Genomic DNA, 225369 nt, shown 5'->3' with positions numbered 1-225369 from the left:
GCACCTCGGCGGCGCCGCGACGGACGGCATCCCCGGGCGCGTTCACGGGGCGAGTCTAAACGGAACGACCCTGCCGGCTGCGGTACGTGAGCAGGCCCTCGACGCCGCGCAGGAAGGTCTCGCCGATCGGCCGGGGATCGCTCAGGCAGCCGGCCGCCATGGCGCCGTCGCGGAGCATGACGAAATGCCGGGCGGCGGGCTCGGGGTCGATCTTCCCGATCCCGGAGAAGAGTTCGATCATCGTGGTCAGGAACCACTCGCGGTGCCGCAGCACGGCCCGATGGACCGGATGATCCGGCTCGGGATACTCGGCGGCGGCGTTGAGGAACGCGCAGCCGCGGAACCCGGGCCGCCGCAGATCGTCGGCGATCGACCGGGCGACGGTCCGGATCAGGTCGGCGGGCTTGGCCTGATCGGCTCGGGCCGCCTCCAAGCGGGCGCGGATCGCCTCGTCGGCACCGTTGAGATAGGCGACGAGGAGGTCGTCCTTGCTGCGGAAATGCCGGTAGAGCGTGGCTCGGGTGACCTGCGCCTCGGCGATGACCCGGTCGACCCCGACGGCGTGCAGCCCTTCGGCGTAGAAGAGTTCGGTCGCCGTGTTCAGCAGCCGAGTCCGTGCCTCCGACATCCGGTCGCCCCTCTCGGTCGCGGTCGGTCCGAGGCTAGCAGAAAGAACGATCGGTCTTGACAGAGTCGTCGGGTCAAGACAAGCTCGGGTGTACCGATCGTTCTGTCTCTCTCAAAGGAATCTCGATGTCCAGCTCACCCGAAACCGTCGCCGGTCGGGACTCCGACACCGTCGCCGGATCCGCCCGGCCGCTGCGCAACCTGTACTACCTCCGCTTCGGCTTCGCCGTCGTCTGGGCGCTCCTCGTGCTGGCGTTCGCCCGGACGATCAACCCGGCCGTGGTCGTCCTGCTGGTGAGCTATCCGCTGTTCGACGTCGTCGCGGCCATGATCGACTTCCGTTCCTCGGGCGCGGTGCGGCCCAGGGTCCCGCTCTACCTGAACATGGCGCTGAGCCTGCTCACCGCCGCCGGCCTGGCGGTCGCCGTCACCGCCGGAATTCCTGCCGTGCTTCGGATCTGGGGCATCTGGGCGATCACCGCCGGCATCGTCCAGGTGATCGTCGCGATCCGTCGCTACCGGCTCGGCGGGCAGTGGGCGATGATCCTCAGCGGCTCGATCTCCGTACTGGCCGGCACCAGCTTCCTCCTGATGGCCGGCGGACCGAACGCGTCGCTCACGACCGTGGCAGGCTACGCGACCCTCGGCGGGGTCTTCTTCCTGATTTCCGCGATCCGGCTGCATCGGGTGGCGGCCCGCGGTCGGTGAGAAGCCGATACGACCGTGGTCTTGGATTGCGCGGCGGCCGTCCGGCCCCGGTCTGCGGGTCGGCGATCCCGGTTCCCTGGGCCGGGACGCCCGCAGAGACTGAGGCCGTGGACCTTCAACCGATTCATGACGGCGGCGCCGGGCTGACCAAACGCGTCGGTGACCGGGAACGCTCCGATGTCTGCGATGAACTCGCCGCGCATTTCGCCGCGGGCCGGCTGACCGGCGAGGAACTGGACGATCGGCTGGCCCGTGCGATGCGGGCGCAGACCGTCGTCGATCTGATCGAGCTGGTCTCCGATCTGCCGCGTCGGGTCCCGACGACGCCGGCACCGGCTCCGGGCCCGCAGCCCGGCCCCATTCCGGTCGACCGGACCCTGGCCTGGAACGGCTTCGACATCATCTGCCTGCTGCTGCTCATCGGCGGGCTGATGGTGTCGGGACTGCTGCTCCTGGTGGCCGGGGCCTGGGAGCCGGCCGCCTTCGTGGCGGCGCTGGTCGGGGGCACCGCGGCGGCGGTCGGCGGGGCCGCCGCGATGCACCTCGGCCACCGGGCGATGGCCCGGCACGACCACCGGGTCGCGTCTCGGCGCTGACCCTTCCGGCCCGGCGGGCCGGCGAACGGGGGAGGCCGATTCGCGGACTGTCGGTCCGACTTGTCACGATGTCCGCGTGAACAACGAGGCGGGTCTGCCGCAGACGCGGGGACGAGGCAGACTGGCGGCCTTGATCATCAGCCAGGTGCTGGCCGGCGTCGGCGTCGCCAGCGGCATCGCGGTCGGCGGGCTGCTGGCCGAGCGATTGTCCGGAACGGTCGCCCTGGCGGGCTTCGCGCAGACCTCGTCGGTGCTCGGCGCCGGCCTGTGGGCGATCCCACTGGCTCGGCTGGCCGGCCGCCGCGGCCGCCGCTGGGGCCTGGCCGCCGGCTATCTGCTGGCGCTGGTCGGGACCGGGCTGGTCTTCCTCGCCGCGGCCGTCCAATTCGTACCCCTGCTCTTCGTCGGTACGGCAGCGTTCGGCGCCGCCACCGCCGCCGGGCTGCAGGCGCGATTCGCCGCCGCGGAGGTGGTCGGCGTCCGCTACCGGGCCCGCGCGCTCTCGGTCGTGATGTGGGCGACCACGCTCGGCTCGGTGGCCGGGCCCAATCTGTCCGAGGTCGGCAGCCGGCTCGGCCGGTCCCTCGGGATCGAGCCGCTGACGGGACCGTACCTCTTCTCCTTGATCGCGTTCGCCGGCGCCGCGATGGTGCTCTCGGTCGGCCTGGCCGGCCGCGGCACCACCGAAGTCGATCATGATCCGAGCCGTCTGGTGCAGCGGCCGACCGGTCTGGTCCGGGCCATCCGGACCGGCTTGCAGGATCCGCGGACCAGGCTGGCGATCATCGCCGTGATCTGTTCCCACACGATCATGGTCGGCGTGATGGTGATGACGCCGCTGCACATGACCCATCACGGGATGACCCTCGACCTGGTCGGCCTGGTGCTCAGCATCCACATCTTCGGCATGTACGGGGCGAGCCCGATCATGGGCTGGCTGACCGATCGGCTCGGCGGTGCCGCTGTGATCGGGATCGGGGTGATCATCTTCGCCGGGGCGCTGGTGCTCGGCGGGTTCGCCGACACGACGACCGGGCCGGTCATTTCGCTGGCGCTCGGCCTGCTCGGGCTCGGCTGGTCGGCCGGCATGATCGGCGGCTCCTCGCTGCTCGCGGAGTCCGTGTCGGATCAGAACCGGGTCTCCCTGCAGGGCGGTACGGACGCGCTGATGAACCTGGCGGCGGCCGGCTCGTCTGCGCTGTCCGGGCTGGTGATGGGCCTGGCCGGCTTCCCGGCCCTCAATCTGATCGCCGCCGTGGTGGCGGTACCGATGGCGGTGCTGGCACTGCGCGGGATGCTCGCCCGCCGGGCGGCGACGGGCGCCTGACACCTCGGTCCATGATCGCGTTGCCTCAGGCCATGGCCCGCCGGAGGCCGTACCTCCTAGCGTTGATCATGAATTGATCACGAGCCCAGGGGAGGGTTCATGTCGTACGCCAGCACGGTCCCGATCGACGGCGAGACGCCGGCGCCGTATCCGGAGGATCTGTATCGGTTCGATCAGCCGGGCCGGATCGCAGAGAGTGTTGATCAACTGTCCGACGCCGACTTCGCCCAGTTCGAGGAACTCGGCTATCTGGCGGTACGGCAGCTGCTGACGCCCGACGAGGTGGCCGGCGTGCTCGACGCGATGGCCGCGGTCCTGGTCCGGCCGGGCGAGGCGATGATCCAGTACGAGGCCTGGGCCGCCGACCGGGTCGAGGCCGCGTCGGGCGACGAGCGGATGGATCTGGTCCGGAAGTTCATGTGGTTCGTCCAGGAGGACGAGCGGCTGACCGCACTGGCGAGGAACGAACGGATCCTGTCCGTCGTCCGGCGGCTCTGCGGCACCGAGGACATCACGATGATGCAGGACATGGCGCTGCTCAAGCCGCCCGGCGGCGGCCGGGAGAAGCCGTGGCACCAGGACAACGCGTTCTTCGCCCTCGAGCCCGGCACCCCGATCGTCGGCGTCTGGCTGGCCCTGGACCCGGCGACGCCCGAGAACGGCTGCATGCACGTCATGCCCGGCACTCATCGCGAGGGCCCGGTGGTCCACTTCCGCCGCCGCGACTGGCAACTCTGCGACGACGACGTCGACCGCGGCCGCGACACCATGATCCCGCTCCCACCCGGCGGCGCCCTGTTCTTCCATGGCCTGCTGCAGCACGGAACCCCGGCCAACCGGACCGACCAGCGCCGCCGAGCCGTCCAGCTGCACTACATCCCCGCCGGCACCCCCCAGATCCCCGACCAGCGCCGCCTGGACATCTTCGGCAGCGAAGGCAAGAACGTCACCTGCTAACCCCTTCTGCCGACCAGTCACCAAAGCGGCCGTTTTGACGGCGTGTCGCTGCGGAAGTGACTTGTCGGCGCGGAGTTGGGAACTGGACTCCCGCCCGTACGTCGTCGCCGCTCGCCCGCGGATCGGTCACGCCGCCGAACCCTCACCGAGCTCGCGTGCGCCCCGAACTGGCGCTCTCCGCCGCAGCTGTCACCCGCAGTTGCGGCGTGGGTCGACCAGGTCGGTCGGGTGGTCGGTTGACGAGCGGCGTGGGAATGCCTCGGGGCGGCGGTCGCGAGGTGTGGGCTTCGCGGGATGGCGACGGACGGGAAGAGCGGCGGGTGACCGCGGGCCGGGGCTCGGGATTGCTGGCGCGGTGTTGGGTCGTCCGGTCGACGGCGACTCCTGACTCCGTGGCCCCCGCGTCCTTGCCGCTGCCCATCGCCGCCCTCGGGAGGATCCCACACCCCACATCCGTCTCACCGGACCGCGCCCCGCCCGGGTCGGAACCGGTCGGGTTGTCGACAACCGACACAGCCGGCCGCGGGCAACGATCGGGGGGCTCTCCCGCCCGAGCCGCCATCGAGGGCGCCTCCTGCGTCGAGTGGGAGGTTCCGGACCTTCGAAATCGATTTCAGGTGGTCGTAACGTCACACTCGATGAGTCGGATTGCGCCGGGTCGGCGGGGGCTTCGGTCCGGGTTCTCGTCGCGGGTCGGTTGGTGGTCGGGTTGCGCTTGGGTAGGTCGGCAGTCGACGCTCCCCTGCCAAGTCAGCCGACCTCAAGCGTGCCGCCCCGGTTGTCGACGCGCGACTCCTGCAGCGACGTGCCGCCCGGTTGTCGACGTGACGTGCCGCCCCTTCGGCATGTCCCGCCGGGCGCCAGCTGCTTGGTGCAAAGGCCGGTTGTCAGGGTTATCCTGACATGATGACGGTGCGGCGGCGAGGGCGGGTTGAAGCGCAGGTGGAGCGGCGGTGCTCGTTCTGCGGGAAGAGCGACGCGGAGGTGGATCGGCTGGTGGCGGGGCCGGGGGCTTACATCTGCAATGACTGTGTCGGGCTCGCGGAACAGTTGCTGGCGAAGGAGGGAGTGGCATCGTTCATCTCGGTGGACGAGTCGTCCGACGAGGAGTTGTTGGTACGGATGGCGCGGCTCGACGCGTCGCGGGAGCAGGTCGAGCGGGCGGTTCGTGATCATGTCCGGGCCTTGCGGAAACGGAAGATCAGCTGGGAGCGGATCGGGCGGGCGCTCGGGGTGAGCCGGCAGACCGCTTGGGAACGGTTCGCGGACGAGCGCTGATCGTGCGTGATCTTGGAACGTCCGCCTGGCGGGAGCCGGCGTTCCGCAGGTTCTGGGTGGGGCAGTCGCTGTCGTACGTCGGTGATCAGGTCTCGGCGGTCGCGCTTCCGCTGGTCGCCGTGGTCGTGCTTGAGGCGACCGCCACCCAGCTGGGAGTTCTGACCGGGCTGGCGAAGCTGCCGGTCGTCGTGTTCGGCCTGCTGATCGGCGTCTGGGTCGACCGGGTCCGACGGCGGCGGCTGATGATCATGGCCGATCTGGCCCGGGCCGCGTTGCTGTTGACGATCCCGCTGGCGGTCGCGGCCGGCGTGGCGAGCATGCCGCTGCTCATCGTGGTCGCCGTGCTGGTCGCGTCGTTCGCGGTGATCGGCCAGGTCGCCGGGTCGGCGTTCCTGCGCAGTGTGCTGCCGTCCGGACGGTTGGTCGATGGCAACGCGCGGCTGACTCAGTCCGCTGCGCTGGCCAGGATCTGCGGGCCCGGGCTGGCCGGGGTGCTGGTGCAGGCGGTCACGGCGCCGGTGGCGATCTTGGTTGACGTGATCAGTTACCTGGCGTCGGCGACGGCGCTCGCGACGGCTCGGGTCGAGGAGTCATCGATCCCGCCGCCGGTCGGTCGTCACCTCGGCCGTGAGCTCCGAGAGGGAATCGCGGTGATCCTGCGCGACCCGCTGCTGCGGGCCAGTGCCGCCGCGGGGGCGACGTACAACGGCTGCCTCAGCGCGATCCTCGCGGTGGAGGTGCTCTACCTGTCCCGGGATCTCGGGCTGCCGCCGGTGGCGATCGGGTTGGTGCTGGCCGCGATCGGGCCGGGTGCACTGCTCGGTTCGGCGCTGGCGGCCCGGATCGCCCGCCGGTACGGGATCGGGCCGACCATGATCATCGGTTTCGCGGTCGCCGGCGCGGCCAATCTGGTGCTGCCGCTGGCCTTCGGGCCGCAGCCGGTCATGATCGGGATGATCATGGTCGCGTCATTCGGCAGTGGCCTCGGACAGCCGCTCTACAACGTCAATCAGTCCGCCCTGCGTCAGGCGATCGTCCGCCCCGAACTCCAGGGCCGGGCGACCGCGACGCTGTCGGTTCTGGTCGGCTGTGCGGCTCCGCTCGGCGCGCTGCTCGGCGGGCTGATCGCCACCGCGACCGGTACCAGGACGTTGTTGATCATGGCCGCCTTGGGCACCGTGCTGGCCGGTCTGTGGCTGGTCTGCTCGCCGGTCCGACGGCTGATCGACCTCCCGGCCCTTCGACAGGCTCAGGGCTCGTAGTGGGTGGGCTCAGGGCTCGTGTGGGTGGGCTCGGGGCTCGTCGTCAGCGGCCGCGCATCGCCTGACGGACGCCGCGGACCTGACGCGGGTTCGTCGGCATCGGGCCCTTCGGCACCGCGATCTTCGGCCGCACCGCGTCCAGTGCGCGGAGGCGCTGCTTGATGTCGGTGATCTGGTGCGGCTGCAGCGTCTTGGGGAGCTTGCGGATGTGGTCGGTCAGCTTGTCCAGCGGGACCTGACCGTCCTTGTCGCCCATCTGGATGGTGATCACCTCGACGCCGTACGCGACTCGCTCGTGCTTCTTCACCTCGCTGGCCAGCAGCGCCTTCAGCCGGCCCGGCTCGCCCTCGCCGATCAGCACCAGGCCGCCCGGGCCGAGGGTGCGGTGTACGACGTCGAGCTGCTTGTTGGCGGCGACGGCCGGCTCGGAGACCCACTTCTTCGGCAGCATCTGCAGGGCCACCTCGGCCGATCCGGCCTGGCCGGCGTACCGCTTGTAGGTGGCGCGCTTGGCCCGCTGGACCAGGACGATCATGGCCGCCAGCAGGCCGACCATCAGCCCGAGGATGCCCAGATAGATCGGCTGCCCGATCAGGAAGCCGATCACCAGGCAGACGACGATGCCGCCGACGAACGCGCCGCCGAGCAGGAAGGGCAGCGGCTTGTCGTACTCGTGCGTGAGCTGGTACGCGCGGCGGATCTGCCGGATCCGGCCCATGTCGGCCGGGTCGGTGCTGTTCTTGCGGCGTTCCTTCTCGGCCCGCTCGGCGGCCTTCGCCTTCTCCTTGGCCTCCTTGGCCGCGGCCCGCGCGCTCTTCGCGTCAGCCATCACCCTTCACCCACATTCTTTCCATGATCATCTTCGCCGCGCTCAATGCGCCGCTCGGCGGTCCATCGCCTGACGGTACAGCCTTCCGGCCCGGTACGACGAACGGACCAACGGCCCGCTCATCACGCCGGCATAGCCGAGCTGCTCGGCCTCGGCCTGCAACTCGATGAACTCCTCCGGCTTCACCCAGCGCTCGACCGGATGATGCCGCGGGCTCGGCCGCAGGTACTGCGTGATCGTGATGATCTCCGCGCCGGCGTCGTGCAGGTCGCGCAGCGCCTCCGACACCTCGGCCCGGGTCTCGCCCATCCCCAGGATCAGGTTCGACTTGGTGACCAGCCCCGCCTCGCGGGACCAGCGCAGCACGTCCAGCGACCTCTCGTACCGGAAACCGGGCCGGATCCGCTTGAAGATCCGCGGCACCGTCTCGACGTTGTGCGCGAACACCTCCGGCCGGGTGGCGAAGAGCTGCCCCAGGTAGTCCCGGTTGCCGGAGAAGTCGGGCGCCAGCATCTCCACCCCGACGCCGGGGTTGAGCTCGTGGATCTTGCGGATCGTCTCGGCGTAGAGCCAGGCGCCTTCGTCCGGCAGGTCGTCCCGGCAGACGCCGGTCACGGTGGCGTAGCGCAGGCCCATCTTCTGCACCGACTCGGCCACCCGCAGCGGCTCGGCGGCGTCGAAGTCGGCCGGCTTGCCGGTGTCGATCTGGCAGAAGTCGCAGCGCCGGGTGCACTGGTCGCCGCCGATCAGGAACGTCGCCTCGCGGTCCTCCCAGCACTCGAAGATGTTGGGGCAGCCGGCCTCCTGGCAGACCGTGTGCAGGTCCTCCCGCTTGACCAGCTGGCGCAGCTCGGAATACTCCGGGCCCATCCTCGCGGTGGTCTTGATCCACGGCGGTTTGCGTTCGATCGGCACCGCCGCGTTGCGAACCTCGAGCCGCAGCATCTTCCGTCCCTCGGGTGCGATCGTCACCCTGACGATCCTACTCGGCGAGTTGTTGGACACCGCGGGCGAGGCTGATCGCCCAGGCCGCGGCGCCGAGCAGGATCCACAGTCCCCAGGCCGGTCCGCCGGTGTTCGCCTCGGTCAGGATGAACCGGTCGGATCGGGGATGTTCGACGCCCAGCCAGTCGCCGGCCAGCAGCAGCCCGAGCGCACCGAGGATCAGAATGCCGGCGAGTACGTACTGCAGCAGCGGGAGCCGGCCCGGATGCCACTGACCGCCGAGCAGCAGTAGCGCCACCACTCCCGTGCCGAGCAGCGCCAGCACGACCACCGCCGCCACGACCAGGAAGAAGCCGCGCTCCGCACCCAGGTTCTCGGGATCGCTCACCCGGGCCATCGCGTTGAAGAGGCCGGGCGCCGTCAGCGGCTCCGGTTCGTCGTCGACGGTCCGAGTCACCGGCACCAGCAGGCCCGTGATCACCAGGCCGAGCTGGACCAGGACCAGGCTGCGCAACACGATCCGGGTGAGCTCGAAGCGGCGCTCGTCCAGCGCCAGGTGATCGCCCATCGGTGGGTCAGCCGTTGCCGACCGCGAGCCCGTACTGGACCTTCGAGCCGGACGGCAGATCCGGCGCCATGGTGTACGGCTCGAACGCGAGCAACTCCTGCAGCTGGGTGACCGCCACCGCGGCGACCTCGACCAGGCTCGGCGGGTACGGCAGCTCGGCGGCCATCGAGGTGACGCCGGCGTCGGCGATGCCGCACGGAATGATCTTGTCGTATGCGCTCAGGTCGGGGCTCACGTTCAGCGCGAAGCCGTGCATCGTGACGCCGCCGGCGACCCGGACCCCGATCGCGCCGAGCTTGCGTTCCGGCCGGCCGTCGCCAGCAGCGAGCCAGGCCCCGGACCGGCCGGGCACCCGGCCCGCGGTCAGCCCGAACTCGGCGACCGTACGGATCAGCGCCTCCTCGAGCCGGCGAACGTAGTCGACCACCTTGATCGCCTCGGGCAGCTTGACGATCGGATAGCCGACCAGCTGACCCGGCCCGTGCCAGGTGATCTTGCCGCCGCGGTCGACGTCGATCACCGGCGTGCCGTCGGTCGGCCGCTCGATCGGCTCGGTGCGCTTGCCGGCCGTGTAGACCGACGCGTGCTCCAGCAGCAGCAACGTGTCCGGGAGTCCCCCGTTCTCGACCTGCTGGCGGACCTCCTGTTGGGCCAACCACGCCTCGGAGTAGTCGATCAGCGTCGAACCGAGCCCCAGCAGGCGTACGTCGAGCGTCATGCGAACCACCCTACGCCGAGCGCCGGACCAGCACGACGGCGGCGGCGAACACCCAGAGCAGTGTCGCGGCACCGGTCACGACCGCGGCGACGCGCCAGGCCTCCGGGTCGTCGCGGGGAAGTTCGGGCGGCCCGACGAAGTAGTTCCCGCCGCCGACGGGCTGGGCGTCGAACGTGCAGCTGGTGAAGATCTCCTGACCTCCGCCCGGGCCGGGGACCGTCGTCCGCCAGAGCGGCCGCCAGCGCGAGCCGAGGTGGTCCTGGCTGGGCGCCGAGGCGGGCACCCGCTCGAGCGGGACGTCGTAGACCCACCGCATCCGGCAGGAGGTCGGAACCGGGCCTACCTCGGCGCCGTAGATGATCAACTCGGTGCCGTCGGACTCGGCCACCGTGACCCGCAGTTCGCCGTGCTCGACGTCGGGGTGGTCGACGATGTGCAGGAAGTTCAGCGGCGGGACCCGGTCGGCTCTGACCAGCATCAGCAAGGTCGCGGCGCAGCCGACCAGGGCGACGGCCACGGCGATCGCGGTGGCGCGCCGGGGCAGGGTGGCCATCGTTCAGCGGGCGAGCGCGAGGCGCAGGGTCGTCTCGATGTCCGGGCCGGCGAAGGTGAACCCTTCGGCGAGCAGCCGGGCCGGGACGACGTTCATGTCGCCGAGCAGTTGTTCGGCCAGCTCGCCCATGCCGCGGCGGAGCAGTGGCGCCGGGACCGCGAGCACCCGGGGCCGGTTGAGCAGCCGGGCCAGCGCGTCGGTGAACTCGGCGCTGGTGGTGGGTTCCGGGATGGTGAGGTTGTACGGGCCGCGCGCGCTCGGTGTGGCGACCGCCCACTCGACCGCGCGCAGGTAGTCGGTCAGGCTGATCATCGGGGTCCGCTGCCGACCGTCGCCGAGCCGGGCGCCCAGTCCGAACGACCAGGGGATCCGGGCCAGGCCGAGCAGTCCGCCGGACCGGTCCAGGACCGGGCTGGTCCGCAGGATCACGGTCCGGATGCCCGCGTCCGCCGCCGGTTTCGCGGCCTCCTCCCAGGCCTGGATCAGCCGGGACAGGAAGTCGGTGCCGGGCGGGCTGTCCTCGGTCGCCGCCGGGTCGCCGATGTCGGTCCCGTACCCGGAAATCCCGCTGGCCTGCAGGTAGACCGCCGGCTTCCGGTCCAGCCGGGCCAGCGCCTGGCTGAGGGTACGACCGGGATCGACCCGCGACGACTGGAGCAGCCGGCGCCGACCGGCGGTCCAGGGCCGGTCGGCGATCCCGACGCCGCACAGGTTGATCACGACGTCGACGCCGACGAACGCGCGTTCGTCGATCGTGCCGGCCGCCGGGTGCCAGCGGAACTCGGTGCCGGCGATCGGGTCGGTCCGGACCAGCCGGACCACCTCGTGCCCCTGCTCGGCCAGCCGGACCCGCAGCGCGGTGCCGAGGAATCCGGAGGCCCCGGCGAGCAGGTATTTCATCGCCTGGGTCAGAGCCCGAACTCCGAGCCGAAGTCGCCCTCTTCCAGCCGCTCCTTGAGGGTGACCAGGAACCGGGCCGCGTCGGCGCCGTCGACGATCCGATGGTCGTACGACAGCGAGAGGTACATCATGTCGCGGACCGCGATCGTCTCGCCGAGCACCTTGTCGGTCAGCACCACCGGCCGCTTCACCAGCGCGCCGGTGCCGAGGATGGCGACCTGCGGCTGGTTCACGATCGGGGTGTCGATCAGGGCGCCGCGGCTGCCGGTGTTGGTTACGGTGAACGTACCGCCGGCGATGTCGTCCGGGCTCAGCTTGTTGCTGCGGGTCCGGTCGGCCAGGTCGGCGATCTTCTTGGCCAGCCCGGTGATGCTGAGGTCGCCGGCGCTCTTGATCACCGGGACCACCAGGCCCTTGTCGGTGTCGACCGCGATCGACACGTTCTCCGTCGCCGGGTAGGTGACCGTCTCGGCCTCGGTGTCGAGCGTCGCGTTGAGCTTCGGGTGGATCTTCAGCGCGTCGACGGTGGCCTTGATCAGGAACGGCAGGTACGACAGCTTGACGCCCTCGCGAGCCAGGAAGTCGTTCTTCACCTTGGCCCGGAGTCGCGAGATGACCGTCAGGTCCACCTCGACGACCGTGGTCAGCTGGGCCGACGTCTGCAGCGACTCGACCATCCGCTTGGCGATGATCTTGCGCAGCCGGCTCATCTTCTCGGTGGTGCCGCGGAGCGAGCTCGGCTGGACCGGAGCGGCAGCCGGAGCCTGGGCCGCCGGAGCGGCTGCTGCCGGAGCCTCGGCGGCGGGCTGGGCGGCGGCGGACTTCGCGGCTTCGGCGGCGGCGAGGACGTCCTGCTTGCGGATCCGGCCGCCGACACCGGTGCCGGTGATCGAGCCGAGGTCGACCTGGTGTTCCGCGGCCAGCTTGCGGACCAGCGGGGTCACGTAGCCGGGGCCGTCGCCGGTGGTTTCGCTCGTCGGAGCCGGGGCGGCCGGCGGCGAGGCGACCGGAGCCTGGGCGGCGGGAGCCTGGGCTGCTGGCGCGGGGGCCGAGGCGACGGCCGGCTCGGGCTGCGGCGCGGGGGCCGGGGCTTCGGCGGCGGGCTCGGGCGCGGCGGCCGGTTCCGGCTTGGGCTCCGGCTTCGGTTCGGACTTGGGCTCGGCTGCCGGAGCGGCCGGAGCGGATTCGGCTGCCGGGGCTGCGTCGGCGGAGCCGATCACGCCGAGCACGGCGCCGACCTCGACGGTCTCGTCCTCCTTGACCCGGATCTCGAGCAGCGTGCCCGCGGTCGGGGACGGAATCTCGGTGTCGACCTTGTCGGTGGAGACCTCGAGCAGGGCCTCGTCGGCCGCGACGGAGTCGCCGACCTGCTTCAGCCAGCGGCTGACCGTACCCTCCGTGACGCTCTCGCCGAGCGCCGGCAGCGTCACCTCGGTGCCCTCACCAGCCGGGGCCGGCTGGGCGCCGCCCGTCGGCTGCTCCGGTTGATCATCCTCGGCCTGCGGCTGCTGCGCCTGCTCGGCCTGCGGCTGCTGGGCGGAGGTATCGGTCTGCTCGGCCTGCGGCTGGCTCGGCTGCTCCGCCTGCGGCTGCGCGGGCTGCTGCTGTGCGGGCTGCTGCTGTGCGGGCTGCTCGGCGGGCTGCTCAGCCGGGGCTTCGGCGGCGGGCGACTGCTGGTCGCCGCCGGAATCGCCACCGGGCTGCTCGCCGGCTTCACCGATCACCGCGAGTACGGCACCGACCTCGACGGTCTCGTCCTCGGCGGCCTTGATCTCCAGCAGCACACCGGCCGCCGGTGAGGGGATCTCGGTGTCGACCTTGTCGGTGGAGACCTCGAGCAACGGTTCGTCCGCCGCGACGGTGTCACCGACCTGCTTCAGCCAACGGGTGACCGTCCCCTCGGTGACGCTCTCGCCCAACGCCGGGAGGGTTACAGAAGTCGACATGATGGATTGAGACTCCTTCAGTACGGTGCTCGGTTCGGGGATCAGCCTAACGCCAGGCGACGCGGGCCGTGCCGTCGGCCGGAACCGGCGCTCATCCGGCCGTTCCGACGCCGACCTCTCGGGTCAGCCGTGGACGTGCAGCGGCTTGCCGGCCAGGGCGAGATGGGCCTCGCCGAGGGCCTCGGACTGGGTCGGGTGGGCATGGATGGCGCCGGCGACGTCCTCCGGGTACGCCTCCCAGGTGGTGATCAACTGCGCCTCGCCGATCAGCTCGCCGACCCGCGAGCCGAGCAGGTGCACACCGACGATCGGCCCGTCCGGCGCGCGGACCAGCTTGACCAGGCCGGCGGTCCGCAGGATCTGGGAGCGGCCGTTACCGGCCAGGTCGTAGCTGATCGTGACCGCGTCGCCGTACTCGGCCCGGGCGGCCTCCTCGCCGAGCCCGACCGAGGCCACCTCCGGGTCGCAGTACGTGATCCGCGGGATGTCCCGGTCCCGGACCGGCACCGGCGCACGATCCAGCTTGCCCTCGGCGACGGCGATCTCCTCGGCGACGAAGATGCCGTGCGCGAAACCGCGGTGAGCCAGCTGCAGGCCGGCCACCAGGTCGCCGACCGCGTACGTCCTCGGCGTGCTGGCCGCCAGCCGCTCCGAGGTGACGACGAATCCGCGCTCCAGCTCGACGCCGGCCTCCTCGTAGCCGAGCCCGGCGGACCGGGGCCCGCGGCCGACGGCGACCAGCAACAGTTCCGCCTCGACGGCCCGGCCGGTGCTCAGGGTGACCCGCACCCCGTGCTCGCCGGCGTCGACGTCGGCGACCGGCGCACCGGTCAAGGCGGTGATCTTGCGGCGCCGGAACGCGCGCTCCAGACCGGCCGACAACTCCGGCTCCTCGTTCGGCAGCAGCCGTGGCAGGGCCTCGACCACGGTGACCTCGGTGCCGAACGAGCGCCAGGCGGACGCGTACTCGACGCCGATCACGCCGCCGCCGAGCACGATCGCGGACTCCGGCAGCTGCTCCAGTCGCAGCGCGTGATCACTGGTGATCACCCGGCGGCCGTCGATCTCGAGGCCGGGCAGGCTGCGCGCCTCCGAGCCGGACGCGAGCACCAGATGCGTCCCGGTGATCACCTGGTCGCCGACCTGGACCCGCGGCGGTGCGTCCGGCCCGTCGGCGGGCAGCAGAGTCCCGGTGCCGGAGATCACGGTGATGTCGCGGGATCTGATCAAGCCGGCCAGCCCCTTGTAGAGGCGAGCCACGGTGGCGTCGGCGTAGGACCGGACGCCGGCGAGGTCGACGCGTTCGAGGATCGTGTGCACCCCGAACTCGGCGCCGTGCCGGGCGGCCTCGGCGATCTCGGCCGCGTGCAGGATCGCCTTGGTCGGAATGCAGCCGCGGTGCAGACAGGTGCCGCCGACCTGGTCCTTTTCGATCATGGCCACCGACAGGCCCAGCTGCGCGGCCCGCAGTGCGGTGGCGTACCCGCCGCTGCCGGCACCCAACACCACGACGTCATAGTTCGCCATGGGGATCATCCTGACATCCGTCAGAACAGGTTGGAGACCTGGCCGATCGGGCTGTCGCTGAGCGAGGTGGACCAGATGTCCGGCTCGCCGTCCGGGTCCTGTCGGACCAGTACGGTCGCGACGCCGATCAAGATCAACAACAGCAGGCCGGCCAGCCAGATCAACGGCACCCGGCCGCCCTTGGTCTTGGTCACGGTGCGTTGCTTCGGGATCGGCCGCTCCGCGTCGAAGGTGGTCCGTCCGGACCAGGACGTACCGTCCCAGTAACGGAGGCGTCGCGGTGTGCCGCTCGGGTCGGGATACCAGCCGGGATCTGCCATGGCCCGGCCAACGCTATCGGTCGTCGGGCGCAACCCGCCGCCGTGTCGGACCCGCGTCGGTCCCGTGCCTGATCAGCCGCGTTCGATCAGCCGGGACAAGACGATGATCGACTCGGTCCGCTCCACCGTGTCGTCCTCGCGGATCCGTTCCAGCGCCCGCTCCAGATGCTGTACGTCACGGGCCCGTACCCGCAGGATCGCGTCGGCCCCGCCGGTGATCGTGCTCGCGCTGACGATCTCCGGGATCGGCTCCCAGATCCGCAGCAGGTTCTCCGGCGAGATGGTGCCCTTGCAGTAGACCTGGACGTACGCCTCCGTACCCCAGCCCAGCGCCGCCGGGTCGATCATCGCGGTGAACCCGGCGATGGTGCCGTCGGCGACCAGCCGGTCCACCCGCCGCTTCACCGCCGGCGCCGAGAGGCCGACCTCGGCACCGATCTCGGCGAACGTCGCCCGGGCATTGCCGGCCAGCCGGTGAATGATCTGCTCGTCCAGTCCGTCCATGGCCCTACCGTACGGCAGTCGCGCAACGGATTGTCATTTCCAGTGATTTCGCGCAATGAACTGGTGATCATCGGGCAACAGATGTGGATTGCTTGCAGGTGCTGCCGAATCTAGCTTTGGCTCATGACCGACCTGACCCTGGCGCCGCGCCAGGCGCCGGAGCGCCGGGCCCGGCTCCGGCGCTACCTGATGACGCCGCCGGAGCACTTCGCGGTGAGCTACGCCATCAACCCGTGGATGGATCCCGCGGTGCCGGTGGACGTCGGGCGCGCCCTGGCCGAATGGCGCATCCTGCGGGACACGTACCGCCGGCTCGGGCACCGGGTGGACGAGCTGCCGGCGCCGGCCGGGCTGCCCGACGCCGTCTACGCGGCGAACGGGGCCCTGGTCACGCCGCGGGTCACGGTCGGCGCCCGGTTCGCCTACCCGCAGCGAGCCGCCGAGGCCGAGGTCTACGCCGACTGGCTGGACCGGGCCGGGCTCGGACCGGTCGCACGGCCGACCGAGATCAACGAGGGCGAGGGTGATCTGCTGCTGGCCGGCTCGGTGATCTTGGCCGGCACCGGCTTCCGGACCACCCGGGCCGCGCACGCGGAGGTCGCCCGGCTGACCGGGCTCGAGGTGATCACCCTGGAACTGGTCGACCCGCGCTTCTACCACCTCGACACCGCGCTCGCCGTGCTGGACGACGACGCGATCGCCTATCTGCCGTCGGCGTTCAGCCCGGCCAGCCGGGCCGAGCTGGAGCGTCGCTATCCGGACGCCGTGATCGCCGCCGAGGCCGACGCCGCCGTGCTCGGCCTCAATCTGGTGTCCGACGGCCGGAACGTGATCATGGCCGCGGCGGCCGTCGGCCTCGCCCGTGATCTTGAACTGCGCGGCTACGTCCCGGTTCCGGTCGCGATGCCCGAACTACTCAAGGGTGGCGGCGGGATCAAGTGCTGCACGCTCGAAATCCGCCGCGACACCGACCCTGAAGGAATGGTTCCATGATCACTGTGACCGACGGAGCAGGCCTGATTGAGCAGGAGCAGCGCCACCTCGCGCACAACTACCATCCGCTGCCGGTGGTGATCAGCTCCGCCGACGGTGCCTGGGTCACCGACGTGGACGGGCGGCGCTACCTGGACTGCCTGGCCGCCTACTCGGCCGTCAATTTCGGCCACCGGCATCCGGTGATCATCGACGCCGCGGTACGCCAGCTCGGCCGGGTCACCTTGACCTCGCGGGCGTTCCACACCGACCAGCTCGGCCCGTTCGCCGACCGGCTGGCTGCCCTGTGCCGCAAGGAGATGGTGCTGCCGATGAACACCGGCGCCGAGGCGGTGGAGTCCGGGATCAAGGTGGCCCGCAAGTGGGGTCACGACGTCCGCGGCATCGCCGAACCGGAGATCATCGTCGCCGGCGGCAACTTCCACGGCCGGACGATCACGGTGATCAGCTTCTCCGACGATCCGGAGGCCCGGACCGGCTTCGGTCCGTACACGCCGGGCTTCACGGTCGTCCCGTACGGCGACGCGGACGCGGTCGCCGCCGCGATCACCGAACGCACCGTGGCGATCTTGGTCGAGCCGATCCAGGGCGAGGCGGGCGTGATCATTCCGCCGGCCGACTATCTGCCCCGGCTGCGCGAGCTGTGCGACCGGAACCGGATGCTGTTGATCTGCGACGAGATCCAGTCCGGGCTGGGCCGGACCGGTGCGACGTTCGCCAGTGATCATGTCGGCGTGGTGCCCGATCTCTACCTGCTCGGCAAGGCGCTCGGCGGCGGGGTGGTCCCGGTGTCGGCCGTGGTCGGCGACGCCGAGGTGCTCGGCGTGCTGCAGCCCGGCCAGCACGGCTCGACGTTCGGCGGCAACCCGCTGGCCGCGGCCGTCGGCTCGGCCGTGGTCGGGCTGCTGGAGACCGGCGAGTTCCAGCAGCGGGCCGCCGAGCTCGGCGTACGGCTTCATGATCGACTGCGTGCGCTGATCGGCTCCGGGGTGACCGCGGTCCGGTGCGCCGGACTCTGGGCCGGGATCGACATCGACCCCGCGATCGGGACCGGGCGGCAGCTCGGCGAACGGCTGCTGGCCCGCGGGGTGCTGGTCAAGGACACCCACGGCTCGACGATCCGGATCGCGCCGCCGCTGGTGATCACCGAGGCCGAGCTCGACTTCGCGGTTGATCAATTGGCCGGTGCCCTCGCGGAGTAGCCGGTCACGAGTGTCGCGCGTCCCTAGTTCCTTAACAGTTGGCGACGCCCAGGCACGCACCTCGCGGCGTTCTCCTCAGTCGATATATGACCCGATATGTCTTCCTCGTCGGCCTGGCGATGCACGCACCTGGACGCCGCCACCTGTCAAGGAACTAGGGACGCACGACACTAGGCTGGCCGTCGTGAGTACGCCAGCGATGATCATGCAAGCCCTGCTCCGGTCCGACGGTGCCCGGCCGCGGGTCACCTACTACGACGAGACGCTGGGCGAGCGGATCGAGTTGTCCGCGATCGCGCTGGACAACTGGGTCGCCAAGGCCGCGAACCTGCTGACCGAGGAGTACGACGCCGGACCGGGCACCGTGCTCACGCTGCGGCTGCCGGACCGACACTGGCGCACGCTCTACTGGGCGCTGGCGATCTGGTCGGTCGGCGCCACAGTGGACCTGACCGGAGCCGGCGAGGCCGAGGCCGTGATCAGCACCGACCCGGAGGACCTCGCCGACGGCGGCGTCCTGGTCAGCCTGCCGGTGCTGGCCCGCCGTCACCCGGGTCCGGTCCCGGCCGGAGCGTTCGACGAGGCGGCCGAGATCGCCGGCTATCCCGACCTGTTCCTGGCCCCCGCGGCCGCGGCCCCGGATGCCCCGGCGCTGATCAGCGGCGACCAGACGGTCCCGGTCTCCGAGCTGATACCGGCCGCCGAGCCGGGCCGGGTCCTGATCAACGAGTCCGGCGCGGCGTTCCTGCGCCGCAGCCTGGCGGTGCTGGCCGGCGACGGCTCGATCGTGCTGATCAACGGAGCCGATCCGGAGACCCTGGCCCGTCGACTCGCCGAGGAGCGCGTCGACGGAACTTAGGAGGGTGCTTCTCGCCCGGCGCTGGGTCACGCGTTCATAATGGGGCGCATGGGTTGGCTCAGACGTGGCGCCGAACGGTTGCGGCGCGGTGCCCGTTCGGCACGCGACAACCGTGCCGTCGACGACGCGGTCACCCGGCACCTGACCGAGTTCGCCCGGACCCGGCGCGGCGTCGAAGCCTTCGTCGAACCGCAGACCTCCGTCACCCAGACCTCACTCCTGCTGGTCGCGTACGACGGCGAATGGACCCGCCGCACGATCCCGTCGCCGCAATGGGGCCACGCGTTCGCCGAGCACCTCGAGATTCCGGGCTATGACGCGGCCGTCGTCGGCTACCCGCAGCGGATGCGGGACTACAACAGCCGGATGAAGAAGCGCCCGCCCAGCTGACCGCCCGGCCGGTCGGGTCAGGGCCGGCCGACGTACTCCGTGACGTCGGTATAGACGCCGACGATCGACTTCAGGTACGGGTCCGAGGTGACCGTGAAGTACCGGTCCGGGGTGAAGGCGACGCTGGACGGGTTGGCCTGGTCGAAGGTGGGCGCGCCGTGGATCGCGGCGTCGTAGATCAGGATCTCCTTCTCGTCGCCGATCCCGCGCTCGGGGTGGCGCAGGATCCGGCCCAGGGTCGGCCGGCCGGTGTTGATCTTGCGGGACGGATCGCCGTAGGTGAACAGGATGGAGCCGCCCGGCAGGCTCAGCTGGTGGTGCGACGACGCCGGGAATCCGCTGTCGACGGGCGTGCTCCAGCTGCGGCCGCCGTCGTCGGACCAGGACAGGTAGGCGATGTTCCGCGAGGTGCGCAGGATCGACAGCAGCGTGCCGTCGCGCAGGATCGACAGGTTGGGTTCCTGGTAGTCCAGGCCGGCGGTCTGCCCGATGAACGCTTCCCCCTCCTTCGGCCAGGTCAGGCCGCCGTCGGTGGACCGGACGACGGTCGCGGGTCCGCTGCCGCCCTCGGGCAGCCTGCCGTACAGGGGCACCAGCAGGTCGCCGTCCGGCAGTTCGAGGATGGGCCCGTGGGTCGCTGCGTGGCCGGCGTAGTAGGCGCCGACGATCACCTTCGACGGTCCGGACATCGCGGTGCCGACCTGGACCGGTTCGCTCCAGGTGGCGCCGCCGTCGGTGGACCGGACGACGAACGTCCCGACCAGGGTGGCCGGGTTGCGGGGATAGCCGGTCCAGTCGGTCCGGAAGAAGTTCATCAGGATCGTGCCGTCGCGCAGCTGCACCAGCTTCGGGTCGCGGTCGTCGATCGCGGTGTCGACGGCGACCCTTGGCGTGGACCAGGTGCGGCCGTCGTCCGAACTCTCCACCACCAGGATCCGGCCGTCCTGGGCGATGTGGCTGACCGAGTCCCGATAGCCGACCAACAGCCGGCCGTCGGCGAGTTTGATCATGTCGGGGAAGAACGCCATCCGGCCGGACGGCGCGGACGCGACGATGACCGGGTCGGTCCGGGTCCCGGTCCCCGAGGCGGTGCTCGGCTGGGCCTGGGCGGCGCGGGTGCCGAGGGCCACGGTGGTGGCGCCGACGGCGATGGAGGTCAGCAGGGTACGGCGGGGCAACGGCATCTCTGGCTCCCTCGAGGCTGGCCGGATCCGCGGAAACACGGCCGGCGTGCGATGCCACCATGACACCTGGCACGCCGTTCCATGTCAACGAACTGGCGCGGACCGGCTCAACCTGCGGCCGGCCGTACGGTCAGTCCTGCATCGCCTCCGCCAGCGCGATCAAGGTCCGGACCGCCACGCCGGTGCCGCCGGCCGGCGTGTAACCGTACGGCTCGCCGCTGTTGAACGACGGGCCGGCGATGTCCAGGTGGGCCCAGCTGACTCCCTCGGCGACGAACTCGCGGAGGAACGCGGCGGCGGTCAGCGCGCCGCCGGCCCGGTCGGTGGCGGTCGAGCGCAGGTCGGCCACCTTCGAGTCGAGCTTGGCCCGGAACTCGGCCGGGATCGGCAACTGCCAGAAGGATTCGCCGGCCGCCTCGGCGGCATCCAGCACCCGGTCCGCGGTCTCGTCGTCGGTGGCCATCAGGCCGCTGGTCCGGTTGCCCAGCGCGACGACGCAGGCGCCGGTCAGGGTGGCCACGTCGACGATCAGGTCCGGCTTGTCCTCGCCGGCCCGGACCAGCGCATCGGCCATCACGAGGCGGCCCTCGGCGTCGGTGTTGCCGTTCTCGACCGTCTTGCCGCCGTACATCGTGAGCACGTCGGACGGCCGGTACGACGTGTCCGAGGGCAGGTTCTCGGCCAGCGCGGCGTACGCGGTGACGGTGACGCGCAGGCCGAGCCGCGCGATCGCGGAGACGGCGGCGAGCACGGCGGCGGCGCCGGCCATGTCCGACTTCATCGTGTACATGCTGTCGCCCGGCTTCAGGTTCAGACCGCCGGAGTCGAACGTGATGCCCTTGCCGACCAGGGCCAGGTGGGCCTTGGCGCCGCGCGGCGTGTAGCCGTACCGGACCAGCCGGGGCGGCCGGGACGACCCGCCGCCGACGGCCATGATCCCGCCGTAGCCGCCCTTCTGCAGCGCCTTGTCGTCGAGCACCTCGACGGTCACCCGGGCATCCCGGACCAGGGCCCGGGCGTCCTCGGCCAGGCTGTCCGGATAGAGCAGGTTGGGCGGCAGGTTGACCCACTCCCGGGCCTGCGCAACGGCCGCGGCGATCGTCCGGGCCCGGTCCAGCAGCGGCCCGGTGCCGGTGAGCTTGGCGTCGTTGATCACCGTCAGTTGATCGATCTGGGCCGTCGCGACCTTGCTCGAGATCGGCTGGTAGCGGTAGCTGCCGAGCAGTGCGCCCTCGGCGATCGCCTGCAACGTCTCGGGATCCTCGGCCGGCAGCGCCAGCGCGATTGACAGCGACGCCTCCTCGGCCAGCCCACCCGCCTGCCGGACCGCGGCGCCGGCGAGCTTGCGCAACCCCTCGGGCGTCGGGTCGCTGTCGCCGAGACCGATGATCAGCAACCGCGGGCCGTCACCGGCGGCGGGCAGGATCGCGGTCTTGCCCTCGTCCGACTTGGCGCCGACGGAGCGGGCGAGATCGGTCACCGAGACGCCGTACCGCTTCGTCTGGGCCCGCTCGATCGCTTCCGGTACGGCGATCGCGCCCGCTCCGCCCAGCCCGACGATCAGCACGTCGCAGCTTCGGGGCAGGGTCTTGGCCAGGTCGATCGACGGCAGGGTGGGGGCGGGCAAGGTGAATCCTTTCGTCGGCAGGAGAACTGCTCGCCTCAGGTTACCGTCGGGGCCGGATCCGCTGGGCCGGTGCGGTAGGTTCGCGACGTGACCAGGGGTGAACTCGATCCGACCCGATCGCCGTTGCACGACCGGCATGTCGTGCTGGGCGCCAAGTTCGCGGAGTTCGGCGGCTGGACGATGCCGATCGAGTACGCGGGCGCGGGAGTGCTCGCCGAGCACGCCGCGGTGCGGGACGCGGTCGGCATCTTCGACGTCAGCCACCTGGGCAAGGCCACGGTGTCCGGCCCCGGCGCGGCCGAGTTCCTGAACCGCTGCCTGACCGCCGACCTGGCCAAGATCACGCCGGGCAAGGCGCAGTACACCTTGCTCTGCAACGAATCCGGCGGTGTGGTCGACGACCTCATCGCCTACCTGCGGTCGCCGGACGAGGTCTTCCTGATCCCCAACGCGGCCAACTGTGCCGAGGTGGTACGGATCCTCGCCGAGGCCGCTCCGGAAGGGATCATGGTCACCGGCCGGCACCAGGACTACATCGTGGTCGCCGTGCAGGGGCCGCACTCGGACGAGGTGCTGCGCAACGCCGGGTTCGAGGCCGGGCATCCGTACATGTCCTTCGTGGTCGCCGATCATGACGGCGCCGAGGTCACCGTGTGCCGGACCGGCTACACCGGCGAGCGCGGCTACGAGCTGGTCGCTCCGTCGGCGGTGGCGCTCTCGCTGTGGGACCGGGTGATCACCGCCGGCGAACCGTACGGGCTGCAGCCGGCCGGCCTGGGGGCCCGGGACACGCTGCGGACCGAGATGGGTTATCCGCTGCACGGCCAGGACATCTCGCCGGTGATCACGCCGGTGCACGCGCGGCTCGGCTGGGCGGTCGGCTGGAAGAAGGAGACGTTCTTCGGCGCGGAAGCCCTGCGCTCGTTGAAGGAGCAGGGTCCGGACCGGCTGCTGCGCGGGCTGAAGGCGACCGGTCGGCGGCCGGCCCGGCCGGGCATGGACGTGGTGAAGGACGATGCGGTGATCGGTACGGTCACGTCGGCCACGTTCTCGCCCACGTTGAAGACCCCGGTCGGGCTGGCCTTGATCGACACCGAGTACGCCGACGGTGACGTGGTCGGGGTCGACGTCCGTGGCCGTACCGAAGAATTCGTGATCACCAAGCCGCCCTTCGTCACCCCCGGGGTCCGCGAGCCGTGAGAAAGCGGATCGTTCAGGTGGCGGTGATCATCGTCGGCTTGTTGATCATGGCCTACCCGTTCACCCTCGGGGCGAGCGAGACGCTGACCTGTCGCGGCGAGCCGATGGCGCCCGGCAGCGTCTGTCTCAAGGCTGATGGCAGCGAGGCGGAGAGCTATGCCGACCGGATCTCCAAGGCCGCCGTGGCCCGCCCGATCGTGATCGGCGCCGGCGCCCTGCTCGCCGCCTTCGGCACCTACCTGTTGATCAGCGACCTCCGCCGCAAGCGCGCCGACGCCTGAGCCTGTCCCCGCGGTCATTCAGGTGGAGGCGTCGGCACCGAGATCCGGCGGGATCGGACGCGATTTCAGCACTGTCGCGACCCGGCTGGTCGAATCGATCCGCTGCCGGAGGATGGGTGAGATCCTCCCGGCCGTATCCCGGATCAACGCATAGTCGTCGACGAGACTGCGTGTGTGGATCGGCTCGTGGTGCGCGATGCGGTTGCGCAGGAGCCGAAAGATATCCAGCGCAGAGTGCAGAGCCTGCCGGCGGACCTTTCCTTCGAAGGCATGTCGCAGGCAGCTGGGCCAGAGGGAGCGGTTGTACTGGGCGGAGAGAAGAGTCCACCAGAACCCGAGCGGAAGTTCGGCGATCAACCTTTCCGTGGGTCTCCGGCAGTCCGGCTCGTGTGGCGTTCCTTCGCGCCTCGGCAACCCGGTCACGCGTCGGGCGGGTCAGGGGGACGACGGGATCGATGTACCAGGCGGATTTGGCGCCGCGCGCTCTGGCCCAGACCGTCAGGTGAGAGTCCAGGACGTTTCGGAGGCCGACCTCCACGTACTGCAGAGACTCGTGGAAGGCCGAACTGACCTGGACATTCCAGTCATAGAGCCGTAGCGCGTCCATCAGATCACCGCCGCAGGCCGTCAGGTAGGGAGTCAGCCTCGGCGCGGAGATCAGGTCGCGGATCGTCCAACGAACCGACTGGTCCGCGCTCACGGCCAGCGAGGCCGGATCGTTCGCCGAACCTTTGTCGGACTGGTAGTCTTGCGGTTACTGAGAGCCCCGGGAATCACGGCGTACCGGCTACTGCCAGGGAAACCCCCCGGGGCCTTTGCCATTCTCGGCTCCGCATCATTGTCAATGGTCATGCGCACACTGTGCACCGAGCCACTGACAACGCGTCTGATCGCTCAGAGGTCGAAGGCGGTTGGGGCTTCCTTGGGCAGGGCCAGCTGGATCCGGCGACGTTCATGATCAGTGATGTCGGGCAGGTCGGTGATCGGGAACCAGGCGACGTCGGTGGACTCCTCGTCGCCGACAGCGGGTTCGCCGGAGACCGGGCTGCAGCGGAAGACCGTGGTAACGAACTGGCATTGATCACCGTTCGGGTACGTGATCGGCGGATGTGTGGTGATCAACACCACCCGATCGATCCGGGCCTTGATCGAGATCTCCTCAGTGATCTCGCGCAGGATGCAGGTCGCCGGATGTTCTTCCGGTTCGACGATCCCGCCGACAGAGGCCCACCGCCCGGTGTCGGCGCGGCGGCCGAGCAGGACCCGTTCGGCACCGGGTTCGCCGTCGATGATCACCCCCGAGACTCCGGGCAGCAGCAACAGTTCGTTGCCGATCTTGGTGCGCAGGCGGGCGATGTATTCGGGCGTCGGCACCGGATCAGTCTAGGCTGCGCCCTCACCCACGATGCCGGGTCGGTCCGTAGGAACGACCGGAGTGAATTTCGGCCGGTCAGTCGCGGCGGAAAGTCACCCAAGGCCTCCGAGGAGGGCCGTGCGGATGGCGTAGGCTAGGGCGAACGTCGGGTCGGCCAGAGCGTCCGTGTGCCGCAATCGGTCGTAGTCGGCGACGGCGCGTCGAAGCTGCCGGAGCAGTTCGTCGGTCGTGACGGCCCGAGGCACGAGCGCCGCGACCTCCTCGGGTCCGAGGAGGGTGGCCAGACGCGTGTCCAGCAGGGCGGTGAACTGGACGTACGCGTCCCAGGTACGGCCCTGCCGGAGCTGGTTGTGGATGCCGAGGAGCCAGATCCAGGTCTCGGCATCGAGCGCCTTGGCCTGGCCACGGGGATCGGGTGGGTCCGGTGTGGGAATGATCACGTCGCCGGCCAGAGCTTTGGGTTGGCCGGTCGCGAACACGTCGTGCTGCTCGACCCGTCCCTCGTCGAACGTCAGGTCAACTCCGAGCAGGTCTGACCGCCAGGCCTGGAAGCGATGCTGGCCCTGCCATGGCAGTTCGTGCGACCAGGCGACGGGCTCGGCGAGCAGACGTGCCGCGATCTCGAGTCGGCGGTCCCAGAGCCGCTCCCTGCTGCCGGCTGCCGTGACCACGACAAGATCAACATCGGACAGCTCATGGGTCCGACCCTGCGCGACCGATCCGTAGACGACGAGCCCCAGCAACTCCGGATCCTCGGCCGCCCAGGCCCGGGCCCGTTCGATCACGCCGTCCGTTCGCTCGGTCACGGCGCCGAACCTACGCGATGGCACGGCGTGCGTTCCAGGAGTCAGGGAGTGGGTAGGGCCGGGCTATTCGGCGAGCGGCCCGAGGTAGCCGTGCTTGGTCCCGGCGAGTTCGCTCGCGTTGAGGAGCCCGACCAGCATCTTCTCCTCGTAGCGGAAGTGAGTCTCCATGACGGCTTCGATCCCGTCGAGATGGCGGAGTTGCTCGGCCGCAGGCGCCCCGGTTTCGATGGCGGCGGCAAGTCCGTTCAGCAGGTATTCGATCATGGAATGGTCCGTGCTCAGCTGGGTGATCACGGGAGCCAGCGCGGGGTGGTCGGCGAGCAGCTCGGGAAACAGGACCGCGTCCTCGCCGCGATGGTGACCGGAGAGTGCCTGGCAGAACCCGCGGCAGTAGAGCAGCAGATCGCGGGCGGCGTCGGCGTTCGGGTCCGCAGTGGTCCCGGCACCGGTCTCGGCATCGTCGATCGCGTTCCTGGTCAGGGCCAGGGCGTCCCGAAGGCGGCGGTGGATCCGCTGCAGCTCCTCGCCCCAGGCGACGGCTCGATCGTGCTCGGACATCGTGGCTCTCTTTTGACCTCTCCTCAGCGGCCGGACGCGAAGACCGACCTGATGACCCTACGAGGGCCCCGGACCTCGGCCTGGGCGAGGGCCTGGCTGACGGTGAGCTCACCGGCGGCGAGGGCGACGATGACGTCCGGCTCCGCGACGAGCCAGGTCTCGGGCTCGGCCTCGGGGCGGACGAACGCACGTGGACCGTCCTGGTCCACGCGCAGCACCATGCGGAAGCCGTCGGTCTCGATGCCGAGTTCGACGGGTGGGTCCGCGGTCGCTCCGCGAAGGAGGGCGGGCAGGGCGAGGGTCAGCCAACGCGGCTGGAACGCGTCGTCGCCACGGCCCGTCGCCAGCAGCGGTGCGCCCCAGCGGCCGAGCGCCTCCATCGGTTCCCGCAGTTCGGCGCCCCAGGGCGTCAGTCCGTAGGCGACACCCGATTCCTCCAGTCGGCGCGCGACGATCCCATGCTCCTCCAGGGTGCGGAGCCGCGCGGCCAGCAGGTTCGTCGCGATGCCGTCGAGCGACGTTTTCAGTTCGGTATAGCGGAGCGGTCCGGGGAGCAGTTCCCGCACGATCAGCAGCGTCCAGCGATCACCGACGACGTCCAGCGAGCGAGCCAGTGCGCAGAACTGCCCGTAGCTGCGCGGTGCCCTCGTCTGGTTGACTGTTTCCATCACGGTTGATTCTATCAAGTTGATCGGGAGTGTCGAGTGAGGAGCCCGTTGTGGAGTTGAGTGTCAGTTGGCCGGCCGTCGTCGCCGCGATCGTGGTCGGGATGGTGATCGCCTGGGTCTGGTACAGCGATTGGGGACTCATCGGTGCCACCTGGCGGAAGCTCACCGGCGTGACCAAGGAAGACTCGGCGCGAGCCGGCCGACGGCCGTTCGTCGTGCTGATCGCCTCGATCATCGTGACGGCCCTAGCCCTCGCGCTCGCCTGCGCCGTCGCGTCCGGCTACTTCGGCGGCGGCTCGCCATGGCTCGAACTCGCCGTCGGGTCCGTGGCCTGGCTCGGCTTCTCGGCGTCCACCCTGGCGCAGCACAACGGTTTCGAGCAGAAACCGGCCCGGCTCACCGTGATCAACTGCGGGTACCAGCTCGTGTTGTTCCTGGGCATGGCCCTCGTCATCGGGCTGCTCCCGTAGCAACGCGGTGGCCCGATCGACGACGCCGGTGATCGGCTCCGTCAGCCCGTGCATGCTTGGGTGACTTAACCTGTGGGTTAAGCTGTTCGCGTGTGGTCAGTGATCCTCGCCGACGAAGTCAGCGAGTGGCTGCTCAAGCTCGCCGACCAGGACCCCGACCTCGCCGACCGAGTCGAAGCCGCGATCGACACGCTCGCGCAGGACGGGCCGACGCTCGGTCGCCCTCTGGCTGACCGGAGACGTGGTACCGAGAGAACATCCCGGTCGCCGAGCAGCGGTACGCCGCATGGCTCGCGGGCAGCTACGACGATGAGGAGAAGAGATGGCTGAGAAGAAGCGGGCCCGCCGCTGGGAAGACGTGCGGTCGGAGAAGCATGCCCTCGGCACGACTGACGAGGTCCGGGTCACCCGCTACAGGCGGGAGATGCGGCAGGCTCAGCGGGCGTACAAGCTCGCCGAGATCCGCAAGGCGCATGTGCCGCGTCAGGCCGACGTCGCTGCGGCGATGGGCGTCTCGGCCGCCGCCGTGTCGAAGCTGGAGAACGGTGACTTGTCCCGAACTCAGGTCGGCACCCTCGAGTCCTACGTTGCCGCTCTCGGCGGACGGCTGCGGGTCGTCGCCGAGTTTCCCGACGAGACGATCACGATCGAAGACTGACGCCTAGCAGCGGTTCGGTCCACCGGGTCGACGCCGGATCGGCTCGCAGGGTTGGGTCGAACTGCCAGTGGTGGCTCGTCCCGTCGAGTACGACCTCGACGCCGCCGTCGAGCAGCCGCAGGCCGGTGATGCCGGACGGGCCGAGCGACAGGGCCGAGGCGAAGAGGGCGCGGTCGCCGACCACCCGTTCGACGGTGCTGGCGCAGGTCTGATGCGGCGGGTTGTCCGGGGTGACGGCGGTCAGCAGTTCGTCGGCCCCGGCGTGCCAGCGGGTGAGCGGCCGGCCGTCGTCGGTGATCACGTAGTCGGTCCGGCCGGTCGGGTCGGCCACGCGGCATACCCGGCTGAAGTGCGGCAGCAGCATCCGGTCGGTGGCCGGGCGGCCCGGGTCGTCGGTGATCAGGGTGCCGCGGACGTGGGTGATCAGGTCGATGCTGTGCCGGTGGTCGGCATCGACCAGCACCAGGTCGAGCAGGTAGTCGCCCAGCGCCGGCGGAGTCATGATCAACAACCGCCGCAGCGTGACGCCGGCGTAGGCGGCGACCGGCGCCGGGTCGTCCTGGTGCCAGAGCACCTGGACCCCCTCCGGGTCGGGCTTCTCGCCGAACGCGACCTGGGCGTCGATCATGCCGAACGAGTCCGGCGTGACCGGGCGGTGGCCGAGCAGGGTGCCCTTGATCGGCGGCTGACTGATCCGGTCGATCAAGATCGTCGAGTGCGACCAGGTCTGGACGTACCAGGGCCGGTGCAGCGGATGGGTGTACGCGACGCAGCCCGGATCGGCGATCACCCGGGCGCCGTTGATCATGAGGTCGATCTCGAGCTTGTCCGGCTGGCCGTGGCCGCCGCCGTGCGGACCGTACTTGAGGAACACGCAGGTGTCGGGTTCGCCGCCGTCCGCTGCGGTGGGCCGGCGCAGGATCGCGTAGCCGCTGTCGGGGAGCACGTCGCGCCGGCCGACCGGCCAGCCGGCGACCGGTCCGGGCGACGGCGCACCACCGCGGCCGAAGATCAGGTACGTGCTGCTGGTCCGGTCGAATCCCTGACTGAGCGGCGATTCCAGGAACCGGTCCAGTCGCGTGGACCGGCAGACGCGGGCACCGCGGACGTAGAGATCACTGCGCGCCGCGAGCCCCGGCGCAACGGTGAGTGCGGGGTTGCCGTCGTTGAACGCCGGCACGGTCAGGTCGTTGCGGGCCGTCTCGATCGGCGTCAGCAGCATCCGCTCCAGGGTGTCCGCCGCGTCGGTCTCGATGCCCAGCGCCCGGTAGCTCTCCACGGCCGCGAGTACCGCGGTCAGCATGTAGAAGTGGTAGCCCGGCGCGCCCTCGTACCACCAGCCGTCCGGCAGCACGCCGTCGGCGAGCTGGTCCCGGATCCCGTGCCGCCGGTTCAGGGTCGCGTACGCCAGCGGGCGATCATCGAGGACGACGGCGAGCGAGGCCAGGCCGGCCAGGTGCCACACCTCGATGTTGTGGGTGCGGTTCATCAACTGGTCCGCGATCACGTCGGCCATCGGCCGGAAGAGCTGCTCCATGATCAACTGTTGTTGATCACGCGTCAGTCGGTCGGCGATCAGCGCGAAGCTGCGGGCCAGACCGGTCGCCGCGACGGCCTCCTCGAGGCTCTGCGCGAGCAGCCGGCCCTGGCCGACCTTGGTGCCGTGCCGGGGCAGCTCGGCATAGACCTCGGCCAGCCCGGTCAGGATCTCCACCGCACGCTCGGCGTCCGGGTCCGCGCCGGTCACGGCCGTGGCCAGCGACGACGCCGCGAGATGATCAAGGAGCCGGTTGTTGCGTACGTACGCCCAGCCGGTGTCGAACTGCTCGCCGGTCACCTCATGATCGAATTCCGCGCATCGGTGCCGATCCGGCTGCGTCTCGTCGAACTCCAGTGCGCCGCCGTGCTCGGGGCAGTAGTAGTTGTGGCCCCAGCCGGACAGTCGGTCGGTGATGCCTCGGGCAGTCAGCGTGGACGTCAGGGAGGCGTCGGCCGCGGCCCGGACCGTCCGCCAGGCGGCGGCGTAGGCCGGATCGGTGTCGCGGCCGTCGAGCGAGAGGCCGAGGGCGCGCAGGAAGAGGGACATGGCGGGAGACTCCAGTCGGGGATGGGTTCAACGGTCGGCGGAAAGCGATCCGGGATCGTCCCGGACGAGGCGGGCCACCCCGATCCGGGAGTCGGCCATGCCGTAGAAGACGTACGGCGCGCCGTCGATCTCCTCGATCGCGGTGGGGAAGACGACGTTGGGTACGGTGCCCGTCCGCTCCTCGTCGGTCTCGGCGATGAGCAGCGGCTCGGCGGTCCGGCGCAGCACCCACCACGGCTCGTCGGCCTCCAAGATCATCGCGCCGGCGGCGTAGTTGACTCGTTGCTGCGGCTCGAAGGCGTTGCCGAGCTCGCCGGTGACGCCGTGGTGCAGGATCAGCCAGCCCTCCGGCACCCGGCAGGGCGGCGGCCCGCCGCCGATCTTGAGTTCCTCGAACGCGTACTCGGGGCCGGCGACATACCGGTGCCCGCGCCAGCGGGTCAGCGCACCAAGATCATGAAGCGCCTCGGCCAGCGACACGAAGGAGATCCAGATCGCCTGCCGGGGATCGGCCAGCCAGGCCGGCGGCCGGCTGCCTTGCCCGGGCCGGAGATCCTCCAGGTCCCACATCGGACGGTGCAGCACGGCCAGGCTCTCGGTGCCGTCCGGTGCGATGATCGGCTGCGGGAAGAAGACGGTGTCCTTGTTCGGAAAGAGATTCAGATCGAGATCGAGGGCATCGTCGTAGGCATAGTGAACCGGCCCGTGCCGGGTCCAGATGCGAAGATCAACAGAGGTGGCGACGGCGGTTCGCGGCCCCAGCGGCCCGTACGCGACATAGGTCATCACGTGCCGGCCGAGCTGCTCGATCCAGGTGATCCGCGGGTCCTCCGTTCCGGCGTTGCCGGCCCCGCGCTCCCATGATCGGTCCGGCGCCAGCACCACGCCCTGCCGTTCGACGCCGGTCGGTACGCCGTCGGTGATGATCATCCGGGCCAGCCCGACCCGGGACACGTTGCCCGCGGCGACCAGCCGGGGCAGCAGATAGAGCTCGCCGTCGGGGCCGCGACCGCTGCCGGGGTTGAGCACCCCCTCGACCTCGTTCGGCTCGCCGGGCTGCGGGCTCATGATCACGCCGACCCGTTCCAGACGGTAGGGAAAGGTCACGCTGAATCTCCTGTGTGGTCGGGTGGCGCCGTCGAGTCCCGTACCAGCAACTCGGCGGGCGGCAGATCGGACTGCTGCGGGGCCGGCTCGCCGGCCAGCCGCGCGCAGAGCAGCTTGGCCGCCTCGACGCCCCAGCGGACCGGATCGGTGCGGACGGTGGTCAGCGGGGGATTGAGGTACTCGCCGAGCTCGATGCCCTCGAAGCCGACGATCGACACGTCCGCCGGCACCCGGATCCCGGCAGACTGCAGCACCTTGAGCCCGGCCACCGCCATCGAGTCCGAGCCGTAGACGATGGCGGTCGGCCGGTGCGGCGCGGCCAGAAGGGCGGTCGTGGCCGCGGCGCCCGACGCGGCCGAGAAGTCTCCCGGCCGGACCAGGTCCGCCGCCAGGCCGGCCCGCTCCATCGCCCGCCGGAAGGCGTCCAGACGGCCGGCGCCGTGCACCATCCGGACGTCCCCGGTCACGTGGGCGATCCGCCGATGACCCAAGCGCAGCAGGTGTTCGACGGACGCGGTGACCCCTTGACGATCATCGAGATTGACCGACGGCAGGTCTGTTCCGGGCTGCGGCGGACCGACCAGGACGGCCTCGGCGCCGAGTTCGGCGAGCAAGCCCGGCCGCGGGTCCTCGATCCGCAGATCGGTCAGGAAGAAGCCGTCGGCCCGGTTGCCGGCCAGGTTGCGGTAGGCGTCCCGTTCCGCTTCCTCGTCGGGCACGACGCTGAGCAGTAGGGACCAGCCGCGGGTGCTCAGCACCGACTCGACGCCGGTGATGAACGACGCGAAGAACGGATTCGCCATCAGCACCGACGGGTCCCGCCGGACCACCAGACCGAGCGTGAAGGTGGTCCGCAGCGACAGCCCGCGGGCGTACGAATTCGGGATCCAGCCCAAGTCGGCCGCGGCGTCCAGGACCCGCTGCCGAGTGGCCACGGCGACCCCCGGACGATTGTTGAGCGCCAGCGAGACCAGGCCCTTCGACACCCCGGCCCGGCGCGCCACGTCCATGATCGTCACGCTCGGCAGGCGTCCGGATTCAGCCACCGTTGCGTACGTCCAGCGCCTGTTGCAGCTCGTCCCGGATGGTGTCGCCGCCGTTCTTCTTCCAGGTGGCGACGGCGCCGGCCCATTCCGACACCGGCTTGCGGCCCTGCAGGATGTCGGACTCGAGATCCTCCAGCACGCCGCCGAGCTGGGCGCCCTTGCGGCTCTGGGTCTGGCTGAACAGGCCGTGGGCCGGGTTGCGCAGGCCGTCCGGCACCATCGACTTCATGACGTCGTACTCCAGCTGCACCGCCTCGGCCTTGCCCGGCGCGTACAGCGGCCACGGGCCCTCGGCGAGATAGCCGAGGCTGAGCGGCGTCTCGATCTTGCCCCGCTCGGTCAGCACCGGGTCGGTGCCCTTGAGTTCATGGTGCACGCCCGGCTCGCCGAACGACTTGTAGAGGTGCTCGGCGGTGCCGAACGGTGCAGCGAGATGATTCAGCACAGCGAGCAGGGCCTCGGCCCGGGCCTCGGACTTGATGCTGATCGCGGTGATGTTGTGGCTCGGTGAACCCAGCCAGATCTTGGCGGCCCCGCCGCCCTCGGCCAGCGGCGGTGGGTACGCGGTGACCTCGATCCGGTTCGGCTCGGCCAGCTGGGCGAACCCGTGCCAGGCGCTGAACGTGTCCTCGACGAACGTCGTGGTCCCGTTCGCGATCCAGGTCTTGCGCTGGTTCTGGTCGACGGCGAAGGCGTCCAGGTGGACCAGCTTCTCGGCGACCAGCTTCCGGCCCGCCTGCAGCGCCTCCTGCTGCCGTTCGGCCTCGTACGCGCTGGTCAGCCGGCCGCCGTCCTCGGCCCAGGTGTTGGGGATGCCGAACATCTGCCGGATGGCCGCCAGCGGGACCGCGGCGAGGGCCCAGGTGTTGACCTTGCCGCCGGTGGCCTCCCGGAGGAGGGCGTGGAAGGACTCCCAGGAGTCGGGGGCCGCATCGAGCCCGCGCGCGGCCAGGAGATCCTTTCGGCCGTACAGGATGCTGCTGAGGGCGGCGCCGCGTGGGATCGGGACGCCGAAGATCTTGCCGCCGTAGACGGTCTGCCGCCAGCTGTCGGTCGGGACGTTGGCCAGGAACGGGTACTTCGCGACCGCGTCGCCGGACAGCAGCGGGGTCAGGTCGACCGCCATCTTGGCCAGCATCGCCGGCAGCGACGGCAGGTCCATCGTGAAGCTGAACAGGTCGGGAAGTTGATCACCGGCCACTGCGGTCTGGAACCGGTCGGTGAAGTCGGCGCGCGGGACCAGCTGGACCGACAGCGGCAGGCCGAGCCGCTCATTCAATCCCTGCCAGAACGCGTTCCGGCCCACGGCCGGTGGCGGCGGCGAGCCGGACATGGTGAGCGCGGCGACCGGCTTCCCGTCTCCGGGCGGGCCGTCGGTGGCCTGCACGGGGTCCGCCGGGTAGGCCAGGAAGGCGTCGCTGACACCGTTCGCCCCGACCAGATCGGGCTTGACTCCCGCGTACGGAAGGTAGGCCGGCAGCCTGACGGCGTCGTTCTCGGCCTGTGAACCCTCGGCACTGCCGCGGCCCTCGTTGCTACAGCCGGCCAGGGCGGGCAGCCCGACCGTGGTGGCGGCTCCCGCCGCGATACCGGTCCGCAACAGTTGACGGCGGCTGATGTACGACGACTTCGTCATGATCGGGCTCCCTCGCGCCTGCGTCTAAACCGGTTTAGACGGCACGGTAGGCGGGCCGCAGCGGCCTTGTCAACGGGTGCGTTCACGCCGTGAGCCGGCCGCCGAGCGAACCGACCGGTAGGCCTCGTTGATCTTGGTCAGAAAGGTCGCCGGTTCGAAGATCATCCGTTCCGAGCGGGCGGCCCGGCAGGCGGCGGCCACCCGGTCCGGGTTCTCGGCGAGCTCGACCAGCCGCGCGGTCAGTGCGGCCTCGTCCGGACCGTCGGTCAGGATGCCCGCACCGCCGTCGGTTCCCTCGGTCAGCCGGGGGTCGCAGTGCAGCACACCCCGGCCCGCCAGAACGGCCTCGGCGATCGACATCGGCTGGTTGTCGAAGCCGTACGAGGTCAGGGCCAGCAGGTGATGATCATGGAGCAGGCCGGCCATCTCGTGGTGCGGCCGGGCGCCGAGGAAGGTGATCTCCGGTGTCCCGGCGGCGATCCGGCGGGCCGCGGCGAGTTGCTGGCCGGCGCCGGCCACCGTGACGTGGAGCCGGCCGGGTCCGGCCCGCCCGATCGCGGCCACGGCGGCCCGGACGAACGGCAGGATCCGCTTCTCCGGGGTGCACCGACCGAGCCAGATGATCTTGACCGGACGGTACGGCAGCGGCGGCTCGGCCGGTTCCGGCGCCGTGGCGAGCGTGTTCGGGACCACCGCGACCCGGTCGATCCCGGCCTCGCGCAGCCGGTCGGCCTGGTGCGCCGAAGGAGAGATCACCACCGTGGCCCGGCGCGCGATCCGCCAGGTCATCGCCCGGAGCGCCGACTCGCCGGCACGGTCCGCGAGACGCGGTGCCGAGTCGGCCGGCGAGCCGGTGAGCCGCCGGTGGAAGGCCGTCACGGCCGCCGCGAGGGCGCGCTGGGCGGGGAAGCGGGTCTGCCAGAAGAAGGTGTGCACGGTGTGCACCACCGGCACGCCGAGCTCTCCGGCGACGTCGATCGCGGCGGCCGCCAGCCCGAACTCCGAGTGCAGATGGACCACGCCGATCCGGTGATCATGAAGCCACTCGCGCAGCCGAGCCCGTACCTCCGGAGTGTTCATGATCAACGGCAGACGCAGACCGGGCAGCGTGCCGCGGCTCGGAATGCGCAGAACCGGGACGTCGGGCAGCGTCGGTGCGGTCGGTTCGTCGGGGGCGATGATGATCACCGGGTGGCCGGCGCCGGCCAGCACCCGGGCCTGCTCCAGCATCGCCGTCTGCGCGCCGCCGAGGTAGCCGAGCTGGTAGTCGCAGACGAGCGCGACCCGGGCCGGTGCGGTCACCGGAGTCCGGCCGGATCGCTGCTGAACAAGTAGTTCCGGCCCTGGGTGGTCACCTCGGTCACCGGCGTCCAGCGGCGGTCGCGCCAGGCCAGCATCGGGTAGCCGAGCCGGCGCAGGGAGTCGGCGACCTCGGCCGCACTGTGGCCGTACTTGTCCAGATGCCGGTCCTCGATCTCCAGCAGCAGCGTCGGCCGGTCCCGGGTCAGCACCTCCTTGGCGCCGGCGAGAACGGCCGGCTCGAAGCCCTCGACGTCGATCTTGAGAAAGGTGACCCGCTCGACCTCCTGCTCGCGGCAGACATCGTCGATCGTGATCACCGGCGTCGGCAGGATCCGCGTTGTGGAGAAGGAGATCCGGCGGCCCGACCGGACCTGGCCCGAGTTGAGGTGGGCCCAGCCGTGGATCGGCAGCCCGAACCGGTACGGCAACACGAGTTCTTGATCACCGGCGACCGGACCCACCGCCGCGCGCCGGATGATCACCTGGTCCAGCCGGGTCCGCCGGTGCAGGGTGCTGAGGATCCGGTGCGGCACCGGCAGCGGTTCGAACGCGTACACCCGGCCGGCCGGACCGACCAGGTCGGCCAGCGGAAACGTGTACATGCCGTACCCTGCGCCGATGTCGAAGCAGACGTCGCCCGGCCGGACGAGTTGATCAAGACCGAGGATCTCCGGCTCGGCGACCCCGATCGTGGCACTGAGGCGGAGCGCCGCCGCCGGTCGGTTGGGGTGGCGAGTGGGCAGCAGCTGGTCGGTGGACATGTCCTCCGAAGCTAGAGCCGGCGGATCGTGGGCCCTATCCCTCTGTGGAGCGCATTCGCCTGCGTCGGACTCACCCCCTGGAGCCGTTCGCCGGACTTCGAGGAGTGTCAGTGGTCGCGGTTAGCGTTTCTCTGGGAGGTAAGGGGAGCGAGGAGATGACGATGGAGTCGATGTCACGGGAGGCGGCTGAGGAGCTGACCGAGCGGATCTGTGCCCAGGCGGCGAGGCAGGCCCGGGACAGTTGTGAGTTGTTGATCTTGATCGGTGAGTTCGACGCCGGGAACGGGTGGGCCTGGTGCAACGGGTTCCGGTCGGTCGCGCACTGGCTGGCCTGGACCTGCTCGATGACTCAGGGGACCGCCCGCGAGCATGTGCGGGTCGCCCGGGCGCTGCGGCGGATGCCGGCCGTGACGGCGGCGTTCGGTGCGGGTGAGTTGTCCTATGCGAAGGTACGAGAGGTCACCCGGATCGTGGATCTGGTCGACGAGGCCCAGTTGTGCACGATGGCGCGTCACGCCACCGCGTCGCAGTTGGCGCGGATGATCTCCAGTTTCCGCGCCGCTGCCGGGACCAGGATCAAGACCGAGGCCCGCCGGCAGTTCCGGCTGATCACCCGCGACGACGACACCATGACCGGGGTGACCGGCCGGCTGCCCGCCGAAGAGGCAGCGATCGTCACCGCGGCGCTGCACGGGCCCGCGAGCTCAACAGCACCCCTCCCAGCACGAAGATCAACCGCGACGACCCGGACGCCCATGACGCGACGCCGCCCTATACCGACGCCGACGCCTTGCTGGATGTGTTTCGGCATTATCTGGCGACCGCGGTCACCGAGGACGAGTCGGGTGAGGACCGCGGCCTGGTCATCATCGAGATCGCCGCCGCCCAACTCGGCACAGCGCGCACTGAGCTTGACGAGGTGCCAAGCCAGACCGGGCCTGGCCCTTCGCCGGGTTCAGGGCACGTCAGCGGCTCCGGTCTGCCGATCGTCGACGTTCCCGCGGGAACGCCCACGGCACCGCGCACTGAGCTTGGCGAAGTGCCGAACCACACCCGGCCTGGCCCTTCGCCAGGCTCGGGGCACGTCAGCGGCTCCGGTCTGCCGATCGTCGACGTTCCCGCGGGAACGCCCACGGCACCGCGCACCGGGCTTGTCGAAGTGCCGAACCAGATCGGGCCTGGCCCTTCGCCAGGCTCGGGGCACGTCAGCGGCTCCGGTCTGCCGATCGTCGACGTTCCCGCGGGAACGCCCGCGGCACCGCGCACCGGGCTTGGCGAAGTGCCGAACCAGATCGGGCCTGGCCTTTCGCCGGGCTCTGGGCACGGCAGCGATGCCGGTCAGGCGCCGGGCCTGCGGTCCCAGGTGTGCACGGTCCGCGGAGTCGGGCCGGTGGAACCGCAGACCGCGGAGCGGCTGATCTGCACCGGTTCGGTTCTCGGCGCGGTGATCGATCAGCACGGTGATGTCTTGGCGTTGGGCCGGACCAAACGTTTGGTGTCGAAACGGCAACGCCGGGCGCTGCAACTCCGCGATCAGCTCTGTCAGTATCCGGGCTGCTGGCGGGACCGGCAGCTCCAGGCCCACCACCGGATTCCGTGGTCCCAGGGCGGCGCCACGGACCTGCACAATTTGATCTTGCTCTGCCGGTTCCACCACGTCGCCGTCCACGAGGGCGGCATGAGGATCGTCCGCCGCGACGGCGCCGACTTCGCCGGTGCCCGGACCGGGGACCAGGGCTGGCAGTTCCTGCTCCCCGACGGGCAACCCGTCGCCGCATCAGGCTGGCGCGTGATGACCGCCGAACATCTCTGTCGTGAACTCTCCGGTCATGATCTTCCCGACGGCACCAGCATCGGCACCGTCGGCGGCGGCGCCGGCTTCATCCTGGCCAACTGCGTCGAAGCCATCTTCGGCATGATCAGAAACCAAGATCACGCCGCCGCCTGACCTAGGTCCGGTCCCCATCAGTTACCGGCGCTAAGTGGCACGACTCGGTGCGGAGGAGAGAGTCTTGCCTCAACGCGGAAGCCGCCATCATCGGTCGGGCCGGTGGTCAGGGTGCCGCCTGTTGCGGTGACCCGCTCGCGCATGCCGGTGAGCCCGTGACCCGGCGCTGTCGGCCGGACCGGCTGCGGCGGCCGCCGGTTGCGCACGTCGATCAGCAACAGGTCCGGCTCGGTCGCGATCCTGACGAGCGTCTCCGCTCCGGGCGCGTGCCGGATGACGTTGCTCAGCGCTTCCTGGACGATCCGGTACGCCGCAGTGCCGGCGTCGGCTCCCGGATCGGCCCGGCCGTCCATGATCAACTGCACCGGGACGCCGGCCACCCGGGCGGATTCGACGAGCTTCGGCACGTCGGCCAGACCGGGCGTCGGGGGTGGCGCGGCGCCGCGGAGGACGTCGAGCAGCTGGCGCAGCTCCTGCAGCGAGGCTCGGGCCGAGGCGCCGATGCTTCGGAACTCGTCCACGACGTCCGGTCGGCCGGGATCGAGGCGGTACGGCGCGGTGGAGGCCTGGACGGCGACGACCGACATATGGTGCGCCACCACATCGTGCAGTTCGCGGGCGATCCGGGCCCGCTCCTCCAGAACGCGGCGCAGCCCTTCCTCCTCGGCGATCCGGGCCGCGGCGTCGCGGCGGTGCAGCCAGAACCTCGCCAGCACGAAGGTCAGGATCAGGGCCAGGGTCCACACCGCCGCGCCGAGTTCGACGTCGGGGAAGCTGAAGCCGGAGTCGTACGGCCCGGCCAGCCCAGCCAGGAGCATGATCGCCACCGCTGGCTGGTGGATCGATCGGCGGGTCGTGACGGTGACCGCGTAGACACCGGCAGCTGGGCCGCCAGCAGGCCGGCGTACCAGAACATCGGTTCCAGCGAATCGCCGAAGATCAACCGATCGGCCGGTAGCAGCAACGGCAGTGTCACCAGGGCCAGAATCCAGCCGATCATGGGGCGGAGCCAGGCGATCGCCGGCGGCGCGGCCAGCAGCGCGCTGATCGGGATCGCCGCCGGGCCGTACCCGAAACCGAGTGCGAGGAACCCCAGGCTGACCAGGAACCAGGTGACCGCGATGATCAGGAACGGGAAGTACGGCAGCGGCGGGCGTCCTCCGGATTCCATGATCATCGGGCGCCGGGCGTCACCAGCCCGCTCTCGTACGCGAAGACGACGGCCTGGGCCCGGTCGCGCAGACCGAGCTTGCCGAACAGGCGGCCGACGTGGGACTTCACCGTCTCCTCCGCGATGCTCAGTTCCGTGGCGATCTCGGCGTTGGAGCGGGCCCGCGCGATCAAGGTCAGCACCTCGAGCTCGCGGTTGGTCAGGCTCCGCAGCCGAGCGGTCAGGGTCCGATCGGCGGGGCGACGCGAGGTCATGTCCTCGATCAGCCGCCGGGTCACGGACGGCGCGAGCAGGGCGTCGCCGGCGGCCACCACCCGGATCGCGGCGACCAGATCCTCCGGCGGAGAATCCTTGAGCAGGAAGCCGCTGGCGCCGTACCGCAGCGCTGCGTAGACATAGTCGTCGACGTCGAACGTGGTCAGCACGACGATCTTCGGCCGGTGTGTCGCCTCGGGCGCGAGCAGTTGCCGGGTCGCCTCGATCCCGTCCAACTCCGGCATCCGAACGTCCATGATCACGACATCCGGCCTGAGCTCCCGGACGGCCCGTACCGCGGCCGCGCCGTCGGAGGCCTCGCCGATCACGGTCAGGTCCGGCTGGGTCCGGAGCAACGAGACGAAGCCGGCCCGCACCATCGCTTGATCATCGGCGACCAGGACGGTGATCATGAACGGCCTTTCGGGATCGGTACGGTCAGCGGCAGTTCGGCCAGGACCCGGAACCCGCCGTCGTCGGTGGGCCCGGCCTGCACCGTACCCCCGATCGAGATGGCGCGTTCCCGCATCCCGGTCAGACCGTGCCCGCCCGGATGGGGTTCGGCAGGGGTCGCGGGTGGATCATTGATCACCTCGACCGTCAGCGTCGTCGAATGATCATCGGCGACCCGGATCGTCGCGGCCGCTCCGGGTGCGTGCCGCACCACGTTGCTCAGCGCCTCCTGGACGATCCGGTACGCGGCGTACTGCAGGTCGGGTCCGGCAGCCGGCGACGGCTCCAAGATCAGCCGCACCGGCACCCCGGCGGCCCGGGTCGACTCGACGAGCTTCGGGAGGTCGGCCAGCGTGGGCTTCGGCGGCGTGGCGCCGCGCAGCACCTCGAGCACCTGGCGCAGCTCCTGCAGGGACTCGCGGGCCGCCGCCCCGATGGACCGGAACTCCTGATCGACCTCGGCGGGCCGCTCCGCGGTGATCCGGTACGGAGCCGTCGAGGCCTGGACGGCGATCAACGACATGTGGTGCGCCACCACGTCGTGCAGGTCGCGGGCGATCCGGGTCCGCTCCTCCAGCACCCGGAGTTGGCTCTGCTCCTCGGCGATCCGGATCGTCGCGTCGCGGCGTTGCAGCCGGGTCCGGCCGAGGACGACGGCCAGGACGGTCGCCAGGGTCCAGATCACGCCGCCCTGGATCACCACGCCGGCGCTGTAGCCGAAGCCCTGCGGGATCGCGGAGAGGCCGGCGACCATGGTGATCAGCACGGCCGGATAGCAGATCGCCCGGGGCGCCGACAGCGCGACCAGGTAGATCACCGGCAGGTGGGCGGCCAGCTGGTTGGCCAGCCAGGGGAACGGCGTCAGGCTCTCCGGGAACAGCAGCCGGTGCACCGGCAGGAAGACGATCAACGGGATCAGGCCCAGCGCCCAGCCGAGCATCGGGCGATAACGCGCCACGGCCACCGGGGCGGCGAGCATCACCGACGCCGGGACGGCCGCGAGACCGTAACCGAGGCTGAACCCGTACACGGGAAGGTTGAGCAGGACCAGGACCGCGGCGAAGACGGGAAACGGCCAGCGCGGCACGATCGGCCGTGCGTCCGGGGTCAGGGTGGCGAGTGGGACCCGGACGGCGGTGACCCGGTGCAGGTACCGGCCGACGGCGCCGCGCAGCTTGTCCACCACGCCGTTTAGCTTAGGGTCGCTCCACGTGAGGTTCTTCTTCGATGCCCGCTACATCCGGACCGACTTCCATGACGGGATCAGCCGGTACAGCACCGAGCTCGGCCGCGCCGTGGCCGCGCAGGCGCCGGTGACCTTCCTGGTCAGCGATCCGGGGCAGCGCGCGTTGCTGCCGGACGGCGCCGAGACGATCATGCTGCACGGACCGACGTCGGTGCTGGAGCCGTTCACCGCGCTGCGACTGAACCGGTACCGGCCGGACGTCGTGTTCACGCCGCTGCAGACGATGGGGTCGCTGGGCCGCCGGTTCCGGTTGATCTTGACCCTGCAGGACATCATCTACTACCGCGACCCGACCCCGCCGACGAACCTGCCGCCGCACATCCGGCTCGGCTGGTGGCTCTATCACCAGGCCTACTGGCCGCAGCGGCTGGTGCTCGATCGGGCCGACGCCGTGGTCACGGTCAGCGAGACCTCCCGCTCCTACATCGAGAAGTATCGGCTCACCCGGCGTCCGATCACCGTGGTGAGCAACGCTCCGTCGCCGCTGCTCAGTGTCCCCGAGTCGGGCACGGTCGGTCGTGATCTTGTCTACGTCGGGTCCTTCATGCCGTACAAGAACACCGACGTGTTGATCAAGGCGCTGGCGTACCTGCCGGCCGACTTCACGCTGCACCTGGTCAGCCCGATCAACGCGGACCGGGAGGCCGAGCTGGCCGCGCTGATTCCGGACGGCCGGACGGTGATCTTCCACCGCGGGGTGACCGAGGCTCAGTATCTGGAGTTGCTCGGCCGGGCCTATGCGCTGCTCACCGCCTCGAAGGTGGAGGGTTTCGGCCTGCCGATCGTGGAGGCGCAGCGGGCCGGCGTGCCGGTGATCTGCAGCGAGACCGACATCTTCACCGAGGTCGCCGGGCCGGACGCCCTGTTCTTCCCGCCGGACGACCCGGTCGCGCTGGCGAAGCAGCTCGAGACCCTCGACGATCCTTCGGTACGGCAGCGGATCGTCGACGCCGGACGAGCGAACGCCGCGCGCTTCTCCTGGGACCGCAGCGCGTCCGTCCTGCTCGACCTGGCCCGATCTCTCCTCAGCCGGTAATCGGCTGGTCCAGGGCCTTGCCTGGAGCGGGGTCGGGATGGGAAGTTTTCTACATCGAAGTTGCGGGTTGGGTAACTGCCTGGCATGGCCCTACGTCGAGGAGTGCATCATGGCGCAGACATCCCATCGTTTCGCACGAGCCGGACTCGCACTGGCCGGCGTCGTCGCCGTGATCAGTGCCCTCGGCACAACAGCGGGAGCCGAGCCGGCCGCCGCCAGCCGGGTCGTCTCGTACCACGGCTACCAGGTTTCGGTCCCGGCGGCGTGGCCCGTCGTTGACCTGGCCACCGAGAAGGCCTGCGTACGGTTCGACCGCCCGGTCGTCTACCTCGGTACGCCGCGCCACCAGGAGACCTGCCCGGCGGACCTCACCGGCCGCGACGCCGGCCTGCTGATCGAGCCACTGAACGGCCAGGCCGCAACGCGTCCCGGGGTTGTACCCGCCGAGGCCGGCACGGCTGTCGCGCCGGCAGCGCCGTCGGCGAGTGGCACCCTGCAGATCGCGGTCGAGAGCGCCGGGGTCCTGGTCACCGCGGCGCACGGACCGGGCAACGAGGAGGCCGTTCGCGGGATCCTCGGCACCGGGAAGGTCGTCGCCGGCGGCCGGGCGACCACGCTCGATGCCGAATCGAAGGCGTCCCGCGTCGTCCAGCCGACCGCGGCGGTGGTCGCGCCCGGAACGTACAACGGCAAGGGTTTCGACCAGTGCGCGGCGCCGTCCCAGAGCGCGATGGACACCTGGTGGAACGCCTCGCCCTACAAGGCGGTCGGCATCTACATCTCCGGGATCCAACGCGCGTGCGCCCAGCCGAACCTGACCGCAACCTGGATCGCCAACCAACACAACCGCGGCTGGAAGTTCCTTCCGCTGCACGTCGGTCTGCAGGCACCCTGCCGCGGCACCGGGCACATGATGTCGTCCAACCCGGCGACCGCGCGGGCCCAGGGCCACGAGGCGGCCGTCGAGTCGGTGGCTGCCGCGCAGGCGCTGGGGCTCGTCGCCGGCAGTGTGCTCTACAACGACATGGAGGCCTATCCGCGCGGCGGCGCGTGCACGACCGCGGTGATGTCCTTCCTGGCCGGCTGGACCGACGAGCTGCACGCGCGCGGCTACCTGTCCGGCGTCTATTCCAGCGCCGCCTCGGGCATCGCCGATCTCGTCGCGAACTACAACAGCACGACCTACCAGCGGCCGGACCACGTCTTCTTCGCCTGGTGGAACAACGTCGCGAACACCGACGGCGGGCAGTACATCCCGGCGAGCTACTGGGCCGACCACCAGCGGATCAAGCAGTACGCGGGCGACGTCCGCGAGACCTGGGGCGGCGTGACGATCGCGATCGACCGTGACTTCTTCGACACCGCGAACGGCGGCCCGCCGCCTCCGTGCGCCGCGGTCTCGTTGGACGCCTCGGCGTACCCGGATCTGCGGGCGGGCTCGACCGGCAATCTGGTCAAGGCCGCGCAATGCTTGCTGCAGACGGCCGGGTCGATGCCGGCGGGCGAGCCGTCCGGCACGTTCGACGCGGCAACCGAGGCGGCGGTCGAGTCGTTCCAGACGTCGGTCTCGCTGCCGGCCACGGGTGGGGTCGACTCCCGTACCTGGACCGCACTGCTGTCGTACGGCTCCACTCCGACACTGCGCAGCGGCGCCTCCGGCCCGGATGTCTCGCGCCTGCAGCGCGCGTTGACGGCGGCGCTCGGGCGTACGGTCGGCATCGACGGGTCGTTCGGCCCGATCACCGAGCAGGCCGTCGAGGACTACCAGACCGCGCGGAAGCTCGGCGTGGACGGGATCGTCGGTGCGGAGACCTGGAAGGCACTCCAATCCGGCGCCTGAGCCCCAACGCTCCCTGAGCAAGGCGGAAGGGCAGGTCACATCTGGCTTGGCCCTTCGACAGGCTCAGGGCACGGTGGTGCGGGCGGCTGGATCAGTTGATCAAGACCTGCCGGAGTTCAGGGAGCTCGGCCAGCTGACGGTCGATGATCAGGCGCGCCTGCCGTACGGAAGCGACGAGCGGGTGCAGCGCCAGCGCCCGAACGGCGAGCGACCGGGAGCCAGTCCGAGCGGCTTCGATCACAGTCCGTTCGACGTCCTTCATGGTGATCACCACCCCCTGCTGGTACGGCTCCAGCGGCTCGGCCGGCAGCGGGCGGGGCCCGGCCGCTCCGACCTCGCAGGGCACCTCCACCACGGCGTCGTCGTCCAGCCCGGCCAGCGTGCCGCCGTTTCGGACGTTGAGCACCAGCCGGGCCGACCGGTCCCGGGCGATGGCGCGGATCAGGTCCAGCGCGACACCCTCGTAACCGCCGCCGGCAAGATCATCGTCATCCCGGTCCCCGGCTCCGGTGGCTGAGCGCTCCTCGGCCAGATAGGTCTCCTCGCGGGCCCGCCGGGTCTCCTCCCAGCGGCCCAGCGGATCATGATCATCGCCGGTGAAGTAATGATCTTGCTGCCGGGCGAGGTATTCGCCGCGGGTCTCGGTGGCGCCGTTGATCGCGGCAATCGCGTCCGCGGTGGAGTACCAGTACCAGAGATACTCGTTCGGGATCGCGCCGAGCGTGCGCAGCCAGTCACCGCCGAACAGCCGGCCCTCCTCGACCCGGTCCAGCAGCGGGTCGGCGGCGAGCAGCTCCGGAAGTCGATCAACGCCGTCGACGGTGAGCCGGCGCAGCCAGCCGAGGTGGTTCAGCCCGGCATAGGAGAACTCGGCGTCCTCGGGCCGGACCCCGAGGGCCCGGGCCGCCCGGCGGAACAACCCGACGGGGGAGTCGCAGATCCCGATCACCCGCATCCCCAGCACCGAGCGGGCCGCCTCGGTGACCAGTCCGGCCGGATTGGTGAAGTTGATCACCCACGCGTCCGGGGCGACCCGCCGGATCGTGTCGGCGATCCGCAGCACCACCGGCACCGTACGCAGGCCGTAGCAGACACCCCCGGCCCCGGTCGTCTCCTGACCCAGCAGGCCGACGTCGAGGGCCGCGCGCTCGTCGCAGACCCGGCCGGCCACCCCGCCGACCCGGATCGCCTGGAACACGAAGTCGGTCCCGGTGACCGCCGTGGCCAAGTCGGTCTCCAGCCGCACCGAGGGCCCGATCCGGTCCGCGGTCATCGCCTCGATCACGGCGCCGATCCGTCGCAGCCGGGCCGGGTCGGTGTCGTACAGGACGAGTTCGTCGATCACCGGCTCCGGGTCGTCGGCGAGGGCCCGGAAGATCAGCGGCACCCGGAATCCGCCGCCCCCGATGATCGTCAGCCGCATCCGTGTCCTCCGTCGCCCAGTCCGCCGTCGTCGAGCCCCATGCCCGGAACGGTAGCGTGGGCGAACTGATGCCCTTCGACGGGTTCAGGGCGCTTCGCGGTTCGTGGAAAGGAGTCCTGATGGACGAACCGGAGTTCGACGTGTTCGTCACCGGGACCGTGTTCCTGGACCTGATCTTCACCGGGCTGAGCCGGCCGCCGGCCGGCGGTCATGAGGTGTGGACCGACGGCATGGGTTCCAGCCCCGGCGGCGTGGCGAACCTCGCCGTCGCCGCGTCCCGGCTCGGCCTGCGGACGTCGCTGGCGACCGCGTTCGGCGACGACATCTACGGCGAGTACTGCTGGCATGTGCTGTCCGAGCTCGAGGACGTCGACCTCAGCCTGGCCCGGCAGTTCCGCAACTGGCATTCGCCGGTCACCGTCTCGATGGCGTACGACGACGACCGGGCCATGGTCACCCACGCGCACCCGCCGCCCTCCGGGCCGACCGACCTGATCATCGACCCGCCGCCGACCCGGCTCGCCTATGCCGACATGGCCGCCGAGCGCGCCACCTGGCTGGACCGGGCGCTGGACCGCGGCGTCAAGGTGTTCGCCGACGTCGGCTGGGACGAGACCGAGGTCTGGGACACCGACTTGTTGATCACCCGGCTGGCGGGCTGCCACGCGTTCGTACCGAACGCCGGCGAGGCGATGGCGTTCACCCGGACCGGCTCGCCCGGCGCGGCCCTGGAGGTGCTCCGGGACTGGGTGCCGCTGGCGGTGGTGACCGCGGGCACCGGGGGAGCGTTCGCGGCGGACGCCGAGACCGGCGAGACCGCCTGGGTGCCGTCGCTGTCCGTGGCGGCCCTGGACCCGACCGGCGCCGGCGACGTGTTCCTGGCCGGCCTGATGTTCGGCACCCTGCGCAACTTGTCGCTGACCCACCGGCTCCGGTTCGCCGGACTCTGCGCCGCCCTGTCGGTCCGGCAGTTCGGCGGCGCCCTCGCCGCCCCCGGCTGGGCCGACCTGGCCGCCTGGTGGTCGGAGGCCAAGGAGTCCGCCCGCTACGCCCGCGACTACGCCTTCCTGCCCGCGCTGATCCCGGCCGGCGAGGGCCGCGAGGTGCGGCGGGCCATGGCCACCATCGGTCTCGGCGAGCTGCTCGGCGACGACGATGATCATGATCACGGCACGGTGCCGTCCTGATGATCATCGACGATCCCGCGGAGCGGCGGGCGGCTGCGGTCGAGGAGTTCGGCGTGGTCCTCGGCCGACCACTCGACGGCGGCTACCGATCCTCGGTGTTCGAGGCCAGGACCGCCGGCGGTGAGCCGGTGGTCTTGAAGATTCCGGCCACCAGGGCGGAGGCGGACGCGGAGATCGCCGCGCTGGCCCGCTGGCGCGACTCGGGTGCCGCGGTACGGGTGCTCGCGGCCGACGAACGTCACGGTGCGCTGTTGCTGGAACGGCTGCGGCCCGGCACGGCGCTGCCGCCGCTGGACGCCGACGCGATACTGCCGATCGGTCAGTTGCTGGCCCGGCTGCACGCCTGCGGCCCCGGTGACCGTCTGTTCGACCGGCTGGAGGACGGCTATGCCGCGGCCGAGGAACAGGCTCGGCGCGACCTCGCGTACGAGCGACGGCAGCGGAACGAGTCGTCGCGCGGCGAGGCGGGACTGGCGTTGCTCGGTGCCGCGGCCGCGACCGTCGAGGATCTGGCCCGGTCGACCCGTCGCCCGGTGCTGCTGCACGGCGACTTCACCAACAAGAATCTCCTTGCCTCCGGCCAGACCTTCGTCGCGATCGACCCGATCCCGCGGATCGGTGATCCGTGCGCCGACGCCGGGCATCTCGCCGCGGCGCAGCCGGCCGACCGGATCCTGGACGTTGCGGCGGCTCTGGCGACGGCCGCCGACCTTGATCAGGAACGGGTGCTGCGCTGGACCGCCGTCCTCCTCGTGATCCAGGACTGTCAGGCGTGGCGGGACGACCAGGACGGGCTGGACCGGCTGCTGGCGCGGCAGGGCCTCCGCTCCCTGCTCCGGCCGCGCCCGAAGACCACGACAGCGAGGCAAGTCAGTCCATGATCATCGAGGATCCGGTCGAGGCCGAATTGCATCGCCTGTACGGTCCGGGCGCCCGTCGCGAACCCGCCGACGCCGCGGCGCTGATGGCGGGCTACCCGGGGCGCTGGTGGGTCGCCGGCGGCTGGGCGATCGAGGCGCAGGGAGGCGCGCCACGGGCCCACGGTGATCTTGATCTGAGTGTGCCCCGATCGGACCTGGCGCTGCTGCGGCGGCACCTGGCCGGCCGGCTGGACGTCTGGATCGCCGACCGTGGATCGCTGACGCCGCTGCCGCCGGACCAGGACCCGGACGCCCCGGCGACCGACGTGCTGCCGGACGAGTGCGAGAACCTCTGGACCCGGCACAGCGGCGCCGATCCGTGGGAATACGACGTGATCTTGATGGACGGCGACGAGGACGGCTGGATCTTCAAGCGGGACAGCGAGATCCGGCTGCCCTGGCCGGAGATCGTCCGGACCGTGGACGGCATCGACTACCTCCGGGTGGAGCTGCAGTTGCTGCACAAGGCGGCCCGCCGCCGGCCCAAGGACCAGTACGACTTCGAGGCCGTCCTGCCGCACCTCGACCCCGCCGCCAGCGGCTGGCTCCGCGACGCCCTGACCCGCGTCCACCCCGATCATCCCTGGCTCGCCGCCCTGCGCAGCTGACTCCGCTGCTGAGCTATCTTGCCCGACATGAGTTGGGACATCTTGATCATGGATCTGCCGCGCGACGCTCGTTCGGTGGCGGACGTCCCGCACGACTTCAAGCCCTTGCCGCTCGGGCCGAGATCGGAGCTGATCAGGAAGATTCGGTCGGTGGTCCCCGCGGCCGACTTCACCGATGCTTCGTGGGGTCAGATCGAGACTCCGGACTTCTCGGTCGAGGTCAACATCGGTGATGCGGACGTCGTCGAGTACCCGGCCGCATTCCACCATGGCATCACGACCGGACGGCGGCGGCCATCCGGGCGGCCACCTCGGCGACGGCGGCGCGGAGTTCGGGGCCGCCCTCGACCCGGAACGGGAACGGCAGCGCGGACAGCCACTCGCCGGCATACATGGCCGGGTTGCTGGTGCTCCCGGTCAGCAGGCACCGGGCTCCGTCGTCCAGCGGCTCCAGCCGGCCCATCGGCCCGGTGATCCACGGCGCGACGCTCGCGTACGGAGCCTCGAAGACGACCCGGGTCGGATAATCCCAGCTGCTGCCGAGATGCTGCTCCAGCAGCGCCACCGGATCCAGCTCCGGCGGCGGCTGGCAGCGATCGGCCAGGGTCTCGAAGCCGGTCACCCGGTCGATCCGGAACGTCCGGACCTCGTCGGCATAGTGCGCCCGGCAGAGCAGATACCAGCGCCCGTTGCGGACCACCACCGCCCACGGGTCGACCTCGGTGTCCAGCGGCGTCCCCGAAGCCGTCCGGTACGAGAGCCGGGCCCGCCGCCCGGCCGCGACGGCGTCGACGACCGTGGTGACGATCTCCGGGTCCGGCCGAGCCGCGTCCCGGTCCGGCGCGGCGAGCGCGTTCTCCCGGAGCATCGCGGCCTGCCGGGCGACCCGTTCCGGCAGCGCCCGGAGCAGCTTGCCCAGCGCGGCGCCGACCGGATCGGCCGGGTCGGCGGCCGCGTGCTGCCCGTCCAGCACGGCCATCACGAGGCCGAGCGCCTCCGACGAGGAGAAGACCAGCGGCGGCAGCCGTACGCCGCGGCCAACCCGATAGCCCCCGTACGGCCCACGAACCGACTCGATCGGCACGCCCGCCTCGCGCAGGATCGCGACATAGCGCCGGGCGGCCCGGTCGGTCACCGCCAGCCGTTCGGCCAGGTCGGCGGCCGAGATTCCCGGCCTGGCCTGCAGCAGTTCCAGCGCCAACAAGGCCCGCGCCGTCGGGCTGTCCTCGCGCGTCTTCACGGCACCAACCTAAACAGGAAGCCGAGCGTCCGGAACCGCTTCTAGGGTCACGCCATGGACATCATCCTCATTCCCGGCATGTGGCTGACCGGCGCGGTCTGGGACGAGACCGCAGAGGAACTCCGGCGGCTCGGCCACCGCCCGACCGCGCTGACCCTGCCCGGCCTCGCCGACGGCCGGACCGCCACGACACTCGACGACCAGGTGGCCGCCGCCCTCGAGGCGATCGACGCCGCCGACCGGCCCCTCGTCGTCGGGCACTCGGCCGCGAGCACGCTGGCCTGGCTGGTCGCGGACCGGCGGCCGGACGCGGTGGCCCGGGTCGCCCTGGTCGGCGGCTTCCCCGCGGCCGACGGCGAGACCTACTTCGACGTGTTCCCGGTGCAGGACGGCGTGGTGCCGTTCCCCGGCTGGGAACCGTTCGAAGGCCCCGACACCGCCGACCTGGACGCGGCCGCCCGGGACCGCCTGGCCGCCGGCGCGGTGCCGGTGCCCGGCGGCGTCGCCACCGGCATCGTCCGGCTCACCGACGAGCGACGGTACGACATTCCGGTCACACTGATCTGCCCCGAATTCAGCCCGGACGACGTGAAGGGCTGGATCGCGGACGGCGACCTGCCCGAGTTGGACCGGGCCCGCGACGTGACCTACGCCGACCTCGACTCGGGCCACTGGCCGATGACCAGCTGCCCGAAGGAGTTGGCCAGGGTGCTGGACGGTCTGACCCGATGACGTACGCGATCACGACGTTGGACGCCTCGACCTGGGAGCCGTTCGCCGACCTGGTCGAACGCAACAACGGGATCTTCGGCGGCTGCTGGTGCATCGGGTTCCACACCGACCGCGGCGATCCGGACCTCGACAACCGCACCGCGAAGGAACAGCTTGTCCGGACCGGCCGGGCGCACGCCGCCCTGGTGCTGGACGAGGACGGCATCGCCCGCGGCTGGGCGCAGTTCGGCCCGAAGGTCGACCTCAAGATCAAACACCGGATCGAGTACGAGAAGCAGCCGCCGCCGACTCCGGGCTGGCGGATCACCTGCATCTTCACCGACAAGACGCATCGCCGCCAGGGCGTGGCCCGGGCGGCGCTGGAGGGCGCCTTGGACCAGATCGCGGCCCGCGGCGGCGGCTTGGTCGAGGCGATCTCCGAGGTCACCGACGGCCGGGTCGCGCAGGGCCGGTTCCTGTTCAGTGGCACCGTCGAGCTGTTCGAGCAGTACGACTTCGCCCGCCTCCGCCAGGTCGGCAAGCACGCCTGGATCGTGCACCGGGACCTGCCGCCCGCCTGACCGGGCCCGGCTGCCACGATGGGTCCCTTGTGACGAACGGAGGCCCCAGATGAGTCGTGGCACAGTGTTGATCACCGGAGTGGGCCGGCGCCGCTCCATCGGGGCCGGGCTCGCGCTCGGCCTGGCCGAGGACGGCTGGGACCTGGCGCTGAGCTACTGGCGGCCGTACGACGACCGGCTCGGCATGGAGGCGGGCCCGGACGACCCGGCGGCGATCGCCGAGGACTGCCGGGCGCTCGGCCGGCGGGTGGACCTGATCGCCGGTGATCTTGCCGATCCTGCCGTACCGGCGGAGTTGATCAAGGCCGCGTCAGCGCACGATGATCTTGCCGGCCTGGTGCTGTCGCACTGCGAGTCCGTCGACAGCTCGATCCTCACCACGTCCCTGGACAGCTGGGACCGCCACTTCGACGTCAACGCCCGGGCCAGCTGGTTGTTGATCAAGGAGTACGCCGAGCGGCTGCCGGTCGTCGATCATGGCGGCGAGGCCAGGGCCCGGATCGTCGCGCTGACCAGTGATCACGTCGTGCACAACCTGCCGTACGGGTGCAGCAAGGGAGCCCTGGACCGGCTGGTGATCGCCGCCGCGCACGAGCTGGCCGATCGCGGCGTTCGCGCCAACGTGATCAATCCCGGCCCGGTCGACACCGGCTGGATGACCGACGAGATCCGCGCCGCCGGCATCGCGCAGACGCCCGCCGGTCGGCTGGGCACGCCGCACGACACCGCCAACCTGGTCCGGTTCCTCTTCTCGGACCAGGGTTCCTGGATCAACGGCCAGCTGCTGTCGAGCAACGGCGGCTTCGGCAGCTGACCACAGGGCACGAACCGGGTCAGGCGTCGTCCGGCTCCAGGCTCATCGGCCCGTAGACCTTCCGCTCGTCCTCATAAAGCGTGACCGAGCGGACGCCGTCGGAGTACAGGTCCGGATAGGTCTCGCCGAGCCACGACTCCGCGTCGCCCTGCCGCGGGAAGTTCTTGCTCCGGCCCTGGGTGCCGGCCGGGACCGGCTGGTAGGTCCAGTGCCACGACATCAGGTGAGCCGCTTCGTCGGCGCCGACCGGGCGGTGAGGCCCGGGTCCGTCACGACGGCATCGCCGAGCGCCTCGTCGATGCCGCGAAGGGTCTCCTCGGACAGCTTCTTGCCGGCCGCCTCGGCGTTCGCGGTGACCTGCTCGGGCCGGGAGCCGCCGGTGATCGCGGTCGCCACGTTCTCGTTGTTGAGCACCCAGGCGATCGCCAGCTGGGCCATGGTCAGGCCCTCCGCCTCGGCCAACGGGGCCAGCTTCTGCACCCGCGCCAACAGCTCGTCGTTGTCGACCAGCCGCTTGATGAAGCCGGCGCCGCTGGCCTGGTCGGTGGCCCGGGAGCCCTCCGGCGGCGGCTGTCCCGGCAGGTACTTGCCGGTCAGCACGCCCTGCGCGATCGGCGAATAGACCACCTGGCTGATCCCGAGCTCGTACGACGTCGGCACCACCTCGGCCTCGATGACCCGGTGCAGCGCGTTGTACTGCGGCTGGTTCGAGACGAACGGGAAGCGCAGTTCCCGGGCCAGCGCATGCCCGGCGCGGAGCTGCTCCGCGGTCCACTCGCTGACCCCGATGTAGAGCGCCTTGCCCTGCCGGACCACGTCGGCGAACGACTCCATGGTCTCCTCGAGCGGCGTGAAGTGATCGAACCGGTGCGCCTGATAGAGGTCGACGTAGTCGGTCTTCAGCCGCTTCAGCGAGCCGTTGATCGACTCGTGGATGTGCTTGCGGGACAGCCCGGTGTCGTTCGGGCCGCCGGGACCGGTGGGGAAGTAGACCTTGGTGAAGATCTCCAGGCTCTCCCGCCGCTCACCGGCCAGCGCCTCGCCGAGGATCGATTCGGCCTTCGTGTTCGCGTACGTGTCCGCGGTGTCGAACGTGGTGATGCCCGCGTCCAGCGCCGCCCGGACGCACCGTTGGGCCTGCTCGGCCTCGACCTGCGACCCGTGGGTCACCCAGTTGCCGTAACTGACCGCCGACACCTTGAGGCCGCTGCGGCCGAGAAATCGAAACTCCATGGCGTCAGCGTTTCACAGGTGCCGGCGGTCGGTGGACCGGCCCGCCCTCCTAGCGCAGCGGGGCGATCTGGGCCTCGGTCGCGCTCTGCTGGGTCGCCGCCGAGATGTAGCGGATCGGCCCGGCCCAGTGCAGGCCGTACTGGTCGAACCGGTTCCGGTCCTTGGCGTAGGAGGTCTTCGCCTGCTTCACCAGGTAGGACTGGTACGGCCGGTTCGGCAGGGCCGCGTTGAGCTCGCCGAGATTCCGGACATAGACGCCCTTGAAGGTCGGGCCGTCGCCGCCGCAGTCCCCCGACTCACACGGCTCGCGGAGCACCCCCTTCGGGTTGATCCCGGAGTCCTGGGTGGAGGCCGTCGCCAGCTTCTTCGCGGTGCGCAGGTAGCCCCGGTCGCCGGTCGCCGCGTGCAGCTCGGTCAGTGCGCCGAGCACGATGCCCTGGTTGTACGTCCAGGTCGGCTGACCGTTGTTCTCGCAGGCGTCGTTCAGGCCGTCGTTGATCATGTTCCGGGAGTTGATCATGCCGCTGTCGCGGAACCACTCCCAGTTCTGCACCGCCCGGTCGAGGAAGCTGGAGTCGCCCTCGACCCGGTTGGCCAGGCTGGCCAGCACCTTGATCATCAGCTCGTTGGTGACGGCGTTCTTGTACTTCACGTTGATGTTCCAGATCACGCCGCCGCCGCAGACGTCGCTCCAGGTGTCCCACATGTACTCGGCGTCGAAGATCGCCGTGTCCAGGTAGCGCTGATCACCGGTGAGGTCGTACGCCCGGATCCAGGCCAGTGCCCACCAGCCGGTGTCGTCGATGTACTCGTTGGTGAAGTTGCCGCCCTGGGCGTCCTTGTTCTTGTCGTACGTGTTCGCGATCACCCACTCGTAGCGGTCGTCGCCGGTGGCCAGCTGGTAGTCCAGCACCGCGGTCAGCGCGTTCGCCGAGTTCCACCAGCCGGTGGTCTTCCAGAGCCCGGTGTCCTTGTTGTACAAGCGCATCAGGGCGTCCACGGCCCGCTGGGCCGGGGTGCCCTCGGTCTGCGGTTTCTCGACACCGAACCAGCTGGTGCAGACGATGTCATCGCGGTTGCCGGCCTTGCCGCAGGCCCGCAGCACGCCCTCCTTGCCGTCAACGTTCAGGGCGAACTCGGGCGAGGTGACCGACCGGGAACCGGCCGGGATGGTCGAGTAGCCGAGCCGTTCGTCGGCGACGGTCGCGCCGCCGTCGAAGGAGCGGTCCAGCCACACCTCGTCGGTCGGATCGCCGCTGGAGATCCGGGCCCAGCCGAGGGCGTCGGCGTCGGAGAGGTGCAGTTCGATCTGGCGGCCGAAGATCGTGGCCCCGTCGGCCAGTCGATCCTCGGTCGCGGCGAGTGGGACGGCCGCCGGCTCGGCCTTGGCCGGGCGTCTGGTCGTGGCATCCCCCTCGGAGGCGGCCGCCGGTGCGGCGGCGAAGGTGATCATTCCAAGCGTGGCGAGGGCCGCGATCGCGGCGCCAATGGCGCGTCGGGTCATGCCCCGACGGTAGGTCGCCGGCGGAGGGTACGTCAAGGATTCATCCCAATTAATATATTCATATTGTCGAGATGGAGATTAATGGTGTAGTAATAGCCGCACCCACCACACCACCACCATCTCGGCGAGGGGGCTCGATGGCGTCGATCACCGACGATCCGGTGCGGCTCAGTCCCGCGACTCCGGTTCCGCGCAAGCGGCGCGGCATGACCACCGGCCGGCAGCAGACGATCAACGGCTGGGCGTTCCTGGCGTTGCCGATCGTGCTGTTCGTCGTGTTCCTGCTGGTGCCGATGGTCGTCGCGGCCGTGCTCAGCTTCTCCGACTACTCGATCGTCGACGAGCTCTCCTGGGTCGGGGTGGCGAACTACGTCAAGGTCTTCGGCGACCCGTTCTTCTGGGTCGCGCTCCGCAACACCGCCTACTACACGGTGATGTACGTGCCGCTCGGCATCATCGTCGCGCTGGCCACGGCGCTGCTGCTGAACCGGAGCAGCCGGGCCACCAAGGTGATGCGGACCCTGTTCTACATCCCGGTCGTGTCCTCCTCGGTGGCCACCGCCTCGATCTGGTTCTGGCTGCTCAACCCGCAGTACGGCGTCTTCAACGTCGTGCTCGGCTGGTTCGGCATCGACGGACCCGCCTGGCTGTACGAGTCGCAGTGGGCGATGCCGTCGATCGTCGCGATGAGCGTCTGGGCCGGCTTCGGCGGCAACATGATCATCTTCCTGGGCGGGCTGCAGGGCGTGCCCCGTGATCTCTACGAGGCCGCCCAGCTGGACGGTGCCGGCGCCTGGCGGAGCTTCTGGCACGTCACCCTGCCCGGCATCTCGAAGACCATGTTCCTGGTCTCGACGCTGTTGATCATCGGGTCGTTCCAGGTGTTCGACCAGGCCTTCATCCTGACCAAGGGCGGCCCGGGCAACGCGACGGTGACGATCGTCTACTACATCTACGACAAGGGATTCGGGGCCCTGGAGATGGGCTACGCCTCGGCGCTGTCGTTCATCCTGTTCGCGATCATCCTGGTCTTCACCGTGATCAACGTACGGATCAACCGGATGGGAGGTCAGGCGTGAGCACCAAACCGATGAAGCTGGGCAAGATCATCAAGCCCTCCAAGATCATCAAACACAGCTTGTGGTGGATCGGCGCCTCGGCAATAGCGTTCAGCACGGTGATGCCACTGGTCTGGACGCTCGCGACGTCGTTCAAGCCGGCCAGCGAGGCGCTCAGCAACTACCTGTCGCTGCTGCCGAAGGTGCCGACGCTGGAGAACTACCAGCGGGTCTTCGCCGAGACCCCGTTCGCCCAGTACCTGCTCAACTCCCTGTTCCTGGCCCTGGCCGGTTGCGTGACCAACCTCTTCTTCGGCGGGTTGGGCGGCTATGCGCTGGCCAAGCTGAGATTCCGCGGCCGCAAGATCGTCTTCGGAGCGTTCCTCGCCTCGATGATGGTGCCGGGGATCGTCACCATGGTGCCCGCCTTCCTGGTGCTGCGGTACTGGCCGCTGGCCGGCGGCAACGACCTGCTCGGGCAGGGCGGGTTCGGGTTGATCAACACGTACTGGGCGGTCATCCTGCCCGGCGCCGCGGGTCCGTTCGCGGTGTTCTTCATGAAGCAGTTCTTCGAGAGCCTGCCGGACGAACTGGGCGAGGCGGCCCGGATCGACGGCGCCAGCGAGTTCCGGATCTTCGTCCAGGTCTACCTGCCGCTGGCGGCGGCCGGGCTCGCCGTGCTCGGCGTACTCACCTTCCAGGCGGGCTGGAACGCGTTCCTCTGGCCGTTGATCGTGCTCAACGACCCGTCCATGCTCACCGTCCAGGTTGCCCTGTCCACGTTCGTCAACGACAAGGTGACCGACTTCGGGCCGCTGATGGCCGGCACCGTCATGTCCAGCGTCCCGGTCTTGATCATCTTCGTCCTGGCCCAGCGTCACATCATCGAGGGCGTCGCCCATCTGGGCGCCAGCAAATAGGAGTTCAACGATGCGCACCATCCGATCCATCGCGGCGGCGGTCGTCGCCGGCCTGCTCGCCCTGGTCCTGGCGGCCTGTGGCGGCCCGAGCGGCGGCACCACCGGAGGCACCGGGGCCGGCGGGCCCAAGATCAAGGAGGTCACCTTCTGGGGTGGCTGGTCCGGTGATCAAGCCAAGCAGCTGAAGGCGCAGGCCGACGCGTTCAACGCGGCCCAGACCGACTACAAGGTCACCTTCGTAGCGCAGGAGGAGGTCGAGCAGAAGCTGCTCACCGGCATGGCCAGCGGCCGGGTCCCCGACATCGTGCTCTGGGACCGCTTCAACACGTCGGTCTACGCCGGCAAGAACGCGTTCACCGCGCTGGACGACCGGATCGCCGCGGACAAGATCGATCTTGGTCGGTTCTACGGGCCGGCGGTCGAGGAGATGGTCGTCGACGGCAAGCACTATGGGCTGCCGCTGCTGGTGGACAACCGCTCCCTGTTCTACAACACGGAACTCTTTGCCGAGGCGGGCCTCGAGCCGCCGACGAACTGGGACGAGCTGAGGCAGGCCGCGACCACGCTGACCAAGCGGGACGGCAACAAGCTGACCCGGGCCGGCTTCTCGCTGGACGATCCCGGCCTCTTCAACATGTGGATCCGCCAGGCCGGCGGCAGCATGCTCACCGAGGACCAGACCGCGGTCGCGTTCAACAGCCCCGAGGGCGTCGAGGTGCTCAACTTCTGGAAGCAGCTGCTGGACGCCAAGGTCTACCAGCTCGGCTTCGGCGCCGGTGGCAACGCGTTCGCCGAGGGCAAGGCCGCGATGAAGTACGACGGCCCGTGGGCCTTGTCCGACCTGGACAAGGTGAAGACGCTGAAGTACGGCATCGCCGAACCGCCGGCCGGACCGCGCGGCGACAAGGCCGCCAACATGGGCGGCTTCGGCTTGATCATTCCGCGCGGCGCCAAGAACGCCGACGGTGCCTGGGCGTTCCTCAAGTGGTGGGCGACCGAGAAGGAGAATGCGATCTCGTTCGGCAAGCTGTCCGGCTGGATCCCCGCGCTGATCGAGGCCGCCGAGGACCCGTACTTCACCGACAACGAGAAGTACGCCGGCTTCGTCGCCACCATGAAGTACGCCCAGACCCGGCCGACCCTGAAGGGCTACGCCGACATGGAGGGCAAGGCCCTGATCCCGCAACTGCAGCGGTTCATGTCCGGTGAGATCAGCGCCGAGGAGGCGCTCGCCGAGGCCGAGAAGCGGGGCAATCAGATCCTGGCGGAGCAGCGCAAGTGACCGACTCCACCATGATCACGCCGATCGGCGAACTGGCCGACTACGCCCAGGACACCCTCGACCGCAGCTTCGGCGCACCCTGGCCGCAGCTGTTGCACAACAGCCATCCGGCCGGTGACGACGCCACCTTCAACTACTGGTGGTTGGCGCATGTGATCGACGTCCGGCTGGACGCCTATCTCCGGTCCGGTGATCAAGGTCGGCTGGCGGCGGCGACGGACACGTACCGCAATATCCTGGAGCGCAATGCCGGCTCGCTGTTCAACGACTACTTCGACGACATGCTCTGGTACGCCCTCGCCGTCCTGAGGCTGCACCGGGCGACCGGCGAGGAGTCGTACCTGGCCGACGCCAGGGCGATCTGGGCGCACGTGGTCGAGCATGGCTGGAATGATCAGCTCGGGCCGAGCCTGGCCTGGCGCAAGCCCCAGCTGGACTACAAGAACACCCCGGCCAACGGGCCGTTGGTGATCTTGTCCTGCCGGCTGGCCGCACTCGCCGACGATCAGCCGTACCTCGACTACGCCCGGCGCGCCTTCGCCTGGCTGACCGAGACCCTGGTCGACCCGGACAGTGGTTTCGTCGAGGACGGGATCAACCGGCAGCAGGACGGCAAGATCGACACCCAGTGGCGGTTCACCTACAACCAGGGCCTCTACCTGGGGGCAGCCGTCGAGCTGTCCAGGACCGCCGACGACCCGGGCGCCATGATCAACACCGCGATCCGGACCGCCGTCACCGCCGTCGACGAACTCACCGACGGCGGGGTGTTCACCGACGAGGGCGACGGCGACTGCGGCCTGTTCAAGGGCGTCTACTACCGCTACCTCGGGGTTCTGCTGGACGCCGTCGGTGATACGGAGTCGGCCGAGCTGACGAAGCTGAAGGAGTTCGTGATCACCAGCACGGACGCCCTGATCGACTCCACCGACGGCTGCACCCGCCTCGCCGCCAACGACTGGCGCAAGCCCCTGGCCGGCCCGATCGACTACTCGACGCAGCTGAGCGCGATCATGGCCCTGGAGCTCCGCGCCAAGCTCTGAAGGGGTTGTCGGTCGCAGCGGGATGACCGGAATCGAGCGCGCTCGCCCCGAAACGGGGCCGGATCCGGCTCATCGGGCCAGGGCGCGCTGGATTCCGGTCATCGCCACAACACCAATCCGCCCGAAAACCCCGCGGACGACGACGCCAGCCACAGCCGTCCCGGACGGAGCTGGCTCATCGAGTGTGAGGAGAACGACGCACGAAATCGATCTCGTGGACGTAACGTCACACTCGACGGGCCTGACGGTGTTCGCGGTCCAGTTCGTGACCGGGTACTCGGTGCCGATCTCTGCCGTGATCAGCAGGACGGTCGGAGAGCTTGCGGCGCTACCGCCGGGGGTGCAGGTGACCGGGGTGACGCAGATCCTGATCACCGAGCCGACGATCGCGCAGACCGCGTTGTGGCTGACCGAGAGGTTCGTTCCAGTCGGAATCGCGGCCGGGGTCGCCGTCGTGATCAACCGGATCGTCGGGTCCGCCATGGCCGGGGATCCCTTCTCCGGCACGAATCTGCGCCGGATCAGGACGGTCGGTCTGCTGCTCCTGTTCGGCGGCGTGGTCGCGGCGGCCGTGTCAGTGGCGGCGCAGTGGCTGATCGCGTGGATCTCGCTGGGCGATGGTGCCGGGACTCCGGTGCTCATGGAGCCTCCGATGATCACGCTGGCCGGCGTCGTCGTACTCGCGATCTCGGAGGTGATGCCCAAGGGCGCGGCCCTGCGCGCCGAACTGGACGAGGTCGTCTGATGGTGCGTGCCGGCTCAGCCCAGGCGATCGGTGTCCATCTCGACCGGCTGCTGAGCGAGCGCGACCTGACGCTCACCGAGCTTGCCGAACGGGTGGGCCTGTCCCCGGTGAACCTGTCCATCCTCAAGAACGGCCGGGCCAAGGCGGTCCGGTTCTCCACCCTGGCCGCACTCTGCGAGGTTCTGGAGTGCCAGCCCGGCGACCTGCTCAGCTACGGCGACGGGCCTGAGTCCGACTGACGGGCCCTCAGCCCTTCCGGGTCCGCAGCTTGCGGGTGGAATCGCCGGGGACCAGGGTGGTCGGCAGGGTGTGCTTGCCGATCGCGCCGGGGTCGTCGATCTGGGCCAGCGCCTGCTCGACGGAGCGGCGGCCGAGGGCGTCCTGATCCTGCCGGATGTGGGTGAACCGGAAGGCGGCCCGGTCGAAGAACAGGTCCGGGTGGTCGAAGCAGACCACGGAGCGGTGCCGCGGGATCTCCAGGTCGAGCCGGCGGCAGGCCTCGCGGAGCAACAGCGCGATGTTGAACTCGGAGACGACGAAGCCGGTCAGGTCGCGCCGCGCGGCGACGAACTCGGTCAGCGCCTCGATGTCGTCCTCGATCGGGGTGTCGGAGAACGGCCGGGTCGACTCCACCCCGCGGAACTCGTTGCGCTCGTCGTGATCGACGCTCGCGGTCGCGTTCGCCAGCAGGAAGCCGCGCCGGCGCTCGTCCAGGGTGGACACCGGGCCGGCGCTGGTGATCAAGCCGATCCGGCGGTGACCCAGGTCGATCAGATGCTCGGTCGCCTCCCGTGCCCCGGCAACGTTGTCCGAGGCGATGGTGGAGACCGGGACCCCGTCCAGCAGCCGGTCGATGATCACCAGCGGGAACGAACGGGTGATCAACTCCAGCACCACCGGCGGTACGAACTCGGACGAGCTCGGCTCCAGGATGATCGCCTTCGCGCCGGAGTCGACCAGGGCCCGGATCAGCCGGTCCTCGGCACTCTGGTCGCCCAGGCTGCGGTTGATCACCAGCGTCGCCCGGTCCTGCGCCTCGTCGATGGCACCACCGATGATCTTGGTCCCGAACGTGTCGTCGAAGTTCGTGATCACGCAGCCGATCAGCGGCCGGGCACCGCCGCCGGCGTGCTCGGCCAGGCCGGCGGTCTGGACGTCGCTGATCACGAACGTGCCGAGCCGCGGCCGGCGGACGATGAAACCGTCCGCCCGGAGCAGATCGAGGGCGCGCTTGATCGTGATCGAGCTGACCTGGTGCGTCTCGACCAACTCGGCCTCGGGCGGCAGCCGGTCGCCGACCGCGATCCGGTGCTGCTCGATGTCGGCCCGCAGCTTCTCGTACAGCTGCCGGTAGAGCGCGCTCACGCTGGCGGCACCGGCGTCAGTATCCTTCGCCGCGCTTGACCCGGGGCGGCGGGATCCGGAAGCGACGGATCTGGATGCAGCGGTTCATGCCGTACATCAGCAGGCCCCGGGTGGACGCCCGCGGCAGCCGGTCGGCCAGCACCTTCTTGAAGCCGCGCCACATCAGAAACACGTCGATCACGGCGACCAGCAGGAAGACGTACATCAACACCGTGGTGATGTAGGTGACGAACGGGAACACCGTGTTCAGGAAGGTCAGCGCCAAGATCACGACCAGGGCCGGCAGGACGAACTCGCCGATGTTGAACCGGGAGTCGACGTAGTCGCGGAGCAGCACCTTCTCCGGTGTCGCCTCGCGCTCGTTCATCAACCGGAGCCGTTCCTCGCGGGACCGGCGGGTGGCCTCCCGCTTGGCCTCCTTGGAGTTCAGGTTGCGGCCGACGCGTTGCCGGCGGAGCGCCTCGGCCTCCTTGCGCGTCGGCGTCGGCCGGTCCTTCTTGGCCGGCCCGCCGGCCGGCGACGGGGTCGGTTCCGGCTGCTCCGGCTCCGGAGCGGCTTCGGTACGGCGGCGGAACAGTGCCACGGGTCCCTCTCGGCTTCTCGATCTCTCTGCGGTACGCGGCTCGTCGGGTCGGCTGCGTACTTCGGCGTAGGGCGCATGCCCTGCCGGAGCTCCGATTCTCTCAGGGATGCAACCCAAATGCCCAAACTCTTCGGCCCGGCACCGTGGGCTCGTTACCATGGCGGGCATAGGGTTGACCTCAGTTCAGTCGACCCTCAGCCAAGCCGGGGACCGCACATCCGCCATCGGAAGGACCAGCTCTCGTCATGAGTGGCATCTTTCAGCGCATCTCGCTGATCTTTCGCGCCAAGACCGACAAGGCCTTGGACAAGTTGGAAGATCCGCGTCAGACCCTTGACTACTCTTACCAGCGCCAGCTGGAGCTGCTGCAGAAGGTGCGCCGCGGGGTGGCCGATGTCGCGACCAGCCGAAAGCGGGTCGAGCTGCAGGCCAACGGCCTCAGCACTCAGGCCGACAAGCTGACCCAGCAGGCGCAGAAGGCGTTGCAGATCGGCCGCGAGGACCTGGCCCGCGAGGCGCTGACCCGCCGGTCCGGGATCCAGCAGCAGATGGCGGACCTGCAGACCCAACACGCGCAGCTGCAGGGCGAGGAGGAGAAGCTGACCCGCGCCAGCCAGCGGCTGCAGGCGAAGGTCGACTCCTTCCGGACCCGCAAGGAGACCATCAAGGCGACCTACTCGGCCGCCGAGGCGCAGACCCGGATCAACGAGGCCTTCTCCGGCATCAGCGAGGAGATGGGCGACGTCGGCATGGCGATCCAGCGGGCCGAGGACAAGACCGCTGAGATGCAGGCCCGGGCCGGCGCGATCGACGAACTGCTGGCCTCCGGTGCGCTGGAAGACCCGACCGGCACCGCCAAGGACGACATCACGCTCGAGCTGGAGCAGCTCGCCTCGACCTCCGACGTGGAGAACGAGCTGGCCCAGATGAAGGCATCACTCGGCGCCGGCAGCTCGGCGCCGCAGGCGATCGAGGGCCAACCGGCCGCCGCCCCGCAGCAGCAGGCGACTCCGCAGCAGCAGGCCGCGCCGCAGCAGCCCGCGGCCTCGGATCCGACGCTGGGCCAGCCGGCGCAGCAGCAGCCGAACCAGGGCGACCTGCGATGATCGTCCGGATTCTCGGCGAGGGCCAGTGGCGCCTCGCCGAAGACGCCTTCGCCGAACTGAACGCCCTGGACGATGCCGTCGAGCAGGCGGTGACGGCGAACGACGCCGACCGGCTCGCCACGGCCCTGCACGAACTGCTGGAGAAGGTCCGCTCCGGCTCCGAGCTGCCGGCCGACGAACTGCACGACTCCGACCTCATCCTGCCGTCGTCGGATGCGACCCTCGACGAGGTACGGCAGCTGCTGGACGACTCCGAAGAGGGCCTGATCCCCGGCTGAGCAGGCCTCTTCACCACCTTTACTGGCGCTTTACCAGGGAAGTTTCTCTGGTAGAGCGCCAGTTTTTCACGTTACGTGAAAAACCGACCGACTAGGATTATGCAAGAAGAACGTTTCCTAATTCGGAGGTACGGTGCGGACGGTGCGGGTGGCGGTCGTGGGTGCGGGGCCGGCCGGGATCTATGCGGCGGCCGGGCTGGTGGCGGCGGGTCCGGGGCACGGTGTGCGGGTGCTGGTCGACGTGTTCGACCGGCTGCCGACTCCGTACGGGCTGGTCCGGTACGGCACCGCGCCCGATCACCAGCGGATCAAGGAGGTCGTGGTCGCGTTGCGGGCGGCGCTGGCGGCGCCGGAGATCCGGTTCTTCGGCAACGTCGAGTACGGCGGCGACCTGAAGCTGGCGGAGCTGCGGCAGTGCTACCACGCGGTCGTCGTCGCGACCGGGGCCGCGACGGACCGGCCGCTGACCATTCCCGGGGCCGACTTGCCCGGAAGCCACGGCGGCGCCGACTTCGTGGCCTGGTACAACGGCCATCCGGACGTGCCGCGGGACTGGCCGCTGACCGCGCGGTCGGTCGCGGTGCTCGGCGCCGGCAACGTCGCGCTGGACATCGCCCGGATGCTGGCCAAGCCGGCCGCCGAACAGCTGGCCACCGAGATTCCCGACAACGTGGCCCGCGGCCTGGCCGGCAACGCCGCCCGGGACATCCATCTGTTCGCCCGCCGCGGCCCGGCGGACGCGAAGTTCACCCCGCTGGAGCTGCGCGAGCTGGCCGAATCGCCGAGCGTCGACGTGAGCGTCGACCCGGTCGGCGCCGAGGTCTCGGCGGCGGAGGAGGCGGCGATCGGGCGGAGCGGGCAGCGCCGGACCGTGCTGCGTACGCTGCTCGACTGGGTCGGCCGGGAGCCGACCGGGGCGGCTCGGCGGATCCACCTGCACTTCCGGGCGGCACCGGTCTCGCTGCTCGGGGACGAGCGGGTCGAGACGCTCCGGACCGAGCGCACCGAAACCGGGCCCGACGGCACGATCACGTTCACCGGTGAACACCGGGATTGGCCTGTCCAGGCGGTGTATCGGGCGATCGGGTACCGGTCGACTCCGTTGCCGGACGTACCGTTCGACGACGCCGAGGCCGTCGTCCCCGGCACGGCCGGCCGGGTCGTCGATCTTGATCACCAGGTGGTGCCGGGGCTCTATGCGACCGGCTGGATCCGGCGCGGACCGGTCGGGCTGATCGGCCACACGAAGTCGGACGCCGCGGAGACCGTCGGCTCGCTGCTGGCTGATCTTGCGGCGCTGCCGGATCCGGACTCACCGGGCCCGGAAGCGATCGTGGAACTGCTGCGAGCGAAGAAGATCGACTTCACGACATTGGCCGAGTGGGACCGATTGGACGCCTACGAGATCTCCCTCGGGGAGGCCTCCGGCCGTCGGCGTACCAAGGTCGTATCCCGAATCGCCATGATCAACGGCGGCCGCGACACTTGACAGAATTTCCCGAACGCGGCAATGTCGGGAAACGAATCTGATCACAGTTCCAATATCGATTATTGTCGGCCGACTCGGGGATGGTTCATTCGCGAGTGTGGCACGCCAACCTTCCGACGAACCATCGCCGGTCGCAGGTGAAGGGAGAAAATCGATGCTCGACGCGCTCACCCGTGCCCTAGGGGACGGACTATCAGCTGTGGTCACATTCGTGCCACGGTTGCTCGGCTTCTTGATCATTCTGCTGATCGGATGGCTCATTGCGAAGGGGCTGTCCAAGTTGGTCAGCCTCCTGCTGTCCAAGATCGGCTTCGGGAATCTGTTGGAGAAGGCCGGACTCAAGCAGTTCGTCGCGCGGGCCAATATCGACATCGGCGGATTGATCGTCAAGATCGTCTACTACTTCGTGTTGTTGATCGCGTTGCAGTTCGCGTTCAGTGCATTCGGGCCGAACCCGGTCGAACAACTGCTCACGACGATCATCACGTTCCTGCCGAGGGTGATCGTCGCGATCATCCTGGTCGTCATCGCGGCCGCTGTCGCCAAGGTCCTCAAGGATCTCGTGCTTTCTGTACTCGCCGGCCGGTCGTTCGCCAATCTGCTGGCCAATCTCGTGTACGGCCTCGTCGTCGCCCTCGGTGCGATCGCGGCGGTGAACCAACTCGGCGTAGCGACCACGGTGACCACCCCGGTGTTGATCACGGTGCTCGGCACCATCGGCGGCGTGATCATCGTCGGCGTCGGCGGTGGCCTGATCCGTCCGATGCAGCAGCGTTGGGAGGGCTGGCTGCAGAACCTCTCCGAGCAGCTGGCGGCTCCGCCGCAGAACACGCCGGAGCAGCCGGCGCGCGCCGCCGAGCCGGCGGACCAGACCGGCTACGTCGGCGATCCGGGCCAGACCGGGTATGCGGGTGATCCCGGTCAGGGCGGCTACGGAGGCGACCCGGGCCAGGCGGGGTACCCCGGCGACCCGGGACAGCCGCCGCGGCAGTAACCAGGCGCGAGCGAGCACTCAGCGTCGCGGCCCGCCGCCGGACCCACCGAGGTCCGGCGGCGGGTCTTCTCGCGTCCGCAGGAGGCGGGATTCGGCGGGCCTGATCTTTGGGCTACGCACGACACTAGGTCCGAACGTCCCGAGTCGGCGGGCCCAACGGCAGTGGCGGCCGGATCCCGGGCCGGTCGACAGTGGTCCCTGGAGCCGGGCCGGCGCCAACGGGGCCGGGCGAACGAGCGGCGCACTGTCGAATCGTCGGAGGGGGTTCCGGCGACAACGGGGAGTGACAGGTTTGACCCCGGGCGTCGGGTGTCAGGGAGCGCCGCGGCCCGCCGCTGGTGGGGGTATCCGCCGGCCCGGCTCCCTGGTTCCGCCCGGCTCGGTGAACGTCGGGTCGGTCGCCGCCTGGTGGGGGTCTTTCGGCCCTGGGGCGTGGTACGGCACCGGTTCATGATCAGGGACATGGTCGAAGGGGGACGCGTGGACAGTCTGTCCGAGGCGCAATGCCGCCGGCTGCTCGCCTCGACCCCGGTCGGCCGGGTCGTCTACACCGACCAGGCGCTGCCGGCGATCGCCGTGGTGAACCACCGGGTCCGCGGCGACGACATCGTCTTCCGGGCCGACGACGGCGGCCGGCTCGCCGCGGCCGTACACCACAGTGTGGTGGCCTTCGAGGCCGATGCCGTCGACCCCGAGACCGCCGAGGGCTGGACGGTCGTCGCGGTCGGTGAAGCCCTGCGGGTGGAGAGCACGGCCGAGCTGGAGTCGCTCGCCGACCTGGGGCTGCGGACCTGGTTCGGCTCGGCCGCCGGCAGTGAACTCGTCCGGATCCGGATCCAGCTGCTCACCGGCCGCGCCACCGGCGGCCACACCGGGCCGGCCGCCGGCCACCGGGCCGCCGTCCCGCTCGTCTCCGGCTGATCCCCTGGCCAAGCCGCCGTTTCCCGGAACTCCGCGGGCCCGCCGAACGTGACAGTGACTACAGGGTGAGGGGGTTGACACGATGGTGCACGACTGGGATCCGGACGAGTTGTACGACGAGCGGCGACCGCCGAACGACGACCCGCTCGAGCTGGACGGCGATCTCGAGCCGGACGACCGAGCCGTCGAGGGCCTGATGTTCGGGGAGCCGCAGGACGAGGTCGAGGACTGGCTGAACGATCCCGAGCCCGACGAGGCGAAGCCCGCTCCGGCTGCCCGCGGGAGTGAGGCCGTCACCGACGACTGGACGCCGCTGCGGCGGGCCGTCGTGCTTGGAGGCACGGCCGCGCTGGGCGCGGTCGCGATCCTGGTCGCCGTGCTCCGGCGTCGCGGCTGACCACCGACGCTCCCACCGAGCCCCATCGAGCGGGCGCCGGTCTCGGGCGACAGCGTCGTACGCCCGGCGGCTGGTGCCCGCTCGATGTCAGCCCGGGTAGCGACCCTGGTCAGCGGTCAGTCCCGGGCAGAATCGCCCGGCAGGTCCAGCATCCGCTGCAGTGCCTGCTTCGCGGACCGCTCGGTGTCCGGGTCCACCTCGATCTGGTTCACCACGCGGCCCTCGACCAGGTTCTCCAGCGACTGCACCAGGTGCGGCAGGTCGATCCGGTTCATCGTCGCGCAGTAGCAGACGATGCGCTCGAGGAAGGAGATCTCCAGCTCCGGGTGATTCTTGGCCAGCCGCTGGACCAGGTTGAGTTCGGTGCCGATCACCCACTTGGTGCCCGGTTCGGCCGCCTCGATCGTCTGGATGATGAACTCCGTCGACCCGATCAGGTCGGCCTTGAGCACCACCTCGTGCTGGCACTCCGGGTGCACCAGCACCTGGACGCCCGGGATCCGGGCCCGCGCCTCGTCGACCGCCTCCGGGGTGAACCGGCCGTGCACCGAGCAGTGGCCGCGCCACAGGATGACTTTCGCGTCGCGGAGCTGCTGCCGGGTGAGCCCGCCGTTCGGCTGCCGCGGGTCGTAGACGACGCAGTCGTCGAGTTCGTACCCGAGCTGCAGGACGGCCGTGTTGCGGCCCAGGTGCTGATCGGGCAGGAAGAACACCTTCTCGCCCTGCTGGTACGCCCACTCGAGCACCCGCTTGGCGTTGGACGAGGTGCAGACCACGCCGCCGTTGCGGCCGCAGAAGGCCTTGATGTCGGCCGAGGAGTTCATGTACGTGACCGGGACGGTCTTCTCCGCGACGCCGGCGTCGGCGAGCACGTCCCAGGCGTCCTCGACCTGGGCCAACCGGGCCATGTCCGCCATCGAGCAGCCCGCCGCCAGGTCCGGCAGGATCACCCGCTGGTCCGGGCCGGTCAGGATGTCGGCCGACTCGGCCATGAAGTGCACGCCGCAGAACACGATGTATTCCGCCCCGGGCCGGGCCGCGGCGTCGCGGGCCAGCTTGAACGAATCGCCCGTGACGTCGGCGAACTGGATCACCTCGTCCCGCTGATAGTGGTGGCCGAGGATGAACACCCGGTCGCCCAGCTTCTCCTTGGCCCGGCGGGCCCGTTCGACCAGCCCCGGGTCGGACGCGGGCGGCAGTTCGCCGGGGCACTCGACGCCGCGTTCGGTGTCAGGATCGGTGCCGCTGCCCAGCACAAAAAGGGGGAGCGGGCTGGTGATCGCCATCCGCACACCCTAACTCCGCCGTCGCCGCCGGCCCGCGCCCTGAACGATCGGCGAGATGAAGATCACCCGCCCGCCGGACTCAGGGCGAAATCCGACCGAGGTCGAGCCCTCGAGTTGGACCGATCGCTCCCAGGAGGAGCGTCGCCGATCGGACGCGTTGACCGGCAGATCGGGCCGAAATCGAGGTCAAGTGGTCTGTGAGGATCGTCAAGTGCCGTTCGCGGCGGTGGGTCTGACTCGCAAATCGTCTGGGCTTGGTGCCTTTGAGCGGATCTGTCGGCCTGTCGCTGCGAGCGGTGCTTGCTGCCACCGGGCGGCTGGGGGCGTGTCCCGATAGGGGCCTTGCCGTCACAAGAGCGCCATCACAGTCCTGACCGCTCCCTTGTGCCACCCGGTGACGGCCAATCCGTTCCCAAGCACAGGAGGAGATCGACCTTGTCCAGCATGCCGCAATCGCCAGTTCATTCCCAGCCCGGTCCCGACCCCGCCGGGGAGGTGGTGCTGGGGGTCGACACCCACAAGGATTTCCACGTCGCGGTTGTGCTGTCCCTGCTCGGCCAGGTGCTGGGCACACGATCCTTCCGGACCACGGCGGCGGGCTATCGGGCCCTGCTGGCCTGGGCGCAGAGTTTGGGGGTGGTGCGCCGGGCCGGGGTCGAGGGCACCGGCAGTTACGGCAAGGCGTTGACCCGTCAGCTGCTCGCCGCCGGGGTGGCGGTGGTTGAGGTGAATCAGCCCGACCGGGCCGAGCGGCGCCGGCGCGGCAAGACCGACGCCATCGATGCCGAAGCCGCGGCCCGGGCCGTCTTGTCGGGCCGGGCCACCGCGACCGCGAAGACCGGTAACGGGCAGGTCGAGATGCTGCGGATGTTCAAGCTGGCCAGGGAATCCGCGGTCAAAGCGCGCACCCAGACGCTCAACCAGCTCAAGACCATGATCATCACCGCCGATCCCGAACTCCGCGACCAGCTGACCGGCCTGACCACCCCGAAACTCGTCCGGCACTGCGCCGGCCTGCCCGACCAGCCCGTCACCGACATCACCGCCGCGGCCCGCTACACGCTGCGCCTGCTGGCCCGGCGCGTGCAGCAACTCACCGCCGAGATCACCGACCTCGCCCGCCAACTCAAAGCCACCGTCACCGCCCTGGCCCCCGCGTTGCTGCAACAGCAAGGGATCGGGCCCGACCACGCCGCGCAACTCCTGATCACCGCCGGCGACAACCCCGACCGGCTCCGCTCCGAAGCAGCGTTCGCCGCGCTCTGCGGCGTCAGCCCGATCCAGGCCTCCTCCGGCAACACGACCCGGCACCGGCTCAACCGCGGCGGTGACCGCCACGCCAACTCCGCGCTCTACCTGATCGTGGTCTGCCGGCTACGCCACTGCCCAGCCACCCGCGCCTACACCGCCCGCCGCACCGCCGACGGAAAGTCCAAACGCGACATCATCCGCTGCCTGAAACGCTACATCGCCCGCGACATCCACAAGATCATCACCGGAGCCCTCCGACCCGCAGAACCCGCACCCGCGACCCCTTGACAAACATAGGGGCATCCGCTCGGCGGGTTGGGGAAGGGTGCGCGGTGCGGTTCGGGCGTGCGGGCAGGCGGGCTCGGGCGGTGCACGGGCCGGGCCGGGATCGAGGGAGCCGTGCGGATTCGACTTTGCTGGGAACGCCACCAGGTCCGGGCTCCCCGCGGCTCGGCTCCCGCCCCGGCGTGACAGCATCGGCGCATGCAGGTGTTGGTGATCACGGACGGGATCGGGGCGCTGACCTCGGCGCAGGCCGGGCGGGTGCTGGCCGAGGGGTGGCCGGGCTCCACCGTGGTCCCGGCGGGCGGCGCCGGGGCGGGGTTCGGGCGCGCCTATGCGGACCTGATCGGGGCGGAGTTGATCACCGGGATGGCCGGGGCGACGCCCGCCTGGTGGGCGGCCCGGGACGGCGTGGTGGCGGCCGGGCTGGAGGTCGCGCGGCCCGCTGATGATCAAGGAATTCCGTACCAGGGAAGCACTCTGGCGCTCGGCGAGGTGACCGCGACCGCCCTGCGCGCGCAGCCACGGCCGCGGCGACTGGTGATCGACTGCGCCGCCGGGGCGCTCGCCCATGACGGCGGGGCCGGTCTGTTGGCGGGGCTCGGGGCGACGGCCGACGTGCCACTGGACGGCGGCGTGGCCGGCCTGGACGGGATCGGCAGCGTCGCTCTCGCTCCGGTACGGGAGCTGGTCGGCGACGCGGAGGTGATCGGCGTGATCCCGGCCGACCAGGCCGGCCAGCAGCTGCTCGGGCTGCGCGGGATCACCTCGGTCCGGCGGGGCAGCGCGGTCGACCCGGAGCGGTTGCTGCGCACCGACGCGACGCTGGAGCGCTGGGCCGGGCTGCTCGGCGTCGCGGACCGGGCCGGTGCCGGGGCCTGCGGCGGCGCCGCGCTCGCCGTGCTGGCGCTCGGCGGACGCCTGGTCGCGGGGCCCGAACTCGCCCTCGAATCCGTACCCGAACGAAGGCTCGACCTGGTCGTCACCGGCTGCGGCGTGTTCGACTTCGCCGAACGCGGCGGTGAGGTGGTCGCGGCCGCCGCCCGGGTGGCCGAACGGTCGCTCTGCCCGGCCGTGGTGATCGCCGGCGAGGTGCTGATCGGCGGGCGGGAGATGCGGACGCTCGGCATCGAATCCGCCTATCCGGTACGGGCCTCGGCGGCCGACGCCCCGGTCACGGACGGGATCGAGCCGGACGAGTTGTCCGCGGTGGTTCGCCGAGTCGCCCGGTCCTGGCGCTGGTGACTACACTGAAACGGCCGGGGAATACAACAGCCCTGCAGGGGGTTGGCCCGGTTGTAGGTGTAATTCGTCCAGGATTTGGAGACAGAGATGGCGGCGACCGACCAGCTGACCGAGGCCCCGACCACCGACGGCGTGGTGTTGACCCAAGAGGCCGCGAGCAAGGTGAAGGCGTTGCTGGAGGGCGAAGGCCGCGACGACCTCGCGCTGCGGATCGCGGTTCAGCCGGGCGGCTGCTCGGGACTGCGGTACCAGTTGTTCTTCGACGAGCGGCAGCTGGACGGCGACGTCGTGAAGTCGTACCAGGGCGTCAGCGTGGTGACCGACCGAATGAGCGCCCCGTACCTGATGGGCGCCACGATCGACTTCGTCGACACCATCGAGAAGCAGGGCTTCACCATCGACAACCCGAACGCCACCGGCTCCTGCGCCTGTGGCGACAGCTTCCACTGATCTGACATCATCTGCATCGCCGTCCGGATATCCGGGCGGCGATGTTGCATCTGCGGACGGGATTCGATGACGCCGTACCAACTCCTCGAGCGGGCCGTGCGCCGGACGGCGGAGGCGGTCCGTGGCCGGACGCCGACCGGGCGGACCCACGACGACGCCGATGACGTGGTCGGCACGCTGGCCACCGACGGTGCGCTGGACTACGACCCGCGGCCGCTGCTGGCCTCGCTGCACCGGGCGGGTGCGCCGGTCGTGATCATCGGCCAGGTGGCCGGGATCCTGCACGGATCGGCCGAGTTGACCGGTGATCTTGACCTGCTCTGGGACGGCGATCCGCGACACGCGCCGGCCCTCGCGGCCGGGTTCGCGACGGCCGACGCCGAGTTGGCCGACGACGACGGCCGTCAGGTGCCCTGCGGACCCGAGTCGTTCCTGCTGCCGAAGGTGACCTTCGAAGCTCCGGGCGCGACCGGCGACGCCTGCACACCGGCGCTGCCCTGGGGCTCGCTGCGGGTGGCGGACTACCTCGGCCGCGCCCTGCGGCTGGAGAGCCCGGACGGCTGGTCCGTCGGCTATCTCCGCGCCGACGACCTGATCGCGATGCGCCGGGCCGTCGGCAGGCCGAAGGACCTCCGCCGCGCCGCCGAACTCGAGGCCCTGCTGGCCGAGGCCCGCTGACCCGCCGCCCTGCGGCCCGCCAGGGAAAGGTTCACAGGGTTGCAGCGGTGAGGACCGCGGTGGCGAGGAGCAGGTCATAGACGGCGCACAGCTCGGCATACCAGCGCCAGACGACGGCGTTCCGGCGGTGGTGCACGGCGTCCCAGCCGGCGTGCGCGATCAGGCCTGCGGCCACGACGTAGGCGGTGAACGGGCCGGCCGCGTAGCCGAGCAGGGTGACGCCGGCGAAGACGAGGAGCCCGAGGGACTGGACCAGCACGGTGCGACCGTCTCGGAGGACGCGCCGACCCAGGCCGACGACCGGGTAGACGAGCCCGGCGGCCAGGACCACCCACGGCTGGACGATCGAGTCGGTCTGGCCCGTTCCGCGCTGCGTCGCGTCGAGCAGTGCCAGCGTGACGAGCAGCAGGACGACGGCGGCCGCGGTCGGCCAGCGGGCTCTGAGCCACCCGATGTCGTCGTTCGTGATCATGGAATCCGCCTCTTCGTCCGTCGATCGGTCAGTCGCGCTGACCTGTGGCGGCCATCGACTCGCGTTCGTAAGCCAGGAGTGCGGCGACGACCACGCCCCGTTCGTGCGAGGTCAGGGGTTGCAGGACCCTGCGCCATGACTCGGCGCCGGCGGCGAGCCAGCCCTCGACCGCAGATCTGTGCGCGTCGGCGATCCTGACGATCGTCCGTCGCCGGTCCTGCTCGTCCTCGCGGCGCTCCAGGATGCCCTTCCGGCTCAGGTCGCCGACCACAAGGCTCACCGTGGTGGACGCGACCTGGAGCCCGGCCGCGAGTTCCTTGACGGTGGCCTCGTCGTCGAACAGCAGCAGCGCGAGCAGGGACAGGTGACGGGGGGTCAGGGCGAAATCCCGGAGCTGTTCCGGGATCGGCATCCGCTTCGCCCGGGCCATCAGGCGAGGCATCACCAAGATCAGGTCCCGCACGCTCCGGTCGACGGTCAACGGCTCGACCGATGCCGGATCGATCGGCGGTGGGGTTGAAACGGCACACCTCCTGATTTAGATTTGAAAACAAATCAGAGTTGTTGTCAACTCAATCCTAATCGATCGGAGCACGCATGACGTTCTATGAACTGGACCACGTGACGCTCGGTGTTTCCCACCTGTACGACGGGGCCGAGCGGCTGCGCCGGGCCACGGGACTACGCAGCGCGGAAGGAGGATGGCTGACCGGGATGCCGACGGCGCACCGGGTGGTACCGCTGCCCGGCGGTGCGTACATCAACATCGAGTCCGTCATCGCGCGGCCCGCCGATCCGGATCCTGGCGTCAGGATGTTCGCGGGCTGGTTCGAAGACGTCACCGCTGCCGGCGACCACTGGATGACCTGGAATCTGCGGGTCCGCAGCCGGGCCGAGCTGCAAGCCGTGGCAGACCGGTTGGGCGGCGAGGTGGTCACCGCTCCTGGTGCCACCCGGCCCGACGGTACGACGACGACAACCGTCATGGCGCCGGGCAACGCTGCCACGACGTGGGCACGCGGCCTGCCCAACTTCTACCTCCGCGACGACCAGGTCGGCCCACTGGTCGCTGCCCAGGTGGAGCACGAACGGCGGCTCACCAAGATCGCCTGGCTCGAGATCGGGGCTGACCGGGCCGAGGTCGTCGAGCACATCGGCGCCGAGACGCTCGAACTCCTGCCGCTCCGGCTGGTCGACGGCCCGGTCGGCCTTCGCGCCATCGGCCTGACGGCCGCCGACGGTGATGAGATCGTCATCCGAGCCGACTCGGCTGCCCCCACCCTGGCGGAGCTCGCCAGTCGGATCGCCTGACGGGCGCTACCGAACCGTGTTCATGATCATGAACGCTTCATGATCACGAAGCGGGGTGGGTCGCTGCTGACCAACTCGTGGCCGCGCATCCGGCACCAGGCGACCAGGTCGGGGCCGGCGGCCGGGTCGTCGGCCATGATCAGGATCTGGTCGCCGTCGGCCAGGGTGTCGATCCGGCGGGCCAGTTCGATGATCGGCCGCGGGCACTTCAGGCCGAGGCAGTCGAGTTCCTCCATGATCATGGTCTCCTGTCGATCATGGTGCGCCCAACCGGGCCCGGACCTGGTCCACGATCGGCGGCAGGGCGTCGAGCAGCCGGTCGACATCGGCCTCGGTGCTGGACCGGGTCAGCCCGATCCGTACGTTGCCGTGGGTGAGCGCGCCCATCGCGGCGAGCACGTGCGACGGCGTCTCGGCGGACGCGCTGCAGGCCGAGCCGCTGGCGACGGCGATCCCGGCCCGGTCCAGTTCCAGGGTGAGCGTCTCGCCGTCGACGTACAGGACCGAGAAGGTGAGCAGGTGCGGCACCCGCCGGATCGGATCGCCGACCACCTCGACGTCGCTGATCCGTGCTGCCACCTCGGCGCGGAGCCGGTCGATCAGGGCATGCTGCCGGACGCCCGGCTCTGGTTGGTCGAGCCAGGTCTGCAGCGCGGTGACGGCGGCGACGATCGCCGGCACGTCCGGCGGGCCGGGCCAGCGACCGTCCTGGTAGTCGTCCACCGGATAGGGCGCCCGCCAGCGGACGCCGCGCCGGATGATCATGAACCCGACCGACGCCGGGCCGCCGAACGCGGCCGCCGAGCCGATCATGATCGACCAGGGTCCGGCCCGGGTCAGGTCGATCCGGCCCAGGGCTGCGGTTGCATCCACGATCAGCGGCACCTCGGCGGCGCGGCAGGCCGCGGCCGCCTCCGCATAGGGCTGCAGGGTCCCGACCTCGTGATTGGCCACCTGGAGCACCGCCGCGGCGACTCCGGGACGAGAGACCGCGGCCGCCCAGGCGTCCAGGTCGATCCGGCCGGCGTGGTCCACTCCGACCCGTACCGCCTCGCCGGCAGTCTCGGTCGCGGCGAGCACGGCCGAGTGCTCGATCGCCGACGTGATCATGGTCCGGCCGATCCGGCGCCGGCCCAGGGCCAGCCCGTCGATCGCCGCCGCGGCGGTCTGCGGACCCGGGCCGGTGAAGACGACCTCGTCGGGCCGGGCTCCGACCGCCTCGGCGACCAGCTCGCGGGCCCGGTCCAGGGCCTGCGCGGCGAGCCGTCCGGCACGGTGCAACCGCAGCGGATCGCCCCAGCCGGAGTCCTGCGCGGCGAGCCAGGCCTGCCTGGCCTCCGGCAGCAGCGGTTCGGCCGTCGAGGCGTCCAGAAAGACCGTCGGAATCGGTCCGGTCACGGGCGTAAACCTACCCCCGGAAAGCGTGGCGCAGCGCACCCGCGCCCCGCCGCTTCGGGCCGGAGGATCTGCGTTAGGGTGAGGTCCGACTGGTGGCGTCACCAGCGCGCCGTCGGGTTCTGCCCGACCGGTGAGGATCGGCAAGTAGAACACGGAGTTGTCGAAGTGAAAGGGCGCGATGTGCGTGGCACTGGCAACAGGCCTGCCCCAGTAGGACGTCACGTTGGACGCCCGGGGACGGCCGCGCGGCGTGCGTTGCTCGCGCTCTCCGCCCTCGGCCTGGTGGCGCTGACCGGCTGTGAGAGCGTCGAGGACCTGGCCCGGCTGGGTTACCCGGTGATGGCGAGCGACCGCGCTCCGGTGATGCACGACCTGTGGATCGGCACCTGGATCGCCGCGGGCGTGGTGGGTGTCGGCGTCTGGGGCTTGATCATCTACGCCGCCGTCCGGTATCGCCGGCGCAGCGCGGAGGCGCCCAAGCAGAAGCGCTACAACCTGCCGATGGAGATCTTCTACTCGATCGCCCCGTTCGTGGTGATCGGCGTGCTCTTCTACTACACGGTGCTCGCCCAGGACCAGGTGCTGGCGCCGGTGCAGAAGCCGGACCACGTGATCAAGGTCGTCGGCCAGAAGTGGTCCTGGACCTTCAACTACAACGAGGCCGACAACCCGGCGGTCGGGGAGAACGTGTGGGAGGCCGGGACGGTCAACCAGTCGCCGGACCTCTACCTCCCGGTCGGCCAGTCGGTCCGGTTCGAGCTCAGCTCGCCGGACGTCATCCACTCGTTCTGGATCCCGTCCTTCGCGTTCAAGCGCGACGTGATCCCGGGCCGGACGAGCAGTTTCGACGTGACGCCGACCCGCGAAGGGGTCTACGCCGGCAAGTGCGCCGAGCTCTGCGGTACGTACCACTCGGCGATGATCTTCAACGTGCACGTGGTCAGTGAGGCCGAGTACAACGCGTACCTGAAGGGGCTGGCCGAGCGCGGCAACATCGGCGAGGCCCTGGGCAACGAGTCGGCCAACAAGAACGGCCCGGCCATTCCGGAAGCAGGAGGCGCGCGATGACGACGGCGGAACGGACCGTCGACGCCGAGATCTCGCCGGCACGACGCCGGCTCGGCACGATCTCGTGGTCCTGGCTGACCACGACCGACCACAAGGTGATCGGCAACCTGTACTTCATCACCTCGATGGCGTTCTTCGGCTTCGCCGGCCTGCTGGCGCTGGCGATCCGGGCCGAGCTCGCGTTCCCCGGCCTGCAGTACGTCTCGCACGAGACGTTCAACCAGTTCTTCACGATGCACGGCACGATCATGCTGCTGCTGTTCGCGACGCCGCTGTTCGCCGGCTTCGCGAACGCGATCATGCCGCTGCAGATCGGGTCTCCGGACGTCGCGTTCCCGCGGCTGAACATGCTGTCGTACTGGCTGTATCTGTTCGGCGGCCTGATCACGGTGTCCGGCTTCCTCACCCCGGGCGGCGCGGCGAGCTTCGGCTGGTTCGCGTACGCACCGCTGAGTGACGCGATCAACTCCCCGGGCGTCGGCGGCGACCTGTGGATCATGGGCCTCTACCTGGCCGGCCTCGGCACCATCCTCGGCGCGGTGAACTTCATCACGACGATCCTGTGCATGCGGGCCCCGGGCATGACCATGTTCCGGCTGCCGATCTTCTGCTGGAACATCCTGGTCACCTCGATCCTGGTGCTGATCGCGTTCCCGATCCTGGCCGCGGCACTACTGCTGCTGGAGTCGGACCGCACGCTCGGCTCGCTGGTCTTCGACCCGGCCACCGGCGGCCCGATGCTGTGGCAGCACCTGTTCTGGTTCTTCGGGCACCCCGAGGTCTACATCATCGCGCTGCCGTTCTTCGGCATCATCACCGAGATCCTGCCGGTGTTCAGCCGCAAGCCCGTCTTCGGCTACGTCGGCCTGGTGATCGCGACCCTGTCGATCGCCGCGCTGTCGATCGCGGTGTGGGCCCACCACATGTTCGTGACCGGAGCGGTGAACCTACCGTTCTTCTCGTTCATGACGTTCCTGATCGCGGTGCCGACCGGGATGAAGTTCTTCAACTGGATCGGCACGATGTGGGGCGGCAGTGTCAGTTTCGACACCCCCATGCTGTGGGCGATCGGCTTCCTGACCACGTTCCTGTTCGGCGGCCTGACCGGCATCATCCTGGCCAGCCCGCCGCTGAACTTCCAGCTGTCCGACTCCTACTTCGTGGTGGCGCACTTCCACTACGTGGTGTTCGGCACGGTCGTGTTCGCGATGTTCGCCGGCTTCTATTTCTGGTGGCCGAAGTTCACCGGGCGGATGCTCGACGAGACGCTGGGCAAGATCCACTTCTGGCTGCTGTTCATCGGCTTCCACACGACGTTCCTGGTGCAGCACTGGCTGGGCGCCGAGGGCATGCCGCGGCGCTACGCCGACTACCTGCCGACCGAGGGCTTCACGATCCTGAACCAGGTCTCGTCGGCCGGCGCCTTCCTGCTCGGCGCGTCGATCCTGCCGTTCCTCTACAACGTCTGGAAGTCGCGCCGGGCGCCGCTGGTCGGCGTGGACGACCCGTGGGGCTGGGGCCGGTCGCTCGAATGGGCGACGTCCTCCCCGCCGCCGCGGCACAACTTCGTCTCGCTGCCGCGGATCCGGTCCGAGTCGCCCGCCTTCGACCTGCACCATCCGGAGCTGGCGCTGGAGGAGTACGAGGAGAACGCGAGCGACGACGGCCGGCTGCTCAAGGCCGGAACCGATGCCGGTGAGGACGAGGGCCGGGTCGAGGTCCTGGAGCAGCGGGCCGATCAGGATGGGAAGGAAGACCGATGAAGACCGAGGCGTGGATCTTCGGGATCCTGGCGATCTTCCTCCTGATCGTCACCCCGATCTACTACCTGATGAGCCGCGACCCGACCGGCACCGCCGCGCTGACCCTGTGCTTCTTCCTGGCGCTGATGATCACCGGCTATCTCGGCCTGATCGCGCGCCGGATGGACCAGCGGCCGGAGGACAAGAAGGACGGCGAGATCGCCGAGGGCGCGGGGGAGCTGGGCTTCTTCCCGCCGTCGAGCATCTGGCCGCTGTACGTGGCGCTGACCCTGGTGCTGATCGTGCTCGGCCCGGTGTTCGGCTGGTGGCTGATGCTGCTGGGCTTCGGCGTCGGGATCGTCACCTGCACCGGCTTGGTGTACGAGTTCTACCGCGGCGATCACGCCCACTGATCGACACCCACTGATCGATCAGCGCACATCCGGGGTGAGCGCGGAGATGTCGGCGAGGTCGCGCGGGCGACCCGCGGCACGCTTCATGCTGATCAGGTGATGTCGTTCGAGCGTGGCGAAGATGCGTTCGGGATCCAGCGCTGGTGGGACCTCGGTCACGCCGGCGCTTTCCGCGCGGATCCGGCGAGCTCGGTGATGAACGTCGCCAGGGCGATGCCGTCGGCGAGCCGGTCGGCCGGACCGCGCCGCCGGTCCGCGGCCAGATCCTCCTCGTCGGCCCAGGGATCGATGGCCGTGGAGCCGAGATCCAGGTGCTCACCCATGGCGCGGAGCAGGTCGGCCAACCGGTCCACCGTCGGCGACTCGACGCCGCGTTCGATGCGGCTGATGGCTGACTGCGTCGTGCCGGCCCGCCGGGCCAGCTGGCTCTGGGTCAGTCCCTTGCGCCGGCGTACCGCCTGGATCAGTTCAGCCGAACTCATGACCAGATTATAGCGGATACGCACTATCCGATGGTCGGCCTCGCAGGTGGAGGGTGTGCGCGTGATGCGTTCGGGCGACGACGAAGCCGGCACGCAGGTAGAGATCCTGGGCACCGGTCGGGCTGGCGCCGTCGACGGTGAGCGTGATCGGGGCGAGTGAGCGCTCGCGGCAGCGGGACAGCGCCAGGGCCAGCAGGGCGCCGGAGACGCCGCGGCGGCGCCACTGTGGAACGGTGCCGATCGGTCCGAGATCGGCGTTGCCGCCGAGGCCGAAGGCGAGCGCGAAGCCGACGACCTGGCCGTCCGGGGCCAGCGCGATGGCCGTGACGTCGCGGTACAGGGTGTCGTGCGCCAGGATGCCGACCCAGGTCTCGGCGCTGTGTGGCTCGACCACGCGCTGGTCGGCGTAGGCCAAATCGTATGCGGCCTGGAAGGCGCCGGGCGGCAGGTCGTCCCAGGCCGCGAGCCGCAGCGGTGCGGGCAGCGTCGCGCTCGGCCAGGTGCTGCCGTCGTGGGTCATGGACCAGAGCGGGAACGCGGCGGTGAAGCCGTGAGCCGCACAGCGCTCCCGAGCCTCCGGGCGGTCATCGTCGAGTGTCGCCTGCAGCACCGACGCCCCTTCGGAACGCCGCGCCACCTCGACCAACCGGGTCAGCGGCCAGGATCCGGTGCACCTCGGCAAGATCATCGACCGCCGCGCGGCGCTACTTCATGCGGCTCAGCCTAAGGAGAGGGCGACGCCTTGCCTACTTCCCGGCCAGTCCGGTGACGACCGGGGCGAGGGTTTCGGCGAAGTCGGCGCCGAAGACGAAGTAGGAGAAGCCGATCTCCTCGCGGCGTCGCTGGATCTCCTCGGCCGCGGCCGCCGGGTCACTCGGCAGGATGACCAGCGAGTCCGCGGCGCGGAGTGCTGCCGTGTCGAGATCCGGCGGCGCCATGAACGGGGCGACCCGGTCGCCGATGGCCGCGACGTGCTGGGCGAGCTCGAGGTCCCGGTGGGCGCCGAACTCCCGGACCCGGCGGGTGGTCTCGACCCGATCGTCGTCCACGGGAAGGACGAAGGTGACCGCGTCGGCGACCTCGAGCGCCAGCGCCTGCGACTTCGGTCCGCTGACCGCCATGACGACCGGCGTGTGCAGCTCCGGGCCGTCGAAGGTCCGCAGGGAGGCCACGGTCTCGCGCATCCGGGCGCGCCGTTCCGCCGCCGAGACGGCCGGGCGACCGAGCTCGACCTCGATTCCGGGCCGGCCGGCGCCGAGTCCCATCTCGAACCGGCCCTCGGTGAGCACGGAGAGCGAGTGGGCCTCCCACGCCATCTCGTCCGGCCGATGCAGCGCGGCCGCGTACACCCAGGAGCCGATCCGCAGGTCGGCGAGCGCAGCCGCGGTGGCCAGGGTCGGGCCGAGCGACGGCTGCCAGGTGGGTACGTCGGGCATCAGCAACGTCGAGTAGCCGCTGTCGGCGATCCGGCGCACCCGGTCGCGCCAGGTCGCCAGGTCGGACGTGATCGGGGCGACGACGCCGAATCGGAAGGGGCGGGCAGCTGGCTTGGCCTGATCGTTCATCGTGGTTCTCCTCGGGTCGGGGACCGTTCTCGGTCCTGCTACCCCCACTACGAACCGCCGACCCGCAATCGGACGACCGATATTTGTTGGACATTCCGCCCCGCGCGTTGAGCCTGTTGCGGATTCGGCACCGTCGGCGCCCGCACCCGGATGGCGCCGACCTGGGCCCTCAATGCGAGCGGCTTCCGACCCGTGCGTCCTGTCCGGTTCGCACCCGTCCAGGCGGGAGGCGGTGTCACAAATCTGCAACGCAACCACTGCTCGAAGGCCGGCGGATTCAAGCTGCTTTCGCAACAGTGATTAGTTGAGCAAGCTTCTCAGCGGGGGTCTGGTAGTTCAAGATCTTGCGGGGGCGGGTGTTGAGGAGGTGTTCGGCTTCGGCGACTTGCTCGTCGGTGATCTTGGTGAAGTCGGTGCCTTTGGGGAAGAACTCTCGGAGCAGGCCGTTGCCGTTCTCGTTGGTCGGGCGTTGCCAGGGCGAGTGGGGATCGCAGAAGAACACGGGGCAACCGGTCGCGATGGTGAACCGGGCGTGGTCGGCCATCTCCACGCCTTGGTCCCAGGTCAGGGACCGCCACAACGCTGCCGGGAGCCGGGCGGCCATCTCGGTGAGCCGGTCGGTCACGGTCGCGGCGTCATGGACGGTGATCCGGCTGATCAGGCAGAACCGGGTGGTGCGTTCGAACAGGGTGATCAGCGCCGAGCGTTGGTTACCGCCGCCGATGATCAGGTCGCCTTCCCAGTGACCGGGCACGGCCCGATCCTCGGCCTCGGCCGGGCGGGCGGTGATGGTGGCGGTGCCGATCCAGGACCGGTTCGACCGTGGTCCGAGTTTGGACCGTGGCCGGCGGGTGGTCCGGCCCGACCGCAGCGCTTTCTCCACGGCCAGTTCGTGGCGTAGCGCCCCGGCGCCCTGCACGTAGAGGGCCTGGTAGATCGTTTCGTGGCTCACCTGCATAGCGTCACGCCCGGCGAAGTCCAGGGCCAGCCTGCCGGCGATCTGCTCGGGTGACTGCTTGGCATTCAGCCGGGCGATCAACTCGTCCCACAACTCGGTCCCGGGCCTGAGCTTGACCCGGTCCGACTTCGGCCGCCGCCGCCGCTCGTCGGCCCGCCGCTGGGCGATCTTGGGCCGGTAACGACCGTCCACGCTGCCGGCCTCGATCTCACGCTTCACCGTGGACCGGTGCACCCCCAACGCCCGGGCGATCGCGGCAGGCCGCCACTGGTCCCGGAGCCGGACCGCGATCACCACCCGCCCGGCCAGCGTCAACCGGCCGTTCTCAGCCAGATAGTCCCCCTCCGGCAGCACCCGCGGAGGCCGCGCCCGCGGTGACCGCCGAAACGCACTGACCCCAGCGATCCCGCCGATCCGGCCCGGCTGCAACTCCATACCGGCCAGATTGGCCCACCGCACCACGCTCCGATAGGAAATCCCGACCCGGCGCGCCGCACCACGACACGACTCACCCGCCGCCACCAACGCCAACACCCGCGCCCGCACTCCAGCATCGACCGCCACAACAACCTCCCAAGACCGTTGTTGCGACGACCGTCTGAGCCCGCCGCCTGAAATCGATTGCGTTACCTGTTCCGTTGCAGATTTGTGTCACCTGGGCCAGGACGCGGGCAGACCTTCCGCGCTCGACGGTGGGCCGCCCGGCAGTTGGCCCTGATCCGACCCTGCAACGCGCTTGCGCACCATTCCGCAACGGGCTCATACCCGGCCGGGATCTCTCCGTCGACTGCGGTCAGGGACGCAGGTCGATCACCGCGCTGCCGGTGGCCAGGTCGACCGGGACGGAGACGTGCTCGTGGGTGATCAGCCAGCCGGCGGAACCGCGGCGCAGGCTGTCGCTGACCCGGACGAAGTAGTCGACCTCTCGGCCGTTCAGCAACGTCCCGCTGGCCCGGACCAGCATGTGGGCGGCGGCCACCTCGCGCGTCGCCAGGATCTCCAACTCCTGCACCTGTTGCCCGATCGGACTCTGCCAGCGGCCGAACCAGTCCGCGAAGCGATCGCGCAGTGCGGCGGCGCCGGTGTAGCGCAGCGGCGGCACGATGTCGAAGTAGACGACCTCGGGCGCGAAGACGGCCATCAGCCGGTCCAGATCCTTGTCCCACGCCGCTCGGCCCCGCTCCTCGAGCAGCGCCTCGATCTCCGCGTTCACGGCCTCCATGGTCCTCTCCGTTCCTCCGGCTCTCCCCAGTCCTGACGAAGCGTCGGCCCCCGGTGTGACAAGGGGCTGCCGGGTTTGATCCGCCGGCCGCGGGCGCATATATTCCACTTGGAATAATTGATCTGGAGTAACCGAAGGTGAGTGGGTCGTGGCGAGACAGCTGACGCCGCTGGCGGTGATGCTGCTGGCGCTGCTGGCGGAGCGCGAGATGCACCCGTACGAGATGTTCCAGACGCTGGTCGAGCGCGGCGAGGACCGGCTGGTCAAGGTCCGCCCCGGCTCGCTGTATCACACGGTCGAGCGACTGGCCGAGGCCGAGTTGATCCGGGCCACCGGCATCGATCGAGCCGGCAACCGGCCGGAACGGACCCGCTACGCGCTGACCGAGGCGGGGCTGCGACGGCTGCAGGCGCGGGTGACGGAGATGCTGCGGACACCGGTGAACGAGTATCCCCAGTTCCTGATCGCCCTGGACGAGGCGCACAACCTGCCTCGCGAGCAGGTGATCGATCTCCTCAGTGAGTACGCCGCGGCGCTCGCCGCCGAGCTGGCCGAGGTCACCGAGTCACTCGACCGCGCCGGGGTCGATGCCGTGCCGGAGGTGTACTGGCTCTCCTGGAAATACCTGCTGCACACCAAACAGGCCGAGTTGGACTGGGTCGGCAGCCTGATCGAACGCATCAAGAGCAAGGACGTGGAATGGCCGAACTATCCGATCCACGATCTGCGCCGGCAGTGAATCCCGGCGACCCGGAGGCGAAGCCGTGGCGGGCGCTCTGGGCCCTGGTGCTCGGCTTCTTCATGATCTTGGTCGACTCCACGATCGTCTCGGTGGCGACGCCGGTGATCATGAGACACTTCGACGCCGACGTGAACCTGGTGGTCTGGGTGACCAGCGCCTACCTGCTCGCGTACGCCGTGCCGTTGTTGATCACCGGGCGGCTGGGTGATCGGTTCGGGCCGAAGAATCTTTACCAGGCCGGCCTGGTCGTCTTCACGCTCGCCTCGCTGTGGTGCGGCCTGACCGGGACGATCGAGCAGTTGATCATCGCCCGGGTGCTGCAGGGCCTCGGCGCCTCGATGATGACGCCGCAGACGATGGCGGTGATCACCAGGATCTTCCCGGCCGACCAGCGCGGCCGCGCGATGAGCCTGTGGGGTGCGGTGGCCGGGATCGCCACCTTGGTAGGGCCGATCGCGGGTGGTCTGCTGATCGACGGGCCCGGCTGGCAGTGGATCTTCTTCGTCAACGTCCCGGTCGGGGTGGTCGGCTTCGTGCTGGCCGGGCGGCTGGTGCCGCGGCTGGAGACCCACCGGCACCGGTTCGACCTGGTCGGCGTCGTGCTCAGTGCGGTCGGCATGTTCTGCCTGGTGTTCGGGATCCAGGAAGGGCAGACGTACCACTGGGGAATGATCATCGGGCCGATCTCGGTCTGGTTGTTGATCATCGTCGGCATCGTGGTGCTGGCCGTCTTCGTGGTCTGGCAGGCGAAGCAGGCCGGTGAGCCGCTGGTCCCGCTCGGGCTGTTCGGTGACCGCAACTTCTCGCTGGCCAACGTCGGCATCGGTGCGGTCGGCTTCGCCGTCACGGCGATGGGCTTCCCGTTGATGCTCTACACCCAGTCGGTGCTCGGCTTCACGCCGACCCAGAGCGCGCTGCTGATGGTGCCGATGGCGGTGATGTCGATCGTGCTGGCCCGGTTCGTCGGCCGGCTGACCGACCGGATGCATCCGCGCTACCTGGCCGGATTCGGTACGTTCACCGTCGCGGTGTCGCTGGTCTGGCTGAGCCGGGTGATGGTCCCGGGCGCCCCGCTCTGGCAGTTGCTGCTGCCGATCACGCTGCTCGGCCTGGGCAGTTCGTTCATGTGGTCGCCGCTCGGCACCTCGGCGACCCGGAACCTGCCGCCGCAGCGGGCCGGTGCGGGCGCGGGTGTCTACAACACGACCCGGCAGGTCGGCTCGGTGCTCGGCTCGGCGGGCATAGCCGCGCTGATGCAGAGCGGGCTCGCGACGCACCTGCCGCAGGTGTCCGGTGGCCACGGCGGTCTGGCGGAGACGGCGACGCAGCTGCCCGAGCCGCTCCGGGCCGGCTTCGCCGCCGCGATGGCCGACGCCCTGCTGCTGCCGGCCGGGGTGATCCTGATCGCCTCGGTGGCCGCGATCTTCTTTGCCACGCCGCGCCATCTGGTCCGCGAGAATTCCTGAAACCTTGGTGCAACCGTCGTTGCCGTACCGGCGTAGTGAGGGCACGGGAGGAATCCAACGAAGGAGGAACGATGCGGGTTTCAGGGGTGATCCGGCGCGTTGCGGCCCTCGCACTGGCGAGTGGTGTCGCCGTGGCGACGATGGCGATGACGGCCGGCACGGCGAACGCGGCGACCACGTACAAGGGGAAGGTCACCGCCAACGGGGGACTGACGATCAGGTCGGCACCGTCGACGCACACCAGCAACAACGGCAATGTCGCCAAGGGGACGACGATCACGATCGCCTGCAAGGTGCCCGGCACGAGGGTCGACGGCAACGGGCTCTGGTACAAGCTGAGCAACGGCAAGGGCTGGGTCACGGCGCGCTACGTGACGAACATCGGCTCGGCGCCGAAGTACTGCCCGTCCGCTGACACCGAGTACGGGGACGGCCGCACCACCGCGGCGGTCAACATGCGCCGGGGTCCGCACTTCAACGACGTCAAGACGGGTGTGGTCTACGAGGGCACGCGCGTCGCCGTCGTCTGCTACGTGAAGTCGACCGCAGGCGTCAACGGCAACTACCTGTGGTACCAGCTGACCAACAAGAGCTGGGTGACCGCCGCGTTCGTGAAGCGGCTGAACACCCCGGCCAGCAACTGGGTGCCCTGCGCCTGATCAAGGGCCCGTCGGGATGACGGGCTCCCGGAAAGAACCTGGGCCGTCGCGCACTTCGGGGCGCGGCGGCCCAATTCCGTCTCCGCCCGGACGCGGGCCGGGCGTCACCAGGAGGCGTGCAGCGGGCGGCCTTCCTCGTAGCCGGAGCTGGACTGCACGCCGACCGTGGCCAGCCGGTGGAACTCCTCCAGGTTCGAGGCGCCGGCGTACGTGCACGAGCTGCGGACGCCGGCGACGATCGAGTCGATCAGGTCCTCCACGCTGGGCCGCTCCGGGTCGAGATACATCCGGGAGGAGGAGATGCCCTCCTCGAACAGGCCGGCCCGGGCCCGCTCGAAGCCGCTCTGGGTACGGGTGCGCAGCTTCACCGCGCGGGCGCTGGCCATGCCGTACGACTCCTTGTACATCCGGCCCTCGGCGTCGGCGAGCAGGTTGCCGGTGCTCTCGTACGTCCCCGCGAACCAGGACCCGATCATGACGCTGCCGGCGCCGGCGGCCAGGGCCAGCGCGACGTCGCGCGGGTAGCGGACGCCGCCGTCGGCCCAGATCGCCCGGCCGGCGCCGCGGGCTGCCTCGGCGCACTCCAGCACCGCACTGAACTGCGGCCGGCCGACCCCGGTCATCATCCGGGTCGTGCACATGGCGCCCGGCCCGACGCCGACCTTGATCACATCGGCACCGCCGTCGATCAGGTCCGCCACGCCTTCGGCGGACACCACATTGCCTGCCACCAAGGGAATCCGGCGGCCGCCGGACTCGGCCAGCCGGTCCCGGACCTCGCGGACCGCCTTCAGCGAGGTGATCATCTTCTCCTGGTGGCCGTGCGCGGTGTCGATCACCAGCACGTCGACCCCGGAGGAGAGCAGCGACTCGGCCCGGCCGGCGACGTCACCGTTGATGCCGACCGCGGCACCGATGATCAACTTCCCGTCCGGGTCCAGCGCCGGCCGGTAGAGCGTCGACCGGATCGCGTGCCGACGCGTCATCACGCCGAGCAGCCGGTCCTGGTCGACGATCAGGGCGACGTGCAGGTGCCGCGCGGTGAGCGCGTCGAAGATCGCCTCCGGCGAGGTGTCCGGCGACACGATCGCCAGGTCGTCCGACATCACCTCGTGCACCTGCGCGAACCGGTCCACGCCGGTCGCGTCGGCCTCGCTCACCGTACCCAGCGGGCGGCCGTCCTCGACCACCACGACGACACCGTGCGCCCGCTTGCCGAGCAGCGACATCGCCTCGCCGACCGTGGTGTGCGGCGTCACCGAGATGGGAGTGTCGAAGACCGGATGGGCGCCCTTGACCTTGTCGACGGTCTCGCCGACGACGTCGGGCGGGATGTCCTGCGGGATGATCGCGACCCCGCCGCGCCGGGCGACCGTCTCGGCCATCCGGCGGCCCGAGATCGCGGTCATGTTGGCCACCACGATCGGCAGTGTGGTGCCGACGCCGTCGGTGCTGGCCAGGTCGACGTCGAGCCGGGACGTGATCGAGGACCGGTTCGGCACCATGAACACGTCGCTGTACGTCAGGTCGTGGGCAGGGGGAGTCTTCAGGAAGCGCACGAGTCTCATTGTCCCCCGGATCAGGCGTCCGGGGCGAACGGCCGCCAGCCGGCGCCGAGGTACCAGTGGCCGCCGCCGTCGATGTGGTCGATCACCGCGCGTTGCAGTGAGCTGTGCCGCGGCAGGGTGGCCCGGCCGGCGACGTCCCGGGTGCCGAACACGAACAGGAACGGCCCCTCGTCGTCCTGGCGGTTCCGGCGCTGGGTGATCGTGAACCGGCGCTGGAACGCGGCGATGTTGGAGTCCGGTAGCAGCTCGGCGAACCGCGGATCGAGCAGCCAGGAGTGGCAGGTGAAGAACCGGGCCGGATGGTCCGGGAAGTGCCGCGGGAAGAAGTCCAGCGCGGCCCGGAACGACTCGGTGCAGGCGGGTTCGTCGATCGGCCCGCAGTAGTCCGGCAGATGTACGGCGATGACGGGCTCACCCGGTTCGGCGGCGACCCCGGCGGACCGGATCTCGGCGCTGGTGGTCCGGCCGAGCGGCGCGAGCTCGAACTGCAACCGGCCCAGCTGGTAGAGCCGGCCCTGGAAGTGGTCGGCCAGCCAGCCAAGGTTGTCGGTCAGGCCGCCCCGGCCGAGCCGGCGCCGGTGGTGGGTCAGCTGCCGGCCCAGATCGGCCAGGGTGTGCCGGGTGGTCGCCTCGTCGATGCCGCGGCCGGCGTGCCAGCGTCGGGTCTCGGCCGCCATCGCCGCGAACGCGTAGACCGGCCAGTAGGCGAGCAGTTCGTCGCCCGGATCGCCCAGGTCCGGTTCCCGGCCGAGCCGGGATCGGGAGCCGAGTCCGGCCAGCAGGGCGCTGAGCAGTCGGTCCACCAGCTCCCGTACCTGATCATGGTCGTCGAGCGCCGGGCGGAGCCGGAGCAGCCGATCCAGGTCGACGTGCGGCACGCCGAGGTCGGCCAGGGTGTGCAGCAGGTCGGCACCCGCCGGCACCCGGGGCTTGTCCTCGACGAGGGCGATCGCGGCCAGCCAGTCGCGTTCCGCGGCGGGCAGGCGGTCCAGGGCGTCGGGCATCGTCGTTCCTTTCGGGGGCGGTGCGAGAAGCCTAAGTCGCCGTCCAGTAGGTGAAAAGAATTTGCATTGGTGGTCGTCGAGGTGGAGCTTTGGGCTAATCTCTTGCAAACGTACGGTGATCATCGCCAGACCCAAGGGGCCCGCCATGAACCCACCACTGTCCGTGTCCGGCATCTATCCCTCCCTCGCCCAGGTCGGCGACTTCGGGCCGCCGCGCAGCGAGCTCGGCATCGGCGCGCTGATGCCGTGGAACGGCAAGCTCTACGTACAGAACTACAACTCCCACAAGGCCGGCAGCGGGGCCGGGGTCAGCCTGCGCCGGATCTCGGCCGACCTGTCGATGGAGGTGGTGCCCGAGACGCTCGGCGTCGACGGCACCTACACCAACCGGTTCGTGCACTTCCCGACCTCGACCTTGATCATCGGGCCGCACCTGATCGATCCCGAGCACAAGATCACGACGATCGAGGAGCTGCGGCCGCACCGGCTCTGCGGCACGTCGCGGCACCTGACCGACCCCGACCGCAAGGTGTACGTGCTCGCGATGGAGGGTGAGGTCTTCGAGCTCGATCTCCTTGATCGGAAGGCGGTCCAGGTCTGGGACCTGAACGACGAACTGGGCACCGAGGGCGAGTTCAAGGTGCACTACAAGGACTGCTACACGAGCTTCGGCCGGCTGGTGGTCTGCTCCAACGAGTACGCGGAGGAGGAGTGGCGCGGCGAGCGCTCCCGGGGCCGGCTGGCCGAGTACGACGGCACCGCGTGGAAGATCATCGAGGAGAAGCCGTTCACCGGGATCGGTGGCCGGCACGAGTTCGGCGGCACGATCTTCGCCACCGGCTGGGACGCCGCGTCGGCGATCTTGGAGGTCTACACCGAGGCCGACGATCGCTGGACCCGCTACCGGTTGCCGAAGGCATCGCACTGCTTCGATCACAAGTGGCAGACCGAGTGGCCGCGGATCCGCGAGGTGGAGCACGAACGGCTGCTGATGGATCACCACGGGATGTACTACGAGCTGTCGCCGTGGGCGTACGGCGGCCGGGTCTGGGGCGTCCGGCCGATCTCCACCCACCTTGCCGTGCTCGGCGATTTCTGTTCCTGGCAAGGGATGCTGGTCACCGGGACGGACAGTGCGTCGCCCAGTCACGGGCTCAGCCCGACCACCGCCGAGCCGCAGTCCAACCTCTGGTTCGGCAAGATCGACGATCTCTGGTCGTACGGCAAGCCGGCCGGCTGGGGCGGGCCGTGGTGGAGCGAGTCGGTGATCGGCGGGGTGCCGTCCGATCCGTACCTGATGACCGGGTTCGACGGGAAGTGCCTGCACCTGGAGAACCACGGCAGGCTCGCGATCACCGTGACCATCGAGATCGACTTCCACGGGCACGGCCGGTTCGGTGCCTACGCCTCGGTCGAGGTGGACCCGGGCCGGGTCGTCACCCACGTGTTCCCGCAGGGCTTCTCGGCCCACTGGGTCCGGCTGGTCAGCGACCTGGACGCGACGGTCAGCGGACAGTTCTTCTACAGCTGATCATGGACGCACCGCTGAAGTCGATCAAGGACCTGCTGCCGGAGCTGGCCGGGGCGTCCCGCCGGGTGGCGGAGTTGATCTTGGAGCAACCGGACCTGGCCGGGCGGAGTTCGATCACCAGTCTGGCGGCGGCCGCGGAGACCTCGCCGGCCACGTTGACCCGGCTGGCGGCGGCGCTCGGCTACGAAGGCTTCCCGGCGTTGCGGGCCGCGATCGCGACCGACCACGGCCGGGACCTGCAGGCCGGCTGGGAGGCCGACATCGGCACCACGATCACCCCGACCGACGCGCCGGGCCGGGTGCTCGACGTGCTCGCCGGCACGCATGCGCAGGCGCTCCGGGCGGCCGTCGCCGCGATCGATCTCGACGTGGCCGGCCGGCTCGCCGACCTGATCGTCGACGCCGGCCGGATCGCGATCTTCGGCGAGTGGGGCGATGCGATCCCGGCCGAGGAGCTGCAGATCCGGCTGCTCCGGATCGGCCGGCCGGCCTGGTTCCACCGGGGCTACCAGGAGGCGATGGTCGCCGCCCGGCTGCTCGGCCCGGGCGACGTCGCGCTGGCGATCTCCCGGTCCGGGGAGCACCGGGACGGGGTCCGTTTCCTCGGCCGGGCCGCCGAGGCGGGAGCCGCCGCGGCCGTGATCACCGGCTCGACCTCCTCGACGATGGCGCGGCAGGCCGAGTTGGTGATCGACACCGGGATCCGGGACGGGCCCGACTGGACCGGCTATTTCGCCGGTCGCGCCACCGACACGCTCGCCGCCGGGCTGATCTTCGTCCTGGTGGCCCAACGGACCCCGGACTCGCTGGGAATGCCGATCAACACCATCGATCAGGAGTGATCATGCGAAGGGAATGGCCATGAGGGCCGAACAGCTGGCGTACGACCTCGTCGTGGTCGGGGGTGGACTGGCCGGAGTCTGCGCCGCGATCGCCGCGGCCCGGGCCGGGAAGCGGGTGGCGCTGATCCAGAACCGGCCGGTGCTCGGCGGCAACTCCTCCAGCGAGGTGCGGGTCTGGGTCTGTGGTGCCACCGCGCACGGCTCGCAGCACTTCGCCCGGGAGACCGGGATCATGGGCGAGTTGTTCGTGGAGAACCAGTTCCGCAATCCCGACGGGAATCCGTACTACTGGGATCTGACGATCCTGGAGGCGGTCCGGGCCGAGGACAAGATCGACTTGTTCCTCAACACCGACGTCCGCACGGTCGCGGCGTCCGGGCCGGAGGAGGACCGGGTGATCAACTCGGTGACCGGCTGGCAGATGGGTTCGGAGCGGGAGATCACGTTCACGGCCGACGTGTTCCTGGACTGTTCCGGTGACGGGCTGGTCGGGTTCCTGGCCGGCGCCCGCTACCGTACCGGGCGGGAGCCGCGGTCGGAGTTCGGTGAGTCGTGGGCGCCGGAGGTGCCGGACAGCAACACGCTGGGCAGCACGATCCTCTTCTACACCAAGGATGTCGGCCATCCGGTGAAGTACGTGCCGCCGCCGTTCGCGCTGGACATCACGGCCACGTCGATCCCGGAGCGGCGGGTGATCAAGACCGAGCTGAACGGCTGTGCGTACTGGTGGATCGAGTGGGGCGGCGAGCTGGACGTCGTCGACGACAACGAGCGGATCCGCGACGAGCTGCAGGCTGCGGTGTACGGGATCTGGGACTCCATCAAGAACTCCGGCAGGTTCGACGCCGACAACCTCACCCTGGAATGGATCGGCTCGGTGCCGGGCAAGCGGGAGTACCGGCGTTTCGTCGGTGATCATGTGCTGACCCAGCACGACGTGCTCGAGCAGACGTTCTTCGAGGACCGGGTCGCGTTCGGCGGCTGGTCGATCGACCTGCACCCGCCCGGCGGCATGTATGCCACCGAGGCCGGGTCGCGGCACTGGTTCTCCGACGGCAACTACCACATTCCCTTGCGCAGCTTCTATTCCGCGAACGTGCGCAACCTGTGGATGGCCGGCCGCAACATCAGCGCCAGCCACGTCGCGTTCGGGACCACCCGGGTGATGGCGACCTGTGCCGTGGGCGGCGAGGCGGCCGGCACCGCGGCGGCGCTGGCCCATGAGCTCGGCGTGACGCCGCGGGAGCTGGTCGCGCGGCACCTGCCCGAGGTGCACCGGGCCCTGGTCCGCAGCGACGCCTCGACCCTCGGCGTGATCAACGACGACCCGGCCGATCTCGCCCTCGGCGCCGCCGTGACCGCGTCGTCGACACTGCGCCGGGTCGCCGTCGAGGTGTCGTCCGGGACGCACCCGCTGGCCGACCCGATCGCCATGATCGTTCCGGTCTGGCCGCGGCTCGGCGAGGTCGAGCTGCTCGTCGACGCGGTACGGGACACGAAACTCGTGGCGGAACTGCACCGGACCGGCCTGCCGCAGAACTACGTACCGTCCGAACTGGTGCAGCGGGTCGAGATCGACGTCCCGGCCGGCGAGAAGCAGTGGGTGACGCTGCCGCTCGGCTGGCAGCCGGACCAGCCGCAGAACGGGTTCCTGGTGATCACCGACAACCCGGACCTGGCGCTGCACCGCAGTGATCAGGTGGAACCGGGGATGATCTTCTTCCGGCACCGCGAACCCGGACCGGAGGAGCTGTACACCGAACAGTGGCGGGCCTGGAAGCACCTCTGGCACCGGTCCGGGATCTGCCTGCGGCTGGCCGAGCCGACCACGGCCTACGCGCCGGAACGCGTGATCGGCGAGTACGCGCGGCCGTACGGCGGCCCGCGGCTGTGGGTCTCCGAGCCGCTCGACCATGATCAAGAACCCTGGCTGGAACTGTCCTGGCCGGAGCCGCAGCCGGTCGGCGAGGTCGTGATCATCTTCGACGACGAGGTGGAGGAGGACCTGATCAACCTGCACCATCACCGGACCCCGTTCGACGTGCTGCCCGGCCTGGTCCGCGACTACCGCCTCGAGGGGCTCGTCGGCGGTGCCTGGACGACGCTGGCCGAGGTCACCGAGAACCGGCGCCGCCGCCGCAGCCATCCGCTGCCGGCGTGCACCGAGCCGGCCGGACTGCGGCTCGTGATCACCGCGACCAATGGAGCTCCGCGCGCCCACGTGATCGCGGTCCGCGCCTACCGGGCATAGTGAGATCATGATCAGTCATCGACTGCTGCTCCTGCGGCACGCGACGACCGAGGACTTCCGGCCCGGGTTCGCCGACCGGGACCGCCGGTTGACCGAGCAGGGCGTTCGGGAGGCGGCCGAGGTGGGCGCGTGGTTGCGCGAGCAGGGTGTGACGGTCGACCGGGTGCTCTGCTCGTCCGCCGTACGGACCCGGCAGACGCTGGACGGTCTGGGCCTGACCGCGCCGGCCGAGTTCGCCGACTCGCTCTACTCCGGCGGCAGCGAAACGATCCTGGAGTCGGTCCGCGTGCTCGACGAGGACGTCCGGACCGCGCTGGTGATCGGCCACTCCCCGGCCGTCCCCGGCGCCGTCCGTGATCTTGCCGACCCGGAGACCTCGGATCCGGATTCCTTGATCACCCTCGACCGCCGCTACCCACCGGCCACCCTGTCCGTCCTCGAGTTCAGCGATCCCTGGTCCAACCTCATCACGGCCCGCCTAGCTCTGCTTCGCCTGCCCTGAAGGACTGGGGAGCCCGGTGCCGCGACTACGCGGCGCGGGATTCCCCAGTCCGGGGAACAGCGGGGCGCCCGAAATGGGTCGGAGACGTCACAGTCAGCGATCCGGACGGACCGTTCTGGTCGCCCTGACGGATTCCGCGTCCGCTCGGTGCGGGCCCGCGTGGCGCGGCCATCGAGATCGCGATGCCGGCCAGTGCGCCGGCGAGGACGTACCCAACCAGGGGTAGTCCCGGTCTTGGCTCGTCGGATGGCGGCGGGAGGGGCGGGAAGGCGCCGGCGACCGCCTTCGCCAGCCCCGAGTCGATCAGCGTGGCGCGGAGCAGGTCCGGGTCGGCGGGCCGGTGCCAGACGGCGTCGCTGGGCTCGCTGATCCAGGACCGGCCGGTGGCGATCCAGAGCCCGTCGCTCGGCGTCACGAAGATCAGGTCGATCCGCCAGATCTCGGTGTCGTCCCGCAGCCAGGTCAGGCGCACGTCGGCCCGGAACACGGCACCGACCGCGGGCGGGGACGCGCCGTTGCGCGGCAGGTCGGTCCCGGCGAGACCGACGGCGGCCGCGAGCCGCTGGTAGCGCGCGTCGCCGTGGTGCGCGGAGCCGGCGAGCCGACGGGCCGGGTCGGCGATCAGAACGCTGCTCGGCTCGCCCGCGTACGCCACGGACGGCGTCAGCGCGATCATGATCACCAGGGCGGCGAGCAGGCGGCGCATCGGTCAGCCCTTGAGGACGATCCGCTCCGGATTCGGGCGGCGGGCCTGGCGGAACAACAGAGTCCCGCCGACGCCGATCGCGAGGCCGAGCACGCCGAACAGAGCGCCGGTGAGCGGGGTCGGCGGCCCGCTCGCGGTTGCCGCCGCGGCGTCCGTGGGTGGAGCCGGCGTGGCCTCGGGCTCGGTATCCGCCGGCACTGGCGAGGCCGGCCGCAGCACCCCGGTCTCGGCCAGAGCGGCGTGCAGCTTGTTCGGCTCGGCGGCCCGGTGCCAGACCCCGGCGTTCGGGGTGTCGTCCCAGGTCTGAGTGGTGTGGATCCAGACTTCCTCCTTGCCCAGATGGATCCGGTCGACCCGCCAGACGGACATGTCGTGGATCAGCCAGGTCAGCCGGATCTCGCTGCCGAAACCGTTGTCGATCCCGCCGGGCGGCGACTCACCACCGGTCGGCTGCTCGACGCCGGCTCCGGTGTGGATGCCGACGTAGCGGGCCAACCGCTCATAACGGGCGTCGCCCGTGTACGCCGAACTGGTCCGCTCGTTCGCCGGATTGACGATCAGCAAGCTCGTCGGTCCGCCGGCCACGGCCGGGCTCGCGGCCAGCCAGCCGGCCGCCACCACTCCCACCAGGATCGCTCCGATCCGCATCAAGGCACCCATGCCCCGGATACACCGCCGGTCGCGGAACGGTTCCGATCAGACGACCCGGCTGGGCAGCCCGCGCCGGGCGAGGACGTCCTCGAGCGCGAAGATCGCCATGCCCGCGGTCACCGGATTGCGGCCGATCTCGAGCGGCTGCAGGCTCACCACATCCAGTGACGCCTCCAGGGCCTGCGCGGCGACGAGGTCGGTGAGGCGCGGCATGATCCAGGTCCGCAGGGCGCCGAACATCCAGCCGCACAGCATGATCCGGTCCGGGTTGAGCAGGTTGACCACGTCGCCGAGCCCGTACGCCAGCGAAGCGCAGGTGCGGTCGAGCAGCTCGGCCATGATCGGGTCAGCGGCGTCGAGCCCGCCCGCGACGGCCGCGATGAACTCGTCCTGGTGCAGCGCGACGGCGGAGTGATCAGGAGCGAGCTCGGCGAGTGTCAGCTGCATCCCGGGTACGCCGACGTACGCCTCCACACAGCCGCGGCGGCCGCACCGGCACGGCCGGCCGTCCTGGACCAGGGTGGTGTGGCCCCATTCTCCCGCGTTGTTGCAGGTGCCGCGGACCAGGCGGCCGGCGATGGCGATGCCCACGCCGACCCCGGTACCGAGGTTGACCACGACCATCGTGTCGGTGGCCGGCCCGTTGCCGAGCCACAGCGCCGCGACCGTCACGGCCTTGAGCGGGTTGTCCAGGTGCACGCCGACGTCCAGGTCGAGTTTCGCCTCCAGCTGGTCGCGCAGGTTCACCTGGTGCCAGTCCCAGTTGGGGGCGAAGACCGAGACTCCGGTGCCCGGCATGACCTGGCCGGGCACCGAGATGCCGATGCCGCCGACCCGGTCCGGGCTGATCTCGGCGGCGGCGAGCACTCCGCGCACCGCGGCGGCCACGCCGGCGACCACCGTGGCCGGCTGATTGTCGGTGTCGTCGAGCGGTTCGGTGTGCTCGTGCAGGTGCTCCAGGGACAGCGAGTACAGCGCCGCGGTGGCGTACGTCTCCGCGACGTCGACCCCGATCAGGCGCAGCGGCTCGTTGTTGATCGCCAGCTTCGAGGACGGCCGGCCGACCGAGGCGCCCTTGCCGACGACGTGCACCAGCCCCGCGTCCTGCAACTCCGCGACGACGTTGGCCACGGTGGCCGTGCTGAGCGTGGTGGCCACCGCAAGCTGCTGCCGGGTCGCCATGCCGGAGGTCAGCAGCTGACGCAGCACCGCGAACCGGCTCTCGTTGCGGATGTCGCTCGCTGAACGCGTACTCACATCGTCAGCTTTCCAGGTCGTCCGGCGTCCGGAGTACGAGGTCGGACAGCCCGCCCGCTCGCAGCGTCACGGTGGCACCGCCGCCGCGTACGTACGCGATGAGCAGGCCGGCCGACGTCGACCGGTGAGCGGCACGGTACGGCGTGGTGTCGGACAGGTCGCCGTTGTCCAGGCCGAGCAGCTCGCCGCCGTCGACCTCCGCGGTGACCACGACCTCGCCCCGCGCGATCCGGCCGTCCCGATCGACGACCCGGCATTCGAGCTGGTGCACCTTCCCGCCGCCGGCGATGCGGTCGAGCCCGGCCCGCCACACCGTGGGAACGGTCCAGACCGCCGCCGTCAGCGCGACCGGGTCCGACCCGAGAGCGAGCTCGTCGCGCACCGTCGTGTCGCCGACGCGCGCCTCGGCGGCGAGCGGGAGGCTTCCCGGCGTGACGGTCCCTCGCCAGTAGCCGAGCTCGGCGTCGAAGACCAGCTCGACCGGTTCCGTCCCGCAGCTGACGCTCGCCTTGTCGGCGTTGGTGAAGCACGCCACCTCGATCTCGCCGTCGCTGGCCGCCCAGGTACGGGACAGGCGCCGGTCGTCGCCCGACCCGACCGGGCGGACCGCGAGCCGGACCATCGGCTCCTCGGACCACCAGCTGCGCCGCAGGTGCCAGCGCTCCTTCGGGAAACCGGCCGTCGTCAGCAGGCCGGCGGCCGAGCCATGGCTGGGCCAGCCGGGGGTCTCGCCGAGGTAGTCGATCCCGGTCCAGAGGAACTGGCCGGCGACGAACTCGTGGTCGGCGACGTGCCGCCACGCAGCGTACGTGTGCGACGTCTCGCTGCCGACGAACGGCTGTTCGGGGAACCGGCGATGATCATCGGCGTAAAGGTGTTCCTTGTAGTTGTAGCCGATCAGGTCGAGCCGCTCGAACAGCCCGGTCGTGCTGGACAGCTCCGGGAACGCCGCCGCGAACGTGACCGGCCGGCTGTCGTCGCGCGCCTTGACGATCGTGATCAACTCGTTCGCGATGGTGGTCAGGCGCCGGATGTCGGGCCGGTTCGGGTCGTAGGCCCGTTCGGCGGCCGGCTTGTTGGCGTCGTTGTTGCCGGTCATCTCGAGGAACTTCGGGCTGGCGTACGGGTCGTTGGGGTAGTCGATCTCGTTGCCGATGCTCCAGGCGATCACCGACGGATGGTGCCGGTGCGCGTCGACCATCGCCTCAAGATCACGGACGTGCCACTCGGGGAAGTCGTGGGCGTAGCCCTCGTGCTTCGGCGGGTAGACGTTGTGGCCCTGCCACCACTTGTTCTTCGGGTTCTCCCACTCGTCGAAGGCCTCGTCGATCACGTAGAGACCGACCAGGTCGCACAACTCGTACAGCTCCGGGGCATGCGGGTTGTGCGCCATCCGGACGGCGTTGCAGCCGCCCTCCTTGAGCAGCAGCAGGCGCCGCAGCCACACCTCGGCCGGCACCGCGACGCCCAACGGGCCGGCGTCCTCGTGCAGGCACACGCCGCGCAGCACACGGCGCTCGCCGTTGATCTTGAACCCGGTATCGGGGTCGAAGGCGATGGTCCGCAGCCCGGTCACCAGCTCGTGCCGGCTCTCGTTGTCGATCATGGTGACCAGCCGGTACAGATTCGGATGATCATCGGACCAGAGCAGCGGGTCGGGCACTCGTAGCAGTGTGGACAACTCGACGGTTCCGTGCGCAGGAACAGTGACCTCGTGCCCTGAGCCTGTCGAAGCGTCGTCCTGAGCCTGTCGAAGGGGGCTGGGCCCGATCTGGCTTGGCACTTCGACAAGCTCAGTGCGCTTTTCGCCGAGCGGCTCGAGACGGTGACCCACGACGACCCGCCGCGGGACGTCGCTGTGGTTCTGCAGTCGCTGGACCACCTCGACCTCGGCCAGGCCGGAGGTCGCTGAACGGGTGGTGATCATGGTGCCGTGGTGGGCCAGCGACACCGCGTCATGGGCCTCGATCTCGACCCTGCGGGTCAGCCCGGATCCGTTGTACCACCGGGAATCCGCCAGGTCGCGATGATCGACCCGGACGCTGATCACCAGGTCGTCGTCGGGTGCGTAGCCGATCAGCTCGGTCAGGTCGAACGAGAACTCCGACCACCCGGACGGCCGGCCGCCCAGGTGGTAGCCGTTCACCCACACCTGCGCGTTCTTGTAGACGCCGTGGAAGACCAGGCGCACGGCCGGGGCCTCCTTCAGACCCAGTGCATCGATCGAGCAGCGGGTCCGATACCACCCGACCCCGCCCGGCAGATAGCCGGTGCCGCTCGAGCACGCTTCGTCGAACGGCTGCTCGACCGCCCAGTCGTGCGGTACCCGGACGGGCCGGAAGCCGGTCTCGTCGGCGTTCCGCTTCCAGGCGCCCGGGTCGTCGGCGGGCAGGAAGGACCAGGCCTCGATGACGGTGCTGCGCATGCGATCCCTTTCCTCGTACGGATCCAGGCCGAGGTCAGGCCTCGAGGCCGTACTTCTTGAAGACGTTGACGAGCACGATGGCGTTGACGAACGCGATCCCCGAGAACCCGAAGGCCAACCAGACGATGCCCCAGACGAAGACCTGCGGGTAGTAGACGCCGACGACGATCGGGAGCACCGTCACCACCAGGACGGTGAACGCTGCCACCGGATGCCGGGCCGACATCCGCCGGGCGTTGTTGATCACCCGGCCGAACGAGTCGGAGAACGTGGCCTGGTACGGGAACAGGAAGATCAGCGTCCCGATCACCCGGTAGGCCAGCAGCAGCACGGCGGCGAACAGCAGCAGCCGGAGCAGCGCGTCGACGTCGGCCCGGTCGATCACCACATACCAGGCCGCCACGACCGCGATCAGCCCCAGCGCCACCAGGCCGAGCAGCGTACCCCGGCGGAAGTTGCTCCGGAACGCGCCGAGGTACGTCCTCGGGATCGAGTCGTAGCGGCCGGTGACCAGGCTGATCGCCGTCGCGTTGAGGGCGGTGAGGGAGGCGCCCAGGGTGATCAGCGGGAGCGAGGTCGCCACGAACAGCAGGTTCAGCACCATCAGGTCGGCCAGCTTCGACAGGAACCTCATGGCCGGCGAGTTCTCGCTGAAGATCGTGATCACTGTGCTGCTCCCGCTGTTCGTCGTGCGACCGTCCGGCTACTTCAGGCCCTTCTCACTGGCCCACTTGTCCATGTCCTGCTGGATCGACTGCTTGACGTCCTCGTAGCCGGCGGTGGCCAGCTCCTTGCGCATCTCGTCGATCATGGCCGCGGGGTCCTTGGCCTTGCCGTACTGCAGCTGCGGGATGAAGCGCGACAGCACCGAGCCCATCGCCGCGAGACCCGGGTCGATCATGTCCTTGTTGATCAACAGCGTCGAATACGGGTAGTCCGTCGACATCCCCTCGAGCTGGCCGAAGATCGCTTCCTTCTCCGGATGGTCGGCCAGCCGTGGCGGCTCGAACTCGTCCATCCGGCCGCCCCAGAAGTTGGCGCCGAGGCCGTCCGTGGACGGGTCGTACCCATCCGGGTAGGCGAGTTTCCCGTCCTTCATGACGTAGTCGGAACCCTCGATGCCGAAGTTCAGCAGCCGGTAGCACTCCTCGTCGTTACGGATGAGTTCGTAGACCTGCAGCGCCTTCTCCGGGTTCTTGGAATTGGCGCTCACCGCCATCGCGCCGTGGGTCTTGAGATCACGGAAGATGTTCTTGTTCTCCTGGCCGAACCAGTACATCTTGGGATCGGAGCCCTTCTGCCGGGTGGACAGGTTGTACCAGATCCCGCCGACATAGGTCTGCGTGTGGTGCTGGTCGGCTCCGGACAGGCCGGCATAGAGCGCCTCCCGGGTGTCGCCGTCATAATTGAGCGCATCCTCGCGCCAGACGCCGATCTCGTTCCACTGCTTCGCCAGATTGGCGGCCTCGATCAACTGCGGCGAATCCATGAACCATGAGCCGACCGTGAACGGGGCGGCCTTGGTGGTCTGGAACGGGTAGTAGTTTCCGGCGCTGATCTGTTGGAGCGTCTGGCCGTCGGTCTTGCTCTGCAGATAGCCGGTCAACGCCGTGGTGTTGGACCCGGCCACGTCCCACGGGTAGGCCTTCTTCTTGTTCTGTTTCACCCAGCTGAAGTACTGGGTGAATTGTTCGAACTGGGTGATCGTGCCGTCCGGGACACCGGCCGACTTCGCCCAGTCACCGCGGTAGAAGTAGCCGTGGTTCGTCCACTGGGTGAAGTTGTCCTCGGGGATGAAGTAGATCTGCCCGTCGGCGCCCTTGCAGACCTCCCAGTTGCCGCGGGATCCGACGCCCTCCCAGGTCTTCGGGGCGTTGGACGTGAGCAGTTCCTCGTCGAGGGCGAGGAAGGCGCCCTTCTGCGCGTTCTCGTACGCGAACAGCCAGTCCGTGGCCGTGGTGATCAAGTCGATCTTGGAGTCACCGGACAGCAGCTGGACGTTGTACTGGGTCTGCCAGTCGGCCCATTCGACGTAGAAGAGTTCCAGGGTCGCGTTGGCCTTCTCGGTGAGCAGCCCGTTGAGCTTGGCGAGCATCTTCTCGAGCCGGCCGTTGGTCGGCTTGTCGCCGAGGACGAGCATGGTGATCTTGGTCGGTGCGCCGTCGGAGTTGCCGTCCGACGGCGAGGTGCAGGCGGCCAGGCCGGTGGCGCCGGCCGCCAGGGCCAGGCCCATCACGGTACGACGGGAGAGGGAGGAGCCGGTCATCGTATTCCTTTCGATCAACAAGGGGGGCGACAGCCTCAGCCCTTGACAGCACCCACGGTGATGCCGCTGACGAAGTACTTCTGGACGAACGGATAGACCAGGATGATCGGGCCGGTGGCCACGACGGCGCTGGCCATCTTCAGGGTGTTGCTGGGCAGATCGGTGATCGTCACATTGGAGCCGGCCACCGAATTGCGCAGCGCATTGGCGGTGTTGATGATGTTGTAGAGGTGGTACTGCAGCGGCGGGAACTCGACCGTGCTGCCGAGATACAGCGACGACAGATACCACTCGTTCCAGTAGGCGAGTGCGGTGAAGAGCCCGATGGTGGCCAACGCCGGCTTGAGCATCGGCAGCACCAGTTGGGCGAAGATCCTGAAGTCGCCGGCGCCGTCGATCTTGCCGGACTCGATCACCTCGTACGGCACGGAGCGGGCGAAGTTCTTCATCAGGATGATCAGCCACGGCGACAGCAGCAGCTGCAGGAACACCGCGAGATAGTTGCCCCGCAGGCCGAGCGTCCGGGCGATCCAGAGATAGGTCGGAGCCAGGCCGGCGGAGAACAGGGTGGTGAAGTAGATGAAGAAGGCGGTGTAGTTGCGCAGCGGGAAGTCCTTGCGCTGCAGGGCATAGCCGGTCATCGAGGTGATCGCCAGCCCGATCGCCACGCCGGACACCGTCATGACGATCGTCACCACATAGGAGCCGATGATCTGCCGCGGCGAGCTGAAGATCAACTCGTACGCGGCGGTCGAGAACCCCTGCGGCAGCAGGCTGAAGCCGTGCTCGACGATCTTGGACTCCTCCGAGAAGGAGGCGGAGACGATCAGGATGAACGGCAGCACGCACATCAGGGCGAACAGCGAGACCACGAGGTAGGAGATCGCGCGGAGCACCGCTTCGCTGCTGTCGAGCTTGACCTTCCGCGGCTTCGCCGGGCGGTCCGTGCGGGCCGACTGCAACGGTTTCGTCGAGGTTTGAACGGTCATCATCGCCCCTCAGAAGAGTGCGTAGTCGGGATTGATCCGGCGCATGATCCCGTTGACGACCAGGATCAGGACGAATCCGAACAGGGACTGGTAGAGGCCGACTGCCGTGGACGAGGTGAAGTTGTTCTGCGACAGCAGCATCCGGTAGACGGCGGTCTCGATGATGTCGGTCGACGCGTAGAGCTGGGCGTTGTTGCCGACCAGGTTCCAGAACAGGCCGAAGTTGCCGTGCATGATCCCGCCCAGCGAGAACAGCAGCAGTATGAAGAACGTCGGCTTGAGGCTGGGCAGGATGATGTGGACGATTCGCTGCCAGGCCGACGCGCCGTCGATCGCGGCCGCCTCGAACATCGACTGGTCCAGGCCCATGATCGCCGCGAAATAGACGATCGAGCCGTAGCCGGTGCTCTGCCAGACGTGCGCCATGATGATGATGAACGGCCAGACCCCGGCCATGCTGTAGAGCTTGAGCGGGTCGCCGCCGGCCTGGACGATCAAGGTGTTGACCGTCCCGGTTTCGTAGTTCAGCAGGTTGAACGCGATCACGCCGATCAACACCACGGACACGAAGTACGGCAGGAACATCATCGCCTGGCTGACCTTCTTGAAATACCGCGAGCGGATCTCATTGAGCATGATCGCGAGCGTGATCTGCAGGATGTTGCCGATGATGATGAACGCCAGGTTGTACAAGATCGTGTTCTTGGTCAGCAGCCAGAGCTGGCCGGACTTGATCAAGAACTCGAAGTTGCGCAGGCCCACGAACGGGCTGCCGAAGATGCCGTCGCGGTAGTTGAAGTTGGTGAACGCGATCCAGGCCCCGGGCATCGGTGCGTAGGCGAACACCGTGAAGAACGCGATCGCCGGCAGGCACATCAGCAGCAGCATCCTGCTGTGCCGCATGCCGCGCCGGAAGGATGCCTTGCTCTGTTTGCCGCCCGGTCGGGCTGGCAGGTCCAGCCCTGGCTGGGATGGCAGCACTGCCATACGCAATCACCTCACTGTGTCTGCGGTATCGACGTCGCGGCCCCCTGCCGGGGTCGCGGCTGGGGTTGATTCAATGCCCTTTTACTAAGGGTTGTCAATAGTCTGATCGAAACCGTGACTCGCCCTTGATCACCGGGTGCAGCCAGGAGGTCGACGGCTTCTGGAGTCGCCGATCAGGAGCGCAGCGCGTCCAGGTCCGCCTTGGTCAGAACCGAACGGATCGCCACACCGTCGGCGGCCAGGGCAGCGCCGCCGGAGCCGGTCCGGTCGATCGCGCAGATCACGGTGTCGACGGTCGCGCCGAGGCCGCGCAGTCCGGCCGCCCCGTCGCGGACCGCGCCGCCGGTGGTGATCACGTCCTCGATCAGGGTGACCCGCCGTCCGGCCACGTCGGCTCCTTCGATCAGCTGCCGAGTCCCGTACGTCTTCGGCGCCTTGCGGACGAACACGGCCGGCAGCCCGGTCAGCGAGCTCACCATCGTGGCGATCGGCACGCCGCCGAGCTCGAGCCCGCCGAGCAATTCGGTCTCCCGCGGCAGCAACGGCACCATCGCCTCGGCGACCCGGCGCAGCAGGTCGGGCCGGGACTCGAACCGGTACTTGTCGAAGTATTCCGAGACGATCTGTCCCGACCGCACCGTGAAGGTGCCCTGCAGGCGGCAGACGGCGTCGATCTCCTTGGCCAAAGCGTCGCGATCCATGCCGCAACCCTCTCGCATGCCGGTGATCAGTGGGGGAAGACGGGCGCGAGGTCGAAGGCGGCGAAGACCGTCGGATCCTGGAACACGACGTTGCGCGCGACGGCGCCGTCGATGACGCTCAGCACCTGCAGGGTGTGCAGCCGGAACACGCCGTCCTCGCCGGCCCGGTAGGCGACCAGGGCCGGCTGCCCGTTCGCGGTGTCGAGCCGGGTCCGCCAGTCCGTGCCACGGGTGCGGAAAACCCGCGTCATGAACGCCCCGTACGCGGCCGCGCCGGCATACCAGAGCGGGACCGGCGGCATCTCCAGCACGACATCCGCGGTGAGCAGGCCGACCAGGGCGGTCACGTCGGCCGCCTCGAAGGCCCGCACGTAGCGGTCGACCGTGCGGCGTACCGCGGGATCGTCCGGCTCCGCCAGGTCCGGACCCGGCTCGGCCGAGGCCAGGGCGACCCGAGCCCGCTGCAGGGCGCTGTTCACCGCGGCGGTCGTACTGTCGAGCTGGTCGGCGACCTCCGCGGCACTGAACTCCAGCACCTCCCGCAAGATCAACACCGCCCGCTGCCGGGCCGACAATCGTTGCAGGGCCGCGACGAAGGCGAGCCGGATCCCGGCCCGCTCGGCGGCGTGCTCGGCCGGGTCCGCACTCCGCGCGCGGTCGGGCAGCGGCTGCAGCCACGGCACCTCGAAGTCGGGCACCAGCGGATGGTCGGGGTCGCCGGCGGCCGGGCCGAGGCCGGACGGCAACGGCCGGCGGGCACGCCCGGACAGCGCCGTGAGGCAGACGTTGGTCGCGATCCGGTAGAGCCAGGTGCGCCAGGAGGCCCGCTGTTCGTCGTAGCGATCGCGGGCGCGCCAGGCCCGTAGCAGCGTCTCCTGGACCAGGTCCTCCGCGTCGCTGAAGGAGCCGAGCATCCGGTAGCAGTACACGATCAGCTCGCGCCGGTACGGCTCGACGCTCGCCTCGAACTCCGTACGCAGCAGGGATCCGGTCACTCCCGGCAGATTAGTCGCGCCGCCGCGATGAGTCCCGGGTGATCGGCGAGTACGTACCGGTGACTTCATCGACCGACCGAGGAGAAGATCATCATGAACCGCGTCATCGTCATCAAGTTCAGCACCGTGGACGGCGTCGTCGAGGATCCGGACGGATCGGACGGCACCCCCTTCGGCGGCTGGGCGCTCCGGACCGGCCGGGCAGCCGTCGCCGACGACAAGTTCCGGCTGGGCGACAAACTGGAGACCGGTGCCCTGCTGTTCGGCCGGGCCACCTGGCAGCTGTTCAGCCGTCGTTGGCCGAGCCGGACGGATCCGTACGCCGTGCGGATGAACCGGGCCCGGAAGTACGTCGCGTCGCGCACCCTGACCGACGTCACTGCCTGGGCCAACTCCGAGTTGATCAAGGACGACCTGATCGGGTCGGTCCGGGCGCTGCGGGAGCGTCACGACGTGATCGTGATCGGCAGCATTGGCCTTGCGGCGGCGCTGGCGGACCATGATCTCGTCGACGAGTACCGGGTGTTGATCTTCCCGGCCGCCGCCGGCGCCGGACGGCGGCTGTTCGGTCCGAACGTTCCCCGGCGTGAGCTGCGGCTGGTATCGGCCGAGGCGCTGGGTGTCGTGGCCCTGCTGCGGTACGAGGTCGCGGATCAGGGGAACGTGAGCGATTCGGCGAGCTCGACGGCACGCTCCTGATCAAGGTCACCTTCGATTCGGGCCGTGATCGTCCGGCCGGTGCCGTCGGGGATGGTCTCGAAGGCGAGCGACGGACCGGACCGGCGGGCCGCGTCGGTGTGCTCGACCCCGGCGGGATCCACGTACGAGATCGTGTGCGACTCTGGCAGCCAGACGGCGAGCTCGCCGTGCACCTGCACCTTGGTGAGCCGCTCCCAGTTCCGTTTCACGAAGACGATCATGCTGCCGTCGAACTCGGACAGCAGGACCTGGCCCTGCTCGGTCTCGAACTCCAGTTCGACCACCCGGCGGTCCTGCGAGACTGCGACCCGGGTCGGCGGGCCGAGCCCGGCCGGCAGCCCGATCGGGAAGTCGATCATGGTCCTGGCCGCCTCGACGTCCGCGACCTCGATCATGATCGGCCCGCCCGGACGGGCCGGCGTCCCGGCGGAGCTGGGGGAGGGGGCCGGCGCGGACCGGAAGGCGATGCCGCCGACCCGCAGCCATTCGATCACTGCCGCGCGGACCGGGCTGGCCAGCAGCAGTCCGGCGATCAGGGCGGCGATGATCACCGCGATCAGCCGACGCCGGGCCCGGACGTCGATCACCAGTCGGCGCAGGAACCGCCGGACCGGATGCTGCTTCCGGTCCGGGATCCGGGCCAGCACCCGCTCGGCGAGATCCTCGGGGACCGGCTCGACCCGTACCCGACCGCCGAGGTCACGCAGCGCGGTCTCGAGTTGTTGATCATTCATCGACGCTCACCTCCGTCCGCAGCCGGGCCAGCGCGCGAGACAGCCGCGACTTCACCGTCCCGCGGGGCACCCGCAGACTGGCCGCCGTCTCCGCCTCGGACAGCTCGAGCAGATAGCGGCAGATCACGACCGCCCGCAGCGGCTCGGGCAGCCGGTCCACCGCGCCGGCCAGTGTCCCGGCCGAGACCGCGGTGAGCACCACCGCCTCGGTATCCGGGTGGGTGACCGTCCGGTCGTCCCACCAGCGCTGCTCCCGCTGCTCCCGCCGGGTCCGCCCGCGATGCAGGTTCCGCGTCTCGTTGATCACGATCCGCAGCAGCCAGGGCCGGAACTCCTGCCCGGCCCGGAACCGCGGCATCGCCCGGAACGCCTTCACGAACGCCTCCTGCACCACGTCGTCCGCCTCCGCCCCGGCCCCCCACAGCACCGCCGCCCGCTTCGCGACGGGCGCATGGAGCCGCACCAGGTCGGCGAACGCCACGCGCTCACCACCCGGACCGCCGTTCCCGACCCCGTCGCCGATCCCGCCTCCTTCCCGTACCCCCACTACACCGCCGACCCCACCCAGGTTCCACCCCACCCCACCCTCCGCCGACCGGTCACAAAAGCAGGCGTTCTGACGGCGTGTCGCTGCACTTGTGACCGGTCGGCAGGGAGCGCAGGGTGGCGGTTCGGCTCGCGATCTCCTGATCGTGTCGCGAGATCACTGCTGGTGGAGCGCCGGAGAGGCGGCCCGCTCCGTGATCAGGTGCTGGAGGGAGCAGCGGTCTTTCTGCCCTGCATCATCGCGACGTTGGCCCGGTGCCACCCGTCCAGCGATCCGCAGTCGAAGTAGTGGCCACGAGCGACCGATACGCCGACCGGGCCCGCGCTCAGGAGTCGGAGCATGGCGTCGGTGATCATCGCCTCGCCGGTGCCTGGATTCACCGGCTGCTCGCTGACCACCCGAAAGGCGGCCGGGGTCAGGTAGTAGCGGCTGATGTTGGCGAAACTCCCGCGGGACGTGCTCGACTTCTCGATCAGGGAGACCAACCGCCGGCTCTGTCCATGATCACGGAGCTCGACGATGCCGTATCGGTGCGCGAGTTCCGCCGGCACCGTCGTCACCTGCATCGAGGCCAGGCAGTCGGTCGCGGCGGCCCGGAGGTCGGCAAGATCAGCAGCGTTCCCGCGGCCGTCCGTTGTGGTCAGCAGGTCGTCACCGGAGAGGTAGAAGCAGGACCGCTCGCCGACGAACTCGGCCGCCAACCGTGCTGGTACCGCGGTGCCGTAGTCGCCGGCCGTGAGGTCCTGCTCGATGATCGTGAACCGGGCCGCCGCAAGTTCCTCGTACGCACGCGCGATCGGTTCGAACTTGTGCCCCCAACCCCGGCGCTCCAGGGTTGCCGCCACCTCGGGCAGTCCGTCGACGTAGTGCCGGATCGCCTGGTCGGAGCGATCGGCGACGATGCCGATGTCGTCGACGCCGGCCGCGACGAGGTCGGCCAGCAGGTAGTGCAGTACCGGCCGGTCGAGCACCGGCATCAGGCTCTTCGGTACGACCGCGGTCACCGGGAAGAGGCGGCTTCCGTAGCCGGCCGTCAGCACGACCGCGCATTCGCTGCTGGACATGCCCATGACCTTTTCACGATTCGCGGCCGCCGCGCCGAGGTGCGCCTTCGAGCTCGGCCACGGTCCCGCTCTGCGGTCGCCGGTCCACCTGACGTCTTCGGCTTGCCGCACGTGACCCCAGCTCACCCCCTCGCCGACTGGTCACAAGTGCAGCGACACGCCGCCAAAACCGCTGCTTTGGTGACTGGTCGGCGGGGTTTCTAGGGAGGGGGTCTGGTGCTGTCGCGTTCGGTGAGGGTGGGGACGGAGTCTAGGTAGGCGCCGGTGGCGGTGCCTTCCAGGACCTCGAACATGCGACGGGCGGCGTGCGCGCCGTACGCCATCACGTCGTGGCTCATCGCGGACAGGGAGGGGTGGGTGATCTGACAGAGGGAGGAGTCGTCCCAGGCGAGCAGGGAGACCTGGTCCGGCACGGTGACGCCGAGCTCGAGGCAGGTGGAGAGGCCGGCGACGGCCATGATGTCGTTGTCGTACAGGACCGCGGTCGGCGGGTCGTCGGCGGTGATCAACTCGCGGGTCGCGGTCCGGCCGGCCTCGGCGGAGAAGTCGGAGTCGGCGATCATGGGCTCGACCCCGGCCCGTTCGCAGGCACCCCGGAACGCCTCGCCGCGGATGCCGACCTGTCCGTGATCGGCGGTGCCGGAGACCCGGCCGATCTTGCGGTGGCCCAGCCCGACCAGGTAGTCGACGGCGTTGATCATGGCGGTCGCGTCGTCGGTCCAGACGGCGGGGAAGCCGGCGGCCAGGCCGGGGTCGCCGATGCAGAGGACGGGCAGGTCGAGCTTGTGCAGCAAGGGAATCCGCGGATCGTCGACCCGCAGGTCGACCAAGATCACGCCGTCCACCCGGCGCTCGGAGTTCCACTTCCGGTACGTGTCGAGCTCGGCGTCCAGGTCGGCGGTCACCTGCAGCAGCAGCGCGTACGACCGCTCGGAGAGCACGCTCTCGATGCCGGAGATCAACTCCATGAAGAACGGCTCGCTGCCGAGCACCCGCGGATTCCTGGTCAGCACCAGGCCGAACGCCTCGGTCCGCGACCCGGACAGCATCCGGGCAGTCCAGTTCGGGGCCCAGCCGAGTTCCCGGGCTACCTTGAGGATGCGTTCCCGGGTCTCGTCCGAGACGCCGGGCCTGCCGTTGAGCGCGTACGACACCGCGCCCTTGGACACCCCGCAGCGGCGGGCGATCTCGTTGATCGTGATGCGAGCCACCACCACACCTCCTTGTGTTCGCGCAGGCTCGTGTCCGTGAAGGGAGACGCTACTGCATGAACTGAACCGGTTCGGTAGAGTCGGGACACATGATGGGATGCAACGGCGCCATCCACCCATGGGCGCCACCCGGCGGCGGCGGATCGACCGCCCCCTGCAGCGGGGTCAATCACCATCCCGTCTGACCCACCGCAATCAAGGACGAGGGAGCCTCCATGTCACATCCGACTGGCCTGTCGGTGCAGCTGTATACGGTGCGCAACGCGCTGGCCGAGGACTTCGACGGCACGCTGGCGAAGATCGCCGGCTTCGGCTACACCCAGGTCGAACCGTTCGGACTGACCGACTACGCCGACGCACTGCGGACCGGCCTGAGCCAGCACAACCTGACCGCACCGTCGACCCACGTCGGGCTGCTCAAGGGTGATCAGGAGGAGATCTTCGGCGTCGCCAAGGAGCTGGGCGTCTCCCTGGTCATCGACCCGCACGTCGACCCGGCCCGCTGGGAGTCGGCCGAGGACGTGAAGCAGATCGCCGCCGACCTGAATTCCGCCGCCGAGAAGGCGGCCGCGCACGGGCTGACCGTCGGCTACCACAACCACTGGTTCGAGCTGGAGTCGATCATCGACGGCAAGCACGCGCTCGAGGTGCTGGCCGACAACCTGGCCGACGGCGTCGTGCTGGAGGTGGACACCTACTGGGCGAAGGTCGGCGGCGCGGACGTGCCGGCGCTGCTGCAGCGGCTCGGCGAGAAGGTCGTCGCGCTGCACATCAAGGACGGCGACGGGACCCGGGACAACAAGAAGCAGGTCCCGCTGGGCACCGGGTCGATCCCGATCTGGGAGTACGTCGACGCCGCCCCGAACGCGCTCCGGGTGGTGGAGCTGGACGACAGCGAGCAGGACCTGATCGAGGCGGTCGGCACCAGCTTCGCGTACCTGAGCGCCGGCAAGGGGGCTTGATCATCATGGGAGAGCAGCGCACCGGACCGGTCGGCGTCGGCATCATCGGCACCGGCGTCATCAGCAACACCTACCTGGACAACCTGAAGAGCTTCCCCGACGTCGAGGTGCTGGCCGTCGGCGATCTCTATCCGGAGGTCGCCAAGGCCAAGGCGGAGGAGAAGGGCATCGCCGTCGCCGGCGACCCGTCTGCTGTCCTGAACCATCCCGACGTCGAGATCGTGGTCAACCTGACCATCCCCGCGGCCCATGCCGAGGTGGCGCTGGCATCGGTGGCGGCCGGCAAGCACGTCTGGAACGAGAAGCCGCTGACCCTGGACCGGGCCAGCGGGCAGCAGCTGCTGCAGGCGGCAGAGGAGAAGGGGGTACGGGTCGGCTGCGCGCCGGACACGTTCCTCGGCTCCGGGCTGCAGGCCACGTTCAAGGCGCTGCAGGACGGCGTGATCGGCGAACCGCTGACCGCGTTGATCTTGTTCCAGAGCCCCGGCCCGGAGTCCTGGCACCCGAACCCGGCGTTCCTGTTCCAGGACGGGGCGGGACCGCTGTTCGACATCGGCCCGTACTACCTGACCGCGCTGGTGCAGGCGTTCGGCCCGGCCGAGTCGGTCGCCGCGATCGGCTCCAAGGCGAAGGCCAAGCGCGTGATCGGGTCCGGCCCGAAGGCGGGCCAGGAGTTCGACGTCACGGTGCCGAGCCAGACCGCCGGCCTGGTCCGGTTCACCAGCGGCCAGTCGCTGACCTCGATCTTCAGCTTCGACTCGCCGCAGCCGCGCACGCTGCTGGAGATCACCGGCACCGAGGCCACGCTGCTGGTCCCGGACCCGAACACGTTCCAGGGCGAGATCAAGATCAGGAAGACCGGTTCCGACGACTGGGAGGTCATCGGCACCACGACCGAGAAGTCCAGCCGCGGCACCGGCGCCCTGGACCTGGCCCGGGCGATCCGGGAGGACCGGCCGCACCGGGCGCAGGGCGCGCTGGCATACCACGTCCTCGACATCATGACGTCGATGGCCGAGTCCGGCGAGCAGGGTCAGTTCGTCACGGTCGAGAGCACGGTCGCGCCGGCCGAACTGCTGCCGGAGGACTGGGACCCGAAGGCGAAGACGCTCTGATCAACCCCTGCTGATCACGACGTGCGCCGAGCCTGTCGGAGGACTCCTCCGACAGGCTCGGTTGCGTTCCGGCCCGGCTAGTTGATCACACCGATGGTGATCAACACCGCGGGCAGCACCAGCGGCGAGATCGCCAGCAGCAGGGCGAGGATGCCGCGTTTGCGGCCCTTGCCGGTGCCGATCGCCTGGATCGACAAGGTGATCGCGGCACCGATCAGCACAACCGCCACGGCGAACGCGACGAGCATGATCACGGCGATGATCCCGGCCACCGCGACGGCCTGGCCGGCCTCGGTGGTGCCGTTCTGGATCAGCTGGGTGACCGCGTTCACCAGGACGCCGAGATTGGCGATCAGGAGCGCGATCGAGACCACGAACAACACGACCTCGATGATCGCGACGGTCAGTGCCGCCTTGCCGAAGCCCGTCGCCCGTTTCTCCTCGGGCGTCTCGGCCGCTGCCTCCATGTCCTGTACGTCACTCATCTAGACCTCCAGGTCGGGCGTCGTGGACCTCCGAGGGCGACCCGTAGCCCCGGCGGCCCGCGACTGCGTGTTGCGGAGCCCCGTGTTCCTGAGACTGGCACGGGTCACTCCGCGAGCGCAACCTCCCGCTCCGGTGATCTGATGATCGCCGACGGTCCGATCAGCCGGTGATCAGGTCGTTCACCGAGCGCAGCACCGGCCGGGTGGTCAGCGCCGCCTCGTCCAGCGGCGCCGGAGCCGTGATGACGAACGTGTGCGACTGGCCGGCGGTGAGCGTGATCAGACCGCTGTCCACCCGGGCTGCCGGATCCAGCCGGTCCGGGAAGATCGCCAGGTCCTTGATCAGCGCCTCCGCCCGTACCGTGACCCGCTGGACGCCGCCGTCACCGACCACCGTCACGGTCGCCGCGTCGTCCTGCGGGTGGACCCGCAGGCTGGTGTCCTCGACGAAGTACCAGTAGGCGTCCGCGGCTCCCTCCGCCACCAGGGCGAGGAACTCGGCTGTCGGGTCCTCCGGCGTGATCAACTCCGGCGCCGGTTCGATCGTGACCGCCGATCGCGGTGCCGCCTCGAACGTGACCTCCTGCTCGGCCAGGGTCTCGCTGCCGAGGCCGGTGCTCCGGCGGGTGATCGACAACGTGCCGGACCACGGCTCGTCGCTGTCGTTGTGGATGATCACGGCCGGCGCCTGACCCTCGATGGGCTGCAGATCGAACGGCCCGTTGCTGGCTGGCCGCGGCTGGACGGTGATCAGCCGGTCCGCGTAGACCGCCTTGAGCGCGTACCAGAGCGGCTTGCGGATGCCGGTCGAGTCGACCGCGGCCCAGGAGATCACCGGCCACTGGTCGTTGAGTTGCCAGACCACGGTGCCGCTGTTCAGCGGGTGCAGGCTGCGGAAGTGGGCGATGCCGTACCCGACGGCGCGGGCCTGATTGAGCTGGGTGGTCCAGTGCCAGTCGTCGGCGTGGAACGGCTCGGTGCTCCACATCGGAAGATGATCACCGAGCCCGAGCTGCAGCTTGAGGTTGCCGTCGCCGGCCTTCTGGTGCACCAGCATCTGCGGCCCGAACGGGTCCAGCGGTTGATCATGGACCACCGAGGTCAGCGTGGACCAGGCCGGCGGGCCCTGGAACCCGAACTCCGCAACGAATCTGGCGGGATAGTCGCGGTAGTGCGCGTAGTCGACCCGGTTCCAGACGTCCCAGATGTGCATGGTGCCGTGCCGGTAGTCGTTGGGGTAGTGGTACTTCGGCGGGGAGGACGGGCTGCCCGCCGTGTACGGCGTGCGCGGATCCAGCTCCGCGACCAGCGCGGGCAGCAGGTCGGAGTAGTAGCCGTCGCCCCAGGTCAGGTCGCCCAGCTTGGCCTTCCAGCCCCAGTCGACGTAGCCCCAGAGGTTCTCGTTGTTGCCGTTCCAGACGGCCAGGCTGGCGTGCCGGCTGAGCCGGGTGATCGCCTGCCGCGCCTCGGCCTCGACCTCGCTCGCCAGCGGCTCCTCCTCGGCGTACGCGGCGCAGGCGAACAGGAAGTCCTGCCAGACCAGGATCCCGAGCTCGTCGCAGAGGTCGTAGAAGTCCTCGCTCTCGTAGAACCCGCCGCCCCAGACCCGGAGCAGGTTCATCCCGGAGTCACGCGCGTCCATAATCGAATTCAGGTACGTCTCCCGGCTGGTCCGGGTGATCAACGCGTCGTCGGGGATCCAGTTGGCGCCCTTGACGAACATCCGGCGGCCGTTCACCAAGATCACGAACTCGCTGCCGGCCCGGTCCGGTGCCGTGCTGATCTCGACGGTACGGAAGCCGACCCGGCCCCGCCAGGTGTCGATCCCTGAGCCCGTCGAAGGGGCCGACCCGAGCGTGACGGTGACCGGATAGAGCGGCTGCTCGCCGTACCCGACCGGCCACCACAGCTCGGCGTCCGGAACCTCGACCATGATCACCGCCGAAGCGGTGCCGGGTGCGACGTCCTGCTCGGCCCGGTGACCGCCGATCTCGACGCTGATCTTGGTCGGCTCGGTCGCCCCGGCCGCCCACTCGAGGTCGACGTGCGCGGTGAGGACACCGCCGCCGTCCGGGCTGGGTGCGGCCAGCGGACGAACCGCGGCGATCCGGGCGGTGCTCCAGGACTCGATCCCGATCGGGCGCCAGATGCCGGCGCCGGCGAGATCGGGCCCCCAGTCCCAGCCGTACGTGCTGGCGGCCTTGCGGATCGCGTTGTAGGGATGGGCGTACGAGGCCGGCCGAGGATCGCCGAGCTCGGCCTCCAGCCGCCTCGCCGCCGTCGCCGGACCCTCGAAGTCGATCACCAACTCGTTGTCGCCGTCGACCAGCAGCGACGTCACGTCGAACCGGTAGCCGCGGTGCTGGTTGGCCGTCCGGCCGACCTCGGTGCCGTTCAGCGTGATCGTCGCCACCGTGTCCAGCCCGTCGGTGACCAGGTCGTGCCGGTCGCCCTTCGACGAGCTCAGGGTGCGCTGAAACGAGAACGTGGCCCGGTAGCTCCAGTCGGTGCGACCGATCCAGGCCAGCTTCGCCTCGTTGTCGCCGTCGAACGGGTCGGGGATCAGCCCGGCGGTCAGCAGGTCGGCGTACACCTCACCGGGCACGGTCGCCGGCGTCGTGGCGCCGGCCAGGCCGGACCAGGGCGCGGGCAGCTCCGCGGCAGGCGTGCTGAGCGTCCAGGCGATCCCGGCGGCGCTGCCGAGGTCGGTGCGGGTGAGTGATTCGGCGTTCATTCCACCGACGGTACGTGAGCGCCGCCGGCCCGGAAAACGGTACCCCCGGGACAACGACCCGATGCTAGATTGGGGCGGTCCGGCGTCGACGAGCGTGACGAACTCCGAGCCGGGCCCGTCTGGTCAGCGGCGGCTGTGATGTTCGCAGAGAGTTGACCGATCCGAGGCCGGCCGCTCTGGCCGGCGAAGGTGTGGTGGCACCGCGAGCTCCCGATCGCCCACACCTCCCGGGGCAACAGCTACCAGGAGGTGAACACAGATGACCACATCCACATCCTTGCGACGAACCTTGGCTGGTGATCTTCGGCCGGCCGAGACGGTCATGATCGAGGGCTTCGTGCACCGGCGGCGCCGGCTCGCCTCGGTGCTCTTCCTGATCATCCGGGACCGGTCCGGGCTGGCCCAGGTGGTGATCACCGAGGACCGCGAGCGCGCCGAGCAACTCGGCGAGGAGACCGTGATCAGGGCCACCGGCCGGGCCGTCGCGAACCCGCAGGCACCGGGCGGCGTCGAGCTGGTCGACCCGGAGCTGGAGGTGCTCGGCGAGCCGGACGGCCCGCCGCCGCTCGAGCTGTGGCGACCCGGGCTGAAGGCCTCGCTGCCGACGCTGCTCGACCATGCCGCGCTGGCCTGGCGGCACCCGGCCCGGCAACGGGTCTGGCGGCTGGCCGCGGCGGCCCTGCAGGCCTTCCGTGGCGCGCTGGAGGCGCAGGACTTCACCGAGATCGCCACCCCGAAGCTGGTCGGCGGCGCGACCGAGTCGGGCGCGAACGTGTTCCGGCTCGACTACTTCGGCCGGCCCGGCTACCTGGCCCAGTCGCCGCAGTTCTACAAGCAGATCATGGTCGGCGTGTTCGAGCGGGTCTTCGAGGTCGGGCCGGTGTTCCGGGCCGAACCGCACGACACGGTCCGGCACCTGGCGCAGTACACCTCGCTGGACGCCGAGTTCGGCTTCATCCATGATCACCGGGACGTGATCACCATGCTCCGGTCGGTGATCGCGGCCATGATCGAAGCGGTGGCGGCCGTTCCCGGAGCGGACCTCGACCTGCCGGCGGTGCCGGCCGAGTTCCCGGTGATCCATTTCGCCGAGGCGCTCGCGCTGGTCGGCGCCGATCCCGGCGAGCCGGACCTGGCGCCGGAGCACGAGCGCCGGCTGGGCGAGTGGGCGCGGACCGAGCACGGCTCGGATTTCCTTGCCGTGGAAGGCTATCCGGCGGTCAAGCGGCCGTTCTACACGCACCCGCAGCCGGATGATCACCGGTGGACGAACTCGTTCGACCTGATCTTCCGGGGCACCGAACTGGTCACCGGCGGCCAGCGGCTGCACCGGCTGGCCGACTACCGGGCGGCCCTCGCCGCGCGCGGTGAGGACCCGGAGCCGTACGCCGACTACCTGGCCACCTTCGGCTACGGGATGCCGCCGCACGGCGGTTTCGCGATCGGGCTGGAACGGTTCGTGGCGCAGCTGACCGGCGCCGCCAACGTCCGCGAGGTCACCCTGTTCCCGCGGGACCTGCACCGCATCGCGCCCTAACCACAACGTTCCCTGAGCTTGTCGAAGGGCTGGGCCCGATGTGCCTTGGCCCTTCGACAGGCTCAGGGCGCGGTGTTCCTCTGCGGCTACAGGGTTCCGTTCCGGTTCAGCGCGTCCACGCCCTTCTCGCCGTACACGTCCCGGACCCGCTGCCGCAGCAGCTGTTCCGAGAGCCCGGCGGCGAGCAGGTCGGCGCCCGCGTCGCTGGCGTTGATCTTGGTCGGGGCCTCGGCCGGGACCCACGGCGAGGTCACGGTGCCGCCGACGTGCTTGGCCTTCTTATTGAGTTTCGCCCAGGACTGGTACGTCTTCGCGTCCCGGACCAGCGGCAGCGCCTGCGTGACCGCGATGTTCTTCGGCTGCTTCCCGGTCAGGAAGTAGTTGATGATCGGCCGGTCGACCTGCTCGGTGCCGTACGGGAAGTGGCCGTGCGAGCCCTCGTTGTCGATCGTGATCAAGCTCGTGTTCGGCAGCTTGACGCCGGCCCGGTAGCCGCCCTCCCAACCGGTCTGCGAATCGAGCTCACCCTGCAGCACCACCGTGGCCGGGAACGTCTTCGCGTCCGCGACCGGCATCAGGGTGTTGGTCCGCCAGAACGCGCAGAGCGGCGGAGCGTCGAGGATGCCCCACTGCGCCGACAGCGGTGCCTTCTTCGCCTGCTTGGCGTTGTGGGCGTCCCAGTACGCGGAGCCCTGCGTCCACTGGCCGTCGTTGCACCTGATCATGTCGAACGGGTCCTCGAACACGCCGGTCTCGAGGGTTTCGGCGGACCGCGCCGACCGCTGCCGGTCCTGCTCCGCGGTGGCGATCTTGGTCAGCGGCGCGATCTGCTCCCGGGCGTTCTTGATCTTGGCCTGCCGCTGGCCGGCGGCCGACTTCTCGATCTTGGCCAGCAGGGTGTCGGCGGTCACCGCCGGGTTGCTCGCATCCGCCTTCCTCAGCGCCGCGTCACCGCTCTCGCCGAGTTCGATCAAGATCTGCACCACGTCGCCGGCCAGCGGGTAGTCGGCGTTGTAGCCGAACGCCCCGGCGCCGCCGAACAGCACCCAGACCAGCACCACGGTGAACGGGTCCAGCTTCGCCGTCGCCGCGAAGTAGCGCTCCCTGATCCGATACGGATCCTCGCCGAGACCGTACGTCTCGTGGTGCCGGGCGATCCAGTTGATCATGTGCATGGTGAACTGCCGGTCCCGGGCGATCGGCTGCAGGTCCCAGGTCGACTGCAGCGTCGGCTGGGTGGTGTCGATCGAGGAGTCCAGCAGGAACCGGCCGCCGTACTTGGCGCCGAACACGTTCTCGTACCAGGTACCGAGCCAGGTCCCGTAGGAGTAGCCGACATAGCTGAGCTTCGGCGCCTTCAGCAGATGCCGGATGAAGTCCATGTCGTAGACGGTCTGCTCGGTGCTGATCGTCCGTACGTCCTCGTTGGCCGAGCAGGCCTTGCCGGCCGCCTTCAGTTCGGCGTACGGATCGGTGGAGGCGGAGTCCCACTCGTACGAACACGAGGCGTGGCTGCTCTGCCCGACGCCGCGCGGGTCGAAGCCGACGTAGTTGTAGTAGGGGTTCAGGTCCGGCGTGCGCTCCTGCATGACCGGGCCCCAGATCAGGCCCTCACCGCCCGGGCCGCCCGGGTTGACGAACATCGTGCCCTGGTAGCGCGCGTTGTCCGGCTCGATGTTCTTCGCCTGCGAGATCCGGATGTTCCAGGTCTTGCCGTTGCCCGGATCGTGCCAGTCCCGCGGCACGACGACCGTCGCGCAGGAGACGTTCGGCACGTTGAAGCGATCGTTCAGCGCCGGGTCGCCGAAGTCGCACTGCTCCCAGGTCAGTTTCTGCTGGGCCAGGTCGCCGGCCAGCTTGGCGACGTCGGGTACCTTGCTCGCCGCGGCGGCCGGGGTCGACGTTGCGTAGACCGCCGACGACACCGCCAACGCGGGTGCCAGGAGCAGGCCGACCCACCGGCGCCACGATGATCGTGGACGTGAGGCTCGGCCCGCAGCTGAGGATGATCTTGACTGATTCATGCGCCCTCCCGAGAATTCAACGCCCTGATCCGGGCGGATTCGTGTGGGGTCAATGAACCAAAGGAGACCGAGCCGCCGACAGTCTCAGCGCTGGCGCGATCCGGCAATGTCCGGTTTCGGACAGTTCAGATCCAGCCCCGCTTGGCCGCCTGGACGCCGAGCAGGAACCGGGGGCTGGCGCCGAGCAGCTGGTGCAGCCGGTTGATCCGCCGCTGCACCGTGCGCTCGCTGACGCCGAGTTCACGGGCGATCGAGGCATCGGTCAGCCCGGTCGCCAGCAGTTGCAGCAGCTGCCGGTGCTCGTCGGCCCAGGAGGAGTCGTCCAGCGACGAGATCGGGACGGCGAGCGACCAGATCGAGTCGAACAGCCGGACCAGGGCCTCCAGCAGGGTCGACGGGTGGACCAGCACGGCGTCCGCGTCCACCGGGTCGTCGGTCCGCGCGCCGTCGGTGCCGGGCGTGCTGCCGTACGGGAGCAGCAGCAGGGCTCGTTCCTCGTCGGCGATGATCATCCGCACCGGAACGTCCGGATAGGTACGGGCCTCCTCGAGCCCGTTCGAGTTCCGTACCGCGGCCATGATCAACGGGTCCTCGAGGACGGCCTGCTGGTAGACCACCCGGTACTTCACGCCGCGGTGGGTCGCCGCCTCCTGGACCGGCGAGATGGTGCCCTTGCGCTGGCTGAAGTACGGCGCTCGGTCGAAGCAGAGCACCTCCCGCTCGGCGCCCGTCTCCACCTGGTGCATCGCCTCGCGGGCCTGGTCGATGCCCCGGATCACCTCGAGGAATCCGCCCGAGGTGGTGCCCTGGATCGACGCGTAGTGACTGGCCGCGAGCCGGGCCCGGCGGATCCGTGCCTCCTGCTCGATCACCCACCGCTCGACCGCCAGCCGGACCGGCACCGCGACCACGCCACCGTCCTCCGCCCGGACCAGGCCGACCCGGGTCAGCTCCGCCACCGCGTCATGATCGATCCGGTCGCCGCCGCCGGGCGTTCGCAGCAGCTCCCCGTACAACTCCTCGGCCGCCCGCGACACCTCGAACGGGGCCAGATATTCGGACTGACTCCCCGCAACGCCATCCATGCCGTCAAGTCTCCCTCAGCCCGGGGCACCCGATCGCGGTCAAGCCGACCGGTCCCATTCAGTCACTGGTAACCGGGCGTTGTCGCGGGCGCACCAGCATGACGCGCGTCGATCCGCCCGGTCCGTCTCGGAGGTAGTCATGCCCAGCCCTGCCCGTACCCTCGTACCGCTGCTCGCCAGCCTCGCCGCCGCCCTGATCGTGCCCGTCGCGGCCCCGAGCGCCGCCGCCGCCGACCGGAACCGCGACCCCGAGGTGATCGCGCACCGCGGCTCCTCCGGCGTCGCTCCGGAGAACACCCTCGCTGCCGTACGGCAGGCGCTGCGGCACCGGTCCGACACCGTCGAGAACGACGTCCAGCGCACCAAGGACGGCGAGTTGGTGATCATGCACGACACGACGCTGGCCCGGACCACCGACGTCGAGCAGGTGTTCCCGGATCGCGCGCCGTGGAAGGTCGGCGACTTCACGCTGGCCGAGATCAAGAAGCTGGACGCCGGCTCCTGGTTCGGCCCCGAGTTCGCCGGTGAGCGGGTGCCGACGCTGGCGGAATGGGGTGCGGCCGTCGGCAACGCGCGGATGCTTCTCGAGCCGAAGGCGCCGGAGCTCTATCCCGGGATCGAGAAGGACCTGGACCGGGAACTGAACTCGGTGCCGGCCCTCCGGAAGGCGCTGAAGGCCGGCCGGATCGTCGTCCAGTCCTTCAACCACGCCTGGCTGCGCGACTACAAGGAGATCGCGCCGGAGGTCCCGGTCGGCCTGCTCTACGGGTCCAAGCCGACCGCTGCCGACATCGAGGCGGCCGCGACCTGGGCCGAGCAGGTGAACCCCGCCCTCGGCGTGATCGACCAGGCGACCGTCGACCTGGTTCATGATCAGGATCTGGAGATCCACGTCTGGACGGTGAACGACGGCCAGGGCATGCGCCGGGCCCGGGACTGGGGCGTCGACGGCATCATCACGAACTACCCCCAGGTGCTCCGCGACCTCCTTCACAGGTCCTGACCTGCCGAGAGCGAGTTCGGCAGTGAATTTCCGCCGCGACTGACCGGCGGAAATTCACTCTGCATCGCCGTGGGTCAGAGGCGGAGCAGGGTGATGGCGTAGGCGACGATCCAGGCGGCCCAGCCGAGCCAGCCGATCAGGCCGATGACGGCGACGCGGTTGGTGCCGTCGGCGTTGTACGGGGCGACGGTGGCGGAGGCGAAGAGCAGGGCGGCGCTGATCCAGCCGAGCCAGGCGTGCCAGGCCGGGATGAGCCCGAGGGTCGCTCCGGCGGCGGTGAAGCCGAGCACGGCGACGGCCAGGAAGACCTGGTTGAAGCCGAACAGCACGTTGCCGAACACCCACAGCCCGGCCACCGACGCACGCCCCTGCCGGGCGGCCTCGGCCATCCCGAAGCGGAGGGCTTCGACCACCATGAACGCGGCGTTCTGCATCAGCACGCCGGCGAACCCGACCAGGGCCCAGCTGTTGCTCGCGAGTTGATCATGACGCCAGAGCGCGCCGAGCAGCCCGGCAGCGAACAGCGTGGTGCACAGCCAGCCGGCCGGGGCGAACACCGAGGGCGCCTTGATCCGCTGCCCGGCGCCGGCCAGCGCCTCGGTGGCGGCCAGGGACAGCCGGGCGCCAGGCATCGGCAGCCCGACCCGGAGATAGACGACGTTGATGACGACGGCGAGCAGGACGAAGCCGAGGCCGGCCAGACCCGCCAGACTGGTGATGCTCACCGGGACCACAAATTCAGATTACAGTGCATATATCGAATGTAAGCTACGGAAAGTCAGACCGCAATCATGGAGAACGAGACCGGTCGGCGCCGGTACACCTCGCTGCGCCGCGTGTCGCAGGCCCAGCAGACCCGCGCGGAGATCGCGGAGGCGGCGCGGCGGCTGTTCGTCTCCCAGGGCTGGGCGGCGACCACGGTGCGCGACGTCGCACGGGAGGCGGGCGTGGCGGTGCCGACCGTGTATGCCGCGTACCAGAACAAGGCCGGTCTGGTCTGGGCTCTGGCCGACGCGGCGGACCTGGCCGCCGGCCTGCCGCAGCAACTCGACGAGCTGGAGGCCACCGACGACCCGCGGCGGCAGTTGGCGGCGATGGCGGCCTACGACCGGCGGCTGTTCGAGCGGGCCGGCGACCTCATCGCGCTGATCCGGGACGCCGGTCGCACCGAGCCCGACTTCGCCGACTTCTATCTGAAGGGCCGCCGGCAGGTCGGCGAGCTGCGTACCGAGGTGTTCGCGTCCTGGCCCGACGGCACGCTCCGCCCGGGCCTGGACGTCCCGACCGCCGTCGACATCTATGCGGCGCTGTGCAACCTCGACGTCTTCGCCACCCTGCGCGTCGAACGCTCCTGGTCGCCCGACCGGATCGAGCAGTGGTGGGGCGAGGCGCTGGCCCGCGAACTCCTCGCCCCGGCCGGCTGACCGGTCAGCCCGCGAGGACCTCGCGGAGCTTGGCCGCGAACGCGTCCGGCTCGCCGGGCGGCATGCCGTATTCGCCGCCCATGAACGCGCCGTGGTCGCCGGGGAAGATCACCGGCCGCTGCCCGATCCGCTCGGCCACGATCTCTCCGGTACGGCGCGGGAGAGCTGCGCCGGTCTTCTCGCCGACGGCGACGACGATCCGGGCCGGAGCGGCGCGCAGGGCGTCGAAATCGTGCTCGTAATAGTTGCAGTCGATCATGTTCTGGCCGAGCAGCGCGTCGTCGCGGGTGCCGTCGTCCTCGGTCGGCAGGCCGAACTGCGTCGGGTCGACCGGCCACTGCGGGAAGTCGGCGGGGATCTCGCCCTGGTGGCTGACCAGCATGATGAACTTCGCCATCGCGGGGCCCATCCCGCTCTTCAGGTACGTCTCGTTGATGTCGGTCACCGCAGCCAGCGCGGCGGCCCGGTCCGGCAGCACCTGGGTCGCCGGCGGCTCGTGGGCGACCAGCGTGCGGACCTGTTCGGGATGCCGTGCGGCCAGGACCAGTCCGTTCACGGCACCGCCGCTGCTCGCGAAGATGTCCACCGGCCCGCCGCCGACGGCGTCGATCAGCCGGTGCAGGTCGTCGGCGTGCTCGTCCGGCGTGGTCCGAGCGGCGCCGTCGGTGCGCCGGCTGCGGCCGGCCGCGCGCGGGTCGTAGGTGACCACGGTGCGGTCGGCGAAATGGCCGGCGAGGGTGGTGAACCCGACGGCGTCCATCGGCGAGCCGATCAGCAGCAGCGGCGGCTCGGTGCTGTCGCTCTCCCGGACGTCGTAGTGCAGCACGGCACCGGGTACGTCCAGCGTGAAGGACTTCGGTTCGGACATCTGGCTTCCTTCCTTAGCGGTTGTCGTTACCGACTCGGCCCGTGCCGGAAACTCATCGCCCCGGTTTAGTGTGTCCAGCGTGACCGACTTCAGTGAGATCTACACCCCGACGGAGGAGCACGAGGCGTTCCGGGCGGCGGTCCGCGAGGTGTGCGACGCCAAGGTCGCGCCGAATGCGGCCGAGGTGGACGAGACGGCGACGTTCCCGCAGGCCGCGTACGACGCGCTGCGGGCCTCCGACTTCCACGCCCCGCACGTGCCGGAGTCGTACGGCGGGGTCGGCGCGGACGCGCTGGCGACGGCGATCGTGATCGAGGAGGTGGCCCGGGCCTGCGCCTCGTCGTCGCTGATCCCGGCGGTCAACAAGCTGGGCACGATGCCGATCCTGCTCTCCGGCAGCGACGAGCTGAAGCAGGCCTACCTGCCGCCGGTGGCGTCCGGGGCGGCGATGTTCTCGTACTGTCTCTCCGAGCCGGAGGCCGGTTCGGACGCGGCGTCGATGAAGACCCGGGCGGTCGCCGACGGTGATCATTACGTGCTGAACGGGGTGAAGCGATGGATCACCAACGCCGGCGTCTCGGAGTTCTACACGGTGTTCGCGGTCACCGCTCCCGACGCCCGCAGCCGTGGCATCAGTGCGTTCGTGATCGAGAAGAATGATCATGGAGTGTCCTTCGGCGCGCCGGAGAAGAAGCTCGGGATCAAGGGCTCACCGACCTGCGAGGTCTACCTTGATCAGGTACGGGTGCCGGCCAGCCGCCTGATCGGCGAGCCCGGCACCGGCTTCGCCACCGCGATGCGCACGCTTGATCACACCCGGGTCACCATCGCCGCGCAGGCGATCGGGATCGCCCAGGGCGCGCTCGACTTCGCCGCGGGCTATGTCAAGGAGCGATCCCAGTTCGGCAAGGCGATCGCGGACTTCCAGGGCATCCAGTTCATGATCGCCGACATGGGGATGAAGCTGGAGGCGGCCCGGCAGTTGACCTACGCGGCGGCGGCCAAGTCGCAGCGCGAGGACGCCGACCTGACCTACTTCGGTGCGGCCGCCAAGTGCTTCGCCTCCGACGTCGCGATGGAGATCACCACCGACGCGGTGCAGTTGCTCGGCGGGTACGGCTACACGAAGGACTATCCGGTCGAGCGGATGATGCGGGACGCCAAGATCACCCAGATCTACGAGGGCACCAACCAGGTACAGCGGATCGTGATGGCGCGCCAATTGCTCAAGTCGTGAATTTGATCACCGCGGCCCCGGCGTTGCCCGTCGCCGGTGGTGCGCGATGGTCGATAGTGTCGGCGACGACTCCGACACGAAAGCAGGGATATGCCTCGCTGGAAGACCGGTGTGACTGCGGGCCTGGCCACGATCGCGACTCTATCCATGATCGCCGCCACGGCACTGCCGGCCACGGCCAAGACCGCCTCTTCTCCTTACACGGAACAGAAACTCGACTGGGGTGCGTGCGGCTTCGAGGCCGCCGTCCCGGTCGAGTGCGCCCTGATGACTGTGCCGCGCGACTGGGCGGAACCGGCCGCCGGGGACGACCTGACGGTGCAGGTCAGCCGGGTCGTCGCGACCGGCGCGGACGGCCGCCGCGGCATCGTGGTGACCAACCCGGGCGGGCCGGGCGGCCAGGGGACCGACCTGCCGGCGGCACTGGCCGAACTGCAGCCCGACCTCAACGTCGGCTACGACCTGGTCGGGATGGACCCGCGCGGCACCGGCCGGCTCGGCTCGTACGAGGAACTGCCGAAGGACATGCTGACCTGCGAGGTACCGGTCGGCCGGCTGCCGGACGGGCCGCTGGATGCCCGGGATCGTTCGCCCGAGTCGATCGCGGAGAACCAGAAGGCCGCCCGGGCCGTCGCCGAGGCCTGCCAGAGCCAGGCCGTCACGCCCTACATCACGACCTGGCAGACCGCTCACGATCTTGATCTGCTGCGGACCCTGTTCGGCGTCGACAAGATCAACTACATCGGCTATTCGTACGGCAGCTGGCTCGGTGCGAAGTACGCCTCGATGTTCCCCGAGCACGCCGGCCGGATGGTGCTGGACTCCAATGTCGACTGGCAGGGCCGGCTGATGGCTGACTTCGAGGACTTCCCGCGGATGGGGCAGCGGCAGATCGACGACGTCTTCCTGCCCTGGGCGAACCGGATCGCGCCGGAGGTCTTCGGCGACACGGTCGAGGAGGCGCAGGAGGCGGTCGAGCGCGGCCGCGAGGTCGCCGCCGAGTACGGCATCGACGGCAACAGCTACGACGCGATGTTCATCGGGAACGGCAGCCAGATCGGCTGGATCCTCACCCTGCTGGTCGTCGCGTCGATGGCCGCCGACGAGGAGGCGCTGGACGGCATCGCGGTGTCGGAGGCCGACCGGGCCGTGCTCGACCGGGTGTCGCAGGACCGGTTCGGCGTCCCGGCGGCGAAACTGACCCGGGCGTTGGTGATCAAGAACAACCTCGGGCAGGACGACTACCTGCCGGCCCCGCTGACCCGGTTCGCGGTCGCCTGCGGCGATCAGCCGACCGAGACGACCGAGTGGTACAAGCGGCTCAGTGATCGCCAGGGCCCGAGGTATCCCTACGGTGGTTGGCAATACGGGCTGAGCGAGGTGTGCGGCCCGTGGACCGATGAGCCGCTGCAGGAGCTGCCGGAACTGCCGCGCGAGGTGCGCGACGACATTCTGGTCGTGCAGGGCGAGTTCGATCCGCAGACCTCCTACGAGCAGGCGATGAAGGCGGTCCGCAAGGCGCCGGGCGTCAACGTGGTCCGGGTGGACGACAGCCCGTTCCACGGTCAGTACGCGCTCCAGGGCAACTACTGCGTCGACGGGGTGGTGAACAACTTCCTGATCCACGGCTCGGCGACCGACGAGGCGATCTGCTCCTCGGTGCCGTTGCCGCTGGAGGAGAAGCTCCACCCGGTCGAGGGTCCGGTGGACGACTACCTCGATGATCATCGAGACGGCGGCGGTTCGCTGGTCCGGGTCGTCGACAGCGTGCTCGCCCTGCTGCTCGGGGAGCGGATCTCGCGGCTGAACCAGTAGCCGGGTGAACACCCGGGCCGGTAGGGTTCGGCATCGTCCTCGGATGACAGGAGTGTGATCGTGTTCGATGCGCCGATTATCCAGATCGCCGTAGCCGGCCTGGCGTTGCTGGGCGTGCTGGCGACCCTGGCGGCCTATCTGCTGCCGGGGGTGAGAGTGCTGCGGTCGATCGCCGGGGTGATCTGCATCATCGGCGCCGGCGTGATCATCTTCTTCGTGTTCGACTCCGACGAGGACGACGCGCGGGGTTACCTGGCCATGGTCGTGCTGCTCTCCGCGCTGGTCATCGCGGTCCGGCCGGAGAGCCGGCCGAAGCAGCCTCCCGCCGCACCGGCGCCGCCTCGTCCGGCCGCGAGCCCGTACCCGCCGCAGGGATCCCAGCAGGGGCCCGGGCAGCAGGGGCCGGGGCAGCAGGGATACGGGCAGCGGGGGTACGACCAGCAGCAGGGGTACGGACAGCAGCATGGGTCCGAGCAGCAACAGGCGTACGAACAGCAAGGGCCCGGACCGTCGCCCGCCCAGCCCCAGCCCCAGCGCGCGCTGCCGCCCGAGCCGCCGCAGCAACCCCAGCAGACCCAGCAGCCGCAACAGCGGCAGCCGCCGCAGGCCCCGCCGTCGCAGGGCTACCCGCCGTCCGGAGGCTGATCCTCAGACGTCCCGGGTGCGGTACCCGTGCAACCCGGCGACGGCGAAGATGATCAGCCATGCCGTGAGCGCGGGAATCGCGGCCGGCAGCGGCAGGTAGCCGGGCGAGCCCGGGACGGCCAGTCCGGCCAGGCTCTCGATCAGTGCGCCGGGCATCCAGCGCGGCACGGTCTCGCCCCAGGTGGCGGGCAGGAACTGGGCGGTGAGCACGGGCAGCGCGGAGCCCAGGAGCAGGATCAACACGGTCGGCGTGGTCGTCCGCAGTGCCCCGCCGAGGAACACGGCGAGGACGCCCCAGACCACCAGCTGGCCCGGGATGTACACCAGCAGGACCCGGAGCAGCGCGGGATCGCCGATCCACAGCGCGGGATGCCCGGTCGCGGCCAGCATTCCCTGGGTCAGCGCAAAGTTGATCAACGACGTGACGTTGCCGATGATCAGTCCGCCGGCGGCGACCAGGATCGCTTTGGCCAGCAGCACCCGGTTCCGGTTCGCGGTGGCGGCGAAGGTGTAGTTGATCATGCCGTTGCGGAACTCGGCGGCGGCGAAACCGGCCGCGAAGAAGGCATAGGCCCAGACGCCGAAGGTGCTGCCGAAGAACAGGATCTCGTACTTCCCGCCGCCGTCGACGGCCTGGTGCTCGGCCAGCACGGCGGCGCCGCCGAACGCGGTGACCAGGGCGGTGATGCCGAGGGACAGCCCGATCGTGATCGCCAGCACGGCGCGCAGGGTCCGCGAGTGGCGGACCTTGATCAGCTCGGCGTGCAACGTGGTGATCATCGGCCGGCCTCCGTCAGGGTGTGTTCGTGGGTGAGGGCGAGGAAGGCTTCCTCGAGGCCGCCGATCCGGGACAGCTCGCTCAACGGAATCCCTACGGTGAGAGCGATCCGGCCGATCTCGGCCGGCTCAAGCCCGGTCACCGTGAAGGTTCCCGGCCGATCGGGCTCGATCGTCGCGTGCGGCCGCAGGGCCTCGGTGAGCCGGTCGTTGTCGGCCGATCCGACCCGCACTGTGGAGGAGGCGCCGACCAGGTCCGCCAACGGCTGATCGGCCAGCAACCGGCCCTGTCCGATCACGACCACCCGGTCGGCGAGCAGCTGTACCTCGGACAGCAGGTGGCTGGAGACGATCACGGTACGGCCCTCGTCGGCGAGCCCGGCGAGCAGCTCGCGCAGCCAGCGCACTCCGGCCGGGTCGAGCCCGTTCACCGGCTCGTCGAGGACCAGGTTGGCCGGGTCGCCGAGCAGTGCGCAGGCCAGCCCGAGTCGCTGCCGCATGCCCAGTGAGTAGGCGCCGATCTTCCGCCGGCCGTGATCGGCGAGACCGACCAGGTCCAGCACGACCGGGATCCGGTCCGGGTCGAGCGAGGCGGCCGCGGCGAACCAGCGCAACTGCTGTTCGCCGGTCAGGTGGTCGGGCAACGTGGTCGCGTCGAGCAGGGCCCCGACCGTCCGGGCCGGTGTCGGCAGGTCGGCGAACCGGGCGCCGTCGATGGTGGCCTGGCCGGTGGTCGGCCGGGTCAGGCCGAGCACCATCCGCAGGGTGGTCGACTTGCCGGCTCCGTTCGGGCCGAGGAAGCCGGTCACCTGGCCGCACGGCGCGGTGAAGCCGAGGTCGCGCACCGCCCAGCGCTCCCCGTACCGCTTGCCGAGTTCGGTGACCTTGATCATGATCAACAGCGTGCCGGTCCGCACCGGCCTTGCCACAGCGGCGGACGGACCGGTCCGGGTTCCGTTCGTCGGTGCGGCGCGGCGACTTTCGTACCCCTACGGTGGGGTGATGGACCTGCAGCTCGCGCATCGCCAATCCGGCCAGCGGATCCGGTTCGACTGGGGCCCGTCCGGTGCGGAGGCGATCGTCGACGGCGCCGACTATGCCGTGGTCGTCGACGTCTTGTCCTTCACGACCACGCTGTCCGTCGCCGTCGAGCGCGGGATCGCCGTGTATCCGTACCGCTGGCAGGACGAGCGCGCCACCGGCTATGCCGCCGAGCGGGCCGCCGTGCTCGCCGTGGGCCGGTTCGAGCAAGATCAACTTCCCGTCCCGGTGAGCCCGTCCCCGGCGGCGATGGCGGCGGTCGACGGCGTCGAACGGATCGTGCTGCCATCGCCGAACGGATCGGCGATCTCCTTCCGGCTCCGGGATTCGGGTGCGACGGTGATCGGTGCCTGCCTGCGCAACGCGGCCGCGGTCGGGCGGTGGCTGGCGCCGCGCCTGGCAGGCGGAGCGACCTTGGCGGTCGTCGCGGCGGGGGAGCGCTGGCCGGACGGCACCCTGCGGCCGGCGGTCGAGGACCTGTGGGGCGCCGGTGCCGTGCTGGACGGCTGCCGTGACTTCGGGCTCGGAGCCGAGGCCGCGATGGCGGCGGAGGCCTATCTGGCGGTCCGGGACCGGCTGCCGGCAGCGCTCGCCGACTGCGCGAGCGGGCGGGAGCTCGCGGCGGCCGGCTTCGCCGCCGACGTCGCACTGGCGGCCGAGACCGGCGCGAGCGACGTGGTGCCGGTGCTGGACGGCGAGGCGTACGTTCCGGCGAGCTGAACCCTACTTTCGTACGGTTGTCCGGCCCGGCGCCGTTCCCTAGTGTGAACGAGTGATCAAGCGGGTCTACTCCATCGGCCTCGCCGTGCTGACCGTGCTCTCCTCGGTCACGGCGATGTTGATCTTCCCGCAGCTCGACCCGCTGACCGGCGTGGTCGGGCTCCTGGTGCAGCTCGCCGGGGTCGTGGTCGTCGGTTACCTGCGCCCGCCCTTCGCCGGGCTGGCCCTGCTGCTGGTGACGGTGGCGGCGTCCTGGCTGCCGACCGGCTGGCAGGTGGCGTACGACCACCAGTTGATCGTCTGGATCCCGTTCGCCGCGGCGATCGCGAGCAACCGGGTGATCAGTGAGTCGCGGAGCCGGCCGGAGTTGATCTTGGGGCTGGCGCCGCTGCCGCTGTGGTGCCTGGTCACGATCGGTAACGCCGATCCGTCGCCGACCACGGTGCTGGCCGGAATCGCCCCGGTGCTCGGCGGCCTCTGCTTCGCGCTGCTGTCCCGGCTCGGGGACGCCCGCAGAGACCGGCTCGCCGCACTCGAACAGGAACGCCGCACGGCCGAGCGGGAACGGCTGCTGGCCGACTTGCACGACGTGATCACGCACCGGATCACCCGGGTGGTGCTGCGCTCCCGGCAGCTGGCCGCCGTCACGGAGCCGCCGGTCCGGGACGGCCTGTCCGAGATCGAGCGTACGGCGACGGAGACCCTGACCGCGCTGCGGGACTACCTCACCGCCGCCCGGCCCGGGGAGCCGACCACCACCGACCACGGCGCCGGCACCGTGGCGGACCTGCGCACGGAACTGGCCGGAATCGTCGCCGAGGAACAAGGACTCGGGCGCCCCGTCGCCCTGGCCGACCACGACGGTGACGACCGCACCATGATCAGTTCCGCGGTCCGGAGCTGCCTGCTCCGGGCGGCCCGCGAGGCCCTGACCAACGCGGCCAAGCACGCGGCCGAGAGCCCGGTCATGATCGAACTCGTCGCCGGCCGGGGCCGGGTCCGGCTCGCGGTGATCAACGAAGCGCCGACCGAGGGGCCGGACGTCGCGCTGCGCGGCTCCGGGTCCGGTACCGGCCTGCGCGGTCTGGCCAGCCGTTGTCAGCTGCTCGGCGGCGCGTTGACCACCGGCCCGGAGCCGTCCGGCGGCTTCGCGGTCCGGGTGGACCTGCCCGCGGCCGAGCTTGCGGCGGTGTCCGGATGACCCGCCTCACGGTGATCATCGTCGACGACGACCCGTACGTCCGCGACTATCTGAGCGACGCCCTCGGCCGGGTGGACGGGATCGACGTCGTCGGCGTCGCGGCGGACGGTGCCGAGGCGGTCGACCTGGCGATCAGGACCGGACCCGACGTCGTGTTGATGGACATCCGGATGCCCGGGGTCGACGGCATCGCCGCCACCCGGGAACTCGGCGCGCTGGACCCACCGCCCGCGGTGATCTTGATGACCGCGCTCGACACCGACGAGGCGCTGCTCGGCGGGCTCGCCGCCGGCGCCCGCGGTTACACGATCAAGACCGCCCCGGTGGCCGCGATCAGCGAGGCGTTGCGCGCGGCCGCGGCCGGCACCGATGTGCTCTCGCCGGAGGCGACCCGACGACTGGTCGCGCTGGCCGACGGCCCGAAGCCGGCCGCATCGCCGGCGCTCGGTGATCTTGGTGACCGGGAACGTGAGGTGCTCCGGCTGATCGGCGAAGGCGCCTCCAACGCCGCGATCGCCCGTACGCTCTATCTGGCCGAGAGCACCGTCAAGGGTCACGTGTCCCGGCTGATGACCAAGCTGGACTGCCAGAACCGGACCCAGCTGGCCGTACTCGCCCAGCAGTTGGACTGACTCAGGACAGGATGAGCCAGCCGAACTGGATCCGCCAGTGACCGCCGTCGGCGAGGTGATCGAGGACGGCGTGCTCCAGCCGGGTCGTCGGCCGGAGTGCCTGCAGGTCGTCGGGATCCGGGGTCTCGAAGACCCACCGTACGGTCTCCCGGTCGCCCGGCTCCGCGTCGTCGGTAGTCATGAACCGGCGACCGAACCGGACGATGTTGGAGTCCGCGGGCAGCCGGTCCGCGAGCTGCGGGTCGAGCAGCCAGGACCGGCAGTGGCCGATGATCGGCCGGTTCGCCGGGTACTCGTCGGAGAAGTGCCGGCGGAAGAACGCGGCCGTCCGGGCCAGTGATGCGTCGCACTCGGCCGGATCGAGCGGACCGCCGATGGGAATGTGGACGCTGAGCCCGGGCTCGTCGGCCGGTCTTCCGGTGGCCGCGCCGGCCACCGCACCGACCGGCTCCCGGCGGTAGTCGAGCCGGCCGAGCCGGAAGATCAGGCCGCGCCAGACGTCGATCACCCAGGCCGGGCCGTCCAGTCCGCCGGTGCCGAAGATCCGGCGGTGCCGCTCCAGGTTCAGGCTGAGCGCGTTCAGGGTGTGGGCCGAGATCGGGTCCGGCACACCATGATCACGGTGGTCACGGACGACGTCCTCGATCACCGAGAGGCAGGCGTAGGCGACGAAGTAGCGGCCCGCGGCACCCCAGTCTTCCGGGACCTCGGGCAGCACCGGACGGTGATCATGATCACCGATCGAGGCGGCGATCGCCTCGCCCGCCCGTACGATCTCGCGACGGATCCCCGGATCGGACGGGAAGGACGCGACCAGTTCGGCGGCCTCGGCGGCCGGCACGCCGAGCCAGTCCAGCCGTGCCGTCACCCAGTCGGGCGTCACCCGGCCAGCCCTGCCCGGGAACGGCGTTCGGCGGACAGCAGGACCACGGTGATCGGCGCCATGGGTAGGAGCGTGCCCGCCGGCCCGGAACTGCGCAAGGACAGCACTCCGACCGTCCATCGACCGGTCACTTCCGCAGCGACACGCCGTCAAACGCCTGCTCTTGTGACCGGTCAGCGATCTTTCGGGTCGGGTTCAGTTGGGATCGGCGTACTTCTCGAGGTTGCTGGTGTCGCCCTTGGCGAGGTCCTCGAACAGGGCCTTGGACTTGTCCTTGTCCCAGATCATGGCCGAGCCGGCGGAGGTGGAGGCGTTGGCGTCGGAGACCGGGACGGTGAGCGTGATGCCGCCGCCGTTGCCGGTCAGGGAGCGCATGGCCATCGCGGCGCCGAAGAGTTCACCGAAGGTGGTGTCCTGGCCGAGCGTCACGGCGTCGGAGCTGGCGGTGAGCAGGGACCAGTAGCGGACCGGATTGATCACGGTCGCGGGCGAGGCCGCCTTCTCGGCGACGGCGCTGATCATCTCGCGCTGCCGCTCCATCCGGCCCAGATCACCGCGCGGATCCTTGTACCGCATCCGGACGTACGCGAGCGCGGTGGCACCGTCGAACGGCTGGCAGCCCTTCTTCACGTTCAGCTTGCTCTTCTTGTCCTTGATGTCCTTGGGGACGCACATCTCGATGCCGCCGACGGAGTCGATCACGTTGACGAAGCCGCCGAAGCCGACCTCGAGATACCCGTCGATCCGCAGGCCGGTGTTCAGCTCCACCGTCTCCTCGAGCAGTTTCGGGCCGCCCCAGGCGTAGGCGGAGTTGATCTTGTGCTTCTGGCTCCGGCCGGGCACCTTGACGAACGAGTCGCGCGGCACCGAGATCAGCGCGGACCGGCCGACCGGGGGCATGTACAAGATCATGATCGTGTCGGTCCGCTTCCCGGCGGTGTCGCCGGTGCCGAGGCGCTTCTGCTCCTCCGGCGTCAATCCTTCCCGCGAGTCGGAGCCGACCAGCAGCAGGGCGGTGCCGGGCTGCTCCGGCGGCCGCTCGCCGCCGGGCTCGTTGTCCACCCGGTTGATCCGGTTCCAGGCATAGACCGGGCCGGCGACCAGGCCGCCGATCAGCAGAACGACGACCGCGATGATCACCAGGGCCACGATCCGGCCGGTCCGCCGCTTCTTGGGCCGCGCCCCCGGACCGCCGGGACGACCCGGGCCGCCGGGACGACCGGGGCCACCCGGGCCGCCACCGGGCGGCGGTGCCGGCTGGACCGGCTGGGCCGGCTGCCCCGGATAGGGCTGCGCCGGGGCCTGGTAGGGCTGCCCCGGGTGCGGTTGCGCGGGGTGCCTTCCGGGGTCGGTCTGCTGGTCGGCCGGCGACAGGGCACGCGTCTGTTCCGGCTCGGATTCAGACTTGCGGTCGCGGCCGTACAGCCAGTCGAAGTCGTCTTGGCTAGGCGGCATAACAGATGAGCGTACCCGCCGATTTCAGGGTATGGATCGGCGCGCCTGCGTGCGTTCACCGCGACATGAACGAATACTGAACGGCGATCTGCCAATGCGGGCTGACCAGGCAGAAAGGAAGACAGGTGTCGGATACTTCCCCGTTCAGACGCCAGGAATCCGGCCCCTCGCCGGATGCGGTGGAACGCGCGGGCGACCGGATCAAACTGCGCCGCGGACTGACCTACCTCGGGATGACCCTCGTCCTGCCCGGCTCGGCGCAGCTCGCCGCCGGCAACAAGCGGGTCGGCCGGTTCGCCCTCCGGGCCTGGGCCGTGCTGTGGGCCCTGATCGCGATCGCGGTGCTGCTGGCCGTCTTCGCCCGCGGCCTCGCGATCACGCTCTTCACCGCCGACCCGGTGCTTCGGGTGGTGCAGGTGCTGCTGATCGCCGTCGGCATCGCCTGGGCGCTGCTGCTGCTGGACGCCTGGCGGCTGTCCCGGCCGCCGGAGCTGGCCCGGCGGCACCGGCTCGGGTTCGCGATCGCGCACCTGGTGCTGGTGGTGCTGATCTGCGGCGCGCTGTTCGCGACCGCCGGGATCGTGTCGTCGCAGCGGACGCTGATCGCGGGCGTCTTCGCCGGCGGCGGCCGGACCGAGACACAGGCCGGCCGGATCAACGTCCTGCTGCTCGGCGGCGACGCCGGCAAGAACCGGGTCGGGCTCCGGCCGGACAGCCTGACCGTGGCCAGCATCGACGCCGAGACCGGGCGGACCGTCCTGTTCAGCCTGCCGCGCAACCTCGAGGACGTACCGTTCCCGGAGGGTTCGCCGCTGCGGGAGAAGTTCCCGAACGGATTCGGCTGCCCGGACCACTCCTGCATGCTGAACGCCGTCTACACGTACGCGAGCGACCACAAGGAGCTCTATCCCGGGGTCAAGGACCCGGGCGTCCAGGCCACCAAGGAGGCGGTCGAGGGCGCCACCGGGCTCAAGATCAACTACTACGCGATGGTCGACCTGAAGGGCTTCGAGGCGCTGATCGACGCGGTCGGCGGGATTACCCTCGACGTCCACAAACGGGTGCCGATCGGCGGCGGCTCGTCGCGGATCTTCGGCTGGATCGAGCCCGGCGACGACGTGAAGATGGACGGCTATCACGCGCTCTGGTTCGCCCGGTCCCGGGAGGGGTCGTCCGACTACGAGCGGATGGCCCGGCAGAAGTGCGTGATGAACGCGATGCTGAACCAGCTGGAGCCGGTCACCGTGCTGACGAAGTTCAACGAGATCGCCAAGGCGGGCGAGGAGATCGTCGAGTCCGACGTGCCCGCGTCCGAGATCGACAAGCTGCTCGGCCTGGCGCTGAAGGCGAAGGAGCAGAAGATCGCCAGCGTCGCTTTCGTACCGCCGCTGATCCATTCCGGCAATCCCGACTTCGGCGTGATCCGGGGCACGGTCGCGAACAGGATCGCCGTCGCCGAGAACGCCGATCTGCCCAAGGACCAGCGGACCCCGCCGCCGCCCGTCGTCCCGGACCGGCCGAAGCCGCCCGTGACGAAGAAGGCCGAGCCGAAGTCCGACGCGGCCAAGAAGCCGAAGCCGGACACCGATGATCTTGGCGAGATCTGCTCGACCAACTGATCGACTCGCCCAACCCCGGCTCGGTGGGCAGAATAGGCGGGTGACTTCAGCCATGCCGTCCCCGGAAACCGTGGACCAAGATCATCCCGGGGTCAGCGTCGTGATGCCCGTGCTGAACGAGGAGCGCTACCTGGCGACCTCGGTCGGACGGGTGCTGCAGCAGGACTATCCGGGCGAGCTCGAGGTGATCCTGTCCGTCGCGCCGAGCCAGGACCGGACCGCCGAGATCGCCGCCGAACTGGCCGCCGCCGACGCTCGGGTACGGGTCGTCGACAACCCGGCCGGCAAGACGCCCGCCGCGCTCAACGTCGGCATCGCCGCCGCGACGTACGACGTCGTGGTCCGGGTCGACGGCCACGGCGAACTGACCGACCACTACATCGCCCGCGCGGTCGAGGTGCTCCGCCGGACCGGCGCGGCCAACGTCGGCGGCGTGATGGACGCGGTCGGCGAGACGCCGTTCGAGCGGGCGGTCGCGTACGGCTACAACAGCCCGCTCGGGCTCGGCGGCTCGACGTTCCATCTGGAGAACTCGCCGGAGGGCCCGGCCGACACCGTCTATCTGGGCGTGTTCCGCAAGGCCGACCTGCTGGCCGTCGGCGGGTTCGACGAGTCGATGCACCGGGCTCAGGACTGGGAGCTGAACTACCGGCTGCGCAAGAGCGGCCGTTCCATCTGGTTCTCGCCCGACCTCAGGGTCACCTACCGGCCGCGGTCCAGCCTGGCCGCGCTGGCGAAGCAGTTCTACGAGACCGGGAAGTGGCGCCGCGAGGTGTGCCGGCGCTATCCGGAGACGGCCTCCCGCCGCTATCTCGCGCCGCCAACCGCGGTGGCCGGGATCGCCGGCGGCAGCCTGCTCGGGCTGCTCGGCCTGGCCACGCCGGCCGGCTGGCTGAAGCTGGGCTTCCTGGCCCCGCTCGGCTATCTGCTGCTGGTGCTCGGCGGCGCGCTGACCGCTCCGAAGTCGCTCGATCCGGCCGCCCGGGCCCGGCTGCCGCTGGTGCTCGCGGTGATGCATCTCTGCTGGGGTGCCGGGTTCATCGTCGGCCTGCGGACGCCGCCGTCCGAAATGTCAGGACAAAAGCGTTGACACGCTGATCGGCGCTGCATAGCGTCGGAGCGCGCGCCGCCCGTCACGCCGTGAGGAGAGATCAGTTGGAGCGATCGGTGGACGAGGTGCTCACCTTCGGCCGGAGCGGCGTCGACATCTATCCGCAGCAGATCGGGGTTGGGCTGGAGGACGTCCGGACCTTCGGCAAGTTTCTCGGCGGGACCACGGCCAACGTCGCGGTGGCCGCGGCCCGGCTGGGTCGCGAGGCGGCGATCATCACCGGGGTCGGGGACGACCCGTTCGGCCGCTATGTCCGGCAGGAGTTGCGCCGGCTCGGCGTGGACGACCGGCACGTGGTGACGAACACCGAGTACCCGACGCCGGTGACGTTCTGCGAGATCTTCCCGCCGGACGACTTCCCGCTCTGGTTCTACCGGCGGCCGACGGCGCCCGATCTTCAGGTACGGCCGGACGACCTCGACCTCGACGCGGTACGGGCCGCGGGGGTCATGTGGCTGTCGGTGACCGGGCTCAGCGAGCAGCCGAGCCGGGACGCGCATTTCACCGTGCTGGAGGCGCGCGAGCGGAAGCCGATCACGGTGCTCGACCTGGACTACCGGCCGATGTTCTGGGAGTCGCCGGAGGCCGCCCGGGAGCAGATCGCCAAGGCGCTGCCGTCGCTGACCGTCGCGGTCGGCAATGCGGAGGAGTGTGAGGTCGCGGTCGGTGAGTCCGACCCGGACAGGGCGGCCGATGCGCTGCTGGACGCCGGCGTGGAGTTGGCGATCGTCAAGCAGGGTCCGCGCGGGGTACTGGCCAAGACCCGGACCGAACGGGTCGTCTCGCCGCCGATCATGATCACGCCGCTGAACGGCCTCGGGGCCGGCGACGGCTTCGGCGGCTCGCTGGCGCACGGGCTGCTGGCCGGCTGGCCGCTGGAACGGGTGCTGCAGCGGGCCAACGCCGCCGGGGCGATCGTCGCCTCCCGACTGGAGTGTTCGACCGCGATGCCCACCGCGGCCGAGATCGACACGCTGCTCGCCGGCGGCGATCCCAACGCGGACAGGAATCTCGAGAGTCTCGGGAGGGAATGATCATGGGAACCACTCGGTTGACGGTGGCCCAGGCGCTGGTCCGGTTTCTGGCCGCCCAGTATCTGGAGGATGACGGCGTCGAGGAACGCTTGATCGCCGGCTGCTTCGGCATCTTCGGCCACGGCAACGTCGCCGGGCTCGGCCAGGCGCTGCTGGAGTCGGAACTGACCGACCCGTCCCTGCTGCCGTACGTGCTCGGCCGGAACGAGCAGGCCATGGTGCACAGCGCCGTGGCGTACGCGCGGATGAAGAACCGCCGGCAGGCCTGGGCGGTCACCACCAGCATCGGGCCGGGCGCCACGAACATGATCACCGGCGCGGCGCTGGCCACGATCAACCGGCTGCCGGTGCTGCTGCTGCCGGCCGACTCCTTCGCCACCAGGGCCGCCTCGCCCTTGCTGCAGGAACTGGAACTGCCCGGGTCGGGCGACGTCAGCGTCAACGACGCGTTCCGCCCGGTGTCGAAGTACTTCGACCGGATCTGGCGCCCCGAGCAGCTGCCCTCGGCCTTGCTGAACGCGATGCGGGTGCTGACCGACCCGGTCGAGACCGGCGCCGTCACGCTGTGCCTGCCGCAGGACGTGCAGGCCGAGGCGCACGACTGGCCGGACGAACTGTTCGAGCGGCGGGTCTGGCACCTGCGCCGGCCGGCTCCGGAGCCGGCCAGGATCGAGGCCGCGGCCAAGATCATCGCGGCGGCGGAGCGGCCGGTGATCGTCGCGGGCGGCGGCGTGATCTATTCCGGGGCCACCGAGGCTCTCGCCGAGTTCTGCGCGGCGACCGGCATCCCGGCCGGTCAGACCCAAGCCGGCAAGGGCAGTCTGGTCTACGACCATCCGCAGAGCCTGGGCGCGATCGGCGCCACCGGAACCACGGCGGCCAACGCGATCGCCCGGGACGCGGACGTCGTGATCGGCATCGGCACCCGCTACTCCGACTTCACCACGGCCAGCCGGACCGCGTTCGCCAACCCGGATGTGAAGTTCGTCAATCTGAACGTGGCGCCGCTGGACGCGATCAAGCACGCCGGCCTGGACGTGATCGGCGACGCCCGGGAATCCCTGCTGGCGTTGACTTCTCGGCTGTCCGGCTACCGCGTCGCCGGGGAGTACCAGAGCTTGATCACCAGGCTGGCGGCCGAGTGGGAGGCGACCGTCGCCGCGGCCTACCAGGCCGAACCGGGGGAGGGCGGCCGGTTCAGCCAGAGTGCCGTGATCGGCGTGGTCAACGAACTCTCCGCGCCCCGCGACGTGCTGGTCTGCGCGGCCGGCTCGATGCCCGGCGAGTTGCACAAGCTGTGGCGGACCCGGGACCCGAAGGGCTACCACGTCGAGTACGGCTACTCCTGCATGGGCTACGAGATCCCGGGCGGCATCGGCGTCCGGATGGCCTGCCCGGACCGGGACGTGTTCGTCATGATCGGCGACGGGTCGTACCTGATGATGCCGGGTGAGCTGGTCACCGCGGTCCAGGAGAACCTCAAGCTGATCGTGATCTTGGTGCAGAACCACGGCTTCGCCTCGATCGGCGCCCTATCGGAGTCGGTCGGCTCGCAACGGTTCGGCACCCGCTACCGGCAGCGCACCGAGTCCGGCCGGCTGGACGGGGATCTGCTCGGCGTCGATCTTGCTGCTAACGCCGAGAGCCTCGGCGTGGCCGTGATCAGGGCGACGAACCGGGACGAGTTGATCACCGCGATCCGCACCGCGCAACGATCGACGTCCAGCACCGTGATCCACGTCGAGACCGACCCGCTGCTCGGCGCGCCGGACTCGGACTCCTGGTGGGACGTGCCGGTCAGTGAGGTGTCCGAGTTGGACAGCACCGCGGCCGCGTACGAGGTGTACCAGAAGGACAAGGGGAACCAGCGTCCGTACCTACGGCCGACTCAGGAAACGTCAGGAGGGTAGTGTGTCGTCGAAGATCATCATCGGCTCGGCGCCGGATTCGTGGGGCGTCTGGTTCGCCGATGACCCGGAGCAGACGCCGGCGGACCGGTTCTTCACCGAGGTCGCGGCCGCCGGCTACGAGTGGATCGAGCTCGGCCCGTACGGCTATCTGCCGAACGATCCCGCTCAGCTCCAAGATCAACTCGACCGGCACGGGCTGAAGGTCTCGGCCGGCACGGTGTTCGAGCACCTGCACCGACCGGACAGCTGGGACGACGTGTGGAAGCAGGTCTCCGACGTCGCGTCCCTGACCCAGGCGGTCGGCGGTGAGCACCTGGTGGTGATCCCCGACCCGTGGCGTGATCACAAGACCGGCAAGCCGCTGGAGAACCGTGAGCTGACCGCGGACCAGTGGCAGGCGCTGACCGCGCAACTGGACGAGCTGGGCCGCCGGATCGACGACGAGTACGGGCTGCGGCTGCAGTTCCATCCGCACGCCGACAGCCACGTCGGCTATCAGCCGGACATCGAACGGCTGCTCGAGTCGACCGATCCGCGCTGGGTCAACCTCTGCCTGGACACCGGGCACGTCTCCTACTACGGCGGCGACAACCTGGAGTTGATCAAGAAGTTCCCGGACCGGATCGGCTATCTGCACCTGAAACAGGTCGATCCCGACGTGGTCGCCGTGGTCGAGGCGGAGGACCTGTCCTTCCCGGAGGCGGTCAAGCGCGGCGTCATGATCGAACCGCCGCACGGCCTGCCCGCGATGGGCCCGATCCTGGACGCGGTCGCCGAACTGGGCCGGGACGTGTACGCGATCGTCGAGCAGGACCTCTATCCGTGCGATCCCGATGTGCCGCTGCCGATCGCGCGGCGCACGCACACCTATCTGCGTGGCTGCAGCGGGGCCCCGGTCGAGATCGGCGTGCAGCAGGATGCCTGACCAGCAAGGGGATCTCAGGCTCGCCGTGCTCGGCGTCGGCATGATGGGCGCCTTCCACGCCGACCGGCTGAGCCGGGTCGTCCGTGGTGCCCGGGTGACGGTGATCAACGACGCCCGGGCCGAGCAGGCCGAGAAGATCGCCGGGCAGATTCCCGGGGCCCGGGTCGAGCCCGACCCGCTGGCCGCGATCGCGGCCGAGGACGTGGACGCGGTGGTGATCGCCAGCCCGGGCCGGTTCCATGCCGAGCAGGTCGCGGCCTGCCTCGACCGCGGGATCCCGGTGCTCGCCGAGAAGCCCCTGACCACCGACGCCGAGTCCGCGTACCGGATCGTGCAGCAGGAGGCGGCGCTGCCGTCGCCGCTGATCCAGGTCGGCTTCATGCGCCGGTTCGACACCGAGTACGTCCAGCTGCGCGAGTTGATCATGTCCGGCGACATCGGCGAACCGCTGCTGCTGCACTGCGTCCACCGCAATCCGGCGGCCCGGCCCGAGTTCGACTCCTCGATGATGATCACCGACTCGGTGGTGCACGAGGTCGACGTGGTTCGGTTCCTGCTCGGCGAGGAGATCACCGCCGTCCAGGTGATCAAGCCGGCCCCGACGCCCGGCACCCCGGACGGCCAGTCGGACCCGATGCTGGTCCTGCTGACCACCGAGGGCGGCCGGGTCGCGACGGTGGAGATCTTCGCCCGGTCCGGTGCCGGCTACCAGGTCCGGACCGAGCTGGTCGGTTCCGCCGGCAGCGCGCTGATCGGCCTGGACCGGGGCATGATCACCACCGGGCCGGGCACCGCGGGCGTGCAGCGGTCGGAGGCGATCGCACCGACGTTCATCGAGCGGTTCGCCACCGCGTACACCACGGAACTGCAGCGGTTCGTCGACGCCGCGCGGGCCGGCAGGATCGACGGACCGGGCACCTGGGACGGGTATGCGGCCGCGGCCGTGTGCGAGGCCGGCGTCGCTGCCGTACGGACCGGAGAGCGGGTCCAGGTCTCGCTGCAGGCCCGCCCGTGACCACGGTCGCCGCTCGCGTGGTGCCGTTTCGGTCCGGAAGCCGTACGGTTCAGAGATGAGGTTTCATCTGTACGAGCGGACCAGCGACGACACCGACACGCCCTCCGGCACCGACCTGGGCAGCTACGCCAGCCTCGACGAGGCCAAGGAGACGACCCCGCCGCGCCGGTGGGTCGCGCGGCGCGGCGCCAACGGGCGGCGGGTCTGGCTCGGTCTTCCGACCGCTGGTGCGCAGTGGTACGACCAGGTCCGGGAGCGTCCGGACGCGCGCTGAGCCCGTCCATGATCATCCGGCCGGGACGAACTTCACGGTGTTGGTGCGCAGGTAGCTCCGGCCGGCCGCGTTGGCGACGCTGACGAACCCGTCCGAGCCGGCCGCGAAGTCGAACCGACCGAGGCGCTCCCAGCCGCCGCTGCCGGCCGTCTGGTCGAACTCCAGCGCGGTCGTGCCGTCGGCGTGCGTGACGGTGAACCGGGCGGCCGTCGTGCTGTTGCCGGCGACCCGCGGCACCCAGGCGTACACCTCGTAGGTGCCGGCCGCCAGCGTCGGCCGCCACTCCGCGGTGGCGGTCGCGACGTTCGAGGTCCGGGTCTTCGAGCGGAGCCAGCCGGCGATGCTGGACGCCGTCCAGGTGCCCTGCTCGGTGTAGCCCTCGTCGGTCACGCCGATGATCGTCATCGGCAGCGGCCGCACGCTGATCGTGGCCGCGGCCGACTCATGGCCGGAGAGGTCGACGGCGCGGACCTCCAGCAGATGATCGACATCGTTGGCGAGCTTGTCGATCTTGAAGCCGAGCCGGGTGAAGTCGGGATCGGCCGGATGGCCGACCGGCTTGTCGGTGACCCGCCGGCCGTCGGCGTAGATGTGGTAGCCGAGCAGGTCCACCTCCGTGTTCTGCGTCCAGTAGAGGACGGCCGCCTCGTTCGCGGCCTCACCGGTCAGCCCGATCGGTGCCGCCGGTGCGGTCGTGTCGGCGGGTGTCCGGACCATCGCCGCCGTCGCGGGGGCCGACTCACGGCCGGCGGCGTCGACCGCGGTCACGGTCAGCCGGTGCCGCTGGCCGGGCCGGAACCCGTCCATCCGGAACTCCTCCCGCCGGACCGGCTGCCAGGTGACGCGCTGCCCGTCCAGGTAGACGTGATAGCCGGCCGGCTTCGGCCCGGCGCTCTCCCGCCAGGTCCAGGTCACCGCCGCGTCGCCGGTCGCCGGCGTGCTCGCGACCGTTCCACGGACCCGGGTCGGCGGGCGGACGGTGCCGTCCGGGACCGGGACGAACTTCACCGCGTCGGCGCGGAGCAGGCCGGTGACCCCGGTGTCCTTGCCGAGCTCGACCCAGCCGGCGGTGCCGGCCGCGAACGCGTACGTGCCGAGGCTGGTCCAGCGGTCGGCGACGCCGTCGGACGCCACCACCGCGCGGCCGCCGGCATGGTTGACGGTGAACCGGGCGCCGGTCGCGTTCTCGGCGTGGCGGGGCGTCCAGGCGTAGACGGCGTACCGGCCGGCCGCGGGCAGTTCCGGGGTCCACCGGGCCGTCGAGCTGGAGGCGCTGGCGTACCGGGTGCCGGTGCCGTGCCACCCCTTCAGCGTCGCCGAGCCGGCCCAGCTGCCAGTCTCGGTGTAGCCGGGCCCGCCGTCGTCGACGACCACGGTCGGGGTGAACCGGACCGCGTCGGCCCGGAGCGTGCCCTGGCCGGCCGGGTCACCGGCGACCGTGACGCCGTGCCCGGCGCCCGGCGTGAACGTGTAGGCGCCGAGACTGACCCAGCGCTGACCCGCCGTGACCTGGTTCAGCACGACCTCGGTCCGGCCGCCGGCGTGCTCGATCGTGTAGCGCGCCGCGGTGTGGCCGGTCTTGAGGAAGCTCGGATTCCACACCGACACCTCGTAGGAACCGGCCGCGCGCAGCTTCGGCGTCCAGGCCGCGGTCGCGCCCGGAGCGGTGGCCCGCCGGGTCTCCCGGTCCTGGAAGCCGAACGCCTCGCCGGTGCCCGTCCAACCACCGGTTTCGGCGTAGCCGGGCCCGCCGTTGTCGACGATCACGCTGTCCGGGGTCGAGCGGTCGCCGTCGTCGGTCGGGGCGAAGTAGCGGAAATAGTCCCAGCTGGTGACGCCCGGCAGGTCGGACTCGTCCACCGGAGCGGTGTAGCCGAGCGTGGTCAGCCAGATGCTCTGCAGCCCGTGCGGCCCGGCGTAGGCCTGGGACCGGGCCAGCACGCCGTCGACGTAGAAGCGGATCTCGTGCGGCAGCCACTCGAAGCCGTACGTGTGATAGCCGTCGGAGCTGTCCGGGCCCTCGTAGATGCCGCCCTGGTTGCCGACATGGGCGGGCGTGAACCAGTGCGAGTGGTGCTGGATCCGGGTCGGCGCGTGCGAGTCGATCTCGAACCCGTCGATCTCGTTCACCCGGTTGTTCGGGCCCTTGTAGTCGGGGGTGTCCGGCATCGCGTCGGACAGGCCGGTGGTCCAGAGCGCGGAGTGGAAGCCCTGCTCACCCCACAGCTCGGCCCGGGTCTCGTAGTAGCCGTACCCGAACCAGCGCTTGCTGATCACGCCGCCACAGGTGTACGGCATCCCGTTGCGGTCCTCCCGCTTCAACGCGATCTTGAGCGAGCCGCCGGACACCGAGACGTTGTCGGGCGAGTTGGAGCAGATCGCCTTCTCGCTCTCCCGGTAGTACCAGTCGTCGGTCTTCAGGGCGGTGCCGTCGAACTCGTCGGCCCAGGCGAGCGTGTAGCCCGGCAGCGGCGCCGGCACTGACCCTGGTTCGGCCTTCGCCGAGGTCGCGGGTACGGCGAGCAGGGTGGTGACCATGATCATCGCGGTGATGATCAAGGTGGGGATGATCATGGTCCGATGGGCGCTGTTGATCATGCGGAAGCCTTCCAGGGAGTACGCGGAGCGGAGATGATCACTGGCGGACAAGCTTGATCACACCGACGCGATCGGGCCGGAGCCGGTCCGGTCGATGCCGATCGTGTAGGGCTGGCCGCCGTCGACGTGCCAGCCCGCCGACGTGTCGAAGCCGAGGTCATCCCGGAAACCGCTGCTGAGCCGGACGCCCTGATCCCAGCCGATGATGTTGTGCGAGATCCCCGGCACGTGCGAGTCGATCTCGAACCCGTCGATCTCGGTCCGGGGGCCGGTGCCGCCTGCCTGCGCGGCCCAGAACGCGGAATGCCAGCCGCTGCCGACCGCGGCGTTCTCGGCCCGCTGCTCGCTCCAGGCCTGCCACGGGGCGTCGGTCCGGTAGCTCCACTTCGCGGTGTCCACCGCGGTTCCGTCGAACTCCTCCGACTTCCTCGTCACCCTTCAAGAAATCGGCCCTGCGCCCCGATATGTGAATAGCAGTCCCATAATGTGGTTCTGCAATTTTGTCATGAGGCTGCCTCGGAGGGGGATGGTTAGGCTGTCCCGATGCGTTACGCGGTGATCATGGCCGGCGGGTCCGGGACGCGGTTGTGGCCGCTGTCGCGCAAGGGGATGCCGAAACAGTTGCTGCCCCTGGTGGACGGCAAGAGCACGCTGCGGCTGGCGTACGAGCGGCTCGCCGGGGTGGTGCCGGACGAACGGATCCTCGTCTGCACCGGCGCTGCGCACCTGGATCTGGTCGCCGCCGACGTGCCCGAACTGGACCCGGCCAACCTGCTCGGCGAGCCGGAGGGGCGGGACTCGCTGAACGCGATCGCCTGGCCGGCCGCGCTGCTGGCCGAACGGGACCCGGACGCGGTGATGACCGTGCTCAGTTCCGATCACCTGATCTCGCCCGTCGCCCGCTTCGCGGACGCGCTGCAGGACGGATTCGCGGCGGCCGAGAGCGACCCGGGTGCCCTGGTCACGTTCGGCGTGGTGCCGACCTCGCCGCACACCGGGCTCGGCTATCTGGAGCGTGGTGCCGAGGTCGCCGGGCGGTCCGGGGTCTGCCGGGTGGAGGCCTTCGTGGAGAAGCCGGACCGGGAGACGGCGGAGGGCTATCTCGCGTCCGGCCGCTACTGGTGGAACTCGGGCATGTTCGCCTGGCGGGCCGAGACGTTCCTTGATCAACTTCGGCAGCTGCTGCCGGACACCCATGCGCAGGTACGCGAGCTGGCCGCGCACCCGGACCGGTTGGCCGGCATCTATCCACGGCTGACCAAGATCAGTGTCGACTACGCGATCATGGAACCGGTGTCGCAGGGCCGGGCCACCGGCCACGTGCTCGCGGTCGGGCTGCCGATCGACTGGCAGGACATCGGTGGCTTCGCGGCTCTGGCCGACCTGCTGCCGCGCGACGAGAGCGGCAACGCCACCGAGGGTCCCAGCGTCCTGCACCTGTCCAAGGACAACCTGGTGATCAACAAGTCCGGTGACGGCCGCCTGGTCGCGATGGTCGGCATCTCCGGCACGGTCGTCGTCCAGACCCCGGAGATCACCCTGGTCTGCCCGCTCGCCGAGGCCGGCCGGGTCAAGGAACTCGTCGCCGAGGTCGCAGCGCGGCTCGGCCCTGACTACGCCTGACCCCCGGAGTCGACGCCGGTCACTCGTCCCGTGTCGTCTGTCCGGTAGCGGCCCTTGCTCAGGTCGACCAAGATCAACTCGTTGCCGAACGGGTCCGCGACCACCGCCACCCGGCCGACCGGGATGTCCGCCGGCTCGCTGATCATCCGGCCGCCGGCGGCGATGATCATCTCGGCCGCGGCGTCGGCGGAATCGACCAGCCAGTTGGGCGCGTAGGGCAGGCGGGTGGTCAGCACGAGCTCCGTCTCCGAGCCCGGGCAGCGCAACCCCGCCTGGCCGAGCTCGTCGTTGCGCCAGAGCAGTTCGTGGCCCAACCGGTCGACATAACAGGCCAGGCCGGCATCGAGATCCGGCACCGGCACCGTGACCGCGTCCACCAGCCGCAGCAGTGGCTGACCCATCCGGTCAGGCTAACCCTGCCGGTGACCAGGCGGCGTCCGGCGACCGGGCCGCTCGGCACGGTGACTTCCAGCGGACGCTATGACCCCGCTTCGGGCGTTCTTCGCCGGTCAAGGAGTCCGCTCGGCGACGGGTATCGCCGAGGCCGGTGGCTGGGCGGAGGCCGGAGGTTGCCGCTGACACCAACCGCGGCCGTGTGTCCCGCGGTGAGAGGTCCGATGGTGTTGGTGGCGGCGGGCGAGTCCAGCACGAAGCGGCGCGCGGGTAAGGGGATGCTGACCGGCGACGCGCGGTTCGTGGGCCAGAAGGGGCGCCGAGAGTCGCGGTGTGGACTCAGCCTCGGCCGCTGCCGGACGGCCCGTGCGGGAACCGACCTCGCTGAGCGGCGCAAGGGCAGCTTCCGGTCAAGAATCGCGCCCCCAGAGTCCACTCGGCTGAACTCGGCCCAGACCGTCGGGACGTTCCCGCGGGAACGCCTCCGGCACCCGGCCTGCTCCGTTACCCGGCCCGAGCCAGCACTCGGTGATGACGGAGCGCCAGGGTTCCCGCAGGAACGCACCGGACTAAGCGCGGCCCGGGTTCGACTGGCCGATCGGGCCGGTCGGCCCACCGGGCGTTCCCGCGGGAACGTCTCCGGCACCCGGGTCGGCCCCGTTACCGGGCCCGGGCCGGCACTCGGTGACGAGGGAGCGCCAGGGTTCCCGCGGGAACGCACCGGACTAAGCGCGGCCCGGGTTCGACTGGCCGATCGGGCCGGTCGGCCCACCGGGCGTTCCCGCGGGAACGTCTCCGGCACCCGGGTCGGCCCCGTTACCGGGCCCGGGCCGGCACTCGGTGATGACGGAGCGCCAGGGTTTCCGCGGGAACGCACCCGACGAGGGCGCGGCCCGGGTTCGGCTGGCCGATCGGGCCGGTCAGTCCACCGGGCGTTCCCGCGGGAACGCCTCCGGCACCCCGGCCAGCCCGCCGTTACCCGGCCCGGGCCGGCACTCGGTGACGACGGAGCGTCAGGGTTTCCGCGGGAACGTCTCCGGCACCCGGCCGGCCCCCGCTACCCGGCCCGGGCCAGCGCTCGGTGACGACGGAGCGCCAGGGTTTCCGCGGGAACGCACCCGACCAAGGCGCGCCCCGGGTTCGGCTGGCCGATCGGCCCGGTCAGTCCACCGGGCGTTCCCGCGGGAACGTCTCCGGCACCCCGGCCAGCCCTGCTACCGGGCCCGGGTCGGCACTCGGTGACGAGGGAGCGCCAGGGTTTCCGCGGGAACGCACCCCGACGAGGGCGCGCCCCGGGTTCGGCTGGCCGATTGGCCCGGTCAGTCCACCGGGCGTTCCCGCGGGAACGTCTCCGGCACCCCGGCCAGCCCTGCTACCGGGCCCGGGTCGGCACTCGGTGACGAGGGAGCGCCAGGGTTTCCGCGGGAACGCACCCCGACGAGGGCGCGGCCCGGGTTCGGCTGGCCGATCGGGCCGGTCGGCCTACCGGGCGTTCCCGCGGGAACGCCTCCGGCACCCGGGTCGGCCCCGTTACCCGGCCAGCCCCGCTACCCGGCCCGAGCCAGCACTCGGTGATGACGGAGCGCCGAGGTTCCCGCGGGAAGGCACTCGACCAGGGCGCGGCCCGGGTTCGACTGGCCGATCGGCCCGGTCAGCCCATCCGACGGTGCCGCAGGACCGCTTCCCTGACCCCGACCGGGCTACCGTGCGGGTGCCTCGAAGATCGCGCCGTCCGGCACCGCGTAGGCCGCGGCCCCGATCGAGGCGGCGTCGCTGGGTTCGCTGGGCCGGGCGATCGCGCCGCTCCTTCCCGCCGCCGGCGTCAGGCGGCGGACGGGTTCCGCAGGACATCGCGAACCTCGCCGGCGACCGCCGTCACGGAGACCGGGGCCGAGGTGTCCACCCGGATCAGCGGGCCCAGGCCCAGCGGCTCCATCTGGTCGGCCAGCTCCCACCAGCCGGCCTCGGACGCCGGGCCCTGCGGGTGTACCGGGTGCCGGGCGCGGGTCAGATAGCGTTCCCAGGCGAGTTCGGCGGGCACGTCGCACCAGACCTCGACGAGCTGGCCGACGCCGGCGATCTTCAGGCCGCGCTCGAAGTGCCCGCGGTCCCGAGTCGGGTTGGCGACGGTCTCGACCAGCACCAGATCCTCGACCTCCGCCGCGAGCAGCCAGATGGTCTCACCGGTCACCGCCCCGAGCCGCCGGGTGGGCAGGGTGTCGACGCCCACGGCGTCCGCGAGCGCCTCCTTGATCAGGTCCTTGCTCAGCCAGGTGGCCCCGAGTTCCGGCGCGAGTTCCCGGGCCAGCGTGCTCTTCCCGGCACCGGGATACCCGTTGATCAACACCAGCTGCGTCGCCATGGCGGACAAAGGTATCCAGAGCCCCCGTCGATGGTGAGCGGCCGCACAGGTCGAGAAGGAGTGTGGTTGTCGACATTCCGACGTCGAATCCGACGAAGTGCGTGCGGTTGTCGACAAACCCGCGGGTTTGGGGCGAGCGGGCGGGTCCTGGGGCAAGCGGGGCGGGTCTTGGGACGGGCGGGGCGGGTCAGGGGGTGGGGGTGGGGACGAGCTGGTCGAGCTTCGGGACCACGGCGCCGAGGTCGGCGTGCACGGCGAGGATGCGGCGGACCAGTTCCGCCTGGTCGCCGGTCAGGCCGGCGCCGGAGATCACGTCGATGATCATGGACTCCGGGTCGTGGTGCTCCAACACGGCCTCGTACCGGTCGGCCTGGCCGACGGCGGTGAGGACGGCCAGGATGGTCGCTTCGCGGGCGCCGAGGCGGAAGAAGTCCTCGCCCTGGGGTCGGGCCAGGTCCCGGGCGACCGGGACGTCCGGGCCGGGCTCGACGACGTGTCGGCCGAGGCCGCGGACGACGGCGACGGGGCGGCCGGTGAGCTTCTCCTTGGCCAGGTCGGCCGCGGCGGCGAGTTCGTCGGCGATCGCGGCCGCGCTGACCTTGAGATCGTTCCCGTACGGATCCGTACGCCCGGCGTAGGAGTCGATCACCCGGACCCCGGCGGCACCGATGGCCAGGTCGGTCTGGCCGATCCGCCAGGCCCGGCCCGAGGTGTCGGAGATGATCACGCCGAGCCGGAGGCCGGTCCGGCCGGCCAGGTCGGCGCGCAGCCGGGCGGCGCTGGCGTCGGGATCGACCGGCAGCAGCAGGACCGTGCCCGGGTCGACGTTGGAGTTGTCGACCCCGGCGGCGGCCATGGTCAGCCCGCCGCGGGTGTGCACGATCCGCGACTCGCCGCGCCGGGCCACGGTGCCGAGCGACTCCGCGGTGATCGCGGCCTGCCGGTCGTCGGCCCGGACGGTACGGCCCTCGGCCTTGCTGATGATCTTGGACGTGACGACGACGACATCACCGTCGGCCAGCGGCCCGGCGTCGTCCGCCGCGACCGCAGCCAAGATCAACTCGGTCAGGTCGGCGCCCGCGGACACCTCGCCGATCCCGGCCGGCGCGAAGATCGTGATCATGCGACACCGACCTCGGCTGCGGCCTTCCGGACGAACCGGGCGGTCGCCTCCGGGGTCGCCATGATCAGATCCGCGCTGATCGCCGGCAGCCCGCCGGACCGGACCCGGTCCACCGCGGCGGCGTCGGCGTCGTCCATCACCCACAGATCGAGTACGCCCTCGCCCGACCGCGGCCCGTAGTGCAGGCCGACCGCCGGCGCGCTCACCTCGACCCCGATCATCGGCAGCAGCCGGTGCGCCATGCCGAGCACCGGGGCGCCGTCGAGGATCCCGGAGAAGCCGATCACCGGCGCGGTCGCGCTGCGTACGGCCGCCGCGAGGCCCGGCACGGCCAGGATCGGGCCGATCGAGACCACCGGGTTGCTCGGCGCGATCAAGATCACGTCCGCCGACTCCAGCGCGGTCAGCACGCCGGCGGCGGGCGCGGCCTCGTTCATCCCGACCCGCACCATGTCGAGGGCTTCGGGTTCGGCGTGCTGGCGTACCCAGTATTCCTGGAAGTGCACCGCCCGCCGCCCGGACGGCGACTCCGGGTCGGGAATCACGATGTGGGTCTCGACCCGGTCGTCGGTCATCGGCAGCAGCCGCAGCTTCGGGTCGTCGGCCAGCCAGCGGCTGCACAGGGCCGCGGTGACCTCGGACAGCGGATAGCCGGCGTCGAGCAGCTGGGTCCGGACCAGGTGGGTGGCCAGGTCGAGATCGCCGAGGCCGAACCAGGACGGCTCGACGCCGTAGTGGGCCAGTTCCTCCTTGACCCGCCAACTCTCGTCCATCCGGCCCCAACCGCGTTGCGCGTCGTTGCCGCCGCCGAGGGTGTACATCATCGTGTCCAGGTCCGGACACACCCGCAGCCCGTGCAGGGTGATGTCGTCGGCGGTGTTCACGATCACGGAGAGTTCGGCGTCGGGATAGGCGTGGCGGACGCCGGCGGTGAACCTCGATCCACCGACCCCGCCGGCCAGGACTGCGATCTGCACGGCTTCAGTCTGTAACACCGGGCAACAGCGGGCCAGTCGAGGGGGTGGTGTCGAACGGTGACCGTAGCGAGCTGGGTGCCGCGCAGTAGGTCACCGTTCGACACCACCCCCTCGGGTCCCCCGGCGTGTGTGCAGCCGGTACGCGGAGCGGGCGCCGGCAAACGGCTAAGGTGACCTGAGCAAGGCTCGGGGCCACAGGTTCGCCGACCCGCGATTCGGCGGTCCGGTATGAGGTAGGGAGACCATGCTCGAGGAGCTGAAGAAGTACCGAGAACTCGTCGTCCTCATTTTGCTCGCGGCAGCGGGGCTACGCCTGCTCGCCCAGCTGATCGGGGCGTTCCTGTACGAGGGCGTGGACGGACCGGACTTCCTCTGGGGTGCCGCGATCGTCGGGACCGGCACCCTGGACACCCTGCTGGCGGTCGTGCTGGTGGCGATGGTCGCCTGGTGTGCCAAGGACAAGACGCAGAACGCTCGGCTGCTCGCCCTGATCGCCCTCGTGGTGGTCGGCGTGGCGACCCTGTTCGGCTTCATCTACAGCGTCCTCGGACTGGCCGCGCCGGCCAACAACCGGGTCTTCGGCTTCCTGGTCGACCTGACCACGCTGGTGATCCCGGTCCTGCTCGTCATCGCGCTGTGGCGGATCTTCCAGTCGTTGCCCGCACCGCAGCCGGCGCCGCGTCCGCAGCCGGCCGCGCTGCCGCCCGGCTATCCGCAGGGTTACCAGCAAGGGCCCGGCATGCAGGCCGGACCGGGCATGCCGCCCGGGCCGGGAGCACACGGTGGACCCGGCCCGCAGCAGGGACCCGGTCCGCAACAGGGACCAGGGCCTCAGCAGGGACCAGGGCCGCAGCAGGGCCCGGGGGAGCCGGGCTGGAGCGGCGCCTGGCAGGGCCAGCAGCCCGCCTCGCAGCAGTCGGCCCCGCCGGCCGGACCCGGCACCTGGCAACCGCAGCACTCGCCGAACCAGCCGTATTCGCCGACCCAGCCGGCCCATCCCGGTCAGCATGATCAACACGGTGCCCCGAGCGGCTGGACGGCGCAGGCCGAGGTGCCGACGGCAGGCTCCGCGGCCAGCGGGTACGAGTCCACCGGCCCGATCGGCCAGCCGCCCGGGCCCGGCCAGCCCCAGCCGCAACAGCACCAGCAACCGAACCAGCAGCCGAACCAGCAGCCCAACCCGCAGGCCCAACCGAGCCCGCAGTATCAGGGACCGCAGTACCAGGGTCCCCAGGGCCAGGGTCCCCAGGGACAGCAGGGCCAGGCACAGCAGGGCCAGAGTCAGCCGGAGCAGCCGTCGCCGGTCGCCGGCCCCGATCCGGGCCAGCCCGGTTCCGCTCCGAGCGCGTACGAACCCACGGGCCCGATCGGCCAGCCTCCGGCGTCGGCCGGCTCCGCCGCGAACGCGGGCCCGGGCTACCCGCCGGCCCAGCAGCCGGGCCAGCCCCAGCAGCCCGGCGACCAGCCGAGCGGATCCGACTCCCGGCAGGCCCAGCCGAACTGGTGGGATCGGCCGAACTGACGCCTGATCAGGGGGAGTGCGCCCGGGTTGGCGAGTCGACCCGGCGCCCGCTACGCTCGCCCGGCGCACCCTGCGGAGGCGTCTGCCCACGGTGCCGGACGAGTGCGCATTATCAGGTCTGCACTTGACTTCTCGGTATTGACAGGCATGTAATTTCACATATGTTGTTCGGCGATGGGATCACGTTCCCCAAGCCCATCACCAAGCAACACCTGATCGCCTCCAACGGCCACCGCGAGCCGGAGGGATGCGGGCATCGGGCGACAACAGGTATCGGGTCGAGGAGGTGCAGCTAGATGCACGAGGAGCCGGAGTTCGACGACGACGAGTTCGGTGCCCTGAGCTGGCAGGAACGGGCGCTCTGTGCACAGACCGATCCGGAGGCGTTCTTCCCGGAGAAGGGTGGTTCGACCCGGGAGGCGAAGAAGGTCTGTCTGTCCTGCGAGGTGCGGACGGAATGTCTGGAATACGCGCTGTCCAACGATGAGCGGTTCGGCATCTGGGGCGGCCTCAGTGAGCGAGAGCGGCGCAAGCTCAAGAAGCGCGCCGTCTGAGCCCTTCGATGGGCTCCCGGGCGATGACGCCGGGCTGCGGCACGGCGTCATCGGGGCTCGGGAGATCGCTCGGATGGAGAGTCGGGGGAAGACGGCATAGAGTATGGGGCGCCCAACCAGGGCGCCCTTGGTGTTTGTTCGGGCGACGTCGGCCGGGGGCCGGCCCAGCGCCCGAACCGCACCGAGGAACCGGCTCAGCCGGTTGCTCGTTGGACCTGCTGGTCCGCGGGAGTTCCACGACTTGCAAAGGTTCCAACAATCCACATGGCCAGAGATATCGTTCCCGACGATGCTCTCGAGCCTCGACGCAGTCTCGGCCACGCGCCGGCGTCGTACGAACTCGACCTCGATCCGATGATCGACACCGCCCAGCTGTCCGCGATCACCGTCGGCGACGGTGGCGAGGTGGACCCCTGGGCCTGGGCCCGCGAGGAGGACGACTACAGCCGGCCGGTCGACGTGTCGCGCTGCGAGGTCACCGCGGTGCTGGTCGCCTTCGACGCCGAGCGCTGGCTCTCCGCCACCCTGACCGGGCTGTCCCACCTGACCGTCCGGCCGACCCGGCTGATCGCGATCGACAACGGCTCGACCGACGGAACCCTGGACCTGCTGCACGACGCGATGACCCGCGGCATCCTCGACGCCGTCTACCAGGGCAAGCGCGGCACCGGCTTCGGCGAAGCGGTCAGCCGGGCGCTGGCCGCCGACGCCGCCGCGATCAACGAGGCCGCCGACACCCGGCTCTTCTTCACCCGCGAGGAGGATCAGAAGGAGCCCTGGTACTGGCTGCTGCACGACGACGCCGTCCCGGCGCCGGACGCGCTGTACCAACTGCTGGCCCACGTGGTCACCGATCCCGACATCGACATCACCGGGCCGAAGCTGCTGCTGCCGAAGCGCCGCCAGGCCACCCGCCGGCTCAGCGAGGTCGGCGTCTCGATCTCCGGTACGGGTCGTCGCGAACTGAGCCTCGACCCCGGCGAGATCGACCAGGGCCAGCACGACGAGCCGCGGCCCAAGCTCGGCGTCTCCAGCTGCGGCATGCTGGTCCGGGCCAGCGCCTGGTCCGAACTGGGCGGGCTCGACCCGGCCGTGCCGGTGTTCCGGGACGGCGTCGAGTTCGGCTGGCGGGCCAACCTGCAGGGCTACCGCGTCGTCACCTCACCGGCCGCCGAGATGGTGCACCGCCAGGTCGGCCGGGCCGGCCTGCGCCGGCGCGGCATCGGCGGTCGCCGGCCGGGCAAGACCGACCGGCTGCTCGGCATGCTCGTCGTGGTCGGCCACGCACCGGGCGCCCAGGTCATCTGGACCTGGCTCCGGTTGGTCTGGAGCTGCATCCTGCGCTCCATCGGCTACCTGGTCGGCAAGGCTCCCGGGCGCTCCCTGGACGAGTTGCTCGCCCTCGGTGCGTTCGTCGCGAACCCGAGCCGGATCGGCCGGATGCGGCGCCGGCTGGCCGCGATCGATCCCGTCTCCGGTGCCGGCGACCGGGTCCGCGAACTGCGGCCGCCCTGGTGGAGCGGCTTCCGGTTGGCCGGCGAGGCGCTGACCGGTGCCGTCGCCGACCGCTACCAGTCGGTCGCCGGAGCCAGTGAGGTTGCCCTGCTGGACGACCTCACCGCCGACGACTTCCTGACCGTCGGCCGGGAGGAGAAGTCGCGCAGCCCGTGGCTGGCCCCGATCGTGATCGCCCTGGTGGTTGCGATCGGCGGCAGCGTGCTCGCCGCCCGGGACCTGCTCCGGCTCGGCTCGCTCTCCGGTCCGGCCCTGCTGCCGGCGCAGGAGTCCCTGGCCGCGGCCTGGAACGCGGCCCTGGCCCCGATCATCGGAGCCGCCAGCCAGTCCAGCCCGCCGTGGCTGGTCTTGGTCGCGCTCGGTTCGACGATCACCTTCGGTCAGCCGGAGTGGTTCGTCACGCTGCTGCTCTGCGGGGTCGTGCCGCTGTCGCTGCTGACCGGCTTCCTCGCGGTACGGCATCTGATCGGTGACCGCCGGCTCCGGATCTGGGTCGCGGGTACGTACGCGCTGCTGCCGGTGCTGCTCGGCACCACCAACCAGGGCCGGCTCGGCCTGGCCGTGATCGCGGTCGCGCTGCCGTTCCTGCTCCTCGCGGTGCGGGCCCTGGTGCTGCGCCGGCCGCGCAACCCGGAGGCTTGGCGCGGCGGCTGGGGCGCCGGGCTGGTCCTGGTCGTGCTGATCGCCTTCGAGCCGTCGCTGCTGCTGTTCGCGATCGTGCTCGGCATCGCCGGTGCGATCGTGCTCCGCCGGGTGCCGCGCAAGGCCGGCCGGATCCTGATCGCGCTCGGCGTACCGCTGGTCGTGCTGGCGCCGTGGTGGCCGAGCCTGATCACCAGCTGGGGCCGGGTCCTGGTCGGGCCCGACGCGGCCCTGACCGGTGTCGGTGACGCCGCCCGGGTCTGGGAGCTGATGCTCGGCCGGCCCGGTGGCGACGGACTGCCGCCGATCTGGATCAGCGCGATCGTGTTCGGGCTGATCTGGCTGCTCGCCGCCGTCGGCATCGCCCGGCGGCCGAAGTCGTCCACGGTGGTCTCGGCGTGGGTCGCCGGCGGGCTCGCCCTCGCCATGGCGATCCTGGTGTCCCGGCTCGTGGTGAACCTGCCGCCGATCGGCGACCAGGCCCGACCGTGGGCGGGCACGTACCTGCTGATCGCGTTCGCGGCGCTGCTGGTCGCCGCCGGCACCGGCCTGGACGGCTGGGCCGCCGAACTCGGCGACCGCAGCTTCTCCTGGATCCAGCCCGCCTCGGTGCTGGCCGGCGTGCTGGTCGGCGCGATCACCCTCGGCGCGGCCGTCTGGTGGGCGATCGCGGGTGCCGCCGGCCCGATCAAGCGACAACCACTCGACGCCCTGCCGCCGTACGTCGTCAACGCGATGGCCTCCGACGGCAAGGTACGGGTGCTGGCGATCGACGCGAGCGGCGACGGCCTGCGCTACTCGGTGGTCGACGAGACCCTGGCCCGGCTCGGCGACGCCGACCGCGGCTACGCCTTCGGCGGCTCGATGGGCGCCCGCAGCCAGTCCACCGACCTGGTGATGCGGCTGGTCGCCGGCACCGGTGACTCCGACATCGCGCCGCAGCTGGGCCGGCTCGGCGTCGGCTACGTCTGGGTGACCGGCGCCGACGAGGCCGAGCAGGCCCTGATCGGCAACACGCCCGGCCTCGGCACGGCCAGCGGTAACTTCCGCGGCATGGTCTGGCAGGTGCAGCCGCCGCCCAGCCGCGCCGTGCTGGTCGACGGGAAGAAGCAGACCCCGATCCCGGTCGGCGGTACGACGATCGAACCGGGCGGCGAGAACCGGCGGCTGGAGATCGGCGAACCGGCCGACTGGCGCTGGCAGGCGACGCTGGACGGCATTCCGCTGGCCGCGGTCGACGAAGGCTGGCAGCAGGCGTTCCTGCTGCCGCCGCAGGGCGGCCGGCTGGAGTACCGGCTGCCGACCGCGAACTGGCTGCTCGGGTTGCAGGGGCTGGCTCTCGGCGTGGCCGCGATCCTGGCCGCTCCGGCGATCCGCCGGCCCGAGGTCCGGGACCCGGCGAAGTCTGCCCGGCGGGCCGCGGCTGGCGGGGCAGGGGAGGTCTGATGTCGGATTACCAGTACCCGGCGCAGCAGGGTCCGGGCCGCGCCTACCAGGACGACGATCCCGAGGTCGTCGAGTGGCAGCCGGTGTCCGAGCCGGGTGCGCAGCAGCGCGGCGCCGGCCTGCTCGCGGTCGTCGCCGGTATCGCGATCCTGCTCGGCGGCGGCACACTGCTGCAGCCGGCGGTCGCCGATCCGCCGCCGGCCCCGGACCCGGTGATCGGCCGGACCCATGTGGTCTGCCCGGCCCCGCCCACCGGCAGTGACGTACGGTCGGTCGTCCAGGCGGTCGCCAACAAGCAGGAGAACGAACAGCCCGGCACGCTCTCCGGTACCGCGGTCGGGACGGACAAGCCGGCATTCCAGGTGACTGACCCCGGCAAGGGCGTCACCAAGTCGGCGCCGAAGAACACCTTGATCGTCACCGGCGAGAAGGGCCTGGCCACGTCGAGCAGCGCCGGCACCCTGACCAACGGCAGCGCCGGGGTGAACTCCGGGCTGCTCGGCGCTTCCTGCAGCAAGCCCTCGACCAGCCACTTCTTCGCCGGGATCGGCGCCGAGAAGGACTTCCGGACGGAGTTGGTGATCACCAACCCGGACGAGACGCCGGCCCAGGTGGACGTCACGTTCCTCGGCGCCAAGGGCTCCGTTCCGGTGCCCGGCGGTCCCGGGATCGAGATCCCCGGCCTGCAGTCCCGGGTGATCGCGCTGGACGCCATGGTCACCGTGAAGGGCGCGCTGTCGGCCCAGCTGGTCGCCTCCCGCGGCCGGGTCGCGGTGATGGCCCGGGACTACCGGGCCAAGGGAGATTCCCCGCGCGGCGCCGACTGGCACGCCTCCTCGGCGGCGCCGGCCAACCAGGTGATCATTCCGGGCGTCCCGGACGGCGCCGGCGGCCGCAAGCTCGCCGTCGCCAACCCCGGCAGCGCTCCGGCTCACGTCGAGATCACCGGTCTCGGCCTGCAGGGCGAGTTCGTGCCCGCGGGCGGCGACCAGGTCGACGTGCCGCCGCAGAGCACGGTGCTGGTCGAGCTCGGCCCGGGCCTGGTCCAGCAGGCGGGCGCGGTCAAGCTGACCAGCGACCAGCCGGTCACCGGGGCGATCAGGTCGGACGCGCCGAGCGAGGACGAGACCGGCGACAAGGTGGTGCCCGACTTCGCGGTGCAGACCGCGGCCCTGCCGCTGCGCCAGGTCGGCGTGCTGCCGTTCGTCGGTGAGTCCGGCATCGAGAGCCAACTGGTGCTCAGCCACCTCGGCGAGGGCCCGGTGGATGTGATCATCGAGGTGGTCAGCATGGCCGGGGTCACGGTGAAACTGGAGAAGGTCCAGGTCGCCGCCTCCAGCACGCTGGTACGCCAGCTCAGCTCGCCGCTGCCGGCCTACGTCGTGATCCGTACCCCGGAGAACTCGGGGGTCTACGCGGGCCTGGTGCAACGCCGGACCGGCAACTCCGACGTCTCCGGCATCACCACCCTCGCGGTGTCCTCACCGGACGTGGCCGACCGGGTCCGCCCGGCCAGCTTCGACCCGTGGACGGCGCGCTGACCGTGCCCAGCCGCCGCGACCGGCACCAGCGTGGCCTGCGCGGGCCGCTGGCGCTGCCGAATCCGCTGAGCCGGCACCCGGCCCGCCCGTTCCGGTCGCCGACCAAGGCCGACTTCTTCGCCGACGCGGTCGACGAGGCCGTCGAACGGATCGGCCACAACTGCCCGGACGCGCTGGTCGGCATCACCTTCGGCATCGAGGATGTCCCTTATCTGGAACGGGCCTGGACCGGATCCGAGGTGCCGCTGGCGGCCGCGATCTCCGGCGACGCGGACCGGCTCAGCCAGGTCGTGGTCTACCGGCGGCCGCTGGAGCACCGGGCCGCGTCCCGGTCGGGGCTGCGGATCCTGGTCTACCGGACCGTGGTCGAGCAGCTGTCCGCGCTGACCGGCCGGAGCGTCGCCGAGCTCGATCCGAACGGCGACGACGACGATCGCTGACCGTCCCGGGCACGAACTTGATCATGGCGGCGAGCCTCCCGGCGAAGCGTCGCGGGCGGAGGTAGCGTCGGCTCTTGTGACCTCCAGGCGCTGCTCCCGATCGGGATGCTCCGGCACGGCGGTGGCCACGCTCACGTACGTCTATCTGGACTCGACGGCCGTGCTCGGGCCGCTGGCGACGCGCGCCGATCCGCACGGCTACGACCTCTGTTCCCGGCACGCCGAAGCGCTGTCCGCCCCGCGTGGCTGGGAGGTGATCCGGCTGGCCATCCCGGACGAGCCCGAACCCAACACCGACGACCTGCTGGCGCTTGCCGACGCGGTCCGTGAGGTGGGGCTGTCGTACGACGAGCAGGCCGATGCCGAGGACGGGCCCAAGGAGCGCTCCTCCGGCGTGGTCGAGCTGGGCCGGCGCGGACATCTGACCGTCCTGGCCGACCCCGACAACTGATCCGCATAACCTTGTCCGGTGATCACTCCCGGAATCTTCAAGGCCAACGACATCCGCGGTCGCGCCGTCGCGCCGGACCCCGACTGGGACGCCGACGGAGCCCGGGCGATCGGGGCCGCCTGGGTCGAGGTCACCGGGCTGCGGCCGGGGCTGGACCAGTTGGTGATCGGCCGGGACATGCGGTTGACCAGCCCCGAGTTCGCGGCCGCGTTCGCCGACGGGGTGGCGAGCCGCGGGGTGGACGTGATCGACATCGGGCTGGCCAGCACCGACCAGCTCTGGTACGCCTGCGGGGCGCTCGGCCTGCCCGGCGCGATGTTCACGGCGAGCCACAACCCGGCGCCGGACAACGGGATCAAGTTCTGCCGGGCCGGCGCGCTGCCGGTCGCCTCGGCTGATCTTGTCGCCTTGGCCGACCGGGTGCTGACCGGCCCGCCGGCCGAGCCCGCTGCCCAGCCTGTGGCCCGCCGCGGAACGATCACCGAGCGGGACCTGCTGGCCGACTACGCGGCGTACCTGCACTCGCTGGTCGACCTGACCGGGCTGCGCCGGCTCCGGGTGGTGGCGGACGCCGGCAACGGGATGGCCGGGCACACCCTGCCGGCCGTGCTCGGCTCGCTCGACCTGGACCTGATCGGCCTCTACACCGACCCGGACGGTACGTTCCCGAACCACCCGCCGAACCCGCTGGAGCCGCAGAACCTGGTCGACGCCCAGGCCGCGGTCCGGGAGCACGGCGCGGATCTCGGCCTGGTCTTCGACGGCGACGCGGACCGCTGCTTCCTGATCGACGAGACCGGTGCCGTGGTCAGCCCGTCGGTGATCACCGCGATGATCGCCGGCCAGGAGCTGGACCGGGAGCCGGGTGCGACCATCGTCTGCAACACGATCACCTCGCGGGCGGTGCCGGAGCTGGTCCAGCGGCGCGGAGGCAAGGTCGTGATCACTCGGGTCGGGCACACGTTCGTCAAGGCCGCGATGGCCGAGCACGGCGCGATCTTCGGCGGCGAGCACTCCGCCCACTACTACTTCCGCGACTTCTGGGGCGCCGACACCGGCATGCTGGCGGCGCTGCACGTGCTGGCCCTGGTCGGCCGCACCGACGCCCCGCTGTCCAAGCTGGTCGAGGAATTCTGCTCCTACGTCGAGTCCGGCGAGATCAACTCCACCGTCGCCGACCAGAAGTCGATCATGGACCGGCTGGCCGCGGCGTTCGGTGATCGCGGCGAGCTGAGCACGCTGGACGGGCTCACCGTCTCGGGCCCGGGCTGGTGGTTCAACGTCCGGCCGTCGAACACCGAGCCGCTGCTCCGGCTCAACGTCGAGGCCGCCGATCCGGCCACCATGGCCGCGCTCCGCGACGAGGCGCTGGCGCTGATCCGCCGTCCCTGACCGAGGATCCCCGGCGCGAGTCGGTACGGTTAGCGATGCACGACCTGAGGAGGCTGCAATGGTTGTCGAACTGGCGCCGGAACTGCTGGAGATCCTGTCCTGCCCCAGCTGTCACGGGGCACTGGCGGTTGATCATGATCGCGACGAGCTGACCTGCGTCGCGCCGGACTGCGGACTGGCCTATCCGGTACGGGATCAGATCCCGATCCTGTTGATCGACGAGGCCCGCCGCCCGGACGGGCAGTAGTGGCGTCGATGACGATCTTCGATGATGGCTGGCTGGACGACCAGCAGGCACTGCGCGGGGCCGACCCGGTGCTGCGGCGGCTCGCCGAGGCCGGCGCGCGGCTGCGGCGGGAGACCGAGGCGGCCGAGCAGCCGCGGCTGAAGCTGGCCGACATTCCGCGGCCCCGGGCGGTGATCGCGGTCGGCTCCGAGGCGCGGTTCATCCGGGCGATGCTGGAGCCGGTCTGCCCGGTGCCGTTCGTGGCCTGGCCGCACCACGGCCTGCCGGGCTGGGTCGGTGCGCTCGACCTGGTGGTGGCGATGGCCAGCGACGGTGCCGAGCCCGGCCTGATCATGAGCGTCGCCGAGGCGACCCGCCGGGGCAGCATGTCGCTGGTCGCCTGCCCGGAGTCGTCTCCGGTGGCCGACCACACGAGTTCCCGGTCCACCACGCTGCTGCCGACGACGACGGCCGACACGCTGGCCGCGGCGATCGTCGTGCTGGACGCGCTGCACCTGGCCCAGCTCGGCCCGCAGGTCCGGCCGGACCTGGTCGCTGACGCGATGGATCTGGTGGCCGAGGAGTGCTCGGCGTACCGGGATCTGTCGGAGAACCCGGCCAAGGACCTGGCCCTGGGCCTGGCCGACGCGCACCCGCTGGTCTGGGGCGGTTCGGTGCTCGCGGCGCGAGCCTCCCGGCGGGTGGCCGAGGCGTTCCGGGCCGGCACCGGCCGGGCCGCGCTGGCCGCCGACGCCCGGGAACTGATGCCGATCCTGGACGGTGCGGCGCCGCGGGACCCGTTCGCCGACCCGTTCACCGACGTCGTGCCGGCGGACCGGCGGCCCGGCTTGTTGATCTTGGACGACGGGGACACCGACGAACTGATCAGAGCCGCGCACACCGGGCTGCTCACGGTGGCCGAGCGGAACGACGTTCGGGTGAACACCATCGGCCATCGCGGCGGCTCCGACGTCGAGCGGTACGTCACGCTGCTGCAGACCGGGATGTTCGCCGCAGTGTTCCTCGCCGTCGGGCTCGGCCGCTACCACGACATCTGAACACCTGCCCACTGTCTGGCAAGATAAGCCGGCGTGAGCGCTGAAGGTGGGACGAAGGCCGTCGTCGCGGCCCTGACGGCGAACTCGTTCATCGCCCTGTGCAAGTTCGGCGGCTGGGCCCTGACCCAGTCGTCGTCGATGCTGGCCGAGGCGATCCACTCGGTGGCGGACGCCGGCAATCAGGCGCTGCTGCTGGTCGGTGGCCGGCGGGCGCGGCGGGCGGCGACGCCGGAGCACCCGTTCGGGTACGGCCGGGAGCGGTACGTCTTCGCCTTCATCGTGGCGATCGTGCTGTTCAGCGTCGGCGGCCTGTTCGCGCTCTACGAGGCGTACCACAAGTATCACGAGATCCAGGAGGGTCACCCGAACGAGCTGCTCGAGGGCGGCTTCTGGTGGGTGCCGATCGTGATCTTGGTGGCGGCGATCATCGCCGAGTCGCTGTCCTTCCGTACCGCGATCAGGGAGTCGAACAAGTCCAAGGGCCGGCAGTCCTGGGGCCGGTTCATCCGCTCGGCGAAGTCGCCGGAGCTGCCCGTGATCCTGCTGGAGGACCTCGCCGCTCTGGTCGGCCTGATCTTCGCGCTGGCCGGCGTCGGCCTCACCGTGATCACGCACAACGGCATCTTCGACGTGATCGGCACCGCCATGATCGGCCTGCTGCTGGTGGCCGTCGCCGTCACCCTGGCGATCGAGACGAAGAGCCTGCTGGTCGGCGAGTCGGCGTCGCCGGCGTCGATCAAGGCGATCGAGGCCGCGCTGGCCGGGACCGAGGGCGTGGACCGGATCATCCACATGAAGACGCTGCATCTCGGCCCGGAGGAGGTGCTGGTGGCGGCCAAGATCGCGGTCACCGGTACGGACTCGGCGACCGAGGTTGCGGAAACGATCAACCGGGCCGAGGCGGCGATCCGCGCCGCCGACCCGATGGTCAGCGCGCCCTACCTGGAGCCGGACCTCTACGACAAGGACTACCAGCCGCAACCGCGCCCGGAACGCCCGGCCGCGCCGTCCCACTGATCCGTACCCCTCAACCAGGCGGAGCCCGACGATGACCAAGATCCTGATCTTGAACGGACCGAACCTCGGCCGGCTCGGCAAGCGCCAGCCCGAGGTGTACGGTTCCACCACCCATGATCAACTCGCCGAGCGGCTGGTCGCGTTCGGCCAGGAACTCGGCGTCGAGGTCGAGGTGCGGCAGACCGATCATGAGGGCGAGCTGGTCGGCTGGCTGCACGAGGCCGCCGACCTGTCCCTCCCGGTGGTGCTGAACCCGGCCGCCTGGACCCACTACTCGATCGCGGTCGCCGATGCGGTGGCCCAGCGGACGGCGGACCTGATCGAGGTGCACCTGTCCAACGTGCACGCGCGCGAGGAGTTCCGCCGCCACTCGGTGATCACGCCGTACGCGACCGGCGTGATCGCCGGCCTCGGCATCGCCGGCTACGAGCTCGCCCTGCGCCGCCTCGCCGAGCCCCCTTCCGCCCCCTGAGCCTGTCGAAGGGCGCTCCGCCCTCGAGCCCGCGCACTTCCCCACACTTCTTGTCGCTTTACGTGAGAAGTAACTCGCGGGAAGTGCCAGTTTTTCACGTAACGTGAAAAACTTGTGACCAGAGTGACGACCGGTCAGGCCTCAGCGGACCGGGAGAGTTGATCAAGCCGGGTCAGCTCGTCGGCGGACAGCTCCAGGGACATCGCCTCGGCCGCCTGGGTGGCCTGGCTCGGCTTCGAGGCGCCGGGGATCGCCACCACGGTGTCGCCGTAGAACGTGATCAACCAGGCCAGCGCGACCTGGCTCGCACTGGCGCCGTGAGCGAGCCCGATCCGCTCAAGTTCCTTGATCAGTGGCGCCGTCCGTCGCAGTGTCCGGGTGTCGAACCCGCCGACGAGCCGCCGGAACGGCAGCAGCGCGGACCGATCGTGTTGATCATGGAAACGGCCGGTGAGCAGGCCGGACCGCAGCGGCGAGTACGCGATCAGGGTGATCCCGTGCCGGCGGGCGACGTCGAGGACCCCGTTCTTCTCGATGTTGCGGTGCAGCAGGTTGATCTGCACCTGGTTCGAGGCCAGGACCAGGTTCTCCTGACTGAGCACCGAGTGGGCCAGCTCGAGCTGCCGGGCGGAGAAGTTGCTCACCCCGATGGAGTTGATCTTGTGCTCCCGGGCCAGCCGGGCCATCGCCTTCAGCTGGGCGGTGAGCGAGGAGAAGCTGCCGTGCGGCAGGTGGATCTGATGCAGGTCGATCGGGTAACCCTGCAGGGCAGCCAGCCGGTCGTCGATGGTGCGGACGATGCTGCCCGCGGTGCGCAGGCCGGGCGACCACTTGGTGGCGATCGGGACCTCGCCCGGCGCGACACCGAGGTCGCGCAGTGCGGTGGTCAGGGCCCGTTCGGAGCGGCCGCGGCCGTACATCTCCGCGGTGTCGAACCAGCCGGTGCCGGCCCGCAGGGCGGCGTCGACGATCTCCGTGACGACCGGTTGCTCCAGCGGTGCGTAGAACAGCCGGGCGATCAGCCCGGCGCCGGCGAACTGCATGCAGCCCAATCCGATCGGCGTGATCTTGATGTCGGTGCGGCCGAGGCTGCGGGTGGCGGTGACCATGCGGTCCTCCCTGAATGCGTGAGACATGTGTGTCTCATCATCGTACACAGATGAATCCAGAGTGGACCAGGCTGTAATGTCCTGGGGCATGGCACGACAGCCCGCGCTGCAGGACCGGATCTCGACCGGGATCCTGGATGCGGCCGCCGCGGTGCTGGCCGAGCGTGGGCCGACGGCGAGCATGAGCGAGATCGCCGCGGCCGCCGGGGTGGGCCGGGCGACCCTCTATCGCTACTTCCCCAATCGGGACGCGCTGCTGGCCGGCCTGATCCGAGCGGCGACGGACGAGCTCCAGTCCCGGGTGGCGGCGGCGGACCTCGGCGGGATCCCGGTCGAGGTCGCGTTGAGCCGACTGGCCCGGGCCTTTCTGACCGCGGGCGCCAAGTACGCCGTCCTGGCCGGCGTGGACAAGAAAGGTCTGGGAGATTCCGGTGAACTCGAGGCGGAGGTACGGCGACCGGTGCGTGAACTGATCGACCGCGGCCTGGCCGACGGCACCCTCCGGCCGGGGATCGGCGCCGACGTCCTGCTCAGTTCTCTGGCTGCCCTGCTGGAACACGGCCTGGCCCGGGTGATGGCCGGGGATGCCGGAATCGAGACGGTCAGTGACTCCCTGGTCGACCTTTTTCTCAACGGCGCGGCAGACCACTAGTCTGACGGGCATGGACTTTCGCGTAGCAGACCTCGGCCTCGCCGAATTCGGCCGCAAGGAGATCAGGCTCGCCGAGCACGAGATGCCGGGCCTGATGGCGATGCGGGAACAGTACGGAGACAGTAAGCCGCTGAGCGGTGCGAAGATCGCCGGCTCGTTGCACATGACGATCCAGACGGCGGTGCTGATCGAGACCCTGGTCGCCCTCGGTGCCGAGGTCCGCTGGGCCAGCTGCAACATCTTCTCCACGCAGGATCACGCCGCCGCCGCGATCGTGGTCGGCGACGGCACGCCGGAGGACCCGCAGGGTGTCCCGGTGTTCGCCTGGAAGGGCGAGACGCTGGAGGAGTACTGGTGGTGCACCGAGCAGATCCTCGCCTGGCCGAACGGCGAACTCGCCAACATGATCTTGGACGACGGCGGTGACGCCACGCTGCTCGTCCACAAGGGTGTCGAGTACAGCAAGGGCGGCGAGGTGCCCGAGCCGGGCCCCGACGACCCGGAGGAGCTGCAGGTCATCCTGTCCGTGCTGAAGGCCTCGATCGCCGCCGGCCGGAACTGGACCGAGGTGGCGAACGCGATCAAGGGCGTCACCGAGGAGACCACCACCGGCGTACACCGCCTCTACGACATGGCCAAGGCGGAGTCGCTGCTGTTCCCGGCGATCAACGTCAACGACTCGGTGACCAAGTCGAAGTTCGACAACAAGTACGGCTGCCGGCACTCCATGATCGACGGCCTGAACCGGGCCACCGACGTGTTGATCGGCGGCAAGGTCGCGGTCGTCTGCGGGTACGGCGACGTCGGCAAGGGCTGCGCCGAATCCCTGCGTGGCCAGGGCGCTCGCGTGATCATCACCGAGGTCGACCCGATCTGCGCCCTGCAGGCGGCGATGGACGGCTACCAGGTGACCACCCTCGAGGAGGCGCTGCCGATCGCCGATATCTACGTGACAGCGACGGGTTGCTTCAACGTGATCACCGCGGACCAGATGAGCCGGATGAAGCACCAGGCGATCGTGTCCAACATCGGCCACTTCGACAACGAGATCGACATGGCCGGCCTGGCCAAGATCCCCGGCGTCGAGCGGATCAACATCAAGCCGCAGGTCGACGAGTGGACCTTCGAGGCCGGCACCGACAACGCGCATTCGATCATCGTGCTCAGCGAGGGCCGGCTGATGAACCTCGGCAACGCCACCGGCCACCCGAGCTTCGTGATGAGCAACTCGTTCACCAACCAGGTGCTGGCCCAGATCGAGCTGTTCACCAAGACCGAGCAGTACCCGGTCGGCGTGTACGTGCTGCCGAAGCACCTGGACGAGGCCGTCGCCCGGCTGCACCTGGACGCGCTCGGCGTGAAGCTGACCACCCTGACCGACAAGCAGGCCGACTACCTCGGCGTCCCGGTCGAGGGCCCGTTCAAGCCCGATCACTACCGCTACTGATCCCTGACCTGACCCGATGGCCGGTCGAGCCACACTCCGTGTGGTTCGGCCGGCCATCAGGCTTTTCGGCGCAGGGCGGGGACGACCTGGCCGAACAGCAGCGGCGCCAGATCCGTCGGCAGGGGGTCGGCGCGGAGGTCGAGCCAGCGCAGTTCCTCGATCTCCGCGGCGGGGCGGCCGACCGTGACCGGAGGATGAGCGAAGACCGTGGACTCGACCTCGCGTCCGGTCTCGTTCGCCGCGACCCCGCGGAACGTGCCCAGCTCGCGGAGGGCCTCGGTGTCCAGGGTCACTGAGAGCTCCTCGGCACACTCGCGGACCGCCGCTTGGCGTGAGGTCTCGCCCGGCTCCGGCTTCCCGCCCGGCAGCATGAACCAGTCCGTGCCGCGCTTGCGTACCGTCAGGATCCTGTCGGCGCCGTCCCGGAGGATGACCGTGCAGACCCGGATCAACCCCGTCACGCCATGACCCTCCTGTTCGCGCCCGACGTCGAAGGTACGCCATCGGCTGCGGCCGCCAACCAGCGTGAGTGAATTTTCGCCGCGACTGCCCGGCGGAAATTCACTCCACCACGCGACCGACGCAGTCGCTGCCGCGGGCAGTAGGGTCTGGGGATGGTGATCATGGACGACTACGCCCGGCTGTTCCGGCTGGATGGGCGGCGGGCGCTGGTGGTCGGGGCGGGGAACGGGATCGGGCGCGAGTCGGCGCTGGCCCTGGCGGCGCATGGAGCGGACGTGATCGCCGCCGATCTCGATGCGGAGGCGGCCGCAGCAACGGCGGAGCTGGCGGGCGGGCAGGGCTATCCGCTGGATGTGCTGGACGGCGCCGCGATCCAGCGGGCGGCGGCCGAGCTCGACGAGCTCGACGTGCTCGTGTTCACCGCGGCGACGAACGTACGGAAACGGCTGGTGGACTACACCGACGACGACTTCGACCGGGTGATCGCGCTCAACCTCGCCTCCTCGTTCCGGCTGATCCGGGCCTTCGGCGGACCGATGGCCGAGCGCGGGCGGGGCAGCATCATCGGGTTCAGCTCGATCCGGGCGACGACGGTCGAGCCCGGTCAGGGCGTGTACGCGGCCACGAAGTCGGGCCTGATCCAGCTGCTGCGCACCGCCGCCGCCGAGTTCGGTCCGCGCGGGGTCCGCTGCAACGCGATCGCCCCTGGCATCGTCGCCACCCCGTTGACCGCGCAGATCCGGGCGGACGAGGCGTGGTCGGCGGCGTACGCCAGCAAGAGCGCGCTGGGCCGCTGGGCGGAGCCGTCCGAGATCGCCGGCGCGGTGGTCTTCCTGGCCGGCGACGCGGCCAGCTACATCACCGGCAGCTGCCTGATGGTCGACGGTGGCTGGACGGCGGTGGACGGCCGCTACACGCCGCCGGCCTGATCCGGCACCAGATGGTCCCGGCGCAGCTCGGCCATGAACGCCCGCTGCGCCTTCGGCCCGCCCCGGTCCAGCGTCTCCGCGGTCCGGCTCAACTCATCATCGGCGCCGAGCTGGCGGTGCCCCCAGACGCCGAACTGGACCAGCGCCGGCAGTAGGGCGATCGAGCGTTCGGTCAGGCTGTAGATCGCCTTCTGCCGGTGCGTCGGATCGGGCCGGCGGGTCAGCATCCCGGCCGCGGTGAGCGCCTGCAACCGGTCGGCGAGCAGCTTGGTCGAGATGCCCTCGTCGGATCCCGTCAGTAATTCGCGGTAGTGCCGCCGGCCGGCGAACATCACGTCGCGCAGGATCAGCAGCGACCACCGGTCGCCGAGCAGTTCGACCGCGAGGTTCAGCGGGCACTCCGAACGCGACGTCGCCATAGTGATGTGCTTTCCAAAGTAGTTGCAATCTGTGGTCAGTGTAGCCTAGAGTCGAAACTGCTTTAGAAAGGTAACCAGTAGAAGCGAGGGAATCATGACCGAGCAGCAGACGCCGAGGGCGGAGCCGATCAAGATGGGCGGCCGTGGCGCCGGGGTGTCCGAGGGATCGAAGGACCCGCAATGGGACGACGTCGTGCAGCGGTTGCGGTCGGGCGGCTGGCGCTGGCTGACGACCCTGCGCCAGGGCCGGCCGCACACCAGACCCGTGTTTGCGGCGTGGTCGGACGGGGTGCTCTTCATCGCATCGAAGAGCAGCACCCAGAAGAGCCGGAATCTGGACGCCGACGGCCGCTGCTCGGTGGCCGCCGACGTCGATGGGTTCCACCTGGTCGTCGAGGGCGAGGCCGCGCGGGTGCTCGACGAGCCGACTTTGGGCCGCGCCTCCACCGCCTTCCAGGAGGTGTACGGGTGGCCGACCACGATCGCCGACGACGAACTCGACGCGGAGTACGGTGCGCCGACCTCCGGCGGCCCGCCCTACCGGGTCTACCAGGTCACGCCGGCCACCGTGCACGCTTTCCCGTCGAATGCCGACTTCATCCCGACGCGGTGGGGTTTCTGATCAAGAAGAGCCGGGCCGCCTCGGCGTAGACCCTGGTCTTGCGGACGATGTCGTCCAGCTCGACGTACTCGTCCGCCTGGTGCGCGATCCACTTCCCGCCGGGTCCGTAGACGACGGTGGGGATGCCCGCCTTCGCGGTGAGGATGGTGCCGTCCGTCGTGCCGGGCACCCCGCCGTAGACCGGGTCGGCACCGGTGATCATGGTGTGGGCCGCGGCCAGCGCGGTGACCACGGGATCGTCGAGGGGTGTGTCCACCGGCGGCCGGTTGACCCCGATCGTCACGGTCGCCGCGGTCTCCGCCTTCGCGGCCAGTGTCTCGGCCAGCCCGGTCAGCCGGTCGACGAGCCGATCATGATCAACTCCCGGTACGGTACGGACGTCGACCGCGACCGTCGCCCGGGCCGGGATGACGTTGATCTGATCAAGATCACCGCCGGTGATCACCGTCGGAGTCAGATAGCTGGCCCCGAGCAGCGGATGGGGTCCCGGCTCGGCCTGCAAGGATTCCTGGACGTCGGCCAGCACGCGGACGAACTCGGCCGCCGGCTGCAACGGGTTCCGGCCCTGGTCCGGCATCGCGCCGTGCGCCATCCGCCCGTCGAACTCGACCAGGACCCGGATCGCGCCCTTCGAACTGGGGCAGAGCTCCTCGGCCTCCGGCTCGCAGACGATCGCACCGTCGACGTCGGCGACCTGGCCGGAGTCGACCAGGTGATGGACGCCGATCATCAGGCCCTCCTCGTCGGCGAGCGCGCAGACCTTGATCGTTCCGGGGAACGGCCCGGCCAGCTGCAGCGCCCGGGCGCCGAAGATCATCGCCGCGACGCCGGACTTCATGTCCGCACTGCCGCGACCGTACAGCCGGCCGTCGACGATCTCCGCGCCGAACGGATCGCGAGTCCACTCGTCCAGGGTGCCCTCGGTGACGACGTCGGTGTGACCCTCGAACATCAGCACCGGTCCGGGTCCGCCGCCGCCCTCGATCACCGCCACGACGTTGGGCCGGCCCGGCGCCGGCTCGGTGATCACCGGTTCCCAGCCGAAGCCGCGCATCGTCTCGGCGACCAAGGCCGCGGCCGGCGCCTCGGAACGGCCGTGGGCCGGGTCGTTCACGCTCGGGATCCGGACCAGGGCCCGGGTGAAGTCGATCACGCCCTCGGCGTCGATCATGATCTCGGTCATCGGTCCTCCTGGGATCCCGCAGTGATCAAGGTCGGTACGGCGGCCAGCAGTCGTTCGGTGTACGGATGCCGCGGGTTCTCGTACACCTCCGCGGTGTCGCCCTGCTCGACGATCGCGCCGTCGTGCAGTACGGCCACGCGGTCGCAGAGCTGACGTACCACGGAAAGATCATGGGAGACGAAGATCAACGTCAACTGGTAGTCCCGGACCAGGTCGGTCAGCAGCGCGAGGATCTGGGCCCGGACCGATACGTCGAGCGCGCTGACCGGCTCGTCGGCGACCAGCACCCGTGGCCGCGGCGAGAGAGCGCGGGCGATCGAGATCCGTTGCCGCTGACCGCCGGAGAACTGGTGCGGGAACCGGTGCGCCGCGGCCTGCGGCAGGCCGACCGCGTCGAGCAGTTCGGCCACGCGGGCGTCGATGCCGGGGATACCGAGCGAGACCATCGGTTCGCCGATGATGTCGCGGACCCGCATCCGCGGATCGAGCGAGGCTTGCGGGTCCTGGAACACGATCTGCAGATCGCGGCGCAGGAACCGGAGCGCCGACGCGGGCCGTCCGGCAATCTCGGTCCCGTCGAACGTGATCGACCCCGTCGTCGGACGGTCCAGCGCGGCCAGCAGCCGGAGCAGCGTCGACTTGCCCGACCCGGACTCGCCGACGATCCCGAGCCGATCACCGGCGCGCACGGTGAGGTCAACCCCGCGCAGGGCGTGCACCGGCTCGCCGGCCCGGAACAGCGACTGCCGCGGCCGCCGGAACGTCCGGCTCACCCCGACGGCCTCGATGATCACCGCATCTTCGTTCCCTGAGCCTGTCGAAGGGCCTAGCCCGGTCTGCCCTTCGACAAGCTCAGGGAACGTTGGTGCGGATGCAGCCAACAATCGTTGCGTATAAGGATGTTCCGGCGCGCTGAAGACGTCGATGGTCCGTCCGGCCTCGACGATCTCACCGTCGTGCAGCACCAGCACGCGTTCGCAGAGCTGGGAGACGACGGCCAGGTCGTGGGTGATGAACAGCAGCGCGTTGCCCCGCTCGGCCTGGAGTGACGTGATCAACTTCAGCATCGCGGCCTGCACGGTGACGTCAAGCGCCGAGGTCGGTTCGTCGCAGATCACCAGCTGCGGCCGATTGGCCAGCGCCATGGCCAGGACGACTCGCTGCCGCATCCCGCCGGACAGCTGGTGCGGATAGGACCGCGCGATGCGTTCCGGATCGGGCAACCGGACCTGATCCAGCAACTCCAGGGTCGCGGGCTTGGCGGCGGCGCGGGAGGGGACGGTGCGGTGCAAGATCATGACCTCGGCGACCTGATCACCGATCCGCATCAGCGGGTTGAGGGCCGTCATCGGCTCCTGGAAGACGATCGACGTCTCCTGGCCGCGGATCGCGGCGGCCCGCCGCTCCGGCAGCCCGATCAGGTCCGGGCCGACGCCGGCCAGCCGGATCGATCCCTCGGCTCGCAGGCCGTCCGGCAGCAGGTTCATGATCGACATCGCGGTCAGCGACTTGCCGGAGCCGGATTCGCCGATCAGCCCGACCCGCTCGCCGGCCGCCACGGTGAAGGACACGTCGCGGAGCAGACGAGTGCCGCCGGTGATCACGGTCAGCCCGGTGACTTCGAGCGTGGTCTCGGGTTCGGTCACCGCACCTCCTCCAGCCGCGGATCGAGCCAGTCCCGGAGGCCGTCGCCGAGCAGGTTGAAGCCGAGCACCGCCACCGCGATCGCCAGGCCCGGGATCAGGGTCAGCCGCGGTTCGCTGAACAGCAGTTCCTGTCCCTCGGACAGCATCCGGCCCCAGGACGGGGTCGGCGGGGGAGTTCCGAAGCCGAGGAAGGACAACGCCGCTTCGGCCAGGATCGCGATCGCGAACGACACCGAGGCCTGGACGATGATCATGCTCGCGATGTTGGGCAGCACGTGCCGGACCGCGATCGCCGGGCCGCGCCGGCCGGCCGCCCGGGCCGCGAGGACGTACTCGGTGCGCATCACCTGCAGAGTCTGCCCGCGCGCCACTCGGGCGAACGCCGGCAGGGTCGCGATGCCGATGGCGATCATGGCGGTCAGCGTGCTCGGGCCGAACACCGCGCCGAACATGATCGCCAGCAACAAGGCCGGGAACGCGAAGATCACGTCGTTGACCCGCATCAGCAACTCGCCCGGCCAGCGATCGGTCATCCCTGCCGCGATCCCGACCGGAGTGCCGAGCAGGGCCGCGACGCCGACAGCCACGATCCCGACGAACAAGGTGGTCCGGGCACCGACGAGCAGTTGGCTGAACACGTCCCGGCCGAACTTGTCGGTGCCCAGCGGATAGGCGGGATCGAGCAGCGGCCGCAGCCGGGCCGCGCCGTCGACGAAGGTCGGGTCGTGCGGCGTCCAGGCGAACGAGAGCACGGCGATGATCACCACCAGGCCGACCAGTACGGCACCGGCGATCAGGTTCGGCCCGGGCCGGCGGCCGGCGATCCGGGCCGGCGGAGCAGTGGCGGTCACCGGGACCCCCGCAGCCGCGGATCGAGCACCAGGTAGCCGACGTCGACGACGAAGTTGATCACCAGGACGGCAGCGACCAGGACGATGACGGTTCCCTGCACCAGCAGCAGATCCCGGTTGGCCACGCCGTCCAGCAGTAGGCTGCCGAGCCCGGGAATCGTGAACACCCGCTCGATCACCACGGCACCGATCAGCAGCGTCGCGACCTGCAGTCCGAGCACGGTGATCACCGGGATCGCCGCGTTCCGGGTGCCGTGCCGCCAGAGCGCCCGGTACGGACCCATGCCCTTGGCGCGTGCCGTGCGCAGATAGTCCTCCCGCAGCACGTCGAGTACGGCGGACCGGACGTAGCGGCTCAGCACGGCACCTTGCACCAGGCCGAGCGACAGCGCCGGCAGCAGCAGATGCCGGAGGAAGCCGACCGGATCCTGGGCCGGCACCACGAAGCCGCCCGACGGCAGGACCCGCAGCGTCACCGCGAACACGAACAGCAGGCCGATCCCGGCGACGAAGGCGGGCACCGCGATGCCGGCCTGGCTGACCCCGGACAGGATCAGCCCGGACACCTTGCGGTGCCGGACCGCAGCCGCGGTGCCGAGCGGGATCGCGATGATCAAGGCGATGATCAGTCCGAACAGCACCAGCCAGCAGGTCACCGCGAACCGGTCCATGATCAACGGCCCGATCGGGGTCTCGCTCACGTACGAGGTGCCGAAGTCGCCGACCACGAGCCCGCCGGCCCAGTCCAGGTATTGCACGATCAACGGGCGGTCGGTGCCGAACCGTGCCCGCAGCGCGGCGATCGCCTCGGGTGTCGCATTGACGCCGAGGGCGATCACCGCCGGATCACCGGGCAGCACCGCCATGAATCCGAAGACGATCAACGTCGCCGCGATCAGGCTGATCAGCAGCACCGCGATCCGCTTGATCAGATAGAGGCTCACGTCTTGGACAGGCCGGTCAGGTCGAACGACTCCGAGACCACGTTCTGCGGCAGGCCCTGGACGGCCGTGGTGGCGACCATCAGGTTGGGGAACAGGAACAGGAAGTCGGCCGCCGCGTCCTCGGCGATGATCTTGGCCGCCTGCTTCATCTTCGCGACCTGTTCCTCCTCGGTGCCGGCGTCGGCCTCCGCGAACAGCTTGCGTACCTCGGCGTTGTCGTAGCGCGGGTAGTACTTCGGGTTGCCGAACACGGCGGTGATGTCGCGCGGCTCGACGTGGTTGACGATCGACAGGTCGTAGTCGGCCTTGGTGAACACCTGGTCCAGCCAGCGGGCCGGAAACTCCAGCGGCTCGATGTTCGCGGTGATCCCGACCTGTTGCACCTGAGACTTGACCACCTGGGCGGCCGCGGTGGCGTACGGCAGGTTGGCGATCCGGAAGTCCACCGTGAGCTTCTCGGCGCCGGCCTCGGCGAGCAGTGCCTTGGCCTTCGCGGGATCGTACGGGTAGAGGCCGGTGTGGTCCTCGTACCAGGGATCGCTGGGCGGCACCATGCTGCCGATCAACTGGCCGCGGCCGGCCCAGGCGGTGTCGAGCAGTTCCTGGTGATTGATCGCGTACCGGACCGCGCGCCGGACCCGCACGTCGTCGAACGGCGGCCGGCCGTTGTTCAGGCTGAGGACGACCTCGCCGGTCGAGGTGCCCTCGATCACCTGGAACCGCGCGGTGTCGCCGAACTGGCCCAGCGACTCGGGCGCGACGACGGCCGAGATCACGTCGATCCCGCCGGACAGCAGCGCGTTGTTCAACGCGGTCGCGTCCCTGAAGTAGCGCAGCACGACCCGGTCGACGCCGGGCTTGGGGCCCCAGTAGTCCGGGTTGGCCTCGAGCGTGATCGAATCGCCGCGCTTCCACTCGACGAAGCGGAACGGCCCGGTGCCGATCGGCTGGTTGGCAAGATCATCGACGCCGGTCCGGGAGAACATCGCGCCGACCCGGGTGGCCATCGAATAGAGCCAGGAGTTGCTCGGCTGCTTCAGCGTCACCTCGACCGTGTGATCATCGGTCTTGGTGACCCGCTCGACCACGTCCAGCTTCGACTTCAGCGAGATCGTCCAGTCCTTGCTGACCCGTTCGATGCTGAACACCACGTCGTCGGCGGTGAACGGTTGCCCGCCGGCGAACATCGCGTTGTCGACCAGCTCGAACGTGTAGGTCCTGCGGTCGTCGCTGATCTGCCACGCCTTGGCCAGCAGCGGCACGATCGCCCCGTTCTGATCAAGCTTGACGAGACCCTCGTAGACGTTGACCAGGAGGGCCTGGGGAATCGCGGCGCCGTCGGTGCGGGTGAAGTCGAGATTGGCCGGTTCGGCGACGAAGCCGACGGTCAGGGTCCGGGTCGTCGGCCCGCCCGGAGTGCTGGTGGACCCGGCGGTACAGCCTGCGACGGCGGCTCCCAGCCCCAGCCCGGCACCCAGCCCGAGCACGGAGCGGCGAGGCAGGAACGAGACGTTCGGACGTCGACTCACGGCGAGAACCTCCTTGGTGGACACAGCATAGGGTCCGCGGTTCGGCGGCGCCTCTGGTCTTGCTCCGGCGTACTGCGTACAATCGAACAGGTGTACGAATCACCTCGGGATGAACGAGGCTTCTGGCGGCGGGAGGCGACGTGGCTCAGGCTCAAGATCGCCCGGCTGCGGATCTGGCTTGCCCGGGTGATCGGGCGGCGGCTGCGATGATCATGCTCGGGCGCTGTCGAAGCGCCGGACGACCTCGGCCAGGGAATCGTCGCTGCCGACGTTGCCGGCGAAGACGACGTACGGCAGCCCGGCCGCGGGACCCTCCGCCGGCTGCCAGAGCGACACGATGCCGGGCAGCAGGGTGCCGCGGATCGTCGCCCGCCGGATGCCGAGGGCCTCGGTCGCCACGTCGGAGGAGGTGATCCCGCCCTTGGCGATCACGAACGCCGGGCGTCGCCGCTCCATGATCAGCTTCGTCAGGTCGACCACGGCGGCGCTGACCGCACGCGAGATGGCCAGGCTCTGATCTCCATCGGCACCGCGGCGCAGCGTGCGGCTGGTCGTGATCACCACGTGCCGGTACGCGAGGCTGCCGACCGCACGCTCAGCGAGGTCACCGAGGTGTCCCGGCTCGGTGCCGTCGATGATCTTGTCGACCTCAAGCTCGAGCGGCTCGACGGCGGCCGTCTCGGTCAGCCGGGCCAGCTGCCGGGAACTCAACGGGACATGGGATCCGACGATGATCAGCCCGCCCGGTGCCGGGTCCGGGCCGGGGGTCGGGCGGAGCTCGGCGTCGTCGACCGGCGGGGCCGGGAACTGGCCGGACCGGGACCGGACGAACGACGGCCCGACCCGGTAAACGAAGCGGCGGCCGGCCTGTTCGGCGGCGATCAGGCCGAGGGTGAGCACGCGAAGATCATCGTCGGCGACCGCATCCGTGACAATCCAGTTCCGGACGTGCCCTGAGCTTGTCGAAGGGCGAGGCCCGATCCTGCTTGGCGCTTCGACAAGCTCAATGCGCGGATGGTTGGTCAGGTCGAGCAAGGTAGCCGTGACGCCGTCCGGGCCGTGCCGGCGCAGGTCGCTCACGGTGATCGTGACGACCTGGTCCCGCGGGATCCGGCCTCCCGTCTTCTCCTCCACCCAGGCGGCCAGATCCGAACTCCGATAGCCGAACGTCGCGTCGCTCGCGTACTCGGTCTCGCCGGCGGGGACCATGCCGTCCGGAGTTCGTACCCAATGGGTGCCGTCGACGGTGAGCCGGCCGGCGTCGAGGTAGGACGGGTTGATGATCACCGCGTCGACCGGCTGCCCGGCCGCCGCGGACTCCTCGGCGAGCGTCTCCGGCTCCAGCGGGAAATGCCCGCGCAGCGTGGAATCCCCGCGGCTGGCGAAGGCCAGGTCGACGCCCTCCTCGGCGGCGACGGCCAGGCAGGCGCGGGCGACCTCCCGAGTGCGTTGCTCGGCCGCGGCCGGATCGAGGCTGCGGGTGTTGGTCAGCACGAAGAATGCCGTGGTCTGCTGTCGCAGCGCCCAGCGCAGGTCGTCCGGCGCCCACCGGGTGATCACCGGCAGGTCCTTGATCGTCTGATTCCCGGTCGGATCGTCGTCGAGCACGGCGACTCGGCGGCCGGCGGCACAGGCCTCGGCCAGCCGGTCGCGGGTGATCCCGTGTTCGGCGGGGAGCGGGGCGAGCAGGGACGATTCCGGCACCGGAGTGGTCATGGGACCAGGGTTTCACTGACGTTCCGGGGGCCGGGACCGGGATCGGGCCCCCGGTTCGCGGTCGCTACCATCGTCGGGTGCCCAGGAAGATCATCATCACCGGTGGGGCGGGCTTTCTCGGCCGTCGGCTGACCGAGCAGCTGCGCCGGCCGGACGCGCCGGAAGCGGCCGGGACGATCGTCTGGTACGACCAGCCGGCCGCGATCGAGGCCGCCCGGGCGACCGCTCCGGCTGGGGTCGAGCTCGTCGGCGGCGACATCGCCGATCCCGAGGGTCTGGCCGCGCTGCTGGACGAGCCGGAGATCGGGATCTTCCATCTGGCGTCCGTAGTCAGCGGGCAGGGTGAGCAGGACTTCGACCTGGCGCTGCGGGTCAACCTGGACGGCACCCGGGCGCTGCTCGAGGCCTCCCGCAGACACACAGCCAAGGGGCATGGCGGAGTTCGGCTGGTGGCGACCAGCTCGGTGGCGATCTTCGGACCCGGCAGCGGCCCGGTCGGCAGCGACGCCGCCCCGCCACGGCCCGGCACCACGTACGGGATGACCAAGGCCGTGCTGGAGTTGATGATCAACGACTATGCCCGGAAGGGTTTCCTGGACGGGCGGGTGGCCCGGATCCCGACCGTGATCATCCGGCCGGGCGCGCCCAACGCGGCCGCGTCGTCGGCGGCCAGTGCGGCGTTCCGGGAGCCGCTCGCCGGCCGTCCGTACGTTGTCCCGGTGGCGCCCGAGACCCGGATGGCGGTCGGCGGTGTCGCGGGCGTCGTGGCCGGGCTGGCCGACCTGTACCGGTTGCCGGGCGAGGCGCTCGGCGAGTTCCGTACCCTCACCTTTCCCAGCGTCTCGGCCACCTTCGCCGAGATGCTCGAGGTGCTGCGCCGGACGGTCCCGGCCGAGGCGCTGGCGCCGGTGACGTTCGAACCCGATCCGCAGATCCAGGCGATCGTGGACACCTGGGTGCCGCGCACCGAGGGCGATCGAGCGCTCGACCTCGGCGTCGGTGCCGTCGATGATCTTGACGCGATCCTGCGTGACTACCTGGACCGCGAGCATCCCGATCTTGTCCCTCAACGGAAGCAGAGCCCGTCGTGAAGGTGTTGTTGCCGACCAGTGTCCCGCTCGATCCCACGCTGCCGGAGGGAGTCGAGGGCGTTGCGTACGATCCCGAGGCCGAACTGCCTGCCGAGCACGAGGATGCCGAGGTGGTCGTGCTCTGGCTCAACCCGGCCGACCGGATGGCCGAGCTGGCCGAGCGGCTGACCAAGGTCCGGCTGGTCCAGGGCCTGATGGCCGGCACCGACGCGGTGGTCGCGGCCGGGTTCAACCCGGACGCCGCGATCGCCTCCGGCCGCGGCCTGCATGACCTGACCGTCGCCGAGCACACGCTGGCCCTGGCGCTCGCCGCGGCCCGCCGGCTGGACAAGGCGCTCGCCGCGCAGTCCCGCGGCACCTGGGACACCGCCCTCGGCTACCGGCAGCCGCTGGACAACGCGCAGGGCCTGACCACGCTGCGCGACGCCCGGGTGACCATTTGGGGTTTCGGCAGTATCGCCAAGACCCTGGCGCCGTACCTGTCCGTGCTCGGCGCCAAGATCACCGGCGTCGCGTCCAGCGCGGGGGAGCGGGCCGGCTATCCGGTGATCGCCGCCGACGAGGTCCACACGGTGCTGCCCCAGACCGACATCTTGATCAACATCCTGCCCGCCGTACCGGAGACCGCCAAGATCATCGGCGCCGACGTGTTCCGGGCGTTGCCGAAGACGGCCTGGTTGATCAACGTCGGCCGCGGCGCCACCGTCGACGAGGCCGCCCTGCTGACCGCCCTGACCGACGGCGAGATCGCCGGCGCCGCCCTCGACGTGACGGCGACCGAGCCGCTCCCCGACGGTGACCCGCTCTGGCAGGCGCCGAACCTGATCATCACCCCGCACACGGCCGGCGGCCGCCCGCTCGGCGCCGACGCCCTGATCCAAGAGAACGTCGCTGCCCTCCTCGCCAACCAACCCCTGAAGAACCGCCTCTAACAACCGCCGACCAGTCACAAACGCAGGCGTTTTTGCGGCGTGTCGCTGCAGAACTGACCGGTCGGTGGGTGGGGCGGACCTGGGGGCGGCGGCAGTGCGGTCGTGCCATCGGGGCGTGCCGCACCAGGGCGCGCTGGTGAGTGGCACCGAGGTGTCTCTCCCGGTGACCGGGTTCGGGGCGATCAGCCGCAACGCCTTCGCGGAAGTCCAGCCGCCAGGGAGGGGACAGGTCGCGGATTGGCCATGGGCGACGCACATGCTGAGCGGGCTCGGCCCTGCCAGTGCCCGCTGGGTGCCCCGGTTCCCGACCGTCAGTCGGCGACGTTTGCCAACCGACTCGGCGTGTCGCGGCCGGGCGGACGCGTGGTGGCCGGGTTTCAGGGTCCGCCGAGTGGGACCGGCGGCACGAGCGCCGACGGAACTCAGCCGGCGCCGGATCGGATCAGGTCTCGGTGCCGGTCGTCGTCGACAACGTTGCGTAGCGCGGTCCGGAGCGACGCGTCGTAGTCGGGGTCGTCACCGCCGAGCTCACCGATCAAGCGGGCTCTGATCAACCGGATGAAGTCGGCACCCGGTTGTCCTGGCCCGTCGGCGTGGCGGTAGGTCTCGAGAAACCTTGCGGCATGATCGAGCAGCAGCGCGTCGCCGGTGGGTGTCTTGCCCAGCTCCCAGGTCGCCCAGGCGAGTTCGGCGTCGAGCCGTTCGAGTCGGGCGTCGTCCCAGTCGATCAATCCGGCGATCCGGCCGTCGCGTACCAGCAGGTTACGGGAGTAGAAGTCCCCGTGCACCAAGCCGATGCCGGGCCTTTCCGGCTTCTCGCCCCGAGCGCTCAGCCAGTCGACCCCGGCACGATGCAGTCGGGCCAGGAGCTCCGCCGCCGCCCGCAGTTGATCATGATCACTGCGGTCGAGGAAGTCGCCCTCGATGTACGGCCAGACACTGATCGGCCGGCCCGCCCATCGAGTGGTGACCGAGCCGTCGAGGGCCCCGATCGGAGCAGTCACCTCGGGCACGGCGCCGGCCAGGACCGCTGCCAGCGCGTACGACTCCGCCAGCTTGGCCAGGTCTCGCTCGGGCGGGGACGCGCGAACGATCAACCTCCGGCCCGATCCCAGGACCCGCCAGACCGACGCTTCGTCGCCCTGCCCCAGCACGGCCTCGGACTCCGAGATCCGCAGGCCGTATCTCTGTTCGAGGAAGCCCGTCAGGCGCTCCGGCATCGTCACCCGGGGCACGATGCCACACGCCTTGCCCAGCCGGTGTCGGAAAAGCTCCTCAACTCGAACGGTTCAACGTTGGAATCGGCTGTAGCGCTCGACCGTGGAGGTTTTGCGACAGGGTCAGGGGACGGTCGGGTTGAGGAGTTCCCAGTGGCCCTCCGAGTGGACGTCGACCTTCCCGTTGACGACCGAGATCGCGGTCTGGTCGTCGATGGCGTACGCGGGGCCGGGGATCGTCGTGGCCCAGCGCCGGGCCGCGTCCAGCGAGTTGTCCGGCCAGTCCGGGTAGTCCAGATGCGGGAAGATCGAGAAGTCGACCAGGCCGAGCGTCTCCTCCCCGCCGCCCGGCGACGTCCAATTGAAGAACTCGCTGCCGATCCGCGGCGTCAGCGCCATGCTGCCGGCGCTCATGCCGACCCAGACCAGGTCGGGCAGCGAGGGGAGCTGGTCGGCCAGCCCGGACTCCTTCAGCCAGTAGCCCAGGTAGGTCGCGTCGCCGCCGTCGGCCAGCAGTACGTCGGTCTCCCGGACCCAGGGCAGCCAGCGATCCGCGCCGATGGTGGGCAGGGCGGTGAGCTCGAGGACGCCGATCGACTTCCAGCCCGCCTCGCCCATCACGTTGGGAGGCTGGTATTCCGCGGCGATGAACCGCCGGACCGACTCCGGGTCGCAGCCGGGATGGCCGTACTTGGCGGTCGGGACGGCGAGCGCACGGCACTCCTCGATCGGTTTCCCCAGCAGGCCGACCAGCGCAGCACGGATGGTCGGATTGCTGATGCCGCCGGACGTGAGAAGCAGCTTCATGACGCACTCACCAATCTGATTGCAAAATGGAATTGGTCCGGAAGCTAACACACTCCGATGATCAAGAGCCAGGTTCCAGCGTGAAGTGCCAGACGGTGATCGCCGGTCCTTGCCCGACGGCGCCGGCGGCGGCCGGGATCAGACCCATCAGCGACCACGGCCAGTCCGCCCACGGTCCCGGGTCGAGGTCGTCCGGCATCGGGTCGCGCGGCGCTGATTGATCAGCATGAGTCGGCCGCACGGGTGCCTCCTCGCAGTGGCGGAGTCGGAAGCCGTGGGGCAGTGCGGCGCGCAACAGGTCGCCGGCCGAGTGGCGATAGGTGGGCACCAAGCCGGGCTCGCCGTCGGGGCCCAGCGATTTCACGACCGAGCCGAGCAAGATCAACTCGGGGTGTACGTCGGCGATGATCAGGTGGCCGCCCGGCCGGAGGGCTCGGGCGAACTCGGTCAGCACGGGTCGCAGATCGGGTACGTGGGACAGGGCCAGTCCGGTGGTCAGCAGGTCGACGCTCACGTCCGGCACCGGAAGTTGATCAAGGTCGCCGAGCCGGAAGTCGGCGGCCGGCACGCGGACCCGGGCTCGTTCCAGCATCTCGGGCGAACCGTCCACGCCGATCACCTGGTGCCGGGCCGCCAGCAGTTCGGCGAACCGTCCGGTGCCGCAGGCCGCGTCGAGGGCGACGCCGGGTGCCACGGCGTCCAAGAGGGGTCGCACGATCGGCTCGTCGAGGTCGAACAGGCCGTTGCGCGGCTCGTCGTAGGTGGAGGCCCACTGCGCGTAGCCCGTGCCGCTGTCCCCTCGGCCGACCGGCACGCCCGGATGTTGGGTCAGCGCCGGCTCGTCGAGCAGTCGGCGGACCTCGGCCAGCCGGGCCTCGATGAACTCCTGGTCGAAGTCGCCGGCCCAACCGCGCAGCAGCGCCAACCCTTCCAGCCCGAGCAGGTACGCCAGCGGATGCTGATAGATCACCTCGCCGACCCTAGAGACGGTCGGAGTCCGGGCCTACCGAATATCGTCGGACCATGGCAGCGGGGTGGGCGGCGCGGCGTCCGGTCCGGCGGGTGGAGCGCTTGCCGGACCTGGACGCGATCCCAGGGACCTGGCCGGCGACGCTGCCCCCGGTCGCCCAACTGCTCCGGGACGGACCCGGGTCAGCGAGTCTACGTCCTGGACGAGCCGGGGGCGGGGCTCTCCTTCACGGCCCAGCTGACCCTGCTCGGCGTCCTTGCGGACATGATCGACAACAACGGCGCCCAACTGCTGCTGGCCACCCACTCGCCGATGATCGCCGCGCTGCCGGGCGCGATGATCATGGAACTCGACGGGTCCGGGTTCCACCGGCGATCATGGTCGGAGCTGGACGTCGTTGATCACTACCGCCGGTTCATCGACCGGCCGGAATCCTACCTGCGCCGGGTGATCGAGTGACCTCGGCTCAGCAGTCGGCCCAGATCCCGTTGCTCGGGAAATAGCCCGGATCGCCCTCGACCGTGTGCACGGTTCCCGCGACGCCGATCTGGTACGCCAGCAGTTCGGTCGTGTAGAGGCCGCGGCAGGCGACCGGCTGCCATTCGCCGTCGCTGATGATCTTGCCGTCGTCGCCGGACGTCACCTCGGCCCAGCTCTCGATCACCGTGGACTGGTCCCGGACCAGCCGCTGGCCGAAATTGGCCGAGCACGGATGTGGCTGCCAGGCACCGTTGTAGCCGCGGACCTGACAGCGGATCTCGATCGAGCTCCGGTAGTGCGTCGGCCGGCCCTCGGTGGACCGGACGTCCACCTCGATGGTGGCCTCCACCCTGCGGCGTTCGCTGCTCCAGAGCGAGACCTTCCGGACGCCGTCGGAAACGTGATCGGGCTGGCCGAGATCCGGCTGAGTCGCCACACTGCGGAACTCAGATGATCCGGCGAGCAGGCCCCCCAAGGCCGCCAGGACGGCGACGACGAGCAGACCGAAGAACAACTTGCGCATGCTTCCCCCAGGCGAATCCCCCGGATCGCACAGCTGCGACCCACCACCCCCCGGTGGACACAGATTAAGGCCTGATCAGGATTTCGGCTAGATTCGCTCAGCCTTTGAGCCGATCAGGCCCCTGATCAGGTCTGGGCCGACCCGGCAGCAGCCGCCGACGATCCGGGCACCGGCGTCGATCCAGCTCCGCGCCGTCGCAGCCGTGAAGCCGACCGGCCCGGTCCAGCGGCCCTCCCAGCGTTCGCCGCTGTTGGGATAGACGATCACCGGCCGGTCGGTGACCGACCGGGCGATCGCGATGGACTCCGGCACCTCGGCGGGGTCGCAGCAGTTGACGCCGATCGCGACGATCCCGGGCGCGGCGGCCAGGGCGAAGGCCTCGGCCAGCGGCTGGCCGGCCCGCGTCCGCCCGCCCAGGATCGTGTACGAGAGCCAGGCCCGGACCCCCGTCTCGCCGACCAGCCGGACCAGCGCCTCCGCCTCGACCAGGTCGGGCACGGTCTCCAATGCGATCACGTCGGCGCCGGCGTCGGCCAGCACCTCGAGCCGCGGCCGGTGCCAGTCGGCCAGGCGGCCGGCCGAGAGACCGTACCGGCCGCGGTATTCGGACCCGTCGGCCAGCGCCGCACCGTACGGCCCGACCGAGGCGGCGACCCAGCGGCCGGCCGGATCCGGTAGCGCGTCCCGCGCCTCGACGGCCAGCCGGACGCTGCGCCGGAGCAGCTCGACTGCCTCGGCCCGCTCCAGGCCGCGGGCGACGAAGCCGTCGATGGACGCCTGATAGCTCGCGGTGGTGGCGATCCGCGCACCGGCCGCGAAGTAGGCCGCATGGACGGAGCGGATCGCGGCCGGGTCGTCGGCCAGCAGCCGGGCGGACCAGAGTCCGCCGCCGAGCTCGTACCTGCGACTCTCGAGCTCGGTCGCCAGCCCGCCGTCGCTGATCACGATCCCCTCGGGAGGAAAGTCCACGTCGAGAAACCTAGCTCGTCAATCAGGGTTGACGCTCCAGGATCGTCAACCTAGGATGACGGCATGAGCAGCACCGCTGACCTCAACACGGCCATCGAGAGCGCCGACCCCGGTGAGGGTCTGCGTGCCGTGCGCAGCCTCCGGCTGCTGGCCGACCAACTGGAACGTCTGCACGTCGAGCGAGCCCGCGGGCTCGGCTGGTCCTGGCAGGACATCGCCACCGTGCTCGGGGTGTCCAAGCAGGCGGTCCACAAGAAGCACGGCCGGCGCTGACCAGGAAGGGATGATCATGTTCGAACGCTTCTCGCTCTCGGCCCGGGAGAGCGTCCTGCACGCGCAGACGGTGGCCCGCGAACTGCGGCACCCGATGATCGGCAGCGAGCACGTCCTGCTCGGCGTACTGTGGCAGGACACCGGCATCGCCCGCCGGACCCTGGTCGACGCGGGAGTCGACTATGCGACGGCCCGGGACCGGCTGATCCGCCTGCTCGGCTGCGACGACGAACTGGACGCGCAGGCCCTGGCCTCGCTCGGCATCGACCTTGATCAAGTACGGCAGCGGGTCGAGCGGACCTTCGGCGAGGGCGCGTTGGACGCGACCGACCGGCGTCGCGAGCAGCGGGGTCACCTGCCGTTCAGCAAGCGGGCCAAGAAGTCCCTCGAGTTGGCGCTGCGGGAGGCGATCAACCTGCGTAGCAAGGGAATCGACGCCGAACATCTGCTGCTCGGCGTGCTCGGTGACGTCGGCAGCATGGCCCACCGGCTGCTGGAGAGCTTCGCGATCGATCCGATCCGGCTGCGCAACGACCTCCGCGGCCAGCTCCGCGCCTCCGCCTGAGCGACGCAGCCGCCGTGAACCCGATCCGGGCCGCGCTGCGTCGCGGTTGGGCGCCGCCCGTCAGTCGAGCCCGGACTGCTGGCGGGCGTGCCAGAGTTGCCGCAGCACCTCGTCCGACGGGGTCAGATCATCCGAGGCCGTCGGTGCGGCCTCAGCGACGTCGGCCCGGTGGATCTCCTCGTGCAGCCGCTGCATGGTGCCGTCCAGCCGATGCGCGGTCTCGGCGGCCTGCTGCAGGTCGCGGAGCAGCTCGGTCGGCACCTGCTTGCGGTACTTGTAATAGATCTTGTGCTCGAGGCTGGCCCAGAAGTCCATCGCGATCGTCCGCAGTTGCACCTCGACGGTCACCGGCACGACCCCGTCGGACAGGAAGACCGGCACCTCGACGATCCCGTGCAGGCTGCGATAGCCGTTCGGCTTCGGCTCGGCGATGTAGTCGCGGACGTCGAGCACCTTGACGTCCGCCTGGCCGGCCAGCAGATCGAACACCCGGTAGACGTCGGAGACGAAGCTGCAGGTGACCCGGACCCCGGCGATATCGGTGATCGTCTCCCGGATCGCGGAGAAGGTCGGCTCGCAGCCCTTCCGGATGATCTTGTCCAGAATGCTGTCCGGCGCCTTCAGCCGGGACGAGACGTGCTCGATCGGGTTGTAGTCGTGCAGCTGACTGAACTCGTCCTGCAGGATCTTGATCTTGGTCGACATCTCGTCGATGCCGAACTTGTACTCCATCATGAACCGGGTGAACTCCTCGCGCAGTTGGCGGAGGTCACCCAAGCTCTGGGGCAGCAGGCGTTCGGGGCCGGAGGACGTCTCGATCACCCGGCCAAGGGTATGCCCGCTACCTGACCCGTCCCTGTGCATTTCTCAGGCAATCCGAACCGGGTCCGGCTCCGCCAGCGCCCCGGCCAGCAGCCGCAGCGTCTGCTCCCGGGCGGGGGACCGGTCGGCCGCGGTGCCCGCGAACGCCCCGGCGATCGGGTGGATCATCACCTCGTCGACGCCGTACGTGTGGGCAAGATCACGAAGGGCCGCGGCGGCCGTGGGTGGGTCGCCGACCACCCAGCGAGCGCTCATCGCCTCGGCCAGTTCCCGGTGCGCGGCGGGCAGTTCGACCTGCTCGGCCTCCTCGACCGTCGGAGCCGGTTTCAGCTCGCCACCGGTCCGCAGCGCGATCATCGCCAACTGCTGCGGTACGGTCAGCCGCCGCGCCTCCGCCTCGGTCGGCGCGACGGCAGCGTTCACGGTCAGGAACGTCCGCGGCTCGGCGAGCAGGTCGGATGGCCGGAAGTTCGACCGGTAGACCCGCAGCGCCTCCTGGGTCCCCTCGCCGGAGAAGTGATGTGCGAAGACGTACGGCAGCCCACGCGCCGCCGCCAGCTCGGCCGAGTAGAGCGACGAACCGAGCAGCCACACCACCGGCGTCGCGGTGGCCCGCGGCGTGGCCCGCAACGGGTACCGGCGGCCCTGCAGATCGAGCTCGACGCCCTCGGTGTCCATCAGCGCGATCACGTCGGACACGTAATCGGGGAACCGCTCGACGTCGGCGTCGCCGCGCCCGGCCGCGGTCCGCAGCACGTAGTTGGTGACCGGGTCGCTGCCCGGCGCCCGGCCGATGCCGAGATCGATCCGGCCCGGGTAAGCAGCCTCCAGCAGCGCGAACTGCTCCGCCACCACCAACGGCGCGTGGTTGGGCAGCATCACCCCGCCGGAACCCACCCGGATCCGCTGCGTGGCCGCCGCGATGATGCCGATCAGCACCGGCGGATTCGTCGCCGCCACGGCCGGCATGTTGTGGTGCTCGGCCACCCAGTAGCGGTGGAAGCCGAGCTCGTCGGCGGTCTCGGCGAGCCGCAGCGACGCCCGGATCGCGTCGGTCGTGGTCTGGTCGGTGCGCACCGGCACCAGGTCGAGTACGGACAGCGCCAGATCGGTGTGCGGCAGTTCGGTCACGACGAGGAACAACCTCGGCGGCCGGGTGCCTTATTCCGCGGTCAGTTGAGGGTGACCATGGACGGCTCGAGCTCCTCGATCGAGCGGGCGCCGAGCAGCTTCATGGTGCGGGCGATCTGGCTGGTCAGGATCTCGATCATCCGGTCGACGCCGGCCTCGCCGCCCGCCATCAGCCCGTACAGGTAGGCGCGGCCGACCAGGGTGAACTTCGCCCCGAGCGCCATCGCGGTGACGATGTCGGTGCCGGACATGATGCCGGTGTCGACCATCACCTCCAAGTCGTTGCCGACCTCCCGTACCACCTCGGGCAGGAGCCGCAGCGGGATCGGCGCGCGGTCCAGCTGGCGGCCGCCGTGGTTGGACAGGATGATCCCGTCGACCCCGAGCGAGGCCACCAACTTGGCGTCCTCGACGTTCTGGATTCCCTTCACCACCAGGGATCCGGGCCACTGGTCCTTGATCCAGGCGAGGTCGTCGAAGTCCACCGTCGGGTCGAACATCACGTCGAGCAGTTCGGCGACCGTGCCGGACCAGCGGTCCAGGGTGGCGAACGACAGCGGCTCGGTGGTGAGGAAGTCGAACCACCACCAGGGCCGCGGGATCGCGTCGACGATCGTCTTCGGGGTGAGCGTCGGCGGGATCGTCAGCCCGTTCCGGGTGTCCCGCAGCCGGGCCCCGGCGACCGGGACGTCAACGGTCACCAGCAGCGTGTCGTAGCCGTTGTCGGCGGCCCGCTGGACCAGGTTCATCGACCGGTCGCGGTCCTTCCACATGTAGAGCTGGAACCACTTCCGGGTGTCCGGCCCGGCGGCCCGAACGTCCTCGATCGAGGTGGTGCCCATGGTGGACAGCGAGTACGGGATCCCGGCCCGCCCGGCCGCGCGGACGCCGGCGACCTCACCCTCGGTGTGCATCATCCGGGTGAACCCGGTCGGGGCGATGCCGAACGGCCAGGCCGACTTCTTGCCGAGCACCTGGACCGAGGTGTCGATCGACGACACATCGCGCAGGATCCGCGGGTGCAGGGTCACGTCGCGGAACGTCTGCCGGGCCCGGGACAGCGAGAACTCCTCCTCCGCCGCCCCGTCGGTGTAGTCGAACGCGGCCCGCGGCGTGCGCCGCTTGGCGATCCGGCGCAGGTCCTCGACCGTCAGCGCGTTCGCCAGCCGCCGCTTCTTGGGATTGAGCTCCGGCCGCTTCAGCTGCATCAGCGGAGCGAGATCCTTCGGGCGGGGCAGGCGGCGTTCGACCATGACTTCCTCGACGTTCGATCCGGGTGGGGCGGCTGTCATTGTCCCGTACCGGAGCTGTGTGGGCGCGACAGGGCCAGCGCGGAGTGCCGATTCAACCGGAGCGACTGACTCCCTCCGCGGGCCGGAGGGCGGCCCGAGCAGCGGCGGTCAGGGCTTCGGGCGGCACCGGGCGGTGCAGGATCAGCCGGCGGTAGTAGAGCGGTGCGACCAGCCGCTCGATCAGCGCGGTCGGGTCCGTGTCGGGCGGCAGGTCGCCGCGTTCGATCGCGTCGGTGACGACGATCGCGGCGCGCCGGTTCTGATCGTCCAGGAACGCGGTCAGGGCCGCGGCCGCGGGCTCTGAACCGAACGCGGCGGCCATGCAGGCTCGTGAGATCGGCCCGATCACCGGATCGTCAAGGCCGTCCAGCACCGCCCGGCCGACGCCGACCAGGTCCTTGATCAACTCTCCGGAGCGGTCGGGGGTCCAGTCATTGCGTGGATGCTCGGCAAGTGCGGCGGCGAGCAGCAGGTCGGTGGTCGGCCAGCGCCGGTACAGGGTCGACTTGTGCACGCCGGCCCGGGTCGCGATCGCCTCCATGGTCAGGCCGCCGTGACCACGTTCGACCAGCTCGGCGAACAGGGCGTCGAAGATCGCGCGGGTGTTGCGGGCGGTCCGACCGCCCGGTCGTGCGGCCGTCACGACAAGGGCCGATCGTCGATCCGGAGTTGATCATGGTCCCGGGACAGGTGCCAGCGCCGGGTGGTCCCGACCCGAGTGAACAGGTCGTGATCATGACCTGCGACGACCAAGGCGCCGCGGAACCCGGACAGGGCCGTGATCAACTGGCCGACGCTGGTCAGATCGAGGTTGTTGGTCGGTTCGTCCATGATCAGCAATTGTGGCGGAGGCTGGGGGAGTAGCAGCAGGGACAGCGTGGCGCGGAAGCGTTCGCCACCGGACAGGGTGCTGGCCGGGCGGTCGACGCTGTCGCCGCGGAAGCCGAACCGGGCCAGCCGAGCCCGGATCGCGTTGTCGTCGGCCGGTCCGGAACCGGTCAGATTCTCCAGCAGGGTACGGCGATCGTCGAGCAGGTCCAGCCGCTGCGGCAGCCGGCCGACCCTGGCCGCCGGCGTCGCCGCGGCCAGGGCGTGCAGCAACGTGGTCTTGCCGACGCCGTTCGCGCCGGTGACGGCGATCCGCTCCGGTCCGCGGATGATCATGGTCCGATCCGGCAACGCGAGTTCGGCGATCACCTTGCGCTCCGGCACCTCGGTCCCGGGCAGGTCGATCCGGATCGCCGGGTCGGTCCGCACCTGGTCCTCGGCCCGGCGCAGCTCGGCCGCCGCCTCGTCCAGCTTGCCCTCGTGCAGCAGCCGGTACTTGCCGGCCGATACCTGGGCCTCCCGGGCGCGCTGTCTCATGATCACCTTCGGCCGGCGCTTGTTGACGTAGTCCGTGTGCGCGTACCGCTGCCGGCGGGCCAGCGCGACGTGCACGTCGGCGAGCTGGCGGCGTTCCTTGCGCAGGGTGGACCGGGCGTCCCGGACGTCGCGCTCGGCGGCCTGCTGCTCGGCCTCGAGCGTCGCGCGATAGCTGCTGTACGGCCCGCCGAATAGGCGCAGTTCGCCGCTGTACAGCTCGGCGATCGCGTCGACCAGCCCGAGCAGTTCCCGATCATGGCTGACGATGATCAACAGGCCGGGCCAGCCGTCGGTGACCAGCCGGTAGAGCCGGTCCCGGGCCGTCCGGTCCAGGTTGTTCGTCGGCTCGTCCCAGACCGTGACCGGTGCTCGGCGGAGCAGGGTCGCCGCGATCCCGATCATGGTCGCCTCACCGCCGGACAGTGACGCGACGGAGCGGTCGAGCCAGTCCGGTCCGGCCGTGATGCCGACCCGGGCCAGGCTGGCCAGGGCCCGATCCTCGACCTGCCAGTCGTCGGGGGACAGGCTGAGGTCGCCGGCGGTCGGCGTGCCGGCCAGCACCCGGGCGATGGCGGCCCGGAGTTCGGTGATCGCCAGCAGGTCGGAGACGGTACGCCGATCGCGGGTGGCGATCGTCTGCGGCAGCACCGCGACCGGGCCGGAGGTGCGGACGGTGCCTGCGGTCGGCACGAGTTCGCCGGTGATCAGACGCAACAGGGTGGACTTGCCGGTGCCGTTGTCGCCGACCAGGCCGATCCGTTGATCCGTCCAGGTCGCGTCGATCCCGGTGAACAGCTGGTTGCCGTCCGGCCAGCCGAAGCCGACCCCGGACAGGTGCAGATTCCCGGACATGCCGTCCAGCATAGCAGGCTAATGCGACATTCGTTGCATTTACGAGAGGCGTGGCCGGGCCCGCCTATCTCGCGACCGTCGTGATGACGAGCTGACCTTGCGGCCCACGACAAACCCGTGTGTTGTGGTCAGCGATGTCCACGGCGGGCAGCATGGTCCACCGTGGCCCGCCTTCGTCAGGACGAGGGGTTCACGCGGTCTATCAATTCGCGGATGGCTACTGTGTCCAGGTAGGCGTGCGCCTGCACAACCAGGCCCCGGCGGAGGGTGAGCACCCAGCAGTAGTCGTTGCGGTACGGCAGGCCGTCGAGAGCGATCGCTTCGCCGGTGAACTGCGCGACAACCGTGTTCCCGGATGCCAGCAGGTTGCTGGGCGTCATCCGCAGGATGGTCTTCAGACGGGTGAGGATCGGGCCGGAACCCTCGTCGAGGAATTCCTGCTTGCTGTAGTAGGTACGGCCGTTGACGACGGTCCAGGTCACCCGGTCATGCAGGATGTCGTAGAAGCTGCCGCCGCTGTTCTGCAGCGCGAACGCCCTTCTCACGATCGCCTTGTTGCCGCCCGGCGAGCCATGGTCCGGCGGGGCCGCCGTCGCGGAGGGGCTCGCCAGTGCGAGCCCACCCAGACCCAGGGCGAGCGTGCCGAACACTCGCCTGCTCTGCTGCTGTGTCATGTCCTGCTCCTTTCGTTCGTTCTGTCTCAGGGCCTGCGTGGCCCGGCTATTGGGCGCTGCCGGAGGGCCGCACGATGATCTCGTTGACGTCGACCTGCGGCGGTTGCGCCACTGCGTAGGCGATGGCGTCGGCGATCGCGGAGGCGGGTAGCGCGACGGCGCGGTAGGCCTTCATGGCTTCCCGCGCCTGGGCATCGGTGATGCTGTCGGCCAGTTCGGACTCGGTGACGCCGGGGGAGACCAGGCTGACGCGGATGGTTCCGTCCGATTCCTGGCGCAGTCCTTCGGAGATCGCGCGTACGGCGAACTTGGTGGCGCAGTAGACGGCGGCGGTGGGGGAGACCTCGTAGGCTCCGACGGACGCGATGCTCACGAAATGCCCGCCGCCCTGCTCGCGCATCACCGGTAAAGCTGCGGCAATGCCGTTCAGCACGCCGCGTAGGTTGACGTCGATCATGCGGTCCCACTCGGCGGTCTTGAGCGCGGCCAACGGGGACAGGGGCATCACCCCGGCGTTGTTCACCAGCACGTCGACCCGGCCGAATTCGGCTTGGGCGGCGGCGATGAATTCACGCGTGCTCGTCGCGTCGGTGACGTCCAGCCCGCGGAACGCCGCGATCCCACCGGCCTCAGCGAGGTCAATGGCCAGCCGCTCGAGTCTCGCGACCCGGCGTGCGCCCAGGAACACTCGATGCCCATCGGCTGCGAGCCTTCGGGCGGTTGCTTCGCCGATCCCGCTGCTCGCGCCGGTGATCAGGACGGCGGCCTTGCTCGAATGCTCCATCCCTTCGTCTCCTCTGTGTTGCGAAAGGTCCTCGACGACGACCTTCGTCCGCGCGCCGCGGAGCGACAAGGGTGGCTGGTTCCTGGGTGTGGCACACCCAGGCAAGCGGTCGTTCGATGACCTACCGTGGAGGGGTGACCGGCAACCTCTTCGGAGAGTTCCTGCGGGCACGCCGGGCACGTCTGCGGCCGGTCGACGTGGGGCTGACTTCGTACGGCCGTCGCCGGGTCACCGGACTGCGGCGGGAGGAAGTTGCTGTCCTGGCAGGGATGAACGCGGACTACTACGCCCGACTGGAACAAGGGCGTGAGCGCGGTCCTTCGCCGCAGATCCTCGACGCTCTCAGCGGGGCGCTCCAACTGGACGACGCGACACGGGAGCACCTGTACCGGCTTGCCGGCGCGCAGCCGGGCCAAGCACCGCAGCCTCGGCGGACCGTCGATCCGACGCTCAAGCAGCTACTGGACGGCTACGCGCACACTCCGGCGTTCGTCCTCAATCCGGCACTCGACTTCCTGACCGCCAATGCCTTGGCGTGCGCACTGTTCTCCCCGTTCCAGCGCAGGGACAACCTTGCCCTGATGACCTTCCTCGACCCAGTGGCTCGCCGTTTCCACCGGCAGTGGAGCCGGGCGGCCGAGGCCACCGTGGCCAGCCTGCGCCACGCCACCGGCCTTCACCCGCACTATCCGCGCCTGAACGAACTCGTGCGTTCGCTCGTCGCCGAGAGTGCCGAGTTCGCCGAGCTGTGGCGTTCGCACGCCGTCCGCGGCAAAGCCAACGACACCAAGGAACTCATCCACCCCGAGGCGGGCCCACTGTCGCTGAACTATCAGACCTTCGACGTTCCCGGCGCGTACGGTCAGCAAGTCGTCGTCTACCACGCGCCGCCGAACAGTCCCACGGCAGAGGCACTCACCCTTCTCGGCACGCTGGACGCCACACGACGGCAGAACGATTCAGCGGCAGCGAGAAACCGAACGCGCGACGCCGCATCCGGTCGACCGCCGCCAAGCTGACCCGCTCAGGCAGCAGTAGTCGCCCTCACGGAACGAGGGGCAGGCAGGCCAAGCGGCCGCCGGCCATGCCGGCGTGATCGGTCGGGTGCTCGTGGACGACCACCGAGCCGATCCCGTCACCGGCGGTCGGGAGAGCGAACGGCACCACGGTCGTCGCGTGACCGCGACCGTGCCGGTCCACCGTGATGTCGAGCCACACCTCGGTGGTGGCCGAGATCCGGGCCGGCTCGCGGCTGGTGGTCTTGTCGTGGTTGTAGTGCGGCCCGGCGGCCTCGCCGTCGCCGGCGACGCACGGCCCGGTGTGCACGTGCACGCCGTAGCTGTGGCCGGCGGCCGCCGGGTCCAGGCCGGAGACCTCGAGCTTGGCGACGGTGGCAACCACGCCGCGGACGACCAGTAGCCGGGCCGCGGCGCCGTCGGTCGGGTCCGCCTCCGGGCGCAGGTCGGACAGGGGACCGGCGTCGACGGTGATCGTGCCGTCCAGCAGTCCGGCGGCGGGTCCGCCGTCGTCGGCGTAAGCGGGGGAGAGGATGAGGCCCGGCAGCAACGCCCCGAGCGTCGCGGCAGCGATGATCATGGAACGTCGGACGGGGCTGGAAGGCATGGTCTTCTCCTGGCAGACGTACGGGTCCCCGAGCGGCCCCAGTCTTGCGCATCGCCGCCGTTGACTCCGAACCGGCCCGCGACCATGATCATCCGGTGACTGCAGACTACAGAGCAGCGCTTCCCGTGTCCGCCGCCGACGTGCGGGCTGCAGCCGAGCGCTTGCGCGGCGTCGCCCATCGGACACCCGTGTTGCGCTCCCGCACCCTGGACCAGATCGTCAGTGCGCCGGTGCTGCTCAAGTGCGAGAACCTGCAGCGGGTCGGGGCGTTCAAGTTCCGTGGCGCGTACAACGCGATCGCCCGGCTCACCCCGGAGCAGCGGAGTCGCGGCGTGGTCGCCCACTCGTCCGGCAACCATGCCCAGGCCGTTGCGCTGGCCGCCCGCGAGCTCGGCGCGTCGGCGGTGATCGTGATGCCGAAGGACACCCCGCGGCTCAAGCTGGACGCGACGGCCGGCTACGGCGCGGAGATCGTCCCCTACGACCGTTACACCGAGGACCGCGACGCCATCAGCGCGGCGCTGGCGCAGGAACGCGGATTGATCATGATCCCGCCGTTCGACCATCCTGACGTGATCGCCGGGCAGGGTACGGCGGCGCTGGAACTGATCGAGGGCGCCGGGCCGCTGGAGACGTTGGTGGTGCCGGTCGGTGGCGGCGGCCTGGCGGCCGGCTGTTCGGTGATCGCGACCGACCTGTCGCCTGGCGTACGGGTGATCGGCATCGAGCCCGAGGCCGGCGACGACACGTACCGCTCGCTGGCGGCCGGCGAACGGATCGCGGTACCGGTGCCGCATACCCTGGCCGACGGCCAAGCCGTGCCGCAGCCGGGTGAGCTGACGTTCGCGATCAACCGCCGACTGCTCGACTCGATCGTCCTGGTCAGCGACGCGGAACTGGTCGAGGCGGTGCGCTGGGCGTACGAGCGGCTCAAGATCGTTCTCGAACCGAGCGGTGCCAGCCCGCTGGCCGCCCTACTGACGGCCAAGATCAACTCCAGCGGACCGGTCGGCGTCATCCTGTCCGGCGGCAACATCGGCGCCGAGCAGTTCGCCCGGTTGATCATGGAGAGCTGATCACCACCCGCAACCGGATCGGTCCATCCCTCTCACCACCGGGCTGCAGCCAGCCAGGCGACGGTGCTCAGACTCTGTTGATAGGCGGCCGAATCACCGTCCCGGCGGGACCGCCAGTCGGCCATCCCGATCGCGACCGTGAACATCATCGGCACGACGGCGGCGAGTTCGCGGTCGGTCACCGGGCACTCGGCCCGGAACCCTTCGAGATAATGCGGAAGTACTGCCGCCAGCGCCGCCGGGTCGCCGTTGTCCAGGTGCGCGGAGAGCCGGCTGGTCAGGTAGTAGCTCAGGTCCCGGATCCGCGGTCCCGACGGAAGATGATCAAGATCGATGAAGCCGGTCACCGCACCGTCGTGCAGCAACAGGTTGCCGACGTTGCAGTCACCGTGCGTGACCCGTTGGGTGGGCAGGCCGACGATGGCCTCGTACGATCGCCGGCGGTACGGCAGTGCGAGTTCACGCAGGGACTCCGGCATGCCGTCGAACCGTTCCCACAGGATCTCTTGCGCCGGGTCGTCGGTGAACGAGGTCACCGGCCACGGGCAGTCGGCCAGGGCCAGTTCCAGCCGGCCGATCGCCGCCCCGATGGTGTGCGCGAGTTCCGGTGACTCGGTGAGCCGCGGGTCGCTGGGCAGCGCCGGAATCAGCACGTAGGCGTGGGTTCCGGTCGGCAGCTTGTCGGTCGGGCCGGTGCCGAGGCGGTCGGCGTTGTGCGCGATCAGCCCGTCATCGGTGATCATGGGAACCGCGACCGGTACCCCGCTGTGCTGGAGGTGCAGCAGCACCCGGTACTCGTCGACCGGCCCGGCCCCGGGCGCCCACTCCGGCAGCCTCTTGATCACCCACTCCCGCCCGTCCTCGGCGATCACCCGCCACAGCTGGTTGCTCACGGTCACCATCGGTTCCAGCCGAGCCGCCCCGACGATCCTGCTCCAGGCCTTGACGGCCTCGTGTTCATCCATCACTTCAGGCTAAACACATGAACCTGATCGCGCACGACTGAAATCGACATCAACTTTCGGTTGTCGCATCCCGTCGCCACGTGACAGAATGTGGGAGGCACCTCCTCTAGGCCCCCTCCGAACTCAGGAAGGGGCTTTTCTCATGTCAACTGATCATCCGATCGAATTCCGGCTCTCGGAGAATCCGTGGGCGCCGACGGCCGTCGTCGAAGAGATCAATCTCCGCACCGCGAGCGGTCTGGTGCTGACCGGCCTCGCCGACCAGGTCGGCGGGGTCAGCAGTGCCGCGTTCGTTGCCTGGCCGGACGGCCGGCAGTCGGCGCTGACCCGGCCGCGAGCGTCGCTGTCGTCCGTGGAATTGACGGCCACCGTACTCAATGAGGTACGGAAACAGGGGCTTCCGGTGCCCGCGTACCAACTGGTGCTCGACCTGCACGACGGCTATGTGGCGGTGGTGCAGGAGCGGCTGCCGGGGCGTCATGTCGAACACCTTGATCAGACCACCGTGGCCGCCTTCGTCGCCGCGAACGACCGCTTCGCTGGTCTGTTGCGCCGGCATCCCGAGGTGCCGCCCCCGCCGGACTTCCCGACCCATGGTCCGGGCTACGGAGTCTTCGAGGACACGATCGGTGGGTACGGCACGCGGGGACGCCGACTGCTGGCGCGGCTGCTCGAGGTGGACAGCGGCCGGCCGCTGCGGATGCACGGCGACGACCTGGTCCACACCGACTACTCGCCCGGCAACGTCCTGTTCGACGACTCCGGCCAGGTCAGCGGCATCGTGGACTGGAACTTCGGCGTGGCGCGGGGAGACCGGCACTATGCGCTGGTCGGGCTGCCGTGGGGCAGTATCGGGCGCAGCACCATCAAACCTGCGGAGCAGCGGGCAATCGATGCCGTGCTCGGTCGACTCGAGTCAGTGACCCTGCGCAGCTACCAGGCCCACCACGCCGTGCACCGGGTCCATCGCTCGATCACCGAGGGCTTCGCCAGGCAACGGATCGAGGCCGACCTGGGCTTTGCCGAGGAGATCATGAGTTGATCAGGCCGAGTCCTGCCAGACCGACCAGAGGGCGCGGGCCGTGGCGGCGTCGCGGCCCGCGATCACCGGCTCGCCGGGCACCGGGATCCGAGCCGCACCGGCCGGATCGAGGACGGTGCCGCCCGCCTCGAGGATGATCAACACCGCGGCGGCGTGGTCGATCGGGCTGTAGCTGTGGATGATCGCGGCCGCACCGCGTCCGGCGGCGATCCCGGCCAGGGTCGCGGTGCCGGAACCGGGGATCCGCAGCGTGCAGTGCCGGTTCGCCAGCCGCTCCATCAGGGTGGTCAGGCCGGGCCAGGGCCGGGCGCCGGCCAGTTCGGTGAACACGACGGCGCCGGCCAACGGCTCGAGCCCGGGCTGCGCTGCGATCTGCAGCCGCTGCCCGTTCCGCCAGGTGCCGCGGCCCGTCGCGGCGGCGACCGGCGCCAGCGACGCCGGATCGATCACCGCACCGACCACCGGCCGGCCGTCCTCGACGAGGGCGAGGGAGAAGCTGGTCCAGGGCACGCCGTTGGCCAGGTTGGCGGTCCCGTCGATCGGGTCCACGTACCAGCACGGCCGGCCGTCGGCGACCCCGCCGTACTCCTCGCCGACCAGATCATGATCAGGAAACTGCGCGCCGATCACGTCACGGACCCGGCGCTCGATCGCGCGGTCCAGTTCGGTGACGTGATCGGCCGGACCGGTCTTGGTCGCCACCGGACCGACTCCGTTCCGCCGGGCCCGTCGGGTGATCTCGGCGGCGTGCCCGGCCAGCTCGGTGGCGATCGCGACCTGGCGACCGCGTTCGTCCAGGGCCGGCGCGGCGACGGCGTCCCGGGCGATGCGGACGCGGTTGGTCGTGATCGAATCGACGCCGATGACGGCCAGATGGGCTGCCTGGGCCGGGTCGTCCACGGTCCAGCAGGAGACCGCGGCACCAAGATCATGGACTGCCTCGACCCAACTCCGCCCGACCAGCAGATGGTTGGCGTTGACCACGGCGGGCCGCAGGTCGGCCAGGTCGGCCGAGGTCGGCGGCCGGGTGGAATACCAGGGCTGCCAGATCTCGGCATCGGGCAAGGCGGCCCTGATCATCCGCATCGCGTCCGGATGACCGCACCAGGCCGAGACGTCCTCCGCCGCCGCATCCCGTACGACCTCGACCGCGGGACCGGCCGGCCCGGGCTCGTCCAGGTCGATCAGCAAGATCGCCCCGGTGCCGCGGACCAGCTCCAGAGCCTCGGCCAGCAAGGGGATCCGGCGATCGCCGCCACCCAATCCACGAACCTCGGCCAGCTCCATCTCGCCGACCGCTCGCGGATCGCCCCAGAGCCGCTCCAGTGTCGCATCGTGCAGCAGCACGACGGTGCCGTCCCGCGTCACCCGGACATCGACCTCGATCATCCGGACGCCCTCGTCGAGAGCCGCCTTGATCGCCGCCACGGTGTTCTCCCGCAGTCCCTCGGGCTCGGAGTGCATCCCGCGATGTGCGACGACGCGCACCATCGCCTTCGGCCGTCTGCTCATGATCGAAACGTACGGCACGCCTCGATCGACATGATCATCGGGACGGGGGCCGGCCGCCACCCGTCGGCTCCGTGGTCGTGTCGACGCCGACCTTCAGCGATACCTGATAGCCGTTCTCGACGCTGCCGGTCGTGGTGCCGAGCTGGGTGACCCCGCCGTCGTCGCCGAACACGTTGTCGGAGTCCAGGCTGATCCGAGACAGGTTGCTGACCGACTGCTGGTAGCCGTCGGTCGCGTAGACGGCGTCGCAGGCATCCTGGGGCAGCGCGACCTGTGAGGTCGAGATCGCGTTCGTCGCATCGGCGATGCTGTCCTGATCCGGATACACCTCGAAGTGGATGTGCGGCCACCGCCCCGAGTAGCACGCCGGGAAGATGCTGGTGAACGTGACCTTGCCGTCGGCGTCGGCTATCTGCACGCCGCGCAGATAGTTCTCGTTCTCGACTCCCTCGGAATACATGGAGTAGCGGCCCTCCCGATCACAGTGCCAGACATACACCGCGACTCCCTCGAACGGAACGTCACCGCCGGCCAGGTCGATGATCGTCAACGTCAGTTCCAGCGGCACCCCGGCGGCGGTGGCGCCGGTGCCGAAGCTGGTCCGGAGGTCGCTGCGGATGATGCCGGACTGCTCCAGCACGTCGGGGCCGTTCGATCCGTCACCCGGGTACGGCCCCGCCGTCTCGTCCGGAATCTCAGTCAACCCGCCGTCACCGGTGGCGCCCGAGGTTTCGTTGGCTGCACCGGACACGCCGCAGGCCGTGAGGCCGGCAGCGGCCGTGCCGATCCCGAGGGCGGTCAGCATGGAGCGGCGGCTGAACAACGTACCAAGATCAAATCCGAGGCCCTGGTCGACCACCTCCTCGTCCGGGCGGGGCAGGGTCCGTCCCTGGTAGTCGCCGTCGCTCTGCTGCATCGGATGCTCCTCGTCGGATCGTTGTGCGAGTACGGCCACCAGCCTGCTCGGACCGCGTTGGCCGACGCTGTGCTCCTGCTGTGGATCGCCCATGAAGCACGCCGTGGGACGACCGGGCGATGCGGCATGCCGGTCAGGCCAGACGAGAACCGTTGTGAACAAGCCGTGAGAGCGACTCTTGACGCTCGTGAAGCGCGCAACCTAGCATGTGGCATACCACCGGCATGCAAAGCCGTGGTCGCGACGTCCGGGACGTCGCGCGAACTTCTGTGCACCGTCTGACCAAAGGAGTGTCCGGTGACCGAAGCACATCCGAAACGACCGATCCGCGGCTTCGGCCGCCGTGGCTTCCTGGTGGGGGCCGCGCTGACCACACCGGCGATCATGGTCGCCCAGCAGGTGCAGTCGGCGCCGGCAGCCCGTGCCGAGCCCGACCTGCCGGCCGACAGCAAGCTCGACACGAGCAAGATCAACAAGCGCAAGCCGCCGGCTCAGCAGCAGGCCGTCGTCGGCAACACCGTGCCCGCATTCCCGGGAGCCGAGGGCGCCGGGAAGTTCACCACCGGCGGTCGGGGCCACCCCGTCTACGAGGTCACCACGTTGGCCGACTCCGGCCCGGGATCGCTGCGCGACGCGGTATCGCAGAGCAACCGCATGATCGTCTTCCGGGTCGGTGGCACGATAGAGCTCCAGGGCGGCCTGGACATCACCGGCTCCAATCTGACCATCGCCGGCCAGACCGCGCCGGGCGACGGCATCGCGGTGGTCAACAACGAGTTCACCGTGGACGGCGACAACATCATCATCCGCTACCTGCGGGTGCGCGGCGGCGACCGGATGGGGACGCCGATCGACACGTTCAAGGGCGAGGGCCGGCGCAACCTGGTGATCGACCACTGCTCGGTCAGCTGGGGCGTCGACGAGTGCTTCTCCTTGTACGGCAACTACGACGTCACGGTGTCGCACTGCTTGATCGCCGAGGGCCTGACCATGTCCGCGCACGAGAAGGGCCGGCACGGGTACGGCGGACTGTGGGGTGGCCAGAACGTCACGTACCACCACAATCTGCTGGTCCACCAGGGTGGACGCAACCCGCGGTTCAGCTTCGTCGAGCACCTTGATCAACTCGTGGACCACCGCAACAACGTGATCTACGACTACGGTTTCACGTCCTGCTACGGGGGCGAGTGGTGCGAGGGGATCAACCTGGTCGCCAACTACTACAAGCCCGGCCCGGCGACTCTGGCCGGGACCGCGCCGGAGATCGTCGCGCCCGGCCGGGGCGGTCGCTGGCACGTGTCGGAGAACGAGATCGAGGGCCATCCCGAGATCACCGCGGACAATCTGGCCGGGATCACGGTGCCGGTCGGCGGCATCACTCATGCGGCCGAGCCGATCCCGTTCCCCAACGAGATCAGGACCCAGACGGCTCAGGAGGCGTACCAGGCGGTGCTCGCCGACGTCGGCGCCAACCTCCCGCGCCTCGACGCCGTGGACGCCCGGCTGCTGGCCGACGTCCGCAACGGGACCGGCCGGTTGATCAACTCCCAGACCGAGGTCGGCGGCTTCCCGGTGCTCGAGTCGGCCGAGCCACCGGGCGACCGTGATCACGACGGCATTCCGGACGACTGGGAGAAGGCGCACGACCTGGATCCGAAGGATCCGGCCGACGGCGCGGCGATCGGTCCGGACGGCTACAGCAACCTGGAGCGCTACCTGAACTCGTTGCAGCGTGACAGCGCGGCGAATCCCGAGGTGGTGATCACCTCACCGAAGCAGAACCAGGTCTTCGCCGACGCCGCGGCGGAACAGGAACTGGTGATCACCGCGGAGGCGACGGCCGACGGCGACGCGACGATCACCGCGGTCGAGTTCTTCGCCGGCGACAAGTCGCTCGGCGTCGTGAAGTCGGCGCCGTACAAGATCACCTGGTCCGGCGTCACCGACGGCACCTGGTACCTGACCGCCCGGGCCACCGACAGCCGGGGCCTGAAGACCCAGTCCACCGGTACGCCCGTCCACGTCAACCGCACCACCGACCTGGCCGGCTGGACCTCGACCGACGTCGGCGACGTCCCGATCGCCGGTGCCGCGGCGTTGAAGGGCGACGACGCGTTCACGGTCAAGGGATCGGGCAAGATCTGGGCCAAGCAGGACGCGTTCCAGTTCGTCCACCGGGAGATCGAGGCGGGCCCGTCGTCGATCGTGGAGATCATCGCGCGGATCGACCGGCTCAGCCGCGTGTACGAGGGCGTCTACGCCGGCCTCATGATCAGGGAGACGCTGGAACCGGACTCGCCGTACTTCACCGGCGGCATTGTCTGGTCCGCCGGCGGCCTGAAGGGCCACGTGTCCCGCTTCGCCCGCTTCGGCGATGAGCCGAGCATCAGCCCGTACCCCTGGGACGACGATGAACTCGACGCCAAGCCGTACTGGATCCGGTTGATCAAGCGGGGCACCGAGTTCGAGGCACACCTGAGCACCGACTCACTGCAGTGGACCCGAATCGGCTACGAACGGATCCCGATGGCCGGTCGCGTGCACATCGGGTTGGCGGTCGACGGCAACCAGGAGTCGAACGCGATCAACAACTACGCCTCGGCCGACTTCGCCGAGGTCCGGGTCAATTCCTGACCACGTGGAGAGAGAGGACGATGATGTCATCAACGAAACTGCGGGCTCGATCCCGTACGCGAAGTCTGCTGATCAAGCTCGGTGCGGCCCTGGCCGGGCTGACCTTGATCAGTGTCCCCGGCGCGGTGGCCGACGAAGGCGCCGCGGCGGAGCGGGACTGCTCCGACCCCGGGGCGACCCTGGTGCCGAACAGGTACGACGAGGAGTTCTGCGTCTTCGACGACGAACTGTTCGTCTTCGCCGCGAACTACAAGCCGTTCGAGTACTCGCCGACCGAGGACCGGCAGGCGACCAGAGTCTTCGACGAGATGATCGGCAACAAGCTGCGCGCGGCGTTCCCCGATCTCAAGATCAAGTACGCGACCTGGGACATGCCGATCCGGTACGAGGATCTGCAGGCGGCCGGCGTGGTGCCGGACATCGTGATCGACAATCCGCGGAACCGGATCGACCGTGATCTTGAACCGCTCGGCTGGGTCGAGGACATGACTCCGGGACTCGCGGAGGCCGGAGTCGATCTTGCACCGCTCAACCAGGCAGCGATCGAGCTGGTCCGGTCCCGGTCCGACGGCGGCCTCTACGGCGTCCCGGTCTTCATCGACGAGCATCTGCTGTTCTACAACAAGGCGATCTTCGACAAGTTCGGCCGGTCGTACCCGAAGCCGGGCTGGACGTACGACGACGCCTACAAGGCCGCGAAGCGGCTGACCCGGCAGGACGGACTGGCCGCCTACAAGGGTTATCTGCAGCATCCGGACAACTACCTCGAGTTCAACCAGCGCGGCCTCTACCCGTTCACCGACGCCGGCAGTGAGCAGCCGGCGCCGGAGGACGTCGCGATCGACCTGACGACGGAGGAGTGGGCGGAACTCGGCGCCAACCTGGAACGGTTCCTGCTGATCCCGCGCAACGGCTTCACCACGGTGGACGACCTGGTGAAGGGTGACATGAGCCGCCCCGGACGGGTCGCGATGGCGGTGGACTCGTTGCGCAAGCTGCCCCTGTACGCCGGCAGCGAGTTGATGACCGACGACGGCGACGAGGAGTCCTACGCCGAATGGATGAAGTCGGTCGACCTCGGCATCGCGCCCGTTCCCGTGCTGGAGCAGGGATCGACGACGATCTACCAACCGAACACGCTGGCCGCGTTCGTCACCAAGCAGTCGGCGAAGAAGGAGGCTGCGTACCAGGTGATCAAGTGGCTGGTCTCGGAGGAGGCACAGACGGAGCTGTCCCGGCACGCGATCAAGGCCGTGCTGCCGACCGAACAGGTGATCGCCTCGTTCGGTGAGGCGATCCCCGAGTTGAAGGAGATCGACACCTCGGCGGTCTACTGGGGCGAGAATGCCACCGTGACCGGCTACCAGAACACCGAGTACTGGGACATCCCGCTCTACATGGTGTTCCGGCAGCACGTCCTCAAGGACGCGATGACCGTCGACTCAGCCCTGATCGTCGCCGACCAGGAGGACATCCCGGCCTACATCAAGTCCCGAGCCGAGGCCGGCTTCGACTTCTAGTTGATCTTGGACCCTGGGCCTGCCGAGTATCTTCTCGGCAGGCTCAGGGTCGGTTGCCGAGCAGCTTGATCAGGTCAAGCTCCACCGGGCTCGCCCCCACGCCGGCGCTGCCACGAGATTCCCGGTCGTCGAGGTGGAGCAGCGGCGTCCAGCCGCTGCCGGAGTTCGCGTAGAGGTCCAGGGCACGGAGTTCGGGGTCCAGAATCCAGTACTGCTCGATGCCGGCACCGGCGTATTCGCCCGACTTGCGTACCGTGTCCTCGCCGCGCGTGCTCGGCGACAGGATCTCGACGACCAGCACCGGTGCCTCGGAGACGAGGAACCCCTCCGGTGGTCGCCGGAGCACAGAGATGTCGGGCACCCGGACCCGGTTGTTCGGAAGCTGAACTCCGACATCCTGGACCACGTCGAGACCGGGCAGCGCGGCGTCGAGCAGTGAGGTGAGCCGGAACGACGCCTTCTGGTGCGGGTGCGACGCCGGGGAGTTCACGACGACCTCCCCGTCGACCCACTCCGTCTTGGGTTTCGCCGGGAGCGCCCACCACTCCTGGTACGACATCCGCTTGCGCTGCAGCCCTGGCACGGCTTCCTCCGGTTTCGCTTCGGACACATCGAGTCTCCTTCCATTCTGCGCCTTGCGCAGTGCTCGTGTCAGCTTGCCGAGGCCGCTGACACTCAGAGCGCGTCGACGAGCCGCTGTGCCGTGGACCGCCGGGCCGCGCCCGGTCGTTCTGGCCGGTGTCGTGCAGCCAGGAGACGAACTGGACCAGCTTTCCGGTCAGCCACAGGTGGGTGCGGCGAGGAGACACCTCCAGCCGTTCCGCCAGGCGGGGGATCCGGCCGATCGGCTCCGGATCGGCGTGGATCTGGTAGAGCAGATGGATGGCGAGGTCGTAGGCGGGCTCGCCGATCACCGGTCGCGGATCGATCGCCAGCCAGCCGCGAGACGATTGCAGGACATTCCGCGGGTGGAAGTCGCCGTGCAAGATCAACTCGGCCGGCGTCGTCGCCGCCAGCTCGTCGAAGAGCTCGCCGCCGTCCCGGTACAGGGCCGGCCCGAGCCGGTCCGCGCGCTCACGCAGCCTGACCGCCTGGCGGTTCGCGATCTCCGAGAGCAACGGGAGCTCGAGGTCGGGCGCTGGTGACCACAGACGTGGCAGCAGGTCCGCCGCCGCGGCATCGGACTCCGCTGCAGCCAGTTCGACCACCGCGCCACCCGGCTCGCACAAATCGATCAAGAAGGCGTTGTCGGCGGCCTCGTACGCCAGCAACCGAACCAGCCCGCGCGGATCGTAGGCCCGCCAGGCGGCAGCAAGATCGATCGTCTCGTGGCTGGGCAAGCCGATCTTGAGGACGGCCCGGGCCCTGATTGATCATCGCTCGACGCTAACCGACGCCTCCGACACCCGCCGGGGCAGCGTTGTGCCAGATGTGCTTGATCTCGCGGTACTCGTCCAGTCCGGTCGGCCCGAGCTCCCGCCCGACGCCGGACTGCTTGTAGCCGCCCCATTCCGCCCCGGGCAGATACGGGTGGTAGTCGTTGATCCAGACCGTGCCGAGGCGAAGCAGCCCAGCCATTCGCTGGGCTCGTTCCTCGCTGCCGGTCCACACCGCGCCGGCCAGACCGAAGATCGAATCGTTGGCGAGGCGGGCCACGTTCCGCTCCAGGTCGGTCGCCGATGCACCGCCGAACGTCTCGATGGTGATCACCGGACCGAAGGACTCTTCCCGTACGACGGTCATCCCGGTTCGGCACCGGTCCAGGACCGTCGGCCGGTAGAAGAACCCGGGGCTCAGACTCGGGTCGTCCGGAGCGGCCCCGCCACAGCGGAGTTCGGCACCCTCGGCGAGGCCGGCCGCGACATAGGCGGCGACCTTGTCCCGGTGTTCCGCGCTGATCAACGGGCCGGCCTCGGCCCGGGGATCGAACGGTCCGCCGAGCCTGATCTGCTCGGCCCGGACGACGAGCCGGTCGGTGAACTCGGGGGCGATCGAGTCCTCCAGGAGCAGCCGGGTGCCGGCCGAGCAGACCTGCCCTGAATGCAGGAAGGCGGCGGTGAGGGCGAACTCCAGCGCCGTGTCGAGGTCGGCATCGGCGAAGACGATGTTGGGATTCTTGCCGCCGAGTTCGAGAGTCACGCGTTTGACGGTCGCGGCGGCCGCTGCCATCAGCCGACGGCCGGTGGCGAGTCCGCCGGTGAAGCTGATCAGGTCGACCGCCGGATGCTCCGCCAGAACCGCTCCGGCCTCGGGTCCGGCCCCGAGCACGAGGTTGGCGACACCGCCCGGCAGCCCGGCTTCGGCCAGAGCGGCCGTCAGCATGATCGCGGTGGACGGCGTGAGCTCGCTCGGCTTGAACACCAGCGAGTTCCCGGCGGCCAGGCACGGCGCGATCTTCCAGGCGGCCTGCAGCAGCGGATAGTTCCACGGCGTGATCAGCCCGCAGACACCGACCGGCTCCTTGATCACCCTGCTGGTCACCGTGGCCATTCCCGGGTCGACGCGCCGGACCGGATCGGCGGTGCTGATCAGCGCCGCGTAGTAGCGGAACACCGCGATCACGTCAGCGACGTCCTGCTGGCTCTCCGCGAGCCGCTTCCCGGTGTCCAGGCTCTCCGCTCGGGCGAAACGATCATGGTCGCGGGCCAGCAGGTCGGCGACCATGGACAGCACCTCGCCGCGCTGGTGGGGTGAGCGAGAGCTCCACCGCCCGTCGTCGAAGGCGTGCCGGGCCGCCTCGATGGCCGCGACCGTGTCCTCGCGCCGTCCCTCGGACACCTCGGCGACCACCCGGCCGTCGGCCGGGCAGGTGATGGTACGGACAGCGCCGGCGGCGGGCTCGCACCAGCGCCCGTCGATGAACAACTCAGCCATGACGCTCCTCGTCGTGATCTTCAGGCCGGGTGGCGTGGTGTGACAGGGTGAACCCGTGTCCGAGCCACGGCTTCCGCTCGAGTCCGACTGGATCCGCCAGGACCACGTCGACCTCGAAGGTCTCTGGGATCGCGCCGTGTTCCGCCTGCACGAGGTGTACGACGTCGCCGTCCGGCCGGGGTGGCGCCTCGAACTGGCCGAGCAGCCCTGGGCCGAGGTCTGGCTGATCCAGCGCGGTCGCTGCCAACTGGTCCTCGGTGATCAAGAGGCGGTCGTCGCACCCGGCCAGTTGGCGATCCTGCGACCGGGCCGTACCCGTAGGTCGTGGAACGGGGCGGACGAGGTGCTCGCTCTGGTCGGGTTCGGCTGCAGCGTGATCTTCGCCGGAGCTGTCGATCTGCTGGGCGAGCTCGAGTTGCCGTTGGTGCTGGCCGACCCCGGCGAGGAGCTCCGGTCGCTGGTTCGCGCCACCGTCGGCGCTGCGCGCGGGCAGGGGACCGACCGTGCGTTCAGCGCCCCGGCGTCGGCCCAGTTGGCGCTGGCCAAGATCGTCAACGCGGCCGGCGTCGATCTGACCGAGATCAGTACGGGCGCGATCACCGGCACGATTCCCCGGCAGTTGATGTTGCGGCCGGAGCTGCGCGCGGTACTGGATCTGATCGCCGAACGGTTCGCCGAGCCGCTGGACCTGCGCCGGCTGGCCGAAAGCGCTCACCTGTCGCCGAAGCACCTGGCGCGGACGTTCCGGGACACCCTCGGGACGACGCCGATGGCCTACCTCAGACGCTACCGGCTGCTCCGGTCCAGCGAGTTGTTGATCACGACGGCCCGGCCGATCACCCGGATCGCCCACGACTGCGGGTTCACCGACTCGGCGCACTTCTCGCGGGCCTTCCGGGCCCAGTTCGGCGTCAGCGCCAGCAGGTTCCGTGATCATGCTCGCTCCTTCCGGTCAACTGATCGGCACTCCGGGACAAGTCCGGCCGGGCTCGGAAACCTAGGCTCGTGATCATGACGACAGAACAAACCGCCGTTCGGCTCGACGCCGACCAGATCGCGGCCTTCCACCGGGACGGGTTCCTCCGGCTGGAGGCGCTCACCACAACGGCCGAGGTGGCCGCCCTGCGGACCGTTTATGATCAACTGTTCGCCCGCGGCAGCGCGGCGTTCGAAGCCGGTGATCATCTGGAGCTCGGAAAGCTTGACGACGACGGGCAGGAGACCCTGCCGCAGATCCTCAACCCCCAGAAGTATGCGCCGGAGCTGATCGAGATCCAGGCCCGCGCGAACGCGCTGGCGGTGGCCCGGCAGCTGCTCGGCGACGAGGCCGCGCCGGCCGGTGATCATGCGATCAGCAAGCCACCAGCCCACGGCGCGGCCACACCCTGGCACCAGGACGAGGCCTACTGGGACCCCGCGTACGACCACACCGCGTTGAGCATCTGGATGCCGCTGCAGGAAGCAACGGTGCAGAACGGCTGCATGCAGTTCGTGCCCGGCAGCCACCGTGGCGGGGTGGTGCCGCACACCCTGGTCGATCCGGAGGCGCACGCGCTCCAACTCGCCGACCCGATCGCCGACGGCGTGGAGCGGGTGGCCGTGCCGCTGCCGCCCGGCGGGTGCACGATCCATCACTGCCGGACCCTGCACTACGCCGGACCGAACACGTCGCAGGGCACTCGCCGCGCCTACATCATGGCCTTCGCGGTGCCGCCGACCCGGCTGGAGACGCCGCACGCGTACCCCTGGCAGAGAGCCGAGTGGTCCGGTCAGTGAGTCGGATCGTGGAGCAGATGGGCGTCGGCGCGGTCCCCGTCGTCGGCGAACGTGGGAGGGGTGAACGTGCTCTCGATGTCGAGCGTCCGCCCCTCCCGCGCGGACTCGATCGCCTTGATCATGATCTCCAGCACGTGGTACGCGTGCTCCGGCCGGATCACCGGCTGCTGATCATGGCGAATGCAGTCCACCAGGTGGCGCAGGCCGTCCGTCCACGGCCAGTGCGGATCCTGCTCGCGATGCAGTTGCCAGGCCCCGATGTCGTTGCGCCACAACTCGTAGCCCTCCGGAGCCCAGTCGTCGCCCATCATCTGGATGGTCCCGGCCCCGCCGTACAGTTCGACGGCCGGGCCGCGGTACGACTGCATGGAGAAGCCGGTGGTCACGGTGCCGAAGCAGGCGTCGCCGAAGTCGACGGTGATCTGGAAGTTGTCCTCGACCTCGACCTTGATCAACTCGCCATCGACACGGCGTTCCGGGATGGCGGTGCCGGCCATCGCCGTCACCCGCCGGGCCGGTCCGATCAGGCCGGTCAGCGTGGTCAGGTTGTAGACGCCGAGGTCGAACAGCGGCCCGCCGCCGGACCGGTAGAACCACTGGCCCCACCACGGTCCGGCCCAGCCGTAGCGGGCCCGGGCCAGATGGATCCTGCCGACGTCGCCGCGGTGGAGGTGCCGCCAGATCGCCTGGTACGTGGGACTGAGCACGACGTGCGGGGCGCAGACCAGGTGACCGGGGCTGCGCTCGGCAACGGCCAGGAGTTCCCGGGCTTCGGCGAGCGTGGTCGCCATCGGCTTCTCCACCAGGACGTGCTTGCCGGCCTCCAGCGCGGCCTTGGCGATCGCCCCGTGCTCCGGCATCGAGGTCAGCACCAGCACGGCGTCGACGTCGTCGGCCGTGATGATCTCCCGGTAGTCGGTGGCGAACCGTTCGATGCCGAGCTCGTCCCGGACGAACGCCGCACGGTCGGGGACCACGTCACAGGCGGCCACCAACGAGACCTCGCCCCGTTCCCGGAGTTGCCGGGCCAGCCTGGTGTACGGGCCGGACATCACGCTGCCGCAGCCGACGAAGGCGATTCCCACCGGACGATCCATGGTGCTCTCTCTTTCTCGGTCGTTGATCATGAAGGGAACGGGTCAGCCCTGGATACCGCTGAGCGAGATCCCGCGCAGGAAGTAGCGCTGAGTGAAGGCGAACAGGACGATCAGCGGCAGCGTGACCAGCACCGAGGCGGCCATCAGCAAGCCCCACTCGGTGCTGCGCTGCGACTGGAAGGCGAACAGGCCCATGCTCAAGGGATACAGGTCCGGATCCGACAGGTATACCAGCGGTCCGAAGAAGTCGTTCCAGGTGCCGAGCCAGGTGAACACCGCCACCACGGCGAGCGCCGGCTTCACCAGTGGCAGCATGATCTGCCAGAAGATCCGGAACTCGCCGGCCCCGTCCACCCGGGCCGCGTCGGAGAGTTCGCCGGGCACGGTCAGGAAGAACTGCCGCATCAGGAAGATGAAGAACGCGCTGCCGAGGAACTGCGGCGCGATCAACGGGGCCCAGGTGCCGATCATGCCGAGCGTCCTGAACAGGACATAGGTCGGGATGAAGATGATCAAGCTCGGGATCATCATCGTCGCCATCGTCACGGCGAACAGCAGATTCCTACCGGGGAAGCGCATCCTGGCGAAGCCGTACCCGACGAGGGCCGAGGACAGCACGGTCCCGATCGTCACCGCGCCCGAGTAGAACACGCTGTTGGCGAGCATCTGGAGGAACGGGAACCCGGGGTGGCTGAGCACCGCGGGCAGGTTGCCCCAGGTGATCGGGTCGGGGAACCACTGCAGGTCCGGACTCAGGATCTGGGTGTTCGTCTTCAGGGCGGAGATGACCATCCAGTAGAACGGCAGGAACAGCAGCAGCGACATGGCGATCAGCACCAGGTGCCGGCCGAGGCCGACCACGGCGCGCCGGCCATGCCGCCGGCCATGGACGATCGGACGGCCAGCCGTGACCGGAAGCCGGGCGTCGGGCTCGCGGACTCGTACGTCGGAACTCATCGATCTACCCCCGCATAGAAGATCCAGCGTCGCGATGCCACGAAGATCAGCGCGGTCAGTGCGGCGAGCGCAAGGAACAGCACCACCGAGAGCGCCGAGGCATAACCCATGTCGAAATACCGGAAGGCGCTGCGGTAGATCAACACCACGAACATCAGCGTCGAGTCGAGCGGCCCGCCTTCGGTGCCGCCCGCGATGAAGGCCGACGTGAAGACCTGGAACGAGCCGATCACTCCCATCACCAGGTTGAACAAGATCACCGGGCTGAGCAGCGGCAGGGTCACGTGACGGAACCGGGCCAGCATGCCGGCACCGTCCAGATGCGCTGCCTCGATCAGCGACTGCGGAATGTCCTTCAGCCCGGCCAGGAAGATCAGCGCCGACGCGCCGAGACCCCAGAGCCCCATGATGATCAGCGTCGGCTTCGACCACGCCGGATCGCTGAGCCACCCGGGCGTCGGCAGACCGAGCCCGCGGAGCACCTCGTTCACCAGCCCGTTGGCCGGGCTGAACATCAGCATGAAGACGATCACACCGACCACCGGCGGCGCCAGCGTCGGCAGGTAGAAGATCGTCCGGTAGATGCCGATGCCCTTCGCCCCGAGGTTGAGCAGCAGCGCCAGTCCGAGTGAGGCGACCAGTCCGACCGGGACCGAGATGAGGGAGTAGTAGGCGCTGTTGCGGACCGCCACCCAGACCGCCGGATCGTTGATCATGGTCTCGTAGTTCTCCAGGCCGACCCATTCCGGCGGCTGGATCACGTTGTATTCGGTGAAGGAGAAGTACATCGAGGCGAGCACCGGGTACGCGGTGAAGATCACGAGGCTGAGAATCCACGGGGCGGTGAAGAGCAGCCCAGCCCGGGCCTCCCGGCGTCGCATCGCTCCCCGGCGCTCCGCTGGGCGGGCAGTCGGGCCCACGATCACCCCACCTTGTCCAGCTCGGCCTGGCAGTTGCGCTGGGCGTCGGCGAGTTCCTGAGCCGGGGTGCCGGTCTTGGTGGAGATCCGCTCGATGGCCCGGGCCAACTGGTCCGAGGCGTACGTGTGCACCGGCGACTCCCACATCGGCACCGCCACCTCGAGTTGCTGACGGAAGAAGGCCACCGCGTCCTTGGCGAACTTCTCGCCGCGTCGCTCGACCAGCGCCTTCGGCACGATGGCCGGGTCGATCTTGGCGTTCGTCGGCAGGTCGGGAAAGATCTCGAACTGCGCCTGCGCCCCGGTCACGGCCAGGTAGTCGAGGTAGCCGAACGCCGCATCGGAGTCGTTGGAGGCCTGAGGGATGGCGAGCCAGTTGGGCCAGTAGCCGGAGACCGGCGTCGACCCGCTCGGCCCGACCGGGAACGGCGCCACCTCCCAGCGCTCGAACTCGGCCTCGACGCTGTAGAACGAGCCCATCATCCAGGTTCCGTCGTCGATCATCGCGAGTCGTTGCTGCTGGAAGATCGGCGGCGCGTCGCCGAGCGAGGTCCAGGACTCGTTCACCTTGTTGATGTCGCCCTGGTACTCCTCGTCCAACCAGGACAGGAAGAACTCGAACAACTCGATGTTCTGCTCCGAGTCGATCTCGTAGCGGCGATTGGCCGCGTCGTAGATCCGGCCGCCGTTCAGACCGCTCCAGATCGGCAGCCGGACGGCGTCGAACGGGATCATGAAACCGGCCCGCTCGAGGACGTCGCCCTTCCAGCGGGTGAACTCTGCCGACAGCTCGCGAAGCTCGATCAGGGTGCTCGGGAAGCTGGCCCGGTCGGACGGGATGCCCTTCTCCTCGAACCATTCCTGGTTGTAGAAGACCCCGTACGAACCGGCGGTGAACGGCAGTCCGTACGTCTTGTCCTCGAAGCGGCAACTCGCCAGCACCGACTCGGGCCACTGGTCGGCCGCCGAGTTCTGCGACGACGCCATCAGGTCGTCCAAGGCGATCAGCGCACCTCTCGCACCGAAGGACACCGGCGGATCCCAGATGATCGTCGCGCTCGGCGGGTTGCCGCCGGCGATCCGGGCCAGCAGGACCTCGTTGAAGTTCTGGTTGCCGGTCAGCCGGGTGACCTCGACAGTGGTGCCGGGATGGGCGCCGCCGTAGTCCTGGGCCAGCTTCTGGTGCAGCTCGAGGTAGCCGTCCTCGCCACCGGGAAGCCAGAACGTCAACTCGGCCGGCCCGGCATCCCCGCCGGCGCCACCGCCGGAGCAACCGGCCAGCCACGGCGCTCCGAGGCCGGCCGCGCCCAGTGCTCCGGCCAGGCCGAGAGCCCGGCGGCGGCTGATCGGCGGCATCCGGCCGGGGGTGTGGCCGGACCCGGCCAGGGGGCTGCGACTCATCTCGACTCCTTCGGCGAAGGCGATCCACCCGTTCATCCAAGATCTTACCAGTTCCAGACCAGACTGGACTAGATCTGGAACGGCCCGGTGGACGGGTGCGCCGGACGGCCAAGGACGGTGCGGACCAGTAACATCCCAGCCATGGACGTCGACACGCCGACCTCGCGGGCGGTCTACCGTGCCCGCGAACAGGTCCGTCAACTCGTGCAACGCGGCGTCTATGCGCCGGGAACACGGCTGCCCGGGGAGCGCGAACTCGCGTCGGCCACCAGGGTCAGCCGGTCCACCCTGCGGCTGGCCCTGGAGCAGCTGGAGGAGGAGGGCATCTTGGACCGGCAGCCGCAGCGCGGCTGGTTCGTCACCCGGCACGGCCTGATCGGCGACCGATCGAGTTCCTTGCAGAGTTTCTCCGACATCGTCCGACGGAAGGGCTTCACCCCGACGGCGACCGTGCTGCGGCACGAAGTACGCGGCGCGACGGTCGAGGAAGCCAGCAGGCTTGGCATTCCGCCGGCCGCGTCGATCATCGAACTGCGCCGCCTCCGTGGCATGAACGGCAATCCGATCTGCATCGACCGGTCGCTGTTGATCGAGCAGCGGACGCCGCAACTCGTCGGAGTCGATCTTGCCGACAGTTCCTTGTACGAGACGCTGGAACGCGAATGTGGGATCGTCATCGTGCACGCGTCCTGTGAACTCCAGGCCGAAGCGGCGAACGCGGCCGACGCCGAGCTGCTGCGGATCGCGGTCGGGGCCCCGGTGCTGCACTACCGCGACGTCAGCCGGGACCAGAACGAGGAGATCGTGATGACCTCGGAGCTGCTCTACCGGGGCGACGCGTACCGCTTCGAGTCGGATCTCTACCGCCAGTTCCCGCCACCGGTGTGACCGTCGAATTCAGGCCTAGCTGGTATAGAACTGGTCTGTTAGGCTGACGGCATGCAGAACGCCATGGGTGCGCTGTTCGAGAAGCGCCGAGCCACCCCTCGCCCCGAGTTCGACACGCCGAAGATCATCCGGCGCGAGGACACGGCGCATCATGTCTGGGGCGACGTGGAGGCCGGGTTCGTCACCGACCGGGTGTACGTCTCGACCGGGCAGTTGCACGTTCTGGAGTACGAACTCCCGCCCCGCGGCGAGTTCCGGCACAGCGAGCTGAACCAGACGATCTTCGGCGGCGATGTCCTCTACTTCGTCCTGGACGGGACGCTACTCCTGGTCGACCCGTCGACCGGTGAACTGCAGCGGGCCACAGCCGGCACCGGCCTACTGATCCCGCGCGGCACCTGGCACAACGGGTTCAATCCCGAGGCCGAGACGGTGCGGGTGATCGAGTTCTTCTCGCCGCCGCCGGCCCGCGGTGCCGGCTCGGAATACGCCCGCCGCCAGCCACCGCTGGCGACGACCTCGTACCAAGATCATCGCTGGGACGGCCGGTGGCCCTCGGCGCGGGCGGAGGCGGTGGCCGAGTCCCGGCTGACGCCGACCGGCGACGGCACCGCTCTGTGGGGCTTTCGTGATCACCACGCCTCGCACACGGTCGGCACCCTGGTCGACACGGAGTTCCTCACCGTGAAGCACGGTTTGGTGATGCCCGGGCACGCCGAGGACTTCGATGCTGTGGCCGACGAGACGGTGATCGTCTGCACCGAGGGCGAACTGTGGGTCGACGTCTTCACGCCGGGCGCAGGCTACGCGCCGGCCTGTCTGCGGCCCGGCGACGCCGTCTTCCTGCCGTCGGGCAGCCAGGAGCGGATCCTGGTCCGCTCGTCGAACCGGGCCCGGTATCTCCGCGGATCGGGGCGCGTGCCCGACGGTTGGACCGCGTGACCGACGGCCGCCGGGGGATCGTGGTCGGCCTGGACGTCGGTGGCACCAAGATCATCGGGGCCTTGTTCGAACCGGGAACCTGGCGGGTGCTGGAGCGGGTCGGCGCGGCAACCCCCGGATCACCGGGTGCCGCCGATCCGGGCCTGGTCGCGACCGCCGCCGTGGCCCGCGAGCTGGCCGCCCGGGCAGCCGCCGCTGATCAGCGGGTGCGCTCGGTCGGAGCCGGCTTCCCGGAGTACGTGGCGGCCGGCCGGCTGACCAGCCGTGAGGTGATCGGGCCGTCGGCCGCGCCCGATCACGTGCTGGCCACCGAATTCGAGCCTGAGACCATGATCACGATCGACTCGGACGTGCGGCTCGGGGCGATGGCCGAGGCTCGCCTCGGCGCCGGCCGTGGCATCGGCAGCTTTCTTTACGTCTCATGGGGTACGGGGCTGTCGTCAACTCTGGTGATCGAAGGCCGAGCCTGGGCCGGCGCCCACGGCGAGGCGATTGCACTGGGTGAGTTCCCGATCCCGGCCGGGATCGCCGACGGGTCGCCGGTCAGCCTGGAGGCCTTCGCCTCCGGGGCCGCCATCGCCCACCGCTACGCGAGCGCCGGAGCCAGCCCCGCGGACGGAGCCCGTGGCGTGCTGTCCCGGGCCGAGACCGGTGACCCGGTGGCGGACGCGGTGCTCGGCTCCGCGGCCCGAGCCCTGGGCTCGGTGCTGGCCGCCGCCGTGCGGCTGGTGGACCCGGCGGCGGTGATCTTCGGCGGCGGGCTCGGTTCGGTGACCGAACTGACCGGGCGAGTGATCACCGAAGCACGGAGCCGACTGCCGTCACGCTCCGCCTGCCGGTGGCTGCCGGCCGAACTCGGACCCGACTCGGGCCTGTTCGGGGCCGCGATCCTCGCCGCGGAGGCGGTCAGCGGATCGGCAGCCAGACCCGCATGGGCAACCGGTCCCGGTTCGACCACTGGAAGTAGGGGATCGCCGTCGCCGTGACCGGGCGATCCGCGAGTTCCGGCCGCGTTGCGAAGTACGGCAGCCCGCTCGGCGGCTCGTCGAACTCGGCCGCGGTGACGTCGAGCAGGACGGTGCGGCCGATCCCGGGATGATCATCGACCGGCCGGGTCGTGATCACCGGTTCGGCGGCCGACCTGAGCCGTTCCACGTCCACCCCGGCTTCCTGGTCGGCCTGCTCGAAGCAGTAGACCAGCGGGCCGCGCTCGAAGGCGACGGAGCCGCGGACGGCGTCGATCTTGGGGTGCGGGGTGATCATCCGCGGCGTCAGGTCCAGGCCGAGTCGTATCGTGTCGCCGGCCTGCCATCGGCGGCGCAGCCTCAGATAACCCTGCGCGTCGGGCTCGACCAGGACCGGGTCGCCGTTCACCGCAAGCTCGGTCCGTTCGCTCCACGGCGGCAGCCGCAGGCCGATCCCGCATTCGGCCTCCGGCGCCCGCCCGATCGTGATCATGACGTCGCCCTGCCAGGGCAGGTCGGTCCGGATCGTCAGGCCCAGCGCACCGCCGGCCAGGTCGGCGGCCAGCTCGGAATCCGCGTACTGCTGGAGATACACGGTCTCGGCGTCGACGGTTGCGACGTAGTGGCCGAGGGAGGCCATCAGGCGGGTCACGTTGGGCGGGCAGCAGGCCGACCAGAACCAGCCACCGCGATACCGGGGATCGCCGATCACCTGTTCATGATCATGACGCCGCTGCAGCGGATTGCCCTTGAAGAACTCCAGCCCGTCCAGCGACACCGAGGCGGCGAAGACGTTGTAGAGGGTGCGCTCGATCAGGTCCGCGAACCGCGCCTCGCCGGTGGCCAGCAGCAGCCGCCAGCTCCAGTGGATGCTCGCCACCGCCGCGCAAGTTTCGTTGTAGGCCTGGTCAGACGGGAGTTCGTACCCCTCGCCGAAGGCCTCCTTGAGCTGTCGGGCGCCGTGCCCGCCGGTGATCGCGGTCTTGGTGGCGACCGCGTCCTCCCAGCGCGCGATGGAGCACTCCAGCAGGGACCGGTCGCCGGTCTCGAGCGCGACGTCGACGATGCCCGCCTCGAGATACATGGCCCGCACCGCGTGGCCGGTCAGGATCGGCATCTCGCGCACCGGAAGGGCGTCCTGGAAGTACGCCGAGCCGACCGGACTGTGGCCGACCAGGCCCCGGCCGCGGTCCTCGACCAGCCGCCGGGCCAGGTCGAGATAGGCGGCCGTCCCGGTCAGTCGGAACAGTTCGACCAGGGCCGTCTCGGCCTCGGGATGCCCGTCCAGGCGGGGCTTCCGCTCGGTCAGGAACACCTGGACCAGGTGATCGGCGAGCCGCCGGGCGACCGGCAGCAGTTGATCATCGCCGGCCCGGGCCAGCGCCACCGCGGCCTGGATCAGGTGACCGGCCGTGTAGAGCTCGTGACTGTTCTCCAGCTTGGCGTAGCGCTGGCCGGGCGCCACCACCTGGTAGTACGAATTCAGGTAGCCGTCGTCCTGCTGGGCCCGGTCGATCAGGGCGACAGCGTCGGCGACGAACGACCGCAGCGTCGGATCGTCGCCGTTGCCGAGTTCGAAGCCGACCGACTCGAGCATCTTGTAGACGTCGGAGTCCATGTAGACCGGGCCGTGGTATTCCGCGTCCAGTTGATCACCGGCGGCCAGCCGGAGATCGTCGAAGTTGCCGGCCTCGTCGAGCTTGCGGAGGCCGAGCGGGATGCTCGCGTCCCGGTTCACCCGCTGCCACTGCTGCCAGAGCCCGCCGGTGATGATCACCGGCGGGATCGGCCGGTGGGCGGCGGCAGCGTCGGCGGTGAGGGCGACCGGTCCGGTCACGGCGCCGGTGTTGATCATGGAATCGGCCTTGGCTGTCGACACGGCGTGATCACCGCCGTCCGGAGTTCATGCGCGGCTGGGTGAGGAAGACGATGGTCTGGTCGCGGACCCGGAGGATGTGCGACTCGAGCCGTTCCCGGGCCAGATCGGTGTCGCCGGCGACCAGGGCCGCCACGATCCCGCGGTGCTCGTCCACCGCGGTGTCCAGCCGCTTGTGGGTCAGCGGCGCCTCCATCCCGGCCCGGGTGACGTGGATGCTCAGGTGCAGGTCGTCGTAGAGCGACACCAGCCGCGGCAGTTCGGCGAGCGCGACGATCGAGCGATGGAACCGGCTGTCGTTCTCCCGGAACGCGATGTAGGCGGCCTGGTCGTCGATCGCGTGCTCGGCCAGCTTCGCCGCCTCGGCCACCGATTCCTCGAGTTCGGGCAGTGGTCCCTCGGGTTGGCGCTCGCAGAAGCGGCGGATGCTGTGCGATTCGATCATGACCCGGAGCTCGAACAACTCGTACAGGGAACTGAGCGAGGGGACCGCGACGGTGAACCCCGCGACCGGGTCGTACGAGAGCAGCCCGCGCTCGTACAGCCGGCCGACGGCGCTGCGGACCGGTGTCCGGCTCATGCCGAGGTTGCGGGCGAACTCGCGGATCGGCACCGGTTGCCCGGGCGCCGGGTGCTCCTCGGTGAGCCAGGTGACCAGCGCCTGGTGGGCCCGGCTCTCCAGGCTTTCGGAGTCGACCGGTGCTGCAGTTCGAGCCATCGAAGATCCTTCCCGTGCCCATTCACAGTACTCAGCTTGCTCATGGTATGCCGGATCGCCGATCCCTGCCGACACTCGGCGACTCGCGCCGCACGTTGTCCGGAAAGCGCTTCAACTTCGCGGCCGGATATCCCTTGACACCACAATCGAGCGACTCTCATCATAGTGGTATGCCACCGGCATTCATTGATGAATCGATACCCACCGGCGAACGTCCGCGGGGGGTCTTCCCGCCGATCGTGCTGCCCCTGACCGCCGACGGGACGCTGGACTCGGCGTCCCTGGAGCGACTGGTCGGCGAACTGCTCGACGGGGGTGTCGCCGGACTCTGGGTCAACGGCACCACGGGCGAGTTCTATGCGCTCGGTGTCGAGGGACGCGCCCGGGTCGTCCGGGAATGCGTCAAGATCGTCGGCGGGGCGGTGCCGGTGATCGCGCACGTCGGGGACACCGGTACCGAACTCGTTCTCGATCATGCTCGGGCCGCGCTGGATGCCGGTGCCGCAAGGCTTTCGGTGCTGCCGCCGTACGGTGCGGACTTCACCCAGGCCGAGCTGAAAGATCATTTCCGCGCTGTCGCCCGGCTGGCCGGCCGGCCCGTGTTCGCGTACAACCTGCCCCGGCTCGCCGGGCCGGGGCTCGGCATCGACGGGATCGTCGAGCTGGCCGCGGAAGGTGTGTTCGACGGCGCCAAGGACAGCAGTTCGGACCTGGTCTGGTTCCGCCAGCTGCTCGGCGCCGCCCGTCGTGCCGGCATCGCCTTCGACTGCTTCACCGGTGGTTCCGCGGTGCCCGACCTGGGCTACTTCGTCGGTGCGCAAGGCACGATGAGCTCGTTGGCGAACCTGGTGCCGCGGCACCTGGTGGCACAGTTCGAGGCCTTCGGACGCGATGACTGGACGGCCGTCCGTGATCTTCAGGACGGTTCCGACGAGCTGCTGCGGGCGCTCCGGCTGCCGCGGGCTACGACGATCTCGGCGACCGCGGCTCTCTACAAGCACCTGTTGGAACGCCGCGGCTGGATCGCCACCGACCGGTCCGCGGCACCGCTGTCCCCGCTGACCGATGACGAGCGTCGGCAGCTGGACCGGACCGCTTTGCCCCTGATCGAGCAACTGGAGGCCGCCGCCGTCGGCGAGCACTCTGGCGTCCGTCGCCGCTGACGGCCGCCGACCACCCACCTAGGAGGAGCACAACGATGTCTCAGTCCAAGATCACGGACCGGCCGGTGCTGCCGTATCGCCGGATCACTCTCTCCCGGCGCGGCCTGCTCGGCTCCGGCTCCGGTTTGATCGCCGGCGCCGCCCTGACCGGCTGCAGTCTGTTGGAGACCGCCCCGGTGCAACGCGACGGTGACGGCGCGCCGAACCCCAGCGGGCCCAAGGGACCGGAGGCGCCCAGCTTGGCCGCGCAGGTCGAGGCCGGGAAACTGCCGCCGGTCAAGGAACGGATGCCGGAGCAGCCGCTGGTCGTCGAGCCGATCGAGAGTGTCGGACGGTACGGCGGCACCTGGCATTCGGCGATGATCACGCAGGAGGACGCAAGCTGGCTCGGCACGATCGTCGGGTACGAGCCGCTGGTCCGCTGGACCCGGGAATGGACGAACTCCGCCGGAACGGACGAGATCATCCCGAACATCTGCGAGGCCTTCGAGGAACTCGAGGGCGGCAAGGTCTTCGAGTTCACGCTGCGCAAGGGTCTGCGCTGGTCCGACGGGGAACCCTGCACCGCGGAGGATTTCCGGTTCGCGTTCGAGGACGTCAATGTCTACGCGGACATGCATCCGGGCGGCTTCTACGACCTGTGGCTGAGCCCGGACACCGCTCGGCCGGGCGAGTTCACCGTCGTCGACGAGCAGAAGGTCAGATACACGTTCACGGCCCCCAAGCCCGGCTTCCTGAACGAGCTCGCGAGCATGCGGACCATGGTCATGCCCAAGCACTATTTCCAGGAGTTTCATCCCCGGTACAACAAGAATGTGGACGACCTGGTCAAGAAGGCCAACCTCAACGACTGGATCCAGCTGTTCGAGAACAAGTCCACGCCGTGGATGAACGCCGACGCCCCGACCCTCAACGCGTGGCGGTTGGTCACACCGCTGGGCGAGGGGACAGCGGTGGTCGCGGAGCGGAATCCGTACTACTGGAAGACCGATCCCGAGGGCAGCCAGCTGCCCTACATCGACAAGATCCAGTGCGAGGTGTTGCTGGACGTCGAGGTCGAACTGCTGAAGATCGCCAACGGCGAACTCGACCTGCAGATGCGCAACTTCAGCACGGTGCGGAACAAGCCGGTCGTGGCCCGGAATCAGGAGAAGGGCGACTATCGGATGTTCACGATCGGCGCCACCGGCACCAATACGCTGGTGATCGGGTTCAACCAGACGCTTTCCGACGACAGGAAGCGGGCCATTTATGCCAACAAGGACTTCCGCGTCGGACTGTCGTACGCGATCAATCGGCAGCGCATCATCGATTCCGTCTACGCCGGGCAGGGTAAGCCGTGGCAGGGCGCACCTCTGGAGGGCGACCCGGTCTACGACGAGGAGTTCGGCACGCAGTTCCTCGAATACTCGACCGACAAGGCGAACGAGGCGCTCGATCAGGCCGGCTACGAGAAGCGGGATTCCGACAACTACCGACTGGCGGACGGCCAGCGGATCGTCGTCCCGGTCGTGGTCAGCTCCGAAATGCCGGACCACGTCGATGCACTGGAGTTGATCAAGGCGGACTGGCAAGCGGTCGGTGTCGAACTCCAGGCGCAGCGGGTCTCGGAAACCCTGTACTGGGAACGAGTCGAAGCTAATCAGGCCGAGGCATCGACCTGGACCGGCGGCGGCTTCGAGATTCGCGCCACCCAGGGATCGAATCACTATTTCCTGCCGAGCAATCCGCGCGGCTCGTCGCGGTACGGCCACACCTGGGCGCTGTGGTATCGCTCCGAGGGCGCAGAGGGCGAGGAGCCGCCGGCGCCGGTGAAGCGGCAGCTGGAGCTGTTCGACCAGATGCGAGTCACCTACGAGGCGGACCAGGCGACCAAGCTGGGCAAGGAGATCATCACGATCGCGAAGGAGTTGTTCGTCTACATCGGGATCAGCACGCCGCCGGAACTCTACGGCATCGTGAAGAACTCGATGAAGAACGTGCCCGACTTCTTTCCTGGATCGGTCGGCTACATGGCCCCCGGTCCGAGCAATCCCGAGCACTTCTACTTCACGGCCTGACCGGGAGCTGTCTCGATGCTGCGCTACATCCTGCGGCGAGTCGGGTTGATGATCATCACCCTGGCGGCGATCTCGTTCGCCACCTTCTGGATCATCAACCTGCCGCCGGGCGATTACGTGTCGACCCTGCAGGCGGCCGCCGAGTCCCGCGGCGAGGAGTTGAGCCTGGAGCGGGTCGCGGCACTGCGCGAGCGCTACCGGCTCAACGACCCGTTCCTGGTCCAGTACTTCAACTGGATCGGCAACATCATCTTCCACGGTGATTTCGGTGAGTCGTTCGCCTGGAACCGGCCGGTGTCGACGCTGATCTGGGACCGGGTCGCGCTGTCGTTCTTCCTGTCGATGAGCACGATGCTGATGGTCTGGGCGATCGCGTTCCCGATCGGCATCTACTCGGCGGTGAAGCAGTACTCGCCGGGCGACTACGCCGGAACGATCTTCGGCTTCGTCGGGATGGCGGTACCGGAGTTCATGCTGGCCCTGGTCCTCATGTACATCGGAGTCCGTTATTTCGGTTCCAGTGTCGGCGGCCTCTTCTCGCCCGAGTACGCCGACGCGGTCTGGAACCTCGGCAAGCTACTCGATCTTGCCTCCCACCTCTGGCTGCCGGTGTTGATCATCGGCATATCGGGTACGGCGAGCCTGATCCGGATCACCCGAGCCAACCTGCTGGACGAGCTGTACAAGCCGTACGTGGTGACCGCCCGGGCCAAGGGGATGCCGGAGTGGAAGCTGCTGCTCAAGTATCCGGTCCGGATGTCGCTGAGCCCGTTCTTCAGCACGGTCGGCTGGCTGCTGCCCGGCTTGATCAGTGGCGAGACGATCATCTCGATCGTGCTCAGCCTGCCGACCACGGGTCCGTTGCTGTTCGGTGCCGTGGAGAGCCAGGACATGTATCTGGTGGGAAGTTTCGTGTTGATCTTGAGTGCATTGACGGTGATCGGGACGTTGCTCAGCGACATCGCCCTGGCCTGGTGGGATCCGCGGATCCGGCACCGCTACGAGGGAGGCTGAGATGGCGGAGAACACGATCGAGGTGGCCGCGCGGGCCGAGCAGCCGCCGGAGGGCCGGCAACCCGACCAGATCACCATCCGGGGCGGTACGGCCTCGCAATGGCGGCTGATCTGGCGGAAGTTCCGCCGGCACCACCTGGCCCGGATCGGCGCGTTCGCGGTGATCATCATCTATCTCATCGTGGCCCTGGCCGAGTTCCTCTCGCCGACCACGACCGATGCCCAGAACGAGCAGTACGCCTACGCGCCGCCGCAGCAGTTGCACGTCTACCATCCCGATCATGGTGTCGGGCTCTACGTGTACGGCTACCAGATGCAGCAGAACGCGGAGACGTACGAACGCACGTTCACCGTCGACGAGAGCAATCGGATCCCGGTCGGGCTGTTCGTCCGCGGCGCCGAGTACCGGTTCTGGGGACTGATCCCGGCCGACGTGCACCTGATCGGTCCGACCGAGCCGGGGCAGCCGTTCTACCTCTGGGGCGCCGACCGGGCCGGCCGGGACATGCTCAGCCGGATCGTCTACGGCTCGCGGATCTCGTTGTCGATCGGCCTGGTCGGCGTGGCGGTGAGCTTCGTCCTCGGCCTGCTGCTCGGCGGGATCTCGGGCTACTACGGCGGCAAGCCGGACACCCTGATCCAGCGGGTGATCGAGTTCCTGATGGCGATCCCGACACTACCGTTGTGGTTGTCCCTGTCGGCGGCGGTGCCGTCGAGCTGGGGGCCGCTGACCCGCTACTTCGCGATCAGCGTGATCTTGTCGGTGATCGGCTGGACCGGGATGGCCCGGGTGGTGCGGGGACGGTTCCTGTCGCTGCGCGAGGAGGACTTCATCACCGCCGCCCGGCTGGACGGCTGCAGCCAGCCACGGATCATCTTCCGGCACATGCTGCCGTCGTTCAGCAGCCACATGATCGCGTCGCTGACCATGAGCGTCCCGGCGATGATCTTGGGCGAGACGGCGCTCAGCTTCCTCGGGCTCGGCCTGCAGTCCCCGGCGGTCAGTTGGGGTGTGCTGTTGCAGGATGCGCAGAACATCAGGGCGATCGAGACCGCGCCCTGGCTGATGCTGCCCGGGGCGGCGATCTTCGTCACCGTCCTGTCCATGAACTTCGTCGGAGATGGATTACGCGATGCTGCCGACCCGTACAAGTGAGCCGCCGAACGCGGCGCAGCCGGTGCTCCGGCTGCGCGGCCTGCGGACGCAGTTCCAACTGGAGGACGGCGTGGTCAACGCCGTCGAGGAGGTCGACCTGGAGATCGGCCGCGGCGAGACGCTTGCCGTGGTGGGCGAGTCCGGGTGCGGCAAGAGCGTGATGGCTCGCTCCGTGCTGGGCCTGGTGGACCGGCCGGGCAAGATCATGGCCGGCCAGGTCTGGGTGCCGGCGCCGCCGCCGCGCGAGCCGGGCGAGCGACGACTCGGGTTCCGGGCTCGCCGAGAAGAGGCGCGCCGGGCGAAGGTGCTGCCCGATGCGCCGCCCGGCATGATCGATCTGGCCACGGCCGAACCGGAGCTGGTCCGCGGCGTCCGGGGCAAGCGGATCGCCATGGTCTTCCAGGAACCGATGACGTCGTTGTCGATGATGCACACGATCGGCAACCAGATCATCGAGGCGATCACGCTGCACGAGAACCTGACCAAGGACCAGGCCCGGCAGCGGGCGATCGATCTGCTCGGCCGGGTCGGCATCCCGTCGCCGGAGCAGCGGATCGACGCCTACCCGTTCCAGCTCAGCGGCGGGATGCGGCAGCGGGCCATGATCGCGATGGCGCTGTCCTGCGGTCCGGAGTTGCTGATCGCCGACGAGCCGACCACGGCGCTCGACGTCACCACGCAGGCGCAGATCCTGGAACTGCTCACCTCGCTGCAGGACGAGTTCGAGATGTCGATCATGCTGATCACCCACGATCTCGGGGTGGCGGCCCAATTGGCCGACCGGGTGGCCGTCATGTATCTGGGCCGGGTGGTCGAGCAGGGTGAGCTGCGCCGACTGTTCGCCGAGCCGCGGCATCCCTACACCCAGGCGTTGCTGCGGTCGGTGCCGAAGCTGGGCCGGGACCGCAACGTGCGGCTGGCGCCGGTCCGGGGGATCGTGCCGCATCCGTACCATCGGCCGTCCGGCTGCCCGTTCCATGATCGCTGCGACTCGTTCATCCCGGGTCGCTGCGACACCGCGCCGCCGCCGGTGATCACCACCGACGACGGCCACCAGGTCCGCTGCGTGCTCTATCAGGAGGACTCCGATGACGGTCATCGATGACCCCGACACCCGGGCCGACCAGGTCCTGCTGGAGACCCGGGACCTCACCATGCATTTCCCGATCCGCAAGGGAATGCTGGGCCGTACGGTCGGCCACGTCAGGGCGGTCGACGGTGTCGATCTGACCATCGCGGCGGGACGGACGGTCGGCCTGGTGGGCGAGTCGGGCTGCGGCAAGAGCACGCTCGGCCGATGCATCCTGCGCGCCAACACGCCGACCGCCGGCATGATCAACTACCGCACGGCGGACGGCCGGGTGGTCGACCTCGCGGCCATGAAGGAGCGGGAGTTGAAGCCGTACCGGCGGGAGATCCGGATGGTGTTCCAGGATCCCTTCTCGGCCTTGAACCCACGGTTCACGCTGAACCAGATCGTCGGCGAGGCGCTGCGGGTGAATCACGTCCTGCCGGCGAGCGAGATCGACGACCGGGTGGCGGCCCTGCTGCAGCGGGTCGGCCTGCGTGCCGAATACCGGCACCGCTACCCGAACGCCTTTTCCGGCGGGGAACGGCAGCGGGTCGGCATCGCCCGGGCGCTGGCGCTGGATCCGCGGCTGGTGGTCGCGGACGAGGCGGTGAGCGCCCTCGACGTGTCCGTACGGGCCCAGATCCTCAACCTGCTCAGGGATCTGCAGGACGACAGTAACCTCACCTACCTGTTCATCTCGCACGATCTCGGCACCGTGGAATACATGGCCGACGAGGTCGTCGTCATGTATGTCGGCAAGGTCGTCGAGTCCGGCCCGACCGCCGAGATCTACGGGAACCCGCAACACCCGTACACGGAGGCGCTGCTGTCCGCCGTTCCCGATCCGGATCCTGATGCCGCAGCCAGGGCGAAGACGGACGGCCGGGGCCGGATCGTGTTGCGCGGTGAGGTCGCGGATCCGTCCAAGGTGCCGACCGGCTGTCCGTTCCATCCGCGCTGCTTCTACGCTCAAGATCGTTGCCGGACCGAGGTCCCCGCGCTTCGCGAGGTCCGGCCCGGCCGCCGTGCCGCCTGCCACTTCGCCGAGGAGCTGGAGCTCCGCGGCATCGACCCGACCGACAACTGAAAGGCCAAGGATGGAACGGGATCCACGTTTCGACGGACGTCTGCGACCCGGTGCCGACCCGGCCCTGACCGAGGCGCTGCTGCCGGTGCTGCATTCCGGCGACAGCCATGCCGCGACCCTCGCCGAAGCCGCGAACGGCGACCTGGTCTGCGCCTGGTTCAACGGTCCGGGCGAGGGGGAGCCGGGCACCAACATCGTGGTGTCCCGGCTGCCGCAGGGCGCCGAGGCGTGGACTGAGCCGGACCTGGTCGCCGCCGACCCGGACCGGTCCGAGCAGAACCCGGTGTTGTTCACCGCACCCGGCGGGACGATCTGGCTGCTGCACACCTCGAACGAGCCGCATGATCAGAAGTCGGCCCACGTGCTGGCCCGGACCTCCGATGATCATGGTGCGACCTGGTCCGAGCCGCGGATCCTGTTCCCCGGGCCGGGCTACTTCCTGCGCAACCCGCCGCTGATCTTCGACGACGGTACGTGGCTGCTGCCGTCCTACCTGTGCACGCCGGCCGGCGAGTACAGCGTGATCGCGATCAGCTCGGACGGCGGTGAGACCTGGGCCGAGCACGAGATGCCGGAGAGCCTGGGCCGGGTCCAGCCGAGCGTGGTGCAACGCGCCGACGGCACCCTGTCGGCCCTGTTCCGGTCCCGAGCCGCGGACCGCATCTATGCCTCGGTGTCGACCGACCGCGGGGTCACCTGGTCGGTGCCGGAGCGGACCGAACTGGCCAACAACAACTCGGCCGTGCACCAGGTCCGGCTGGCCGACGGGCGGCTGCTGTTGATCTTCAACGACGCCTCCCTGGAGCGTGATCAGTTCCGCTGGGTCGGCGACCCGGAGAACCCGCGCAAGAAGGCGGTACGGACTCCGCTCGCGCTCGCCCTGTCCGAGGACGACGGCGCCACCTGGCCGTTCCGGCGCAACCTGCAGCTGGCCGATCTGGAGTACCGGGACGCCCCGATGGGCTACTCCTACCCGACACTGCTGCAGACCTCCGACGGCCGGGTGCACGCCGCGTATTCGTACCTGCGTAAGGCGATCAAGCACGTCAGCTTCGACGCGGACTGGGTGTGCGGATGACCGTTGAGCGGTGGGGGATCTTCGAGCTGACCCTGTCCGGTCCCGCCGACGGTAACCCGTATGTCGAGGTCGAGCTGACGGCCGAGTTCCAGTACCGGAACCGGATCGTCGCGGTGGACGGGTTCTACGACGGCGACGGTGCCTACAAGATCAGGTTCTCGCCGGACCGGGAGGGGACCTGGTGGTATCGGACCTCGAGCAACGCGCCGGCCCTGGACGGACGGGCCGGAGAGTTCCTGGTCGGCCCGCCGGGGCAGGGCAACCACGGTCCGGTCCGGGCGGTCGGCGGCTGGCGGTTCGAGTACGCCGACGGGACGCGGCACGAGTCGTACGGCACCACCTGTTACCACTGGACCCACACCGGTGACGAAGATCATGAACGGCGGACGCTGGAGTCCCTGGCCGCATCGCCCTTCAACAAGGTCAGGATGTGCCTGCTGCCGACGGCCGCGATGACACCGCCGCGGATCGCCTTCGCCGGCGACACTCCAGGGCAACTGGACCCGACCCGGTTCGACCCGGAGTTCTTCCGTCACTTCGAGGGCCGGATCGCCGACCTGCTCGAGCTCGGCATCGAGGCGGACGTGATCATCTTCCATCCCTACGACAAGGGGCATTGGGGCGTCGACAATCTGACCCCGGAGCAGGACCGGTTCCTGGTCCGCTACGTCGTCGCCCGGCTGGCCGCCTTCCGCAACGTGTGGTGGTCGATGTCCAACGAGTTCGACTTCAACAAGGCCAAGACCATGATCGACTGGGATCGGCTGTTGCAGTACCTGCAGCGGATCGACCCCTACCGGCGGCTGGCGTCGATCCACAACGGCACCGCGATGTTCGAACACGCTTCGATCTACGACTTCGGCAAGCCCTGGACGACGCACCAGAGCATCCAGCACTGGGACGCCGGGCTCACCGCCGAGTGGCGGATGCGGCACCCGAAGCCGGTGGTGCTGGACGAACTCGGCTACGAGGGCGACATCGACCGGCGCTGGGGCAACCTGACCGGGCGGGAGATCACCCGGCGATTCTGGGAGGGAATGACCCGGGGCGGTTTCGTCGGCCACGGCGAATGCTACGTGGACACCGAGCACCGCTGGATCTCCAGCGGCGGCACGCTGATCGGGGAGAGCCCGGAGCGGATCGCCTTCCTGCGTTCGATCATCGACCAAGGACCAGCGGACTGGATCGCGGCCCGGGACCGGGGCTATCGGCTGGACTACTTCGGCGACCGCCGGCCGGCCTACTACGACGTGGAACTCGATGATCATGATCATCGAGTCGAGATCATCGACACCTGGGCGATGACCGTCGAGCCGCTGCCCGGAGTGTTCCGTGGACGATGCCGGATCCCGCTCGGGCGGACCGATCTCGCAGTGAGGATCAGCCGATGAGGGTACGTCGCTGGGAGCCGGCCGAGTTGGAACTGACCGGGACCGCGGCCGTGGCGGTGCAGTTCGTTCATGATCGGGTACGGGCGGTGGCCGAGCCGTTCCGCAGCGGGGACCGGCTGCTGGCCCGCTTCGCACCGGGCGTGGTCGGGCGCTGGACGTACACGATCATGGACTCTGCCGGGCCCCCGATCGGCGAGGGAACGCTGGACTGCGAGCCGGAACCCGCCGGTGATCATGGACCGGTCGGCGTCCTCGGCACCCGGTTCGCCCACGCCGACGGCACGCCACACCTGCCGTTGCCGACCAACCTGCTGGATTGGCACCGGCGGCCGGACGCCGGGCACACGCTCGGTTTGCTGCGCGAGTCGCCGATCACGGCGGTACGGCTGTCGGTGCTCGATCCGGAACGGGTCGACTGGCCGGACGATGCCGAACTGGACCGGGTCGAGTGGGCCGTGACTGCGCTGGCCGAGATCGGCCGCCGGGCGGAGCTGGTGTTGTTCGGCGACGGTCGGGCGCTGAACCGGGACGGCTGGCGGGAACACCTGCGGCGAGTCGTGTCGCGGTTTGCCGGCTTCCGTACCGTCGCGTGGTGTCTGGCCGTCGATGCCGACCGGGCCGGGGTCGAACCGGCGCTCTGGCGGGAGGCGCTGGACCTGCTCGCCGAGCATGATCACGGACACCGGCCTTGCACCGTGCACGCCGGACTCGGCTTCGACTTCGGCGACCCGCGGATCAGCTACGCGAGCGTGCGCACTGATCA

Annotated in this window: 223 protein-coding genes and 2 pseudogenes (2 of these 225 only partly in view); 111 read left to right on the top strand and 114 right to left on the bottom strand. The window is 69.9% G+C overall.

From position 1 onward, the window contains the following. A protein-coding gene (locus tag BKA15_RS36825) for a histidine kinase (RefSeq protein WP_179750715.1) crosses the window boundary here: on the bottom strand, positions 1–46 show its 5' portion. It extends 1130 nt beyond the left edge of the window; only the first 46 of its 1176 coding nucleotides appear in the window; its start codon is at positions 44–46; its stop codon lies beyond the left edge, outside the window. Between the two features lie 9 nt (positions 47–55). Then, positions 56–628, bottom strand: coding sequence for a TetR/AcrR family transcriptional regulator (locus tag BKA15_RS11020; RefSeq protein ID WP_179750713.1), 573 nt, complete (start codon positions 626–628; stop codon positions 56–58). A gap of 125 nt (positions 629–753) precedes the next feature. On the opposite strand from BKA15_RS11020, the gene BKA15_RS11015 reads away from it, so the two are divergent. The 7 genes and pseudogenes from BKA15_RS11015 to BKA15_RS10990 all read left to right on the top strand — a co-directional run bounded on the left by BKA15_RS11015 (position 754) and on the right by BKA15_RS10990 (position 6755). Beyond that, the gene (locus tag BKA15_RS11015; protein WP_179750711.1) at positions 754–1335 is read left to right on the top strand and encodes a hypothetical protein; all 582 of its coding nucleotides are present in this window, start codon (positions 754–756) and stop codon (positions 1333–1335) included. Positions 1336–1442: 107 nt separating this feature from the next. Continuing rightward, positions 1443–1931, top strand: coding sequence for a DUF1707 SHOCT-like domain-containing protein (locus tag BKA15_RS11010; RefSeq protein ID WP_179750709.1), 489 nt, complete (start codon positions 1443–1445; stop codon positions 1929–1931). A 130-nt stretch (positions 1932–2061) separates the two neighbouring features. Further along, positions 2062–3258 carry an MFS transporter gene (locus BKA15_RS11005; protein ID WP_179750707.1) on the top strand — a complete coding sequence of 399 codons (1197 nt, stop codon included), beginning with the start codon at positions 2062–2064 and terminating at the stop codon, positions 3256–3258. 99 nt (positions 3259–3357) lie between these two features. Next, positions 3358–4215, top strand: a complete 858-nt coding sequence (locus BKA15_RS11000; RefSeq protein WP_179750705.1) for a phytanoyl-CoA dioxygenase family protein — start codon at positions 3358–3360, stop codon at positions 4213–4215. Between the two features lie 903 nt (positions 4216–5118). Beyond that, a pseudogene (locus BKA15_RS37245) lies at positions 5119–5262 on the top strand (ClpX C4-type zinc finger protein); the annotation flags it as partial. Positions 5263–5283: 21 nt separating this feature from the next. Further along, entirely contained in the window at positions 5284–5493 is a 210-nt protein-coding gene (locus BKA15_RS35460) for a hypothetical protein (protein WP_246322320.1), read from the top strand. 2 nt (positions 5494–5495) lie between these two features. Continuing rightward, entirely contained in the window at positions 5496–6755 is a 1260-nt protein-coding gene (locus tag BKA15_RS10990) for an MFS transporter (RefSeq protein WP_179750703.1), read from the top strand. 43 nt (positions 6756–6798) lie between these two features. Here the strand turns inward: BKA15_RS10990 and BKA15_RS10985 are convergent, their stop codons facing one another. From BKA15_RS10985 to BKA15_RS10940, 10 genes are all read right to left on the bottom strand, one after another. Continuing rightward, positions 6799–7584 (bottom strand): DUF4191 domain-containing protein, encoded by a 786-nt coding sequence (locus tag BKA15_RS10985; protein WP_179750701.1) that lies wholly within the window; start codon positions 7582–7584, stop codon positions 6799–6801. A gap of 42 nt (positions 7585–7626) precedes the next feature. Continuing rightward, the gene (gene lipA / locus BKA15_RS10980; protein ID WP_179758384.1) at positions 7627–8529 is read right to left on the bottom strand and encodes a lipoyl synthase; all 903 of its coding nucleotides are present in this window, start codon (positions 8527–8529) and stop codon (positions 7627–7629) included. 37 nt (positions 8530–8566) lie between these two features. Further along, positions 8567–9097: a hypothetical protein gene (locus BKA15_RS10975; protein ID WP_179750699.1), complete on the bottom strand. Its 531-nt coding sequence runs from the start codon at positions 9095–9097 to the stop codon at positions 8567–8569. 7 nt (positions 9098–9104) lie between these two features. After that, on the bottom strand, positions 9105–9815 hold the full coding sequence (gene lipB / locus BKA15_RS10970; protein ID WP_179750697.1) for a lipoyl(octanoyl) transferase LipB: 711 nt from the start codon (positions 9813–9815) through the stop codon (positions 9105–9107). A gap of 10 nt (positions 9816–9825) precedes the next feature. Next, positions 9826–10368, bottom strand: a complete 543-nt coding sequence (locus BKA15_RS10965; protein ID WP_179750695.1) for a hypothetical protein — start codon at positions 10366–10368, stop codon at positions 9826–9828. Between the two features lie 3 nt (positions 10369–10371). Next, on the bottom strand, positions 10372–11268 hold the full coding sequence (locus BKA15_RS10960; RefSeq protein WP_179750693.1) for a TIGR01777 family oxidoreductase: 897 nt from the start codon (positions 11266–11268) through the stop codon (positions 10372–10374). Positions 11269–11276: 8 nt separating this feature from the next. Further along, a complete protein-coding gene (gene sucB, locus BKA15_RS10955; RefSeq protein WP_179750691.1) occupies positions 11277–13214 on the bottom strand; it encodes a 2-oxoglutarate dehydrogenase, E2 component, dihydrolipoamide succinyltransferase in 1938 nt (645 codons plus the stop codon). 123 nt (positions 13215–13337) lie between these two features. Further along, positions 13338–14741, bottom strand: a complete 1404-nt coding sequence (lpdA, locus tag BKA15_RS10950) for a dihydrolipoyl dehydrogenase (protein WP_179750689.1) — start codon at positions 14739–14741, stop codon at positions 13338–13340. Between the two features lie 20 nt (positions 14742–14761). After that, entirely contained in the window at positions 14762–15061 is a 300-nt protein-coding gene (locus BKA15_RS10945; RefSeq protein WP_179750680.1) for a DUF2510 domain-containing protein, read from the bottom strand. A 72-nt stretch (positions 15062–15133) separates the two neighbouring features. Continuing rightward, a complete protein-coding gene (locus tag BKA15_RS10940; protein WP_179750678.1) occupies positions 15134–15565 on the bottom strand; it encodes an Lrp/AsnC family transcriptional regulator in 432 nt (143 codons plus the stop codon). A gap of 123 nt (positions 15566–15688) precedes the next feature. Here BKA15_RS10940 and ddaH point away from each other — a divergent pair, with 123 nt between their 5' ends. From ddaH to BKA15_RS10920, 4 genes are all read left to right on the top strand, one after another. Beyond that, positions 15689–16558, top strand: a complete 870-nt coding sequence (gene ddaH, locus BKA15_RS10935) for a dimethylargininase (protein ID WP_179750676.1) — start codon at positions 15689–15691, stop codon at positions 16556–16558. Beyond that, on the top strand, positions 16555–17760 hold the full coding sequence (rocD, locus tag BKA15_RS10930) for an ornithine--oxo-acid transaminase (RefSeq protein WP_179750674.1): 1206 nt from the start codon (positions 16555–16557) through the stop codon (positions 17758–17760). Before ddaH ends, rocD begins: the two co-directional genes overlap by 4 nt. A gap of 184 nt (positions 17761–17944) precedes the next feature. Then, on the top strand, positions 17945–18619 hold the full coding sequence (locus tag BKA15_RS10925; protein ID WP_218871204.1) for a TIGR03089 family protein: 675 nt from the start codon (positions 17945–17947) through the stop codon (positions 18617–18619). 48 nt (positions 18620–18667) lie between these two features. Continuing rightward, on the top strand, positions 18668–19009 hold the full coding sequence (locus BKA15_RS10920; RefSeq protein WP_179750672.1) for a hypothetical protein: 342 nt from the start codon (positions 18668–18670) through the stop codon (positions 19007–19009). 17 nt (positions 19010–19026) lie between these two features. Here BKA15_RS10920 and BKA15_RS10915 read toward each other — a convergent pair whose 3' ends face one another. Both BKA15_RS10915 and BKA15_RS10910 read right to left on the bottom strand, forming a co-directional pair. Further along, a complete protein-coding gene (locus BKA15_RS10915; RefSeq protein ID WP_179750670.1) occupies positions 19027–20193 on the bottom strand; it encodes a sialidase family protein in 1167 nt (388 codons plus the stop codon). 130 nt (positions 20194–20323) lie between these two features. Next, entirely contained in the window at positions 20324–21820 is a 1497-nt protein-coding gene (locus BKA15_RS10910) for a leucyl aminopeptidase (RefSeq protein ID WP_246322318.1), read from the bottom strand. A gap of 87 nt (positions 21821–21907) precedes the next feature. On the opposite strand from BKA15_RS10910, the gene gcvT reads away from it, so the two are divergent. Then, complete coding sequence (gcvT, locus tag BKA15_RS10905; RefSeq protein ID WP_179750666.1) at positions 21908–23020, top strand: glycine cleavage system aminomethyltransferase GcvT; 1113 nt, start codon at positions 21908–21910, stop codon at positions 23018–23020. Then, positions 23017–23301 (top strand): hypothetical protein, encoded by a 285-nt coding sequence (locus tag BKA15_RS10900; RefSeq protein ID WP_179750664.1) that lies wholly within the window; start codon positions 23017–23019, stop codon positions 23299–23301. Before gcvT ends, BKA15_RS10900 begins: the two co-directional genes overlap by 4 nt. An 18-nt stretch (positions 23302–23319) precedes the next feature. Here BKA15_RS10900 and BKA15_RS10895 read toward each other — a convergent pair whose 3' ends face one another. The 5 genes from BKA15_RS10895 to BKA15_RS10875 form a co-directional block, all read right to left on the bottom strand. Beyond that, positions 23320–23658: a hypothetical protein gene (locus tag BKA15_RS10895; RefSeq protein WP_179750661.1), complete on the bottom strand. Its 339-nt coding sequence runs from the start codon at positions 23656–23658 to the stop codon at positions 23320–23322. Between the two features lie 537 nt (positions 23659–24195). Continuing rightward, positions 24196–24675: an NUDIX hydrolase gene (locus tag BKA15_RS10890; protein ID WP_179750659.1), complete on the bottom strand. Its 480-nt coding sequence runs from the start codon at positions 24673–24675 to the stop codon at positions 24196–24198. 93 nt (positions 24676–24768) lie between these two features. Beyond that, positions 24769–25482 carry a nucleotidyltransferase domain-containing protein gene (locus BKA15_RS10885; protein ID WP_179750657.1) on the bottom strand — a complete coding sequence of 238 codons (714 nt, stop codon included), beginning with the start codon at positions 25480–25482 and terminating at the stop codon, positions 24769–24771. Between the two features lie 63 nt (positions 25483–25545). After that, on the bottom strand, positions 25546–26040 hold the full coding sequence (locus BKA15_RS10880) for a hemerythrin domain-containing protein (RefSeq protein WP_179750655.1): 495 nt from the start codon (positions 26038–26040) through the stop codon (positions 25546–25548). A gap of 23 nt (positions 26041–26063) precedes the next feature. Beyond that, the gene (locus BKA15_RS10875; protein ID WP_179750653.1) at positions 26064–26708 is read right to left on the bottom strand and encodes a winged helix-turn-helix transcriptional regulator; all 645 of its coding nucleotides are present in this window, start codon (positions 26706–26708) and stop codon (positions 26064–26066) included. Positions 26709–26758: 50 nt separating this feature from the next. Here BKA15_RS10875 and BKA15_RS10870 point away from each other — a divergent pair, with 50 nt between their 5' ends. Together BKA15_RS10870 and BKA15_RS10865 are read left to right on the top strand one after the other, a co-directional pair. Next, the gene (locus BKA15_RS10870; protein WP_179750651.1) at positions 26759–27178 is read left to right on the top strand and encodes a DUF1761 domain-containing protein; all 420 of its coding nucleotides are present in this window, start codon (positions 26759–26761) and stop codon (positions 27176–27178) included. A gap of 322 nt (positions 27179–27500) precedes the next feature. Beyond that, positions 27501–27836, top strand: coding sequence for an XRE family transcriptional regulator (locus BKA15_RS10865; RefSeq protein WP_179750649.1), 336 nt, complete (start codon positions 27501–27503; stop codon positions 27834–27836). Here BKA15_RS10865 and BKA15_RS10860 read toward each other — a convergent pair. The 6 genes from BKA15_RS10860 to BKA15_RS10835 form a co-directional block, all read right to left on the bottom strand. Beyond that, entirely contained in the window at positions 27820–29922 is a 2103-nt protein-coding gene (locus BKA15_RS10860) for a heparinase II/III domain-containing protein (RefSeq protein WP_179750647.1), read from the bottom strand. The genes BKA15_RS10865 and BKA15_RS10860 overlap by 17 nt on opposite strands. A gap of 27 nt (positions 29923–29949) precedes the next feature. Continuing rightward, positions 29950–31029 carry a glycoside hydrolase family 130 protein gene (locus BKA15_RS10855; RefSeq protein ID WP_312878939.1) on the bottom strand — a complete coding sequence of 360 codons (1080 nt, stop codon included), beginning with the start codon at positions 31027–31029 and terminating at the stop codon, positions 29950–29952. Beyond that, positions 31026–32075 carry a LacI family DNA-binding transcriptional regulator gene (locus tag BKA15_RS10850; protein ID WP_312878938.1) on the bottom strand — a complete coding sequence of 350 codons (1050 nt, stop codon included), beginning with the start codon at positions 32073–32075 and terminating at the stop codon, positions 31026–31028. Before BKA15_RS10850 ends, BKA15_RS10855 begins: the two co-directional genes overlap by 4 nt. Further along, complete coding sequence (locus BKA15_RS10845; protein WP_179750645.1) at positions 32068–33711, bottom strand: extracellular solute-binding protein; 1644 nt, start codon at positions 33709–33711, stop codon at positions 32068–32070. Before BKA15_RS10845 ends, BKA15_RS10850 begins: the two co-directional genes overlap by 8 nt. Positions 33712–33780: 69 nt before the next feature. Further along, on the bottom strand, positions 33781–35013 hold the full coding sequence (locus tag BKA15_RS10840) for a glycosyltransferase family 4 protein (protein WP_179750643.1): 1233 nt from the start codon (positions 35011–35013) through the stop codon (positions 33781–33783). Beyond that, positions 35010–35774, bottom strand: coding sequence for an FkbM family methyltransferase (locus tag BKA15_RS10835; protein ID WP_179750641.1), 765 nt, complete (start codon positions 35772–35774; stop codon positions 35010–35012). Before BKA15_RS10835 ends, BKA15_RS10840 begins: the two co-directional genes overlap by 4 nt. Positions 35775–35929: 155 nt before the next feature. On the opposite strand from BKA15_RS10835, the gene BKA15_RS37240 reads away from it, so the two are divergent. Both BKA15_RS37240 and BKA15_RS34795 read left to right on the top strand, forming a co-directional pair. Beyond that, the gene (locus tag BKA15_RS37240) at positions 35930–37192 is read left to right on the top strand and encodes a DUF222 domain-containing protein (protein WP_218871202.1); all 1263 of its coding nucleotides are present in this window, start codon (positions 35930–35932) and stop codon (positions 37190–37192) included. Next, positions 37165–37722 carry an HNH endonuclease signature motif containing protein gene (locus BKA15_RS34795; RefSeq protein ID WP_218871200.1) on the top strand — a complete coding sequence of 186 codons (558 nt, stop codon included), beginning with the start codon at positions 37165–37167 and terminating at the stop codon, positions 37720–37722. Before BKA15_RS37240 ends, BKA15_RS34795 begins: the two co-directional genes overlap by 28 nt. A 17-nt stretch (positions 37723–37739) precedes the next feature. On the opposite strand, the gene BKA15_RS10825 is transcribed toward BKA15_RS34795, so the two are convergent. The 4 genes from BKA15_RS10825 to BKA15_RS36820 are packed head-to-tail and all read right to left on the bottom strand — an operon-like array spanning position 37740 to position 40787. Beyond that, positions 37740–38540, bottom strand: coding sequence for a sensor histidine kinase (locus BKA15_RS10825; RefSeq protein ID WP_179750639.1), 801 nt, complete (start codon positions 38538–38540; stop codon positions 37740–37742). After that, on the bottom strand, positions 38450–38899 hold the full coding sequence (locus tag BKA15_RS10820; protein ID WP_179750638.1) for a hypothetical protein: 450 nt from the start codon (positions 38897–38899) through the stop codon (positions 38450–38452). The genes BKA15_RS10825 and BKA15_RS10820 overlap by 91 nt, the downstream gene beginning before the upstream one ends. After that, positions 38896–39561 (bottom strand): response regulator, encoded by a 666-nt coding sequence (locus BKA15_RS10815; protein ID WP_179750636.1) that lies wholly within the window; start codon positions 39559–39561, stop codon positions 38896–38898. The genes BKA15_RS10820 and BKA15_RS10815 overlap by 4 nt, the downstream gene beginning before the upstream one ends. Beyond that, positions 39558–40787 carry a sensor histidine kinase gene (locus tag BKA15_RS36820; protein WP_179750634.1) on the bottom strand — a complete coding sequence of 410 codons (1230 nt, stop codon included), beginning with the start codon at positions 40785–40787 and terminating at the stop codon, positions 39558–39560. The genes BKA15_RS10815 and BKA15_RS36820 overlap by 4 nt, the downstream gene beginning before the upstream one ends. 25 nt (positions 40788–40812) lie before the next feature. On the opposite strand from BKA15_RS36820, the gene BKA15_RS10805 reads away from it, so the two are divergent. Then, positions 40813–41883 carry a glycosyltransferase family 4 protein gene (locus tag BKA15_RS10805; protein ID WP_179750632.1) on the top strand — a complete coding sequence of 357 codons (1071 nt, stop codon included), beginning with the start codon at positions 40813–40815 and terminating at the stop codon, positions 41881–41883. Between the two features lie 109 nt (positions 41884–41992). After that, positions 41993–43723: a glycoside hydrolase domain-containing protein gene (locus tag BKA15_RS10800; protein ID WP_179750630.1), complete on the top strand. Its 1731-nt coding sequence runs from the start codon at positions 41993–41995 to the stop codon at positions 43721–43723. Positions 43724–43814: 91 nt separating this feature from the next. On the opposite strand, the gene BKA15_RS10795 is transcribed toward BKA15_RS10800, so the two are convergent. Beyond that, on the bottom strand, positions 43815–45146 hold the full coding sequence (locus tag BKA15_RS10795; RefSeq protein WP_179750628.1) for a 6-phospho-beta-glucosidase: 1332 nt from the start codon (positions 45144–45146) through the stop codon (positions 43815–43817). Positions 45147–45265: 119 nt separating this feature from the next. On the opposite strand from BKA15_RS10795, the gene BKA15_RS10790 reads away from it, so the two are divergent. The 3 genes from BKA15_RS10790 to BKA15_RS10780 are packed head-to-tail and all read left to right on the top strand — an operon-like array spanning position 45266 to position 47861. Beyond that, positions 45266–46333 carry a PfkB family carbohydrate kinase gene (locus BKA15_RS10790; RefSeq protein WP_246322315.1) on the top strand — a complete coding sequence of 356 codons (1068 nt, stop codon included), beginning with the start codon at positions 45266–45268 and terminating at the stop codon, positions 46331–46333. After that, positions 46333–47214 (top strand): aminoglycoside phosphotransferase family protein, encoded by an 882-nt coding sequence (locus BKA15_RS10785; protein WP_179750624.1) that lies wholly within the window; start codon positions 46333–46335, stop codon positions 47212–47214. Before BKA15_RS10790 ends, BKA15_RS10785 begins: the two co-directional genes overlap by 1 nt. Then, on the top strand, positions 47211–47861 hold the full coding sequence (locus tag BKA15_RS10780) for a nucleotidyltransferase domain-containing protein (protein WP_246322314.1): 651 nt from the start codon (positions 47211–47213) through the stop codon (positions 47859–47861). Before BKA15_RS10785 ends, BKA15_RS10780 begins: the two co-directional genes overlap by 4 nt. Before the next feature lie 274 nt (positions 47862–48135). On the opposite strand, the gene BKA15_RS10775 is transcribed toward BKA15_RS10780, so the two are convergent. After that, positions 48136–49101, bottom strand: coding sequence for a helix-turn-helix transcriptional regulator (locus tag BKA15_RS10775; protein WP_179750622.1), 966 nt, complete (start codon positions 49099–49101; stop codon positions 48136–48138). Between the two features lie 54 nt (positions 49102–49155). Here BKA15_RS10775 and BKA15_RS10770 point away from each other — a divergent pair, with 54 nt between their 5' ends. From BKA15_RS10770 to BKA15_RS10760, 3 genes are read left to right on the top strand one after another with little or no spacing between them, the layout of a single operon-like run. Further along, complete coding sequence (locus tag BKA15_RS10770) at positions 49156–49833, top strand: alpha/beta fold hydrolase (protein WP_179750620.1); 678 nt, start codon at positions 49156–49158, stop codon at positions 49831–49833. Continuing rightward, positions 49830–50393 (top strand): GNAT family N-acetyltransferase, encoded by a 564-nt coding sequence (locus BKA15_RS10765; protein ID WP_179750618.1) that lies wholly within the window; start codon positions 49830–49832, stop codon positions 50391–50393. The genes BKA15_RS10770 and BKA15_RS10765 overlap by 4 nt, the downstream gene beginning before the upstream one ends. A gap of 49 nt (positions 50394–50442) precedes the next feature. Continuing rightward, a complete protein-coding gene (locus BKA15_RS10760) occupies positions 50443–51207 on the top strand; it encodes an SDR family oxidoreductase (RefSeq protein WP_179750616.1) in 765 nt (254 codons plus the stop codon). A gap of 19 nt (positions 51208–51226) precedes the next feature. Here BKA15_RS10760 and BKA15_RS10755 read toward each other — a convergent pair whose 3' ends face one another. From BKA15_RS10755 to BKA15_RS10745, 3 genes are read right to left on the bottom strand one after another with little or no spacing between them, the layout of a single operon-like run. Then, a complete protein-coding gene (locus tag BKA15_RS10755) occupies positions 51227–51427 on the bottom strand; it encodes a hypothetical protein (protein WP_179750614.1) in 201 nt (66 codons plus the stop codon). After that, positions 51427–52440: an aldo/keto reductase family protein gene (locus BKA15_RS10750; RefSeq protein ID WP_179750613.1), complete on the bottom strand. Its 1014-nt coding sequence runs from the start codon at positions 52438–52440 to the stop codon at positions 51427–51429. The genes BKA15_RS10755 and BKA15_RS10750 overlap by 1 nt, the downstream gene beginning before the upstream one ends. Before the next feature lie 49 nt (positions 52441–52489). Beyond that, positions 52490–53944, bottom strand: a complete 1455-nt coding sequence (locus BKA15_RS10745; RefSeq protein WP_179750611.1) for a glycoside hydrolase family 76 protein — start codon at positions 53942–53944, stop codon at positions 52490–52492. Between the two features lie 137 nt (positions 53945–54081). Here BKA15_RS10745 and BKA15_RS10740 point away from each other — a divergent pair, with 137 nt between their 5' ends. The 6 genes from BKA15_RS10740 to BKA15_RS10715 all read left to right on the top strand — a co-directional run bounded on the left by BKA15_RS10740 (position 54082) and on the right by BKA15_RS10715 (position 59231). Beyond that, positions 54082–55023 carry a carbohydrate ABC transporter permease gene (locus BKA15_RS10740; protein ID WP_218871198.1) on the top strand — a complete coding sequence of 314 codons (942 nt, stop codon included), beginning with the start codon at positions 54082–54084 and terminating at the stop codon, positions 55021–55023. Beyond that, on the top strand, positions 55020–55922 hold the full coding sequence (locus BKA15_RS10735; RefSeq protein ID WP_218871197.1) for a carbohydrate ABC transporter permease: 903 nt from the start codon (positions 55020–55022) through the stop codon (positions 55920–55922). Before BKA15_RS10740 ends, BKA15_RS10735 begins: the two co-directional genes overlap by 4 nt. Positions 55923–55932: 10 nt before the next feature. Next, positions 55933–57204: an ABC transporter substrate-binding protein gene (locus BKA15_RS10730; RefSeq protein WP_179750609.1), complete on the top strand. Its 1272-nt coding sequence runs from the start codon at positions 55933–55935 to the stop codon at positions 57202–57204. After that, on the top strand, positions 57201–58247 hold the full coding sequence (locus BKA15_RS10725) for a glycoside hydrolase family 76 protein (RefSeq protein WP_179750607.1): 1047 nt from the start codon (positions 57201–57203) through the stop codon (positions 58245–58247). The genes BKA15_RS10730 and BKA15_RS10725 overlap by 4 nt, the downstream gene beginning before the upstream one ends. A 214-nt stretch (positions 58248–58461) precedes the next feature. Next, complete coding sequence (locus BKA15_RS36335; RefSeq protein WP_179750605.1) at positions 58462–58992, top strand: DUF2975 domain-containing protein; 531 nt, start codon at positions 58462–58464, stop codon at positions 58990–58992. Then, positions 58992–59231 carry a helix-turn-helix domain-containing protein gene (locus tag BKA15_RS10715; RefSeq protein WP_179750603.1) on the top strand — a complete coding sequence of 80 codons (240 nt, stop codon included), beginning with the start codon at positions 58992–58994 and terminating at the stop codon, positions 59229–59231. The genes BKA15_RS36335 and BKA15_RS10715 overlap by 1 nt, the downstream gene beginning before the upstream one ends. 7 nt (positions 59232–59238) lie before the next feature. Here BKA15_RS10715 and BKA15_RS10710 read toward each other — a convergent pair whose 3' ends face one another. Together BKA15_RS10710 and BKA15_RS10705 are read right to left on the bottom strand one after the other, a co-directional pair. Then, entirely contained in the window at positions 59239–60357 is a 1119-nt protein-coding gene (locus tag BKA15_RS10710) for a GntR family transcriptional regulator (RefSeq protein ID WP_179750601.1), read from the bottom strand. Between the two features lie 16 nt (positions 60358–60373). Continuing rightward, on the bottom strand, positions 60374–60940 hold the full coding sequence (locus tag BKA15_RS10705) for a DUF3043 domain-containing protein (RefSeq protein ID WP_179750599.1): 567 nt from the start codon (positions 60938–60940) through the stop codon (positions 60374–60376). A 245-nt stretch (positions 60941–61185) separates the two neighbouring features. On the opposite strand from BKA15_RS10705, the gene BKA15_RS10700 reads away from it, so the two are divergent. The 6 genes from BKA15_RS10700 to BKA15_RS10675 all read left to right on the top strand — a co-directional run bounded on the left by BKA15_RS10700 (position 61186) and on the right by BKA15_RS10675 (position 66125). Next, positions 61186–62046, top strand: coding sequence for a PspA/IM30 family protein (locus BKA15_RS10700; RefSeq protein WP_179750597.1), 861 nt, complete (start codon positions 61186–61188; stop codon positions 62044–62046). Continuing rightward, entirely contained in the window at positions 62043–62324 is a 282-nt protein-coding gene (pspAA, locus tag BKA15_RS10695) for a PspA-associated protein PspAA (protein WP_179750595.1), read from the top strand. The genes BKA15_RS10700 and pspAA overlap by 4 nt, the downstream gene beginning before the upstream one ends. 142 nt (positions 62325–62466) lie before the next feature. After that, the gene (locus BKA15_RS10690) at positions 62467–63813 is read left to right on the top strand and encodes an FAD-dependent oxidoreductase (RefSeq protein ID WP_312878936.1); all 1347 of its coding nucleotides are present in this window, start codon (positions 62467–62469) and stop codon (positions 63811–63813) included. A gap of 154 nt (positions 63814–63967) precedes the next feature. After that, positions 63968–64807, top strand: a complete 840-nt coding sequence (locus BKA15_RS10685) for a mechanosensitive ion channel family protein (protein WP_179750592.1) — start codon at positions 63968–63970, stop codon at positions 64805–64807. A 480-nt stretch (positions 64808–65287) separates the two neighbouring features. After that, positions 65288–65728, top strand: a complete 441-nt coding sequence (locus tag BKA15_RS10680; RefSeq protein ID WP_179750590.1) for a pyridoxamine 5'-phosphate oxidase family protein — start codon at positions 65288–65290, stop codon at positions 65726–65728. Between the two features lie 82 nt (positions 65729–65810). Beyond that, positions 65811–66125, top strand: coding sequence for a hypothetical protein (locus BKA15_RS10675; protein ID WP_179750588.1), 315 nt, complete (start codon positions 65811–65813; stop codon positions 66123–66125). Positions 66126–66241: 116 nt separating this feature from the next. Here BKA15_RS10675 and nadA read toward each other — a convergent pair whose 3' ends face one another. Next, positions 66242–67411, bottom strand: coding sequence for a quinolinate synthase NadA (gene nadA / locus BKA15_RS10670; protein WP_179750586.1), 1170 nt, complete (start codon positions 67409–67411; stop codon positions 66242–66244). A 444-nt stretch (positions 67412–67855) separates the two neighbouring features. Between nadA and BKA15_RS10665 the strand changes: the two genes are divergently transcribed. From BKA15_RS10665 to BKA15_RS10650, 4 genes are all read left to right on the top strand, one after another. Further along, positions 67856–68950, top strand: a complete 1095-nt coding sequence (locus BKA15_RS10665; RefSeq protein ID WP_179747892.1) for an IS110 family RNA-guided transposase — start codon at positions 67856–67858, stop codon at positions 68948–68950. Between the two features lie 195 nt (positions 68951–69145). Continuing rightward, the gene (locus tag BKA15_RS10660; RefSeq protein ID WP_179750584.1) at positions 69146–70189 is read left to right on the top strand and encodes a glycerate kinase; all 1044 of its coding nucleotides are present in this window, start codon (positions 69146–69148) and stop codon (positions 70187–70189) included. An 87-nt stretch (positions 70190–70276) separates the two neighbouring features. Then, on the top strand, positions 70277–70639 hold the full coding sequence (locus tag BKA15_RS10655; RefSeq protein WP_179750582.1) for a HesB/IscA family protein: 363 nt from the start codon (positions 70277–70279) through the stop codon (positions 70637–70639). A gap of 66 nt (positions 70640–70705) precedes the next feature. After that, positions 70706–71317 carry a hypothetical protein gene (locus BKA15_RS10650; RefSeq protein ID WP_179750580.1) on the top strand — a complete coding sequence of 204 codons (612 nt, stop codon included), beginning with the start codon at positions 70706–70708 and terminating at the stop codon, positions 71315–71317. Between the two features lie 31 nt (positions 71318–71348). Here BKA15_RS10650 and BKA15_RS10645 read toward each other — a convergent pair whose 3' ends face one another. After that, positions 71349–71789 carry a hypothetical protein gene (locus BKA15_RS10645; protein ID WP_179750578.1) on the bottom strand — a complete coding sequence of 147 codons (441 nt, stop codon included), beginning with the start codon at positions 71787–71789 and terminating at the stop codon, positions 71349–71351. A gap of 28 nt (positions 71790–71817) precedes the next feature. Beyond that, on the bottom strand, positions 71818–72270 hold the full coding sequence (locus tag BKA15_RS10640) for a MarR family transcriptional regulator (RefSeq protein ID WP_246322313.1): 453 nt from the start codon (positions 72268–72270) through the stop codon (positions 71818–71820). A gap of 116 nt (positions 72271–72386) precedes the next feature. On the opposite strand from BKA15_RS10640, the gene BKA15_RS10635 reads away from it, so the two are divergent. Continuing rightward, the gene (locus BKA15_RS10635; RefSeq protein ID WP_179750576.1) at positions 72387–73100 is read left to right on the top strand and encodes a VOC family protein; all 714 of its coding nucleotides are present in this window, start codon (positions 72387–72389) and stop codon (positions 73098–73100) included. A 26-nt stretch (positions 73101–73126) separates the two neighbouring features. Here BKA15_RS10635 and BKA15_RS10630 read toward each other — a convergent pair whose 3' ends face one another. Together BKA15_RS10630 and BKA15_RS10625 are read right to left on the bottom strand one after the other, a co-directional pair. After that, a complete protein-coding gene (locus tag BKA15_RS10630) occupies positions 73127–73342 on the bottom strand; it encodes a sulfurtransferase TusA family protein (RefSeq protein WP_246322312.1) in 216 nt (71 codons plus the stop codon). A gap of 13 nt (positions 73343–73355) precedes the next feature. Then, entirely contained in the window at positions 73356–74498 is a 1143-nt protein-coding gene (locus tag BKA15_RS10625) for a cysteine desulfurase family protein (RefSeq protein WP_312878935.1), read from the bottom strand. A gap of 255 nt (positions 74499–74753) precedes the next feature. Here BKA15_RS10625 and ctaC point away from each other — a divergent pair, with 255 nt between their 5' ends. The 3 genes from ctaC to BKA15_RS10610 are packed head-to-tail and all read left to right on the top strand — an operon-like array spanning position 74754 to position 77721. Further along, positions 74754–75566, top strand: a complete 813-nt coding sequence (gene ctaC, locus BKA15_RS10620) for an aa3-type cytochrome oxidase subunit II (RefSeq protein ID WP_246322311.1) — start codon at positions 74754–74756, stop codon at positions 75564–75566. Then, the gene (ctaD, locus tag BKA15_RS10615) at positions 75563–77329 is read left to right on the top strand and encodes an aa3-type cytochrome oxidase subunit I (RefSeq protein ID WP_179750574.1); all 1767 of its coding nucleotides are present in this window, start codon (positions 75563–75565) and stop codon (positions 77327–77329) included. The genes ctaC and ctaD overlap by 4 nt, the downstream gene beginning before the upstream one ends. After that, the gene (locus BKA15_RS10610) at positions 77326–77721 is read left to right on the top strand and encodes a cytochrome c oxidase subunit 4 (protein WP_179750571.1); all 396 of its coding nucleotides are present in this window, start codon (positions 77326–77328) and stop codon (positions 77719–77721) included. The genes ctaD and BKA15_RS10610 overlap by 4 nt, the downstream gene beginning before the upstream one ends. Before the next feature lie 18 nt (positions 77722–77739). Here BKA15_RS10610 and BKA15_RS10605 read toward each other — a convergent pair whose 3' ends face one another. The 6 genes from BKA15_RS10605 to BKA15_RS10580 all read right to left on the bottom strand — a co-directional run bounded on the left by BKA15_RS10605 (position 77740) and on the right by BKA15_RS10580 (position 81948). Beyond that, positions 77740–77880, bottom strand: a complete 141-nt coding sequence (locus BKA15_RS10605; protein WP_179750569.1) for a hypothetical protein — start codon at positions 77878–77880, stop codon at positions 77740–77742. Next, on the bottom strand, positions 77877–78203 hold the full coding sequence (locus tag BKA15_RS10600) for a helix-turn-helix domain-containing protein (protein ID WP_179750567.1): 327 nt from the start codon (positions 78201–78203) through the stop codon (positions 77877–77879). Before BKA15_RS10600 ends, BKA15_RS10605 begins: the two co-directional genes overlap by 4 nt. 7 nt (positions 78204–78210) lie before the next feature. Beyond that, a complete protein-coding gene (locus BKA15_RS10595) occupies positions 78211–78891 on the bottom strand; it encodes a GNAT family N-acetyltransferase (protein ID WP_179750565.1) in 681 nt (226 codons plus the stop codon). 58 nt (positions 78892–78949) lie between these two features. Next, positions 78950–79768: an LLM class flavin-dependent oxidoreductase gene (locus tag BKA15_RS10590; protein WP_179750563.1), complete on the bottom strand. Its 819-nt coding sequence runs from the start codon at positions 79766–79768 to the stop codon at positions 78950–78952. A 277-nt stretch (positions 79769–80045) separates the two neighbouring features. After that, complete coding sequence (locus BKA15_RS10585) at positions 80046–81248, bottom strand: IS30 family transposase (RefSeq protein WP_312879681.1); 1203 nt, start codon at positions 81246–81248, stop codon at positions 80046–80048. A gap of 271 nt (positions 81249–81519) precedes the next feature. Then, a complete protein-coding gene (locus BKA15_RS10580) occupies positions 81520–81948 on the bottom strand; it encodes a YybH family protein (RefSeq protein WP_179750559.1) in 429 nt (142 codons plus the stop codon). Positions 81949–82096: 148 nt separating this feature from the next. Here BKA15_RS10580 and BKA15_RS10575 point away from each other — a divergent pair, with 148 nt between their 5' ends. The 3 genes from BKA15_RS10575 (at position 82097) to BKA15_RS10565 (ending at position 84815) form a co-directional block, all read left to right on the top strand. Beyond that, a complete protein-coding gene (locus BKA15_RS10575) occupies positions 82097–82687 on the top strand; it encodes a PadR family transcriptional regulator (RefSeq protein WP_218871192.1) in 591 nt (196 codons plus the stop codon). Then, a complete protein-coding gene (locus tag BKA15_RS10570) occupies positions 82648–84156 on the top strand; it encodes a DHA2 family efflux MFS transporter permease subunit (protein WP_179750557.1) in 1509 nt (502 codons plus the stop codon). Before BKA15_RS10575 ends, BKA15_RS10570 begins: the two co-directional genes overlap by 40 nt. A 71-nt stretch (positions 84157–84227) precedes the next feature. Beyond that, on the top strand, positions 84228–84815 hold the full coding sequence (locus tag BKA15_RS10565; RefSeq protein WP_179750555.1) for an SH3 domain-containing protein: 588 nt from the start codon (positions 84228–84230) through the stop codon (positions 84813–84815). Between the two features lie 104 nt (positions 84816–84919). On the opposite strand, the gene BKA15_RS10560 is transcribed toward BKA15_RS10565, so the two are convergent. Continuing rightward, a complete protein-coding gene (locus BKA15_RS10560) occupies positions 84920–86383 on the bottom strand; it encodes a GuaB1 family IMP dehydrogenase-related protein (protein ID WP_179750553.1) in 1464 nt (487 codons plus the stop codon). Between the two features lie 11 nt (positions 86384–86394). Then, entirely contained in the window at positions 86395–87387 is a 993-nt protein-coding gene (locus BKA15_RS10555) for an acyltransferase domain-containing protein (RefSeq protein ID WP_179750551.1), read from the bottom strand. A gap of 145 nt (positions 87388–87532) precedes the next feature. On the opposite strand from BKA15_RS10555, the gene BKA15_RS10550 reads away from it, so the two are divergent. From BKA15_RS10550 to BKA15_RS10535, 4 genes are read left to right on the top strand one after another with little or no spacing between them, the layout of a single operon-like run. Then, on the top strand, positions 87533–88918 hold the full coding sequence (locus BKA15_RS10550; RefSeq protein WP_179750549.1) for a hypothetical protein: 1386 nt from the start codon (positions 87533–87535) through the stop codon (positions 88916–88918). Between the two features lie 2 nt (positions 88919–88920). Continuing rightward, positions 88921–89760, top strand: a complete 840-nt coding sequence (locus BKA15_RS10545) for a MurR/RpiR family transcriptional regulator (protein WP_179750547.1) — start codon at positions 88921–88923, stop codon at positions 89758–89760. Positions 89761–89779: 19 nt separating this feature from the next. Further along, positions 89780–92011 carry an FAD-dependent oxidoreductase gene (locus BKA15_RS10540; RefSeq protein ID WP_179750545.1) on the top strand — a complete coding sequence of 744 codons (2232 nt, stop codon included), beginning with the start codon at positions 89780–89782 and terminating at the stop codon, positions 92009–92011. 7 nt (positions 92012–92018) lie between these two features. Next, positions 92019–92513, top strand: coding sequence for a SixA phosphatase family protein (locus BKA15_RS10535; protein WP_179750544.1), 495 nt, complete (start codon positions 92019–92021; stop codon positions 92511–92513). 25 nt (positions 92514–92538) lie between these two features. Here the strand turns inward: BKA15_RS10535 and BKA15_RS10530 are convergent, their stop codons facing one another. The 10 genes from BKA15_RS10530 to BKA15_RS10485 all read right to left on the bottom strand — a co-directional run bounded on the left by BKA15_RS10530 (position 92539) and on the right by BKA15_RS10485 (position 103490). Further along, positions 92539–93219: a hypothetical protein gene (locus BKA15_RS10530; RefSeq protein WP_179750542.1), complete on the bottom strand. Its 681-nt coding sequence runs from the start codon at positions 93217–93219 to the stop codon at positions 92539–92541. 3 nt (positions 93220–93222) lie between these two features. Next, positions 93223–93867 carry a hypothetical protein gene (locus tag BKA15_RS10525; protein WP_179750540.1) on the bottom strand — a complete coding sequence of 215 codons (645 nt, stop codon included), beginning with the start codon at positions 93865–93867 and terminating at the stop codon, positions 93223–93225. Positions 93868–93915: 48 nt separating this feature from the next. After that, positions 93916–95127: an ROK family transcriptional regulator gene (locus BKA15_RS10520; RefSeq protein ID WP_179750538.1), complete on the bottom strand. Its 1212-nt coding sequence runs from the start codon at positions 95125–95127 to the stop codon at positions 93916–93918. A 4-nt stretch (positions 95128–95131) separates the two neighbouring features. Continuing rightward, positions 95132–97552, bottom strand: a complete 2421-nt coding sequence (locus BKA15_RS10515; RefSeq protein WP_179750536.1) for a glycoside hydrolase family 2 TIM barrel-domain containing protein — start codon at positions 97550–97552, stop codon at positions 95132–95134. Between the two features lie 34 nt (positions 97553–97586). Beyond that, on the bottom strand, positions 97587–98219 hold the full coding sequence (locus tag BKA15_RS10510; RefSeq protein ID WP_179750535.1) for a YesL family protein: 633 nt from the start codon (positions 98217–98219) through the stop codon (positions 97587–97589). Positions 98220–98255: 36 nt separating this feature from the next. Beyond that, positions 98256–99818, bottom strand: coding sequence for a DUF3502 domain-containing protein (locus tag BKA15_RS10505; RefSeq protein WP_179750533.1), 1563 nt, complete (start codon positions 99816–99818; stop codon positions 98256–98258). 35 nt (positions 99819–99853) lie between these two features. Beyond that, the gene (locus tag BKA15_RS10500; protein WP_218871190.1) at positions 99854–100810 is read right to left on the bottom strand and encodes a carbohydrate ABC transporter permease; all 957 of its coding nucleotides are present in this window, start codon (positions 100808–100810) and stop codon (positions 99854–99856) included. A gap of 6 nt (positions 100811–100816) precedes the next feature. Further along, the gene (locus tag BKA15_RS10495; protein WP_179750531.1) at positions 100817–101794 is read right to left on the bottom strand and encodes an ABC transporter permease; all 978 of its coding nucleotides are present in this window, start codon (positions 101792–101794) and stop codon (positions 100817–100819) included. Positions 101795–101967: 173 nt separating this feature from the next. Beyond that, on the bottom strand, positions 101968–102495 hold the full coding sequence (pyrE, locus tag BKA15_RS10490) for an orotate phosphoribosyltransferase (protein ID WP_179750529.1): 528 nt from the start codon (positions 102493–102495) through the stop codon (positions 101968–101970). Between the two features lie 26 nt (positions 102496–102521). Beyond that, a complete protein-coding gene (locus tag BKA15_RS10485) occupies positions 102522–103490 on the bottom strand; it encodes a sigma-70 family RNA polymerase sigma factor (protein WP_312878932.1) in 969 nt (322 codons plus the stop codon). A gap of 93 nt (positions 103491–103583) precedes the next feature. On the opposite strand from BKA15_RS10485, the gene BKA15_RS10480 reads away from it, so the two are divergent. Then, positions 103584–104189 (top strand): dihydrofolate reductase family protein, encoded by a 606-nt coding sequence (locus BKA15_RS10480; protein WP_179750525.1) that lies wholly within the window; start codon positions 103584–103586, stop codon positions 104187–104189. Here BKA15_RS10480 and BKA15_RS10475 read toward each other — a convergent pair. From BKA15_RS10475 to BKA15_RS10460, 4 genes are all read right to left on the bottom strand, one after another. Further along, entirely contained in the window at positions 104144–104923 is a 780-nt protein-coding gene (locus BKA15_RS10475; RefSeq protein ID WP_179750523.1) for a hypothetical protein, read from the bottom strand. The genes BKA15_RS10480 and BKA15_RS10475 overlap by 46 nt on opposite strands. Next, a complete protein-coding gene (locus BKA15_RS10470) occupies positions 104916–105503 on the bottom strand; it encodes an RNA polymerase sigma factor (protein ID WP_312878931.1) in 588 nt (195 codons plus the stop codon). Before BKA15_RS10470 ends, BKA15_RS10475 begins: the two co-directional genes overlap by 8 nt. A 164-nt stretch (positions 105504–105667) precedes the next feature. Beyond that, positions 105668–106534, bottom strand: a complete 867-nt coding sequence (locus BKA15_RS10465; RefSeq protein ID WP_179750521.1) for a sugar phosphate nucleotidyltransferase — start codon at positions 106532–106534, stop codon at positions 105668–105670. A gap of 200 nt (positions 106535–106734) precedes the next feature. After that, the gene (locus tag BKA15_RS10460; protein WP_179750519.1) at positions 106735–107745 is read right to left on the bottom strand and encodes a LacI family DNA-binding transcriptional regulator; all 1011 of its coding nucleotides are present in this window, start codon (positions 107743–107745) and stop codon (positions 106735–106737) included. Positions 107746–107960: 215 nt separating this feature from the next. Here BKA15_RS10460 and BKA15_RS10455 point away from each other — a divergent pair, with 215 nt between their 5' ends. Continuing rightward, positions 107961–108707: a sugar phosphate isomerase/epimerase family protein gene (locus BKA15_RS10455; RefSeq protein ID WP_179750518.1), complete on the top strand. Its 747-nt coding sequence runs from the start codon at positions 107961–107963 to the stop codon at positions 108705–108707. Between the two features lie 5 nt (positions 108708–108712). Beyond that, positions 108713–109822 (top strand): Gfo/Idh/MocA family protein, encoded by a 1110-nt coding sequence (locus tag BKA15_RS10450; RefSeq protein ID WP_179758369.1) that lies wholly within the window; start codon positions 108713–108715, stop codon positions 109820–109822. A gap of 77 nt (positions 109823–109899) precedes the next feature. On the opposite strand, the gene BKA15_RS10445 is transcribed toward BKA15_RS10450, so the two are convergent. Both BKA15_RS10445 and BKA15_RS10440 read right to left on the bottom strand, forming a co-directional pair. Continuing rightward, positions 109900–110307: a hypothetical protein gene (locus BKA15_RS10445; RefSeq protein WP_179750516.1), complete on the bottom strand. Its 408-nt coding sequence runs from the start codon at positions 110305–110307 to the stop codon at positions 109900–109902. A 160-nt stretch (positions 110308–110467) separates the two neighbouring features. Beyond that, on the bottom strand, positions 110468–113041 hold the full coding sequence (locus BKA15_RS10440; RefSeq protein WP_179750514.1) for a glycoside hydrolase family 2 protein: 2574 nt from the start codon (positions 113039–113041) through the stop codon (positions 110468–110470). Between the two features lie 259 nt (positions 113042–113300). Between BKA15_RS10440 and aspS the strand changes: the two genes are divergently transcribed. Continuing rightward, on the top strand, positions 113301–114578 hold the full coding sequence (gene aspS, locus BKA15_RS10435) for an aspartate--tRNA(Asn) ligase (protein ID WP_179750512.1): 1278 nt from the start codon (positions 113301–113303) through the stop codon (positions 114576–114578). 86 nt (positions 114579–114664) lie between these two features. Here the strand turns inward: aspS and BKA15_RS10430 are convergent, their stop codons facing one another. Continuing rightward, positions 114665–116503 carry an alpha/beta fold hydrolase gene (locus tag BKA15_RS10430; protein ID WP_312879680.1) on the bottom strand — a complete coding sequence of 613 codons (1839 nt, stop codon included), beginning with the start codon at positions 116501–116503 and terminating at the stop codon, positions 114665–114667. A 224-nt stretch (positions 116504–116727) separates the two neighbouring features. Beyond that, a complete protein-coding gene (locus BKA15_RS10425; protein WP_179750508.1) occupies positions 116728–117687 on the bottom strand; it encodes a helix-turn-helix transcriptional regulator in 960 nt (319 codons plus the stop codon). Positions 117688–117826: 139 nt separating this feature from the next. On the opposite strand from BKA15_RS10425, the gene BKA15_RS10420 reads away from it, so the two are divergent. Next, complete coding sequence (locus BKA15_RS10420; protein ID WP_179750506.1) at positions 117827–118690, top strand: glycerophosphodiester phosphodiesterase; 864 nt, start codon at positions 117827–117829, stop codon at positions 118688–118690. Between the two features lie 74 nt (positions 118691–118764). On the opposite strand, the gene BKA15_RS10415 is transcribed toward BKA15_RS10420, so the two are convergent. Then, a complete protein-coding gene (locus BKA15_RS10415) occupies positions 118765–119415 on the bottom strand; it encodes a hypothetical protein (protein ID WP_179750504.1) in 651 nt (216 codons plus the stop codon). 66 nt (positions 119416–119481) lie between these two features. On the opposite strand from BKA15_RS10415, the gene BKA15_RS10410 reads away from it, so the two are divergent. Beyond that, positions 119482–120114, top strand: coding sequence for a TetR/AcrR family transcriptional regulator (locus tag BKA15_RS10410; RefSeq protein ID WP_179750502.1), 633 nt, complete (start codon positions 119482–119484; stop codon positions 120112–120114). Positions 120115–120118: 4 nt separating this feature from the next. On the opposite strand, the gene BKA15_RS10405 is transcribed toward BKA15_RS10410, so the two are convergent. Next, positions 120119–120982 carry an alpha/beta fold hydrolase gene (locus BKA15_RS10405; RefSeq protein WP_179750500.1) on the bottom strand — a complete coding sequence of 288 codons (864 nt, stop codon included), beginning with the start codon at positions 120980–120982 and terminating at the stop codon, positions 120119–120121. A gap of 79 nt (positions 120983–121061) precedes the next feature. Here BKA15_RS10405 and BKA15_RS10400 point away from each other — a divergent pair, with 79 nt between their 5' ends. The 3 genes from BKA15_RS10400 to BKA15_RS10390 all read left to right on the top strand — a co-directional run bounded on the left by BKA15_RS10400 (position 121062) and on the right by BKA15_RS10390 (position 124679). Then, positions 121062–122219, top strand: a complete 1158-nt coding sequence (locus tag BKA15_RS10400) for an acyl-CoA dehydrogenase family protein (RefSeq protein ID WP_179750498.1) — start codon at positions 121062–121064, stop codon at positions 122217–122219. A 147-nt stretch (positions 122220–122366) separates the two neighbouring features. Next, positions 122367–124034 carry an alpha/beta fold hydrolase gene (locus tag BKA15_RS10395; protein WP_246322310.1) on the top strand — a complete coding sequence of 556 codons (1668 nt, stop codon included), beginning with the start codon at positions 122367–122369 and terminating at the stop codon, positions 124032–124034. Positions 124035–124094: 60 nt separating this feature from the next. Continuing rightward, positions 124095–124679, top strand: coding sequence for a hypothetical protein (locus BKA15_RS10390; protein ID WP_179750494.1), 585 nt, complete (start codon positions 124095–124097; stop codon positions 124677–124679). Positions 124680–124682: 3 nt separating this feature from the next. Here BKA15_RS10390 and BKA15_RS10385 read toward each other — a convergent pair whose 3' ends face one another. Further along, positions 124683–125459: a hypothetical protein gene (locus tag BKA15_RS10385; protein ID WP_179750492.1), complete on the bottom strand. Its 777-nt coding sequence runs from the start codon at positions 125457–125459 to the stop codon at positions 124683–124685. Then, positions 125456–126349 (bottom strand): ABC transporter ATP-binding protein, encoded by an 894-nt coding sequence (locus tag BKA15_RS10380; RefSeq protein ID WP_179750490.1) that lies wholly within the window; start codon positions 126347–126349, stop codon positions 125456–125458. Before BKA15_RS10380 ends, BKA15_RS10385 begins: the two co-directional genes overlap by 4 nt. Positions 126350–126458: 109 nt before the next feature. Here BKA15_RS10380 and BKA15_RS10375 point away from each other — a divergent pair, with 109 nt between their 5' ends. The 3 genes from BKA15_RS10375 to BKA15_RS10365 are packed head-to-tail and all read left to right on the top strand — an operon-like array spanning position 126459 to position 129050. Further along, complete coding sequence (locus tag BKA15_RS10375) at positions 126459–127217, top strand: 2-phosphosulfolactate phosphatase (protein ID WP_179750488.1); 759 nt, start codon at positions 126459–126461, stop codon at positions 127215–127217. A gap of 52 nt (positions 127218–127269) precedes the next feature. Then, on the top strand, positions 127270–128418 hold the full coding sequence (locus tag BKA15_RS10370) for a sensor histidine kinase (protein ID WP_179750486.1): 1149 nt from the start codon (positions 127270–127272) through the stop codon (positions 128416–128418). Next, a complete protein-coding gene (locus BKA15_RS10365) occupies positions 128415–129050 on the top strand; it encodes a response regulator (RefSeq protein WP_179750484.1) in 636 nt (211 codons plus the stop codon). Before BKA15_RS10370 ends, BKA15_RS10365 begins: the two co-directional genes overlap by 4 nt. Position 129051: 1 nt before the next feature. Here BKA15_RS10365 and BKA15_RS10360 read toward each other — a convergent pair whose 3' ends face one another. The 3 genes from BKA15_RS10360 to BKA15_RS10355 form a co-directional block, all read right to left on the bottom strand. Further along, positions 129052–129933: an acyltransferase domain-containing protein gene (locus tag BKA15_RS10360; protein WP_179750482.1), complete on the bottom strand. Its 882-nt coding sequence runs from the start codon at positions 129931–129933 to the stop codon at positions 129052–129054. Next, positions 129930–130064: a hypothetical protein gene (locus BKA15_RS36815; protein WP_312878930.1), complete on the bottom strand. Its 135-nt coding sequence runs from the start codon at positions 130062–130064 to the stop codon at positions 129930–129932. Before BKA15_RS36815 ends, BKA15_RS10360 begins: the two co-directional genes overlap by 4 nt. A 64-nt stretch (positions 130065–130128) precedes the next feature. Beyond that, a complete protein-coding gene (locus BKA15_RS10355; RefSeq protein WP_179750481.1) occupies positions 130129–131388 on the bottom strand; it encodes an LCP family protein in 1260 nt (419 codons plus the stop codon). A 125-nt stretch (positions 131389–131513) separates the two neighbouring features. Between BKA15_RS10355 and BKA15_RS10350 the strand changes: the two genes are divergently transcribed. From BKA15_RS10350 to BKA15_RS10320, 7 genes are all read left to right on the top strand, one after another. Continuing rightward, positions 131514–133007 carry an LCP family protein gene (locus BKA15_RS10350; RefSeq protein ID WP_179750479.1) on the top strand — a complete coding sequence of 498 codons (1494 nt, stop codon included), beginning with the start codon at positions 131514–131516 and terminating at the stop codon, positions 133005–133007. 52 nt (positions 133008–133059) lie between these two features. Further along, positions 133060–134097, top strand: a complete 1038-nt coding sequence (locus tag BKA15_RS10345; protein WP_179758368.1) for a glycosyltransferase family 2 protein — start codon at positions 133060–133062, stop codon at positions 134095–134097. A 65-nt stretch (positions 134098–134162) separates the two neighbouring features. Next, on the top strand, positions 134163–135152 hold the full coding sequence (iolC, locus tag BKA15_RS10340; protein WP_179750477.1) for a 5-dehydro-2-deoxygluconokinase: 990 nt from the start codon (positions 134163–134165) through the stop codon (positions 135150–135152). Further along, entirely contained in the window at positions 135149–137062 is a 1914-nt protein-coding gene (gene iolD, locus BKA15_RS10335; protein WP_218871186.1) for a 3D-(3,5/4)-trihydroxycyclohexane-1,2-dione acylhydrolase (decyclizing), read from the top strand. The genes iolC and iolD overlap by 4 nt, the downstream gene beginning before the upstream one ends. Before the next feature lies 1 nt (position 137063). Further along, positions 137064–137987 (top strand): sugar phosphate isomerase/epimerase family protein, encoded by a 924-nt coding sequence (locus BKA15_RS10330; protein ID WP_179750473.1) that lies wholly within the window; start codon positions 137064–137066, stop codon positions 137985–137987. Further along, on the top strand, positions 137980–139002 hold the full coding sequence (locus BKA15_RS10325) for a Gfo/Idh/MocA family protein (protein ID WP_179750471.1): 1023 nt from the start codon (positions 137980–137982) through the stop codon (positions 139000–139002). Before BKA15_RS10330 ends, BKA15_RS10325 begins: the two co-directional genes overlap by 8 nt. Positions 139003–139057: 55 nt before the next feature. Beyond that, positions 139058–139276, top strand: coding sequence for a hypothetical protein (locus tag BKA15_RS10320; RefSeq protein WP_179750469.1), 219 nt, complete (start codon positions 139058–139060; stop codon positions 139274–139276). Positions 139277–139288: 12 nt separating this feature from the next. Here BKA15_RS10320 and BKA15_RS10315 read toward each other — a convergent pair whose 3' ends face one another. Together BKA15_RS10315 and BKA15_RS10310 are read right to left on the bottom strand one after the other, a co-directional pair. Then, positions 139289–141874, bottom strand: coding sequence for a golvesin C-terminal-like domain-containing protein (locus BKA15_RS10315; RefSeq protein ID WP_179750467.1), 2586 nt, complete (start codon positions 141872–141874; stop codon positions 139289–139291). A 57-nt stretch (positions 141875–141931) separates the two neighbouring features. Next, on the bottom strand, positions 141932–142309 hold the full coding sequence (locus BKA15_RS10310) for a hypothetical protein (protein WP_179750465.1): 378 nt from the start codon (positions 142307–142309) through the stop codon (positions 141932–141934). A 108-nt stretch (positions 142310–142417) separates the two neighbouring features. On the opposite strand from BKA15_RS10310, the gene BKA15_RS10305 reads away from it, so the two are divergent. After that, the gene (locus BKA15_RS10305) at positions 142418–143497 is read left to right on the top strand and encodes a mannose-1-phosphate guanylyltransferase (RefSeq protein ID WP_179750463.1); all 1080 of its coding nucleotides are present in this window, start codon (positions 142418–142420) and stop codon (positions 143495–143497) included. Here BKA15_RS10305 and BKA15_RS10300 read toward each other — a convergent pair. The 4 genes from BKA15_RS10300 to cofD form a co-directional block, all read right to left on the bottom strand. Continuing rightward, entirely contained in the window at positions 143488–143898 is a 411-nt protein-coding gene (locus BKA15_RS10300; RefSeq protein WP_179750461.1) for a VOC family protein, read from the bottom strand. The two genes, BKA15_RS10305 and BKA15_RS10300, sit on opposite strands and share 10 nt — an antisense overlap. Before the next feature lie 1814 nt (positions 143899–145712). Further along, the gene (locus tag BKA15_RS10295) at positions 145713–146252 is read right to left on the bottom strand and encodes a P-loop nucleotide/nucleoside kinase family protein (protein ID WP_179750459.1); all 540 of its coding nucleotides are present in this window, start codon (positions 146250–146252) and stop codon (positions 145713–145715) included. A 187-nt stretch (positions 146253–146439) separates the two neighbouring features. Next, positions 146440–147375 (bottom strand): coenzyme F420-0:L-glutamate ligase, encoded by a 936-nt coding sequence (gene cofE / locus BKA15_RS10290; protein ID WP_179750455.1) that lies wholly within the window; start codon positions 147373–147375, stop codon positions 146440–146442. Beyond that, the gene (gene cofD, locus BKA15_RS10285; RefSeq protein ID WP_179750453.1) at positions 147372–148352 is read right to left on the bottom strand and encodes a 2-phospho-L-lactate transferase; all 981 of its coding nucleotides are present in this window, start codon (positions 148350–148352) and stop codon (positions 147372–147374) included. Before cofD ends, cofE begins: the two co-directional genes overlap by 4 nt. A gap of 244 nt (positions 148353–148596) precedes the next feature. On the opposite strand from cofD, the gene BKA15_RS10280 reads away from it, so the two are divergent. The 11 genes from BKA15_RS10280 to aroQ all read left to right on the top strand — a co-directional run bounded on the left by BKA15_RS10280 (position 148597) and on the right by aroQ (position 160628). Next, a complete protein-coding gene (locus BKA15_RS10280) occupies positions 148597–149874 on the top strand; it encodes a hypothetical protein (RefSeq protein ID WP_179750451.1) in 1278 nt (425 codons plus the stop codon). 296 nt (positions 149875–150170) lie between these two features. Further along, complete coding sequence (locus BKA15_RS10275; RefSeq protein ID WP_179750449.1) at positions 150171–150428, top strand: WhiB family transcriptional regulator; 258 nt, start codon at positions 150171–150173, stop codon at positions 150426–150428. Between the two features lie 264 nt (positions 150429–150692). Continuing rightward, complete coding sequence (locus tag BKA15_RS10270; RefSeq protein WP_179750447.1) at positions 150693–154031, top strand: glycosyltransferase; 3339 nt, start codon at positions 150693–150695, stop codon at positions 154029–154031. Further along, positions 154031–155572 (top strand): DUF5719 family protein, encoded by a 1542-nt coding sequence (locus BKA15_RS10265; RefSeq protein WP_179750445.1) that lies wholly within the window; start codon positions 154031–154033, stop codon positions 155570–155572. Before BKA15_RS10270 ends, BKA15_RS10265 begins: the two co-directional genes overlap by 1 nt. Next, positions 155557–156012, top strand: a complete 456-nt coding sequence (locus BKA15_RS10260) for a metallopeptidase family protein (RefSeq protein ID WP_312878928.1) — start codon at positions 155557–155559, stop codon at positions 156010–156012. Before BKA15_RS10265 ends, BKA15_RS10260 begins: the two co-directional genes overlap by 16 nt. 121 nt (positions 156013–156133) lie before the next feature. Next, positions 156134–156463, top strand: a complete 330-nt coding sequence (locus BKA15_RS10255) for a DUF3499 domain-containing protein (protein WP_446685530.1) — start codon at positions 156134–156136, stop codon at positions 156461–156463. 18 nt (positions 156464–156481) lie between these two features. After that, positions 156482–157855 carry a phosphomannomutase/phosphoglucomutase gene (locus BKA15_RS10250; RefSeq protein WP_179750442.1) on the top strand — a complete coding sequence of 458 codons (1374 nt, stop codon included), beginning with the start codon at positions 156482–156484 and terminating at the stop codon, positions 157853–157855. Between the two features lie 58 nt (positions 157856–157913). Continuing rightward, positions 157914–158102 carry a Trm112 family protein gene (locus BKA15_RS10245; RefSeq protein WP_179750440.1) on the top strand — a complete coding sequence of 63 codons (189 nt, stop codon included), beginning with the start codon at positions 157914–157916 and terminating at the stop codon, positions 158100–158102. Positions 158103–158110: 8 nt separating this feature from the next. Further along, positions 158111–159139, top strand: a complete 1029-nt coding sequence (locus tag BKA15_RS10240; RefSeq protein ID WP_179750438.1) for an SIS domain-containing protein — start codon at positions 158111–158113, stop codon at positions 159137–159139. 33 nt (positions 159140–159172) lie between these two features. Next, a complete protein-coding gene (locus BKA15_RS10235) occupies positions 159173–160156 on the top strand; it encodes a cation diffusion facilitator family transporter (protein ID WP_179750436.1) in 984 nt (327 codons plus the stop codon). A gap of 31 nt (positions 160157–160187) precedes the next feature. Further along, positions 160188–160628, top strand: a complete 441-nt coding sequence (gene aroQ, locus BKA15_RS10230) for a type II 3-dehydroquinate dehydratase (RefSeq protein WP_179750434.1) — start codon at positions 160188–160190, stop codon at positions 160626–160628. A 134-nt stretch (positions 160629–160762) separates the two neighbouring features. On the opposite strand, the gene BKA15_RS10225 is transcribed toward aroQ, so the two are convergent. Next, entirely contained in the window at positions 160763–161737 is a 975-nt protein-coding gene (locus BKA15_RS10225; protein ID WP_179750431.1) for an aldo/keto reductase, read from the bottom strand. 88 nt (positions 161738–161825) lie between these two features. Here BKA15_RS10225 and BKA15_RS10220 point away from each other — a divergent pair, with 88 nt between their 5' ends. Both BKA15_RS10220 and ahcY read left to right on the top strand, forming a co-directional pair. Continuing rightward, positions 161826–162389, top strand: coding sequence for a TetR/AcrR family transcriptional regulator (locus BKA15_RS10220; protein ID WP_179750429.1), 564 nt, complete (start codon positions 161826–161828; stop codon positions 162387–162389). A gap of 10 nt (positions 162390–162399) precedes the next feature. After that, a complete protein-coding gene (gene ahcY, locus BKA15_RS10215) occupies positions 162400–163836 on the top strand; it encodes an adenosylhomocysteinase (RefSeq protein WP_218871184.1) in 1437 nt (478 codons plus the stop codon). Between the two features lie 56 nt (positions 163837–163892). Here the strand turns inward: ahcY and BKA15_RS35440 are convergent, their stop codons facing one another. Continuing rightward, positions 163893–164297: an NUDIX hydrolase gene (locus tag BKA15_RS35440; RefSeq protein WP_312878927.1), complete on the bottom strand. Its 405-nt coding sequence runs from the start codon at positions 164295–164297 to the stop codon at positions 163893–163895. Positions 164298–164450: 153 nt separating this feature from the next. Here BKA15_RS35440 and BKA15_RS10205 point away from each other — a divergent pair, with 153 nt between their 5' ends. Next, positions 164451–165227, top strand: a complete 777-nt coding sequence (locus BKA15_RS10205; protein ID WP_246322308.1) for an SDR family NAD(P)-dependent oxidoreductase — start codon at positions 164451–164453, stop codon at positions 165225–165227. Here BKA15_RS10205 and BKA15_RS10200 read toward each other — a convergent pair. Beyond that, the gene (locus tag BKA15_RS10200; protein ID WP_179750421.1) at positions 165209–165646 is read right to left on the bottom strand and encodes a winged helix-turn-helix transcriptional regulator; all 438 of its coding nucleotides are present in this window, start codon (positions 165644–165646) and stop codon (positions 165209–165211) included. The two genes, BKA15_RS10205 and BKA15_RS10200, sit on opposite strands and share 19 nt — an antisense overlap. A gap of 94 nt (positions 165647–165740) precedes the next feature. Between BKA15_RS10200 and BKA15_RS10195 the strand changes: the two genes are divergently transcribed. Further along, entirely contained in the window at positions 165741–166268 is a 528-nt protein-coding gene (locus BKA15_RS10195) for a pyridoxamine 5'-phosphate oxidase family protein (protein WP_179750419.1), read from the top strand. Here BKA15_RS10195 and BKA15_RS10190 read toward each other — a convergent pair. From BKA15_RS10190 to BKA15_RS10165, 6 genes are all read right to left on the bottom strand, one after another. Beyond that, the gene (locus BKA15_RS10190; RefSeq protein WP_179750417.1) at positions 166243–167451 is read right to left on the bottom strand and encodes a M20 family metallopeptidase; all 1209 of its coding nucleotides are present in this window, start codon (positions 167449–167451) and stop codon (positions 166243–166245) included. The genes BKA15_RS10195 and BKA15_RS10190 overlap by 26 nt on opposite strands. Then, entirely contained in the window at positions 167448–169097 is a 1650-nt protein-coding gene (locus BKA15_RS10185; protein WP_179750415.1) for a dipeptide ABC transporter ATP-binding protein, read from the bottom strand. Before BKA15_RS10185 ends, BKA15_RS10190 begins: the two co-directional genes overlap by 4 nt. Then, positions 169094–169948 (bottom strand): ABC transporter permease, encoded by an 855-nt coding sequence (locus BKA15_RS10180; RefSeq protein ID WP_312878926.1) that lies wholly within the window; start codon positions 169946–169948, stop codon positions 169094–169096. The genes BKA15_RS10185 and BKA15_RS10180 overlap by 4 nt, the downstream gene beginning before the upstream one ends. After that, positions 169945–170892: an ABC transporter permease gene (locus BKA15_RS10175; RefSeq protein ID WP_179750413.1), complete on the bottom strand. Its 948-nt coding sequence runs from the start codon at positions 170890–170892 to the stop codon at positions 169945–169947. The genes BKA15_RS10180 and BKA15_RS10175 overlap by 4 nt, the downstream gene beginning before the upstream one ends. Then, a complete protein-coding gene (locus tag BKA15_RS10170) occupies positions 170889–172421 on the bottom strand; it encodes an ABC transporter substrate-binding protein (RefSeq protein ID WP_312878924.1) in 1533 nt (510 codons plus the stop codon). Before BKA15_RS10170 ends, BKA15_RS10175 begins: the two co-directional genes overlap by 4 nt. Before the next feature lie 210 nt (positions 172422–172631). Continuing rightward, a complete protein-coding gene (locus BKA15_RS10165; RefSeq protein WP_179750411.1) occupies positions 172632–174137 on the bottom strand; it encodes a four-carbon acid sugar kinase family protein in 1506 nt (501 codons plus the stop codon). 77 nt (positions 174138–174214) lie between these two features. On the opposite strand from BKA15_RS10165, the gene BKA15_RS10160 reads away from it, so the two are divergent. Together BKA15_RS10160 and BKA15_RS10155 are read left to right on the top strand one after the other, a co-directional pair. Further along, positions 174215–175228 carry an NAD-dependent epimerase/dehydratase family protein gene (locus tag BKA15_RS10160; protein WP_179750408.1) on the top strand — a complete coding sequence of 338 codons (1014 nt, stop codon included), beginning with the start codon at positions 174215–174217 and terminating at the stop codon, positions 175226–175228. Next, the gene (locus BKA15_RS10155) at positions 175225–176160 is read left to right on the top strand and encodes an NAD(P)-dependent oxidoreductase (RefSeq protein WP_179750406.1); all 936 of its coding nucleotides are present in this window, start codon (positions 175225–175227) and stop codon (positions 176158–176160) included. The genes BKA15_RS10160 and BKA15_RS10155 overlap by 4 nt, the downstream gene beginning before the upstream one ends. 422 nt (positions 176161–176582) lie before the next feature. On the opposite strand, the gene BKA15_RS10150 is transcribed toward BKA15_RS10155, so the two are convergent. The 3 genes from BKA15_RS10150 to BKA15_RS10140 form a co-directional block, all read right to left on the bottom strand. Then, complete coding sequence (locus BKA15_RS10150; RefSeq protein ID WP_246322772.1) at positions 176583–177380, bottom strand: phosphotransferase enzyme family protein; 798 nt, start codon at positions 177378–177380, stop codon at positions 176583–176585. Positions 177381–177500: 120 nt separating this feature from the next. Next, positions 177501–178184: a Type 1 glutamine amidotransferase-like domain-containing protein gene (locus BKA15_RS10145; RefSeq protein WP_179750402.1), complete on the bottom strand. Its 684-nt coding sequence runs from the start codon at positions 178182–178184 to the stop codon at positions 177501–177503. Positions 178185–178245: 61 nt separating this feature from the next. Beyond that, positions 178246–179154, bottom strand: coding sequence for a class I SAM-dependent methyltransferase (locus BKA15_RS10140; protein ID WP_179750400.1), 909 nt, complete (start codon positions 179152–179154; stop codon positions 178246–178248). Positions 179155–179418: 264 nt separating this feature from the next. On the opposite strand from BKA15_RS10140, the gene BKA15_RS10135 reads away from it, so the two are divergent. Beyond that, positions 179419–179613 (top strand): hypothetical protein, encoded by a 195-nt coding sequence (locus BKA15_RS10135; RefSeq protein WP_179750398.1) that lies wholly within the window; start codon positions 179419–179421, stop codon positions 179611–179613. A 7-nt stretch (positions 179614–179620) separates the two neighbouring features. Here BKA15_RS10135 and BKA15_RS10130 read toward each other — a convergent pair whose 3' ends face one another. Both BKA15_RS10130 and mmuM read right to left on the bottom strand, forming a co-directional pair. Beyond that, a complete protein-coding gene (locus BKA15_RS10130) occupies positions 179621–180157 on the bottom strand; it encodes a hypothetical protein (RefSeq protein ID WP_179750396.1) in 537 nt (178 codons plus the stop codon). Positions 180158–180244: 87 nt separating this feature from the next. After that, positions 180245–181126, bottom strand: coding sequence for a homocysteine S-methyltransferase (gene mmuM, locus BKA15_RS10125; RefSeq protein ID WP_179750394.1), 882 nt, complete (start codon positions 181124–181126; stop codon positions 180245–180247). Between the two features lie 63 nt (positions 181127–181189). On the opposite strand from mmuM, the gene BKA15_RS10120 reads away from it, so the two are divergent. Together BKA15_RS10120 and BKA15_RS10115 are read left to right on the top strand one after the other, a co-directional pair. Further along, positions 181190–181399, top strand: coding sequence for an RNA polymerase subunit sigma-70 (locus BKA15_RS10120; protein WP_179750392.1), 210 nt, complete (start codon positions 181190–181192; stop codon positions 181397–181399). 10 nt (positions 181400–181409) lie between these two features. Next, positions 181410–181964, top strand: a complete 555-nt coding sequence (locus BKA15_RS10115; RefSeq protein ID WP_179750390.1) for a Clp protease N-terminal domain-containing protein — start codon at positions 181410–181412, stop codon at positions 181962–181964. Between the two features lie 60 nt (positions 181965–182024). On the opposite strand, the gene BKA15_RS10110 is transcribed toward BKA15_RS10115, so the two are convergent. The 7 genes from BKA15_RS10110 to BKA15_RS10080 all read right to left on the bottom strand — a co-directional run bounded on the left by BKA15_RS10110 (position 182025) and on the right by BKA15_RS10080 (position 188884). Beyond that, positions 182025–182786, bottom strand: a complete 762-nt coding sequence (locus BKA15_RS10110) for a GTP pyrophosphokinase (protein ID WP_312878922.1) — start codon at positions 182784–182786, stop codon at positions 182025–182027. 45 nt (positions 182787–182831) lie between these two features. Continuing rightward, complete coding sequence (locus BKA15_RS10105; protein WP_312878921.1) at positions 182832–183917, bottom strand: LLM class flavin-dependent oxidoreductase; 1086 nt, start codon at positions 183915–183917, stop codon at positions 182832–182834. A gap of 41 nt (positions 183918–183958) precedes the next feature. Continuing rightward, positions 183959–185170 carry an alpha-hydroxy acid oxidase gene (locus BKA15_RS10100; protein WP_179750386.1) on the bottom strand — a complete coding sequence of 404 codons (1212 nt, stop codon included), beginning with the start codon at positions 185168–185170 and terminating at the stop codon, positions 183959–183961. 91 nt (positions 185171–185261) lie between these two features. Further along, positions 185262–185852 (bottom strand): TetR/AcrR family transcriptional regulator, encoded by a 591-nt coding sequence (locus tag BKA15_RS10095; protein WP_179750384.1) that lies wholly within the window; start codon positions 185850–185852, stop codon positions 185262–185264. Next, complete coding sequence (locus BKA15_RS10090; RefSeq protein WP_179750382.1) at positions 185849–187426, bottom strand: ATP-binding cassette domain-containing protein; 1578 nt, start codon at positions 187424–187426, stop codon at positions 185849–185851. The genes BKA15_RS10095 and BKA15_RS10090 overlap by 4 nt, the downstream gene beginning before the upstream one ends. A gap of 176 nt (positions 187427–187602) precedes the next feature. Continuing rightward, positions 187603–188100, bottom strand: coding sequence for a nuclear transport factor 2 family protein (locus tag BKA15_RS10085; protein ID WP_218871182.1), 498 nt, complete (start codon positions 188098–188100; stop codon positions 187603–187605). Positions 188101–188146: 46 nt separating this feature from the next. After that, positions 188147–188884, bottom strand: a complete 738-nt coding sequence (locus tag BKA15_RS10080) for an SDR family oxidoreductase (protein ID WP_179750380.1) — start codon at positions 188882–188884, stop codon at positions 188147–188149. A 134-nt stretch (positions 188885–189018) separates the two neighbouring features. On the opposite strand from BKA15_RS10080, the gene BKA15_RS10075 reads away from it, so the two are divergent. After that, the gene (locus tag BKA15_RS10075; RefSeq protein WP_312878919.1) at positions 189019–189903 is read left to right on the top strand and encodes a helix-turn-helix transcriptional regulator; all 885 of its coding nucleotides are present in this window, start codon (positions 189019–189021) and stop codon (positions 189901–189903) included. Positions 189904–189928: 25 nt separating this feature from the next. On the opposite strand, the gene BKA15_RS10070 is transcribed toward BKA15_RS10075, so the two are convergent. Continuing rightward, positions 189929–190507, bottom strand: coding sequence for a superoxide dismutase family protein (locus BKA15_RS10070; RefSeq protein WP_179750376.1), 579 nt, complete (start codon positions 190505–190507; stop codon positions 189929–189931). A 95-nt stretch (positions 190508–190602) separates the two neighbouring features. Here BKA15_RS10070 and BKA15_RS10065 point away from each other — a divergent pair, with 95 nt between their 5' ends. Next, positions 190603–191583, top strand: a complete 981-nt coding sequence (locus BKA15_RS10065; protein ID WP_179750374.1) for a threonine ammonia-lyase — start codon at positions 190603–190605, stop codon at positions 191581–191583. A gap of 32 nt (positions 191584–191615) precedes the next feature. Here the strand turns inward: BKA15_RS10065 and BKA15_RS10060 are convergent, their stop codons facing one another. Further along, positions 191616–192548: a phosphotransferase enzyme family protein gene (locus BKA15_RS10060; protein ID WP_179750372.1), complete on the bottom strand. Its 933-nt coding sequence runs from the start codon at positions 192546–192548 to the stop codon at positions 191616–191618. Positions 192549–192690: 142 nt separating this feature from the next. Here BKA15_RS10060 and BKA15_RS10055 point away from each other — a divergent pair, with 142 nt between their 5' ends. Continuing rightward, complete coding sequence (locus tag BKA15_RS10055; RefSeq protein ID WP_179750370.1) at positions 192691–193590, top strand: phosphotransferase; 900 nt, start codon at positions 192691–192693, stop codon at positions 193588–193590. On the opposite strand, the gene BKA15_RS10050 is transcribed toward BKA15_RS10055, so the two are convergent. Together BKA15_RS10050 and BKA15_RS10045 are read right to left on the bottom strand one after the other, a co-directional pair. Next, positions 193591–195102, bottom strand: a complete 1512-nt coding sequence (locus BKA15_RS10050) for an inositol monophosphatase family protein (RefSeq protein ID WP_179750368.1) — start codon at positions 195100–195102, stop codon at positions 193591–193593. It abuts the gene before it with no gap. A gap of 34 nt (positions 195103–195136) precedes the next feature. Beyond that, positions 195137–196018 (bottom strand): intradiol ring-cleavage dioxygenase, encoded by an 882-nt coding sequence (locus BKA15_RS10045; RefSeq protein WP_179750366.1) that lies wholly within the window; start codon positions 196016–196018, stop codon positions 195137–195139. A 297-nt stretch (positions 196019–196315) separates the two neighbouring features. On the opposite strand from BKA15_RS10045, the gene BKA15_RS10040 reads away from it, so the two are divergent. Both BKA15_RS10040 and BKA15_RS10035 read left to right on the top strand, forming a co-directional pair. Continuing rightward, positions 196316–198652 carry an Ig-like domain-containing protein gene (locus BKA15_RS10040; protein ID WP_179750364.1) on the top strand — a complete coding sequence of 779 codons (2337 nt, stop codon included), beginning with the start codon at positions 196316–196318 and terminating at the stop codon, positions 198650–198652. A 20-nt stretch (positions 198653–198672) separates the two neighbouring features. Further along, on the top strand, positions 198673–200172 hold the full coding sequence (locus BKA15_RS10035) for an ABC transporter substrate-binding protein (RefSeq protein WP_179750362.1): 1500 nt from the start codon (positions 198673–198675) through the stop codon (positions 200170–200172). Between the two features lie 43 nt (positions 200173–200215). Here the strand turns inward: BKA15_RS10035 and BKA15_RS10030 are convergent, their stop codons facing one another. From BKA15_RS10030 to BKA15_RS10020, 3 genes and pseudogenes are all read right to left on the bottom strand, one after another. Further along, positions 200216–200782 (bottom strand): Uma2 family endonuclease, encoded by a 567-nt coding sequence (locus tag BKA15_RS10030; RefSeq protein WP_179750360.1) that lies wholly within the window; start codon positions 200780–200782, stop codon positions 200216–200218. 196 nt (positions 200783–200978) lie between these two features. Then, positions 200979–201443: pseudogene (locus tag BKA15_RS37235) on the bottom strand (aminoglycoside phosphotransferase family protein); the annotation flags it as partial. Between the two features lie 115 nt (positions 201444–201558). After that, the gene (locus BKA15_RS10020) at positions 201559–203046 is read right to left on the bottom strand and encodes an aldehyde dehydrogenase family protein (RefSeq protein ID WP_179750358.1); all 1488 of its coding nucleotides are present in this window, start codon (positions 203044–203046) and stop codon (positions 201559–201561) included. Between the two features lie 55 nt (positions 203047–203101). On the opposite strand from BKA15_RS10020, the gene BKA15_RS36810 reads away from it, so the two are divergent. Next, on the top strand, positions 203102–204055 hold the full coding sequence (locus BKA15_RS36810; RefSeq protein ID WP_179750356.1) for an AraC family transcriptional regulator: 954 nt from the start codon (positions 203102–203104) through the stop codon (positions 204053–204055). Between the two features lie 2 nt (positions 204056–204057). Next, positions 204058–204822 carry a phytanoyl-CoA dioxygenase family protein gene (locus BKA15_RS10010; protein WP_179750353.1) on the top strand — a complete coding sequence of 255 codons (765 nt, stop codon included), beginning with the start codon at positions 204058–204060 and terminating at the stop codon, positions 204820–204822. On the opposite strand, the gene BKA15_RS10005 is transcribed toward BKA15_RS10010, so the two are convergent. The 4 genes from BKA15_RS10005 to BKA15_RS09990 are packed head-to-tail and all read right to left on the bottom strand — an operon-like array spanning position 204816 to position 209196. Beyond that, positions 204816–205919, bottom strand: a complete 1104-nt coding sequence (locus tag BKA15_RS10005) for a Gfo/Idh/MocA family protein (RefSeq protein ID WP_179750351.1) — start codon at positions 205917–205919, stop codon at positions 204816–204818. The genes BKA15_RS10010 and BKA15_RS10005 overlap by 7 nt on opposite strands. 42 nt (positions 205920–205961) lie before the next feature. Continuing rightward, complete coding sequence (locus BKA15_RS10000) at positions 205962–206876, bottom strand: carbohydrate ABC transporter permease (protein ID WP_179750349.1); 915 nt, start codon at positions 206874–206876, stop codon at positions 205962–205964. After that, entirely contained in the window at positions 206873–207796 is a 924-nt protein-coding gene (locus BKA15_RS09995; protein WP_218871178.1) for a carbohydrate ABC transporter permease, read from the bottom strand. The genes BKA15_RS10000 and BKA15_RS09995 overlap by 4 nt, the downstream gene beginning before the upstream one ends. A 2-nt stretch (positions 207797–207798) precedes the next feature. After that, the gene (locus tag BKA15_RS09990; protein ID WP_179750347.1) at positions 207799–209196 is read right to left on the bottom strand and encodes an ABC transporter substrate-binding protein; all 1398 of its coding nucleotides are present in this window, start codon (positions 209194–209196) and stop codon (positions 207799–207801) included. A 141-nt stretch (positions 209197–209337) separates the two neighbouring features. Here BKA15_RS09990 and BKA15_RS09985 point away from each other — a divergent pair, with 141 nt between their 5' ends. The 3 genes from BKA15_RS09985 to BKA15_RS09975 are packed head-to-tail and all read left to right on the top strand — an operon-like array spanning position 209338 to position 212012. Beyond that, the gene (locus BKA15_RS09985) at positions 209338–210084 is read left to right on the top strand and encodes a GntR family transcriptional regulator (RefSeq protein WP_179750345.1); all 747 of its coding nucleotides are present in this window, start codon (positions 209338–209340) and stop codon (positions 210082–210084) included. A 51-nt stretch (positions 210085–210135) separates the two neighbouring features. Beyond that, positions 210136–211026, top strand: a complete 891-nt coding sequence (locus BKA15_RS09980; protein WP_179750343.1) for a cupin domain-containing protein — start codon at positions 210136–210138, stop codon at positions 211024–211026. Then, a complete protein-coding gene (locus BKA15_RS09975; RefSeq protein ID WP_179750341.1) occupies positions 211023–212012 on the top strand; it encodes an ROK family protein in 990 nt (329 codons plus the stop codon). The genes BKA15_RS09980 and BKA15_RS09975 overlap by 4 nt, the downstream gene beginning before the upstream one ends. Here BKA15_RS09975 and BKA15_RS09970 read toward each other — a convergent pair. Continuing rightward, positions 211933–213870 (bottom strand): glycoside hydrolase family 127 protein, encoded by a 1938-nt coding sequence (locus tag BKA15_RS09970; RefSeq protein WP_312878917.1) that lies wholly within the window; start codon positions 213868–213870, stop codon positions 211933–211935. The genes BKA15_RS09975 and BKA15_RS09970 overlap by 80 nt on opposite strands. Before the next feature lie 7 nt (positions 213871–213877). After that, positions 213878–214585: a GntR family transcriptional regulator gene (locus BKA15_RS09965; RefSeq protein WP_179750340.1), complete on the bottom strand. Its 708-nt coding sequence runs from the start codon at positions 214583–214585 to the stop codon at positions 213878–213880. A gap of 47 nt (positions 214586–214632) precedes the next feature. Between BKA15_RS09965 and BKA15_RS09960 the strand changes: the two genes are divergently transcribed. The 9 genes in view from BKA15_RS09960 to BKA15_RS09920 are tightly spaced (at most 35 nt apart) and all read left to right on the top strand, a layout consistent with a single transcriptional unit that may run on beyond the window. Beyond that, positions 214633–215748 carry a dihydrodipicolinate synthase family protein gene (locus tag BKA15_RS09960; protein ID WP_312878916.1) on the top strand — a complete coding sequence of 372 codons (1116 nt, stop codon included), beginning with the start codon at positions 214633–214635 and terminating at the stop codon, positions 215746–215748. A 35-nt stretch (positions 215749–215783) separates the two neighbouring features. Further along, positions 215784–217808 carry an ABC transporter substrate-binding protein gene (locus tag BKA15_RS09955; protein ID WP_179750336.1) on the top strand — a complete coding sequence of 675 codons (2025 nt, stop codon included), beginning with the start codon at positions 215784–215786 and terminating at the stop codon, positions 217806–217808. A 15-nt stretch (positions 217809–217823) separates the two neighbouring features. Continuing rightward, on the top strand, positions 217824–218822 hold the full coding sequence (locus BKA15_RS09950; protein ID WP_179750334.1) for an ABC transporter permease: 999 nt from the start codon (positions 217824–217826) through the stop codon (positions 218820–218822). 1 nt (position 218823) lies between these two features. After that, positions 218824–219978, top strand: coding sequence for an ABC transporter permease (locus BKA15_RS09945; protein ID WP_179750332.1), 1155 nt, complete (start codon positions 218824–218826; stop codon positions 219976–219978). Further along, entirely contained in the window at positions 219956–221083 is a 1128-nt protein-coding gene (locus BKA15_RS09940) for an ABC transporter ATP-binding protein (RefSeq protein WP_246322306.1), read from the top strand. Before BKA15_RS09945 ends, BKA15_RS09940 begins: the two co-directional genes overlap by 23 nt. Beyond that, positions 221067–222137, top strand: coding sequence for an ABC transporter ATP-binding protein (locus BKA15_RS09935; protein WP_179750328.1), 1071 nt, complete (start codon positions 221067–221069; stop codon positions 222135–222137). The genes BKA15_RS09940 and BKA15_RS09935 overlap by 17 nt, the downstream gene beginning before the upstream one ends. A gap of 10 nt (positions 222138–222147) precedes the next feature. Beyond that, entirely contained in the window at positions 222148–223215 is a 1068-nt protein-coding gene (locus tag BKA15_RS09930) for a sialidase family protein (RefSeq protein ID WP_179750326.1), read from the top strand. Next, on the top strand, positions 223212–224606 hold the full coding sequence (locus tag BKA15_RS09925) for a DUF5060 domain-containing protein (protein ID WP_179750324.1): 1395 nt from the start codon (positions 223212–223214) through the stop codon (positions 224604–224606). Before BKA15_RS09930 ends, BKA15_RS09925 begins: the two co-directional genes overlap by 4 nt. Beyond that, on the top strand, positions 224603–225369 hold the 5' portion of the coding sequence (locus BKA15_RS09920; RefSeq protein ID WP_179750322.1) for a DUF5605 domain-containing protein. The gene runs 499 nt beyond the window's last position; the window shows 767 of its 1266 coding nt (coding positions 1–767); it begins with the start codon at positions 224603–224605; its stop codon lies beyond the right edge, outside the window. The genes BKA15_RS09925 and BKA15_RS09920 overlap by 4 nt, the downstream gene beginning before the upstream one ends.

The organism is Microlunatus parietis (genome assembly GCF_013407955.1).
Lineage (GTDB): Bacteria > Actinomycetota > Actinomycetes > Propionibacteriales > Propionibacteriaceae > Microlunatus > Microlunatus parietis.
Note: the sequence above shows the minus strand (reverse complement) of the source record. Positions and strands in the feature narration are given on the sequence as shown.

What these genes read in the sequence shown, in the direction of transcription:
- BKA15_RS11020 (WP_179750713.1), bottom strand. Translation starts at nt 628, where the DNA reads ATGTCGGAGGCACGGACTCGGCTGCTGAACACGGCGACCGAACTCTTC.
- BKA15_RS11015 (WP_179750711.1), top strand. Translation starts at nt 754, where the DNA reads ATGTCCAGCTCACCCGAAACCGTCGCCGGTCGGGACTCCGACACCGTC.
- BKA15_RS11000 (WP_179750705.1), top strand. Translation starts at nt 3,358, where the DNA reads ATGTCGTACGCCAGCACGGTCCCGATCGACGGCGAGACGCCGGCGCCG.
- BKA15_RS10985 (WP_179750701.1), bottom strand. Translation starts at nt 7,584, where the DNA reads ATGGCTGACGCGAAGAGCGCGCGGGCCGCGGCCAAGGAGGCCAAGGAG.
- lipA (WP_179758384.1), bottom strand. Translation starts at nt 8,529, where the DNA reads ATGCTGCGGCTCGAGGTTCGCAACGCGGCGGTGCCGATCGAACGCAAA.
- BKA15_RS10975 (WP_179750699.1), bottom strand. Translation starts at nt 9,097, where the DNA reads ATGGGCGATCACCTGGCGCTGGACGAGCGCCGCTTCGAGCTCACCCGG.
- lipB (WP_179750697.1), bottom strand. Translation starts at nt 9,815, where the DNA reads ATGACGCTCGACGTACGCCTGCTGGGGCTCGGTTCGACGCTGATCGAC.
- BKA15_RS10965 (WP_179750695.1), bottom strand. Translation starts at nt 10,368, where the DNA reads ATGGCCACCCTGCCCCGGCGCGCCACCGCGATCGCCGTGGCCGTCGCC.
- BKA15_RS10960 (WP_179750693.1), bottom strand. Translation starts at nt 11,268, where the DNA reads ATGAAATACCTGCTCGCCGGGGCCTCCGGATTCCTCGGCACCGCGCTG.
- sucB (WP_179750691.1), bottom strand. Translation starts at nt 13,214, where the DNA reads ATGTCGACTTCTGTAACCCTCCCGGCGTTGGGCGAGAGCGTCACCGAG.
- lpdA (WP_179750689.1), bottom strand. Translation starts at nt 14,741, where the DNA reads ATGGCGAACTATGACGTCGTGGTGTTGGGTGCCGGCAGCGGCGGGTAC.
- BKA15_RS10945 (WP_179750680.1), bottom strand. Translation starts at nt 15,061, where the DNA reads ATGGCAGATCCCGGCTGGTATCCCGACCCGAGCGGCACACCGCGACGC.
- BKA15_RS10940 (WP_179750678.1), bottom strand. Translation starts at nt 15,565, where the DNA reads ATGGACGGACTGGACGAGCAGATCATTCACCGGCTGGCCGGCAATGCC.
- ddaH (WP_179750676.1), top strand. Translation starts at nt 15,689, where the DNA reads ATGACCGACCTGACCCTGGCGCCGCGCCAGGCGCCGGAGCGCCGGGCC.
- rocD (WP_179750674.1), top strand. Translation starts at nt 16,555, where the DNA reads ATGATCACTGTGACCGACGGAGCAGGCCTGATTGAGCAGGAGCAGCGC.
- BKA15_RS10920 (WP_179750672.1), top strand. Translation starts at nt 18,668, where the DNA reads ATGGGTTGGCTCAGACGTGGCGCCGAACGGTTGCGGCGCGGTGCCCGT.
- BKA15_RS10915 (WP_179750670.1), bottom strand. Translation starts at nt 20,193, where the DNA reads ATGCCGTTGCCCCGCCGTACCCTGCTGACCTCCATCGCCGTCGGCGCC.
- BKA15_RS10880 (WP_179750655.1), bottom strand. Translation starts at nt 26,040, where the DNA reads ATGTCCGAGCACGATCGAGCCGTCGCCTGGGGCGAGGAGCTGCAGCGG.
- BKA15_RS10875 (WP_179750653.1), bottom strand. Translation starts at nt 26,708, where the DNA reads ATGGAAACAGTCAACCAGACGAGGGCACCGCGCAGCTACGGGCAGTTC.
- BKA15_RS10865 (WP_179750649.1), top strand. Translation starts at nt 27,501, where the DNA reads ATGGCTGAGAAGAAGCGGGCCCGCCGCTGGGAAGACGTGCGGTCGGAG.
- BKA15_RS10860 (WP_179750647.1), bottom strand. Translation starts at nt 29,922, where the DNA reads ATGTCCCTCTTCCTGCGCGCCCTCGGCCTCTCGCTCGACGGCCGCGAC.
- BKA15_RS10845 (WP_179750645.1), bottom strand. Translation starts at nt 33,711, where the DNA reads ATGACGAAGTCGTCGTACATCAGCCGCCGTCAACTGTTGCGGACCGGT.
- BKA15_RS10835 (WP_179750641.1), bottom strand. Translation starts at nt 35,774, where the DNA reads ATGTCCACCGACCAGCTGCTGCCCACTCGCCACCCCAACCGACCGGCG.
- BKA15_RS37240 (WP_218871202.1), top strand. Translation starts at nt 35,930, where the DNA reads ATGACGATGGAGTCGATGTCACGGGAGGCGGCTGAGGAGCTGACCGAG.
- BKA15_RS10825 (WP_179750639.1), bottom strand. Translation starts at nt 38,540, where the DNA reads ATGCTCCTGGCTGGGCTGGCCGGGCCGTACGACTCCGGCTTCAGCTTC.
- BKA15_RS10820 (WP_179750638.1), bottom strand. Translation starts at nt 38,899, where the DNA reads ATGATCATGGAATCCGGAGGACGCCCGCCGCTGCCGTACTTCCCGTTC.
- BKA15_RS10815 (WP_179750636.1), bottom strand. Translation starts at nt 39,561, where the DNA reads ATGATCACCGTCCTGGTCGCCGATGATCAAGCGATGGTGCGGGCCGGC.
- BKA15_RS10800 (WP_179750630.1), top strand. Translation starts at nt 41,993, where the DNA reads ATGGCGCAGACATCCCATCGTTTCGCACGAGCCGGACTCGCACTGGCC.
- BKA15_RS10795 (WP_179750628.1), bottom strand. Translation starts at nt 45,146, where the DNA reads ATGCGGCTGACGATCATCGGGGGCGGCGGATTCCGGGTGCCGCTGATC.
- BKA15_RS10790 (WP_246322315.1), top strand. Translation starts at nt 45,266, where the DNA reads ATGGACGAACCGGAGTTCGACGTGTTCGTCACCGGGACCGTGTTCCTG.
- BKA15_RS10785 (WP_179750624.1), top strand. Translation starts at nt 46,333, where the DNA reads ATGATCATCGACGATCCCGCGGAGCGGCGGGCGGCTGCGGTCGAGGAG.
- BKA15_RS10780 (WP_246322314.1), top strand. Translation starts at nt 47,211, where the DNA reads ATGATCATCGAGGATCCGGTCGAGGCCGAATTGCATCGCCTGTACGGT.
- BKA15_RS10770 (WP_179750620.1), top strand. Translation starts at nt 49,156, where the DNA reads ATGGACATCATCCTCATTCCCGGCATGTGGCTGACCGGCGCGGTCTGG.
- BKA15_RS10765 (WP_179750618.1), top strand. Translation starts at nt 49,830, where the DNA reads ATGACGTACGCGATCACGACGTTGGACGCCTCGACCTGGGAGCCGTTC.
- BKA15_RS10760 (WP_179750616.1), top strand. Translation starts at nt 50,443, where the DNA reads ATGAGTCGTGGCACAGTGTTGATCACCGGAGTGGGCCGGCGCCGCTCC.
- BKA15_RS10755 (WP_179750614.1), bottom strand. Translation starts at nt 51,427, where the DNA reads ATGTCGTGGCACTGGACCTACCAGCCGGTCCCGGCCGGCACCCAGGGC.
- BKA15_RS10750 (WP_179750613.1), bottom strand. Translation starts at nt 52,440, where the DNA reads ATGGAGTTTCGATTTCTCGGCCGCAGCGGCCTCAAGGTGTCGGCGGTC.
- BKA15_RS10745 (WP_179750611.1), bottom strand. Translation starts at nt 53,944, where the DNA reads ATGACCCGACGCGCCATTGGCGCCGCGATCGCGGCCCTCGCCACGCTT.
- BKA15_RS10740 (WP_218871198.1), top strand. Translation starts at nt 54,082, where the DNA reads ATGGCGTCGATCACCGACGATCCGGTGCGGCTCAGTCCCGCGACTCCG.
- BKA15_RS10730 (WP_179750609.1), top strand. Translation starts at nt 55,933, where the DNA reads ATGCGCACCATCCGATCCATCGCGGCGGCGGTCGTCGCCGGCCTGCTC.
- BKA15_RS10715 (WP_179750603.1), top strand. Translation starts at nt 58,992, where the DNA reads ATGGTGCGTGCCGGCTCAGCCCAGGCGATCGGTGTCCATCTCGACCGG.
- BKA15_RS10700 (WP_179750597.1), top strand. Translation starts at nt 61,186, where the DNA reads ATGAGTGGCATCTTTCAGCGCATCTCGCTGATCTTTCGCGCCAAGACC.
- pspAA (WP_179750595.1), top strand. Translation starts at nt 62,043, where the DNA reads ATGATCGTCCGGATTCTCGGCGAGGGCCAGTGGCGCCTCGCCGAAGAC.
- BKA15_RS10685 (WP_179750592.1), top strand. Translation starts at nt 63,968, where the DNA reads ATGCTCGACGCGCTCACCCGTGCCCTAGGGGACGGACTATCAGCTGTG.
- BKA15_RS10675 (WP_179750588.1), top strand. Translation starts at nt 65,811, where the DNA reads ATGGTGCACGACTGGGATCCGGACGAGTTGTACGACGAGCGGCGACCG.
- nadA (WP_179750586.1), bottom strand. Translation starts at nt 67,411, where the DNA reads ATGGCGATCACCAGCCCGCTCCCCCTTTTTGTGCTGGGCAGCGGCACC.
- BKA15_RS10665 (WP_179747892.1), top strand. Translation starts at nt 67,856, where the DNA reads ATGCCGCAATCGCCAGTTCATTCCCAGCCCGGTCCCGACCCCGCCGGG.
- BKA15_RS10660 (WP_179750584.1), top strand. Translation starts at nt 69,146, where the DNA reads ATGCAGGTGTTGGTGATCACGGACGGGATCGGGGCGCTGACCTCGGCG.
- BKA15_RS10655 (WP_179750582.1), top strand. Translation starts at nt 70,277, where the DNA reads ATGGCGGCGACCGACCAGCTGACCGAGGCCCCGACCACCGACGGCGTG.
- BKA15_RS10650 (WP_179750580.1), top strand. Translation starts at nt 70,706, where the DNA reads ATGACGCCGTACCAACTCCTCGAGCGGGCCGTGCGCCGGACGGCGGAG.
- BKA15_RS10645 (WP_179750578.1), bottom strand. Translation starts at nt 71,789, where the DNA reads ATGATCACGAACGACGACATCGGGTGGCTCAGAGCCCGCTGGCCGACC.
- BKA15_RS10635 (WP_179750576.1), top strand. Translation starts at nt 72,387, where the DNA reads ATGACGTTCTATGAACTGGACCACGTGACGCTCGGTGTTTCCCACCTG.
- BKA15_RS10630 (WP_246322312.1), bottom strand. Translation starts at nt 73,342, where the DNA reads ATGATCATGGAGGAACTCGACTGCCTCGGCCTGAAGTGCCCGCGGCCG.
- ctaD (WP_179750574.1), top strand. Translation starts at nt 75,563, where the DNA reads ATGACGACGGCGGAACGGACCGTCGACGCCGAGATCTCGCCGGCACGA.
- BKA15_RS10610 (WP_179750571.1), top strand. Translation starts at nt 77,326, where the DNA reads ATGAAGACCGAGGCGTGGATCTTCGGGATCCTGGCGATCTTCCTCCTG.
- BKA15_RS10600 (WP_179750567.1), bottom strand. Translation starts at nt 78,203, where the DNA reads ATGAGTTCGGCTGAACTGATCCAGGCGGTACGCCGGCGCAAGGGACTG.
- BKA15_RS10595 (WP_179750565.1), bottom strand. Translation starts at nt 78,891, where the DNA reads ATGATCTTGCCGAGGTGCACCGGATCCTGGCCGCTGACCCGGTTGGTC.
- BKA15_RS10590 (WP_179750563.1), bottom strand. Translation starts at nt 79,768, where the DNA reads ATGAACGATCAGGCCAAGCCAGCTGCCCGCCCCTTCCGATTCGGCGTC.
- BKA15_RS10580 (WP_179750559.1), bottom strand. Translation starts at nt 81,948, where the DNA reads ATGGAGGCCGTGAACGCGGAGATCGAGGCGCTGCTCGAGGAGCGGGGC.
- BKA15_RS10570 (WP_179750557.1), top strand. Translation starts at nt 82,648, where the DNA reads ATGGCCGAACTATCCGATCCACGATCTGCGCCGGCAGTGAATCCCGGC.
- BKA15_RS10565 (WP_179750555.1), top strand. Translation starts at nt 84,228, where the DNA reads ATGCGGGTTTCAGGGGTGATCCGGCGCGTTGCGGCCCTCGCACTGGCG.
- BKA15_RS10560 (WP_179750553.1), bottom strand. Translation starts at nt 86,383, where the DNA reads ATGAGACTCGTGCGCTTCCTGAAGACTCCCCCTGCCCACGACCTGACG.
- BKA15_RS10555 (WP_179750551.1), bottom strand. Translation starts at nt 87,387, where the DNA reads ATGCCCGACGCCCTGGACCGCCTGCCCGCCGCGGAACGCGACTGGCTG.
- BKA15_RS10550 (WP_179750549.1), top strand. Translation starts at nt 87,533, where the DNA reads ATGAACCCACCACTGTCCGTGTCCGGCATCTATCCCTCCCTCGCCCAG.
- BKA15_RS10545 (WP_179750547.1), top strand. Translation starts at nt 88,921, where the DNA reads ATGGACGCACCGCTGAAGTCGATCAAGGACCTGCTGCCGGAGCTGGCC.
- BKA15_RS10540 (WP_179750545.1), top strand. Translation starts at nt 89,780, where the DNA reads ATGAGGGCCGAACAGCTGGCGTACGACCTCGTCGTGGTCGGGGGTGGA.
- BKA15_RS10535 (WP_179750544.1), top strand. Translation starts at nt 92,019, where the DNA reads ATGATCAGTCATCGACTGCTGCTCCTGCGGCACGCGACGACCGAGGAC.
- BKA15_RS10530 (WP_179750542.1), bottom strand. Translation starts at nt 93,219, where the DNA reads ATGCGCCGCCTGCTCGCCGCCCTGGTGATCATGATCGCGCTGACGCCG.
- BKA15_RS10525 (WP_179750540.1), bottom strand. Translation starts at nt 93,867, where the DNA reads ATGCGGATCGGAGCGATCCTGGTGGGAGTGGTGGCGGCCGGCTGGCTG.
- BKA15_RS10515 (WP_179750536.1), bottom strand. Translation starts at nt 97,552, where the DNA reads ATGCGCAGCACCGTCATCGAGGCCTGGTCCTTCCTGCCCGCCGACGAC.
- BKA15_RS10505 (WP_179750533.1), bottom strand. Translation starts at nt 99,818, where the DNA reads ATGACCGGCTCCTCCCTCTCCCGTCGTACCGTGATGGGCCTGGCCCTG.
- BKA15_RS10500 (WP_218871190.1), bottom strand. Translation starts at nt 100,810, where the DNA reads ATGATGACCGTTCAAACCTCGACGAAACCGTTGCAGTCGGCCCGCACG.
- BKA15_RS10495 (WP_179750531.1), bottom strand. Translation starts at nt 101,794, where the DNA reads ATGGCAGTGCTGCCATCCCAGCCAGGGCTGGACCTGCCAGCCCGACCG.
- pyrE (WP_179750529.1), bottom strand. Translation starts at nt 102,495, where the DNA reads ATGGATCGCGACGCTTTGGCCAAGGAGATCGACGCCGTCTGCCGCCTG.
- BKA15_RS10480 (WP_179750525.1), top strand. Translation starts at nt 103,584, where the DNA reads ATGAACCGCGTCATCGTCATCAAGTTCAGCACCGTGGACGGCGTCGTC.
- BKA15_RS10475 (WP_179750523.1), bottom strand. Translation starts at nt 104,923, where the DNA reads ATGAATGATCAACAACTCGAGACCGCGCTGCGTGACCTCGGCGGTCGG.
- BKA15_RS10465 (WP_179750521.1), bottom strand. Translation starts at nt 106,534, where the DNA reads ATGTCCAGCAGCGAATGCGCGGTCGTGCTGACGGCCGGCTACGGAAGC.
- BKA15_RS10455 (WP_179750518.1), top strand. Translation starts at nt 107,961, where the DNA reads ATGTCACATCCGACTGGCCTGTCGGTGCAGCTGTATACGGTGCGCAAC.
- BKA15_RS10450 (WP_179758369.1), top strand. Translation starts at nt 108,713, where the DNA reads ATGGGAGAGCAGCGCACCGGACCGGTCGGCGTCGGCATCATCGGCACC.
- BKA15_RS10445 (WP_179750516.1), bottom strand. Translation starts at nt 110,307, where the DNA reads ATGAGTGACGTACAGGACATGGAGGCAGCGGCCGAGACGCCCGAGGAG.
- BKA15_RS10440 (WP_179750514.1), bottom strand. Translation starts at nt 113,041, where the DNA reads ATGAACGCCGAATCACTCACCCGCACCGACCTCGGCAGCGCCGCCGGG.
- aspS (WP_179750512.1), top strand. Translation starts at nt 113,301, where the DNA reads ATGACCACATCCACATCCTTGCGACGAACCTTGGCTGGTGATCTTCGG.
- BKA15_RS10425 (WP_179750508.1), bottom strand. Translation starts at nt 117,687, where the DNA reads ATGGATGGCGTTGCGGGGAGTCAGTCCGAATATCTGGCCCCGTTCGAG.
- BKA15_RS10420 (WP_179750506.1), top strand. Translation starts at nt 117,827, where the DNA reads ATGCCCAGCCCTGCCCGTACCCTCGTACCGCTGCTCGCCAGCCTCGCC.
- BKA15_RS10410 (WP_179750502.1), top strand. Translation starts at nt 119,482, where the DNA reads ATGGAGAACGAGACCGGTCGGCGCCGGTACACCTCGCTGCGCCGCGTG.
- BKA15_RS10405 (WP_179750500.1), bottom strand. Translation starts at nt 120,982, where the DNA reads ATGTCCGAACCGAAGTCCTTCACGCTGGACGTACCCGGTGCCGTGCTG.
- BKA15_RS10395 (WP_246322310.1), top strand. Translation starts at nt 122,367, where the DNA reads ATGATCGCCGCCACGGCACTGCCGGCCACGGCCAAGACCGCCTCTTCT.
- BKA15_RS10385 (WP_179750492.1), bottom strand. Translation starts at nt 125,459, where the DNA reads ATGATCACCACGTTGCACGCCGAGCTGATCAAGGTCCGCCACTCGCGG.
- BKA15_RS10380 (WP_179750490.1), bottom strand. Translation starts at nt 126,349, where the DNA reads ATGATCAAGGTCACCGAACTCGGCAAGCGGTACGGGGAGCGCTGGGCG.
- BKA15_RS10375 (WP_179750488.1), top strand. Translation starts at nt 126,459, where the DNA reads ATGGACCTGCAGCTCGCGCATCGCCAATCCGGCCAGCGGATCCGGTTC.
- BKA15_RS10365 (WP_179750484.1), top strand. Translation starts at nt 128,415, where the DNA reads ATGACCCGCCTCACGGTGATCATCGTCGACGACGACCCGTACGTCCGC.
- BKA15_RS10355 (WP_179750481.1), bottom strand. Translation starts at nt 131,388, where the DNA reads ATGCCGCCTAGCCAAGACGACTTCGACTGGCTGTACGGCCGCGACCGC.
- BKA15_RS10345 (WP_179758368.1), top strand. Translation starts at nt 133,060, where the DNA reads ATGCCGTCCCCGGAAACCGTGGACCAAGATCATCCCGGGGTCAGCGTC.
- iolD (WP_218871186.1), top strand. Translation starts at nt 135,149, where the DNA reads ATGATCATGGGAACCACTCGGTTGACGGTGGCCCAGGCGCTGGTCCGG.
- BKA15_RS10325 (WP_179750471.1), top strand. Translation starts at nt 137,980, where the DNA reads ATGCCTGACCAGCAAGGGGATCTCAGGCTCGCCGTGCTCGGCGTCGGC.
- BKA15_RS10320 (WP_179750469.1), top strand. Translation starts at nt 139,058, where the DNA reads ATGAGGTTTCATCTGTACGAGCGGACCAGCGACGACACCGACACGCCC.
- BKA15_RS10315 (WP_179750467.1), bottom strand. Translation starts at nt 141,874, where the DNA reads ATGATCAACAGCGCCCATCGGACCATGATCATCCCCACCTTGATCATC.
- BKA15_RS10305 (WP_179750463.1), top strand. Translation starts at nt 142,418, where the DNA reads ATGCGTTACGCGGTGATCATGGCCGGCGGGTCCGGGACGCGGTTGTGG.
- BKA15_RS10300 (WP_179750461.1), bottom strand. Translation starts at nt 143,898, where the DNA reads ATGGGTCAGCCACTGCTGCGGCTGGTGGACGCGGTCACGGTGCCGGTG.
- BKA15_RS10295 (WP_179750459.1), bottom strand. Translation starts at nt 146,252, where the DNA reads ATGGCGACGCAGCTGGTGTTGATCAACGGGTATCCCGGTGCCGGGAAG.
- cofE (WP_179750455.1), bottom strand. Translation starts at nt 147,375, where the DNA reads ATGATCACGATCTTCGCGCCGGCCGGGATCGGCGAGGTGTCCGCGGGC.
- BKA15_RS10280 (WP_179750451.1), top strand. Translation starts at nt 148,597, where the DNA reads ATGCTCGAGGAGCTGAAGAAGTACCGAGAACTCGTCGTCCTCATTTTG.
- BKA15_RS10275 (WP_179750449.1), top strand. Translation starts at nt 150,171, where the DNA reads ATGCACGAGGAGCCGGAGTTCGACGACGACGAGTTCGGTGCCCTGAGC.
- BKA15_RS10270 (WP_179750447.1), top strand. Translation starts at nt 150,693, where the DNA reads ATGGCCAGAGATATCGTTCCCGACGATGCTCTCGAGCCTCGACGCAGT.
- BKA15_RS10265 (WP_179750445.1), top strand. Translation starts at nt 154,031, where the DNA reads ATGTCGGATTACCAGTACCCGGCGCAGCAGGGTCCGGGCCGCGCCTAC.
- BKA15_RS10245 (WP_179750440.1), top strand. Translation starts at nt 157,914, where the DNA reads ATGGTTGTCGAACTGGCGCCGGAACTGCTGGAGATCCTGTCCTGCCCC.
- BKA15_RS10240 (WP_179750438.1), top strand. Translation starts at nt 158,111, where the DNA reads ATGACGATCTTCGATGATGGCTGGCTGGACGACCAGCAGGCACTGCGC.
- aroQ (WP_179750434.1), top strand. Translation starts at nt 160,188, where the DNA reads ATGACCAAGATCCTGATCTTGAACGGACCGAACCTCGGCCGGCTCGGC.
- BKA15_RS10225 (WP_179750431.1), bottom strand. Translation starts at nt 161,737, where the DNA reads ATGGTCACCGCCACCCGCAGCCTCGGCCGCACCGACATCAAGATCACG.
- BKA15_RS10220 (WP_179750429.1), top strand. Translation starts at nt 161,826, where the DNA reads ATGGCACGACAGCCCGCGCTGCAGGACCGGATCTCGACCGGGATCCTG.
- ahcY (WP_218871184.1), top strand. Translation starts at nt 162,400, where the DNA reads ATGGACTTTCGCGTAGCAGACCTCGGCCTCGCCGAATTCGGCCGCAAG.
- BKA15_RS10205 (WP_246322308.1), top strand. Translation starts at nt 164,451, where the DNA reads ATGGTGATCATGGACGACTACGCCCGGCTGTTCCGGCTGGATGGGCGG.
- BKA15_RS10200 (WP_179750421.1), bottom strand. Translation starts at nt 165,646, where the DNA reads ATGGCGACGTCGCGTTCGGAGTGCCCGCTGAACCTCGCGGTCGAACTG.
- BKA15_RS10195 (WP_179750419.1), top strand. Translation starts at nt 165,741, where the DNA reads ATGACCGAGCAGCAGACGCCGAGGGCGGAGCCGATCAAGATGGGCGGC.
- BKA15_RS10190 (WP_179750417.1), bottom strand. Translation starts at nt 167,451, where the DNA reads ATGACCGAGATCATGATCGACGCCGAGGGCGTGATCGACTTCACCCGG.
- BKA15_RS10165 (WP_179750411.1), bottom strand. Translation starts at nt 174,137, where the DNA reads ATGACCACTCCGGTGCCGGAATCGTCCCTGCTCGCCCCGCTCCCCGCC.
- BKA15_RS10150 (WP_246322772.1), bottom strand. Translation starts at nt 177,380, where the DNA reads ATGCCGGAGCGCCTGACGGGCTTCCTCGAACAGAGATACGGCCTGCGG.
- BKA15_RS10145 (WP_179750402.1), bottom strand. Translation starts at nt 178,184, where the DNA reads ATGAAGCTGCTTCTCACGTCCGGCGGCATCAGCAATCCGACCATCCGT.
- BKA15_RS10135 (WP_179750398.1), top strand. Translation starts at nt 179,419, where the DNA reads ATGATCGACAACAACGGCGCCCAACTGCTGCTGGCCACCCACTCGCCG.
- BKA15_RS10130 (WP_179750396.1), bottom strand. Translation starts at nt 180,157, where the DNA reads ATGCGCAAGTTGTTCTTCGGTCTGCTCGTCGTCGCCGTCCTGGCGGCC.
- BKA15_RS10120 (WP_179750392.1), top strand. Translation starts at nt 181,190, where the DNA reads ATGAGCAGCACCGCTGACCTCAACACGGCCATCGAGAGCGCCGACCCC.
- BKA15_RS10115 (WP_179750390.1), top strand. Translation starts at nt 181,410, where the DNA reads ATGATCATGTTCGAACGCTTCTCGCTCTCGGCCCGGGAGAGCGTCCTG.
- BKA15_RS10100 (WP_179750386.1), bottom strand. Translation starts at nt 185,170, where the DNA reads ATGGTCGAACGCCGCCTGCCCCGCCCGAAGGATCTCGCTCCGCTGATG.
- BKA15_RS10090 (WP_179750382.1), bottom strand. Translation starts at nt 187,426, where the DNA reads ATGTCCGGGAATCTGCACCTGTCCGGGGTCGGCTTCGGCTGGCCGGAC.
- BKA15_RS10085 (WP_218871182.1), bottom strand. Translation starts at nt 188,100, where the DNA reads ATGACACAGCAGCAGAGCAGGCGAGTGTTCGGCACGCTCGCCCTGGGT.
- BKA15_RS10080 (WP_179750380.1), bottom strand. Translation starts at nt 188,884, where the DNA reads ATGGAGCATTCGAGCAAGGCCGCCGTCCTGATCACCGGCGCGAGCAGC.
- BKA15_RS10070 (WP_179750376.1), bottom strand. Translation starts at nt 190,507, where the DNA reads ATGCCTTCCAGCCCCGTCCGACGTTCCATGATCATCGCTGCCGCGACG.
- BKA15_RS10060 (WP_179750372.1), bottom strand. Translation starts at nt 192,548, where the DNA reads ATGGATGAACACGAGGCCGTCAAGGCCTGGAGCAGGATCGTCGGGGCG.
- BKA15_RS10055 (WP_179750370.1), top strand. Translation starts at nt 192,691, where the DNA reads ATGTCAACTGATCATCCGATCGAATTCCGGCTCTCGGAGAATCCGTGG.
- BKA15_RS10050 (WP_179750368.1), bottom strand. Translation starts at nt 195,102, where the DNA reads ATGAGCAGACGGCCGAAGGCGATGGTGCGCGTCGTCGCACATCGCGGG.
- BKA15_RS10045 (WP_179750366.1), bottom strand. Translation starts at nt 196,018, where the DNA reads ATGCAGCAGAGCGACGGCGACTACCAGGGACGGACCCTGCCCCGCCCG.
- BKA15_RS10035 (WP_179750362.1), top strand. Translation starts at nt 198,673, where the DNA reads ATGATGTCATCAACGAAACTGCGGGCTCGATCCCGTACGCGAAGTCTG.
- BKA15_RS10020 (WP_179750358.1), bottom strand. Translation starts at nt 203,046, where the DNA reads ATGGCTGAGTTGTTCATCGACGGGCGCTGGTGCGAGCCCGCCGCCGGC.
- BKA15_RS10010 (WP_179750353.1), top strand. Translation starts at nt 204,058, where the DNA reads ATGACGACAGAACAAACCGCCGTTCGGCTCGACGCCGACCAGATCGCG.
- BKA15_RS10005 (WP_179750351.1), bottom strand. Translation starts at nt 205,919, where the DNA reads ATGGATCGTCCGGTGGGAATCGCCTTCGTCGGCTGCGGCAGCGTGATG.
- BKA15_RS10000 (WP_179750349.1), bottom strand. Translation starts at nt 206,876, where the DNA reads ATGAGTTCCGACGTACGAGTCCGCGAGCCCGACGCCCGGCTTCCGGTC.
- BKA15_RS09990 (WP_179750347.1), bottom strand. Translation starts at nt 209,196, where the DNA reads ATGAGTCGCAGCCCCCTGGCCGGGTCCGGCCACACCCCCGGCCGGATG.
- BKA15_RS09985 (WP_179750345.1), top strand. Translation starts at nt 209,338, where the DNA reads ATGGACGTCGACACGCCGACCTCGCGGGCGGTCTACCGTGCCCGCGAA.
- BKA15_RS09980 (WP_179750343.1), top strand. Translation starts at nt 210,136, where the DNA reads ATGCAGAACGCCATGGGTGCGCTGTTCGAGAAGCGCCGAGCCACCCCT.
- BKA15_RS09965 (WP_179750340.1), bottom strand. Translation starts at nt 214,585, where the DNA reads ATGGCTCGAACTGCAGCACCGGTCGACTCCGAAAGCCTGGAGAGCCGG.
- BKA15_RS09960 (WP_312878916.1), top strand. Translation starts at nt 214,633, where the DNA reads ATGCCGGATCGCCGATCCCTGCCGACACTCGGCGACTCGCGCCGCACG.
- BKA15_RS09955 (WP_179750336.1), top strand. Translation starts at nt 215,784, where the DNA reads ATGTCTCAGTCCAAGATCACGGACCGGCCGGTGCTGCCGTATCGCCGG.
- BKA15_RS09950 (WP_179750334.1), top strand. Translation starts at nt 217,824, where the DNA reads ATGCTGCGCTACATCCTGCGGCGAGTCGGGTTGATGATCATCACCCTG.
- BKA15_RS09945 (WP_179750332.1), top strand. Translation starts at nt 218,824, where the DNA reads ATGGCGGAGAACACGATCGAGGTGGCCGCGCGGGCCGAGCAGCCGCCG.
- BKA15_RS09940 (WP_246322306.1), top strand. Translation starts at nt 219,956, where the DNA reads ATGCTGCCGACCCGTACAAGTGAGCCGCCGAACGCGGCGCAGCCGGTG.
- BKA15_RS09935 (WP_179750328.1), top strand. Translation starts at nt 221,067, where the DNA reads ATGACGGTCATCGATGACCCCGACACCCGGGCCGACCAGGTCCTGCTG.
- BKA15_RS09930 (WP_179750326.1), top strand. Translation starts at nt 222,148, where the DNA reads ATGGAACGGGATCCACGTTTCGACGGACGTCTGCGACCCGGTGCCGAC.
- BKA15_RS09925 (WP_179750324.1), top strand. Translation starts at nt 223,212, where the DNA reads ATGACCGTTGAGCGGTGGGGGATCTTCGAGCTGACCCTGTCCGGTCCC.